The sequence below is a fragment of the Blastomonas sp. 34TW genome (assembly GCF_059803595.1).
On the sequence record NZ_JAPFGW010000004.1, the window covers coordinates 1 to 227,823 of the forward strand.

The following is a 227,823-nucleotide window of genomic DNA, read 5'->3' on the forward strand; positions in this document are numbered from 1 at the left end:
GGCTCAGGGTGCCGCCAGCCCCGGTGCCGTTGCATCAGCCGCGAGGGGTCGGCTTCTTGGCGCCCTTGAGCGCGGTCAGCGAGCCGCCCAGCTTGGCGCACTCGCCCTTGGCGACATATTTCCAGGCATTGCCCTGATAATCGACGGTCGAAGTGCCGGCGCACGAGGTGCCCGGGCCGGCGGCGCAGTCGTTCTTGCCCTTTAGCGAGACGCCGTAGCACTTTTCCTTTTCGCCGGCTGCGGCAGCAGGGGTTGCTGCGATGGTGGCAGCGGCCAGAACGGCAGCAGCTGCTGCGCCCAGAGTGATGATCGAGTTCGACATGGCAAGTTCCTTCAAGAGAATAAGGGTTGGCAAGTTGGACAGCGCGGCTGTCTAGCCTGTCTGTCAGTGCGATCTTTCGTGCGAGCCTGGGCGCAGGTTACCGCGATCGCGCTCTTCCCGCAAAAAATTTCCTGCGTGAATCGCTTGACCCTTCGAACACGAGCGCTATCTAGCGCCTCGTTAGCACTCACCCCAGCCGAGTGCTAATCGCGAGAGCGGGCGCAACACCCTGTGCCAGCCGCGAAGGGGGTTTCACTAATTTCAGTGACGCAAGGAAAGGCTTAACGCATGACATTTCGTCCGTTGCACGACCGGGTTCTGGTGCGCCGCATCGAAGCCGAAGAAAAGACCGCTGGCGGGATCATTATCCCCGACGCCGCCAAGGAAAAGCCGTCGGAAGGCGAAGTGATCGCCGTCGGCGAAGGCACCCGTGACGAAGCCGGCAACCGCATCGCGCTCGACGTCAAGGTCGGCGACAAGATCCTGTTCGGCAAGTGGTCGGGCACCGAAGTGAAGATCAACGGCGAAGACCGGATCATCATGAAGGAAAGCGACATTCTGGGCATTCTGGGCTGATTTTTTTCGCCCCTGACCCACCGATCCAATTCGACAAGAAGGAACATTTCTCATGGCAGCTAAAGACGTAAAGTTTGGCCGCGACGCACGCGAACGCATCCTGCGCGGCGTGGATATCTTGGCAGATGCCGTCAAGGTGACCCTGGGCCCCAAGGGCCGCAACGTCGTCATCGACAAGAGCTTCGGCGCTCCCCGCATCACCAAGGACGGCGTCAGCGTCGCCAAGGAAATCGAACTGAAGGACAAGTTCGAGAACATGGGCGCGCAGATGGTCAAGGAAGTCGCTTCCAAGACCAACGACATTGCCGGTGACGGCACCACCACCGCGACCGTTCTGGCCCAGGCGATCGTGCGCGAAGGCATGAAGTCGGTTGCCGCTGGCATGAACCCGATGGACCTGAAGCGGGGCATCGACCTCGCTGTCACCAAGGTCGTCGAGAACCTGAAGAGCCGCTCGAAGGACGTCGCCGGTTCGAACGAGATCGCCCAAGTCGGCATCATCTCGGCCAATGGCGACCGTGAAGTCGGCGAGAAGATCGCCGAAGCCATGGAGCGCGTCGGCAAGGAAGGCGTGATCACCGTCGAGGAAGCCAAGGGCCTCGAGTTCGAACTTGATGTCGTCGAAGGCATGCAGTTCGATCGCGGCTATCTGTCGCCGTACTTCATCACCAACCCCGACAAGATGACCGTGGAACTGGATAACCCCTATATCCTGATCCACGAGAAGAAGCTGTCGAACCTGCAGGCGATGCTTCCGATCCTGGAAGCCGTCGTCCAGACCGGCCGTCCGCTGCTGATCATCGCCGAAGACATCGAAGGCGAAGCGCTGGCCACCCTGGTGGTGAACAAGCTCCGCGGTGGCCTGAAGGTCGCGGCCGTAAAGGCTCCGGGCTTCGGTGATCGTCGCAAGGCGATGCTGGAAGACATCGCGATCCTGTCGAAGGGCGAGATGATCAGCGAAGACCTGGGCATCAAGCTCGAGAACGTCACGCTCGGCATGCTCGGCCAGGCCAAGCGCGTCTCGATCGACAAGGACAACACCACCATCGTCGATGGCGCCGGTGAAGCCGATGCGATCAAGGCTCGCGTCGAAGCGATCCGCACCCAGATCGACAACACCACCAGCGATTACGACCGCGAGAAGCTCCAGGAGCGTCTGGCCAAGCTCGCTGGCGGCGTTGCCGTGATCAAGGTTGGCGGTGCTTCGGAAGTTGAAGTGAAGGAAAAGAAGGACCGCGTCGACGATGCGCTGCACGCAACCCGCGCAGCCGTCGAAGAAGGCATCGTCCCCGGCGGTGGTACGGCGCTTCTGTACGCCACCTCGGCGCTCGAAGGCCTGACCGGCGAGAACGACGACCAGACCCGCGGTATCGACATCATCCGCAAGGCGCTGTTCGCCCCCGTCCGTCAGATCGCGCAGAACGCCGGTCACGACGGTGCTGTGGTCTCGGGCAAGCTGCTCGACGGCAACGATCCGACGCTGGGCTTCAACGCCGCGACCGACACCTATGAAAACCTCGTCGCCGCTGGCGTTATCGACCCGACCAAGGTCGTGCGCGCTGCGCTGCAGGATGCTGCCTCGGTCGCTGGTCTGCTGATCACCACCGAAGCCGCGATCTGCGACGCTCCGGAAGACAAGGCAGCTGGCGGCGGCATGGGCGGTATGCCCGGCGGCATGGGCGGCATGGGCGGCATGGATTTCTGATCCACACCGCCTGGCCACAAGCCAGAGCAAGAAACGGGGCCGGAGGGGAAACCTTCCGGCCCTTTTTCTTTGGATCAGGCCGTGGCGTTCAGGGCTGCTTGCATCTCGGCAGCGCGGACATCGTAAAAGCGCTGGCGCATCATCGCGACGATCGGTTCGGGACTGGTCGCAGGCGTACCGCCGACAAAGGGCGGCGCGGGGTCATATTCGAAATTGAGCTGCAGCGAGCGGGCGACATCTTCGCCGTGCAGTTCTGCAATGATCGTCAGCGCGAAATCGATGCCTGAGGTCACGCCGCCTGCGGTCACGACATTGCCGTCGAACACCGTCCGCGCGTCCTTATACACGGCACCGACCATCGGAAGCAGGGCGGTATAGCCCCAATGCGTCGTCGCCCGCCTGCCCTGGAGCAGCCCGGCGCGGCCGAGGATGAAGGCGCCGGTGCATACGCTGGTCACCCATTGCGCCTCTGCTGCCTGGTTGCGGACGAAATCGATCAGCCGCGCATCGCTGAGCGCTGGGGCGACGCCCAGCCCGCCGGGGACACAGAGCAAGTCGGCCTGCGGGCAATCCGCAAATGTCGTGGTGGGAACGATCGCAAAGCCGACATCGGTCATGACCGGATCGAGCGTCGCAGCGGCCACATGAACCTGCGCCCCGGGCATACGGCAGAGAAACTGCGCTGGCCCGGTGAAATCGAGCTGGGTGATCTGGTCAAAGATCGCGAACACGACATGGAAGGGGGTTTGGGTCACAGGACATTCCTTTCATCTTGGAAGAATGCCCAGGCGCGCGACAACACACAATCGCCCGCTCCCCGATGGTGACCCATCTGATGCGCCAGTTGCGGGCGAGCGCAGGATAACCGCTGTTCACTGCGCCGCCAAGCGGCCTTTCGTATCAGCGCTCGAATGGATATACTGGTCCAATGGCAACCAGTCCCAGACCAGGCCTCATTACGGCAGCCCAGTTTCTCGAGATCGACTTCGGTCCCGACATCAAGGCTGAACTCGACAATGGCGTGATCCGGGTCGTGCGGAACATGGCAGGCGGGTCCTACCGAAACTCGCGTATCCAGATGAATATCGGTGGGATCTTGTGGACTGCGCTCAAGGGTTCGAAATGCCATGTACACGGGTCGGACATGGCCATCCTCATCGACGATTATTCCGTCCGATATCCCGACCTCAGCGTGTTTTGCGGCAAGCAGGATGAAGCGTTCGACGAAATCAAGGCGGCGAATGACCCTGTGATGATTGTCGAAATCCTCTCGCCGTCTACCGCATTGCTCGATCAAGGGCTCAAGCTGGATGAATATCGCACCATCCCGAGCGTCAAGGCCGTGCTTCTTGTTGATCCAAAAGCGGAATGCGTGCGCGTGTTGTCGCGGACTGGTCCCAATGCTTGGACCGACGAAATGCATGGAGACGACGAGGCTATCTCGATTGCGGGTCTTAACATTGAAATTCCTTTGACCGACATCTTCACCCGCTGAAAAACCACTGGCGGCTCGGTCTATATTATGTCACTATATGTGACATAATATGCGGGAGGGGTATATGCGCCGCGTCGTCCTCGGACTGTTGGTCATCATGATGATAATCGCCGGCCTCGCCTGGCTTTCGCGTGACAGGCTGGGCGAGATCGTGTTCGAGCGCGCGGTCAAGGCGAGCTATGGCGCAGACGCTACGCGCGGACTGCCCGATGGGCTCCATGTGATCCTGTGCGGCACCGGCTCCCCCCTGCCCGACCCGCAACGTTCCGGACCTTGCACGCTGGTGCTGGCGGGCAAGCAGCTGTTCCTGGTCGATGCCGGTGCAGGCGCGGGGCGACGGATAGGGCAGATTGGGATACCGCCCGGCAAGATTGATGCGACGCTGCTCACGCATTTCCATTCCGATCATATCGACGGGCTGGGCGAGGTGCTGATGCTGCGTTGGGCTGGCAGCGGACGGAAGGCGCAGATGCCGATCTATGGCCCGAAAGGCGTCGACAAGGTAGTCGGCGGTTTCGACACCGCCTATACCGCTGATTACGGCTATCGCATTGCGCATCACGGCGCCGACATCATGCCGCGCAGCGGTGCGGGCGGGCAAGCGGTGACAGTTCCCGCGTCGGTCAGGCCGGTGCCGATCTACAATCGCGGCGGCGTGAAGATCAGCGCGTTTCAGGTAAAGCACGATCCGGTAGAGCCCGCGCTGGGCTATCGCTTCGATTACAAGGGACGCTCGGTCGTGATCAGCGGCGATACTGCGCCCACGGCGACTGTTTCAAGCGCGTGCAGCGGGTGCGACGTTCTGGTGCACGAAGTGCTCAACTCGGCAATGGTCGGCAAGATTGCGCAAGCGGCAGCCGATCATGGCGACAGACGCATTGCCAAGATCATGTCCGACATTCCCGGCTATCACAGCTCGCCGGTTGCAGTGGCCACGATCGCTCGCAAGGGCAAAGCGCAGATGCTGGTCTTCACCCATATCGTGCCGCGCATGCCATCGAGACTGCTCCACCCCTATTTCCTGCGCGGTGTTGCCCAGGCCTTTTCTGGCCCCGTGGTGATGGGCGAGGATGGAAATCGGATCAGCCTGCCCGCCGGTAGCGACCGGATCGAACAGGCTGATCTGTTGTAAGCTGAAAGGGTCGGATTACTGAGCTTCCTGCTCGGCTTCGGCCTTGGCTTCGTCCCATTCCTTCTCGATCTTGTCGCCTGCCTTGTCGGCTTCGGCATCCAGATCCTTTGCGGCCTTGTCGACACCGGCTTCGACATCGTCGGCAGCATTCTCGATGACTTCACCTGCCGCGTTGGCATTGGCTTCGATGTCATCGCCAGCAGCTTCGGCGGCAGCATCGGCCTTCTGTTCGGTTTCGGCCGAGCAGGCTGCAAGTCCGAGCGCGAGGGCGCTGACGCTGGCAATGGCTAGATTTCGCATGGGATAGCTCCTTCAATAGGGTGCCCGATACGGCACCTTCCCCGACCCGCTTACGCGCCACGACATGGGCGGTTCCAAAATCGCATGACCCTGCGCACCGCCGCTGCTATCGCTGCCGCCATGGCACAGCAGAACCATCTCTATCTCGTCGACGGCTCCTCGTACATCTTCCGCGCCTATCACCGGCTCCCGCCGCTGACCAATCCGGAAGGCACGCCCGTGGGCGCGGTTTATGGCTACACGACCATGCTGTGGAAGCTGGCCGACGATCTGCACAAGGCCGATGGGCCGACGCATATGGCGGTGATTCTCGACAAGAGCTCGCAGAGTTTCCGCAACGAACTCTACGACCAGTACAAGGCGCACCGGCCCGAGCCGCCAGAGGATCTGCGCCCGCAATTCCCGCTGATCCGCGATGCGACCCGCGCCTTTTCCATGCCCTGCATCGAGGAGGACAATGTCGAGGCCGACGACATCATCGCGAGCTATGCCAAGGACGCGCTCGCCAAGGGCTGGAAGGTCACCATCGTCAGCTCCGACAAGGACCTGATGCAGCTGATCCAGCCGGGGCTCGACATGCTCGACACGATGAAGAACGCGCGGCTGGGCCCCGAGGCGGTGATGGAGAAATTCGGTGTCACCCCCGAGCAGCTAGGCGACGTGCTCGCGTTGATGGGCGATGCGGTGGACAACGTGCCGGGCATTCGCGGCATCGGCCCCAAGACGGCCTCGAAACTGATCGTCGAGCATGGCGATCTGGAAAGCGTGCTCGCCGCCGCGCCATCGATGAAGTCCTCCAAGATGCGCGACAGCCTGATCGAGCAGGCCGATATGGCGCGGCTGAGCAAGGTGCTGGTGACGCTGAAGGATGATTGCCCGCTGCCCAACGAACTCGATGATTTCCTGCTCAAGGACATTCCGCCCGAGCCGCTCGCCGCATTCCTCACCAAGCACGGCTTTACCAGCCTGCTGCGCAAGCTTGGCGCCAGCGGCCCGGCGGATGCGGCCCCTGTCCCCTCCGACGCTGCGAACGATGCTCCGCGCAGCGACAATGCCATCCCGCAGCAGCCGCTTGCGATGCCCGCGATCAACCTGGACGATTATGTCTGCGTGCAGGACCTCGACACGCTCGATGCCTGGATCGCCAGAGCGCGCGCTGTCGGCATGGTCGCGGTCGACACCGAAACGGATTCGCTCGATTCGATGCAGGCAGCTTTGGTCGGCGTGAGCCTGGCGGTCGCTCCGGGCGAGGCCTGCTACATCCCGCTCGGCCATGGCAGCAACGACATGTTTGCCGAAAAGCCGCAGCAGATCGCGCTCGACGAGGCGATCGCCCGGCTCAAGCCGCTGCTCGAGGACGACGCCGTGCTCAAGATCGGCCAAAACCTGAAATACGATCTCAATGTGCTCGCGCGCCATGGCGTGCATGTCTCGCCGATCGACGACACGATGGTGATGAGCTTCAACCTCGATGCAGGGCACGAATTCGGCAGCGGCGGCCACGGCATGGACGCGCTCGCCGAACGGCATCTGGGGCACACGTGCATCAGCTTCAAGTCGCTCACCGGCACGGGCAAGAAGCAGATCGGCTTCAACGAGGTGCCGCTGGCTGATGCCACCCGCTACGCCGCCGAAGATGCCGATGTCACGCTGCGGCTGTGGCATGTGCTGCGCCCGCGTTTGCCGGTCGAAGGCGCAACGCGCATCTACCAGAATGTCGACCGCCCGCTGATCCCCGTCGTCGCCGGGATGGAGCGCCACGGCATCAAGGTCGATCGCGAACAGCTCGCGGCGCTGAGCCAGGATTTCGCCACGCGCATGACCGCGCTGGAAAGCGAGATCCACGAGCTTGCGGGCCAGAGTTTCGCCATCGGCAGCCCCAAGCAGCTCGGGGAAATCCTGTTCGACAAGCTTGGCCTCAAGGGCGGCAAGAAGGGCAAGACCGGCGCCTATTCGACCGACGTCACCGTGCTTGAAAAGCTCGCGGGCGAAGGATCGGAAATCTCGCGCAAGGTGCTCGACTGGCGCCAGTTGTCGAAGCTCAAGTCGACCTATACCGATGCGCTGCAGGAACAGATCAACCCGAACACGGGCCGGGTGCACACCAGCTACAGCCTGGTCGGCGCGCAGACCGGGCGCTTATCCTCGACCGAACCGAACCTGCAGAACATCCCGATCCGCACCGAGATCGGCCGCCAGATCCGTCATTCCTTTGTTGCCGAGCCCGGCAATGTCATCCTTGCGGCCGACTATAGCCAGATCGAACTTCGGCTCGCCGCGCACATGGCCGATGTAGAGACGCTGCGCGATGCCTTTGCCAAGGGTGAAGACATCCACAACCGCACCGCGCAGGAGCTGTTCGGTGAGGTCAACCGCGACACGCGCGGCCGCGCCAAGACGATCAACTTCGCGATCCTCTATGGCATCTCGCGCTGGGGCCTGGCCGGGCGGCTAGAGGTCAGCGCGGACGAGGCACAGGCGATGATCGATACCTATTTCCAGCGCTTTCCTGGCATCAACCGCTATATCGCCGAGACGCTGGAAAGCACGCGCGAATGCGGCTTCACCGAAACGCTGTTCGGCCGCAAGACGCACTTCCCGCGCATCACCTCGAAGAACCAGGCAGAGCGCCAGGGCAGCGAGCGCGCGGCGATCAACGCACCAATCCAGGGCACCAGCGCCGACATCATCAAGCGCGCGATGGTGCGCATGGGCCCCGCGCTCGAAGCCGCTGGCCTTGGTCACGTCCGCATGCTGCTGCAGGTGCATGACGAGCTGGTGTTTGAACTGCCCGAAGGCGATGTGGAGGCAGCCTCCGCCGTGATCCGATCGGTCATGGAAAATGCGGCGGAACCGGCCGTCACGCTCAGCGTACCCTTGGGCGTAGAGATCGGCACCGGGCCGAGTTGGGGGACCGCGCACTGATGATCGATACTGTGCGGCAGACCATCGTTCCGCAGACCCCGGACCTCGACGTCACCGCCTTTGCCGATCCGATGTTCACCTCGGTGATCGGACAGTTCCTGCTCGACAATTACAAGCTCTGGTTGCTCGGGATCGGGCTCGTGGTGTTGCTGGTCGCGTGGCTGCCGCTGCTGCTCAAGAAATTGCCGCTATCCTTGCCGATCATCTTTGTCGGTATGGGCATGGCGATCTTCGCCTGGACGCCGCTCGCGCAATTCTCGCCGCATCCGGTCGAATCGCCGGTGCTGATCGAAAAGGCGAGCGAGTTCATCGTCATCATTTCGCTCATGGGGGCGGGGCTGAAAATCGGCAGGCCGCTGAGCTGGCGCGGGTGGAACCTGACCATCCGGCTGCTCGCCATCGTCATGCCGCTGACCATCCTGTTCATCGCCCTGTCTGGGCTGTGGATTCTCGGGCTGCCCCTGGCCTCTACGCTGCTGCTGGGTGCCTGTCTGGCGCCCACCGATCCGGTACTGGCCTCCGACGTTCAGATCGAGCGGCCCGATAGTGAAGACAGCGACGAGGCCCGTTTTGCGCTCACCTCGGAAGCCGGGCTGAACGATGCGCTCGCCTTTCCGTTCGTACACCTTGCCCTTGCCGCGAGTGCCGCTTCGCTGACTGGAGGCGTGCTCGCCGAATGGCTGTGGCACGATGTCGCCTGGCGTCTGGGCGTCGGCGCGCTGGTGGGCACGTTCGGCGGCTGGCTGCTTGGCCAGATCATCTATCGCCTGCCCCAGGACACCCGCCTGTCGCGGACCGGCGACGGCTTTATCGCATTGGGCGCCACGCTCGCCATCTATGCGCTCACCGAGTTCGCGCATGGTTACGGGTTTCTGGCCGTGTTCATCGCCGGTCTGATCCTGCGGCGTTCGGCCGAGGGAGACGAGTTCAACAGCGAGCTTCACGATTTTGCCGACGAAACCGAGCGGTTGGTGATGATGGTGCTGCTGGTGTTGTTCGGCGGGATGCTGACCGGCGGCGAATTGCTGAGCGATATCGGCTGGACCAATGTGCTCGTGGCAGCCCTGGTGCTCCTGGTGATCCGTCCTGTGATCGGCTATCTCGGGCTGATTGGAGTTGACCGGCCTCCGCTGGAAAAGTTCGTCATCGCCTTTTTCGGCATACGGGGGCTGGGTTCGGTCTATTATCTCGCCTTCGGCCTTAACCATGGCGATTTTCCGATGCAGCACACCCTATGGGAAACCCTGGGGCTGATCGTGCTCGGATCGATCCTGCTGCACGGCCTGACGGTGACGCCGATCATGCGCCATCTGACCAAGCGCATCTACGGCAAAGACGACTGAGACCGCCTATTCGCGCGACATGGCCTGCGGATAGCTGCCCAGGATGCGCACCCATTTGCTGTGATAGCCGAGCACTTCGAGCGCGCGATCGACTGCGGGGTGGCCGGGCATTCCCTCGATATCGGCATAAAATTCCGCTGCGGCGAAGCTGCCGTCGCGGATATAGCTTTCCAGCTTGGTCATGTTGATGCCGTTGGTGGCGAAGCCCGAGAGCGCCATGAACAACGCGGCGGGAATGTTCTTCACCTCGAAGATGAAGGTCGTCATCACCTTGGCGACATCGGGCATCGGATCGTCGCGATGCGCAGCCAGCACGACGAAGCGCGTCATGTTGTGTGCGGCGTCCTCGATGCCTTCGTCGACCACCTTGAGGCCGAACACGTCTCCCGCCAGCCGCGAGGCGACCGCGCACAGTCCCGGTTCGCTCGATTCGGCGACAAAGGCCGCCGCACCTGCGGTATCGGGATAATTGACCGGCTCGATCCCGCGCGCGCGCAAATAGTGCCGCGTCTGGCCCAGCGCCTGCGGATGGCTGACCGCCGAATGATAGGGTCCGTCGTCCTTGGCGAGCAGGCAGTGACGCACCGGCAGGAAATATTCGGCAACGATGGTGAGGCCGCTTTCGGGCAGCAGGAAATGAATGTCCGCGACCCGCCCGTGCTGCGAGTTCTCGATCGGGATGATCGCGCGCGCGGCGCGGCCGTCCTTCACCGCATCCATTGCGTCCTGGAACGAGAAGCACGGCAGCGGGTGCCAGTCGGGAGCAAAGGCCCGCGCGGCAATGTGTGAATAGGCGCCCGGCGCGCCCTGATAGGCAATCGACCGCTCCGGTTCGGCAGAGGCGATTCGGGCCATGTCCTCGACCATCTGGCGGGCGATCTCAGGGTAGCTTTGCATGGGCACGGCGCATAGGCAGGCCCAGCAGTAACGACAAGGCGAAATCGCGCGTGTCGGGGCTTGCAGTGCGAACGGACCATGATTAGAGGGGGCGGCTGACCGGCCCTGTTGCGACGCGGCAACGGGGTCTTTCAACAGGGCGAAAAGGCCGGTGATCGATCGCTGGTCTTATCGGATGACGACCTTTCAGGGCGCCGTGGCCGCATGGCGTCGCTATCAAAGATGAGGCAACAGGGCATGCAGGACAGCAAAAACACGATTGCAGGTTGGGTTCTTGCGGGGGGCATTTGTGCCCTTGGCCTGTCGATCGTCAGCGGCAAGGTGTTCCATGCCGACAAGCCGGAGCGTCCCGAAAAGCTGGGCTATGTCATCGAAGGCGTCGTTTCTTCCGAAGGCGAAGGCGGTGCGGCTGAAGTTCCGATCGAAACCCTGCTCGCCAGCGCCGACCCTGCCAAGGGCGAGAAGGTCTTCGCCAAGTGCTCGTCGTGCCATTCGATCAACAGCGGTGGTGCCAACGGCATCGGTCCCAATCTTTACGGCGTTCTCGGCAAGCCGCACGCTTCGGTGGCGGGCTTTGCCTATTCGGACGCGCTGAAGAGCAAGTCGGGCCCCTGGACCTTCCAGGAAATGAACAAGTGGCTCACCTCGCCCAAAGCCTATGCCGACGGCACCAAGATGAGCTTTGCGGGCCTCGGCAAGGCTGAAGACCGCGCCAACCTGATGGCGTGGATGAACACCCAGTCGGGCAGCCCGCTGCCGCTGCCGGCAGCCCCCGCTGCCGAAGCTGCTCCGGCAGCTGAAGGCGCAGCATCGACCGAAGATCCGGCTGCAGAAGCCGCTGCCGACGATGCCGCCGCAGCCGGTGCGGTCGCTGCCCCGACCGGCGGCTGATAACTCCGCAGTTCATTGCAAATCCTGAAGGGGCCCTGCCAGCGATGGCGGGGCCTTTTTCATTCCCCGTCGAGCTTGAGCAGCCGCTCCTCGATCCGGATGGTGTGCATCGCCATGCGAATCTCGAGCACGAACAGCACCAGCCCCGAGATCAGGAACGCCATCGCCAGGATGAAACCGCCAGCGACGATCTGCCCGAAGCGATAGCCGGTGAGCGACAGCACGAAGATCGACGCGATCACCACGCCGACCGTGATCGCGCTCAATGTCCCCATCAGGATCGCCTTGTTGACGATATCCGCGCGCCGATCGAGGATCCGCAGCTCGTTGACCACGCGGACATGCGCCTCGCCATGGGTGCGATGAAATTCCGCCATCTGGACCCGTTCGCGGTCGACAACGCGGGCAAGGCGATTGGCGAACATCTGCAGGATATTGCCCGTCGCCAGCAGCAGGAAGGCCGGGGCCATGGCGATCTGGATCAGCTTGCCGATCTGCCCGATATCAAAATCCGCCATGAACATGCTGGCCCGCCCTCCCTTCGCGAAGCGCGACTATAGCCGGGTGACGCCGCCCATCAATCGCTTATCCCGGCGGCTGAGGCTGGACAGGAGATGCGGCGGCGTCATGCTGGCGGTGCTGCAGCGTCGCGGGGTGCATGTGTAACCCATTGACCTCGGCGCTGCAGCGTGCACAGTCCGCAGCGCATGTTACAGCTTTCCTCCGCACTCCCTGCCGCATCCCGAATCGGCCGCCGCATATGACCAGGACAGAGACGATGTCAGGCGGGTTCGATCCCAGTGCTTTCGAAGGCATATTGGGCAAGCTCGGCCATGGTGGGCATCTCGGCATGCGCTATCGCGCGCATGGCACTGGCTGGGTAGAGATGGAGCTGCCCTATTCCGAAAGGCTGATCGGCGATGTGCAAAGCGGCGTGATCGCGTCGGGCCCGATCATCAGCCTGATGGACAATGCCACCAGCCTGTCGGTCTGGACCGCGATCGGCGAATTCCGCCCGCAGGTGACGCTCGATCTGCGCGTCGACTATATGCGCCCCGCCACGCCGGGCAAGTCCGTGATCGGACGCGGCGAATGCTACAAGGTCACGCGGTCGATGGCGTTCGTGCGGGGCATCGCGCATGATGGCGATCCCGATGATCCGGTCGCGCATGTTGCGGGCACGTTCATCCGCGTCGAAAATTTTCTGGGCTGAGCGATGAGCACCGATCCCGATATGAACGCGATCCTCGGCTTCATGCCGCCTTTTGCAGAGACGATGGGCATTACCGTCGATCACCTCCACAAGGGCCTGCCGGTGATGGCGTTCGATTATGGTCCCCAGGTCATGGGACGGCCCGGTTTTCTGCACGGCGGCGCAATGAGCGGGCTGATGGAGATCGCCGCGATCGCCGCGCTGCGCGTCACGGTGGCGGCGGAAGAACCCGCAGTGCGGATCAAGCCGGTCAACATAACGATCAATTTCATGCGCGGCGGGCGCGAGGCGCGGACATATGCGCTGGGCGAGGTCACCCGGATCGGGCGGCGTGTCGCCAATGTCGAGGCCAAGGCCTGGCAGGACGATCCCGCCAAGCCGATCGCCACGATCTTCATGAATTTCCTGCTGTCGTCGCCCAAACCAGCCTGACGACCACGCCGGGCTCCTCAGAGTCGCCATCATCGACGCGCATCGCCGCATCGGCGCGCGCACGCGACAGAATGGCCCTCGGCATATCGGCAGGGTGCAGCACCAGATCGGCGCTTCCGAGCAGGCGTACCTGGCGCAGCGTCAGATCGTCGGGATCGGGCGAGGCAATGCCGAGGGTATAGACGCCAGAGGCGACGCCTTGGCCGCCATGTTCGATCCACTGCTCTACGGCATCGTCGCTCTGATCGGTCAGCGGATCGAGCGCGCCGCCCGGTGCCAGCGCCGCATCGATCGCGCGTCTGCGGTCCGGTCCTCCGGGCCAGCGCTGGCGGATGGCGTCACGGGCGGCATCGAGCGCCTTGGCAAGTTCGCCCAGCCTCGCAGGCAGCATTGCTTCCAGACGCTGACGCAGCGCCTTGGCGAGCCCCGCCGACGCGCCGCCGGTGCCGATCGCAATCAGCACCGGATCACGGTCGATGATCGCGGGCGTGGTAAAATCGCACAATCCAGGGCGATCGACGGCGTTCACGAGCAAGCCGCGCGCCTTTAGCCTAGCGACGGCGTCAACCGCTTCGGCCTCATCCTCCAGCGCGACGATGGCTATGCGGGCATCACGATCGTGCTCGCCGACGCACAGCCCCCCTGCCCGTTCGATCAGCCGCCTTTTGGCATCCGCCATCTCGCCACCGCCCAGCAGGATGACCGGCATCCCGCGCAGGTTCACGAAGATGGGGAGCTGGTTCACAGCCAGTCAGGCACGGTCTCTGCCGCCATGATCTCGGCAGGGCTGATCCGGTTGGCGACGACGGCAAAGCGGTCGCCATCGACCAGCACCTCGGCGACAATGCCGCGGCTGTTATAGCTGCTAGCCATGGTCGCGCCATAGGCTCCGGCGGTGCGGAAGATTGCCAGATCGCCGTCGCTGACGGTGTCGATGTCGCGACCCATCGCAAAGGTATCGCCGCTCTCGCACACCGGCCCCACGATATTCGCCATCATCCGGGTGCCATCGGGGCGCACGGCCTCGAAATCGTGCCACGCGTCGTAGAGCGCGGGCCGGGCGAGGTCGTTCATCGCAGCATCGACGACCACGAACGGATCGCGAATGCCGGGCTTGATACGGATCACGCGGGTGAGCAGCACGCCGGCATTTCCAGCAATCACCCGGCCCGGTTCGAACTGGATAACCGCATCCCAGTCGCGCGTCACACGGGCAACGAGCGCGCCATAATCGGCGGGCGATGGCGGTTCGGTCGCGGCTTGATAAGGCACGCCCAGGCCCCCGCCCAGATCGACATGGGTGATCGTATGCCCCTGGCTCCGCAGTTGCGCAACCAGCTCGCCGATCTTGCCGAACGCGGCTTCGAGCGGATCGAGGCTGAGCAACTGGCTGCCGATATGCACCGCCACGCCGCGCAGCGCGATGCCGGGGAGCTGCGACAGCCGCTGGTAGATACCGGGCCCGACATGCAGGCCGACGCCGAACTTGTTATCTGCCTTGCCGGTCGAGATCTTGGCATGCGTGCCGGCATCGACATCGGGATTGATGCGCAGCGTCGCTTGCGCGGTCAGCCCCATCGCGGCGGCGACTGCCGCCAGCATGCGGCCTTCCTCTTCGGATTCGATGTTGAACTGGCCGATACCCTCGGCCAACGCATGGCGCATCTCGGTCTCGGTCTTGCCGACGCCCGAGAACACGATGTCATGCGCAGCGATGCCAGCGGCCAGCGCGCGGTCGAGCTCGCCTGCAGAAACGACGTCCGCCCCATAGCCGCGCCCTGCGAGCACCTTGAGCACCGCAAGGTTGGGATTGGATTTTACCGCGAACGCCAGATGCTTGCGCGGCACTCCTGCCAGGCCTTCGCGGAACACGTCGGCATGGCGCTCGAGCGTGGCGCGCGAATAGACATAGACCGGGGTACCGACTTCCTCGGCAATGCGCGCGAGCGGAACGCGTTCGGCAAACAGCTCGCCGTCTACCAGTGCGAAATGATCCATGAGGGAGGCGGTCCTATTTATTCGGGGGGAAGATCGAACGGATCGTCGACCCGCGCTTCGGACTTGCGGCGCAGTTCGACATTGCGCTCGGGCCGCGCCTGGGTGCTCGCCTCGAGCAACTCGTTGGGTCCGGCGGCACCGACCGCGCCATAGGCGGGGGGCACGGGTTTCGTGCCCTCGACTGCGGTCAGCTTTTGCCGACTGCCGCAGCTGGGGAGCGCGACCAAGGCGGCAATGGCGGTACCGGTAATCAGAATCGAGCTACGCGGCATCATGCTTCTCCCGCCAGCGCGGCACGGGCGCGGGCCACCTGATGCCTTACCTGATCGGGCGCAGTGCCGCCATAGCTGTTGCGGCTTGCGACCGAGGCATCGACCGACAGCGCGGGGTATACGGCCTCCGTAATGCGCGGGTCGATCGCCTGGAGTTCGTCCAGCGCCAGCGCATCGAGCGCGACACCCTTGCCCTCGGCCAGCTTGACCACCGCACCCGTAATGTGATGCGCCTCGCGGAACGGGATGCCGGCCTGGCGCACCAGCCAGTCGGCAAGGTCGGTCGCGGTGGCAAAGCCGCGCTCGGTCGCCTTGCGCATTGCGGCGGTATCGAAGCCGGTCTCGGCAACCATGCCGGTCATCGCGGCGAGGCTGAGCATCAGCAGGCCCTCGCATTCGAACACCGGTGGCTTGTCGTCCTGCATGTCCTTGGAATAGGCGAGCGGCAGGCCCTTCATCGTCACCATCAGCGCAGTCTGGCAGCCGATGATCCGCCCGGCATGGCCGCGCACCAGCTCGGCCGCATCGGGGTTGCGCTTCTGCGGCATGATCGACGATCCGGTCGAGAAGCTGTCGGGCAGCTTGACGAAGCCATAAGGCTGGCTCGCCCAGATGATGAACTCCTCGGCCAGGCGCGACAGGTGCAGCGCGCATTGCGCGGCGGCATTCAGATAATCGAGCGCGAAATCGCGATCGGACACCGCATCGAGCGAATTGGCGGTAGGCCTCGCAAAGCCAAGCGCCGTGGCGGTGGCGTCGCGGTCGATCGGAAAACCGGTCCCGGCGAGCGCCGCCGAACCCAGCGGACACTGGTTCATCCGCGCGCGGGCACTGGCGAAGCGGTCGCGGTCGCGCGCGAACATCTCGTAATAGGCGAGCAGATGGTGGCCCAGGGTCACCGGCTGGGCGATCTGCAAATGGGTGAAGCCCGGCATGATCGCGTCGCAATGCTGTTCGGCGCGGTCGACCAGAGCGGTCTGCAGGGCTTTCAGCGCGGCATCGGCGGCATCGCAGGCATCGCGCACCCACAGGCGGAAATCGGTCGCGACCTGGTCATTGCGCGAACGCGCGGTGTGCAGCCGCCCGGCTGCGGGCCCGATCAGCTCGGACAGCCGCGCTTCGACATGCATGTGAATGTCTTCGAGCGCCCAGTCCTCGGCGACACCATTGGCGGCATATTCCTCCGCGATCTGCTTGAGGCCTTGCGTGATCGCCTCGGCATCTTCGGCGGGAATGATGCCCTGCGCGCCCAGCATCGCGACATGCGCCAGCGACCCGTCAATATCCTGCCGCCACAGCGCCTTGTCGAACGGGATCGAAGCATTTATGGCCCGCATCACGTCGGATGGCCCGGCGGCGAAGCGTCCGCCCCACATGCTGTTGGAGTTGTTTCCCATGCCTATCGTCCATCTTTCGCGCCGCAGCCTCTGGCCGGTGCTGGCCCTGGCCGCGCTGACAATCGGCGGCTGCGATAGGCAATCGCCCGCCGGGGAGCAACCCGCAGGCGCGGAAAAAACCGCAGAAAAGGCCGGGGCCGATGTGCCGCTCTCGGGCACGCTCGATATCTCGCAGCGGGGCAAGGCCGCGCCCGACGTCAGCTTCAAGGCTCCCGACGGCAAGACGGTCACGCTCGCCGCGTTCAAGGGTAAGCCGGTGCTAGTCAATCTCTGGGCGACCTGGTGCGGCCCGTGCGTGGTGGAGATGCCGACACTGGATGCCCTGGCGGCACGCGAGAAGGACCGGCTGGTCGTGCTGACCGTGTCGCAGGACATGCAGAATCTGGACAAGATCGCGCCGTTCTTTGCCGAAAAGGGCTTCAAGAACCTGCAGCCCTATACCGATCAGGAAAACAATCTGGGCTTTAGCTATCAGACCGGCGTGATGCCGACGACGGTGCTGTATGATGCGCAAGGCAAGGAAGTCTGGCGGATGATCGGCGGGATGGACTGGAACGGCACCCGCGCATCGGCGCTTATGGAAGAGACGCTCGCCGCCAAGGGCTGAGCGTCAGCAATTACATCAATATCGGAGCAATTACCCGGCATCGCTTGCGCGGTGCCTCTCGCTTGGCGCGGGTCGGCGCGGTCGCAACGCGCTTCTTGCCGATGCATTCTTCTTGCGCGGGCGCGGTGCGATCAAGGTTGACGAACGAGACAGGCAGCAGCGGCAGGGTGCTGCCTATAATGACTGTCAGGATCAGATGGCTCGGCATGCGCACGTTCATGTGCTGAACAGCCTGACCAGTAGCTGAACGAAACCTGCTAGCGATGATTTTGTAAATTCGCGTTGCATTGGCGCAACATATTGCGGGACCATGGTGGGCGATGACAGGCTCGAACTGCCGACCCTCTCGGTGTAAACGAGATGCTCTACCAACTGAGCTAATCGCCCATGGTCGCTGGCAAGGCGCGTCCCCTGCCATTTTTGTTTCCGGCTGGCAAGAGGCTTGGCGCTTTCCAATCTGCCAACCGCCCGCTATCGGCGCGGAACGGACAGCGGGTCCGACCTATTGGAGAATCACTTATGCGCCCATCCGGCCGCGCCCCCGACGAAATGCGGACCATCAGCATCGAAACCGGCTTTACCAAGCATGCCGAAGGCAGCTGCCTGATCGGTTTCGGCGATACCCGCGTGCTGGTGACTGCAAGCATCGAGGAGCGCCTTCCGCCCTGGCTCAAGGGCAAGGGCGAAGGCTGGGTGACGGCGGAATATTCGATGCTGCCGCGCGCGACGCACACGCGCGGCCAGCGCGAGGCGGCCAAGGGCAAGCAGTCGGGCCGTACGCAGGAAATCCAGCGGCTTATCGGGCGTTCCTTGCGCGCGGTCGTCGATCTCAAGAAGCTCGGCGAGCGTCAGATCACGGTCGATTGCGACGTCATCCAGGCCGATGGTGGCACGCGCACCGCGTCGATCTCGGGCGCGTGGGTGGCGCTGCGCCTCGCAGTCAACGGACTGATGGCGCAGGGGCTGATCAAGGAAGACCCGATCACTGCCAAGGTCGCTGCGATCAGCTGCGGCATCCACCAGGGCACGCCGGTGCTCGACCTCGACTATATCGAGGATTCGAATGCCGATGCCGATGCCAATTTCGTGCTGATCGAGGGCGGCAATATCGCCGAAGCGCAGGCGACCGCCGAGGGCGCGCCCTATGATGAGGAAGCGCTGTTGCGCCTGCTGCGCCTCGCCCGCATGGGCTGCGCGCAGATTTTCGAAGCGCAGGGCAAGGCGGTCGGTTGACGTCATGGCGGCACGCAGGCTCGAACCCGGCAGGCTGGTGATCGCCAGCCATAACCAGGGCAAGGTGCGCGAGATTCGCGCGCTGCTCGAACCGTTCGGCATCGAGCCCGTCTCGGCGGGCGATCTCGGCCTGCCCGAGCCCGAAGAGACCGGTACGACCTTCGCCGAGAACGCGCTGCTCAAGGCGCATGCCTCGGCCAAGGGGGCCAATTGCGTCGCACTCGCCGATGACAGCGGTCTGTGCGTCGCGGCGCTGGACGGCGCGCCCGGCGTCTACACCGCCGACTGGGCGGAACGTCAATGGTTCGAAGGCGCACCGGGGCGCGACTGGTATATGGCCATGGGCAAGGTCGAGGGGCGGCTGTGCGAACTCGGCCCCGATGTCGATCGCAGCGCCTATTTCATCTGCACCCTGGCGCTCGCCTGGCCTGATGGTCATGCTGAAGTGTTCGAAGGCCGTGTCAGCGGATCGCTGACCTGGCCACCGCGCGGCAAGCTCGGTTTCGGCTACGATCCGGTGTTCGTCGCCGACGGGTTCGAGCAGACCTTCGCGGAACTGGACCCCGAGCACAAGCACGCGATCAGCCATCGCGCCGATGCCTTTGCCAAGCTGGTCAAGGCCTGTCTTGAGCGCTGAACCCGTGACTGCGTCTCCGGTGGCGGATGACCGGGCGGAGCCGCTGGCGCTCTATATCCACTGGCCGTTCTGCGTCTCCAAATGCCCCTATTGCGATTTCAACAGCCATGTCCGCGAGAGCGTCGACATCGCTGAATGGCAGGCGGCCCTGCTCGCCGATCTCGCGCATGAAGCCGCGCTGCTGCCGGGTCGCAGGCTCGGCTCGATCTTCTTCGGTGGCGGCACGCCGTCGCTGATGCCGCCCGCCTTGGTCGAGGCGCTGATCGAGGCGGCCACCGGCCATTGGCCCGCCAGCCAGGACATCGAGATCACGCTCGAAGCCAACCCCTCTTCGGTCGAGGCCGCGCGCTTTGTCGATCTCGCGCGCGCGGGGGTCAACCGCGTGTCGCTCGGCCTGCAGGCGCTCGACGATGCGACGCTCGGCTTTCTCGGACGTGCGCATGGCGTCGAGGAGGGAGTACGCGCGCTCGCTACCGCGCAGCAGCATTTCGGCCGCGTCTCGTTCGACCTGATCTATGCCCGGCCCGGCCAGACGCTCAGCCAATGGGAGGCCGAGCTGCGCCGCGCGCTCAGCTTCGGCACCGGGCATCTCTCGCTCTACCAGCTGACCATTGAGCCCGGCACGCGCTTCGAGACGCTGGTGCGGCGCGGCGAGCTCATTCCCGCCGATGACGACCATTGCGCCGACTTGTTCGAACTGACCCGCAGCCTGACCAGCGCGCACGGCCTGCTCGCCTATGAGATCAGCAACCACGCCCGCCCCGGCGAACAGAGCCGCCACAATCTCACCTATTGGCGCTATGGCGATTATGCCGGGATCGGTCCCGGCGCGCACGGGCGGCGCGGTAGCCTTGCGACCGAGCGGCACCGCAAGCCGGAAAACTATCTCGGCGCGATTGCGCGCAACGGCCATGGCCTGTCGGTCGAACGCCCGCTGGACGCGGAGACGCGCGCGATGGAAGCGCTGCTGATGGGCCTGCGCCTGGCAGAAGGTGTCGATCTGGCCCGGATCGCCGCGCTATCGGGCGTGGAAGAGGCTGCGCTGATCGACCGGGCGGCTGCCGAAAAGCTGGCGGCGCTGGGCCTGGTGCACATGACCGACTCGCATCTGACCGTGACCGAGCAAGGCATGCCGCTGCTCGATGCCCTGCTCGCTGAACTGGTTGCGATTGAGCCGCCGCAAGCGCTCTGATAGCCTGACAGCATGACCGCGAACCCGCCCCCGCACCTGCTCGAGCGCTGGCGGTCGCACCTTACCGACAATCGCCGCCGTTCGCTGCACACCGTGCGCGCCTATGTCGCCACCGCCGAGCGGCTGGTCGATTTTCTGGGCGATCATTGGGGTGAGGCTGCGACCGACCGCCGCCTTGCCAGCGCGACTCCGGCGGACCTGCGCGCCTTCCTGGCGTCAAGACGCGGCGATGGCCTGAGCAACCGCAGCACCGCACGCGAACTGTCGGCGATCCGCGCCTTCCTCGCCTTTGCTGCGTCCGAAGCTGGTAGTGAGGTTGCACCTCCCCGCCTCAAGGGGCCAAGGCTCAAGCGTTCGCTCCCTCGCCCGATCGCGCCCGATGACATCATGGCGCTGGGCGACAGCATGGCGGCGCGCGACGCTCCGGCCTGGGTGCAGGCGCGCGACTGGGCGGTGCTGCTGCTGCTCTATGGTGCGGGCTTGCGCATCAGTGAGGCTACGGGACTGAAGGCCGAGATTTTGCCGGTCGGCGAGACGCTGCGCATCATCGGCAAGGGCAACAAGCCGCGCGTCGTACCGGTGCTGCCGCAGCTTCGCGAGGCGATTGCGCATTATGCCGCGCTGGTTCCCTTTGGGCTGGAGCGCGACCAGCCGCTGTTCCGGGGTACGCGCGGCGGGCCGCTTTCCCCGGCTTTGGTCCGCCGCGCGATGATGAATGCGCGCCGCCTCCTCGGACTGCCTGAGGATGCGACGCCGCACGCCCTGCGCCACAGCTTTGCGACGCATCTGCTCGCGGGCGGCGCGGACCTGCGCTCGCTGCAGGAATTGCTCGGCCACGCGAGCCTTTCATCGACCCAGATCTACACCCAGGTCGATGCCGCGCATCTGCTCGACGTGTACGAGAACGCGCATCCGCGTGCCTGATCGCGCTCAGTCCTGCTGGACGGGATCGGGATGCGGCCGCCAGAAGATCACGCGGATCACATAGACCAGCACGATGATACCGATCACTGCGGTCGACGCCGGGCCGGTATATTTGTCGATTTCCTCGAACCGTGCGCCCAGCTGATAGCCAATGCTTGCGAACACGACGTTCCACACGCCCGCACCCGCGAAGGTCCAGACGAGGAACTTGGTGCGGCTCATCTCGAAAATCCCCGCGGGCAGCGAGATCAGCGTGCGCACCGTCGGGATCATGCGCGCGAAGAACATGGTCGCGCCGCCATAGCGGTGAAACAGCGTGGTAAATCGATCAATCTCATACCGATCGAGCGTGAACCAGCGGCCCCAGCGCGCGACAAAATGATCCAGCCGCTTGAGCCCGAACGCGCGGCCGATGGCATACCAGAAATAATTGCCGGCGACCGATCCGATGGTGCCTGCGAAGATCACCAGCCACAAGTTCATGTTGCCCTTGCCCGCCTCGATGCCGGCCAGGCCCATGATCACCTCGGAAGGGATCGGCGGAAACACGTTTTCCAGCGCCATCAGGAACGCGACGCCCCAATATCCGCCGCGCGCGACCAGATCGATGACGAAATCGCTCATGCCTTGTTCTCCAGCCGCGCCTCGATCGCGTCCCAGATCATGCCCGCAACATCGCTGTTGTTGAACGCGCTGATCGCAACGATGCCGGTCGGCGAGGTGACGTTGATCTCGGTCAGCCAATGGCCCCCGATCACATCGATACCCACGAACAGCAGCCCGCGTTCCTTAAGCTCGGGCCCCATGGCGTCGCAGATCTCCTGCTCGCGTGTCGTCAGCTCCGCCGCCTCGGCATAGCCGCCGACCGCGAGGTTGGAGCGGAATTCGCCCTCGCCCGGCTTGCGGTTGATCGCGCCGGCGACCTTGCCATCGACCAGCACGATGCGCTTGTCGCCCTGTGCGACTTCGGGAAGGAAGGGCTGAACCATGAACGGCTCGCGCCAGATCTGGCCGAACAGCTCGACCAGGGCGGAAAGGTTCGCGCCATCCTCGCCGATCAGGAACACCGCCTTGCCGCCATTGCCGTGCAGCGGCTTGACCACGATCGCGCCGTGCTTCGCCTGGAAGCGCTTCACCTCGTCGAGCGATCGGGTGATCAGCGTCGGCGGCATGAAGCGCTCGAAATCGAGCACATAGACCTTTTCGGGCGCATTGCGCACCGATGCGGGGTCGTTGACCACGAGGGTGCGGCCCTTCAGGCGCTCGAGAATGTGCGTCGCGGTGATATAGCCGACATCGAAGGGAGGATCCTGCCGCATCAGCACGACATCGACATCCTCGCCGAGATCGAGCCGCACCGGATCGCCGAAGCTGTAATGATCGCCCGGAACGTTGCGCACCGTCACCGGATGCGCGTGGCACGTGATCTGGCCCGCCTCGTAGCTGAGCGTCGCGACGTCATAATGATAGAGCGTGTAGCCGCGCGCCTGTGCCGCCAGCATCAGCGCGAAGCTGCTGTCACCCTTGATGTTGATGCCGGGCATCGGGTCCATCTGCACCGCGATTTTCATGGGGGAAAAGCCTTTGTTCGAACCAGAAAGAGGGGCAGCGGCGGTCAGTCACCCTGCCAGACGTGCGTCAGATGGCGCGGCAAGCGCCCCGGCGCAAGCAGGATCACGTCGATGCGTGCATCCTGGCCGTCGCGCACGAAGCGCGGCATCAGCGCCTCGGCGGCGGCAGCGACGCGGCGCAGGCGGTGATGATCGATCGCCTCGTCGAGCTCGCGCAGGCTCTGGCGGTGCTTGACCTCGACAAAGGCGACGATGCGCCCGCGCCGCGCCACCAGATCGACCTCGCCAAAGGGGGTGCGCACGCGATGGGCCAGGATGCGCCAGCCCTTGAGCCGCAGCCACCAGGCCGCGAGCGTCTCGGCGCGCCGTCCCGCCGCCTCGGCCTGCTTGCGCCGCGCTTCAGCCATCGCGCTCGGCCATGATCCGCGCATAGAGCGCCTTGCGATCGAGCCCGAAGCGCTTTGCGACCTCGCCTGCGGCCTTGCCCGGGGGCATGGTGGCGAGCGCTTGCGCCAGCGCGGCTTCGACTTCATCCTCGTCTGCCTCGCCTTCGTCCTCCAGTGGCGGGCCGACGACGATCACGATCTCGCCCTTGGGCGCTGCATCGGCATAGCTTTCGGCCAGCTCGGCAAGCGTACCGGTGCGGGTTTCCTCGAATTTCTTGCTGATCTCGCGCACCACCGCCGCCTCGCGGTTGCCGAGCCCGGCTTGCAGCGCCGCCAGGCACGCCGCCAGCCGCTTGGCGCTTTCATAAAAGACCAGGGTCGCCGGGATCGCCGCCAGTGCGGCAATCTCGCGATCGCGCGCGCCGGCCTTGTTGGGCAGGAAGCCATGAAAGTAAAATCTGTCGGTAGGCAGTCCCGCCAGGGTCAGTGCGACGATCACCGCCGATGGCCCTGGCACCGAATGGATCGCCACCCCTGCCGCGCGTGCCTCGCGCACCAGCTTGTAGCCAGGATCGGAGATCAGCGGCGTGCCCGCATCGCTGACCAGCGCGACAGGCCCTTGTAATGCCGCGGAAATCAGCCGCTCGCGATCCGATGCGCGGGCATGGTCGTCATACCGTATGAGAGGGCGCTTGAAGCCGAGATGATGGAGCAGCCCGCCCGTGACCCGGCTGTCCTCGCAGGCGATCAGATCGGCCTGTTCCAGCACCCGCCGGGCGCGGTCCGAGAGATCACCAAGGTTGCCGATTGGGGTCGCAACGATATACAGGCCGGGTTCGGGATCATGAATCACGCGGATGTTCATGGACCGGCAGGGCGGGAGCGACAAGCAGTGAAACAGTTTTATCGCAAATGGCAGGCCATTCTCATGCTGGTGCTGGGGTCGATGGCTTTGGCGGCGTGCCAGACGATGGTACCCAAGACCGCCCCGCCGCCGACGCCCAGCCAGCAGCCGGACAAGCCTGTGACCAAGCCCGATGACGGCAAGATCACCGGCGTGCTGCCGACCGACGAAACACGTCACCGTATCGCGCTGCTGCTGCCGCTGTCGGGCAAGGACGCCGCGGTCGGCAAGTCGATCGCCAATGCCACGACGCTCGCGCTGATGGACACCAAGGCCAGCAACATCCGCATCACCAGCTATGACACCGCGCTCGGTGCGCAGGCCGCCGCGCAGCGCGCGATCGCCGATGGCAACCGCCTGATCCTCGGCCCGCTGCTGGGCGACGACGTCGTCGCCATCGCCGCCGCCGCCAATGCCGCGCGCGTGCCGATCATCAGCTATTCGAACGATGTCGGCATCGCTGGCAACAACGTCTTCGTCATGGGCTATGTGCCCGCCCAGTCGATCGACCGCGTGGTGCGCCATGCCCGGTCGCAGGGCATCACCCGCTTTGCCGCGCTCGTCCCCGCCGGCACCTATGGCCAGCGCGCCTCGTCCGCCATGCTCGCCTCGGTCAAGGCTGCGGGCGGCACGGTCGTGTCGATGCAGAGCTATGGCGCGGGCAATGCCGCGATTACCGCTGCGCTGAAGAAGATGCAGGGCGACACCGCCTATGAAGCGATCCTGATCGCCGATAGCGGCGCGGCCGCGATCCGCATCGTACCGCTGATCCGCGCCAATGGCGGGACCGATGCGCGCATCCTGGGTACGGAATTGTGGAACACCGAACGCGCCCTGCCCTCGTCGGCCGCGATGCGCGGCGCGTGGTTCGCCAGCGTCTCGGACGGCCTTTACCGCCAATATGCCGCGAAATACCGCGCGCAATTCGGCACCGATCCCTTCCGCCTCTCGACCCTGGGCTATGATAGCGTGCTGCTCACCACCCGCATCGCCCGCGATTGGAAGCCCGGCACCCCCTTCCCGATGGACCGCCTGCGCGACGAAGGCGGCTTTATCGGCCTGGACGGCGCGTTCCGCTTCAACCGTGCGGGTGTTGCGGAGCGTCTGCTCGAAGTGCAGCAGGTGGGCGCGGGCACGCTGACGGTAGCATCGCCTGCACCGAAGAGCTTTGCAGATTGATTAGCTATCGTAACCCCAGTTCCATCGCAAATTCGGCGGCTCCCAATATGGTGGTACGTTGGTGGCGGCGCAGGACAAGTAAGTCGTCCTTGTCCCCTGTTACCAGCCGATCGGCAGCCCCTGCCTCACATAGAGCCAGAAGAAAATCGTCCCGGGCGTCGCGGGAGCGTTGAACCGGGGGAAGCCGGACGGGAATTTCGGCAAGCGAGGTTATGCGGTTAAGCAAGCGTCCTGCCTCATGGGGTTTGACCAGTGCTTTGATCTTTTCGCGTCTGCTTACCTCGCGGAACTCGGCAAACTGAAGTGCATGACTGACCAGTGTGTATCGATTATCAATCCATGCTTGGATCAATATCGCTGGAATGCCATTGGGTGAAATGACGCCGCTGAGCAGGACGTTCGTGTCCAGCACCACGCGCATGCCCTAGCTGCGCTGATCCGGCCAAAAATTCGCACGGACGTCCCGCATCTCGTTTTCAATCACCTGCTCGACATCGGCTGCGCGCAGATGAGCGTTGCGTGCATGGATGTCGTTGATCATTTCTCGCAAAACCTGACGGTTCACCGCATCTTCGACAAAGCGTGACAGGTCTCCGCGCTTCGCACCCTTACCAGCCAGCCATTTGCGCAGAGCGCTATCTGTGTCGCTCGAAACCGACAGATTCCAGCGTACGGCTTCTTCCGGCAATGCGTTGGAGCGCTTGGTCATGGCATCATCCATACACCAAGAGCAAAGATTCAACAATCAGTGGCCCTGCCGAAAGCGACCATTACCCGATCGACTGCCCCGTCTTCGCCCAGTCGGCCATGAAGCCTTCGATGCCCTTGTCGGTGAGCACATGCTTGAACAGGCCGCGGATCACGCTCGGCGGCATAGTGGCGACGTCCGCGCCGATGCGGGCGGATTCGAGGACGTGGATCGGGTGGCGGATCGAGGCGACCAGGATTTCGGTGTCGAAGGCGTAATTGTCGTAAATCAGGCGGATGTCCTCGATCAGCGCCATGCCGTCGAAGCCGTTGTCGTCATGACGGCCGACGAACGGCGAGATGAAGGTCGCGCCCGCCTTGGCCGCGAGCAGCGCCTGGTTGGCCGAGAAGCACAAGGTCACGTTGACCATCGTGCCGTCGTCGGTCAGCTTCTTGCAGGTCTTGAGGCCGTCGAGCGTCAGCGGCACTTTGATCGCGACATTGTCGGCGATCTTGCGCAGGATCTCGGCCTCTTTCATCATCGTCTCATGGTCGAGCGCGACCACCTCTGCCGAAACCGGGCCTTCGACCAGCGCGCAGATTTCCTTCGTCACTTCGAGAAAATCACGGCCCGACTTGGCGATCAGCGACGGGTTGGTGGTGACGCCATCGAGCAGGCCGGTCGCGGCGAGATCGGCGATTTCGGCGGTGTCTGCGGTGTCGACGAAGAATTTCATGGGCTGGCTCCTCAGCAAGGGGGCGATTCTCGCTGGCCTATAGCGCGCGGGGGCTTGCGCGTTAACGGAAATCGGCCCGAGGGCGATTGTCGCCCATGCAAAAGGCCCGCCCCGCGTGGTGCGGAGCGGGCCCTTGATCTGTCCTCGTTCCGGCAGATCCGGAACGCAGCGGATCAGTAGCGATATTCGTCCTTCTTGAACGGACCGGTCAGCGGCACGTCGATATAGGCTGCCTGTTCCTTGGTCAGTTCGGTCAGCTTCACGCCCAGCTTGGCGAGGTGCAGACGGGCGACCTTCTCGTCGAGGTGCTTGGGCAGCACATAGACCTGGTTCTCGTACTTGTTGGCGCCGCTGAACAGTTCGATCTGTGCCAGCACCTGGTTGGTGAAGCTGGCCGACATCACGAAGCTGGGATGGCCGGTGGCGTTGCCGAGGTTGAGCAGACGGCCCTTGGACAGCATGATGATGCGCTTGCCATCGGGGAATTCGACCATATCGACTTGCGGCTTGATCTCGGTCCACTTCATGTTCTCGAGCGCACCAACCTGGATCTCGTTGTCGAAGTGACCAATGTTGCCGACGATCGCCATGTCCTTCATCGCGCGCATGTGATCGAGCGTGATGACGTCCTTGTTGCCGGTGGTGGTGACGAAGATGTCGGCGGTCGACACGACGTCTTCCAGCGTCTGCACGGCAAAGCCGTCCATCGCCGCCTGCAGCGCGCAGATGGGATCGATTTCGGTAACGATCACGCGGGCGCCCGCACCCTGCAGCGACGCCGCCGAACCCTTGCCCACATCGCCATAGCCGCACACGACAGCGACCTTGCCGGCCATCATCACGTCGGTGCCGCGACGGATGCCGTCGACCAGCGATTCCTTGCAGCCGTACTTGTTGTCGAACTTCGACTTGGTGACGCTGTCGTTGACGTTGATCGCGGGGAACGGCAGCTTGCCCTTCTTGGCGAGGTCATACAGGCGGTGCACGCCGGTGGTGGTTTCTTCCGACACGCCCTTGATGTTCTGGACGGTCTTGGTGAGATAGCCCGGGGTCTGGGCCAGGCGGCGCTTCAGCACCTTGACGAAGCACTCTTCTTCCTCGTTGGTCGGGGTAAACAGCTCTTCACCCGCTTCCACGCGCGCGCCCCACAGCGCGTACATGGTGGCGTCGCCGCCATCGTCGAGGATCATGTTGCAGGTGGTGCCTTGCTCGGCGCCCCAGTCGAAGATGCGATCGACATATTCCCAATATTCTTCCAGCGTCTCGCCCTTGATGGCGAACACGGGGATGCCCTGCGCGGCGATCGCGGCAGCGGCGTGATCCTGGGTCGAATAGATGTTGCAGGTTGCCCAGCGGACTTCGGCACCCAGCGCGACCAGCGTCTCGATGAGCACGGCGGTCTGGATGGTCATGTGCAGCGATCCGGTGATCTTGGCACCCTTGAGCGGCTGGGCGGCGCGATATTCTTCGCGGATCGCCATCAGGCCGGGCATTTCAGTTTCGGCGATCGCGATTTCCTTGCGGCCGAAATCGGCGAGCGAAAGGTCGGCAACGACATAATCGTTGCGGTCGAGGGTCGGGGCACTGGCCACGCAATATCTCCTGAATGTCTGTCCGAATGGCCAAGGGGGCGATCGGAAACTCCGGCTCCCATAGCCAGACTCGGCCTGACAGGCAAATATAAAGATTCCTTTATATGCCTAGACCAAGACCAACAATCGGGAATTGGGGCAGGCTCGGCGATGGGCTCTTGCAATGCGCTGGCTACGGGACAACATGCAGCCCGGTTCCAATATCCAGCAGGAGACGAATGCCATGATCAACGTCGGCGACACCATCCCCAACACCAAGTTCGTCCGCGCGACCGCCGAAGGGCCGCAGCAGGTCGAGGCGAAGGATTTCTTCGCGGGCAAGACCGTCGCGCTGTTCTCGGTCCCCGGTGCGTTCACGCCGACCTGTTCGGCCCGTCACCTTCCCGGCTTTGTCGAAAAGGCCGATGCGCTCAAGGCCAAGGGGGTCGACGAGATCGCCTGTACCGCCGTGAACGATGCGTTCGTGATGGGCGCCTGGGGCAAGTCAGCCAATGCCGATTCGATCGCGATGCTCGCGGATGGCAATGGCGATTTCGTCGAGGCTCTGGGCCTCACCATGGACGGCACCGGCTTCGGCATGGGCAAGCGCGGCCAGCGGTTCGCCATGGTCGTCAAGGACGGCGTGGTCGACAAGCTGTTCGTCGAAGAGCCGGGCGACTTCAAGGTCAGCAGCGCGGATTACATGCTCGAGCAGCTTTGAACTTTGCTGAATGCCCTCTCCCCTGGCAGGGAGAGGGCTATTCGGGCCTCAATAGCCCATCAGGCCCATCACTTCCTTGCGCGAGCGATGGTCATCCAGGAAGCAGCCGAGAAGGCGACTGGTGATCATGCCGACACCCGGGGTGCGGACGCCGCGCGCGGTCATGCAGCTGTGGCTCGCCTCGATCACCACCGCCACGCCATGCGGCTGCAGATGCTCCCAGATGCAGGCGGCGACTTCTGCGGTCAGACGCTCCTGTACCTGCAGCCGCCTGGCATAGCCGTGCAGCACGCGCGCCAGCTTGGAAATGCCCACCACGCGATCCCTGGGCATATAGGCGATCGAGGCCTTGCCGATAATCGGCGCCATATGGTGCTCGCAGTGCGACTGGAACGGAATGTCCTTGAGCAGCACCAGCTCGTCATAACCACCGACCTCCTCGAACGTGCGGCTGAGATGCACGCTCGGATCGTCGCCATAGCCCGAGCAATATTCCTTCCACGCCCGTGCGACGCGCAGCGGCGTATCGCGCAAGCCTTCGCGCTCGGGATCGTCGCCGGTCCAGCGCAGCAATGTGACTATGGCCTGCTGAACGTCCTGGGGAACGGGTATCTTGCCCTTTTCCGTCAGATCGCCGTCATCCTCGGCATCATGGTACAACATCAGGCATTCCCCCTTCATCGTGAACTTCCGCGTCAGATAGGGTGCGCGACACCGCACTACAACCTTGCAAGGGAGCGCGCTCGGCCTGGTCCGCTACAACCTGACCACGATTGTGGAACAATCCTCGCATTTGCGGGTTGCGCCAGATGAGTTGCAAAAAACAAACATAGATTAGTTGTTAATTGCAACTTTTTTCTCTGGACCTTCCGTTACGTTTCCGCCACGATGTTGCGGTGCAATATCAAAATCCGGAGTCACTGATGCGCGTCCCCCCCAGATGCGCGCTCTTCGCGGCAGCCTTCGCGCTGCTCGTCAGCGCTTGTTCGTCCGAGCCACCCACGCCGCCCCCGCCGCCCGCCGCGACCGTCGCCGTGCCGTTGCAGCGCGAGGTCGTCGATTGGGACGAATATATCGGTCGCTTCACGGCGGATGAGGATGTCCAGCTGGTCGCTCGGGTCTCCGGGCCGATCTCGCGCGTCGCATTTCGCGATGGCGGCGATGTCGGCAAGGGACAGTTGCTCTTCGTGATCGATCAACGACCCTTCCGCGCTGCGCTGGCCGAGGCTGAAGCGAGCGTCGCCAGCGCGCGTGCCGCTCTCGCCAATGCTCGGGCGCAGGCCACGCGGGGTCGCGAGCTTGTCGGCTTCGATGCCATCAGCAGGGAAGAAGCCGATACGCTCGCCGCCAATCTGCGCAGCGCTCAGGCATCATTGGCCGCTGCACAGGCGCGGCGACAGCAGGCCCAGCTCGATCTTTCCTTTACCGAAGTGCGTGCTCCCATCTCGGGCCGCACCTCGAACCGGATGGTCGATGTCGGCGATTTCGTCACTGCCGGGCAGACCGAGCTGACGCGCATCGTCCGCATCAACCCGATCCGGTTCAGCTTCGATGGTGCCGAGGCCTTCTACCTCAAATATATCCGCCAGGATGCAGGCGGCGAGCGGCGCAGTTCGCGCTATGCGCCCAATCCGGTCGAAATCCAGCTCGCCGACGAGCCCAGCTTCCGCTGGCGCGGTCGCATGGCGTTCCTCAACAACGGCATCAGCCCCGATACCGGCACGATCACCGCCTATGCGATGGTGGACAATCCCAACGGTTTCCTGGTCCCGGGCATGTTCGGGCGCGCGCGATTGCTGGGCTCGGGCACGTACAAGGCGTTGCTGGTGCCCGACGAGGCGATCATCACCGATCAGACGCGCAAGCTGGTCTTCGTTCTGGGCAAGGACAACAAGGTCGCTCCGCGCCCGGTCCAGACCGGACCCATGGTGGAAGGGTTGCGCGTGATCCGCGAAGGCATCGCGCCGACCGAGCGGATCGTCATCGACGGCCTCACCCGGATGCAGCCAGGCATGGTGGTGACCCCGCGCAAGGGCCAGATCAAGGCACGCGCCAGGGATGACGCACCGATCGCGCAGCCCATTTCCACCCCCGCCCCCGCCCAGGCAACGGCGAGCTAAGCCATGCGCATCGCCCATTTCTGCATCGACCGCCCGATCTTCGCGGCGGTCCTGTCGATCCTGATCGTCATTTTCGGTGTGGTCGCCTATCCGACGCTGCCGGTATCGCAATATCCCGAGATCGCGCCGCCCACGGTGGTGGTGAGCGCGAGCTTCCCGGGCGCCAGCGCCGAAACCATTGCCGATGTCGTCGCCGCGCCGCTCGAGGAGTCGATCAACGGCGTCGAGGACATGCTGTACATGTCCTCGTCCTCGACCGGTGATGGCAACCTGGCGATCACCGTCACCTTTGCCCAGGGCACCGATGTCGACCAGGCGCAGGTGCTGGTGCAGAACCGCGTCAGCAGCGCCGAACCGCGCCTGCCGCAGGAGGTGCGCCAGATCGGCGTCACCGTACGCAAGAACTCGCCCGACCTGCTGATGGTCGCGAATTTCTACTCGCCCGATGGCTCGCTGAGCCAGCCCTATATCAGCAATTATGCGACGCTGCAGATCATCGACCGCATCTCGCGCATCGAGGGCGTCGGCTCGGCCAGGCTGTTTGGCGGGCGCGATTACAACATGCGCGTGTGGATCGATCCCGAGCTTGCGGCCAGCCGCAACCTTACCGTGGACGAGATCGTCGGCAAGATCCGCGCGCAGAACGCGCAGGTATCGGCAGGCTCGATCGGCCAGCCGCCGTTCAACAGCGGCGGCACCGCGTTCCAGCTGGGCGTGCAGACCCAGGGACGGCTGAGCACGCCCGAGGAGTTCGGCCAGATCGTGATCAAGCGCGACGGCCTGGCGCTCACGCGGCTTGCCGATGTCGCGCGGATCGAACTGGGCGCGCAGGATTACAGCGTCAACGCATTTGCCAGCGGCAAGCCGACGGTGGCGCTCGCCATCTCGCAGCTGCCCGGGTCGAATGCCCTGACCGTCGCCAAGGCGGTCGAGGATGAACTCAAACGCGCCGAAGGCAATTTCCCGCCGGGCATGGCGTACAGCATCCCCTATAACCCGACGAGCTATGTCGAGGCGTCGATCGCAGCGGTGCAGGACACGCTGGTCGAGGCGATCATCCTCGTCGCCATCGTCGTTCTGCTGTTCCTGCAGAGCTGGCGCGCGGCGATCATCCCGATCATCGCCATCCCGATTGCGCTCGCGGGTGCGATCGCGGTGCTGGCGGCCTTGGGCTTCTCGCTGAACTCGCTTTCGCTGTTCGGCATGGTGCTGGCGATCGGCATCGTCGTCGACGACGCGATCGTGGTGGTCGAAAATGTCGAGCGCCTGATGGAGGAAGAGGGGCTGAGCCCGCTCGATGCGGCGCACAAGACGATGGACGAGGTTTCGGGCGCGCTGATCGCGATTGCCTTGGTGCTGTGCGGCGTGTTCATTCCGACCGCCTTCATCCCGGGCATTTCGGGCGCCTTCTATCAGCAGTTTGCGGTCACCATCGCGGGTGCGACGGCTTTCTCGGCATTCGTGTCGCTGACGCTGTCGCCGGCGCTGGCCGCGCTGCTGCTGCGTCCGCGCAGCCACGAGGACAAGGACATTCCCGCCAGATGGCGCGGATGGGGCGCGCGCTTTGCACGCGGCTTCAACCGCGGCTTTGCCAAGCTGTCAGAGCGCTATGGCCGCCTTACCGCGCGCACGATCCGCAGCCTGATGTTCATGGGGCTGGCCTATCTTGCGCTGATCGCGGTGGCGGGATGGCGCTTTGCCGCCACCCCTGCGGGCTTCATTCCGGCGCAGGATCAGGGCTATCTGATCGGCGTGGTGCAGATGCCGCCTGGCGCCTCGCTCCAGCGCACCACCGCGACGCTCGAGGAAGCGCAGGCGCTCGCGCTCAAGAACCCCAATGTCGTCAGCACCATTGCCTTTGCCGGCTTTGACGGCGCGACCTTCACCAATGCGCCCAATGCCGGCGCGATCTTCATCACGCTGAAGCCGGCGGGCACGCGCATCGGCGCGACCGAGGTCGCAGGCGAGCTGTTCGGTGCGATGGCGCAGATCACCGCGGGCAACATCCTGGTGATCGCCCCGCCCCCGGTCTCCGGGCTGGGTACCGGCGGCGGCTTCAAGATGATCATCGAGGACCGCGGCAGTGCTGGCTTGCAGGCTCTGGAAGGGGCGGCCTTCGCCATGATGGGCGGGGCCAACCAGACCGAGGGCATTGCCGGCGCGTTCACCACGTTCAATACCCGCACGCCGCGGCTCTTCGCGGATATCGACCGCGCGCGCGCCGAACAGCTGGGCGTTCCGGTGGAGAATATCTTCTCGACGCTCGGCACCTATCTCGGCTCGAGCTATATCAACGACTTCAACTTCCTGGGCCGCACCTTCCGGGTGACCGCGCAGGCCGATTCCCCCTATCGCGACGATGTCTCGGATATCGGACGGCTGCGCACGCGCTCGTCCACGGGGCAGATGGTGCCACTCGATGCGGTGATGAGCCTGCGTAACGATTCGGGGGCCTATCGCGTGGTGCGCTACAATCTGTACCGCGCGGCGGAGCTGCAGGGCGACACCTTGCCCGGCTATTCGAGCGGCCAATCGCTCGATGCGATGGAGAAGCTGGCGCAGCGCGTGCTGCCGCAGGGCTTCGACTATGAATGGACCGAAATCGCCTATCAGCAGCGCGCCGCCGGAAGTACCGGGACCCTTGTCTTCGCGTTGGGCGTGATCTTCGTCTTCCTGCTGCTCGCCGCGCAATATGAAAGCCTGGTGCTGCCGCTGGCGGTGATCCTGATCGTGCCGATGTGCCTGCTCGCCGCGATCCTCGGCGTGAACCTGATGGGGCGCGACAACAATATCCTGACGCAGATCGGGCTGGTCGTGCTGATCGGTCTGGCGGCAAAGAACGCGATCCTGATCGTCGAGTTCGCCAAGCATAATGAGGATCATGGCCAGTCGGTGCTGGAGGCAGCGCGCCATGCCGCCGCCCAGCGCCTCCGCCCGATCCTGATGACGTCGCTCGCGTTCATTCTGGGTGTGCTGCCGCTGGTGATCTCGTCGGGGCCGGGGGCGGAAATGCGCCAGGCGCTAGGCATCGCGGTGTTCTTCGGCATGATCGGCGTGACGATCTTCGGCCTGCTGTTCACCCCCGCCTTCTATGTGATGGTGCGGACGCTCGAGGAGCGGATCAAGGCGTGGTCGCGCCGCCGCCGCAAGGATGATCCGCCCCCGCCCGCCCCAAGCCAGCCCGTTCTGGAGGGCAACCAGCCATGACCTTGAAATTCCGTCTGCTCGCCGCCGCAGCCCTCAGCGCCACGCTCGCTGCGTGCACCGTCGGCCCCGATTTCGAGCGACCGACCACGCCTGCCAGCGCTGCACAGGGCTTTGCCGAAGGCGGTGATCCGCGCTTTGCCGCCACGCCGCTGCCCGAAGGCTGGTGGAGGCTGTATCAGGACCCGGCGCTCGATGCGCTGGTCAGCAAGGCGCTCGAGCGCAATACCGATGTGCGCGAGGCCAGCGCCAATCTGCGCCGTGCGCGCGCGCTGATCCGCGAGGCCCGCGGACGGCTGTTCCCCAGCCTGAGTACCAGCGCCTCGGCCAATACCAACCAGGTCGGTACCGGGCAGAATGCCGGAGTGGGCTTTGCCCCGCCCGAGCCGCTGACCTTCGATTTCTATCAGCTCGGCAGCGATGCATCCTATGAGATCGACCTGTTCGGCGGCGTCCGTCGCTCGGTCGAGGCGACGCGCGGCGATGCACTGGCCGCGGCGGCCGATCTCGATGCGGCGCGGGTCAGCGTGGCAGCGGAGGTCGCGCGCAACTATGCCCTGGCCTGCTCGAGTCGCTTGCAGGCTGACATCGCCCGTGAATCGCTCGCCACGCAGCAAAGGACGCTCGATCTCAACCAGCGGCTGTTCGCCGCAGGCCGCGGACAGCGGCGCGATGTTGCCAATGCCGAACTGCTCGTCGCCCAGGCCCAGGCCCAGGTACCGCAGTTCGAGGCGGAACAGCGGGCAGCGCTTTATGCGCTCGCCACGCTGACCGGCGATACGCCGGCCAGTATTGATGCCGCCGCAGCGGCCTGCACCACGCCGCCACGGCTCGACAACGCGATCCCGATCGGCGACGGCGCTGCCCTGCTCGCGCGGCGTCCCGACGTCCGCGCGGCCGAAGCCAGGCTCGCGGCAGATACGGCGAGGGTCGGCGTGGCGACCGCCGCGCTCTATCCCTCGATCCGGCTGGCTGGCTCGCTGACCATTGGCGGAACCAGCCCGAGCGCGCTGGGCGAATCGAACAATATCGGCTTCAGCCTGGGCCCGTTGATCTCATGGTCGCTGCCGATCGATGGCGCGGCACGCGCGCGGGTCAATGCGGCCTCGGCGCAGGCCGATGCCCGATTGGCGGCCTTTGATGGTGCGGTGCTCACCGCACTGCAGGAGACCGAACAGGCGCTCGCGCGGCTCAAGGCCGCCATCGAGCAGGAAGCCAGCCTGCGCGATGCGGCCAAGGCCGCCGAGGAGGTCGCGCGGATAACGCGAATCCGGTTCAGAGCGGGTCGCGACAATGCGCTGCAACTGCTGGAGGTGGAACGCAATCTTCTGGCGGCGCGCGCTTCCAGCGGGTCGGCCGCCGCGGCGCGCGCAGAGGCCGAGGTCTCGCTGTTCCGAGCCCTGGGTGGCGGCTGGGAAAATGCGCCGCCGGTGCAGGAGGTCAGCGCGACGAAGCGCAACTGACCGGCGTGGTCAGTTGCGCAGTCGCTCGATCGCCTGGGCCAGCGCGACGTAAAGCTTGCCCGTTTCCGACGACAGCAGCGTGACCCCCATCACGCCGCCGTCGCGGGTGGACAGCACGGTGCGCAGCATGCTCTCGAAATCGTGGATATAGCGGTTCACCAGCTCGAAAAATTCGGGGTCGTTCTCATAGGCGGACGCGATATCCTTCGCCTCGCCATTGTCGATCAGTCGGACGGCACGCCGCGTGAACACGCCGCGATCGCCGCGCAGATAGGCCGACCAGGCCGTATCGCTGACCTCGGCAGAGAGGATCTTGTCGACATCGATCGCGGTGGAATTGAGCGATTCGGTGAGCAGCGCCAGCCGCCGCGCAAAATCATTGTCGGTGCGCTCTTCGGCCAGTTCGCGCGCATCGGCAACGCGGCGCTCGAGATGCGTGGCAAGATCGTCGACCCGTGCCAGCTGGTCCCTGAGATGCAGGCTGGCATCGCTGGTAGCGCCGACCGCACGGTTGATCGCGCTCTCCAGCTTGCCGACCAGCTCTTCCGCCTTGCCGCGCAGCACCTTTTCGAGCGCTGCGGCACTGTCCTGACCCAGCTTGTCGGTCGCGCCTGCAATTGCGCGGTCCATGGCCCTGCGCGCCTCGTCGGCAGCCGCCTGCGCTTCGCGATGAACATCGCGCATCGTTTCGACCAGCTTGATCGCCGAAGTTTCGTTGATCTGGTCGATATCGTCGCGCGCGGCGCGCATGGCCGCAATCAGCGCGCCGATATCGTCGGCCCGCTCGCGCCAGCCAGCCTCGCTGCTTCCGGACAGTCTGGCGATCTCGGCCGATTGTTCAGCTATGCGCTGCTCGAAATTGCCGAGGATCGAGCCCAGCCGGATCATCTCGTCATCGACCTGCGAAACATGCGCGCGCAGGCTAGTTACGCCCTGTTCGCTCGTGCCGGTCTTGTGATCGAGTTCATCCAGGGCAGCGGGAATCGTCACTTCCGCCTGCCGCTCGATCGACTCGAGCAGCGTGCGAACGCGCTGCGACTTGCTATCGAAAATCTCGGCATGTCCGCTGCCTGCAGCCAGTTTCTCGGACAGGCTCTCAACATTGGCATCGAGCGCCGAGAGGGCAAAGGCCAGACGGGCGAGCGCCTCGCTGCTATGTTCGTCCATCGCCTGCAGGCGGCGCTCGGCATTGCCGATCTGCGCATCGGCGGCGGCAATGATATGGCGGATCGTGGCTTCGCTCTCGCCAGCAGACGTTGCCAGCGTGCCCAGCGTCAGCTCCAGATCCCCGGCAGCGGCACGCATGTCCTGGCGACTGCGCGCGGCGCGCTCCGTCATCGCTTCGGCCAGGGTTGCGAGCGAACGTTCGAGCTCGGTGACATGTGCGTGCAGCTGTTCGGCCTGGGTCTCTGCCGTCCGATCGAGATTGCTGCGCGTGTTGGCCAGGCGGCTGGCGACCGTTTCGATCGCGCGGTCCATCTGCTCGCTTGCCTCGGCGACATGGCCGGTGAGCGCGGCACCGCTGGTTTCGACCGACTGAGCAAGCCGGGCCGTCGCGGCATCCGATTGCTGCACCAGAGTGCCGATCTGGGCGCTGGCCGCCTGGCCGAATTCGTTCAGCTTCTGGAACGCGGCGATCATGCTTTCGACCTGGCCTTGCGCCGTGCGCCCGGCATTGCCGATCTGATTGGTCACATCCTTGGCCGAATTGGCAATTACCGGCAGATGGTTGCGCAGCTTTTCCATATTGCCCTGCGCGGCCGCGCTGACCTCGCCGATCGCGCGCATCCCGGTGTCGCTGGCCTGGATGGTCGCGCGCAGTTCCTCGGCAAAGCTGCGCAGCCGGTCGCTCGAAACCCGCCCGAGCGATTCGAGCTCGAGGCTCTGATTGGCAAGGAACTCGCGCGCCAGCGACAGCTCGGCATTGACGTGCGCCAGCCGGGTTTCCAGCAGGCTGCTCTCCGCCCGCAACGACCCGGCAAGCTGCGCGAAACGGCGCGCTTCGCTGTGGCTGTTGCGCTGCATGACCAGATAGAGCGCGGCGATCAGTGCTACCGGCATTGCCCATTGTGCGATCGCCTGCATCGCCAGTTCGGGGGTCATCATCGCGAGCCACATCGGCAACGACGCCCAGACGAATGCCGCCGTCCAGGCAACGCCCAGCGCCAGCGCGGCCCAGCCCCACCGTCCGATCACCGGCGCGGCCACAGGCACTTCCTCGTCGCTCGCCCAGGGCGCGTGCGAATCGCGCGGCTCTTCGGCTCCCGCACGCGCCATATTGGTCGGTGCCGCCATGTCCGGAACCGGCTCCTGCGCCGCAGGATTTTCTTCGCTGCGGCCATGCCGCAGGTCGATGATCTTCTTCCCCTCACCCATGCCGACATGCTTAACAGATTTTGCCCGGCCAGAAACTGAAAGTTAAGGCGGTTGGTCTATTCCGATGCTCCATGGCATATGAATCCGGAGCTTTGAACGCGGCGCTGGCCGCCGCTGTCGGCAGCGATCCCGATCTGGTCGCTGAGCTGCGCGGTGCCTTTATCGAGAGCGCCGCACGGCAGATCGACCTTCTGGGCCGGGCGCGGTGCGATGCCAACTGGCATTTCGCGGCGCTGCGGCTCAAGAGCCTGGCCGCCAGTTTCGGTGTGCAGGGCATTGTCGATCTGGCCGACCAGGCGCTCGAGGGTGCGCCGGGCGATCCCGTGGTCTTGCGCGAACTGGCCGCCGCGATGCGCGACTTCGGCGAGATCCCGGCCTCCGACCTGTAAACTTGCGCATTGCACCTTCGGCTGCGCCGCAGCTGGTTGGCATCCCCGTGCCCAACCGATAAGAGGGCCGCTCCCGTTCATCTGGAGCTCCATGACGTGCGTACCGCACTGATATCGCTGATCGAAACCGTGCCCGGCAGCACCGCGCTGCGCGGTGCGCTGCCGCTCGCGCACGGTCGGCTGGCGATGCTGCATATCGATCTGGCGGTCCAGGCGGGCGCTGGCGAAATCCTGTGCCTCGTCGGCACGGTCGACGATCGCATCCGCGAGATCGAGGGCTATGCCGCTCAGCGAGGACTGGCGTTTCACCTGGTACGATCGGTTGCCGATATCAGCGTGCGGCTTGCCAGCGAGGACGAACTGCTGGTGATCGCGGATGGTCTGTATGTCGCTCCCGCCGACATGGACAGGCTCGCCCGCGAGACTGGACCCTTCGTCGCCAGCTTCGCCCCCGGTGACGGCGCGCGCGTGCTGATCGAGCGGTTCGAGCGGATCGATATCAACCATGTCTGGGCGGGGCTCGCCTGTGTTCGTGCACGCGATCTGGTCGAGGCGCGCGACCTTCCCGAAGACTGGAGCATCCAGTCTGCGTTGCTGCGCCTGGCGGTGCAGCGAGGCTATCGGCGCGAGGTGCTGCCGTTCTCGCTGGCCGAAGCCGGGCGGATCGCGATCGTGCGCGAAGCGGGAGAAGCCGAGATACTCGCTCTGCAGGAGCTGGCCGGAGTATCGGGAGGGCTGGGCGGCAAGGTCGTTCAGACCGGCGCGATGGCCTCGCTGGCAAGACGCGTCTGGTCGGCCGGATGGAGCCGCCCGGCGCTCAGGCTCGCGGGCATCGGCCTGCCCGTGATCGGCATCGGTATGGCAGGCGCGGGATGGGGCATGGCGGCGCTCGCCATGCTCGTGATGGGGCGCGCGGCGGGCCATGCCGCCAACCGGCTGTTCGGGCGCTTTGTCGGCAGTCTGACAAGGCCTGCCGAACAGATCGCGCGCGACATGGCGTTCGCGATCGCCTTCATCATCGTCACGGTGCTCAGCGTGGCCGCGTCGGACCGGCTGTCCGGGCTGTTCGCGGCGTTGCTGCTGCCGGGTCTTGCCACCGTGCTGGACCGGGTGCCGGGACCGCTGCCGCAGCTGTGGCGCAGGCTTGCGGGATCGGCTAGTCTCGTCGCCCTGGCGGCCATGGTTGCGTTGCCGCTCGGCCTGCTGATGCCGATGCTGATGCTGTGGAATCTCGCGCTGACGGGGCTTTTGCTGTGGCAGACGCACCGCGCGCCGCTTGCAGCGGACAAGGCCTGAACCCATATCGATGGCAGGGCGCTGATCCTTTCAACTAACAGCATTTTAACCAGCCATTGGTAGGGCAAGGCGATGAGTACCGACATGGCCCCCGCACGCCCGACCTTACGGGACGTAGGCGCGCTGCTGCGCCAGGCCGACGTTCAGGCCCGGCAGGCCATGGCGGTCCCCACGATGGTGCGCCAGCAATTGCTCCCCGAACAGGCCCAGGCGCTGCGTGAGGACGACCTCAGCCTTACCGGCGGCTTTGTCGAATCGCTGGCCGTGCAGCTCGCCGAGGCGCTCACCGGCTCGGCCGATCTGGGTCCGGACATAGCGCGCCATGTGGTGCTGGCGCATGCCCCGACCACGCGGCTGCTGTTTGCCCGCGCCATCGAAGCGCGGCTTTGCCGCCAGTCCTCGCTGGTCGGCCACGGAACACCCGAATTGCCTCCACGTGTCGAAGCCCAAGTGGGCGATGCACAGGACGAGCTTGCCGAAGCCGCGATGGCACTGATCATCGCGCAGAGCCGGTTTCTGAGCCGCGCACAGGCATTCGCGATCGACACCGGCGAACTGCCGCCCGAGACGCTGCACGGAGTGGTGCGGAGATGCCTGGCCTTTCTGCAGGAACGCCCGGATAGCGACCCGCTGGAGCTGAACAGGGCGGCTGCAGCATTTCTGCAAGGCTTTGACGAGCGTCGCGGACGCCCGCACCGGCTGATGCGGTTCTGCCATTTGTTCGAACTGCCCCGCAGCGCGGAAGCCTGGTCGCTCGCCGAAAATGGCGCGAGCCTGACCGTCGCGATGCTGGAACGGGCGAGTGGGCTCCCCGCCGATCTTCTGTTCGACATGCTGCGCGATGCCGATCTCGCGCGGCTGGCCGTGGTCTTGCGCGCCTGTGGCCTGGAGACCGATTTGGCCGCCGGGCTGCTGCAAGGGCTGGCTGCCCTCGCCTCCTTGCGACCTGACGCCTTGCCGCCTGCCGCAGACCTGCGCGCGCTCGTTCCGGAGGATGCGGCCCGGCTCGTGGCAGGCTGGCGCAATCTCGATCCGCTGGCGCATCCGGGAGCCCTGTGGTGATCGCTCGCGCCAATCCTTCGGAGGCAGGCCCGGCAAGCGCCAAGGCCGATTCCCCACACGTCGTGAAGATTGATCGCGACGGGCGGCTGCTGCATGCCGACGCCCGGGTGGCTGAGCTGCACAAGGCGCTCGGTGGTGCAGAGGGCGAGGTGCTCGCCATTCCCGCGCTGCTCGATCTGGCCCGCCACGCGATGCGGCTGGGCATGCGCCTGTCGCGACCGCTGACGATTATCGGCCCGAAGGAATCGGTCGATCTGTGGTGCGACTGCGAACCGGGTACGCAAGGGATCGATCTCCGGATCAGCCAGTGGCGAGAAAGACCGCTGCCCGAAGCCGGACCTGCCGCCCCGCTGCCCATCTTCGTGCCTTCTTCCGAGACGAGCGTGGATATTCGCGTCGATCCGCTCGGCCGCATCCTGCATGTGCAGGATATGGTGACGCTGCCGGCTCACTGGGATGCCGTGCGCGTCACGCTGAAGCCCGTGGGCGCGCTGATCGCGACCGAGGATGGCGCGCCGCTGGTGCTGGCGGATTGTCACAACGGCGTGCGCGTCCGCCTGATCGGCGACCCCCGGTGCTGGACCCTGTATCGCACTCGCAGCGATGCTGGCGCCGGATGGAACCTGCAACTGACCGAAGCGCCCGCCGCACCGGAGCCGCAAGCCGCCCCTTCCCCCCCGCCGCTGTTCGATGGCGAACGCCTCGCGCATATGTTCGGCAGCCAGATCGGACCGGCGCTGCGCCAGCCGATCGGACGGATCATCGCCAATGCCGAGACCATCGGTGGTCGGCTCGAGGGACCGTTGCGTTCGGATTATGCCGGCTATGCTGGAGATATCGCCTCAGCCGGACGACACCTGCTGGCGCTGATCGACGATCTGGCGGATCTGGAAGCGATCGAAGCCAGCGGGTTCAGCGCTGCGAGCGAACCGGTCGATCTTGCCGATCTCGCCCGGCGCGCAGCGGGTCTTCTCGCGCTCAAGGCCGCCGACCGCTCGATCCGGATCGACAAGCCTGCCGAGGACGAAAGCCTGGCTGCGACCGGCGAATTCCGACGCGTGCTTCAGGTCCTGCTCAATCTGCTGGGCAATGCCATCAATTACGCGCCCGATGGATCGATGATCTGGCTGCGGCTCGACGAGGGTCCGGATTGGGCCAGCGTGACCGTCGCCGATCAGGGACCGGGGCTTTCGGAAGAAGATCAGCAGCGGCTGTTCAACAAATGGGAGCGGCTGGGCCGCAGCGGCGACGGCGGCAGTGGCCTCGGCCTGTACATATCGCGGCGGCTGGCGCTCGCGATGCAGGGCGACCTGACAGTAGAAAGCGCGCCCGGACAGGGGGCGCGCTTTACCTTGGTGTTGCCGAAAATATAGGGCGCGCGCCACGAGGCGCGCCCCAGTTCATTTTGGCGTGACGGGCGCCTGCGCACAGCGCTTGCGGTCGCCAGCGTTGCAGGCGGCAACATCGGCTTCCCACTGCGTGTAGATGGCGTCGTAGAGCTTCTTCACCTCGGCATATTCGGACTCGGCCCGCGCGCGCGAATCGACCGTATTCTCGTACAGCTTCATCTGGTTTTCGTAGCTGGAACGGCGCGCCTCGTAATTCGCGAGATTGGCGGCATTCTGCGCGAGCTGTGCGTTCGACGCTTGCACCTGCGCAGCATTGGCGGCTTCGCGCTCCGCCTGTTCCTCGGGCGTGCTCGGATTGCGGGTAACGGGCGACGGCTCCATGGATCCGCTATCGGGCTCAGCGGCGGCGGGGGCACTGGCCTGCTGTGCGAAAGCGGGCATGGCGAGCGCCGAAGCAGTCAAAGCGATGGCCAGCGAGGCGCGGCTGAACGGGCGAAAAGTCATCATCATATTCCCTCAAGACAAAGTTGATCTCGATTAACACGGCTACGATCATCGCTCAAAGCGGTTCCATTCGTCGCACGCCGCGCCCTTGCAGCCAGCGCACCGCAGCACCATGTTCCGCCCGCGACCCGGCTCCAGCGCCGCACCGTGCTTTCTGCCGCTTGCCAGCGGAACATCAATAGAACATAAGGCCGTTCATGCTCACTCACATCTCTGTGCGCGGCGCGCGCGAACATAATCTCAAGGGCGTGGACATTGATCTGCCGCGCGATCAGCTGATCGTCATCACCGGGCTTTCTGGCAGCGGCAAGTCGAGCCTGGCGTTCGATACCATCTATGCCGAGGGTCAGCGGCGCTATGTCGAGTCGCTCTCGGCCTATGCGCGCCAGTTCCTCGAGATGATGCAGAAGCCCGATGTCGAGCATATCGACGGGTTGAGCCCCGCGATCAGCATCGAGCAGAAGACCACCAGCCGCAATCCGCGCTCGACGGTCGCGACCGTCACTGAAATCTACGATTACATGCGCCTGCTCTGGGCACGCGTCGGCGTGCCTTATTCGCCCGCGACCGGCCTGCCGATCACCGCGCAGACCGTCAGCATGATGGTCGACCGCGTAATGGCACTACCCGAAGGCACGCGCTTCTATCTGCTCGCGCCCGTCGTGCGTGGTCGCAAGGGCGAATATCGCAAGGAACTGGCCGAGTGGCAGAAAGCCGGTTTCACCCGCGTACGCATCGACGGCGAGATGTACGAGATCGACGCCGCGCCTGCGCTCGACAAGAAATACAAGCATGACATCGAGGTCGTCGTCGACCGCATGGCGGTGCGTGAGGGCATCGAGACACGGCTGGCCGACAGTTTCGAGACCGCGCTCAAGCTCGCCGATGGGCTGGCCTATGTGGATCTGGCCGATGGGACGGTAAATGCCCTCTCCCCTTCAGGGGAGAGGGAGGAGCCGCGCAGCGGCGGAGGGAGAGGGGAAAATGCATCCGATGCGCCTGCCCCCCTCCCAACCCTCCCCCCTAAAGGGGAGAGGGCGCAAAAGGGCATGAAGAACGCGGGCATCCCCGACAACCGCATCATCTTTTCCGAACGCTTCGCCTGTCCTGTATCGGGCTTTACCATCGAGGCGATCGAACCGCGGCTGTTCTCGTTCAATGCGCCGCAAGGCGCCTGCCCCGCTTGCGATGGCCTTGGCGAGAAGATGTATTTCGACCCGCAGCTGGTCGTGCCCAACGAGGAACTGAGCCTCAAGAAGGGCGCGATCGTGCCCTGGGCGAAATCAAACCCGCCCTCGCCCTATTACATGCAGGTGCTCGCCAGCTTGGCGCGCGAATTCGGTTTCTCGCTCGATACGCCATGGCAGGACCTGCCCGGCGAGGCGCGGCTGATCATCCTGCACGGCACGGCGGGCAAGCCGGTGACGCTGCGCTTTCAGGACGGGCGCAAGAGCTATGAGGTCAAGAAGCCGTTCGAAGGCGTGATCGGCAATCTGAACCGCCGCATGCTGCAGACCGACAGCGCCTGGATGCGCGAGGAACTGAGCAAGTATCAGACCGCGCAGCCCTGCGAAGTCTGCGATGGCGCGCGCCTGAAACCCGAAGCGCTTTCGGTCAAGGTGGCGGGCGAGGACATCTCGATCTCGACCCGCCGCTCGGTCGCCGATGCGCTGCATTTCTTCGAGACGCTGAGCGACAAACTCGGGCCGCAGCAGCAGCAGATCGCCAAGGCGATCCTCAAGGAAATCATCGAGCGGCTGGGTTTTCTCAACAATGTCGGGCTGGATTACCTGAACCTCGACCGGACCTCGGGCACGCTCTCGGGCGGCGAATCGCAGCGCATCCGGCTCGCCAGCCAGATCGGCAGCGGTCTTTCGGGCGTGCTCTATGTGCTCGACGAACCGAGCATCGGCCTGCACCAGAAGGACAATGACCGGCTGCTGGTGACATTGAAGCGCCTGCGCGATCTGGGCAACACCGTGATCGTCGTCGAGCATGACGAGGATGCGATCCGCACCGCCGATTATATCGTCGATCTCGGCCCCGGCGCCGGCGTGCATGGCGGCGAAGTCGTCGCCAAGGGCACGCTGCCCGAGCTGCTCAAGGCGAAGGATTCGCTGACAGCGCAGTACCTTACCGGCGAACGCAGGATCGAGGTGCCCAAGAAGCGGCGCAAGGGCAATGGCAAGAAGCTGACCGTGCACAACGCGCGCGCCAACAACCTCACTGGGGTGACCGCCTCTATCCCGCTCGGAACCTTCACATGCATTACCGGCGTGTCGGGATCGGGCAAGTCCAGCTTCACCATCGACACGCTGTTTGCCGGCGCCGCGCGCGCGCTCAACGGCGCGCGGATCATCGCGGGGCCGCATGACAAGATCACGGGTCTCGAACATTGCGACAAGGTGATCGACATCGATCAGTCGCCGATCGGTCGCACCCCGCGTTCGAACCCGGCGACCTATACCGGCGCCTTCACCAACATCCGCGACTGGTTTGCCGGGCTGCCCGAGAGCCTTGCGCGTGGCTACAAGCCGGGCCGGTTCAGCTTCAACGTCAAGGGTGGGCGTTGCGAGAAATGTCAGGGCGATGGCGTCATCAAGATCGAGATGCACTTCCTGCCCGATGTGTATGTGACCTGCGAGGAATGCGGCGGAAAGCGCTATAATCGCGAGACTCTCGAGGTGAAGTTCAAGGGGCACTCGATTGCCGATGTGCTCGACATGACGGTAGAGGATGCGGTCGAGTTCTTCAAGGCAGTCCCGCCGATCCGCGACAAGATGGCGATGCTGTGGGAAGTGGGCCTGGGCTATGTCAAGGTCGGCCAGCAGGCGACAACCCTGTCCGGCGGCGAGGCGCAGCGCGTCAAGCTCGCCAAGGAACTGTCGCGCCGCTCGACCGGGCAGACGCTGTACATCCTCGACGAACCGACCACCGGGCTGCATTTCGAGGACGTGCGCAAGCTGCTTGAGGTGCTGCACCGGCTGGTCGAACAGGGCAACAGCGTGGTGGTGATCGAGCACAATCTCGACGTCATCAAAACTGCGGACTGGATCATCGACATGGGCCCCGAAGGCGGGGTCAAGGGCGGTCAGATTGTTGCTGAAGGCACTCCCGAACAGGTCGCCAAGGTCGCAGGCAGCTATACCGGTCAGTATCTGGCTCCGCTGCTCAAGCGATAAGGCGTCCGCGCGCCGAGCCCGCGGCGCGGGTTCGGGCGCAATCGGTCGGCTCTTGGCACGTTGTAGACGATCGCAAACCGGTGGTGGGTCACGCTTGTGCATGGCCCGGCCTTCAGCCATGACAATATCCGCCATAACATGGATCAATCGGCCCGGATAACCGTTCGACCAGCGGCAGGTTAGTCTATATCATGGAAAACTGCGTTCGGGGGGAAGCTTCCCGATAGAAAAAACCAATTGCTCCGATAAACCGCTTTCGAATGGGCTTATCGGCGAGGTCGCCTATTTCGTGCGCTGGCGACCTTGGAACAACGGGCAGGCAAAAATGGCATCATCTTCCGAACACCATATCATGGGCGCGCGCGAGGCTATTCGCTGGATGTTTGGCCTGTTGAAGGGCGAACGCAGCTTTCTTGCGCTGGCGCTGGTCTATGGTGTCGCGATTTCCGTGCTGTCGCTGGCAACACCGATTTCGGTGCAGATGCTGATCAATTCGGTCGCGAATACCGCGCTGGTGACCCCGCTGGTGACCCTGGCAGGCACGCTGCTCGGACTGCTGCTGATCGCGGTGCTGCTGTCTGCGCTGCGCATCCACACGATGGAACTCTTTGCCCGGCGTTTCTATTCGCGCCAGGTTGCGGAGATCACCATCCGTTCGATCCATGCCCGCAACCCGTTTTTCGAGGACAGCAAGCGACAGGACCTGTTCAACCGCTATTTCGACGTCAACACCGTGCAGAAGGCGGTTCCGAGCCTGCTGATCGGCGGCTTCACGATCATCCTGCAATCGGCGGTCGGCTTTGCCGTCACCGCTTTCTATCACCCGTTCTTCCTGGCCTTCAACCTGATCGTCATCGGGCTCGCCGTGCTGATTCTGCTGGTCTGGACGCGCGGCGCGATCCGATCGGGCATCGCGCTCAGCCATGCCAAATATGATGCTGCGCGCTGGCTCGAGAATGTCGGCGCATCGAACGGCTTCTACAAGTCGGGCCGTCACGTCGATTACGCGCTCGATGGTTCCGAAGCCGTCACCGCCACTTATGTCGCGGCCAAGGCCAAGCACTTCCGCTACACCATGTCGCAAACCGTGGCCTTTCTGCTGCTTTACGCGCTGGCAAGCTCTGGCCTGCTCGCGCTGGGTGGCTGGCTGGTTATCCAGGGCGAACTGTCGATCGGCCAGCTTGTGGCCGCCGAGCTCATCTTGTCTGCCGCGTTTTTCGGTCTCGGCCAGATGGGTGCCTATCTCGATACCACCTACGATCTGATCGCTGCGGCCGAGGAAATCGGACTGATCTATCAGATCGAGCAGGAGGAAGAGATTCGCGAAGGCCAGGATGCGATCAGCGGCAGCGATCTGGTTCTGCGTCGGGTGACCCATAGCGCAACCGCGCCCGGCATTACGCTCGACATCTCGATCCCTGCGGGCACGCAGCTGATCGCGCAGGCGCAGAATCATGGCATCCAGCGGCTGTTCACGCACGCGATGAAGCGCTATCTGACCCCGGAAACCGGCGTGGTCACTCTGGGCGGGCAGGACATTGCGATGGTCGACATGTTCCGGTTGCGCAGCGAGATCATCGTGCTCGACCGTCCGACGATCGTCCAGGCCAGCATTCGCGATTACCTGCGCCTTGCTGGCCCCGAAACGACGTCGGGCGATGTGCTCAAGGCGCTTGCGCTCGTGCGGCTCGAGGATCGGGTGATGCGCTTGCCCGACGGTCTGGACACGCAGCTGTCGACCAGCGGCTGGCCATTGTCCTATGCCGAGGCGCTTCGCCTGAAGCTGGCCGGCGCGATGCTCAAATGTCCGCGCCTGCTGATCCTCACCGGGCTTTTCGACATGATCGACCCCGCCATTCTTGCCGATGTCCGCGCCGCCATGCGCGCCGAAGGATCCACCGTCATCCAGTTCACTTATCGCCCCTCGGGCACCGAAGGTTGCCGCTATCTCTGGTTGGGTGATGATGGGCAGAGGATCATCGATGACCCCGCAGAGTTCCTAAGCATCGTCGATCGCAAGGCAGAGGAGGCAGCCCATGGCAACGCGTGATCGCGCCCTGGTTCGCTTCCGCACGCTTGCGGCCCAGCGAACCCCCCGCCCCCTGCGCGCCATCGCGCTGATGGTGGTGCTCTCCCTCGCCGCCGCGATCGTGTTCATGATCTACGTGCCCTGGATCCAGACCGCCTATGGCGCGGGCCAGGTGATCGCGCTCAACCCGCAGGACCGGGTGCAGAACGTGACGGCGCTGGTCTCCGGCCGCATCGAGCGCTGGTATGTCGAGGATGGCGCCGTCGTGCGCGAAGGCGATCCGATCGTCCAGATTTCCGACAACGATCCGATGCTGCTTGAGCGCCTGCGTGTCGAGCGCAGCCTGGCCGAAGCCAAGGCCGCCGCGGCCGCCTCTGCGCTCAGCACCGCACGCAACGATGTCGGCCGAACCGGCACCCTGTTTTCCGAGGGCCTGGCATCGCGGCGCGAGAATGAACTGGCGCGCATCAAGGTTGCAGAAATGGAGGCCAAGCTCGCCGAAGCGCGCGCCGCCATCACCCAGATCGACATCAATCTCGCGCGCCAGTCGCTCCAGCTCGTCCGCGCCCCGCGCAACGGAGTGATCCAGCGGATCAGCGGCGGGGACAAGGCAACCATGGTCTCGCAGGGCGATGTCCTGGCAACCTTTGCGCCGACCGAAGCCAAGCGTGTGGTCGAAATCTATGTCGACGGCCGTGATGCGCCGCTGATTCGCAAGGGCCAGCAGGTGCGGCTCGAGTTCGAAGGCTGGCCCGCGATCCAGTTTTCCGGCTGGCCCTCGGTCGCGCGCGGCCTGTTCGATGGTGAGGTACAACAGGTCGACCTCGCCGCCTCGCAGAACGGGCTGTTCCGCGTGCTTGTTCGCGAAGCTCCGGGCAAGGCCCGCTGGCCGGGTGAACCCTATGTCCGCCTGGGCGCCAATGTGCGCGGCTGGGTGGCGATGGAGCAGGTCTCGGTCGGCTTCGAACTGTGGCGCCAGCTCAATGACTTCCCGCTGCAGAACCCGGCGCTCACCGAGCAGGGCAGCACCGGCATGACGCAGACCGGAGGCAAGGCATCGTCCTCGTCGTCCTCGTCGTCGGGCTCCTCGAGCAGCTCTTCGGGGAAGAAGTGATGCGCAAGGCATGGATGCTGACCGGGCTGGCCGTTTCGGCCTTGCTCGCTGTTCCGGTCGGAGCGCAGCCGCTCCCTGCCCCGGTCAGCGCGCCCGATCAGGTGCCGTCGTCGCGCGGATTGCAGCTGTCCGAGGTGCTGGCGTCGTCACGCCGCTTTGCGCCGAGCATTCTCGAGGCGCTGGCCAATACGCGCGCGGCGGATGGACGGGTGCTGGCGAGCGAAGGCGCATTCGACCTGCTGTTCAGCGGCGAAGGCTTTTCGCGCATCGCGGGCTTTTACGATGGCACCTATGTGCAGGGAAAGGCGATCCAGCCGCTCACCAACAATGGTGGCCAGCTGGAAGCGAGCTACCGCGTCTCGCGCGGCGACTTTCCGGTCTATGAGGACTACAGCTTCACCGACCGGCTGGGCGAGCTCAAGGTGCGCGGCGTTTTCGCGCTGCTGCGCGACCGCTATATCGACGATCGCCGCTTCGGCCAGCGCAACGCGCTGATCGAGCGCGACATTGCCGGGCTCGACGCGCTGATCATCGCGATCGGCGTGCAGCAGCGGGCGATCCAGGCCTATGGCCAATGGGTCGCGGCAGGCCAGCAGGTCCGCGTCTATCGCTCGCTGGTCGGCCTGGCGCAGGACCGGCAGGACGGTATCCGCCGCCAGGTGCAACTGGGCGCGCGGGCTGCCATCCTGTTGACTGAAAACGAACAGAATTTGCTGCGCCGTCAGTCGCTTCTCGTCGCCGCCGAGCGCGATCTGGCCAATGCGGCCCAGCGGCTCTCGCTGTTCTGGCGCGATGATGATGGGCGGCCGCGTGTGGCGACGCCCGCAGATCTGCCGACATCGCTGCCGATGGTCCGCCAATTGCGCGACACCGATCCCGCAGCGGTGCTGGCGCGGCGCCCGGATATCCAACTGATCGAGCAGCGCCTCGCGCAGGGCGAGGCGAAGCTCGAACTCGAACAGAACAAGCTGCTGCCCTCACTGCGTCTGTTTGCCGAGGCGGGCAAGGATTTCGGCGAGCAGGGACTGGGCGGGCGCTCCCGCGATCCGTTCGAGGCGGTAATCGGGTTCACCTTCTCGATGCCGCTGCAGAACCGCGCCGCCAAGGGCAATGTCGCGGCGGCCGAGGCCTATATCAATGCGCTCGAATGGAAGCGGCGGCAGAGCGAGGAACAGATTCTGGCCGAGATCGCGCAGCTTTCGACCAACCTGACAGCAGCCGAGCGGCTCGCAGTGCTCGCGCGCGACGAAGAGGTGCAGGCGGAAAAGCTCGCCGCCGGCGAGCGGCGCCTGTTCCAGGCCGGCGCAAGCGACTTCTTCCTCGTCAACCTGCGCGAGGATGCGGCGGCCAACGCGGCGATCCGCAGACTCGATGCCGAGTTCCGCCTCGCCCAGGCCCGCGCCGATCTGGTCGCTGTTGCGGCCGATCTCGATGCGCTGCAGCTGGGCGAAGACCTTACCGGCGCGCTGCAGCCCTGACCGGAGCCAAGGCCGCGGTCAGACGCGCGGTCAGCGCCCCGTCCATTTGCCAGGGCGCTTCTCGACGAACGCCGCCATGCCTTCCTTCTGGTCCTCGCTGCCGAACAGGCCGTGGAACAGGCGGCGTTCGAACACCACGCCCTGCTGCAGCGTCGTCTCGAACGCGGCATTGACCATTTCCTTGACCGCCAGCGTCGCGAGCGGTGCCATGCCGGCAATCGTCTGAGCCGCCCTGACCGCTTCGTCGACCAGATCGGCCAGCGGCACGACGCGCGCGACGAGACCCGATTGTTCGGCCTCGGTGGCGTCCATCATCCGCCCGGTCAGGCACATGTCCATGGTCTTGGCCTTGCCGATGGCGCGCGCCATGCGCTGCGATCCGCCCATGCCGGGGGTCACGGCGAGCTTGATCTCGGGCTGGCCGAACTTGGCGTTATCGGCGGCGATGATGAAATCGCACATCATGGCAAGTTCGCAGCCGCCGCCCAGCGCATAGCCGGCGACCGCCGCGATCACCGGCTTGCGGGTTGCCGTCACGCGGTCATAGCCGGCAAAGAAGTTGCTGCCGTACATGTCGGCAAAGCTCTGGGTCGACATCTCCTTGATGTCGGCACCGGCGGCAAAGGCCTTTTCGCTGCCGGTAAGGACTGCGCAGCCCTGCGACGGATCGGCATCGAACGCGCCCAGCGCCGCGATCAGATCGGCGAGCACCTGGCTGTTCAGCGCATTGAGCGCCTGCGGACGGTTGAGCGTGATCAGCGTGACGGCACCGCGCTGTTCGACGAGAAGCGTTTCGTAGGTCATCGGGCAATCTCCAGGGGGGTCCAGGCCTGATCCTCAGGCAGCGGCGCAAAGATGGTGTCGAGCAGCGCGTCGGTGACACCTTCGGCGGTGTCGGGGTTCCAGCGCGGCGCATTGTCCTTCTCGATGATCAGCGCGCGCACGCCCTCGATGAAGTCGTGCATCTGCACCACGCGCGCGCCGATCGCATATTCCTGGCGCATTTCAGCAGCAAAGTCAGCCATTTGCGCGCCTTCCTTGAGCTGACGCAACGCCACCTTGCAGGTCTGGGGCGACTTGGTCGAGAGCGTCTTCAGTTCCTTCGCACTCCAGTCCGATCCATCGGCTTCGAGCGCGGCGAGAATGTCCTCGTAGCGATCCGAGGCAAACAGCTGGTCGATCTGCTCGCGATTGCCCAGGATGCGCGCCTCGGGTGGGGCGACCGACAGATCGGAAAGAATGGCGTCCACATCCTGCGGCGCGGCGGCGATGCGCTGTTTCGCTTCGGCGAGCTTTTCGGCAGGCAGATAATGTGTCGCCAGACCCAGCGCATGGCATTCGGCGCCATCGAGCCGCGCTCCGGTGAGCGCGAGAAATTGTCCCACCCGGCCCGGCAGGCGCGAGAGGAACCAGCCGCCGCCCACATCGGGGAACAGGCCTATCCCCGTCTCCGGCATCGCAAAGCGCGTGTTCTCGGTCGCGATGCGATAGCGCGAGGGCATGGCAAGGCCGACGCCGCCGCCCATGGTGATGCCGTCCATGAAGGCGATCACCGGGTTGGGATAGACGAACAGCAGGTGGTTGAGGCGATATTCGACGAAGAAGAACGCGCGCGCCTCTGCGCCATCGGCCGCGCCGCTGGTCGCGAGCATGCGGATGTCTCCGCCCGCGCAGAAGCCGCGCCCTTCGGCATGATCGATCATCACCGCATCGATCGCCGGATCGGTCATCCAGCCGACAAGCGCTTCGGTCATCGCCTGGCACATCGGTGTGGTCAGCGCGTGGATGGCACCAGGGCGGTTGAGGCTGATGACGCCGGTGCGTCCCTCGATACGGGTGAGAATATCGCTGGTCATGGCAGTTCCCTTACTGGCGCAGCATCTCGCGCGCGACGATCATCCGCATCACCTGGTTGGTGCCTTCGAGGATCGAGTGCACGCGCAGATCACGCCAGAAGCGCTCGATCGGATAGTCCTGCAAATAGCCATATCCACCAAAGAGTTGCAAAGCATCGTTGACAATCTTCGAACCGCTGTCGGTGCTCAGACGCTTGGCCATCGCGGCGAACTTGGTCTTGTCGGGGGCGTTGGCGGTCACCTTGGCGGCGGCGAGATAGAGCAGCGCGCGCGCCGCCTCGAGATCGGTCGCCATGTCGGCGAGCATGAACTGGGTGTTCTGGAAATCGTTGATCCGCTTGCCGAACTGCTTGCGATCATTGGTATAGGCGATTGCCTCGTCGAGGCAGCGCTGCGCCCCGCCCAGCGAGCACGCACCGATGTTCAGGCGGCCGCCGTCCAGACCCATCATCGCGAAACGAAAGCCATCGCCTTCGGCTCCGACCCGGTTGGCCACGGGAATGCGCGCATCCTCGAAGATCACCTGCGCGGTGGGCTGGCTGTGCCATCCCAGCTTCTTCTCGTTCGCGCCGAAGCTGACACCGGGCGTGTCCTTGTCGATCACCAGGCAACTGATCCCCTTGGGACCATCCTCGCCGGTGCGGACCATGGTGACATAGACGTCGTTCGCGCCCGCGCCGCTGATGAACTGCTTGGAGCCGTTGAGCACATAATGGTCGCCATCGCGCACCGCCTTGGTCTTGAGCGCGGCGGCGTCCGATCCCGACCCCGGCTCGGTCAGGCAATAGCTGGCGATCTTATCCATCGTGACGAGGTCGGGCAGATAGCGCGCCTTGAGCTCGTCCGAACCGAAGCTGTCGATCATCCAGGCGGCCATGTTGTGGATCGAGATGAACGCACTGGTCGAGGGGCAGCCATAGGCCATCGCCTCCATGATCAATGCTGCCTCGAGCCGCCCCAGGCCGATACCGCCGCTTTCCTCGCTGACATAGATCGCAGCGAAACCAAGATCCGCCGCCTCCTTGATGGTGTCGCGCGGGAAGATATGCTTCTCGTCCCATTCGGCGGCAAAGGGCGTGATACGGTCGGCGGTGAACTTGCGTGCCGCTTCCTGGATGGCAAGCTGGTCTTCGGTGAGCTCGAACTGGTCGGTCATGGTCATCCTGTGGCCTGTTGCGGGGAATGCCGCTTTTGATCTGGCGATTAATCCAACCGGGTGGCTTTGGCCAGAGTGCAGGCCCCTGTCCTTTTGGGCCAAGGTGATGCGAAAATGCAGGAAACTTGGCGCTTGGTCGCGATAATGCGGCGAAACTGCGCATTGCCGGGATGACGCGCGCGCTTGCTGCTGTTAGCAGGGCTGCGATGGACCTGCCCGAACCGACTCCTGCCCCTGGTGAGCACCGGAACCAGGCGCTTTCTGCCATCGTCATCCGGTTGTTCGCCGCCATTTCGATCACCGCGATGTTCGCCTGCGTCAAGCTCGCCTCCGACCGCGGGGTGCATGTGCTGGAGAGCGTGTTCTATCGCCAGCTGGCCGGAATCATCGTGCTGATCCCGATTGCGCTGGCGGGGCCCGGGCTCGCTGCGCTGCGTACGGATCGTCCCTGGGCGCATGTCAGCCGGATGGTTATCGGCATGGTTGCGATGTCGCTGAACTTTCTGTCCTTCGCGCTGCTGCCGATTGCCGAAGCGACCGCCATCGGCTTCATGGTGCCAATTGTCGCCACCTTGCTTTCGATCGTGCTGCTGAAAGAAGCAGTCGGAGTACACCGCTGGAGTGCGATTGCAGCCGGGCTCGCGGGCGTGCTGATCGTGGTGCAGCCTGGCGACGGGCACATTCCGATGCTCGGTGCGATCGTGTCCTTGGCCGGCGTGGCGGTGACGGCCTTTGTCAGCATCATCATCCGCAAGCTCGGAGAGACCGAGAATCCGATCACGACGATGTTCTGGTTCTCGCTGAGCTCCATGGTGCCACTGGGCATTGCCATGCTGTTCGTCGGCCAGATGCACGACGCGCACACCTGGGGCATCATCGCGCTGATGGGGCTGTTCGGGGCCTTTGCACAGCTGGGCATCACCTGGTCGCTGCGCCTCGCACCGGTATCGGTGGTGCTGCCGATGGACTATTCCAGCCTCATCTGGGCGGCGCTGTTCGGCTATCTCATCTGGGACAAATGGCCGGTGCCCGCGACCTGGATCGGGGCACCGCTCATCATCGGCTCCGGCATGTACATCGCGCTGCGCGAGAACCGGCTGGCGAAGCTGCGCGATCAGGCGACCGCGCGCTCCTGACCCTCCCAATATGGCGCGCGCAATTCGCGCCGCAGGATCTTGCCCGTGGCATTGCGCGGCATTTCCGGAATGACATCCACGCTCTTGGGAGCCTTGAACGGTGCGATCCGCTCGCGGGCCCAGGCGATGACCGATGCCGGATCGACCTCGTGCCCCGGCTTCGGCACGACCACGGCCTTGACCGCCTCACCCCACTTCTCGTCGGGAATGCCGATCACCGCGACCTCGAGCACATCGGGATGCCCGAAGATCGCGTTCTCGACCTCGGCGGGATACACGTTCTCGCCGCCCGAGATGATCATGTCCTTCACCCGGTCCTGGATATAGACATAGCCGTCATCGTCCATATAGGCCGCATCTCCCGTGCGCAGCCAGCCATCGCCATCCACCGTCTCGCGGGTCTTGGCGTCGTTGCGCCAATAGCCGGTCATGTTGAGCGGTGAGCGCGTGGCGATCTCGCCGATCGTGCCGTTGGGCACCGGGTTGCCTGCCGCATCGATGATCCGGATCTCGACCCCGGGAAGCGCCTTGCCAGCGGAACGCATCCGCTGGTTGCCATTGGGGTCATGGTCTTCCGGGGGCAGCGCGCAGAAAGTGCCAGTGGTTTCGGTCATGCCATATTGCTGGCAGAATTCCGCGCCCATCACGTGCATGCACTGGCGGAGCAATTCGAGCGGGATCGGCGCGGCACCGTACATGACGAGCTTGAGCCGCGCCCAGTCGGTCGTCGCGGCGCGCGGATGGTTGACCACCATCTGCAGCGCGGTCGGCACCAGGAACATGTGCGTGACGCCGTCGCTCACGCAATCGAGCACCGCATCGGGCGAGAATTCGGCGCGGATGACCGCGCGGCAGCCATTGTAGAAGGCGATCGTGCCGACACCCGATCCGGCAATATGTGCGACGGGCATGATGACCAGCATCGAATCCTCGGCACTCACCTTGTACCAGTCTACATCCGATGCCTCGATGATCGGTCGTAGCGCAAACATGTTGCGGTTGCAAAGCACTGCGCCCTTGGGATGCCCGGTCGTGCCCGAGGTGTAGAGCTGCAGCACCCCGCGCTCGGGATCGACCTGCGGCAAGGCAGCATCGCCCTGCGCGTTCGCCCAGGCGTCGAGCGATTGCAGGCCCGAGGCGTCGCTCTCGACATCGATCAGCAGCGTCTTCAGGCTGTCCAGCCCCTCGGCTGCCGCCTTGGCGGTCTCGGCGGAAAAGGGCTGGCAGACCAGCAGCGCCGCCCCGGTATCGGACAGGATATAGCGCACTTCGGGCACCGCGAGCCGCCAGCCCACCGGCACCATCGCGAGACCGGCGCGGCTCGCAGCGATCAGAAGCGTGAAATAGAGGCTCGCATTCTTGCCCAGCCAGGCGATGCGGTTGCCCGGCGTCAGGCCCGAAGCGACAAAAGCGCGGGCATAGCGATCTGCCATTTGGTCGAGCTCGCGATAGCTGATACGGGTGATGCCATCATCCATGGCGATGGCGTCGGGTCGCTCTTCGGCCCAGTAGCGGATGGTGGAACCCAAGTCGGTACGCGCATTGATGGCGGTAGCCAGCATCTCTCTCTCCCACAGGTTCGGCAGGGGGGCGGACCTTTGCGGCCCTGCCCTCGCTCGCACAGGCTAGGCAGAAAGGCTGGCGCTTGACAATAGATTTGCGTCAGGCGCGCCGATAGACGAGCGACAGGTTGTTTGCGGGCATCTCGATCAGCTCGACGCGCACGAAGCCGCATGCAGCGGCAGCACCGTCGATATCGGCAACATCACGCAACCCCCAGGCCGAATTGCGCGCTTTGAGCGACGCGTCGAAGGCGACATTACTTTCTGCCGTCATGACGTCATGACGCACGAACGGTCCGTAGAGATAGAGCGGCGCACCGGCGGGCAGCAGCGCGGCGGCGTGGCGCAAGAGCGCCAGCGTCGCGCTCCACGGGCTGATATGCACCATGTTGATGCACAGGATCGCATCGGCACATCGGGCGGGCCAGGCTTCCTGCTCGACATCGATCGACACGGGAGGAAGGACATTGGCAACGCCGCTTTCTGCCGTCCAGGCAGCGATCGAGCGGAGCGCGGACTGCTCGCAATCGCTCGGCTGCCATTGCAGATGTGGAAAGGCCGCTGCGAAATGCACGACATGCTCTCCGCTGCCGCTGGCAATCTCGAGCACCACGCCGCTTTCGGGAAGGATCTTGCGCAGCACCTGCGCGATGACATCGCGGTTGCGCAGCGTCGCGGGGGCATGGCGGCGGGCTTCGCTGCCCGCCTCGTCGATCAACCAGGGCCTGGGTTCGGTCATCATGGCATCATGGCGCGAAGCGCGGCTATCGGCAATCGTTTGGCTTGCGTCGGCCACGGTGAGGCTCCAGTTTGGGCAATATGGACGACGAACCACCCCAATTGCCGCGCATCGACCCCAGCATTGCGCCATCGGTGGGTTTTCCGCCGCCGCTGGTGTTCCTTGGTTTCCTGATGCTCGGCCTTTTGCTCGACGACGTCATGAGCCTGCCGCCCATACCGATGGGCCGCGCGTTGGAATGGCCGGGCTTTGCACTGATGATGGCAGGGATAGGGCTGATCATCGTCTCATTGGGCATGTTCAGCGCCTATGGCGAGGATCCCCAGCCCTGGACACCGAGCCAGGCCATCATCGCGCGCGGACCCTATCGGCACAGCCGCAACCCGATGTATCTGGGCATGCTGATGATACAGCTGGGCTATGCGCTGTGGGAGGCGAGCATGGGCGTGCTGGCCTTTGTGCCGTTCGCCTTCATCGCCATCGACCGGGCCGTGATTGCCAAGGAAGAGAGTTACTTGCGCCGCAAATTTGGCAAGGCGTTCGAGGACTATTGCGCGCGCGTGCGCCGCTGGATCTGACGAAAAAGCCCGCCCGGTGCAGAACCGGGCGGGCAGTCCGAAGGGATCACTCTGCAGCTTCGGCCTGTTCGACCACCGGCTCGGTCCAGACCAGTACCGGTTTGCGTGCAGCCTGGGTCTCGTCGAGGCGGCGACGCGGCGCGAAGTGCGGCGCGCAGTGCAGCGACGGATCGCCCTGCTTGGCGCGCAGGGCTACCGACCGGAACGCGCCGATGAACTGATCGAGCGCAGCCTTGCTCTCGGTCTCGGTCGGTTCGACCAGCATCGCGCCGTGCACCACCAGCGGGAAATAGACCGTCATCGGGTGGAAGCCCTCGTCGATCAGACCCTTGGCGATGTCGAGCGTCGAGAAGCCCTCAGCGAGACCGTTGTCCGAGAACAAGGCCTCGTGCATGCACGGCCCTGCCGCCGCGAACGGCGCGTCGAGCACGTCCTCGAGCGAACGCAGCACGTAATTGGCGTTGAGCACCGCATCCTCGGCGACCTGGAGCAGGCCGTCGGCACCATGGCTGAGGATGTAGGTCAGTGCGCGGCTGAACATGCCCATCTGGCCGTGAAAGGCGACCATGCGGCCGAAGCTGGAGGCGTGGTGGTCCTCCATGCTCTCTTCCTCTATCAGCGCGAGCTTGCCGTCCTCGGTGCGCTCCACGAACGGAAGCGGCGCAAACGGGGCGAGCGCCTCGGAGAACACCACCGGACCCGAACCGGGGCCGCCGCCGCCATGCGGGGTGGAGAAGGTCTTGTGCAGGTTGATATGCATCGCGTCGACGCCCAGATCGCCCGGACGCACCTTGCCGACCACCGCGTTGAAGTTCGCGCCATCGCAATAGACGAAGCCGCCCGCCTCATGCACCGCATCCGAGATGATCTTGAGATCGCGCTCGAACAGGCCGCAGGTATTGGGGTTGGTGATCATCACGCCCGCGACATCGGGGCCGAGCCGGGCCTTGAGCGCATCGACATCGACACGGCCGTCGGGCTTGGCGGGAATGTCCTCGACCTGATAGCCGACGAACGCCGCGGTCGCCGGGTTGGTGCCGTGCGCGCTCTCGGGGACCAGGATGACCGAACGCTTGTCACCACGTGCTTCGAGCGCCGAACGGATCGCGAGGATGCCGCACAGCTCACCATGCGCGCCCGCCTTGGGCGACATCGCGACGCAGGCCATGCCGGTCAGCTTGACCAGCCATTCGCCCAGCTCGTCGATGACCGCCAGCGCGCCCTGCACCGTGTGGATCGGCTGCAGCGGGTGGATATCGGCAAAACCCGGAAGCCGCGCCATCTTCTCGTTGAGGCGCGGGTTGTGCTTCATCGTGCACGATCCCAGCGGGAACAGGCCGAGGTCTATGGCATAGTTCTGACGGCTGAGGCGCGTGTAATGGCGCACCGTCTCCTGCTCCGAAAGGCCTGGCAGACCGATGGCGGCCTTGCGCTCCAGCCCGCCGAGCCGCGAGGCGGCCTTCGGGGCTTCAGGCAGATCGACGCCGGTGCGGTTCGAATCGCCGATCTCGAAGATCAGCGCTTCCTCGAGCATCAGTGCGCGGTTGCCGGTGCTGGTCGCCTGCGCCGAGGATGCGGCGCTATCCTCGGCAGGTCGGGTGGGGCGTCCCTGATTGTTCATGCTCATGCCAGCAGCTCCTCAAGGTTCGTGGCAAAGGCTTCGATGTCTTCGAGCGTCGCGGTCTCGGTGACGGCAACGACCAGTCCGTTGGCAAGGTCAGCTTCTTCCGGATACAGGCGGCCCAGCGAGACGCCGCCCAGGATCCTGCGATCCGCCAGCGCACGCACGATCGTCCGAGCATCCTTGGGAAGAACCAGTGTGAACTCGTTGAAAAAGCTCGCGTTGAGTAGCTTGACGCCCGGAACCTTCTCCAGCCGTTCGGCAGCGCTCACCGCCATCGCATGGTTGACCTCTGCGAGACCGCGCAGGCCCTTTTCGCCGAGCAGCGTCATGTGAATGCTGAAGGCCAGCGCGCACAGTCCGCTATTGGTGCAGATGTTGCTCGTCGCCTTTTCGCGGCGGATATGCTGTTCGCGGGTCGACAATGTCAGCACGAAGCCGCGCTTGCCCTCGGCATCGACGGTCTCGCCGCACAGACGGCCCGGCATCTGGCGCACATATTTCTGCTTGCAGCCGAACAGGCCCACATAAGGCCCACCGAACTGCAGGCCGACGCCGAGCGACTGGCCTTCACCCACGACGATATCCGCGCCCATCTCGCCGGGGCTGCGCAGCGCGCCCAGCGCCACCGGCTCGGTGACGACCGCGATCAGCAGCGCGCCGGCGGCCTGAGTCGCTTGCGCGAGCGCCGACAAATCCTCGACGCGGCCGAGAATGTCGGGATATTGCACCACGACGCAGCTGGTATTCTTGTCGATCTGACCGATCAGGTCGGCAATGTCGGTCTCGGGCTTCAGGCTCGGTACCTGATGCACCAGCGCATCGCCAGTGAAGCGCGCCATGGTCTTGGCAACGCCGACATAATGCGGGTGCAGGCCCGAGGACAGCAAGGCGGTGGCGCGCTTGGTGATGCGCCGCGCCATGCCGATCGCTTCCCAGCACGCGGTCGAGCCATCGTACATCGATGCGTTCGCGACATCGCAGCCGAGCAGCCGGGCGACCTGGGTCTGGAATTCGAACAGCATCTGCAGCGTGCCCTGCGCGATTTCCGGCTGATAGGGCGTGTACGCCGTCAGGAACTCGCCGCGCTGGATCAGATGATCGACCGAAGCAGGGACATGGTGCCGATAGGCGCCCGCGCCCATGAAGAACGGCACGTCGCCCGCGACCAGATTCTGGCTGGCCAGCGCCTTCATGTGCCGTTCGACCGCCATTTCGGGCGCGTGCATCGGCAGGCCGTGGATTGGACCGGTCAGCCGGGCCTCTTCGGGGATATCGATGAACAGGTCGTCAATCGAGGCTGCGCCGATCGTGGCGAGCATCGCGCTGCGATCCTGGTTGTTGAGCGGGAGATAGCGCATTGCGGCTAATGTCCTTGGGTCAGAAACGATAAAAAATCAGAGGTCTGCGACGAACTTCTTGTACGCTGCCTCATCCATCAATGCGTCAAGTTCGGCTTCGTCGCTCAGTTCCAGCTTGAAGAACCAGCCATCGCCTTCGGGGTCCGAATTGACCAGGCCCGGTTCATCGGCGAGCACCTCATTGCCCTCGACGATAGTGCCGGAGATCGGGCTGTAGACATCGCTTGCGGCCTTGACCGACTCGACGACGGCGGCTTCGTCGCCCTTGTCGAACTGCTTGCCTTCGGCGGGCACGTCGACGAACACCACATCGCCCAGCTGCTGCTGCGCATATTCGGTGATGCCGACCGTGGCGATCTTGCCTTCGACTTCAACCCATTCATGTTCTTCGGTAAAATAGCGGCTCATGGTGTCACTCCATCGGGTCGTTAGATGTTCAGGCGGTCTTGGGCCGGTGATAGCGGTGCGGCACGAACGGCATGGCTGCGACCGTCACCGGGATACGCTTGCCGCGCACTTCGGCTTCCAGCGCCGTGCCCAGCGGCGCAAAGGCGGACTTGACCAGCGCCATCGCGATCGGCGCGCCGAGCGTCGGTGCGAAACCGCCCGAGGTTACCTTGCCCACCATGCGGTCGCCGGCAAACAGCTCCGCGCCTTCGCGCACCGGCTGGCGACCTTCGATGGCAAGGCCGACGCGCTTGCGGTCGGTGCCTTCCTCGAGCTCTTCGAGAATGCGCTCGGCACCGGCAAAGCCGCCCTCGGCGCGGCGGCGCTTGCTGATCGCGAACGCCAGATCGCCTTCGACCGGGCTGACACTCTCGTCGAGGTCATGGCCGTAGAGCGGCAGCCCCGCCTCGAGCCGCAGCGAATCGCGCGCGCCCAGGCCGATCGGCTTGACCAGATCGAGCGCGCACAGGCGGTCGGCGAGCGCGGCGGCATGATCGCAATCGACGCTGATCTCGAAGCCGTCCTCGCCGGTATAGCCCGAACGGCTGATCCATAGCGACATTCCATCGAGCGTGAACGCGCCTGCCTGCATGAAATAGAGCGATGCGACATCGGGGATCAGGCTGGCCAGCGCTTCGCCTGCCCTGGGACCCTGGAGCGCGAACAGCGCACGCTCGTCGAGCAGGGTAATCACCACCTCGTCGGGAAAGGTCTCGCGCATATGCGCCAGATCGTCATATTTGCACGCGCCGTTGACGACAAGATAGAGGTCGCGCTCGCGCCGCGTGACCATCAGATCGTCGAGAATGCCGCCCTCTTCGTTGAGCAGCACCGAATAGCGCATGCGGTTGACGCCGAGCTTCTGGATTTCGCCCGGCACTACCGCCTCCAGCGCGACATCAGGCGCATCGCCGGTGAGCAGGACCTGGCCCATATGGCTGACATCGAACAGTCCGGCATTCTCGCGGGTCCAGAGATGTTCGGCCATCACGCCTTCATACTGAACGGGCATCTGATAGCCCGCGAACGGAACCATGCGGGCGCCGCGCGCCCGATGCCATGCATCGAGCGGCAGCAGCCTGTCGGCCACACGTTCCATCATATCGGCAATATTATCGGTCATCTGGGCACTCCGGCAGATTGAATTGGAACGCGTTGCACGGCCTTTCCGGCCCTGCGAGCATCCAACCCCCTCTGTCACTTGAACCTGAGAGCTTTCATGGGTTGCGACCAGCGCCGCCCATTTACCCCTTCGGTGGGGCAGCCTTGCACAGCTGCCCGCTTTCCAGAGCGCCGATCAACGACACGGTCCCGATGACCTGAGAGATTCCGGGGCGGTTGCTCCTTCGGTGGCGGTGGTGACCCACCGCGCTCTCCCGTGCCGTTTCATGAGGCTTGCGCCGCATCGACAAAGCCGGAATGCGCAAAGGCCTTCGGACTGTCAATCAAATTGCGCTGCGACGCACAAAATCCTGTTCAAACGTGGCTGAGCCCTTCGGGCGCATGGCCGAAGATCTGGCGGTGCTGCGACAGCGCGAAGCGATCGGTCATGCCGGCGAGGAAATCGGCGATATGGCGGCTCTTGTCCGGCTCGGCTTCGGGCAACCGTTGGCGCCAGTCGTCGGGCAGCAACGCGGGGTCGTCCCGATAGGCGGCAAAGAGCGCCGCAATGACCTGTCGCGCGAGCTCGGCCGCTTCGAGCTGGCGCGGATGATGATAGACCCGTGCATACATGAATCGCTTCAACTCGCGTTCCTGCTCCGCCATGGCATCGGAAAAACCGGCGATCACCTGCCCTGCGGCCCGGACATCCTCGATGCTGCCGATGCCGAGCCCCGCTATCCTGGCCCGCGTCGAGGCAATGACGTCATTCACCATCAACCCGATCTGGTCGCGAACGAATTCGGACTGCAGCCGCGTTTCGGGCACATCAGAGAATTTCGCGCGGATCGCATCCCATTGCCGCAGCGCTGATGGCAGGCTGAGCAGATCGTCGAACGAGAGGAAACCGGCGCGCAGTCCATCGTCGATGTCGTGATTGTCATAGGCGATATCGTCGGACACGGCCGCGACCTGCGCTTCGAGCGACGAATAGCGCTTGAGGTCGAGGTCGAAACCGGCGTCGATCTCTGCCAGCGCCCAAGGTGACTCATCGACCGGCCCGTTATGCTTGGCCAGGCCCTCGAGCACCTCCCAGCTGAGGTTGAGGCCCTGCCAGCGCGGATAGGGCGATTCGAGCACGTGCAGCGCGCGCAGCGTATGGGCGTTATGGTCGAACCCGCCCTGCCCCGCCATCGCTGCCTCGAGCGCATCCTCGCCGGCATGGCCGAACGGGGGGTGGCCGATATCGTGCGCCAGGCACAGCGCCTCGGTCAGGTCCTCGTCGAGCCCAAGCGCCCGCGCGATCGTCCGTCCGATCTGCGCAACTTCGAGGCTGTGGGTCAGGCGGACGCGGTAATGATCGCCATCGGGGGCGACGAACACCTGAGTCTTGTGTCGCAGGCGGCGGAAGCTGATCGAATGGATGATGCGGTCGCGGTCGCGCTGGAAGGCGCTGCGCGGTCCGCGCGTGGGCTCGCCCTCTTCGGCATATTGCCGCCCGCGCGAGCGTGAGGGATCACAGGCATAGGGCGCGCGGGGGTGCATGGCTGTTCTACCGTTGAATGCGTGGTGCTCTCCAGCCTCGCCGGAAAACGCCAGCGCCTTCGCCCACATGGGTTAAAAGATCAAGCCTCGCCCATGATCCAGTCGACCGCCGCCTGGGCGTGGATCTCGGTGCCGTCATAGATCGGCAGCACGTTCGCCTTGGTATCGACGATCATCTCGAGTTCTGTGCAGCCCAGCACCACCGCCTGCACGTCTTCCTTGGCGATGTTGGTGAGGAAGGTCTTCATCGTGCGCTCGGATTCGCGGACGACGCGGCCCTCCATGAGTTCCTCGTAGATGATCCGGTCGATCTCCTCGACGCGCTCCATTTCTGGCGCGAGCAAGCCGATGCCGTGCTTGACCAGACGCTGACGATAGAAGCTCTCCAGCATCACGTTGCGCGTGCCGATGATCGCGGCGCGCTTGATGCCATCGGCCTGCATCTTCTCGCCCACGCAATCGGCGATATGGATGATCGGAACCGAAACCGCGCCCTGCACCCGGTCATAGACCTTGTGCATCGAATTGGCGCAGATCAGGATCGCGGTCGCGCCCGCCGCTTCGAGCGAGCGCGCCGCGATCGTTAGCTTTTCGGTCGCATGGTCCCAGCCCTCGGGCGTACGGATCTGCGCGAGGTCGCAGAAGTTGAGGCTTTCGATCACGATCGGGCCGCTGCACAGCGACCCGGCGCGCTTCTGCACCCCCTTGTTGATCAGCCGGTAATAGGTTTCGGTCGAAACCCAGCTCATGCCGCCGATCAGGCCGATCTTCCGCATGCGGATCAGTGCCCCAGATTCTTGACGATATCCTCGACCATCTTCTTCGCATCGGCGAGCAGCATCATCGTCTGGTCCATGTAGAACACGTCATTGTCGACGCCCGCATAGCCCACGCCGCCCATCGAGCGCTTGATGAAGAACACGGTCTTGGCCTTGTCGACATCGAACACGGGCATGCCGTAGATCGGCGAGGACTTGTCGGTCTTGGCCGCCGGATTGACCACGTCGTTCGCGCCGATGATAAAGGCGACATCGGTCTGCGAGAATTCGCTGTTGATGTCCTCGAGCTCGAACACCTCGTCATAGGGCACATTGGCCTCGGCAAGCAGCACGTTCATGTGTCCGGGCATGCGGCCTGCGACCGGGTGAATGGCGTATTTGACGCTGACGCCTTCCTTCTTGAGCAGGTCGGCCATTTCGCGCAGCGCGTGCTGCGCTTGTGCCACTGCCATGCCGTATCCGGGGACGATGATCACGCTTTCCGCCTGCTTCATCATATAAGCCGCGTCCTCGGCGCTGCCGCGCTTCCACGGGCGATCGACCTTGGCCGCGCCGTCACCGCCGCTGCTCGCCTCGGCCCCGAAGCCGCCCGCGATCACCGAGATGAAGCTGCGGTTCATCGCCTTGCACATGATGTACGAAAGGATGGCACCCGAAGAGCCGACCAGCGCGCCGGTGATGATCATCGCGGTGTTCGACAGCGTGAAGCCCATCGCTGCGGCTGCCCAGCCCGAATAGCTGTTGAGCATCGAGACGACGACCGGCATGTCCGCGCCGCCGATCGGGATGATCAGCAGGAAGCCGATGATGAACGAGAGCACCGTGATTGCGAGGAACAGCCAGCCCTCGCCCGCGCCGCCATCGGGCGACACGGTATAGACGGCGATCATGCCGAGGATTGCGGCGAGCACGCCCAGATTGATGACGTGGCGACCCGGCAGCATGATCGGCGAGCCCGACATGTTGCCGTTCAACTTGAGGAACGCGATGACCGATCCCGAGAAGGTGATCGCACCGATCGCGACGCCCAGCCCCATCTCGATGCGGCTGACGGTCAGGATCTGGCCATTGGCATCGAGAATGCCGAACGCTTCGGGATTGAGCCACGCGGCGAGTGCGACGAGCACCGCGGCGAGGCCGACCAGCGAGTGGAAGGCCGCAACCAGCTGCGGCATGTCGGTCATCTTGATCTTGCGTGCGATGACGAAGCCTGCGACGCCGCCGATCGCAATCGCGATCAGGATCTCGACGATGTTCGCGATCTGGTGCGTCAGCAGCGTCGTGATGACCGCGATGGCCATGCCGATCATGCCGAAGCGGTTGCCGCTGCGGCTGGTTTCCGGGCTGGAAAGACCGCGCAGCGCCAGGATGAAGAACACGCCCGCGACCAGATAAGCCAGCGACACCCAGGGGCTCACCGGAGCGGCATCACCGCCCGAAGCGAAAGCGGGAACCGAGGTGAGCGCGCTGCAGGCAGCGGCGGCGAAGGTGAGCGATCGGTTGATGTTCATTGCTGCCCCCAGAGCCATCACTTGCGCTCCTTCTTCTTGTACATCGCAAGCATGCGCTCGGTGACGGCAAAGCCGCCGAAGATGTTCACGGCAGCAAAGACCACCGCGAGCAGACCCAGATATTTCGCCACCGGCGACACCGCCTCGGCACTGGCGACCAGCGCGCCGACGATGATCACCGACGAGATCGCGTTGGTCACCGCCATCAGCGGCGTATGCAACGCGGGCGTCACCGACCAGACGACATAATAGCCCACGAAACAGGCCATCACGAAGATGGAAAGGATTGATATAAAGTCCATATATTCCCCTATTCGTCTGGTCTGGCCATTTCTTCGCTGACCATCGCTTCTATCTCGTCCAGCGATTGAACCGCCTGCCACGCCATCGCGGGATCGACCCTGTGATATTCATGGGCAACGATGTTGCGAAACCCAATCATATCGAGCCATGGCAAATGCGGATGCCGGGATTTCAACTCATTCGACAGCTTGTCGGCATTTTCCCCGATAATCGAAAGCCTGAACGCCGTCAGCGCCTGCTCGTCACGATCAGCGAGGAAACTGCCGAAATCACAATCCTCCATGCGGCGGCGTATGTCGTCCAAGGCTTCTGCGATGATGCTGAGATACAGCGCATCGCGGTCTGCCGCCATCAACCAAAAATCCGAACTTGCTGAGCCTCGACCCGCGACTTGAGCAAAGGGTGCAAAGCCCGGCGAGGAATGAAATCGACCTTGGCTTTCAACGTTTCGCCAAGCTCGCGGCTGATCCGCGCCTGATCGAACAGGCTAAACCGCGCATCGGGCGCGATATCGAACAGAAGATCGATATCGGAACCGGTCGAAGCATCACCCGTGGCCTGCGAACCGAAGAGATAAAGGCTGCACACCCCCTCCTTTCGCAACCGACCTTCGAGCGCCTTGAGGTCGGCGAGGATCGGCAGGTCAGGCAAGGCGGCGCGAGCAGATGTCACCTCAACAGCCTCTCGCTGACGACCTTGCCGCCCATGGTCACGCGGACGCCCTGGACGATTTCGTCGTCATCGGGGAAGACCGGAGCCTTGGCTTCCTTGTCCCAGAAGGCCGAGAAGAAGTTGAACAGGTTGCGCGCGAACAGCGCCGAGGCATCGGTGGCGAGGCGCGAGGGCACGTTGCGGTGGCCGACAATCTTGACGCCGTGCTTTACGACGATCTCGCCCGCGACCGCACCTTCGACATTGCCACCTTGCTCCACCGCCAGATCGACGATGACGCTGCCGGGCTTCATGCTGGCGATCTGCGCGTCGGAGATCAGGCGCGGCGCGGGCCGCCCCGGGATCAGCGCGGTGGTGATCACGATGTCCTGCTTGGCGATGTGCGACGAGACCAGCTCGGCCTGCGCCGCCTTGTATTCGTCGGACATTTCGGTCGCATAGCCACCCGCGCCTTCGCCCTCGATCCCCGCGACATTCTCGACGAAGATCGGCTTGGCGCCGAGCGACTGGATCTGTTCCTTGGTGGCAGAACGCACGTCGGTCGCCGAGACCTGCGCGCCCAGGCGGCGGGCCGTGGCGATCGCCTGCAGCCCGGCCACGCCGACGCCCATGATGAACACCTTGGCGGCGGACACGGTGCCCGCTGCGGTCATCATCATCGGGAAGGCCTTGCCGTACTCGGCCGCGCCGTCGATCACTGCCTTGTAACCCGCCAGGTTCGACTGGGAGGACAGGATGTCCATCGACTGCGCGCGGGTGATACGCGGCATAAATTCGAGCGCGAGGGCCTGGAAGCCTGCGGCGGCATAGGCATCGATGCGCGCACGCTCGCCGAAGGGATTGAGCGAGGCGGCGATCATCGCGCCGGGCTTGGCCCCTGCAAGGCTGGCCGGATCGGGTCCCTGGACGCCGAAGATGATATCGGCATCGCCGAGCACATCGGCGCGCGACCCCACGCTGGCTCCGGCGGCAGCGAAATCCGCGTCGGAGATCGAGGCGAACTCGCCCGCACCGGTTTCCACCGCCACGGTCGCTCCCAATCCGATGAACTTCTTGACGGTTTCAGGGCTCGCCGAAACGCGCCGTTCGCCCGATGCCTGCTCCTTGAGGACCGCGATCTTCATGCCGCCGCCGGTCAGCTGGCGATGAGAACGACGACGAACGCCGTCACGAGTGCCGCCACGATCGTGCCGGTCTTCAGCAGGCCCATGAAGCCTTCATAGGTTTGCTTGGCATATTCGAAATTGTTGGACGTGTCGTTGGCCATGGTCAGAGCCTTCCCCGTTATTGGTGCCGAAGTTGATATCGGTTCGCCTTAACCGAATGCCGGGTGTCGCTCAATCCCGCAAGCTTCAAATCGCTAGGGTTGGCACAAGCTTAGCTTTAATGGGGTTTTTACCACATGCCGTTAAGGATGACGGTGATGGCCAAGGAACGCACAGACGCAGACCAGCAGATCCGCCGGGTAATGCTGATCGATAACGAGCCGGCGCAATGCCGCCTGGTCGCAGCGCTTGCGGCCAAGGCCGGCTGGCGCACGGTATTCGCGCACGATTCGGAGACCGCGATCGCGATGCTCGGCACGCAGGAGGGGATGATGCTCGATGCGATCATTCTCGACCAATGGGTGCCAGGCGACGAAGCTGCCGAACTCATCAAGGAACTGAAATCGCGCCGTCCGGCGCTGCCGATCCTGATGCTGACCACCAGCACCTCGCCGCTGCTTGCGGTCGAGGCGATGCGTGCGGGCGCCACCGATTATCTGATCAAACCGATCGCGCCCGATCGGCTCGTCGCCGCGCTCAACGCTGCCGCGCGCAAGGACGATGCCGACGAATTGCGCCCCCTCACCGAGAAGATCGCGGCTCCGCTCGACTTCGACGAGATGATCGGCTCCTCGCCGCGCTTCCGTGCCGCGCTCGCCATAGCCGCAAAATCGGCGCGGACGCACACGCCGGTGCTGATCGAGGGCGAAAGCGGCACCGGCAAGGAAATGATCGCGCGCGCGATCCATGCCTCCAGCCCGCGCTCCAAGCTCGCGCTGCGGCTTGTCACCTGTGCGGGCGCATCGTCAGGTCAGATCGAATCGCAGCTGTTCGGGCATGAGCGCGGCGCCTTTCCCGGCGCGTTCGACCGGCATGTCGGCATCATCCAGCGGGTCGAGGGCGGCACGCTGTTCATCGACGAGGTCGATCAGCTTCCGCTCGAATCGCAGGCCAAGCTTGCCGATGCGATCCGTTCGGGCGAAGTCCGCCCGCTGGGCGCCCGGCACAGCTTCCGCTGCGATGTGCGCTTCATCTGCGCCAGCAACACGCCGCTCAAGCCGATGGTCGAAGAGGGTTCGTTCCGCGAGGACCTGTATTTCGCGATTGCACCGGTGCAGATCACCATTCCGGCACTGCGCGACCGATCGAGCGACATTCCTGCACTCGTCCGCCATTTCCTCGCGCGTATCGCCGAGCAGCCGGGATTGCGTGGCCTAGGCATTACCGACGAAGCGCTGTCGCTGCTGTCGAGCTATGACTGGCCGGGCAATGTCCGCCAGCTGCAGAATGCACTCTTCCGCGCCGCGATCTTCTGCGATGGCGATGCTCTGACCACAGCGGAATTTCCGCAGCTCACCAACATGCTCGGCGAAGAGGAGCCGCGCCGGACCACCACTCCGCACGATGGCATCGGCATCACGCTTTATGCCGAGGATGGCAATCTGCGCCCGCTCGAGGAGATCGAGGCGGACGTGATCAGGCTTGCTATCGGCCATTACCGCGGACGCATGACCGAGGTCGCGCGCCGTCTGGGCATCGGCCGCTCGACGCTCTACCGCAAGCTGACCGAGCTCGGCATCGACAACGCCGCATAACCGCGCTTTTCCCCTTCCCTGCGCTGCCCGGCGCTCATAAGAGCGGGCGGATGACCCGCGATCCGCTCGACGTCCTGCACGAGACCTTCGGCTTTTCCGCCTTTCGCGGGGTGCAGGAACAGGTCGTTACGCGCGTGCTGGCGCGGCAGAACACGCTTGCGATCATGCCGACCGGTGCGGGCAAGTCGCTCTGCTACCAGCTTCCTGCCGTCGCGCTCGATGGCTGCTGCGTCGTCATCTCTCCGCTCATCGCCCTGATGCACGATCAGCTGCGCGCCGCGCAGGCGCTGGGCATTCGTGCCGCCAGCCTCACCTCGGTCGATTCAGACTGGCAGGAAACGCAGGACCGCTTCCGCGCGGGCGAACTCGACCTGCTTTATGTCGCGCCCGAGCGGGCCAGTTCCGAAGGTTTTCGCAGCCTCCTGGCGCGCGCGCCGATCGCGCTGTTCGCGATCGACGAGGCGCATTGCGTGTCCGAATGGGGGCACGATTTCCGCCCCGATTACCGGCTGCTGCGGCCGCTGCTCGACAGCTTTCCCGATTGTCCGCGGCTCGCGCTGACTGCCACCGCCGATGCGCACACGCGCGAGGACATCCTCAAGCAGCTCGGCATCGCGCCCGATGGCATGGTGATCGCCGGGTTCGACCGGCCCAATATCCGCTATGCCGTGCACCCGCGCGATGGCCTCACCCGGCAGATCGGCGATCTGGTCGCCGCTAATCCGGGGCCCGGCATTGTCTATGCACAGACCCGCGCGGGGACAGAAAAGCTCGCCGAGCAGCTGGGACGCGATGGCCGCAGGCAGGTGCGCGCCTATCATGCCGGCATGCCACCCGAGGAACGCCGCGCCAACCAGGATGCCTTCATCGCCAGCGAGGACATGGTGATGGTCGCGACCGTCGCCTTCGGCATGGGCATCGATAAGCCCGATGTTCGCTTTGTCGTGCATGCGGGCCTCCCCAAGTCGATCGAAGGCTATTATCAGGAATCGGGCCGCGCCGGCCGCGATGGCGAGCCGGCAGATGCGCATCTGTTCTGGGGCGCCGAGGATTTCATCCGCGCCCGGATGCGGATCGGCGAGATCGAGGCGGAGCGCCAGGCGGGCGAGCGCGCGCGCATCGCGGCGCTGGGGGCGCTGGTCGAGACCGGAGGATGCCGCCGCGCGGTGCTGCTGCGCCATTTCGGCGAGAGCCCGCCCGAGACCTGCGGCAATTGCGACAACTGCCTGAGCCCGCCCGAAAGCGTCGATGCGACGCAGACCGCGCGCAAACTGCTCTCCGCCGTGTACCGCACGGGGCAAAGCTTTGGCCTGGGACATGTCGAGGCGGTGCTGCGCGGACAATCGACCGACAAGGTGCAGCAGCGCGGGCACGATCGACTGTCCGTCTTCGGTATCGTCAATGGCGAGGAAGCGCTGCTGCTCAAGCCCGTCGCCCGGGCCTTGCAGGTGCGCGATGCGCTGGCGACCAACGAGCATGGCGGGCTGATGCTCGGCCCCGAGGCGCGCGCGATCCTGCGCGACGAGGTGCAACTGCCGCTCGTGCTTCCGCCCAAACGCGCGCGACGCGGGCGTCGCGGCGGCGATGCAGTCAATCCGGTCAGCAATCCGCTGTTCGAGGCCCTGCGCGCCTGCCGCCGCGACCTGGCGCAGGAAGTCGGCGTGCCGCCTTATGTGATCTTCCACGACAGCACACTGCGCGAGATGACCGAGCGGATGCCCCAGAGCATGGACGCGTTGTCGCGGATCTCGGGGGTCGGCACGCGCAAGCTCGAGGCCTATGGCGAGGCGTTTTTGCGTGTGCTGCGGGAGCATGGGTAAGCCAGACACCATTTATTGACATTGCCAGTGTCAAAATATAGCCTTTCGGAAAAGCTATGCCGAGAGGATCACAAGATGCCGCAGCCCTTTACCGTCCAGAACGAAGTCTTTCCGGGCAATCCGGAAACGCTCGCCGGGCTGATGCAGCCGGGTCCCGATGGGCCAATCTTCATGATCAACCTGCTCAAGTTCAAGGACAAGGCGGAATATGAAGACGGCCGCGAGACCGATCTGACCGGGCGCGAGGCCTATATGATCTATGGTCGCGCGGTATCTCAACTGCTCCCCAAGTTCGGCGGTGTCGCGATGTTCGCGGCGGACGTGACGTTTCTCTCGCTCGGACAGGTCGGAGAATTGTGGGATGAGGTCGCGATCGGCGTCTATCCCAAGCGCGCGGACATGGTGCGCATGTCGATGTCCGAGGAATGGCGCGAGATTGCGGTGCATCGCAGCGCCGGGCTCGACGGGCAGCTCAATATTGAAAGCGTGCTGTCGCCCGAGGCCATCAACATGCCCTGGATGCAGCAGATCATCGGCATGGTCGGCACCAAGGCGTGACATAGGCTCATCTTGGGGATAAGCGGTTTTACATGATCCAGACACCCCCACCGCGCCATCCCGATGGCCGCAAACAGCGCAGCGAGCGTAGCCGCCAGGCGATCGTCGATGCCATGCTCGACATCATCATGGCTGGAAAGATGGAGCCCAGCGCTGCCGAAATCGCCGAAAAGGCAGGCGTCAGCGCGCGCACCGTATTCCGCCATTTCGAGGAAATGGATAGCCTTTATAGTGAGATGACCGAGCGGATGGAGGCAGAGATCATGCCGATCATCCAGCAACCATTCACCGGCGAAGGCTGGCGCGCGCAGCTCGATCAACTGCTGGATCGGCGCGCAATGATTTACGAACGCATCATGCCGCTCAAGATTGCCGCGAGCATCCGCCGATTCAGCTCGGACTATCTGATGCTGAATTACGAACGCTTCGTGCATCTCGAGCGCACCGGGCTGGAAGGGGTGCTGCCCGACACTATCCGCAAGGATGCAACCCGCTTCTCGGCGATCGAGATGTGCGCCGGCTTTCAGACCTGGCGGCGACTGCGCCAGGATCAGGGCCTCAGCACCGATCAGGCCGCCGACGTCGTGCGGCTGACAATTTCGCGGCTGGTGGACTAAGCTTGCGGCGCGCGTTCTGGCTTGCCGGGGCCGCGTTGATCATGGCGGTTGCAGGCTGCGGTTCGCAGTCGGAACCCGATAGTGGGCGCACTGAGCCAGCTGGGCGCGAATGCCCTGCGGACGTGTTCGAGCCGGGCAAATTCATTCCCCTGCCTGCTGGCTCCTATGTCAAGGGTGCCGATCCGCTCTATCCCGAGGAACGCCCGTCCATGCGGCTCAGGGTCGAGGGGTTCGCGATCCAGGCGCACGAGGTCACCAATGACCAGTTCGCCGCCTTCGTTGAGGCGACCGGCTATGTCACGGAAGCAGAAAGAGCCGCAACCAGCAATGACCCGCGCGCAGGATCGGCCGTGTTCACACGCGATGCAAAGGGCATGAACGGTCGATGGGTGCTGCGCAAGGGCGCAACCTGGCGAGCGCCGGAGGGCACGGGGTCGTCCATCGATGGCAAGGGCCGCCATCCGGTCGTGCATGTCACGTTTGCCGACGCGCGGGCCTATGCAAAATGGGCGGGCGGCCGTCTGCCGAGCGAGGAGGAATGGGAATATGCCGCGAGCAGCGGCCTGCCCGATCCCGCCAACCGCTTTTCCGGCGCCATTGACGACAAGGGCGTGCCGCGCGCCAACCACTGGCAGGGTGTCTTCCCGGTCAAGGATGAGGGCAAGGACGGCTTTTCGGGCACGGCCCCTGCCAGCTGCTTCCCGGCCGATCGCAACGGGGTGCACGACCTGATCGGCAATGTCTGGGAATGGACCGACAGCCCGGCGGACGACGCCCACATGATCATCAAGGGCGGCAGCTGGCTGTGCGCGGCGAACTTCTGCGCGCGCTATCGCCCCGCCGCGCGCCAGCCGCAGGAGAATGACTTCTCCTCCCACCATATCGGCTTCCGCATCGTCAGGGACGCCGCAGCGCCAGCGCCAGGAACAGCCCGATAACCGGCACTGCCACCAGCACAACATAGCTTTCCGGCGGATGATGATCGCCGGGCTTGAGCACCCAGAAGCTCAAGGCGTGCAGCGTCTTTTCGAGCAGCAGCAGCGCGAGCGCCAGCGGCACCAGCCCGCGATACCACAGGCCGATCGCGAGCATCATGAGCCCCCATGCGATCTGCGTCGCGCCGGCCCAGGCGAACATCGAAACGGTGCGGGCAGCATCGCGCGACAGGTCGATCCCCGCGATCACCCCCGCCCCGCCATCGGGCAGGAAGACATGGATCATGCCGGGCACCACCGCCAGCACCCCGCACAGAACGAGGAAGCGCGACGGAGCCGACGCGGCAACCGGCTCCGACCGGGGTAGCAGTGCGGCCATCAGTTCGGCCAGTAGACGAGCTCGTCGCCCTTCCTGAACTTCACTCCGAGCGGTTTGTCCACCGCGACCGGAGCCTCGATCGTGTGCGGATAGAGCGGTTTGCGCGCGCCCTGCTGGTGCTTGGCGAGCAGAGCCTTGAGCTCGGCGACCTTGGCCGGATTCGCCGCAGCAAGATCGCGCTTCTCGGTCGGGTCGTCCTTCAGGTTGAACAGCCAGGTCTTGCGCGGGCGTTCCGTCACCTGCAGCTTCCAGTCGCCCTGGCGCACCACGCGATAATAGGCGCTCTGCCAGAAGATGGCATCGTCAGGCCGCTTGCCGACCGGATTGGCGGGATCGGGGCCAAGCAAGTCGACGCCATCGATCTGGAGGCCGGCGGGCAGCTTCGCGCCGCCTGCCCTGGCGAAGGTCGGCATCAGGTCGATATGCGCAACCGGCGTGTCGACCCTGGTTCCCGGCGCTATCCGTCCCGGCCAGCGCACGAACATCGGCACGCGGATGCCGCCCTCGAACAGCGTCAGCTTCCATCCGCGATACGGCGCGTTGACCTGCGGCAGCCCGATATAGCCCGCCCCGCCATTGTCGCTGGAAAAGACGATGATGGTGTCGTCGTCGAGACCCTGGTCCTTGAGTGACTGCATGATGCGCCCGACCGAGCGATCGAGCGCGCGGACCATCGCCGCATAGACGCGCAGGCGGTGCGGCTTGATGTCGCCGACCGCATCATAATCCGCCTTTGTCGCCTGAAGCGGGGTATGAACGTTCCAGTGCGCCAGATAGAGGAAGAACGGGCGGTTGCGGTTCGCCTCGATCACCTTGATCGCCTCGTCGGTCCAGTAATCGGCGAGATAGCCGCCGGGCTTGAACCACTTGCCGCCATTATAGCTGGTGGCGAATTGCATCCGCGCCCAGAGAAACTTGTCGATCGGGTCGAAATCGACCTTGGCGTTGACGACATTGGGATCGTCCTCGGGCAGATGCATCGCACTCGCCATCAACAGGCTTTCGTCGAACCCCTGTGCATTGGCGCTGAATTCGGGACCGTCACCCAGATGCCATTTGCCGATATGCACGCTGTGATAGCCTGCGGGTTTGAGGATTTCCGCGATCGTCCGTTCGCTGCCCGGCAGGCCCTGCCCGTCGAAATCGGGGGCACCTTCCACCGCCGCGTCGAGATAGGTCACCGGCGGCAGCCCTGAATCCATCTCGTCGGACAGCGCCTTGACGATGCGGCCCATGCCGTCGGGCGTGGGGGTGAATTCGAACCCGGTGCGCGTGGGGTAACGCCCGGTCAGGATCATCGCGCGCGACGGGGCGCAGCTCGCGGTCCCGGCATAGGCCTGCGAATAGATCGCGCCTTCCGCCGCCAGCCGGTCGATATTGGGCGTCGGCACCTTGCCGCCGGCTACGCCGCCGCCGAAGGTCGAGATGTCGTTGATGCCCAGATCATCGGCCAGGATGAACACGATATTGGGAGGGCGCTTGTCGGCGGGCAGCGCCGCAGTTTCGGGACCCTTTTGCCAGACCACCGGTTCGTTCGGCGCGATTTCGTGCTTGCCCATATGCGATGCGGCAAACAGCAGGACCTTGCTCTTGTTGAACCAGGCCCAGGTGCCACCCGCGACGATGACCAGCAGCAGGCCGAACAGGATGCGCTTGATCATGCCACCGCCTCCTCGGCGAACATTGCCTCGCAACCGGTTCCGCCGAGCAGCGCATCGAGCCGATCCCGCGCCTCGGCCGATAGCGCCTGGCGTGCAGCCCGAAGCGTGACCAGGCATTTGGCCTGATAGGGAAAGACCGGCTGCGTCCAGCGCTTGCCATCGATCTCGGTCTCGAAATCGCTCTGCCCGGCAGCGGCGGCTCGGGCGTTGGCGATCAGGAACGGTGCATAGACGCGCCCGATCTCGGTCAGCAATTCGCCGAGCTGGTCGCCCAGCGCATCGTGATCGAGCCAGGCCCCGTCGGGCAGGCCAGACAGGTCCTCCACCCTGTCGAGCCAGGCGCGCAGCCGCGGCGTCGACCGGGCCATGATCGCGGCAGGCGTGGGATCGACGATGCCGAGCTGGGTCAGCTGGCCATAGATCGCGAAATCCGCCGCCGAAGGCCGCGTGCCCAGCACGAAGCCCGTGCGCGCGATCGCCCGGTCGAGAATGCCGATCAGCCGCGCGTAGCTCGCCTCGATGATCGGCGCGGTGATGTCGTTGGAGCCCACGACATACAGCCGGTCGATCTGCCGCCTGGCAAAGCCGTCGGCCATCTGCTGCGCCTGATCATCGGGATAGGTCGGGCTCTGCCAGAAGATCAGCAGCGGTCCGGCATTGGCGGCGTCGGCCGCAAAATGCCAGCGATAGTGGAACATCATCTTGGTCATCCACTCGTCGGCAAAATCCTCGATCAGCAGGTCGAGAAAGCCGAGCAGCTCGTCTTCGGGCAGCACCGAACGGCCAGGATGTTCCGCCTCCAGCCTGCGGATGATCGGCGTCGAATCGACCACCGCCTCGCGCGCATCGCCCTCGCCGAAATAGAAGGTGGGCAGCAGCTTGACCTTGGGCACCGGATAGCCTGCGGGTGGCTGCATATGGCTGCCCCAGATCATGCGATGGTCGATCCCGCGATAGCGCAGCAGCGCCAGCATCTTGCGCGTATAGGGCGATCCCGGTGCCCCGAGCAGTTCGACAGCCATTCTCTCCTCCGCTTTTATTGTCACAGGCTATGTCAATAATACGAACGGGTCAAGCAGGGCGCGCACGTCCTTTCCGGCGGAGCAGGCGATAGCCACCATAGAGCAGGACGAGCATCAGCACGCCTGCGCCCAGCAGGACGTACCAGTAGCGCGCAGCCATCTTGCGCACGGTATTCTTGCCGATCTGCATCGTGGAGTCATAGCCATCGGGCATCTCGAGCACGCCGTTGCGCTTCGCATAGACGCGATATTCGGCCATCATCTCGTTGAACTTCGCAGGGTCGCTCTTGCTCAGATCGCGGGTCTCGCCGGGGTCGGAGCCGATATCGTACAGCCGCCAGATGCCATCGCCATAGGGCTTGAGGTTGCGCACCAGCTTGTAGCTGCCTTTGAAGAGCGCGGCGTTGCCCGAGACCTCGAAGCCCGTCGCGGTCTCCGGTGTGCGCACCGCATCGGCCTGCCCGGCGAGCAGCGGCACCAGCGAGCGGCCATCGAAAGCGCTCGCATCGGGCGCGCCGCCCGCCATCGCAAGCAGCGTCGGCGCGATGTCGCTCACCGTGGTCATCGCGGCGCTGGGGGCGGCAGGCGCGATGCCTGGCCCCGCCATGATCATCGGCACGTGCAGCCCACCCTCGGCGCTATAGAATTTGAACATCGCACCGGGCGAGGCAGCGGCATTGGCGAATTCGGGGCCGATAAAGGCATAGGTGCCCTTGCCGCCCCAGTTGTCGGCCGAGACGCTGTAGCCGTTATTGTCGAGCCACCATTGCATGGTGCGCGACGTCGCGAGCGGGTTGCTGGGCTCGGGTCCATTATCGGAGGTGAACACGAACACCGTGTTGTCATACTCGCCGGTGCGCTTCAAATGCGCGACCAGCCGTCCGATATGGTGGTCCATCGCCTCGATCATGCCCGCATTGATCGCCATGTTGCGCGCGAACAGCGCCTGTTCCTCGCCCGACAGGCTTTCCCATTGGCGCAAGCCCTTGGGCGGATCGGCGAGCGGTGCCCCCTTCGGAATCAGTCCATTCGCTTGCGCCCGTTCCCAGCGCGCCTTGCGCATTGCGGCCCAACCCTCGCGATAAGTGTCCTTGTACTTGCGGGTGAATTCGGGCGGCGCCTGGACCGGAATATGGATCGCCTGGAAGCCGATATAGGCAAGGAACGGCTTTTGCTGGTCACCTTCGCCCAGATAATCGACCATTCGATCGATCAGGAAGCGTGAGGAATAGAAGTCCTTGGGCAGGCGTGCCGGTTTGCCGTCCTCGAACCAGGGGGCATCGGCATAATAGGGCATGTATGATTTCTGCTCCCAATTGTCCGCGCCCGATGCATCGAGCACGAACGACCGGTCGAAACCATGCGCATTGGGCAGGTCCCCAGCCTCGTGGCCGAGATGCCATTTGCCGGTCATGAAGGTACGGTAGCCGCGCTGCTTCAGCCGACTGGCAATGGTCGTGACACCGGGTTCGAAGCGCAGCGAATAGCCCTTTTTGCCGATATGCTCGTTCGGGATCACCTCGGGTATGGTCGATACACCGGTGCGGTGGTTGTCGAGCCCGGTCAGCAGCATGGCGCGCGAAGGCGAGCACAGCGGTGAGGTGTAATAGCGCGTAAACATGCGTCCGCGCCGCGCCAGCGCATCGATGTTGGGCGTCCGCGCCTCGCCGCCAAAGATGCCGAGATCCATCAGCGCGAGGTCGTCGGCCAGCAGGACGACGAAATTGGGCGGACGGTTCGGGAACGCACGGCCGCTGGGGCGATCGGTCGGCATACGCGGCGCGGTTGGCCCTGCCGCCGCCAGCGACAGCGCCAAGCCAATTGCCGCGAGAAACCTCTTCCCGGCCATGCATCCTCCCTGCCGTGATGGGTTCAACCACCTTTTGGCAGAGGCTATGACAGATTATGCTCGGGCGCAAGCGGCTCTTGGCAGAGCCTGTGCCGGCCTCAGCCCTTGGGCTTGAACACCAGGGATGCGGTCACCGGCACGGCGGTGCTGATCGCGGGAAGCTTGGCGATTTCCTGCAGCTTGCCGACCCCGGCCTCCAGCCCGACCGCGGATGCGTCGATGATCAGCGGCTTGGCGGTCTCGACCAGCACCGAATCGCCAGCCAAACGGGTCACCGTGAGCGGCGCCTCGATGGCATTTGTCGTGCCGTGGAGATCGAGCGTGACCGGGACGGCTATGGTCTTGCGCTCGCCGGGCTTCAGCGCCTTGATCGCGTTGGGATCAATCTTGGCGGTGAGCTTGGCGTCGGGGAAATTCGCGACTTCGAACAGCATGTCGCGCATCCGCTGGTTGCGGATATCGATCCCCGTGTCGACACTGGCCAGGTCGATCGCGACGGCCACCGTGCCATCGGGTTCTACCGAACCGGAGAGCTTCTTGAAGCTGTGCGCCTCGCCAACATTGCCAGCCTTGACCGAGACGAAACCGACATTCGACTGATCCGCCGCCAGCTGCCAGGCGCCTTCGGGCAGCGGTGCCTCGGCTTTGTCTGCACCCGCGCTACAGGCAGCGACCACCAGGGCGAGCGACAGCGCGGAAACGGGAACGAGCGAACGGATCATGCAGCAGACTCCAGCCTTGAGTTGGACGTCCGTTCTTAACCTTGCGCAACCGGCCTGTCACCGCCTCATGCGCGCATCTGTTCGGGATAGCCGGTCGCGATTTGCGGCGGGCTGGACTGGCGGAAGCGTTCAAGGCTGATCGGCGCGGTGAATTGCAGGCCGCAGCGATCTTCGACCGACCAGCGTGCCACCGCGCGCACCTTCAGATTTGCCCCCAGCGCGATCTCGAACTCGGTACCGGGCGGCACGTCCCACAATCCCTCGATCAGCGCGCCACCGGGCGAGATGTTCTTGATCCGCGCCGGGTAGCAATAGCCATCGTGATAGATGCCGATCGTGCGCAGCACCTTGTAGCGGGTCTCGCGGCTGCGCTTGTGACCTACCGGCTCGACATGGTTCTCGACACCGGCCAGACGCTGGGTGGCTTCAGCGAGCCCGACCGGCTTGCCGTAGATATAGCCTTGCACATGGCTGCACCCCAGCGAGCGGATCAGTTCGAGCTCGTCGATCGTCTCGGCGCCCTCTGCGGTGGTTTCCATGTTGAGCGCTTCGGCGAGCGAGACGATCGAGCGGATGATCGCGCTGTTGGCGCTGCCCGATTGCGATGCACCGCGCACGAAGCTCTGGTCGATCTTGATCTTGTCGAAGGGTGCGCTGCGCAGATAACCGAGCGCGGAATAGCCGGTCCCGAAATCGTCGAGCGCCAGGCGCACGCCGATGCCTTTCAACCGTTCGAAGATGCGGGTCGCATCGAGCTTGTCGTCGAGGAACACGCTCTCGGTAATTTCCAGCTCGAGCCGCTCGGGCTCGAGCCCGCTCTGCGCGAGCGCGTTGAGCACGATCGACGGGAAGGCAGGGTCGGCAAATTGCATCGGCGAGACGTTGACCGCGATACGCACCGATCGGGGCCAGGTGGCAGCATCGGCACAGGCGGTGCGCAGCACCCATTCGCCCAGCTGCATGATCAGGCCCGATTCTTCGGCAATGGGAACAAACACGCCTGGGCTGATCGGTCCGCGCACCGGGTGGTTCCACCGCGCGAGCGCCTCGAACCCGCTGATCGTTTCGGTCGCAACATTGACCACCGGCTGATAGGCGATGCTCATCCCGCCAGCCTGAAGCGCAGCGCGCAGCTCGCCCTCGAGCGCGCGCCGCTCATGCGCGACCTTGTGCATGTCCTCGCTGTAGAATTTCCAGATGCCGCGGCCGTTTTCCTTGGCCGAGTAGAGCGCAAGATCGGCGTTGCGGATCAGCGTCTCGGCCCCTGAATGGGTACGTCCATCGGCAATGGCGATACCCACCGAAGCACCGATCACGATCTGGTTGCCCTCGACCATATAGGGATGGCTCAGATTGATGATCACCGATCGCGCGATATCCGCCAGCCGGTCCTCGCTGATGATGCCGGGCAGCACGACCTGGAACTCGTCGCCGCCCAGACGGCCAACCTCGCCGCTGTCACCGATGGTGCGCTTGAGCCGCTCGGACACCTGCTTGAGCAGCGCATCGCCGATCGGATGGCCGAGCGTGTCGTTGACCTGCTTGAATCGGTCGAGGTCGAGCAGGAACAGCGAGCACGGGCTGGGCTCGCCGCGATGGCCGACCAGCGCCTTCTCGAACAGCTCCTTGATGTACAAGCGATTGGCAAGCCCGGTGAGATTGTCGTAGCGCGCGAGCTGGGTGACCGCCTCGTGCGAGCGCTTTACCTCGGTCAGGTCGGTGCCATGACCGCGAAACCCGACGAACTGGCCGAACTCGTTGTAGAACGGCGCGCCGGAAAGCGACCAGGCCCGTTCCTCTTCCGACTGCGCGACCCGCACGGCGAGATCACTGAACGCGGTGCGGGCGGAGAAGTGGAAATTGAACGTCCGTTCGCTGCCGCCGCCATCGGCACCCGGCGAACAGATGACCGAGCTCAAGGGCTGGCCGATGATCGTCGCCGGGTCTGCCTGTATCGCGGTCACCGCCTCGGCGCTGATATAGACGATGCGGCCCTGGCGGTCGGTCTCCCAGAACCAACCGCGACCGGATTTCTCGTAATCGGAGAGCAGGCAGCGCGCGCGCTCGTTGTTGAGCTTCTGCAGATCGAGCGCCGCCTCCTCGTCGCGATCGTCCTTGCCGCGGATGAGCGCGATCAGCAGCATCGCCGGCAAAAAGACCAGCGTGCCCACCGCAAAGCGCAGATCCCAGGCGGCGAGCAACACGCCGAGTCCAGTCGACATACACGCAAAGAACATCAGCATGCGATGCGGCACCATGACCGCCAGGGTCGGAAGCAGCGCGCCCAGCAACGCCATCATGCCGATCAGGACGCCGGCTTCCTGGCCGTGCGCCACAAGGCTGACCACGGCAAACGAGAAGCAGACCGTCGACATGCAGACGATTGCCGACAGCATCGGCGGGAAGCTGTCTCCGAGGATCTTGCGAATGGCATCGCTGCGTCCGGGCAGGAAGATCACGAGGTCGATCAGGATCGACAAGGCGGCTGCAAGCACGAATGGCAGGTTGAGGCTGGCCAGCGAAAATCCTGTTGCCGCCGCCGTCAGCAGCATCGCTACAGTGCGAACACCCATGACCACAGGCCAGAGCGCGCAGATCGCCAGCAGCGATCTTGCAGACAGCACAGCAGGTGCTGGCGCGTCTCCCGTTGCCAGTTCTGATTGCTTCTGTCCAAACATCTGCCACGACATAAAGAAGCGCGATTAGCAAAGCGTTACCATGGAGGGGCTCGCGGCCCGGCAAGTCGTGTAGAATAAACGGCTATGACTGCATGAGACGATAGGCGGTCATGATTGGCAAACCCCTTTGCATGCCCCATATTGTCAGCATGCCAGGCTTGCGCGATTCCATCGGAAGCGAAATCCGCCGCATCTTTGCGGAACCCGATGGGCAGACGATCGAGATCTCGCGCGAGGATAGCGGGCTGTTCGGCCCACACTCGGTCTGCTGGCAGGTACATGGCGATGTCACCTCGATGATGATCGGCGGCATCGCCTCGCTGCTGATGCAGATGCTGGATCCCATGGTGCTGGCGGGCGTATGGGACCATTCGGTGTTTCGCCAGGACATGCGTGGGCGCTTGCGGCGCACCGCGGCATTTCTGGCCCGCACCACCTATGGCGACCGCGCACAGGCACTGGGCGAGATCGCGCGCATTCGCCGCATTCACGATCATGTGCACGGCACCCTTCCCGATGGCACGCCCTATAAAGCCAATGATCCGACATCGCTGGCCTGGGTGCATGTGACCGAGAGCCTCTGCTTTCTCGATGCCTATGTCCGCTATCGCAAGCCGCACATGACCATGGCCGAGCGGGACCGCTATTTCGCCGAGATGGCACAGATCGGGCGGCTGCTGGGTGCGGACCCTGTGCCCTATAGCCATCGCGAGGCGCAGCGGCTGGTGGCCAAGGCGCGGCCCCGGCTCCGGTTCGACGAGCGGACGCGCGAGATCGCGGATCTGCTGCTCAACCAGCCGCCATCATCGCCGCAGCTTGCGCCGTTCCATCACATGACGATGCAGGCCGGCGTCGATCTGCTGCCGCGCTGGGCTCGCCACATGCACGGACTGTCGATCTCACTACCGGCGCGGCTCGCGGTTCGCGGCGGGACGACGGGTATCGCGGCGATCACCCGCTGGGCGCTGGCGCCGGGACGCACGGTGCGTCCGGCGCGATGATCCCTTTTTCAGCGCGGCCTGAGCGCGCGCCCCGCCACGGCATCAAGCCGGGCGAGCAGCGCCGGATCGCGCGCTTCGGGCGCAGTGATCAGCGCGAAATCGAGACAGGTGTCGATCGGGCTGGACTCGCGCCTCTCAGGCAGCATCTTCGCCAGTTCGATCACCAGCTGGCGGGCTCTCGCCGAATTGGCATTCATCTGAGCGATGATCGCGCCGACCTCGACATGATCCTCGCCCTCGCGCCAGCAATCATAGTCGGTCACCATGCCGACCAGCGCATAGGGAAGCTCGGCCTCGCGCGCGAGCTTGGCCTCGGGCATCGCGGTCATGCCGATGACGTCACAGCCCCAGGTGCGGTACATATGGCTCTCGGCCCGGCTCGAAAATTGCGGGCCCTCCATCGCCAGATAGGTTCCTCCCTGGTGCACTGGCGCACCCGCCGCTCGCGCAGCATCGGCGGCCAGCGCCGACAGCCGGGGGCAGACGGGCTCTGCCATCGAGACATGGGCGACCATGCCGGTGCCGAAAAAGCTGCTCGGACGGTGCACGGTGCGGTCGATGAACTGATCGACCAACACGAACTGGCCCGGCGGCAGCTCCTCCCGCAGCGAGCCGATAGCGGAAATTGCCAGGATATCAGTACAACCGGCACGCTTGAGCACGTCGATATTGGCGCGCGCGTTGACATCGCTCGGGCTCAGGCGATGCCCCTTGCCGTGACGGGGAAGGAACACGAACCTATGGCCGTTGAGCGTGCCGATGACGATATCGTCCGATGCCTCGCCGAACGGGCTGTCGACGCGGATCGACTGGGCATCCTCGAGCCCGTCGATCGCATAAAGGCCTGATCCGCCGATCACGCCGATGGTCCACTCGCTCATTGCCTTTTGCCCCTGTAACGCCGGTTCGACCGTCTGCTAGACCAGCTGGAGCGACGCGCAAAGGCTATTCCGAACGCAGCGATGAAATCCATTCGCGGATGAGCGCAACGCCCTCTTCATGCACCATCGATCGGCCGACCTCGGGCATGGCGACTCCCGGCTCGGTCGAACCCATGCGATGGATCATAATCGACTGGTCGGGCTGCCCCGGGTGGATCGCGAACTCACGCCCGCCGCTGCCGCGCCCGGCAGCGACCGGACGCTTGTACAGGCCTGTGGCGGTGCGATCCGCCGCTGCGCCATAATTGAGGAAGAGTCCCGAATTGCTCGCGGATCCCGTGGGGTTGTGACAATGCGCGCAATTGACCATGAGATAGGCGCGCGCACGCTGATCGAGCGTGCCGGTGGAAGCCTCGTTCCAGATCGGTCCGTTGGCGGCGATCGGCGCTCCGGCCCAGTCGATGCGCTTGCGGAACGCCGCAGCGCCGGATGGTGCGAAATCCATGTTCGCCGCGATCGGACCGATCGGCACCACTGCGTCGGCGGACGAATGGCATTCCTTGCACTGGTTCTTGTTCGGCACAGCATAGCTGATCTCGCTGCGCCGGCCATCGGCCCGGGTCACGGTCACCGGCAGCCGCGTGCCCGCGACCTTCAGATCGGCATCGCTCAGATCGGCGTTCCAGACATAGGGCAAGGCCTCCCACCCGCTTGCCCGGCGGAGCAGGACGCGCGTTTCGATCGGGCGAAAACCCGCACCGCTGCCATAGCCGAAGGTCTTTATCAGCGCGCTGCCCACCGGGAACTCGATCCGGCCATCGGCATTGGCGGACATGCGCGCGCCCTGGGGCACGTAAACGAACCGCTGCTTTTCGGCATAGTCGGAAAAGAGCGGGGTACGCAGGCTGTAGGCCACCAGCGCGGGGGCCGGATCGGTCGCACCGGGCCCTGCAAAGAATCCGAACTCCGACAGTTTGCGCGGCAGCGCCGCTTCGGTAATCGCGGAATCGTTGATGACCGCTGGTGCCGGCAGCGCGCTTACCAGCAACGCCGCAGCAACACCGCCAGCCAGGCCTTGCCAGCGTTTCACCGGATGGCCGCTTCCATGGCGTCGGGCATGACGATCTTCGGCAGCGTGGGCGCTGCGTCGCCCGCGAGCTTGGCGAGCGCTGGCTGCGCTGTCTCGATGGGTTGGTCCGATTTCGTCATGCCCAGGTTGAGCACCGGCACATCGTCGCTCGAATAAACCCTGGCTTCGGCCCCGCCCACGCCATCCCAGATAATCGGCGGCACGCTGCCGCCAAAGGCCGCTGCCAGCATCTCGCCGCCTGCGAACTGCGGCGCAAATCCGGTCTTGCCATGCGCATTGTCGCTGATGCGGACATTGCGGACCATCGGTTGGTATTTCGCGTCGTCGAATTTCTGCCGATAGCCGATGATCATGATGTTCGACGATCCATTGCCATCGAACACATTGTCGAAAATCTCGATATCGCGATTGGCCATAACCATCACGCCGGTACCGGCGGGGACGCTGGCGACGATATTGCCCTTCGGCGCGAAATTGGGCGTGTCGTTTTCGACCACGACATTGTCGAACACGCGGACATTATGCCCGCCCTGTTGCGGCAGGTTGGGCAGATCGAACACCAGGATGCCGCCGGTATTCTTGGTCGCGACATTGTCATGGACATCGGCGTTGAAGCTGTTCTCGATCTCGATGCCCGCAACATTGAATCGGGCGATCGAATCGCGCACGATGATGTTGCGCGACTGGCCGACATAGATGCCAGCGTCGGACGCGCCGATCACCAGCACCGAATCGATCAGTACATTTTCGGATTCGACCGGGTAGATGCCATAGGCGCCGTTCGTCTCTTTCGGTCCGCCGGTCCATTCGACGCGGATATTGTGATAGACGATATTGTCCGCGCCCTTGGACTTGATCGCGTCCCCGCGGCTGTCCTCGACCGCAAAATCGCGCAGTACCACATTGTCCGATGTGACCAGCAGCCCCTCGCCCGCCGCCAGCTGCCCCTTGAAGCTCAGCACCGACTTTTCGGGACCCGCGCCCTTGAGCGTGACACCCGCGACATCAAGCGAGAGGCCGTCGGTGAGATCGAAGCGTCCTTCGCCCAGCATCACGACATCGCCGGGCTGGGCCAGGATCAGCGCTTCCTGCAGTCGCTCCTGCGCACCAGGGCCAGGCGCGACGGCAAGCTCTTTGGCCAGGATCGGCGCCGCCGAGGTCAGGGCCAATACCGATGCAAATCCCACAAAAATCCGCTTCATCACCGTCTCTCCCCGCGTTATGACCTCGCCAAGTTCCTGGCTGGCGTCCCGGCTATCGCGGGATTGGCGGACAGGCTAATCACAAGCTGGATGGAGAACAATATGCGCTGGTCGGCAATCGCCGCTATTTTGGGGACATCGCTGTCCCTCATGGCTGTCCCTGCACAGGCATCCGAATCCATCCAGGGTCAGTGGTACACCAAGGGCAAGCGCGCCGTGGTCACGATCGCCCCGTGCGGCCAGAACATATGCGGACGACTGACGCGGTTCATCGAACAGCCCAAGAATGGCGTGTCGACCGATGTGAACAATCCCGATCCAGCGTTGCGCAAGCGCAAGCTGGTCGGCCTGCCCATTCTCAGCGGGTTCGTTCCCGACGGCAAGAAGTGGCGCGGCAAGATCTACGATCCCGAAAGCGGCAAGACCTACAGGTCGATCGTGACGGCAGGAAAGAATGGAACACTGAGCGTTGAGGGCTGCATCGCGATGTTCTGCCAGGCGCAGACCTGGACCGCGGCGAAATAAGGTATCACGCGGCTTTTGCCAGGTTACATTCTGGCATTTTGACTGTCATTAAACAGTAACATTCAAATCGTGCAAAATGTTGGCGGGCCGGCGCAGTGCTCGCCTCAAAGCCGCTGCCGACCCGCCACTCCATACCTGCTTCCGTTTGCGACCCGGCAGGCCTGAAGAACTCGAATTCATGTCCGGGGTGTTGAGCCCCCACCCGCCTGATCCTGTTTCAGTGCCAGCTCGCTGACATAGCGATCGGCCTGCCACAGCAGCGACACTGTGGCGCGCAGACCATGCTTGTCGGTACGCCAATAGCCCGCATCGCGCAGCTTCACCGCCAGTTCGCGCAGGCGCAGCCGTGCCTCGGCAATATCAGAATGCGTGCGTCCTGCCGCGGCGTGATCCAGGGCCCTGGCGAGCTTCTCGCTGGCCTCGACGAACGCCTGCTCATCGATTGCAGAAACGGCGCGAGAAACGCCCCGCGCAGAATCGGCGGCGTCGGCGGAGTGACTCGGGAATCGGGCGGCGGAATTGGTCATTCCTCCGCTCTAAGGAAAATTGCTCAGAGTTGTAAGTTTATTACCGTAATTCGAACGTATGTAACGAACGGCTCGTCCCGGCGTTACGGTTAACCGGTGTCAAGCGCTGCCTGGGTTCACCAACAGGCCGGGCATGATGATATCCAGAGTATGGTCGGCATAATCGTCGCGCATCTGCTCGGTCATCTCGGACTGACCGAAGCAATGATGCAGCACGAGCCGCGCGGAGAAGAAGCGGTCTGCAGCCCCGGTGACGGTGAAGTAGAACAGGCCCGCATCGATAGGGCGAAAAAGCCCCTTCTGCACGCCTTCCTCGATCAGCCGTTCATAGGCGTTGGAAATCGGCACGAGATAATCGTCGGCGATCTTGCGCGACACTTCGGGTGCGGCATCGCGCACCATCCGCATCAGCAGCCGGTTGAGATAGGGAAAGCGGAAATAGGTTCCGATCACCGCGCGGATATGCACGCGCAACTTCTCGTCCGGCGGCAGGTCCTTGGCGAGCAGTGCATCGAGGCTGTTGACGATGTTGCGCATGTCGCGTTCGAGCAGCGCGAGCATCAGCCCCTGCTTGTTGCCGAAATAATATTTGACCAACGCGCTGTTCAGCCCGGAGCGCAGGGAAAGCTCGCTCAGCGACAGATCGACCTGATCGCCATCGCGCATAATCTGGCTGGCGGCTTCGATCAGCTGGTCGCGCGCATTGAGCTCACTCTCGGGCGCAGCGTTATTCATATCCGGGTTCATCCCACCATGGATAGAATTCCGGCATGTCCGATGCAACCCGGTCGGGATAGTTGGCCGCGCGCTTTTCGAGGAAGCTCGAAATGCCTTCCGCAGCATCGCCCGAACGCGAACGCGTGTAGATGGCACGGCTGTCGACACGGTGTGCGTGCATTGGATGCGGCGCGGACGGAATCCGCCACAGCATCGCCCGGGTCAGCGCGACCGAAACCGGCGCGGTATTGTCGATAATCTCGCGCGCGAGCGCGATTGCAGCGGGCATAAGCTCTTCGGGCGCATGCACCGAACGCACAAGGCCCCCAGCGAGCGCTTCATCGGCGCCGAACACACGCCCCGTCATGCACCATTCGAGTGCCTGTTGCTGCCCGACCAGGCGCGGCAGGAACCAGGACGAAGCCGCCTCGGGCACGATTCCGCGCCGGGCGAAGACGAAGCCGAAGCGCGCGCTGGTCGAGGCCAGCCGCATGTCCATCGGCAACTGCATCGTCACCCCGATGCCGACGGCCGCGCCATTGATCGCACCGATCACCGGCTTCTTGCACTGGAAGATCCGCAGCGTCAGCAACCCGCCACCATCGCGAACGCGTTCGTCGGACAGATCGGTAACCGGATCGTCGCTGGAAAACGGTCCGCCCCCGCCATCGGGGGTCAGGTCTGCGCCTGCACAAAAGGCCCTGCCCTCGCCGGTCACGATCACAGCACGGACGGCATCGTCGGCATCGATCGCGTCAAACGCATCGATCATCTCGGCCATCATCCGGTTGGTGAAGGCATTCATCTTTTCCGGGCGGCTGAGTGTGATCGTGGCGATGCCATCGGCCACATCGTAGCGGATCGTACTATAGTCCATGCCAGCCTCCCGGAAAGGAATAGGCCCCGCCCGACACGCGAGCGGGGCTTTATCGATCAGCGCGGTGCCATGCGGATGCCGCCGTCGAGACGGACATCTTCACCGTTGAAATAACCGCATTCGATCATGGTCAGCGCAAGCTGCGCATATTCCTCCGGGTCACCAAGACGCTTGGGGAACGGAACCGATGCACCCAGCGCATCCTTGACCGGCTGCGGCGCGGCGGCGAGCAGCGGGGTATTGAAAATGCCCGGTAGGATGGTGTTGACGCGGATCGCTTCGCTCGAAAGGTCGCGCGCGATGGGAAGCGTCATGCCGACGACACCGCCCTTCGATGCCGAATAGGCCGCCTGGCCGATCTGGCCATCCTCGGCCGCGACCGATGCGGTGTTGACGATCGCGCCGCGATCGCCATCGGGCAGCGGATCGAGCGTCATCATGCCGGCGGCCGACTTGGCGATGCAGCGGAAGGTGCCCACCAGGTTGATCTGCACGATCCAGTTGAACGCATCGAGCGGGAAATGCTTGATGCTGCCGTCTTCCTTCGAGCGGCTGGCGGTCTTGATGGCGTTGCCGGTACCGGCGCAGTTCACCAGGATACGCTCCTGACCGATCGCGGCGCGGGCCTTGGCGAAACCGGCGTCGACGCTGGCATCGTCGGTCACGTTCACTTCGCAGAACACGCCGCCGATCTCATTGGCGAGCGCGGTGCCTTTTTCTTCCTGCAGGTCGAAAATGGCGACCTTGACGCCCTTGGCGGCGAGAGCGCGCGCGGTCGCGGCGCCCAGGCCCGAAGCGCCGCCGGTGACGACGGCGGAAATGGAGGAATCGAGTTTCATTAAGGTGTCTCCTGAAGAATGATCAAATTTCAATCCTCCCCGCGGCGGGGAGGTGGCAGTCCGAAGGACTGACGGAGGGGTAGCGGGATTGTGCCTCGATCGAGGCAATGCACCTGGACGCTTCCCCTCCAATGCTTCGCGGTCCCCCTCCCCGAGCCGGGGAGGAGCGTTATGTCAGCTCAGCCGTTCGATGATCGTGACGTTGGCCTGACCGCCGCCCTCGCACATCGTCTGCAGACCGTATTTGCCACCGCGCTTTTCGAGCGCGTTGAGCAGCGTCGCCATCAGCTTGGTGCCCGACGCGCCGAGCGGGTGGCCGAGCGCGATCGCGCCGCCATGGACGTTGAGGCGATCATGGCTGGCACCGAGATAGGACAGCCAGGCCAGCGGCACCGGGGCAAAGGCTTCGTTGACTTCATACAGATCGATATCGTCGATCTTCATGCCCGCGCGCTTGAGCGCCCGCTCGGTGGCGAACAGCGGTTCCTCGAGCATGATCACCGGATCGCCTGCGGTCACCGAGACATGGTGGATGCGCGCACGCGGGGTCAGACCATGATCCTTGAGCGCCTGTTCAGACACGATCAGCACCGCCGAGGCACCGTCGCAGATCTGGCTGGCATTGGCTGCCGAAAGCACGCCGGTCTCGGAGATCGGCTTCACGCCGGCAATGCCCTCGAGCGTCGCATCGAAGCGGATGCCTTCATCGACCTTGTGCCATTCCTTGCCCTCCGGCGTCTCGATCTCGACCGGAACGATCTCGTTGTCGAACGCGCCCGCCTGGGTCGCGGCTGCCGCGCGGCGGTGGCTTTCGAGTGAATAGGCATCGAGCGCTTCCTTGGTCTGGCCGTGCTTCTTGACGATCATTTCCGCGCCATCGAACTGGCTGAACATCACGCCGGGAAACGCTTCCTCGAGCCGCGCCGACTTGTAGTTGCCCATGCCGGCTTTCATGTAGAGCATTGCGGTCGAGCCCATCGGCACGCGGGTCATGCTCTCGATGCCGCTCGCCAGCACGATGTCCTGGGTACCGCTCATCACCGCTTGGGCAGCAAACTGCATCGACTGCTGCGACGATCCGCACTGACGGTCGATGGTCACGGCAGGGATGCTGTCGGGCAGCTTCGAGGCGAGCACCGCATTTCGGCCCACGTCCATCGTCTGCTCGCCGCCCTGCATCACGCAGCCAGTGATGACATCGTCGATCGCCTTGGGATCGAAATCGTTGCGCGCCGCGATCGCGTCGAACACCGCTGCGCCCAGATCAACCGGGTGAACACCAGCGAGACGGCCGCCGCGACGGCCACCAGCGGTGCGAACCGCATCTACGATATATGCATGAGCCATAGGGCCTCTCCTTGCAGATTGCGCGGCCCGGCGGTCGTTCACGCCGACTCCGCAATGGATTTAATCGAACGGTTAAACAGATGCGGCGAACACGTCAATGCTGTCGCGGCAAAGCTCTCTCTCCTTCAGGGGAGAGATACGGAGCCTTGTCGGCTTGCCGACTAGGCGAAGTTGAGATGGGCAATGTCGCGCACTCCCCCTCTCCCAACCCTCTCCCCTCAAGGGGAGAGGGCTTTATCGCTCAAGCCACCGCCTTTTCGCGCTTCACCGTGATCACCTGCGGATAGGTGAATTCAAGCAGGCCCTCCTTGCCATATTCCGCGCCAAAGCCGGACTGCTTGTGGCCCGCGAACGGTGCGAAGGGCGAAAGGTGCAGATATTCGTTCACCCAGACCGTGCCGGTCTCGAGCTGCTCGGCGACCTTCACGCCCTCTTCCGGATTGCCAGTCCACACCGCGCCAGCCAAGCCGTAATCCGAGGCATTGGCGCGCTGGATCGCTTCCTCGACGGTCGAGAATTTCATCAGCGGCATCACCGGGCCGAACTGCTCTTCGGCGACGATGCGCGCGTCTTCGGGCGGATTGTCGAGAATGGTGATCGGCACGTAATAGCCGGGGATCGAGGGATCGTGATCGCCGCCCACCAGGAACTTGTAGCCATTGTCCTTGGCATCCTGGATCAGGTCGAGCACGCGCTCATACTGCTTCTTGTTCTGGATCGGGCCGACGGCAGTGCCCTGCTCGGCGCCATCGCCGACCTTCACGCCCTTGGCGTACTCGGCAATCGCGGCGGACAGCTCGTCATAGATGTCCTCGTGAATATAGATGCGCTTGGCCGCGACGCAGATCTGTCCGGCATTGGTGAAGCTCGACCAGAACAGCTGTTCGGCCACCTTCTTCACATCGGCATCGGGCAGAACGATCGAGGCATCGTTGCCGCCGAGCTCGAGCGTGATGCGCTTCAAGTCCTTCGATGCCGATTCCATCACCCGCTTGCCGGTCGCGGTCGATCCGGTAAAAGTGATCTTGTCGATATCGGGATGCGAGGTGATCAGCGGGCCGAGATCGTCGCCGCCGGTGATGACGTTGAGCACACCCGCCGGCACCTCGTCGGCGATCAACTCGACGATGCGCAGCGTGGCCAATGGCGTGAACGGCGAGGGCTTGAGCACCATCGTGCAGCCTGAAAGCAGCGCGGGCACGATCTTCTGCACCGCCATCATCACCGGGAAGTTCCAAGGCACGATACCGCCGACGACGCCCACGGGAACGCGGCGCGTGCGGGAAAGGCGCGTGTCGCTGTCCTCATTGATCTCGTCTTCCAGGCTCAGCGTCGATTGCGCTGCGGCCATCGCAGCTGCGCCATGAATCTCGCCCGCAGCTTGCGCGTGAGGCTTGCCCTGCTCGCTGGTCAGCAGCCGCATCAGTTCATCGGCATTGGCCTTGATCGCGGCGGAAATCTTCTGAATGACCGCGCGGCGTTCGTCGATCGGCACATTCTTCCAGGTCTTGAACGCAGCGCGGGCAGCGGCGACGGCACGGTCCAGCTCTTCCTGTCCGCAATCGGGAACCTGGGCGATCACCTGCTCGTTGGCGGGATTGACGACATCGATCCATTTGCCGGGCTTTTCGAGCTTGCCGTTGATGAGGACGCTGTACTGCTGAACCATCGGAACATTCCTTTCCTGTGATGCCGGCCCGGTATCGAACGATCCGGGCTGTTGTCATATAAGTCCGGCGCGCACGCTATACCGGGTGCCCGCCGCAAACCACTGTCAATTCAACTCGGGACAAAGCGGATCGGCAGCGTCTTGGGGCCGCCGACAAAGGTGCTGCTCGCGCGCTGCGGCGTGCCCGCCAGCTCCACGCTATCGATCCGATCGAGCAACTCGTCGAACAGGATGCGCATTTCCAGCCGCGCGAGGTGCAGGCCCAGACACTGGTGCACCCCTGCCCCGAATGCGACATGGCGGTTGGGCCCGCGCGAGGCATCGAACCGGTCGGGATCGGGAAACACCCGCTCGTCATGGTTGCCCGAAACATAGCACAGCATCAGCCAGTCGTCCTTGGCGATGCGCTGTCCGCCGATCTCGCAATCCTCGGCCGCCGTGCGCATGAAATGCTGCACCGGCGTGGTCCAGCGGATCGCCTCCTCGATCAGACCGGGCAGCAGGCTGCGGTCGGCCTTGATCCGCGCGAACTGGTCGGGATCCTTGGCCAGCGCCCACATCGCGCCGGCAGTCGAGGCGGAGGTTGTGTCGTGCCCGGCAGCCGCGACGATGATGTAATAGCCGGCGGCATTGCGGTCGCTGATCGGTTCGCCATCGATCACCGCGTTGGCGATGACGGTGGCGACATCGTCCTGCGGGTTGGCGCGCCGGTCGGCGGCGAGCTTCATGAAATAGCCCTCGAAATCGCGCACCGCTTCGATCACGAACTGGGTGACCTGCTCGGGCGTCAGTTCGACCGAGCGCGCGCGGTTGAGGTCGGGATCCTCGCCGCCGAACATCTCCTGCGTCAGCTTGAGCATCAGCGGCTCGTCCTCGTGCGGCACGCCGAGGATCTGCATCACGACATGCAGCGGATATAGCGCCGAGACCTGGTGCACGAAATCGCACTTGCCCCCCGTCGCCAGCATCGCATCGACCGATGCACGCGCGATGCCGCGGATCTTCTCTTCCAGGCTCGCCAGGTTCTTGGGCATGAACCAGCTCTGGGTGAGCTTGCGATAGTCCATGTGTTCGGGCGCATCCATGGTGACCAGCGACCGCACCAGATGCGGGCTGCCGCCGGTGATCATGTGGGTCAGCATCTGCACCGCGATCGGCCCCAGCACCACCGATTTGGGCGCATTGAGGAAGCGTGCATTGTCCTTGCTCACCGTCATGATGTCCTCATGCCGGGTGATCGCCCAGAAAGGCATATAGCCTTCCGCCTGGACCAGCCCGACGGGCATATTGTCGCGGGCCCAGCGGAACTTTTCCTTGATGCCGTTCCACTCGCCATAGGCGACGGGATTGACGATGGCCGACGCGATCTCGGGCGGCAGCACGGCGGGGGCTATGGTCGCCATGGATCAGGCTCCTGCCACGGCTTCGGCCTCTTTGGCCTTTGCCCAATATTCGTCGCGCAGCAGGCGCTTGTAGAGCTTGCCGGTGGCGTGACGGGGCAGCTCGTCCCGGAAGTCGATCTGCCGCGGCATCTTCACCCCCGAAAGCGATCCGCGCAAATAGGTGCTTAGCTCGGCCGCGAGCGCATCTCCCGCCTCGGCAAGGTCTAGCGGCTGCACGATCGCGACGACGCGCTCGCCCATATCCGGGCACGGCGCGCCGATCACCGCCGCATCGGCGACCTTGGGATGGCTGACCAGCAGATTCTCTATCTCCTGCGGATAGATGTTCACGCCGCCCGAGATGATCATGAAGCTCTTGCGGTCGGTGAGATAGAGGAAGCCCTCCTCGTCGACCCAGCCGACATCGCCGAGCGTTGTCCATCCTTGCGGATGCGTCGCTTCCTTGGTCTTGCTGGCGTCGTTGTGATATTCGAACTTGCCGCCGCCTTCGAAATAGACGGTGCCTTCGGTGCGCGCAGGCACCTCCTTGCCCTCTTCGTCGCAGATTCGGATCGTGCCGAGCAGCGAGCGCCCGACCGAGCCCTGGTGCGTCAACCAGTCCTCGCTCGAGATAAAGGTGAAGCCATTGCCCTCGGTGCCGGCATAATATTCCTTGAGCACCGGCCCCCACCAGTCGATCATCGCCTGCTTGACCGGCACCGGACATGGTGCGGCAGCATGCACCGCCGATTTCAGGCTCGACACGTCATAGCGCGTGCGCACCTCCTCGGGCAGCTTGAGCATGCGGGTGAAATGCGTCGGAACCCATTGGCTGACATTGACCTTGTAGCGCTCGATCAGCTGCAGCGCGGCTTCAGGATCGAACTTCTCCATCACGATCACGGTGCCGCCCAGCTTGTGCACGCTCATGCACCAGCGCAGCGGCGCGGCATGATAGAGCGGCGCGGGCGAGAGATAGATGCTGTCCGGGCCGAAGCCGAATGCGCCCTGGGCGAGCATCACCAGCGTGTTGCTCGCGGCGATGTCGCCATCTTCCGGCAGCGGCAGACGCACGCCCTTGGGACGTCCGGTGGTACCCGACGAATAGAGCATGTCAGAGCCCGCGCGCTGATCGGCGATCGGCGTATCGGGCATCGCGGCGATGGCAGCGGTGGCGGAGGCATCGTCCAGATTGACGATCGGCACGTGCGGACAGGCGCTGGCGATCGCTGGCAGATGCGCCCCGAGATAATCGGAGGTGAACAGCAGCTTGGCGCCGCTATCCTGCAGGATATAGCTTATCTCGTCCGCGGTCAGCCGGTTGGAAATCGCCACGAAGATAAGGCCTGCGCGCTGCGCGCCCCAGACGATGTCGAAATATTCCGCCCGGTTCTCCAGACACAGAGCAACGGTGTCGCCGATACCGACACCCTGCTGGCGCAGATACTGTGCGACCTGGTTCGAGCGGCGATCCAGCTCGGCATAGCTTACCTGAAGCCCCGAACCCGCCATGATGATAGCCGGCTTGTCGGCCTGATTCTGGGCGTGGACCGATGGATGCATTGCGACATTCCCTCCTGATCAAGGGAAAGGTCCGTCCCGCCATTCGGCGTGTTCCGTAACGATTCCCGACTACGCAGGCATCATTGTTTAATCGCGCGATTAAAGCAATGGCAAAGCGCGGGGTTGTGCGGCCGACAAACAAAAAGCGCCGGAGGACCGGCGCTTGATGTCTTGCTGTGCAGAGATCCGAAGCGACTACTCGGCGGGACCGCCCTGGGCGACCTTGCCGCCATCCTGCATGGCCAGCAGATAGTCGCGCGAGGAGATAAAGGGCATCGGATTGACCGAGTTTCCGGCGATGCGCACTTCATAGTGCAGATGGCTGCCGGTGGAGCGGCCGGTCGAACCCATCAGGCCGATGACCTGGCCCTTGGTGACGCGCTGGTTGGGCTGAACCAGAATTTGCGAGAGGTGGCCGTAGCGCGTCTGGATTTCGCCACCATGGTTGACTTCGACATACTGGCCGTAACCACCGACCCACTGAGCGCGACCCACGATACCGTCGGCGGTGGCATAGATCGGCGTACCGATCGGACCCGCCATGTCGAGACCCTTGTGGCGGGCGCGGCGTCCGGCGAAGGGATCGGCGCGGAAACCGTATTGGCTGGTCAGCTTGAAGGCATCGACGGGCTTGCGCGAGGGGATGGAGACGCGGCCGGTATCGCGGTTCTCCATCGATTTCCAGTCGGCGAACAAGGCGCGGAATTCGGTGTCCTGGGCTCCCAGAGCGCCTTCGGTCGAAACCTGCGGCACGGCAGCAGCGATGTCGGTGGCGTTGCCTTCAGCAAAAGCGGGTGATGCAGCGCACAGCAGACCGGCTGTGGTGGTGGTAAGGACCGTTGCGACAATTCTGGTTGCGACCATGAATATTCAGCACCTTGTTGCAAGGGCAACCACCGGGCCGTTCGGACCTTGCGGGTGCCCTTCGTGCTCCGGCGCCTTGTGAAAGGCGGAGCACAAAAACACAAAAATCGTTGGAACCCCTTCCCTCCGATTTCGTTGAACCATGGGTAGATGGAAAGCTTTGTGCACCGCAACCCGCAACCGGCCACCGCGCGTTGAAGCGTCTGGCTGGCGCGTTGAATCGTTTAATCGTGCATGAATGAGACGGTTTTCGGCCCGAATCCGGGCGGCGAAAGCCTCAGAATCGTCCTGCCGCAGCGTCGATCCAAGCCTTCCGTTAACCTTTTGCAGGCCGGAACGATTGGAAATTTTCGTCACGCCAGCAAAAAGGGCCCGCCAAATCGGTTGGCGAGCCCTTGTGGTTAACCATGATTCGCGACGTCTCAATTGGCCCTGGCGGCCTCCAGCACCTCGGCAACATGCCCGGCGACCTTTACCTTGCGCCAGACGCGCACGACCTTTCCATCCTTGCCGACCAGAAAGGTTGACCGGTCCATTCCCATATATTTCTTCCCGTACATCGATTTCTCGATCCACACGCCCATCGCCTCGGCCAACCCGTCGGTCTCCGAATCGCTGGCGAGCGGCACGGTCAGGCCGTATTTCTCGATGAACTTCTGATGCTTTTTCGGCGGATCCTTCGACACGCCGAGCACCGATACCCCTGCCGCCTCGAACTCGGCAAGATGCGCGCTGAACTCCTGCGCCTCCTTGGTGCAGCCGCTGGTGTCGTCCTTGGGATAGAAATACAGCACCCAGGCCTTGCCGGCATAATCGGAGGCGGAAACGCTGCTGCCATCGTGCGCGGTCAGCGCAATGTCGGGGATGGTGTCGCCAATATCGGTCATCGTCTGTCCTTCTCTCTCATGCGCTGGTTGCAGGCGCGCTCGCGCCAAATAGGTGCTGCCAGGCGGTTTGAACACTGGCGCGCGCGCAATCGATCGCTGTGAGCAGCTCCGGCCAGGAGCCGCAGCCGCAGGCCCGCGCCACCAGTGCCTGGCTTGCGGGCGGGGGCTCGCTGCAATCGGGCGCTACCAGACGCAGCGCGACCAGCAGCCGCGTCATCAGGTCGTGTGCTTCAGCCAGCGCGGCATCTGCAAGCCCCGCTATAACCAACGCATCGATCGCCTGGCGCAGATCCGGGTGGAAGCCCACCCGGTGGGTCAGTTGCAGCGTGTGGACGATGAACTCCAGATCGACCAGGCCGCCAGGCAGCAGCTTGACGTCGAGCGGACCGAGCGGCTTCTTGTGCGCGGCAATATCCTCGCGCATCTTCAACGCAGCTGCGCGCAGCTCGGCGGCATCGCGCGGGGCATGCAGAACATCGCCAATGATCGCCTCGAGCCGCTCGCGGCTTTCCTGCGATCCGTAAACCACCCTTGCCCGGCACAGCGCCATATGCTCCCAGGTCCAGGCCTGATCGCGCTGATATTCGGCAAAGCTGGCAAACGATACCGCCAGCAGGCCCTGCGCGCCATTGGGCCGCAGCCGCGTATCGACCTCGTACAAAGCGCCTGCCGCCGTCGGCACGGAAAGCGCCGCGATAATCCGCTGCGCAAGCCGGTTGTAATATTGCGTGCTTCCGAGCGGGCGCCTGCCGTCCGATTCCAGCCCGATCTCTCCGCTGAACAGGAAAATGAGATCAAGGTCGGAGGCGTGGGTCAGCGCCCCGCCGCCGAGCCGCCCGAGCGCGAGGATCACCGGCTCGCTGTCGGGCATCCGGCCATGCACCGCGATGAATTCGCTGATGGCGCAATCGGCCAGACGACAGATCGCCGCCTCCGCGACACGGGCATAGCCGCCCGCGATGGCGACCGGATCGTGCCGCCCCTCGATCAGCTGCACCCCGAGGGCAAAGCGCATCTCGCCGACGCGCACGCGCACCGCATCGAGCCGCTGCTGATAGTCGTCGCCCGGCTCCTCGCGGGCGAGGCGTTCGGCAATCTGTTCGACGCTGCCCACCAGATCATAGGCGCTGGCGTCGATCAACCCGTCGAGCAGGTCTCCCCGGCGCGCCAGCGACTCGGCCAGCACCGGCGCATGGCTCAGGATATCGACCAGCGTCTGCATCAGCGCAGGCCGCGCCTGAAGCAGGCGGAACACATTCACCGTGCTGGGCAGCTGCCGCAGCAGATCGTCGAACCGGTTGAGCGCGGCCGCCTGATCGGGCGCATCGGCAAAGGCCGCAAGCAGCGCGGGCAGCACTTCCTCGAACGCCTTGCGGCCCGCTGCGGTGCGCAAGGCCCGCACCGCTCCGCCGCGCCAGCCCTGAATCCGCTCGGCGAGCTTGTCCGGCTGATCGAAGCCGGCGCGATCCAGCGCCTCGGCAAGCAATTCGGGATCGTTGCTCAGTGGAACGACCGCCTCATCGCCCTGACCTCGCTGCGAGGCGATCAGCGCGTCATAGACGGTTGCGACATCCCGTGTCACCGGCTGGAGCGCCGCGATCATCGCTGCACCATCGGTCATTCCATGCAGCCTAGCGACATTGTCGAGCGCCGGCGCGTCAACGGGCAGGCTGTGCGTCTGCTGGTCGTCGACCATCTGCAGCCGGTGTTCGAATGTGCGCAGCGTGCGATAATGACCCGCCAGTAGCCTCGCCTCATGCCCGGGGATGATCCCTTGATCCTCCAGCGCACCGAGTGCGTCGAGCGTCGAACGCACGCGAAGCGCCGGATTGCGTCCGCCATGGATGAGCTGGTGCGCCTGGGTGAAGAATTCGACCTCGCGAATGCCGCCGCGGCCGCGCTTGAGATCGTAACCCGGACCGAGCGTCTGCCCCTTGTTATAATGATCGCGGATCTGGCGGGTGAGCGCGGCAATCTCGTCGATCGTCCCGAAGTCGAGCGAGCGCCGCCAGATGAACGGACGGAGAGCCTCCATGAAATAGTCGCCGAGCACGCGGTCGCCCGCTGCGGCGCGCGAGCGGATGAAGGCGGCCTGTTCCCAGGTCAGCGCCTCCGATTCATAATGCGACAGCGCCGCATCGACAGGGATGGCCAGCGGCGTGACCTCGGCCGCTGGACGCAGACGCAGATCCATCCGGAAGACATAGCCGTTTCCATCTCTTTGGCTCATCATATCAATCAGTTGCCGCGCAATACGCTGCGCAGCATCGGCCGCCTCTTCGCGTGGTCGGCAGGGCAGTGTCATCGGATCGTAGATGAAGATCGGGTCGATATCCGACGAATAGTTGAGCTCCTGTCCGCCGTGCTTGCCTAGCGCGATGACCGCGAAGCCCCGAGGTTCGGCATCTGGCGTGCGCCGCGCAATGATGTCGGCCAGAGCCGCGTCCAGCGCCTGGTCGGCAAAATCGGACAGGATGCGGGTGACCCGGTCGACGCCGACCAGGCCGGCCAGATCGGCAAGCGCCAGGACCAGCGCAAGCCCGCTCTTGCGACGCCGCAGCGCTTCGGCGACCGGCCCCTCGCGGCCGAGATTGCGAAGATGATCCAGCGCGGCGTCGAGACCCTCCTCCTGGAGGCGGTCGGCAAGGTCGGGTGCGCGCGCCATGGCAGCGGCCAGGAACGGTGCATGGCGTGCGGCGCGCTGACGCGCTTCGGCAAGTTCTGGGTGGACTGGCATGGCGCTGGTGCTAGCCCGGCGCGCGGGCAGAGGCAATCGGGGTGCAGCTGCGCTCAGTCGTCCTCGGCGCTGCGCCCGACCAGCCCGCCGCTCACCCGGTCGACATCGGCCATGATCGCGGCCATCGGGTCGGATGTCCGCTCTGCCCTACCCTCGCTGGCTGCGGTATCCTCGATCAGCGCGGCCAGCGCCGAGCGTCCGCGCGCCACACGGCTCTTGATCGTGCCAAGCGCGACTCCGCAAATGTCGGCTGCCTCCTCGTAGGAAAAGCCGCCTGCGCCGACCAGGATCAGCGCCTCACGCTGGCTTTCGGGCAGCTGCATCAGCGCACGCTGGACATCTGCCAGGTGAAGCTGATCGCCCTGCCCTGCCGGCATCGACAGGATGCGATCGGCGACGACATCGTCCCATTCGGTGGTGAACCGCGCACGCCTGCGCTGCGAGAGGAAGGAATTGCGCAGGATGATGAAGGTCCAGGCGCGCATGTTCGTGCCAGCGGCAAAACGGCCGCGTGCCGCCCAGGCCTTGAGCATGGTGTCCTGAACCAGGTCATCCGCGACATCGCGATTGCCGCTCAATGAGCGGCCATAGGCGCGCAAGTGCGGAATGAGCGACGCAAGCTGGGCCTTGAACGCGTCGTCATCGAGCGGAGGGCCAGTCTCGGGCGAGGCGTCGGCTGTAGTGTCAAACGCCATAGCGAAAAGGCCTGATTTGCGATCGTTCAAGACTGGACAAGCAGCGGTTCGAAAAACCTGACACGCGCCTGTCATTCACACATGTTAACTCTGAAAGCCGCGATACGGAAATTCGTTGCAAATCACAAGCATGGCGCGCGCCGCGCCTGACCGATCCGCTTGCCTGACGCGGACGCAACTGGCAAACAGCCGCGACCAGCGGGCATGGGGCCTGCGCATCCATTTCTCCGGCGAAAAGATCGATCATGTATCTCAAGACCCTGTTCAAACTCGCAGCCGCGCCATTGGCTATACTCGCAGCAAGCCCGTTGGCTGCCCAATCGGTAACGCCTATCGATATTCCCGAGACTGCCCCCCAGCCGATCTCCGAAGCTACGATGAAGGACATTACGCGGATGCTGTCTTCGCATGCGTTCGAAGGCCGGGCGCCCGGTAGCGTCGGTGAACAGAAGACGATCGAGCTGCTCACCGAGCGATTTGCCAAGGCGGGGCTCAAGCCAGGCAATGGCGACAGCTGGCTGCAGAAAGTGCCGCTGGTCAGCATTGAGGCGGGCAAGATAAGCCCGCTAACAATCAGCGGCGGCAAGACGCCGCTCAGCTTCGAATATGGCAAGGACATGGTGATCGGCACCTATCGCGAGGCGCCGACCATCGACATCGCGGGCAGCGACGTCGTGTTCGTCGGCTATGGCATCAACGCGCCCGAAAAGGGCTGGAACGACTATGCCGGGCTCGACGTGAAGGGCAAGACCGTCGTCATTCTGGTCAATGATCCCGATTATGACAGCCCCGGCCTCGACGGCGAGTTCGGCGGCAAGGCGATGACCTATTACGGCCGCTGGACCTACAAATATGAGGAGGCCGCGCGCCAGGGCGCTGCCGCAGCGCTGATCGTGCACGATACCGTGCCTGCCGCCTATGGCTGGGGCGTGGTGGAATCGAGCTGGACCGGCCCGCAATTCTTCGCGCAAAGCGCCGACAAGGGCGCGAGCGAGACCCAGGCCAATGGCTGGATCCAGAAGGAAGCCGCCGAGAAGCTGTTGGCGAGCGCAGGCCAGGACCTGGCGACCCTGAGCACAGCGGCCAAGCGCAAGGGCTTCAAGCCTGTGCCGCTGGGCCTCAAGGCGTCGGTGTCTTTCGCCAATGCGATCGAAACCACGATTTCGAACAACATCATCGGCATCCTGCCTGGCGCCAAGCGTCCCGACGAATATGTGCTCTATACCGCGCATTGGGACCATCTCGGCCATTGCAAGCCCGCCGATGATGGTGACGATATCTGCAATGGCGCGGTCGACAATGCCACCGGCACCGCCGCGCTGGTCGCGCTGGCCGAAGCGTTCAGCAAGGCGGGTGCGCCCGATCGTAGCGTCGTCTTTCTCGCGGTCACCGGCGAGGAATCGGGGCTGCTGGGATCGTCTTATTATGGCGAGAACCCGGTCTATCCGCTGTCCCAGACCGCAGGCGGCATCAACATGGATGCGTTCCTGATGGCGGGCAAGGCACGCAATGTCACCGTGATCGGCAAGGGCAAGTCGCAGCTCGACGATTTTCTCGCCGTCGCGCTGAAAAAGGAAGGCCGGGTGGCCGAAGCCGACCCGATGCCGCAGAACGGCTATTACTACCGCTCCGACCATTTCAGCCTCGCCAAGCAGGGCGTGCCGATGCTGTACATCGATGGTGGCGACGATCTGGTGAACGGCGGCAAACCAGCGGGCGAAGCAGCCGGCAAGGACTATACCGTTAACCGCTATCACGGGCCCAAGGACGAGTATAATCCGAACTGGGACTGGACGGGCGTGATCGACGACCTTTCGCTCTATTACAGCATCGGCCGCAGCCTGGCGATGTCGAAGGACTGGCCGAACTGGGTGGAAGGCGACGAGTTCCGCGCCATCCGCGACAAGAGCCGGGCGGGCCAGTGATCCGATGACGCAGATGATGCCGCCCGAATGGGCTCCGCAGCGCTGGATCTGGATCGGATTTCCGCATCTGGCCGATGAGTGGAACGGCTTTTTGAGCGCTGCCCAGGCGGAGATCGCCGCGTTCGCGCGCGCTGTCGCCGAGAGTGGGCAAGAGGCGCGGCTGATCGTGCCCGATGAAACCCACGCGGCGTTGGCGCGCGAGCTCGCGGGCGATGTGGTGACCATCTGCATGCACCCCTATGGCGATATCTGGTTGCGCGATACCGGGCCGCTCGTCGTGCGGGGACAGGACGGCAATCCCTTCGCCCAGCGCTTCGGCTTCAACGGCTGGGGCGGCAAATATGTCATGCCCGGCGATACCGAGATCGGAGGCCTGCTCGCCGAGGAGGCCGGTCTGGATAGCGCCAGCGCCGATTGGGTGCTCGAGGGCGGCGCGATCGATGTCGATGGCACTGGGCTCGGCGTCACCACCGAGCAGTGCCTGCTCAATCCCAATCGCAACCCGCAACTGACGCGCGCGGATATCGAGGCGCGGCTGAAGCGCGATCTCGGCATCGAGCGGCTGCTGTGGCTCGGCGATGGCCTGATCAACGACCATACCGACGGGCATGTGGACAATCTCGCGCGCTTCGTGGCGCCGGGGACGCTGGCGCTGCCGGTGCCGAGCGGCGCGGACGATCCCAATGCGGCGATCTATGCCAATGCGAAGCTTCGAGCCGAAGCCTTCGGGCTGAAGGTCGTGCCGATCCCCTCGCCCGGCCTGGTAGAGCGTGTCGATGCCGAGGGCGAGGTGAAGGTGCAACCGGCGAGCCATATGAACTTCGCGATCACCAGTCATCTGGTCGTCGTGCCAACTTATGGCACCGCGTCCGACGGCCCGGCGGTCGAGGCGATCGGCGCTTGCTTCCCCGACCGCAAGACCATCGGCCTGCGCGCCGATGCGGTGCTGGCAGGCGGCGGCAGCTTCCATTGCGCCAGCCAACAGATGCCGCTGCTCGATTGATTGGACCTGCAGTGGCAGGTATAGCCAGTCGCAGGACCCGTCCTAAGTTCCCCAGCAACAACCACAAAGAGGATTGCCCCCCATGCGCACCATGATCCTGTCTGCCCTGATCGCAGGCACCGCCCTGCCCCTGATGACCGCTGCGCCTGCCCTTGCAGCCGAGAGCGCCTCTGCCTCCTCGGCGATCGATGCTGCCGTAGCTGCCGATCTGCGCGGCGAGGACAAGGCCCGCGACAAGTATCGCCACCCCAAGGAGACGCTCGAGTTCTTCCAGGTCGGCCCCGAGATGGTCGTCGCCGAATATGCCGCCGATGCCGGCTGGTACACGAAGATCCTCGCTCCGCTGACCGCGACCAGCGGCAAATATGTCGCGCTCGGCGTCTCGCCGATCGCCGCATCGTTCAGCGAACAGCGCAAGGCACAGATGGCGGCCTATCCGACCAGCTATCCCGATCGCGCCGTCAAGGCGACCGGCCTAGCGGCGGACAAGATCCATGCCTATGTGACCAATGCTGTGCCCGCCGAGCTCAACGGCAAGGTTGATCGCATCCTGATCCTGCGCATGCTGCACAACATGAACCGCTGGGGCATTCTGGGCAGCGAGCTCGACGCGATGCACAAGATGCTCAAGCCCGGCGGCATGATCGGCATCGAACAGCACCGCGCCAAGGCCGATGCGCCCGCCGCTTATGCGGATGGTTCGAAGGGCTATCTCAAGGAAGCCGATGTCGTCGCCATGTTCGAGAAGCACGGCTTCGAGCTGGTCGGCAAGAGCGAGATCAACGCCAATCCCAAGGACACCGCCGACTATCCCGATGGCGTGTGGACCCTGCCGCCCAATTATGCGCTCAAGGATCAGGACAAGGCCAAATATGCCGCGATCGGTGAATCCGACCGCATGACCATGCTGTTCCGCAAGAAGTGATGACAGGCTCGCCGCTGGCCATCGGGTTGGTGGCGAGCCTTTGACGCCGGGGGGCGATAATGGGTGCGTTTGTCCTACGCGCAGTGATTTCGGGCATTCTCGTTGCGATCATCGCCACGGTTTCGCGGCGCAGCCCTGGGCTGGGCGGTCTGATCGCCTCGATACCGCTGGTCTCGACGCTTGGCATGATCTGGCTTTGGAATGACAGCGGCGACCGCGAATTGGTGGCCAATTATGTCTCGGCTGCCTTCTGGTATTTCCTGCCGACACTGCCCATGTTCCTGCTCATTCCGTGGATGCTCCGCTCGGGTGTGAGCTTCTGGCTGAGCTTGGGCGCAGGCTGCGGCCTCACCATCATCTTGTATCTGGGCATGGTCGCGCTCCTGCCCCGCATTGGGATCAACGTTTCGCTATGACCGAGATTACCGTCGCTGCCCTGCAGCTGCCGCTGGGTGGCGGTTTGGCCGAGAATATCGATGCTGTCAGCGATCTCGTCGCGCACGCGGCCGACAAGGGCGCCGACATCATCCTGCCGCCCGAACTGTTCGAAGGCCCCTATTTCTGCCAGGTCGAGGACGAATGCCTGTTCGCGACCGCGCACCCGACCGCCGAGCACCCGAGCGTGCGCGCGATGGCGAAGCTGGCGAAACAGCTCAAGGTCGCGATCCCCACCAGCTTTTTCGAGCGCGACGGACCGCATCATTACAACTCGCTGGCGATGATCGATCCCGATGGCGAGATCATGGGTGTGTACCGCAAGAGCCATATCCCCGACGGTCCAGGCTATGAGGAGAAATATTATTTCCGCCCCGGCAATACCGGGTTCAAGGTCTGGGACGTGTGCGGCACGCGGATCGGCGTCGGCATCTGCTGGGACCAGTGGTATCCCGAATGCGCGCGCGCGATGGCGCTGATGGGCGCGGAGCTGCTGTTCTACCCGACCGCGATCGGATCGGAGCCCTATGATGCCGAGCTCGACACCAGCCGCATGTGGCGGCGCGCGATGCAGGGGCATTCGGTGTCGAACTGCATGCCGGTGATCGCCAGCAACCGCATCGGCACCGAGGGCAATCAGAGCTTCTACGGGCACAGCTTCATCACCAACGAATGGGGTGACCTGATCCTGGAATATGGCGCGGAGGAAACCGGTGTGCTGGTCGCGACGCTCGACCTCGCCCAGGCGCGCAAGCATCGTGCAGGCATGGGCTTTTTCCGTGACCGCCGCCCGCAGCTCTACGGACGGCTGGCCGAGGATATCTGATTGATGAGGCGGGAGCGATGATCCCGCCTTATTCCCCGATTCCGTCCCACATTTCCTTGAGCCTGGCGAAGAAACCCGTGCTTTCCGGGCTTTCCTGACCGGTTTCGGTCGCCTGGAATTCGCGCAGCAGTTCCTTCTGACGGGCGCTGAGCTTGGTCGGCGTCTCGACATCGATCTGGATGACCATGTCACCCGTGCCGCGGCCCTGCAGCACCGGCATGCCGGCGCCGCGCTGGCGCAGCTGCTTGCCCGACTGGATACCGGCGGGAATGCTGATCCGGTGGCGCTTGCCATCGAGCCCGGGAATCTCGAGCTCGCCGCCCAAAGCCGCTGTCGTGATGCTGATCGGGCAGCGCGTGATCAATGTCGTGCCGTCGCGCTCGAAAATGCGATGCCGTGCAACATGGATGAAGATGTACAGGTCGCCCGGCGGCGACCCCTTGGGACCGGCCTCGCCCTTGCCTGACAGACGGATGCGCGTGCCGTTGTCGACGCCCGGCGGAATATCGACCGACAGCGTCTGCTGCTTGTCGACCCGGCCCTCGCCGCGGCAGGTGCGGCACGGGTTCTCGATCACCTGACCGCTGCCATGGCAGTTCGGGCAGGTCCGCTCGACCACGAAAAAGCCCTGCTGCGCCCGCATCTTGCCGCTGCCGCCGCACAGGTTGCAGGTGCGTACCTTGGTGCCCGGCTCCGCGCCCGACCCATCGCAGGTGTCGCAGGTCGCGGCGACATCGATGGTGATCTCGCTCGCCTTGCCATGATAGGCCTCTTCGAGCGTGATCTCCATGTCGTAGCGCAGGTCCGCGCCGCGCACCGGGCCGCGGCGACCGCCTGCTCCGCCAAAGCCGCCGCCGAAGATCGTGTCGAAAATATCGCCGAGATCGGAAAAGCCGCCCGCTGAGCCATGACCGCCACCGCCGCCCGACATCCCGCTTTCGTAAGCCTCATGCCCAAACCGGTCATAGGCAGCGCGCTTCTGGGGGTCCTTCAGGGTGTCATAGGCCTGGCTGATCGCCTTGAACCTGGCTTCTGCCTCGGCATCGCCCGGATTGCGGTCAGGATGCCATTGCATCGCCAGCTTGCGATAGGCGGACTTGAGCGTGGCATCGTCCGCATTGCGCGAAACGCCCAGGCGCTCATAATAATCTTTGGCTGTGGTCATGGTCATGGGTCGCGATTCATCATGCAGCGACCGGGCGGGATCGCGACGCCGGGGTGGCCGTAACCACCCCTGCCCCGCAGTCCCGCCCGGCCGGACTGTCGAACATCAATCCGGCAATCAGTTTTTCGCGTCGCCGTCAACTTCCGAGAATTCGGCGTCGACGACATTGTCCTCAGCCGGAGCAGCCTCGGCTGCCGGCGAAGCGGCTGCCGCCTGCTCCTTCTCGTAGATCGCCTGACCCAGCTTCATCGCGGCCTGCGCCAGCGCTTCGGTCTTCGACTTCATCGCATCGGCCTCGCCGCCCTCGACTGCGGTCTTGAGCTCGGCAATCGCAGTCTCGATCTCGCCCTTGACCGCAGCGTCGACCTTGTCGCCATGCTCCTCGAGCTGCTTTTCGGTGCTGTGCAGCAGGCTTTCGGCGTTGTTCTTGGCCTCGGCGGTTTCGCGGCGCTTCTTGTCTTCCTCGGCAAAGCGCTCGGCATCCTTGACCATCTGGTCGATGTCCGCATCGGAAAGACCGCCCGACGCCTGGATGCGGATCTGCTGTTCCTTGCCGGTGCCCTTGTCCTTGGCCGAGACGTTGACGATGCCGTTGGCGTCGATGTCGAACGTCACCTCGATCTGCGGCACGCCGCGCGGTGCGGGCGGAATGCCGACCAGGTCGAACTGGCCGAGCAGCTTGTTGTCCGCCGCCATTTCGCGCTCGCCCTGGAAGACGCGGATCGTCACCGCCTGCTGATTGTCGTCAGCGGTCGAATAGGTCTGCGACTTCTTGGTCGGAATCGTGGTGTTGCGGTCGATCATGCGGGTGAACACGCCGCCCAGCGTTTCGATACCCAGCGACAGCGGGGTCACGTCGAGCAGCAGCACGTCCTTGACGTCGCCCTGCAGCACGCCCGCCTGGATCGCCGCGCCCATGGCGACGACTTCGTCGGGGTTCACGCCGGTATGCGGTTCCTTGCCGAAGAACTCCTTCACGACTTCGCGCACGCGCGGCATGCGGGTCATGCCGCCTACCAGCACGACGTCGTCAATGTCGGCGGCCTTGAGGCCCGCATCTTCGAGCGCCTTCTTGCACGGATCGAGCGTGCGCTTGATCAGGTCGGCGACCAGCTTTTCCAAGTCCGCGCGGCTGATGGTCTTCACCAGATGCTTCGGGCCATTCTGGTCAGCGGTGATGAAGGGCAGGTTCACTTCGGTGGTCTGTGCCGACGACAGCTCGATCTTCGCCTTTTCCGCCGCTTCCTTCAGGCGCTGCAGGGCAAGCTTGTCCTTGGTCAGGTCGATGCCTTCGGCCTTCTTGAAGTCCTCGGCCAGGAACTCGACGAGCTTGGAGTCGAAGTCTTCGCCGCCCAGGAAGGTGTCGCCATTGGTCGCCTTCACTTCGAACACGCCATCGCCGATCTCGAGGATCGAGATGTCGAACGTGCCGCCGCCAAGATCATAGACCGCGATGGTCTTGCCGTCATTCTTGTCCAGGCCATAAGCGAGCGCGGCAGCCGTCGGCTCGTTGATGATGCGCAGCACTTCAAGGCCTGCGATCTTGCCCGCGTCCTTGGTCGCCTGACGCTGGGCGTCGTTGAAATAGGCCGGAACGGTGATGACCGCCTGCGTGACCGTCTCGCCCAGATAGCTCTCGGCCGTTTCCTTCATCTTCTGCAGCGTGAACGCGCTGATTTCCGAAGGCGAATAATCCTTGCCGCCCGCCTTCACCCAGGCGTCGCCATTGCCGCCCTTGACGATGCTGTAGGGCACCAGCTCCATGTCCTTCTTGGTCAGCGGATCGTCGAAACGACGGCCGATCAGACGCTTGACCGCGAACACGGTGTTTTCCGGATTGGTAACGGCCTGGCGCTTGGCCGGCTGACCGACGAGACGCTCGCCATCCTTGGTGAAGGCGACGATCGACGGCGTGGTGCGCGCGCCTTCCGCGTTTTCGATCACCTTGGGCTTGTCGCCGTCCATCACCGACACGCAGCTGTTGGTGGTGCCAAGGTCGATACCGATTACTTTTGCCATAATGCTTTTCCCACGTAACTTTCGATATGCAGATGAAAGAATACGAACCGCCGTCATGCCCCCAAGCATCCGGCAATTCCGTCCCCGTCGGCGGATATAGGATGGCTTTCGCTTGGCACAAGGCATCGCAGTATCTACATCACGGCCATGGCCGATCCGGCCCGTTCCGGCACAGGATGATGAGGGAGAATTCGCCGATGCTGCGCATAGTTACGCTGATGGTCACTGGGCTCGCGCTGGCCCTGCTCGCCGCGTGCCAGCCGCCCGCACAGCTGCTGGTCGAAAAGGCCTATGTGAAGCTCTCACCGGTCGAGGGCAGTCCTTCGGTGCTGTATTTCACCATCAAGGGCGGTCCCAGCGACACCGTCCTGCGTTCGATCACCTCGCCGAACATCCTGCGGCTCGAAATGCACGAGACGGTCGAGGAGAACGGCATGTCGACGATGAAGCCGATCACGGCAGTCGCGGTGCCGACGCGCGGCAAGGTCGAGTTCGAGCCGGGCGGTAAGCATGTGATGGTCTGGGGCTTCGACAATGCCTCGCTCAAGGCGGGCAAGGCGACCTTCCTGTTTTCCTTCTCCAATGGCGAGAAGATCGAGGTCGATGCGACGCTCAATGCGATCAAGCCCGAAGACGGCATGGCCTATCACTAATGGCAACCGCGCCGATCGACCGCCCCCTGACAAAGACGGAGATCGATCTGTCGCGTTCGGTATTCGGCGACGCGATCGCTTATGATCGTGTGCGCATAAGGCTGAAGAAATGGATATTCTTCCAGCCCAAGCGCACGATCATGGCGCCGATGGGGCATATCCATTTCCATCCGGGCGGCAGCGCCTATTGTGACGATTTCAGCTGCGCGAGCCTGTCGCGCCAGGCGCTTTTCATCCACGAGATGGTACATGTCTGGCAGTATCAGCAGGGCATCTTCCTGCCGCTGAAGCGCCACCCGTTCTGCCGCTATGACTATGCGATCAAGCCGGGCCAGCGCTTCAGCAAATACGGTATAGAGCAACAGGCCGAACTCGTACGCCACGCCTTCATGCTGCGCCAGGGCGCCAAGGTACCGGGGGCGCCGTCAATCGAGACCTATCGGCAGATTGTGCCGTTCCCGGTCTGACACACCTTTGATTTACCCCGTCACCCCCGCAGAAGCGGGGGTCCCGCTTCTGCGCAGCCTTGGCCAAAAAGCGGGATTCCCGCGTTCGCGGGAATGACGGGTCAATTTGCGCTGAGGGCGATCAATCCGGCTTCTTCGCCACCGCGACCAGCGCCGGGCGGAGCAGGCGGTCCTTGATCATGTAGCCGGCCTGAAGTTCCTGCACCACGGTGCCGGGCTCTGCCTCGTCGCTGGGCAGTTCGATCATCGCCTGGTGCTGGTTGGGATCGAGCGGCAGGCCGATCGCGGCGATGCGCGAGATGCCGTGCTTGCCGAACACGCTTTCGAGCTCGCGGCCCGTCGCTTCGAGACCGACGACCAGCCCCTTCCACGCCTCGTCATTGCGCGCATCTTCCGGGATCGCCTGCAGCGCGCGCGTCAGATTGTCCGAGACCGAAAGGATGTCGCGGGCAAAGCCGGTCGCGGCATAAGCGCGGGCATCCTGCGCGTCCTTTTCCAGACGGCGGCGCACATTCTGCGTGTCGGCGCGCGCATAGAGCACGTCCTGCTTCGCTTCGGCGAGCTGCGCTTCGAGCGCGGCAATGCGCTCTTCCAGCGCCGCCTGGCCATCGCCCTGTTCCTTCAGGCTGTCCGGCACGCCCTCGAGTTCGGCGGCCGCTTCGGCGTCGATATCGGCGGATTTGCTGGTGTCGTTCTGCGTCACGGTTTCGTCCTGAATCACGGTGTTCCTGCTCATTTCAACAATCGGGTCAGGCTCTGCGCGGTAAAGTCCACCATCGGCACAATACGCGCATAATTGAGGCGGGTGGGGCCGATGACCCCCACCACGCCGACAACACGGCCCTCGCCGTCACGATAGGGCGCCGCTATCACGGATGACCCGGAAAGCGAAAACAATTTGTTTTCCGCTCCGATGAAGATGCGGGCCGATCCTGCCTCGCGCGCGCTATCGAGAAGATGGGCAATGTCCTGCATCGCTTCAAGCTCGTCGAGCAGGCGGCGCACGCGTTCCAGATCCGCCACCGCCTCATTGTCGAGCAGGTTCGCCTGTCCGCGCACGATCAGCACCGGACGATCCGACCCGTCGCGCGACCACATGGCGAGCCCGCGGCGGACAAGGTCCGAACTCGCATTGTCCAGCGCAGCCCGCTCGCTGAGAATCTCGGCCTCAAGAGCCGCCAGCGCCTGCGAAAGACTGCGCCCCGAAAGCCTGGCACTGATGAAATTGCCTGCCTGGACCAGCATGCTGTCCGTCACGCGTCGGTCCATTTCGAGCACGCGGTTTTCGATGCTGCCGTCATGCCCGACAAGTACCGCCAGTACCTGGTTGTCCGAAAGCCGCACGAAGTTCATCTGGCGCAGCACCGGCTCGCGACGCGGCACCATGACGATCCCGGCACAGGCGGACAGGCCCGACAGCGCCTGGGTTGTGGCGGCAAGCGCAGCTTCGATCGGCCCGGTGCTTTCCAGCTGCTTCTCGATTGCCGCACGCTCTTCGGCCGAAGGCTCGGCGACCTGCATCATCCCATCGACAAAGAGCCTGAGACCCTGCTCGGTCGGCATGCGCCCCGCACTCGTATGCGGTGCAGCGAGCAGGCCAAGTTCCTCGAGGTCCTGCATCACGTTGCGGATCGAGGCTGGCGACAGATTGACCGCCGACGTTTTCGAGATCGTGCGCGATCCGACCGGCTGACCGGTTTCGAGATAGCTCTCGACAACAATGCGGAAAACGTCGCGCGCGCGGTCGTTCAGTTCGGTGAACGGACTGGTCATGCTCGCAAACTAGGGAGAACCGCCCCCGCTGCCAAGATGGCATGCATGGTGGCAGTCACACGCCCAGACCGCCACGCTGCTCGACCATCGCGAACCAGCCGCACACCTTGGCAAAGGCCGCATCCGACAGATCGACGAACATCCGCCGCGCATCGGCAGGATCGGCGCGACGCTCGAGCAGCCCCTGATCGGTCATCATGCGGACCCAGCGCAATGCCGTGGTCGGTGGCACGGCGGCGGCAATGCAGAGGCTGGAAACCGAAACCTGCCTCTTCTCGATCCGCGATGCCGTCAGGTCGAGCAAGATATCCCACGCAGGGTCGGCGAAAAGATCGGACCGGAAAAATCGGTCGCGCAAACGTCGCATCGCGATGAGATGACGAATGCGCTGCGCGCTGGGTGGCTTGGCCGGTATCGGGTCGAGCGGCTCTTCGGCCTGGTAGGCAAGGCTACGATCGGCGAACGACGCGCCGTCCCCGTCGTCACCGCCCTCTTCCGAAAGTGCGCCGAGCTGTTCGGCCAGCCGCGCAAGTTCGCTCGCCAGCGATTGGAGCCGTGCGCGTTCGTCGCTGCTGGGATCGCGCGCCTGCCGGGTCTGTACCAGCGCGGCGAGCTCGGAAAGCTCGGTCGCCATCAGCACGGGATTGCTGCCGACGACAAAGCGGACACTGTGGCCCGCCAACACGGCGTCAGCAGCGTCCATAGTCTCCAGGCTGACCAGTGCGAGCAATCCGCAGTCCGTTGCAAGCGCGGGAAGCACCCCCGGCACCTGCAAACGCCAGTCAAGCACCAGTATATCCGCGGTTTCGGCCTGATCTATGCTGAAACCTGTGGCGCGCCATCCTGCTGCGTCCACCAGCGCTGCGGTTTCCGCACTGTCGGTGGCGAGCGTCAATGGGGGGCGGGAAGCCGCAGGCCAGTTGGTAAAGCGTAGCCCTGCGTCTTCTGACATGCCTGTCCCAGCCCCCCTGGATTGCCTCAATCCGCGAAGGGATCGCGGACCAATATGGTATCTTCACGCTCGGGTGAGGTCGATACCAGCGCCACCGGACACTGGATCAGTTCCTCGACACGCTTGATATACTTGATGGCCTGAGCGGGCAGGTCAACCCAGCTGCGCGCGCCGGCGGTCGATTCGTGCCAGCCTTCCATTTCCTCGTAAATGGGCTGCACCGCCGCCTGGTCGCCCGCGTGCGCCGGGAAATAATCCAGAACCTTGCCGTTGAGCCGGTAGCCGGTGCAGATCTTGAGCTTGGGAAATCCATCGAGCACATCGAGCTTGGTGAGCGCGATTCCGGTCACCCCGGCGACGGCACAGCTCTGCCGCACCAGCGTTGCATCGAACCAGCCACAGCGCCGCTTGCGCCCTGTCACCGTACCGAATTCATGGCCCCGCTCACCGAGCCGCTGGCCGGTTTCGTCCTCGAGTTCGGTCGGGAACGGGCCCGATCCGACGCGGGTGGTATAGGCCTTGACGATGCCGAGCACGAAGCCGCTCGCCTGTGGTCCCAGGCCGCTGCCGCCCGAGGCCGATCCGGTTATGGTGTTGGACGAGGTTACGAAGGGATAGGTGCCGTGATCGACATCGAGCAGCACGCCCTGCGCGCCTTCGAACAGCATGCGCGCGCCGGCACGGCGGATCTCGCCCAGACGCTTCCATACCGGTTGCGCGAACTCGAGCACGAACGGCGCGATCTCGGCCAGTTCTGCGATCAGCTTGGCACGGTCGATCGGCGGTTCGCCGAACCCGGCGCGCAGCGCGTCATGGTGCGCGCACAGCCGGTCGAGCTGCGGATCGAGCGCATCGAGATGCGCAAGGTCGCACACGCGAATAGCCCGCCTGCCGACCTTGTCCTCATAGGCCGGGCCGATACCGCGACGTGTGGTTCCGATCTTGCCCTGACCGCTCGCATCCTCGCGCAGCGCGTCGAGATCGCGGTGAAAGGGAAGGATCAGCGGGCAATTATCGGCGATCGCGAGGTTGTCCGGGGTGATCTCCACACCTTGGCCGCGCAGCTTCTCGACCTCGTCGCGCAGCGCCCAGGGATCGAGCACCACACCATTGCCGATGACGCTGAACGTGCCGCGCACGATCCCCGAAGGCAGCAGCGACAGCTTGAAGACCTTTTCACCGATGACCAGCGTATGCCCCGCATTATGGCCGCCCTGGAAGCGGATCACCGCATCGGCCCGCTCTGCGAGCCAGTCGACGATCTTGCCTTTGCCTTCATCGCCCCATTGGGCGCCGATCACGGTTACATTGGCCACAAACCAACCCTTTTTGATGGTGGAGCGCATGGGGCCGCCACGCGCAAAGCGGGGCTGTCCTAGTGACGCCAGGCGCTGGCGTCCAGTCCGTTGCGCCCATCCGCGATACAATTTGATGCACTTCGAGGATGGACCTTCGCGAACCGGTCGCGGCAAATTGCCTCGAGGCAAGGGTTGGAGGACGACGCATGCTGAAGAAAGGACTTGTCATTCTGGGCGCGGGTCTGCTGATCGCGCCGGTACTGGCGCAACAGGCGCGCGAAGGCGGACGCATGTTGTCGCGCGAATGCCGCCGCGAGGTCGTGCAGCTCTGCGGTTTCAACCGCGGCGAGATGCGCGAGTGTCTGCGCGAGAAGAAGGACCAGCTGTCGCAACCGTGCAAGGGCGAGATGATGCAGGCGATGGCCAGGCGCATGCAGCAGAGCGACACCAGCGCCGAAACGACCGCCCGCGCCCGGACCATCGCCTATGGCAGCGATGCGGCGCAGAAGCTCGACCTCTACTCCCCTGAAACAGCGCGCCCGGCCAGCGGCTATCCGGTCGTGGTCTATGTCCATGGCGGCGGGTGGAGCAAGGGCAGCAAGGACATGGTCCAGCAGAAGCCCGATTTCTTCAACGCGCAAGGCTGGGCCTTCGCCTCGGTCGGTTATCGCCTGCTGCCCGAAGCGCCGGTCGAGCGGCAGGCGGCGGATGTCGCCGCTGCGGTTGCCCGATTGAAGCGCGACGCCGCGACGCTGGGCATCGACGCCAACCGGATCGTCCTGATGGGCCATAGCGCCGGGGCGCACCTTTCCGCGCTGGTCGGCACCGATCCGCAATGGCTGGGGCCGGACATGACTGACCTGTCCGGCGTCATCCTGCTCGACGGAGCCGCCTATGACGTCGCCGAACAGATGCGCCAGGGCAGCTTCATGACCAAGCGCACCTACGAGCCCGCCTTCGGCACCGAACCGGCCCGCCAGGCCAGGCTGTCGCCGACGCTCCACGCCGCCGCCCCGAATGCACCGCGCTGGCTGATCCTCTACGTTTCGAGGCGGGCCGACGCTACCGCTCAATCCCATGCGCTGGGCCGAGCGCTGCAACAGGCCGGCGCGAAGGTTCAACTCGAGGGCGTGGACGGGGAATCGCACATGACGATCAACCGCGAACTCGGCCAGCCCGGCAACCCCCAGACCGGTTCGGTCGAGGCGTTCCTGAAATCCCTCTAGATCGCGACGGTATCCTGTCCCATCAGGCGGTGCGTGCAGCCCAACGCAGCAGCATCGTCCTCGGCGGTGATCGCGGCAACCGTACGCCAGCCGATCGCGCGCAGACGCGCCGCCGTGCCGCGATCATGGCCCAGCGGAAGGAACAGCTTGCCCGCGCCTGCGGCTTCGCCGACATCGCCCAGATCGAGCAGTGCGTCGGGATAGAGCGAGAAGCCGGTCGCGACCTCCTCGCCGCCTTTTCCGTTCGGGATGGCATAGGTGCCACCGCGACCCAGCGCGCCGGGGCAGCCGTCGGCATAGAGCGAAAAGCCGAACCAGCTCTGATATTCGAAGCCGTGGCGCTCGGTCGGATCGAGCGTGACCGTCACCGTGTCGGGCAAGGCAGCCGCGATCTCGCGCAGCGCGCGAATGCGGCTGGCCAGCGCGCCGCCGGCATCGATCGCCGCCAGTGCGTCGATCGCGGCCTCGAACGGCCCCATAGCGTAGAGCAGCGGCAGATAGGCGTCCGCGCCCAGCGCAGTCAGTCCGCCGGCATCCTTCATGTCGAGTTCGCGCCGGACCGCTCCGATCATGCCTGGCGGCAAGGGAAACGCACTGCTGGCGAGCGTATCGACCAGATCGGGCAAGGTCAGGTCGACGGTGATGCCGGTGGCACCCGCCTGGACAAGCGCCTCGATCGCAATCCGCACCACCTCCTGCGCGGCGGCGATATTGTCATGCCCGATCAGCTCCGCGCCGATCTGCAACCGCTCGCGTTCGGGCGCGAGCTGGTCGGACGCGATCCGCAGCACTTGCCCTGCATAGCTCAGTCGCAGCGGACGCGGCGCCGACGCCATCAGCGTCGTCGCGACGCGCCCCACCTGCACAGTAATGTCCGAGCGGATGGCGAGCGTGCGCATCGAGGAGGGATCGACCATGCGGAAAAGATGCTGACGCCCCGTGCCTTGCATCCGCGTGGCGAGCGAGCGCTCATATTCCACCAGCGGCGGCGACACCCGGTCATAGCCATGCGCGGCGAAAACCTGCATCGCGTTGCGGGTCAGCCAGGCAGCCTGTTCGGCGCGCGGGGGCAGCAGATCGGCGAGACCTGCGGGAAGGATATCGGGATTCGCTTCAGACATGCCGCTGCGCTTAGACGATAAGCGGCGCGGGGAAAACCGTGCAGCGGCGGTTGGAATCAGACAGTCAGGATCAGGCGGCTTTGAAGCCCGCCGTGTTAACCATCGCATCCTTGATGGCAAAGGCATCGCGCGCCCAGTTGGTGCTGTGCGGCACCTTCGTACTAGCATCGATCGTTGCGTCCTCGATCAGCGGGAACAGCTCGGCCTCCTCGCGGTCGACGCGAGCGAACATGATCAGGACGCGCTGCTTGGCCTTGTGCCGGTATCCATGCCAGTCGGCGGCAATGCGCTCCTGCGTCCAGTATTTGCCCTGTTCGACATAGTCGCCGAACAGCGAGGACAATTCCTGCTGAAAGCACTCGCCCTTTGCACGGACATCGGGCCGTGGGTCGTTGAGCAGCTTGGCATAAAGATAGCGGTCTTCGAGCGCGAGATGCTGCATGACATGGCTGCTGAGACGCCAACGTCTTTCCGCCAGTTCCTGCGGGTCGGGCATTTCAGGAAGGTCGAGCAGGGCGATCAGACTTTCGCCCATCTGCCGCAACACGGCGTGATCGTGCAAAAACTTGTCGAGCATCAAGCGGCTCCTTCAGGAGAAGCTGACAATAGCACCGACATATTAAGTCCGTGTAAACGATTGCGAGCGGATCGCTCTTGGTTCTGCGAGCCTGCGGAGCGGCAGAGCCGCCCCGCAGGCCGAATGCAGACGATCAGGCTGCCGAAGACAGGCGCACAGCCGCCATCTTGCCACGACGATCCTGTTCCAGCTCGAAGTTCACGCGCTGGTCGCGATCGAGCGTGTGCATGCCCGACGCTTCGACCGCGCTGATGTGCACGAACGCGTCGTTGCCGCCGTCATCGGGCTGGATGAAGCCATAGCCCTTGTCGGCGTTGAAAAACTTTACGGTGCCAATAGGCATAGTCATTTCCTTAAGAGTAGAACGCGGCAGGCCACGAATGTTGTGGACAATCCTTGCCGCGCGGTTGGAGCCGGAAGTTCGATTGCGACCCCTGCAACGCCCGGCTCCGGCCATTGCGAGGGAAGAAGAGCGCATCCATGAAGGACACGCTCCGATGGCTTCAGCAGGGCAGGAAGCTGCCGGGCTGAGGGTAAGCGTGGACGTGCAATTGCGCACGATGATGCCGCACATGCCCGCGCTGCGCCTCGCGCTCGCCGCCGGTAGGAGCGTAAAGCGCGCGCAGTTGCGCGATGTGGAGATTCTGGAAGAGCTGATTGATATCGGGCAAGGCTGTCGCTCAATTTGCTGTACAAGCAAGAGCGTGGAGCAGCGATGCCGCAGGTCTCTCAGTCGCGCGTAGGCTTGGGATCAGGATCGCACGATGACGAAGCTATAGCAGCAAATGCTGCAGAAGTCGCATGGCAATTGCAGAAATCGTGCATTGTGCGACGAATGGCCTATTCCGCTCCCGGGGGTTTGCCAAAGATGTTCACATCGTCTGGGCCGATCCAGCCGTTCATGTAATTGGCATAGAACAGGCCGAAGGCGGCTGCGGAGATCACGGTAGTGATCGCCATGACCTTGAGCGGCTTGAAATTGGCCGGCGCACTGTCGGCCTGGCCGCGCACTTTCTCGACACCCAGCTCGTCCGCCGTGCGCACACCAAAAGGCATCACGACAAAGGCCGTGATGACCCAGAAAAGCAGATAGATGGCAAGAATGCTCGTCCAGCTCATGTCGATATGCCCCTGATGGCCGCGCTCAAAATGGGTCAGCCCGCCTCGATCATCAAGACCGTAACCACGGGCTTCTTGCCCGTCCAGCGGGTCGCCGCGCGGCGCACGGCAAGGCGGATCGCCTCCTGCACGTCATCGCTCGTTTGCGGTCCCCGCGCCTTGCCCTTGCCCTTTGAAGCGGGCTTTTCAATCGCTTCGCGCACGTCCTCCACTGCCTCGGCAATGAAGGCGTCGAGATCATCCTCGACCGGCAGACCCAGCGGACGCAGCACCGGATCGCCGACCAGGCGGCCCTTGCTGTCGAGCGCGACCGCCACACTCACCTGCCCGTTCAGCGCCAGCTTGCGCCGCTCCCCCATGGTCAGGCCATCGGCGGGCAGGATGACATCGCCATCCAGCACCAGCCGTCCGGCGCGCTCGTGCCCGATCACGCCGGGTTCGCCCGGTGCCAGCCGCACCAGATCGCCGTTCTTCTGGACGACGGCATGCGGTATGCCGAGCTCGAGCCCGAGCCGCGCCTGTTCAGCCATGTGGCGCATCTCACCATGCACCGGCACCAGCACCTTCGGACGGATCCAGCGGTACATCTCTGCAAGCTCGGGACGTCCGGGATGGCCCGAGACATGAATGTCGGCCTGGCGATCGGTGATCATCTGGATGCCGTCCGCTGCCAGCCGGTTCTGGATGCGGCCGATGGCGATTTCGTTGCCCGGAATGACCTTGGACGAGAAGAGCACGGTATCGCCCTCTTCCAGCTTGATCTGGTGATTACCCTCGGCCACGCGTGCCAGCGCCGCGCGCGGCTCGCCCTGGCCGCCGGTCGCCACGACCAGTATCTCGCGCCGAGGCAGGCCCATGGCGGTGTCGAAATCGACGAGTTCGGGCAGATCCAGCAGATAGCCGTTCGCCTTGGCCACCGCGATGATGCGATCGAGCGAGCGGCCGGCGACGCACAGCTGGCGGTTGGTCGCACGCGCCACCTCGCCCAGCGTATGCAGCCGCGCGACGTTCGAGGCGAAGGTGGTGATCAGCGCACGACCTTTCAGCGGTTTGACCGCCGCGATCAGCGCATCGCGCACCTCGCCTTCGGAGCCCGAGCTTTCCGGATTGAACACGTTGGTCGAATCGCAGACCAGAGCGAGCACACCCTCGTCGCCCAGCTGGGTGAGCGCTTCCGGGGTAGAAGGCACGCCGATCAGCGGCTCGTCATCGAGCTTCCAGTCGCCGGTGTGGAAGACGCGGCCATAAGGCGTGTCGATCAACAGCGCATTGCCCTCGGCAATCGAGTGCGCGAGCGGCAGATAGCGGAAGCCGAAGGGGCCCAATTGCAGGCTGCCGTCATTCTCGACGACATTGAGCGTGACGTCGTTGACCAGTCCCTGCTCCTCGAGCTTGCGGCGGATCAGATCGGCGGTGAAGGGCGTCGCGAACAGCGGCACGCCCAGGTCTGCCGCCAGATAGGGCAGCGCGCCGATATGGTCTTCATGCCCATGCGTCAGCACGATCCCGAGCAGATCCTCGGCGCGCTCCTCGATGAATTCCAGATCGGGAAAGACCAGCTCGACACCCGGATAGGCGGGGTCGCTGAACGTCATGCCCAGATCGACCATGACCCATTTGCCGTCACAGCCATAGAGATTGGCGTTCATGCCGATCTCGCCCGACCCGCCAAGGGCCAGGAACAACAATTCTTTACCGGGTGTCATCTGGTCAAAAAGCCCTTTCGGCGATCATGGCCAGCCCCTGAAGCGTCAGGTCCGGCTCGACCGCATCAAATATCGTCGTGTGCCGATCGAACAGCACTGCCAGCCCGCCGGTGGCGATCACCTTGGCGGGGCGACCAATCTCGGCGCGCATCCGGGCAACCAGCCCTTCCATCATCGCGACATAGCCCCAGAAGACGCCGATCTGCATCTGGTCTTCGGTATTGCGCCCGATCACCGATCCGTCGGTATCCGGAATCTCGATGGCGATACGGGGCAGCTTGGCAGCGGCGCTCACCAAGGCATCGAGCGACAGGTTGATGCCTGGTGCAATGATGCCGCCCTTGTAAGCGCCGGTATAATCCACGACGTCATAGGTGGTTGCGGTGCCAAAGTCGATGACGATCAGATCGCCGGGGTGCAATGCGTGCGCGGCGATCGTGTTGACCGCTCTGTCCGCCCCCAGCGAGCGCGGCTCATCGACATCGATCTGGATGCGCCAGTCCGCCGGCTCCACCCCCGCGACCAGCGGCTCGACATCGAAATACTTGCGCGAGAGCATCTGCAAGTTGTGCAGCGCGCGCGGCACCACCGTCGAGATGATCACATTGGCGATGTCCTGCCGGACAAAGCCCTCGATTGCGAGCAGTTGGTTGAGCCACACCGCATATTCGTCCGCCGTGCGCCGGGGGTCGGTGGAAATCCGCCAGCGCGCCTTGATCGTACGGCCGTTGAACAGGGCGAACACGGCATTGGTGTTGCCGACATCAATCGCAAGCAGCATTTCGCACACCCCTCGTTAGAAACCCTGTGGTATCAACCGACAAGATCGACATCTCCGGCGCTGATCGTCTCCGATCGACCGTCGGCCAGGCGCAGTCGCAATGCGCCATCGGCGGCGAGGCCATCGAAAACCCCTTCCAGGCGATCATCAGTTCCGCGCTGGACCGCCATCGCTTCGCCGGGCTTATGCGCGGCGGCGCACCAGACATCAAGCAGCGTTGCAGACGTCACCGAACGCCATTGCGCGAGGCGGGCAGCGAACCGATCGGCAAGCAGCTCGATGACTGCAGCCGCATCGATCTGCGCCATGGCGCCCAGATCGCGCAGGCAGGTAACCTTGCGTCCCGGAACATCCGGGGCGAGCGCGACATTCATGCCGATCCCGACCACGACCGCATCGGCTCGCCGCTCGAGCAGGATGCCTGCAAGCTTGGCGCCTTCGACATGCACGTCATTGGGCCATTTCAGCCGCGCGCCACAATCGGGCAGGATCTGCAGCACGGTATCATGCACCGCGAGCGCGGTGACGAAGGCGAGCAGGTGCGCGGGCGGATCGTCGCGGCGCAACCGAACCAGCGTGCTGCAGTAAAGATTGCCGATCGGGCTCAGCCATTGCCGGCCGAGCCGCCCCCTGCCCCCGTCCTGCTGCTCGGCACGCAGCCACAGACCCTCGGGCGCGCCCGCATCGGCGCGCGCCATCATGTCGGCATTGGTGGAGCCGGTCAGCGCGACCGTTTCGATCACGCTGCCCAGAACAGTGCCTTGGCTGCGCCTGCCGTGACCGGGCTGAGAGCGAGCGTGGCGAAATAGCCGAGCGGCGACACGAACAGAGCGGTCAGCGTCACCAGCGCCATGCGCGCGGCGGAATCGCTGGGCGCGATGACGTCGGCAGGTTCGTCAAAATACATGACCTTGACGACCTTGAGATAATAGAACGCGCCAATCACCGAGGGCGCGATACCGATCGCGGCGAGCGGGATCAGCCCGGCAGCGACCGCAGCGTCGAACACCACGAACTTGCCCCAGAAGCCGAACAGCGGCGGAATGCCCGCCAGGCTGAACATGAACACGGCGAGCGCCGCTGCCAGGCCCGGACGCGTCTTCGACAGTCCGGCAAGCTTGGCAATCTCTTCCACCGGGCGGCCTTCGCGATCGTTCAGGTCGAGAACGCAGATGAAGCTGCCCAGCGTCATCGCGACATAAATGATGAGATAGGTCATCATCGCCGACGCGCCTTCGGGCGTGCCGGTGGCGAGGCCGATCAGGATGAAGCCAACATTGTTGATCGACGAATAAGCGAGCAGGCGCTTGATATTCTGCTGACCGATCGCCGCGACACCGCCGAGGATGATCGAGGCGAGCGCCACGAAGATCACGATCTGCTGCCACACCGCCTGCTGGCCACCGAACGCCTCGATCGCAACGCGCATGGTCAGCGCCATGGCGGCGACCTTGGGGGCGGTGGCAAAGAAAGTCGTCACCGGGGTCGGCGCGCCTTCATAGACGTCGGGCGTCCACATATGGAAAGGCACCGCGCTGATCTTGAACGCCAGGCCCGACAGCACGAAGACGATGCCGAACAGTGCGCCGGTCGACACGCCATCGGTGAACGCCGTCTGGATGCCGATAAAGCTGGTCGTCCCGGTAAAGCCGTAGAGCAGCGACATGCCGAACAGCAGAATGCCGCTCGCCAGCGCGCCGAGCACGAAATATTTGAGGCCCGCTTCTGCCGAGCGATCGTCGCTGCGCAGGAAGCTTGCCAGCACATAGGCGGCAAGGCTCTGCATCTCGAGCCCGACATAGAGCGTCAGCAGATCGACCGCCGAGACCATCAGCCCCATGCCGATCGACGCGAACAGGATGAGGATCGGATATTCGGGGCGCATCAGATTGCCGCGCGCGAAGAATTTGGGCGCAACGATGATGCAGCCGATCGCCGAAAGGAACACCAGTATCTTCGACAGCGAGGCGAAGCGGTCCATGCGGTACTGGCCGTAAAACGCGTCGGCGCCTTCAGCAAACGACGGGTTCAGCAGGAAGTTGAACGACAGCGCGAGTGCGCCGAACAGAGCGACTACGGTCAGCACGCTCACCAGCCGCGACGACTGCACGCCGCCCCAAGCCGCGATCAGCAGCAGGAAAAGGCTGGAGAGGCTAAGGACGATTTCCGGCGAGGCCAGCTGGAACCAAAGTTCGTAATTCATCAGTGATGGCCTTTTTCAGCATGGGCGGCGGGCATCAGCGCAGGCGCCTTGCCCATCTTCACCTGCGCGTCACCCGCAGGCTTGACCGAGGCGAGCCGCGCTTCGAGCGCACCCACATCCTTGCGCATCGGCGCCATGAAACTTTCGGGGTAAACGCCCATCCACAGCACGACGAGCGCGATGGGGAGAAGCAGCGCAATCTCGCGCTTGTTGAGATCGGGCATGGCGGCAACGTCATCGGACTTGATCACGCCATAGGCCACGCGGCGATAGAGATAGAGCATGTAGGCCGCGCCCAGGATGATGCCCGTGGTGCAGACGATCGCGGCCCAGCTCGACACCTCGTAGACGCCGACCAGCGAGAGGAATTCGCCGACGAAGCCGCTGGTGCCCGGCAGGCCGATCGAGGCCATGGTGAACAGCAGGAACAGCAACGCATAGCGCGGCATGTTGATCGAAAGGCCACCATAGCGATCGATCTCGCGGGTGTGCAGTCGGTCGTAGATAACGCCGACACACAAGAACAGCGCGCCCGAGACCAGACCATGGCTGAGCATCACCACCAGTGCACCTTCGAGCCCCTGGCGATTGAACGCGAACAGGCCGACGGTGACGATCGCCATATGCGCGACCGACGAATAGGCGATCAGCTTCTTCATGTCGCTCTGCACCAGGGCGATCAGCGAGGTATAGACCACCGCGACCATCGACAGCGCGAGGACGAGCCACATGTAATCGACCGAGGCTTCCGGGAACATCGGCAGCGAGAAGCGGATGAAGCCATAGCCGCCCATTTTCAGAAGCACGCCGGCGAGGATCACCGAGCCTGCGGTCGGGGCCTGCACGTGCGCATCGGGCAGCCAGGTGTGCACCGGCCACATCGGCATCTTCACCGCAAAGCTGGCGAAGAACGCGAGCCACAGCCAGGCCTGCGCCTCGACCGGGAAGTCATAGGCCATGAGCGTCGGGATGTCCGACGTGCCCGCCTCGTTCACCATCCAGAACATCGCGATCAGCATCAGCACCGATCCGAGCAGCGTGTAGAGGAAGAACTTGTACGACGCGTAAATGCGGTTCGCACCGCCCCAGATGCCGATGATCAGGTACATCGGGATCAGGCCGGCCTCGAAGAAGATGTAGAACAGATAGATGTCCTGCGCGGCGAACACGCCGATCATCAGCACTTCCATCAGCAGGAACGCGGCCATGTATTCGCCGACGCGCGTCTCGATCGCTTCCCAGCTCGCGCCGATACAGATGGGCATCAGGAAAACCGAGAGCATGATGAGCATCAGCGCGATGCCGTCGATGCCCAGCGCCCAGCTGAAGCGGTCGAAAAGCGCCGCCTTCTCGACGAACTGCCACTGTGCGCCGCCGATATCGAAATGCATCCACAGCACGATGCCGAGCACCAGATCGATCAGCGTCGCGAGCAGCGCGATCCAGCGCGCAGCCTGCGCGCTGACGAACAGGCAGGCGATAGCCGCAACCATCGGCACGGCGAGCATCAGCGACAGGATAGGAAAGCCCAGTTCGTTCATGTCAGCGCACCATCAGCCAGGTCAGCGCGGCCACAAGGCCCAGCAGCATCACCAGCGCATAACTGTAGAGAAAACCCGATTGCAGCTTCATCGCGATGCGGCTGCCCGACGTGACCAGCACTGCGGCACCATCGGGGCCGAAGCGGTTGATCGTGCCCTCGTCGCCGACCTTCCAGAAGAAGCGGCCCAGCGCAAAGCTCGGCTTGACGAAGATGTGATTGTACAGCTCGTCGAAATACCACTTGTTGAGGAAGAAGCGGTAGAGCGGCGACAGCGCGGTCGCGAGCCTGGCCGGAAGGCTGGCGTTCACCAGATACATCAGAATCGCGGTCAGCAGGCCAATCAGCATCGCCACGGTCGAGGCAAGCTTCACCCAGAGCGGAACCTCGTGCATCTCGTGCATCAGGTGCGCGTTGAAGAACAGGCTGCCGTTCCAGAACGCCGCGCCATGCTCGGCATCGATGAACGCATGGTGGAAGACGAAACCGGCAGCCACCGCGCCCACGGTGAGCACGCCCAGCGGGATCAGCATCGGCAGCGGACTTTCGTGCGGATGATAGCCGCCCGTCGTGTCCGCGCCCGCTTGGGCCGGGGTCTTGTGAACGCTGTGCTGGATATGCTCGGATTCGATCCAGCGCGGCGTGCCGAAGAACGTGAGGAAGATCAGGCGCCAGCTGTAGAAGCTGGTCAGCAGTGCTGCGAACACGCCAATGGTGAAGGCAAACTGGCCGACCTGGGTTCCGCTCGCGAACGCAGCTTCGATGATGCCGTCCTTCGAATAGAAGCCGGCAAAGCCTGCGACGCCGACGATACCGACGCCGGTGATCGCGAGCGTGCCCGCCATCATCGCCCAGAAGGTCAGCGGGATGTGCTTACGAAGGCCGCCATAATAGCGCATGTCCTGCTCGTGGTGCATCGCATGGATGACCGAGCCAGCGCCGAGGAACAGCAGCGCCTTGAAGAAGGCGTGGGTGAACAGGTGGAACATCGCCGCACCATAGGCGCCGACGCCCGCCGCGAAGAACATGTAACCCAGCTGCGAACAGGTCGAGTAAGCGATGACGCGCTTGATATCGGTCTGCACCAGACCGACGGTCGCCGCGAACAGAGCGGTGCAGGCACCGACGACGGTCACGACGGTCAGCGCGGTCGGGCTGGTCTCGAACATCGGCGACAGGCGGCAGACCATGAAAACGCCCGCGGTCACCATAGTCGCGGCATGGATCAGCGCCGACACCGGGGTCGGGCCTTCCATCGCGTCGGGCAGCCAGGTGTGCAGGCCGAGCTGCGCCGACTTGCCCATAGCGCCGACGAACAGCAGCAGGCACAGCACGGTCATCAGATCGAAACGGCCACCCAGGAAGCCGATGGTCGAACCCGCCATGCCAGGCGCCGCTTCAAGGATCGCGGGGATCGAGACGGTGCCGAACACCAGGAAGGTGCCGAAAATGCCCATCATGAAGCCGAGGTCACCGACGCGGTTGACGACGAACGCCTTGATCGCGGCGGCATTGGCGCTCGGCTTGCGGAACCAGAAGCCGATCAGCAGGTACGAGGCGAGGCCCACACCTTCCCATCCAAAGAACATCTGGACGAGGTTGTCGGCGGTCACCAGCATCAGCATGGCGAAGGTAAACAGCGAGAGATACGCGAAGAAGCGCGGCTGATCGGGATCCTCGTCCATATAGCCCCAGCTATACAGGTGAACGAGCGCCGAAACCGAGGTCACGACGACCAGCATTACGGCGGTCAGCGTGTCGATGCGCAGCGCCCAGTCGAACTGCAGATCGCCCGAGCGCAGCCAGGACAGGACCGGCACGACATATTCGGTGCTGCTGCCCGAAAGGAAGCCGAGGAAGATCGGCCAGCTGAGGCCGCAGGCTACGAACAGGGCGGCGGTCGTCACCAGCTTGGCCGGGACATTGCCGATGATGCGGTTGCCCAGGCCCGCGATGATCGCTGCCAGAAGCGGCAGGAAGACGATGAGGGTAATGCTCATGTGCCTCAACCCTTCATCTGGTTGATATCGTCAACCGCGATCGTGCCGCGGCCACGGAAATAGATGACGAGGATCGCGAGGCCGACGGCCGCTTCGCCGGCGGCGACGGTCAGCACGAACATAGCGAACACCTGACCCACCATGTCGCCGAGGAAAACGCTGAACGCGACGAGGTTGATGTTCACCGCGAGCAGGATGAGCTCGATCGCCATCAGGATGATGATCACGTTCTTGCGGTTCAGGAAGATACCCAGCACGCCCATCACGAACAGGATGGAGCTGACCACCAGATAATGCTCGATACCGATCATGGCCGCGAAGCTCCTTTTTGCCGCTCATCCTGAGCTTGTCGAAGGATCATAGCTGAACCCCCTGGCCAACAGCAGGCTGGGTGTTGCGCGTCGCGTCTTCGGGCCGACGACGGACCTGCGAGCCGATATTCTGCGGACGCACGCCAGCGCGCTTGCGGTGGGTCAGCACGATCGCACCGACCATGGCGACCAGCAGCACGACGCCGGCGCTTTCGAACAGGAATATGTAGCGCGTGTAGAGCAGCTCACCGACCGCCTGGATGTTGCTCGCACCCATGCGCGCCGGGTTCAGTGCATGCTCGCCGAGCGCAATATTGCCCGCCTGATACGCGCCGATGCCGAACACCAGCTCGGCGAGGAACACCGCGGCGAGCGCGAGGCCCAGCGGCAGGTTCTTCATGAAGCCGCCGCGCAGCTCGGCAAAGTCGATGTCGAGCATCATCACGACGAACAGGAACAGCACCGCGACCGCGCCGACATAGACGATGACGAGCAGCATCGCGATGAATTCCGCGCCGATCAGCACCATCAGGCCTGCGGCATTGAAGAACGCAAGGATAAGCCAGAGCACCGAGTGCACCGGGTTGCGCGCGAGGATCGTGAACGCACCGCTGGCGATCACCACCGACGCGAACAGATAAAAGGCAAAAATCTGGATCAAAGCTTTACAGCCCCCGATGCGCCCAATCGAGCTGGTCTTGTGTCAGGCCCCTGTCCGCCTCTCCCAGCGGACATCAGGACCGTGCGTGAATCGAATTCGAGTGCGCCTTAACGATAAGGGGCATCGGCTTCAAGGTTGGCGGCAATGGCTCGTTCCCATTTGTCGCCATTCTCAAGAAGCTTGCCCTTGTCGTAGATCAGCTCCTCGCGGGTTTCCGTCGCATATTCGAAATTCGGTCCCTCGACGATCGCGTCGACCGGGCATGCCTCCTGACAGAAACCGCAATAAATGCACTTGGTCATGTCGATATCGTAGCGCGTGGTGCGCCGCGATCCGTCCTCGCGCGGCTCGGCCTCGATCGTGATCGCCTGGGCCGGACACACGGCTTCGCAGAGCTTGCACGCGATGCAACGTTCTTCGCCGTTGGGATAGCGACGCAGCGCATGCTCGCCGCGGAAACGCGGGCTCAGCGGGTTCTTCTCGAACGGATAGTTGATCGTCGCCTTGGGCTTGAAGAAATATTTCAGCGTCAGCGCATGGGCCTTCACGAACTCATAGAGCGTGAACGCCTTGATCGTCTGCAACATGGTAATCAGACCCCGTATTTCGTCAGCATCAGGTAACCCGACACCAGGAAAATCCACAGCAGCGAGATGGGCAGGAACACCTTCCAGCCCAGCCGCATCAGCTGGTCATAGCGGTACCGGGGAACGGTGGCCTTGACCCAGCTGAAGATGAAGAAAAAGGCGGAAATCTTGATGATCAGCCACACGATGCCGGGCACGGCATAAAGCGGCTCCCATTCGAACGGCGGCAGCCAGCCACCCCAGAACAGCACCGCGTTGAGCGTGCACATCAGCAGCACGTTGGCATATTCGCCCAGCCAGAACAGCGCAAACGCCATCGACGAATATTCGGTCTGATAGCCTGCGACGAGCTCGCTCTCCGCTTCGGTGAGGTCGAACGGCGCGCGCGCGGTTTCGGCCAGCGAGGAGATCAGGAACATCACCGCCATCGGGTAGAGCAGCAGGTTGAACCCGTACCAGTTGATGAAGCCAAGGCCATGACCGCGCTGCGCCTCGACGATCGCGTTGAGGTTGAAGCTGCCAGTCCACAGCACCACGGTCACGATGATGAAGCCGATCGAGACCTCGTAAGAGATCATCTGCGCCGACGCACGCAGCGCCGAGAAGAAAGGATATTTGGAGTTGGACGCCCAGCCGGCGATCACGACGCCGTACACGCCGAGCGAGCTCACCGCGAGAATGTAGAGCAGCCCGACATTGATGTCTGCCAGCACCATGTCCTGGTCGAACGGGATCACCGCCCAGCTCAAGAGCGCCACGGTGAAGGTGATGATCGGCGCGAGCAGGAACAGGCCCTTGTTGGCGCTCGAGGGAATGATCGTTTCCTGCAGGAACACCTTGGCCGCATCGGCAAAGCTCTGCAGGATGCCGAAGGGGCCGACAACGTTCGGCCCGCGCCGAAGCGCCATCGCCGCCCAGATCTTGCGATCGAAATAGATGACGATCGCGACCGAGAGCATCACCGGAAGCGCGATGAGCAGGATCAGGATGAGATTGGCGACGAACCAGCCCCAGCCGGTGCCCAATGCGGACTGAAAAAACTCGGTCATTCTGCGGCCTCCAGCATGTCTTCGCCGTGCAGCAGTTCGGCCGAGCAGCGCTGCATCGTCGCAGAGGCGCGCGCGATGGCGTTGGTGAGATAGAAATCCTTGATCGGATAGCCGACCTCGCCCGAGGGGCTGGCGGCGAGCTTGGGCGGGGACCATTCGTAGGTTGCCAACCCTTCGACACCGAGCGCCGGGACCGCTGCGATCATCGCCGCGCGGCATTCGGCAAAGCTGTCGAATGGCAGCTTGTGACCCAGCACTTCGGACAGCGCGCGCAGGATCGACCAGTCCTCGCGGGCATCGCCCGGCGCGAACACGGCCTTGTCGCTCATTTGCACCCGGCCCTCGACGTTGACATAGGTGCCGTTCTTTTCAGGGTAAGCCGCTGAGGGCAGGATGACATCCGCTGCCGCCGCGCCCTTGTCGCCATGATGGCCGACGAACACCTTGAAGCTGCCGTCGAACTTGGTGAAGTCGACCTCGTCCGCGCCCAGCGCGAACAGCAGCTTCGGCTTGGCTGCGACCAGATCGGCAATGCCGCCCGGCTGCGCCCAGCCCAGCATCAGTCCGCCCATGCGCGAAGCCGCCATGTGCAGGACGTTGAAGCCGTTCCACGGACCGTCTTCGGTGTCGCGGACCAGATTGAAACTCTCTGCCAGCGCCAGCGCCGCGCCATGCGCGCCCTCGACGCCAAGCGCGCCACCGCCCAGAATGATCGCGGGGCGCTTCGCCCCCTTCAGTGCCTCGGCGACCGCACCGGGCAGCTTCGCCAGCAGACCCATGTCATTGCCCAGCCATTCGACCTTGTAGGTCAGGTCGATCTCGGCGCCGATACCAAAAACCTTGGCACCGTGCTTGATCGCCTTGCGGATGCGCGTGTTGACCAGCGGCGCTTCCCAGCGCGGGTTGGTGCCGACGAGCAGGATCGCGTCGGCGGTCTCGATGCCGTTCAGCGTCGAGTTGAAATTGACCGCAGCGAGATTCGAAACATCATATTTCAGGCCGGTCTGGCGGCCTTCAATCAGCGTCGAGCCCATTGTCGCCAGCAGTTCGCGCGCGGCGAACATGGTTTCGCAGTCGAGCAGGTCGCCAGCAACAGCGGCGACGCTGGAGCCAGCGTTCACGTCGGCGATTGCCTGGAACGCCTCGGCCCAGCTTGCCGGGACGAGCTTGCCTTCGCGGCGCACATAGGGTCGGTCGAGACGGCGACGCATCAGGCCATCGACCGCATAGCGGGTCTTGTCGTGCGCCCATTCCTCGTTGACGTCGTCATTGACGCGCGGCAGCACGCGCAGCACTTCCCTGCCCCGACTGTCGAAGCGGATATTGGTGCCGACCGCGTCCATCACGTCGATGCCGAGCGTCTTCTTGAGCTCCCACGGACGCGCCTCATAAGCGTAAGGGCGAGACGTGAGCGCACCGACCGGGCACAGGTCGATGACATTGCCCGAAAGCTCGGACGAGACCGCCTTTTCCAGATAGCTGGTGATCTGCATGTTCTCGCCGCGACCGATCGCGCCGATCTGCTCGGTGCCGGCCACTTCCTCGGCAAAGCGCACGCAGCGGGTGCAGTGGATGCACCGGGTCATCACCGTCTTGATGATGGGACCCATGTACTTTTCGGTGACGGCGCGCTTGTTCTCGTCATAGCGCGATCCGCCGCGGCCATAGGCGACCGACTGGTCCTGCAGGTCGCACTCGCCGCCCTGATCGCAGATCGGGCAATCGAGCGGATGGTTGATCAGCAGGAATTCCATGACGCCTTCGCGCGCCTTCTTCACCATGTCCGAGTTGGTGCGAACTTCCTGATTGTCCATCGCGGGCAGCGCGCAGCTGGCCTGCGGCTTGGGCGGTCCGGGCTTCACCTCGACCAGGCACATGCGGCAGTTGCCGGCAATGCTCAGCCGTTCATGATAGCAGAAGCGCGGGATTTCCTTGCCGGCGGCCTCGCAGGCCTGCAGCACGGTCGCCCCCTGGGGGACTTCGACCTCGATCCCGTCGACGGTAAGCTTAGGCATTCTTGTCTCCACCACCGGACGCTGCCAGCGCCCGGTCGTACAATGCAGAGGCGGCGTGATTGCGCACGCCGCGGGTTTTGATCAGGATCGCACCGCCCAGCAGCATCGATCAGCTCACCGCACCGCGCTTGGCCGCGCGATACAGCGACTCTGCCATGAGCGAGCGCGCCGAGGCATTGTCCATCGAACTGAAGCTGGTCTTTGCGATGCAATCGCGCAGACGCGGCATCAGCGCATTGAGCGCCTCGCTCTCATCCTTGCTCTTGGGCGCGGTGGCGATCAACGCACGAACCTCGTCCAAGCTGCCATCGGCTGCGCAGTCTGCAAACCGCTCCTTCTCGCCCTTCTCGTCGCTGCGCACCTTCAGCGCGTCGACATTGGCGTCGGCATAGCGCGTCCAGAACATCGCTTCGGCAAGGCTGCCGCGCACCGAAAGACCGCCCAGCGTGAACTCGCCCGACGGCATGCAATCGAAATTGGCTTGGGTCAGGCTGCGCGAAGCGGCCCGCTCTTCCAGGCTGCCCTGGGTCGTGGCCAGCAGCGCCTCGACATATTTGGGGTTCCGCTTGACCGCACAGAGGGCAAAGGCGCGCATCGTATCCGCCCCGCCCAGCGCGTTGCGCTTGAGCGCGGTCTTGACCGCCTCGTCAGGCATGTTCCACCAGCCAGCGCCGGTCGCCAGCGCCGGAGCCGTCATCGATGCCATGGCCAGCACGGCCAGTGTCGCCTTTGCAAACGTCCTCATTCTGCAGCCTCCATCATTGAACCAGTGCCCTGCTTCTCGATGATGCGGCGTTCCATCTCGGGGCGGAAATGCCGGATCAGGCCCTGGATGGGCCAGGCGGCGGCATCGCCCAGAGCGCAGATGGTGTGCCCTTCGACCTGTTTCGTGACTTCGTAAAGCGTATCGATTTCGCTGAGATCGGCATCGCCGGTGCGCATGCGCTCCATGACGCGCCACATCCAGCCGGTGCCTTCACGGCACGGCGTGCACTGGCCACAGCTCTCATGCTTGTAGAAATAGCTGAGCCGGCTGATCGCCTGGACGATGTCGGTGGACTTGTCCATGACGATGATCGCGGCAGTGCCGAGACCCGATCCGACATCCTTGAGACCGTCGAAATCCATCGGTGCGTCAATGATCTGGGCTGCCGGCACCAGCGGCACCGACGATCCGCCGGGGATCACCGCCAGCAGATTATCCCAACCGCCGCGAATGCCGCCGCAATGCTTTTCGATCAGTTCGCGGAACGGGATGCTCATCGCTTCCTCGACCACGCAGGGCTTTTCGACATGCCCGCTGATCTGGAACAGCTTGGTCCCCTTGTTGTTCTCGCGACCGAAACTGGCGAACCAGGCCGCGCTGCGGCGCAGAATCGTCGGCACGACCGCGATCGATTCGACATTGTTGACCGTGGTCGGGCAGCCATAGAGGCCTGCGCCTGCCGGGAACGGCGGCTTCAGGCGGGGCTGGCCCTTCTTGCCCTCGAGGCTCTCTATCATCGCGGTCTCTTCGCCGCAGATATAGGCGCCCGCACCGCGATGGACGAACACGTCGAAATCATAACCCGACTTGGCGGCATTCTTGCCGATCAGCCCAGCCTCATAGGCCTCGTCGACCGCGGCCTGCAGCACTTCGGCCTCGCGGATATATTCCCCGCGCACATAGATATAGGCCGCGCGCGCGCGCATCGCGAAACCGGCGATCAGCGCGCCCTCGATCAGCTTGTGCGGGTCGTGACGCAGGATCTCGCGGTCCTTGCAGCTGCCGGGCTCGGATTCGTCGGCGTTGATGACCAGGAAGCTCGGACGGCCGTCCTTCGATTCCTTGGGCATGAAGCTCCACTTCATGCCGGTGGGGAAGCCCGCACCGCCGCGTCCGCGCAGGCCCGATGCCTTCACTTCCTCGATGATCCTGTCCTGGCCCCAGGCAATCAGGTCCTTGGTCTTGTCCCAGTCGCCACGCGCCTCGGCTGCCTTCAGGTTCCAGGGCTGGAACCCGTAGACATTGGTGAAGATGCGATCCTTGTCAGCGAGACTCACGACTGATTACCTCCAGAACGGCTGCGGCTGAAAATGCCGAAACCGCCGAACAAAAACGCCAAAATCGCCCAGACCACCCATCCGTCGCCCTGGACGAACTTGAAGATCGCCAGCGCCAGAAAGATGATGCCGAGCAGCGGAACCCCGGCCTTGACCGGCGTCGTCATCCCCATTCACCCCGATAGTCATGATTGGCATCGACCATCTGCTTGAGCGTGGTCGGCCCGCCTTCGGGTTCGCTGGTATGACGGCCTGGAATCTGGGTGCCCGGCTTGGGGCTCTCGCCGGCTGCCAAGGCTTCCAGGATGCCGATCGTGCGATCGTAATCCAGATCCTCGAAATTGTCGTCGTTGATCTGCACCATGGGCGCATTGGCGCAATTGCCCATGCACTCTACCTCGGTCAGCGTGAACAGGCCGTCGGGCGTCGTCTTGCCCTTGACGAGCCCCTTGTTGGCGCAGGCGGCCATCACATCGTCCGAACCGCGCAACAGGCACGGCGTGGTGCCGCATACCTGCACATGATAGCGGCCCACCGGCGCGAGATTGTACATCGTATAGAAGCTCGCGACCTCGTAGGCCCGGATATACGGCATATCGAGCATCGCGGCGACATATTCGATCACCGGGACCGGCAGCCATCCTTGCGTCTGCGTCTCCGCACCCACCTGTCGCTGGGCGAGATCGAGCAGCGGCATCACCGCGCTGCGCTGGCGCCCTTCGGGATAGCGCGCGATGATCGTCCTCGCCTTGGCGAGATTCTCGTCGGTGAATGCAAAACCGCCCCAGCGGGCGCGGGTTTCGGCTTCATCGGGGATATGGGCTGCGTCAGCCATCAGCGGACAAACTCCACGCGCGACACCTTGTCGCCTTCAAAACTGTAGATCGACATGACCTCGAACGGCTCGGCATCGGCCGAGCGCGAGACCTTCTCGTGCAGGACCACCGTCTCGCCGAGCAGATGGCCGGACAGGATTTCCGCGCGGTTTTGCGGAAACTCGGCGAACATCGCCTTGAGCCCTGCCCGCACGCCTTCGCGTCCCTCGCGCAGCACTGCACCGCGATAGCCTGCCTCGCAGGCATCCTCGGTCATCAGCGCGACATAGGCATCAGCGTCCTGCGCGTTGTAATGCGCAATCATCGCCTCTGCCACGGCCAACCGTTCGATCACCGGTCGCACTCCCCGAACACAACGTCGATCGCGCCCAGAATGGCGGTCGCGTCGGACAGCATGTGCCCCTTGCTCATGAACTCCATGGCTTGCAGGTGCGAAAACGCGGTCGGGCGGATCTTGCAGCGATAGGGCTTGTTGGTGCCGTCGCTGACCAGATAGACGCCAAATTCGCCCTTGGGGCTTTCGGTCGCGACATAGACCTCGCCCGCCGGCACATGGAAGCCTTCGGTATAGAGCTTGAAGTGGTGGATCAGCGCTTCCATCGACTGCTTCATCTCGCCGCGCTTGGGCGGAACGACCTTGCGGTCGAGCGAGGCGATCGGCCCTTCGGGCATCTCGTTGAGGCACTGGCGCATGATCTGCGCGGACTGGCGCACTTCCTCGACGCGGACCATGAACCGGTCATAGCAGTCGCCGCGCGTGCCGACGGGCACGTCGAATTCCATGCGATCGTACACGTCATAGGGCTGCGACTTGCGCAGGTCCCAGGGAATGCCGCTGCCGCGGATCATCGGGCCCGAAAAGCCCCAGCGCACCGCATCGTCCTTCGACACCACGGCGATATCGACATTGCGCTGCTTGAAGATGCGGTTGTCGACCACCAGGCTCATCGAATCCTCGAAAAGCTTGGGGAAGGTGTCGAGCCAGTCGGCGAGATCGGTGAGCAGCTTGAGCGGCACATCCTGGTGCACGCCGCCGGGGCGGAACCAGGCGCTGTGCATGCGCGCGCCCGACGCGCGTTCGAAGAAGTTGAGACAGTCCTCGCGGATTTCGAACAGCCACAGGTTGGGCGTCATCGCGCCCACGTCCATCACATGCGCACCGAGATTGAGCATGTGATTGCAGATGCGGGTCAGTTCGGCGAACAGCACGCGCAGATACTGGGCGCGCAGCGGAACCTCGAGGTTCAGCAGCTTCTCGATCGCGAGCACATAGCTGTACTCCATCGCCAGCGGCGAGCAGTAATCGAGCCGGTCGAAATAAGGCAGCGCCTGCAGATACGTCTTGTACTCGATCAGCTTTTCGGTGCCGCGGTGGAGCAGACCGACATGCGGATCGATGCGCTCGACAATCTCGCCATCGAGCTCCATCACCATGCGCAGCACCCCGTGCGCCGCCGGGTGCTGAGGTCCGAAATTGATCGTGTAATTCTGGATTTCCAGATCGCCGGTGGTCGAATCCTGTTCGACCAGACCATCGACTGTCATGTCCTGAAGCGACTCGGCCATCACGCCTTATCCTCCTTGGGTGCATTCTCGCTGGGCTTGGCGGCTTCCTTGTTGGCAGCCGCGCCCGCACCGGTGTCCGCCGGCTTGTCGGTAGTCTTCGGGGTGGCCGAAGGCGGCGGACCACCCAGCGACTTCTCGTCGCCCGGCAGCACGTAATCCGCACCTTCCCAGGGCGAGGTGAAATCGAAATTGCGGAAGTCCTGCGCCAGCTTCACCGGCTCGTAGACTACCCGGCCCTGCTCTTCCGAATAGCGCATCTCGCTATAGCCGGTGAGCGGGAAGTCCTTGCGGAAGGGATGACCACGAAAACCGTAATCGGTGAGGATGCGGCGCAGGTCCTGGTTTCCGGCAAAGATCACGCCGTACATGTCGTACACCTCGCGCTCGAGCCAGCCGGCAACCTCCCAGATATGGGTGACGGTCGGCACCGGGGTGTCCTCGTCGGTCGTGCACGCGACGCGGATACGGTGGTTCTTCGTCAGGCTGAGCAAGCAATAGACCACCTCGAACCGTTCTGCGCGATCCGGGTAATCGACGCCCGCGATCTCCATGAGCTGTTGATACTCGTGCACGTCACGCAGCAGGTCGAGTGCCTCCGCCACCGCCTCGCGGCGGACGGTGAAGCAATATTCGCCCTGGGTGAAGCGCGTCGCCAGCAGCCGGTTGCCCAGCGTGGCGGCGACAGCATCGCCCAAGCCATCGAGAACGGCATAGCGTGGCGCCGAATGTCCCATGTGCGTCCCTTAACCGGCCCGCCTCCACAGCAGGCCCTTCACTCAAATCAGCGTTCGATCGTGCCCACCCGGCGGATCTTGCGCTGCAACTGCATCACACCGTAGAGCAGAGCCTCGGCGGTCGGCGGGCAGCCGGGGACATAGATGTCCACCGGAACGATGCGGTCGCAGCCGCGCACCACCGAATAGCTGTAATGATAATAGCCGCCGCCATTGGCGCAGCTGCCCATCGAAATCACGTATTTCGGCTCGGACATCTGATCATAGACGCGGCGCAACGCCGGGGCCATCTTGTTGCAGAGGGTCCCCGCGACGATCATCACGTCGGACTGGCGCGGCGAGGCGCGCGGCGCGACGCCAAAGCGCTCCATGTCGTAGCGCGGCATGTTGACGTGGATCATCTCCACCGCGCAGCAGGCCAGACCGAAGGTCATCCACCAGAGCGAACCGGTGCGCGCCCATTGGAACAGCTCTTCGGTCGACGTGACGAGGAAACCCTTGTCCGAAACCTCGGCGTTGATGTCGTTGAAGAAACCGGCGTCAGGCAGCGTACCGGCAGGCGGAACGACCGCGCCGGAAGTGCCGGTGACGAGCGCCGGATTTTGCGGATTTACTCCCAATCGAGTGCTCCCACTTTCCATGCGTAAATCAGGCCGATGACCAGTTCGAAGAGGAACACCATCATCGTGAGCCAGCCGGCCCAGCCGATCTGTTCGAGCGAGACTGCCCAGGGGAACAGGAACGCGGCTTCGAGATCGAAGATGATGAACAGAATGGCGACGAGGTAGAAGCGGACGTCGAACTGGCTGCGCGAATCCTCGAACGCGGGAAAGCCGCATTCATATTCGCTCAGCTTGGCGACAGTCGGTTTGTGCGCTCCTGTGAGCCGCGACACTCCGATCGGCAGGAAGACAAACGCCACCGACAAGAGCAGAGCGACCGCCAGGAACAGCAGGATCGGCAGATATTCGGCCATGCGCGCGTCCCATTCGTGCGTGTTGCTTGCGGCGTCTTTAGGCCAGCGGACCGCCTATCGCAAGCCGGATCACCCCCTTTTTTGACGCACAGGTTACAGGGCAGAAAGCGACGAAAAGTTGCGCATTTCTGTGCGTTTCGGCACAATCGGAACAGGGTTGCCGGTCTAGTGCATCGTTGCGCCGCAGCATGCACCGGCAAAATGGAGGGAATCGGGACAATGAAGGGGTATCGTTCAGGCGTTCTTGCAGCCGTTGCGATCACGGCGGTCATGGTCCAGCCCGCTCAGGCGCAGAATGTGATGGCCAGCAGTCCGCAGAGCATCGAGGCAGTGCTCAAGGCGCGCGGCCTCCCGAGCGAACTGAAGCAGGGAGAGGGCAATCCCTATATCCGCAGCGCCTATGACGACATGCCCTTTCTGGTCGCATTGATGAACTGCGATGACGCCCGCACCAATTGCGCGACGCTGCAATTCTATTTCGGCTTCAACGACCGCAAGGATTTCAGCCTCGAAAAGCTCAACGAATGGAACGCGAAAAAGCGTTTCGTCCGCGCCTATCGCGACGACGAGAATGATCCGGTGCTGGTGATGGACGTCGACACCGACAAGGGCGGCATTCCCCAGGCGGTGTTCAACGAGAATCTGAGCGTCTGGCTCGACCAGATGCAGCAATATCGCAGGTTCGTGACGGAGTAACGGTCCGTCGCGGCCAGCCGGTCAGCGCAGCGCGCCGACCAGCAGCTTGTGCAGGCGCGAGTGCAGCGCATCATTGCCTGCGATCACCTGCTGGCGCTCCATCGGTTGGTTGCCGCCCCGGAAATCGGTGACGAAACCGCCAGCTTCGCGCACCAGCAGGATGCCGGCGGCCACGTCCCACGGCTTGAGGCCGCTTTCCCAGAAGCCGTCGAACTTGCCGGCGGCGAGCCAGGCGAGATCGAGCGAGGCCGCGCCGAAGCGCCGGATGCCCGCCACTTCAGGTGCAATCGCGCCAAAGATGCGCGTCCATTCCGCCATGTCGCCATGGCCGAGGAACGGAATGCCGGTCGCGATCAGCGCCTCGCTGAGGTTGCGGCGGCCCGACACGCGCAGACGGCGATCGTGCAGCCACGCACCGCGCGACTTTTCGGCCCAATAGCTTTCGTCGGTCACCGGTTGATATATCAGTGCCGCGCTGATCTCGCCCCAGCCCTTGCCGTCGAGCGTCGGTTCCTGCACCGCGATCGAGATCGCGAAATGCGGGATGCCGTGCAGGAAATTGCTGGTCCCGTCGAGCGGATCGATGATGAAGCGCGGCTTGCCGGGCTCGGCGGGGATGTCGCCGCCCTCTTCGAGCAGGAAACCCCAACCCGGACGCGCCTTGCTCAGTTCGTCATAGAGCACGCGCTCGGCATGCTGGTCGGCCTTGGACACGAAATCCGCCGGGCCCTTTTTCGAGACCTGGAGATGCTCCACCTCGCCAAAGTCACGCCGCAGGCGGCCGCCCGCCTTGCGCGCGGCGCTTTCCATGACACGGATGATGGCTGAAATGGCAGGCATGAATACAGGTCCGATCAGTCCGCCTTGCGGACATATTCCTTGGCATAGACATCGACGACGATGCGCGTGCCGCTGCTGATGTGCGGCGGCACCATCACGCGCACGCCATTGTCGAGGATCGCAGGCTTGTAGCTCGACGAGGCCGTCTGCCCCTTCACCACGGCATCGGCCTCGACGATCGTCGCTTCGATCGTATCGGGCAGCTGCACCGAGATCGGGCGTTCGTCATAGAGCTCGAGCGTGACCTGCATGCCGTCCTGCAGGAAGGCAGCTTCGTCACCCAGCAACTTGGCTGCAATGGTGATCTGGTCGTAGGTTTCCTGGTCCATGAAGACATAGTCGTCGCCATCGGCGAACAGGAACTGGAAGTCCTTGGTATCGAGCCGGACCTTCTCGACGGTATCGGCACTGCGATAACGGATGTTGGTCTTGCGGCCGTCCTCGAGATTCTTCATCTCGACCTGCATGAAAGCACCGCCCTTGCCGGGCTGGGTGTGCTGAATCTTGGCAACCTTCCAGATGCCACCTTCATGTTCCAGAATGTTACCGGGGCGAATATCGACACCGCTGATCTTCATGCGAGGCTCGTTTCCATTGGATTTCAGGGAATGGACAGGCCCTCTAGGCGCATGATGCGGGCATGGCAAGCGCTTTGGCTCGCGTTTGCGTACGATCGGTGCGGACAGATCGCATCGGTCGTGCGGAGCCGCTCCCCCGTCGATATGACGTCAAGATGACGGTTTCTTCCTATCTAACGCGCATCGCAGATAGTATAGCAATGAAAGCCCCAAAGCTGCTATGAAGCCGCCGGGGATTGGACCAAACGATCATGCCCTTGTTCAGCATCAAGACTCCCGCCGCCGGCATTTTCGGCCGCACCCGCAACGAGATCGCCTCGGCGCATTCGGGGCGCGGTGAAGGGACCCCAGATGTCGAGGAATTCGAGGCCGATTTCGTCAGCTATCTGACTCGGCTCGAAAGCTCAGGCCGCGTCTGTGCGCCGGTGTTCAGCCATGATCGCAAGGAACTCTCGCACGGCTGATGCCGGGCCTCCTGCATGATTCCACACGCCGCCTGACACCGCCAGAAAGTCCGCCCCCGCCTCGACCAGAGGGGCCGCATTGGCAACCGTGATCCCGCCGATCGCAACGCAGGGCAGCTCCATCATCGACGACCACCAATGGAGGATTTCGGGCTCGGCCTGATATTTCGCCTGCTTGGTCTCGCTGGGATAGAAGGCGCCAAAAGCGACATAGTCTGCGCCCGCCTCACCCGCTTCGAGCGCCAGATGGCGGCTGTTATGGCAGGTAGCGCCGATCTGCGCGTCACGGCCCAGCACATCGCGCGCCTCGCGCGGATCGCCATCGCCCTGCCCCAGATGCACGCCATCCGCGCCCAGCCTTTTGGCAAGCGCGATGCTGTCATTGACGATGAACGCGCAGTCATGCTCGGCGCAGATTGCCTGGAGCGGCGCGGCGAGCCGCGCGGCGGCGTGCTGGTCGATATCCTTGACCCGGAACTGGAACGCCGCCACCGGCCCCGCCTCCAGCGCTGCGCGCAGCCGATCCGGGAAATCCCCGCCCACATCGCGCGGGGAGATCAGATAGAGCTGGCAGCCAGGGTCGTTCATGAGATCAGGCCACCGATGCGGCGTGGATCTCGTCGATCGCACCGCTGAGCGAGGCATCGAACTCCTCGTCGCTCATCTGGTGCTTGAGATCGTTCAGCAGCGCACGCGAGAAGCTGGCGATCACGCCGGGGTTCTTGGCCAGCTCGACACAGGCTTCGGCGCGGCTGAACCCGCCCGACAGCGCGACGACGCGGACCACCGCCGGGTGCGCCACCAGATCGGCGAACAGGCCGGGCTGCTCGGGCAGCGAGAGCTTGAGCATCACGCGGCGACCTTCGGGCAGTGCATCTAGCGCCTTTTTCAGTTCAGCATTGAGGATCGCGTCGCACTGGCCGCGCGTCTCGCTCTTGATGTTCACTTCGGGCTCGATGATCGGGATCAAGCCGTGGTCGAGGATTTCGCCGGCGACCTCGAACTGCTGCTTCACGATCGCCGCGATGCCGCTTTCCGATGCCGAGTTGATCACTGAGCGCATCTTGGTGCCGAAAATGCCGAGGCCCTTGGCGCGTTCGAGCAGGTTACCCAGACCGCCAATCGGCTTCATCAGCTGCACGCCGTCCGCCTCGTCTTCCAGGCCCTTGTCCACCTTGAGGAACGGAACCACGCCGCGCTCCCAGAGCAGCGCAGGGACGGGCTTGCCGCCGGCTTCACCGTCCATGGTGCGCTCGAACAGGATCGCGCCGATCACTTTGTCGCCATTGAAGCAGGGCGAGGTGACGATGCGGCTGCGCATGCCGTGGATCAGCGCGAACATTTCCTCGTCATTGGCCCACGCGCCGTCTTCGATGCCATAGCCCTTGAGCGCCTTGGGCGTCGAACCGCCGCTCTGGTCGAGCGCGGCGATGAAACCCTGGCCCGATTCGATCTTGGCCAGCATCTCGTTGAAAACGGCGGTGTCGGTCATTGTCACTCTTCCCTGATTTTAGGCTTATTGGTTGATTGTTGCGGATCGGCGCTCAGCTTTCGAGCGCCTTGACGCCGGGCAGCTCCTTGCCTTCCATCCATTCGAGGAAAGCGCCACCAGCGGTTGAAACGAAAGAGAAATCATCCGCTGCGCCGGCGTGATTGAGCGCCGCCACGGTATCGCCGCCGCCTGCCACCGACACGAGCGTGCCTTCACGGGTGAGCGCGGCTGCGGTGCGCGCCAGGGCCACGGTGGCCGTGTCAAAGGGCGGATATTCGAACGCGCCGAGCGGGCCGTTCCACACGAGGGTGCGGCAGGTCTTGAGCACATCGGACAGCGCCTCGACTGCGGCCGCGCCGACATCGAGGATCATCTCGTCGGCTTCGACCTCGTGCACATTGGCGGTGCGGCACGGCACGTTCGCGCCGAATTCCTTGGCCACGACCACGTCATAGGGCAGATGCACGGTGCAGCCGGCGGCATCGGCGGCATCGAGAATGGCATTGGCGGTGTCGGCCAGATCATGCTCGCACAGCGACTTGCCGACATCGACCCCGCGCGCGGCGAGGAAGGTGTTCGCCATACCGCCGCCGATGATCAGATGATCGACCTTGCCGACCAGGTTGGTCAGCACGTCGAGCTTGGTCGAAACCTTGGAGCCACCGACCACCGCCGCGACCGGATGCTCGGGCTTGCCGAGCGCCGCCTCGAGCGCCTTCAGTTCTGCTTCCATCTGCCGACCGGCAAAGGCGGGCAGCACATGCGCCAGCCCTTCGGTGGTAACATGCGCGCGGTGCGCGGCGGAAAAGGCGTCATTGACATAGAAATCGCCGAGCGAGGCGATCTGCTTGGCCAGCACGGGATCGTTCTTCTCCTCGCCGGGGAAGAAGCGGCTGTTCTCGAGCACGGTGATGCTGCCCGGATCGAGCACGTCGATCGCGTGACGATCGGGCGATTCGAGAAAGCCGACCGGGCGGCCCATCACTTCGGACAGCGCATGCGCGATCGGGCGCAGCGTGAACTCGGGATCGACCTTGCCCTTGGGGCGCCCGAAATGCGCGAGCACCAGCACCTTGGCGCCATGATCGGCGAGTTCGGCGAGGGTCGGCATTGCAGCACGCAGCCGGGTATCATCGGACACCCGGCCTTCGTGGATCGGCACGTTCAAGTCTTCGCGAACCAGGACGGGCTTGCCCGCCAGTCCGTGGCGGTCGGCTATCAGGTCATCGAGGGTCTTGAACATGCGCTGGCGTCCTCTCCTTGTCTTGTCTGCCGCGATCAGATCAGCCCGGCGATGACGCCAGCGGTATCGACCATGCGGTTGGAGAAGCCCCATTCATTGTCATACCAGCTGATCACGCGGACAAGCTTGCCGTCGATCACTGCGGTTTCCAGACTGTCGATGGTCGAGCTGGCTGGATCGTGGTTGAAATCGATCGAGACGAGCGGCTCGTCGGTATAGGCGAGAACGCCCTTGAGCGAGCCTTCTGCGGCGGCCTTGAGCGCGCCGTTGATTTCCTCGACCGTGGTGTCGCGGCCCGGGGTGAAGGTCAGGTCGACCAGGCTGACATTGGGGGTCGGCACGCGAATCGCCGATCCGTCGAGCTTGCCCTTGAGCTCAGGCAGCACCAGGCCGACGGCGCGGGCAGCACCCGTGGTGGTCGGGATCATCGACATCGCAGCAGCGCGCGCACGGCGCATGTCGCCATGGATCTGGTCGAGGATCTTCTGGTCGTTGGTATAGCTGTGCACCGTGTTCATCAGGCCGCGTTCGATGCCGACCAGATCGTTGAGCACCTTGGCCATCGGCGCGAGGCAGTTGGTGGTGCAGCTGGCGTTCGAGACGACCAAATCGTCGGCGGTCAGCACGTCATGGTTGACGCCATAGACGATGGTCTTGTCCGCACCGGTGGCGGGTGCCGAGATCAGCACGCGCTTCGCACCAGCGGTCAGGTGCGCGCTGGCCTTGGCCTTGTCGGCGAAGAAGCCGGTGCATTCGAGCGCAATGTCGACGCCCATCTCGCCATGCGGCAGCTTGGCGGGGTCGCGCTCGGCGGTCACCTTGATCGCCTTGCCGTTGACGATCATGCTGTCGCCCTCGGCGCTCACCGTGCCGGGGAACGCGCCGTGCACGCTGTCACGCTTGAACAGCAGGGCATTGGCCTTGGCATCGCCCAGATCGTTGATCGCGACCAGCTCGAGATCATGGTCGGTGCGCTCGAGAATCGCGCGCGCGACCAGACGGCCGATGCGGCCAAAACCGTTGATTGCAACCTTGACTGCCATGGGAATTCTCCTGCTTTCAATTCGTTGTGTTTGGGGTCAGCCCCAGCTCAACCCTGACCAAGGGCTGCGCGCACGGCGGGCGTGATCTTGTCGGGCGTGAGGCCGAAATGGTCGAACAGCGCCTCTGCCGGGGCCGACGCACCGAAGCTGTCGATCCCGAAGGCGAGGCCATCACGGCCGACATAGCGTTCCCAGCCAAAGGTCACGCCGGCTTCCATCGAGACCTTGAGAACATCGGCGGGAAGCAGATCGGCGCGATAGCTTTCCGGCTGCGCATCGAACAGCGACCAGCACGGCATCGAGACGACATCCGCACCGATGCCAGCAGCTTCGAGCTGGTCGGCGACGGCAAGCGCCAGCGATACTTCCGAACCCGTGCCGATCAGCACCACCTGGCGCTTGTTGCCGGCGGTCTTGATGCGATAGGCACCGCGCGCACACTGGTTGCCCTCGGCCTCGACGCGGCGGAACTGCGGCAGGTTCTGGCGGGTCAGCGCGAGCACGGTCGGGGTGGACTGGGCCTGCAGGGCGAGTTCCCAGCACTCCGCCGTTTCCACCGCGTCACCGGGGCGGAAGGTCAGCAGATTGGGCATCATGCGCAGGCTCATGACATGTTCGACCGGCTGGTGGGTCGGGCCATCCTCACCCAAGCCGATGCTGTCATGCGTCATCACATAGATGACCCGCTGACGCTGCAGCGCGGACAGCCGGATCGCGGCGCGGCAATAATCAGCAAACACCAGGAAGGTGCCGCCATAGGGAATCACCCCGCCGTGCAGCGCCAGGCCGTTCATCGCCGCGGCCATGCCGAATTCGCGGATGCCGTAATTGACGTAGCGGCCGCCATAATTGGCCGAATTGAACACGCCGAGACCTGCGGTCTTGGTGTTGTTCGATCCGGTAAGGTCGGCCGAGCCGCCCACGGTTTCGGGCAGGCGTGGATTGATCGCCTCGAGCGCAAGTTCGGAAGCCTTGCGGGTCGCGACCTTCTGCGGCTCGGCGAGCAGCGAGGCGACGTGCTGCGACAGGCTGAACCCGGCGGGCAGTTCGCCTGCCATGCGGCGCTTGAATTCGGCGGCCTTGTCCGATGCAGCGAGACGATCCGCCCAGGCGGCATGTTCGGCAGCGCCGCGCTGGCCGAAATCGGCCCAGGCCGCCCGGATGTCGTCGGGCACCACGAACGGTGCATGCTGCCAACCCAGAGCGGCGCGCGCGGCGTCGACTTCGGCAGCGCCGAGCGGCGATCCGTGCGTCGCCGAGGTGCCCTGCTTGTTGGGCGCGCCCTTGCCGATCACGGTCGCGCAGGCGATCAGCGACGGGCGCGGATCGACGATGGCGGCATCGAGCGCGGCGCGGATCGATTCGGGATCATGGCCGTCGCAATCGACGACATGCCAGCCCGCAGCGGCATGACGCGCGCGAATGTCCTCGCTGGTCGAGAGATCGGTCGCGCCGTCGATGGTAATGCGGTTGTCGTCCCACAGCACGTTGAGCTGGCCGAGCTTGAGATGCCCGGCAAGACCCACCGCCTCGTGGTTGATGCCTTCCATCAGGCAGCCGTCGCCGGCGATTACCCAGGTGCGGTGGCTGACCAGTTCGTCGCCAAATTCGGCGTTCAGGTGCCGCTCGGCCATGGCCATGCCGACCGCCATCGCCAGGCCCTGGCCCAGCGGGCCGGTGGTGCACTCGACACCCGGCAGTTCGAAATTCTCCGGGTGACCGGCGCACGGGCTGTGCAGCTGGCGGAAGTTGCGAATGTCCTCGATCGTCGGGCGCGCATAGCCCGTCAGGTGCAGCAGCGAATAGATCAGCATCGATCCGTGTCCGGCGGAGAGCACGAAACGATCGCGATCGGCCCAGTCGGGCGCGCTGGCATCGAACTTCAGATACTCGCCAAACAGCACCGTGGCGACATCGGCCATGCCCATGGGCATGCCGGGATGGCCGCTATTCGCAGCCTGAACCGCATCCATCGACAAGGCACGAATGGCGTTGGCGAGATCTTGAAACTGAACGGACATCGCCCCTTGAAACTCCCTGCTGATCCTCGATCAGAGCCTAGATGCCTGCGCCGAAACAGGATTTTGCATATGCAAATGCGCAGGCCGAGTCGGCTTTGGCGTCACCCTTTGGTGTCCGTGGTGCACCGCGTCAAGTTCCGCAAAAGCCTCACTTTGTCCTAAAGTTGATTTTGCGCCATTTGTTGATAAGGTCATTCCATGGCAAATGAACGACTTATCCTGGCTATCGGACAATTGGAGCGAGCATTGTCACGGCTGGAATCGGCGCATGTCGGCCTTGCCGAAAATCTGCAGTCGCACACCATAGCCGCCAGCGACGAGTTGCTGGAGCGCCACGCGGTGCTCAAGGCTGCCGCTGCCGAAGCGCTGGCCGGGATCGACGCCCTGCTGGCCAAGGCGGAGTAAGCACCATGCCCGATATGCGCCTGACCATCGGCGGACGAATCTACAGCGTCACCTGCCAGCCCGGCGAGGAACAACATCTGGCGCGGCTGGGCACGATGCTCGACACTGCGGCGCGCAAGGCCAGTGCCTCTGGCGGACTGACCGAGACCCGCGCCCTGCTGTTTGCCGGGCTGCTGCTCGCCGATGAACTTGCCGAAACCCAGGACCGGGCCGCCGAAGCGCTCGCGGCCAAGGCGGCGGAAAAGGCCAAGGCGGAGCCAGCCCCGCCGCAGCAGGGCGACCTGCTGGCGCACGACAACGACACCGAACTGGCCGCGCGTGCGATCGAGAAGCTGGCCAAACGGATTGAGAATCTGGCGGCGGGGCTTGAGAACCAGGGCGCTGCGTCCTAAATCTCCTTTCGGGACTGCCTGGTACGAGCTGCAGAGAACATCCCTGAGGCGATACATCTTCCAAGGGAGCTGTCCCTGTCCTGGCTCCGGCCAGAGGCACACGGCGCCCACCTGACGTTACTGGCGTCAGAGGATATTCCAGCAAACGGCCAAGGCGGTTCCAACCATGGCCCTTAAGCGGGCCCCTTCCCTTCCAGACAGTTAGGTGCGCGCTTGTCCGATCTACTCAGCCAGAAGCGGGAGATGCGGCGGGCGATGCGCGCTGCACGCTTGAAGCACTGGCAGGCGCTTCCGCAAGCGCATCGCGCGCTGATCTTCGGCCGCCCGCCACGCGCGATCCTGCCGCTGATCGAGAGCGCCGAGATCGTCGGCCTGTATCATGCCGTGCCGGGCGAAGTGCCGACAGGGCGCTATGCGATGCATCTTCTCGACATGGGCAAGATGATCGCCCTGCCCTGGACGCGCGAGCATGCAGGTCCGCTGGCCTTCCGGCTGTGGACCGGGTCCGAAGAGACGCTGGAAAAAGGCCCATGGGGACATCAGCCGCATATGGCGATGCCCCAAGTGGTGCCCGATGCACTGATCATGCCCCTGGTCGCCTTTGACGCCTCGCTGAACCGGTTGGGCCAGGGCGGCGGGCATTATGATGGCTGGTGCGCCCAGCATCCGGATACCCGCCGAATCGGTCTGGGCTGGACCGTGCAGCAGGCCGAGCGCGTCCCGACCGACGATCACGACATGCCGCTCGACGCGGTGATCACCGAGCAGCAGGTCCTGCTGCCGACCAACGAGAGAGTTCTGCCATGAAGCCGACCATGCGCAAGCCCGTGGGCATTTTCGCGATCCTGGGGATCATCACCCTCTGGGCGGTGATCGTCGCCAGCTTTTCCAGCGTCATCGGCAACTGGCACATCGCCGTGCAATCGGTGATCTATTGCATCGCCGGGATCATCTGGATCGCGCCGATGCGACCACTGATGATCTGGATGGAAACAGGCCGCTGGCGGGCCTGATCGTTTCAGCTATTTTCGAATGATTTCCAACGCATGCAGGTGACCATTGCGGTGAAGTCTCACCAGACCAATGGCGCGAGTGACGGGGCTCGAACCCGCGACCTCCGGCGTGACAGGCCGGCGCTCTAACCAACTGAGCTACACCCGCATCGCGTTGGAGCGCTGCCACTAGAAGCGGTCTCGCCGCCTGTCAACAGCCTCTTTCAATTTTTCCCACGAACCGGCGAAAGTGGCTCGGTCGCTGCCGTCTCTCCATCGCGCGGCTGCCGGGTGAGCGTTCCCGATTCGAACAGGAATCCGGCGATATCCGGCTTGCCAGCCGCCGCCACGACGGTCTGGATGATGATGAGCAGCGGCACCGCCAGCAGCGCGCCGGTCGTGCCCCAGACCCAGGCCCAGTAGCTAAGCGACACGAGAATCAGCAGCGGGTTCATCGTCAGACGGCGGCCGAGCACCGCGGGCGTGATCAGATTCGCCTCGACCAGATGAAAGACGACCTGCACGCTTGCGGGAATCAGCGCGGTGCCGAGATCGCCAAAGGTCATCAGCCCGCCCAGCGCCAGCAGCACCGCCGCCAGCACCGGCCCCAGATAGGGGATGAAATTGAGCAGAGCGACGATCCCGCCCCACATCGCGGGGGATTCCATGCCCAGCATCCACACGACAATCCCCACCGACAGCCCCAGCAGCAGGTTGATGACGGTGATGGTGGTGAGGTACGCCGAGGTGGCCGACACGACGTTCTGGATCACCCGTGCGGTCGCCATCGCGCCGGTGAAGCTGCCACGACTGTTGATCGCGTTCTCGCGCAGCTTGGTCCAGCCCGCGAGGAAGAAGAAGATCAGCAGGATCACAAACGCCATCTGCAGCGCGACGGCGGGTGCAGCGCTGGCAAACAGGTCGAGCAGTGATTCGGGCGAGGCGGTCGCCGCTGCCTGTGCCTTCACCATCGAACCCGAAACCAGCCGCGTCGTATCGTCGACAAACTTCTGCAGGTCCGAATAGAGGTCGATCAGCGGCGCCAGATTCTCCATGATCTTGGGGATCCGGTCGGGCAGCCGCAGAAACCAGTCCGTCGCCGGCACCACGATCACCGCCAGCGCGCCGTTGGCGATCGTCAGGAACAGAACCAGACAGAGAAAGGCCGCCGCCATCGAGGGCAGCCCACGCCGCTCCATCCATTCGAGCGCCGGCACCAGCGCGATCGACAGCACGATCGCGACCGCCAGCGGCAGGAAGAACTCGGAACCGGCGCGCATGGCGAACGGAAAGGCCAGGAAAAGCGCGACACCCGCGATCAGCGCCAGCGCCGCGAGCAGGCGGTCACGCCGCAATTCATCGGTTTCGGTACGTTCGGCTGGAGGTAAAGACATGCGCAAATAGGCCCTTGGCCCAAAATCCGGGCGTTTTCGGCCTATATCTGCCCGTTATGTCGCGCACAATCCAGCGGCATCGATTCATCTTTCCTGCTGGGCCATTAACCATATGTTGGAAGATCGGACGTACCCGTGGCCGCAGCCGGACCATCCCGGCGGGGGCAAATCGGGGAATTGAATGCTTCTGCGCACTGCACTCGCGCTGACCGCCATGCTGATGCCTGGCGCGGCCCTGGCATCGAGCGATGTCATGACCAAGGCCTCCATTTTCGTGGAACGAATCGCACCACAGCCCGATGGCGCGCGCCGCGTACGGCTTGAACCCGCGCGGCAGGTGAGCCCGGGCGAGCGGCTGATCTATGTCGTCGAATATCGCAACACGGGCAATCGCCCCGTGCAGGGCTTCACCGTGACCAACCCCCTGCCCCGCACCGTACGGCTCGACGAGACCGTCGATGGCAGCGAGCTGGTCTCGATCGACGGCGGCCGTAGCTGGGGACCGCTGTCCGCGCTGCGCGTGCGGCTGGGCAACGGCAACTGGCGTCCGGCCAATCCGGAAGACGTCACGCACCTGCGCTGGCGCGTCGGCGACACGCTGATGCAGGGCGAGACGCGCCGCGTCACCTTCCGCGCGATCGTGCGGTAAATCCCGCAAAACCGATCGATCGTCATTCCCGCGAACGCGGGAATCCCGCTTGCTAGCTGACGGTTACAAAGAAAGCTGGCCCCCCGCCTTCGCGGGGGTGACGTAAACAGACAGCTATCTGTCTGATCTCAATCCGCGAAGATATAGATCGGCGTCTCGATCCGGCGCTTGAGCGCCTGAACGAAGCTGGCGGCGTCATAGCCGTCCACCACCCGGTGATCGCACGAGATCGACAGGTTCATCATCTTGCGGATGATCACCGCGCCATCGACCACCATCGGCCGCTCGACGATCTTGTTGGGGCCGATGATCGCGACCTCGGGCCGGTTGATCACCGGGGTCGTCGCGATACCGCCGAGCGGACCCAGCGAGGTCAGCGTCAGCGTCGAGCCCGAAAGCTCCTCGCTCTTCGCCTTGCCGCTGCGCGCTGCATCGGCCAGCCGCGCGATCTCGCTCGCCATGTCCCAGACGCTCAAGCTTTCCGCGCCGCGCAGCACGGGGACCATCAGCCCGGCATCGGTCTGGGTGGCGATCCCCAGATGCACCGCGCCGAAGCGGGTGACGACATTGGCCTCGTCGTCATAGCGCGCGTTGAGCATCGGGTACTCGCGCAGCGTCTTGCAGATCGCGGCGATCAGGATCGGCAGCGCGGTCAGCTTGGGCCGGGACCCACGCGACTCGTTCATTTCGGCGCGCATCTCCTCCATCTTCGTCACGTCGATTTCCTCGACATAGGTGAAGTGCGGAATGTGGCGCTTCGATTCAGCCATGTTCTGCGCGATGCGCTTGCGCATGCCGATGACGCGGATTTCCTCGTCCGCTGCGCGGCCCGGTCCGGCGCGCGTGCCGCCATAGCTCAGATAGGCGTCGAGATCGGCATGGCGGATGCGGTTGCCCTCGGCCGGGCGCACCTTGGCGAGATCAATCCCCAGATCGCGCGCGCGCTGACGCACGACCGGCGATGCCAGCACCTTCTCGCCCGATTCGCTCCCCTGCGAAGGCAGGGGCCCGTCTCCGGAAGCCGCCTTGGGCGCAACCGGCGCGGCGCTCGGAGCAGGTGCAGGAGCCGCAGCCTCAACGGGCGGTGCCTTGGGCGTCTCGGCCTCGATAACTTCCGGCGCCGGTGCGGATTCGACCACTGGCGCGTCCTCGCCCTCGGTCTCGATCTCGACCAGCATCGATCCGATCGCGATCACGTCGCCCTCGGCCCCGGCGACCTTGCGGATCACGCCAGAGACCGGCGATTCCATCTCGACCGTCGCCTTGTCGGTCATCATGTCGGCAATACGGCCGTCTTCTTCGATCCGATCGCCGACCTTGACGTGCCACGCCACGATTTCCGCCTCGGCAATGCCTTCGCCAATATCGGGCAGGTTGAAGGTATAGGTGGCCATGGCGTCAGTCCTTCATGATCTTGGCAATGGCGCGACCGATGCGGATCGGGCCGGGGAAATACGCCCATTCCAGGCTGTGCGGATAGGGCGTGTCGAAGCCGGTGACTCGCTCGACCGGGGCTTCGAGATGATAGAAGCAGCGCTCCTGCACCAGTGCCGAAAGCTCCGCGCCGAAACCGCTGGTGCGCGTCGCCTCGTGCACGATCAGGCAGCGCCCGGTCTTCTTCACCGACGCCTCGATCGTCTCGATATCGAGCGGCAGCAGCGTTCGCAGATCGATCACCTCGGCATCGACCTTGTTCGCCTCCACCACGGCGAGCGCGACATGGACCATCGTGCCATAGGCCAGGATGGTAAGCCCCTCGCCTTCGCGCACCACATTCGCCTTGCCCAGCGGGATGCGATAATGGCCGGTCGGCACGGCTGAGGCGGCGTGCTTCGACCAGGGTTCGACCGGGCGGTCGTAATAGCCGCTGAACGGGCCGTTATAGATGCGCTTGGGCTCGAAGAAGATGACCGGGTCATTGTCCTCGATCGCCGAGATCAGCAGCCCCTTGGCGTCATAAGGCGTCGACGGGATCACGGTCTTGAGGCCCGCGACATGGGTGAACAGGCTTTCGGGGCTCTGGCTGTGCGTCTGACCGCCGAAAATGCCGCCGCCGAACGGGGAGCGCACCGTGATCGGCGCGATATACTCGCCCGCCGAGCGGTAGCGCAGCCGCGCCGCTTCGGAGATCAGCTGGTCGATGCCGGGATAGATATAGTCGGCAAACTGGATCTCCGGCACCGGGCGCAGGCCATAGGCCCCCATGCCGACCGCGACGCCGACAATGCCGCATTCGCTGATCGGCGTGTCGAACACGCGGGTCTTGCCGTATTTCTTCTGCAGGCCGGCGGTGCAGCGGAACACACCGCCGAAATAGCCGACATCCTCGCCCATGATGACGACCTTGTCGTCGCGCGCCATCATCACGTCGAGGGCGCTGTTGATCGCCTCGATCATGTTCATGGTGCGGGTATCGCTTGCGGCATCGATCACTTCGGCCATTTGGCGGCCCTTTCTTCCAGCGCCTGCGCCATCTGCTCCTGCAGATGCCAGGGCAGTTCCTCGAACACGTCCTCGAACATCGTCTCGAACGGCTGGTGCATGCCGTGACCCAGAACGCCATTCTTCTCGGCTTCCTTGGTAGCCTGCTTGACCATTTCGGCGAGTTCGAGGTCCATCGCCGCGTGGCGCTCCTCGTCCCAGATGCCGAGCGCTATGCAGTGCTGCTTCAGCCGGTGGATCGGATCGCCCAGCGGCCATTCGGCGCTTTCCTGCGCGCTGCGATAGGCGGATGGGTCATCGGAGGTGCTGTGCCCTTCGGCGCGATAGGTGAAATGCTCGATCAACGTCGGGCCCTTGTTGGCGCGCGCGCGCTCGGCGGCCCAGCGGGTCGCGGCATAGACCGCCAGCGCATCATTGCCGTCGACACGCAGGCCGGCGATGCCATAGCCCAGAGCGCGCGCGGCAAAGGTGGTGCGTTCGGCCCCGGCAAAGCCCGAGAAACTCGAAATCGCCCATTGGTTGTTGACGACATTGAGGATGACCGGCGCGTTATAGACCGAGGCAAAGGTCATGGCGCTGTGAAAATCGCCTTCCGCCGTCGATCCCTCGCCGCACCAGCAGCTGGCGATGCGCGTGTCGCCCTTGATCGCGCTCGCCATCGCCCATCCGACGGCCTGCGGATATTGGGTGGTCAGGTTGCCGCTGATGGTGAAGAAGCTGAGCTCGGGCACCGAATACATGATCGGCAGCTGACGGCCCTTCAGCTTGTCGCCCGCGTTCGAGTAGATCTGGTTGACCATCTCGACCAGCGGATAGCCGCGCCACATCAAAATGCCCTGCTGGCGATAGCTGGGGAAGACCATGTCGTCGCCCTGCATCGCGGCGGCGGCGGAGACCGAGGTCGCCTCCTCGCCGGTGCACTTCATGTAGAAGCTGGTCTTGCCCTGGCGCTGCGCACGATAGAGCCGTTCGTCGAAAGCGCGGGTCAGCGCCATGGTGCGCAGGATCTTGAGCAGCGTCTCGGGCGAGAGGCGCGGGTCCCACGGACCAACGGCCCTGTGCTCCTCGTCGAGCACGCGGACCAGACCGAAGGCTGCATCGCGCATGTCATGCGGCGAGATCGCCTCGTCGGGGCGCGGCATGCTGCCGGCGGCGGGAATCACGACATCGCTGAAATCGACCGGATCGCCGGGGCGCGAGCGGGGCTCTGGAACGTGCAGCGCAAGCGGCTGCAGGTTCGTGCGGGCAGGACCATCGGCCATCAAATATCCTCTCGGGCTGGCGGGCAATGGGTCGGGGCGGCTCTTGCTGGCCTTTCGACTAATTGCCCTACCCGGACATAATATTTCAAGATTCGCGATAGGTCAATAGTGCTGCCCTTCACACCGCGACGGGAGCGGCGATATGCGCTTGCGGCGCATAATCGCGGACCTCGAAATCCTCGATCCGGTAGTCGAAAATGCTGTCCGGTCGGCGGTTGATCGTCAGTTTCGGCGCGCCGGAGGGCGAGCGCGCCAGCTGGGTTTCGACGAGGTCCTGATGGTTGAGATACAGATGCACGTCGCCGCCGTTCCAGATCAGCTCGCCCGGCTCCAGATCGCATTGCTGCGCCAGCATCCGCGTGATCAGCGCAGCGGAGAAGATATTGAACGGAACGCCCAGCGCCAGGTCGCACGAGCGCTGATAGAGCAACCCCGTGAGCTTACCGTCTGCGACGAAGAACTGATAGGTCTTGTGGCACGGCGGCAGCGCCATCCGGTCGAGCTCGGCAACATTCCAGCCCTCGAAGATGTGGCGACGCGAGCCAGGGTTGTGGCGCAGGCTCTCGACCAGTTCGGCGATCTGGTTGATGCCCTGTGCGCGCTGGCGAAACAGCCCCTCGCCCACCGGCTCGTAAACCGGCCAGTCGACCCATTGCTTGCCATAGACCGGGCCAAGATCGCCCCAGCGTTCGGCAAAATCGGCATCGGCGATGATTCGCGCCTCGAACGCGTCGCGGTCGATCGCCTCCCCGGTTGCCTTGCGATAGGCATCGAGCGGCCAGTCGGTCCAGATATGCACCCCCTGCGCGACCAGCGGGCGGATGTTGGTTTCTCCGGTGAGGAACCACAGCATCTCGCGCGCGGCCGCCTTCCAGTAGACGCGCTTGGTGGTGAGCAGCGGAATGGCATCGCCCGAAAGGTCGAAGCGCATATTGGCCCCGAAGACCGAGCGCGTACCTACGCCAGTGCGGTCGGATCGCTTATGCCCGCGCGTCCAGACCTGGCGCATCAGGTCGAGATACTGCCATTCGAAATGATCCTGCGCGGCTGTTTGCGGCGCGCGACTCTGCACTGCTGTTTCCATGCGCCCATGCCTAGCACGGGCCTCGAAGCTCCGCCAACGCGGGGCCGACAAGAAAAGCGCAAAAGGCCGCTTGCAGTCTGCGAAACCCGTGGCTATAGGCACGCCCCTGCCTCCCAGGCGCCGCAAGGCACCATGAAGTCTGGGTCGGGGAGTAGCTCAGCCTGGTAGAGCACTGTCTTCGGGAGGCAGGGGCCGGAGGTTCGAATCCTCTCTCCCCGACCATTTCCTCGTATCGATCCTGATCTTCGCGACGAACCCGGCTTGCCGGGCCTTGTCGCGTTGCGCCCTCGCTCGGCTTCAATCGACCTCTTCGATTGAACTGACATAGTTTGATCGTTTCAGCCGTTCATGGAACTTTCCTATGTTAGCGTCATTCGTTCGATGAAGGAGACGAGCCATGGACATGAAGACCGGAACCGTAGGCAAGAATGGCGGCATGGGCGGCAACTGCCCGTTTTCCGGCAAGGATGGCGGCGTTCGCGCGCTGCTGGGGCGGACCAACCGCGACTGGTGGCCTGATGCGCTGCAGCTCGACATATTGACGCAGAACGGCACCTCGCCCGACCCGATGGGCCCGGATTATGATTATGCCGAGGCGTTCAAGCAGCTCGACTATCAGGCGCTCAAGGCTGATCTGCACGCGCTGATGACCGACTCGCAGCCCTGGTGGCCCGCCGATTACGGTCATTACGGCCCCTTCTTCATCCGCATGGCCTGGCATAGCGCCGGCACCTATCGCACCGCCGATGGACGCGGCGGATCGAGCAGCGGGCAGCAGCGCTTTGCCCCGCTCAACAGCTGGCCCGACAACGGCAATCTCGACAAGGCACGCCGCCTATTGTGGCCGATCAAGCAGAAATACGGCAAGCATATCAGCTGGGCCGACCTGTTCATCCTCACCGGAAATGTCGCGATCGAATCGATGGGCGGCCCTGTCTTCGGCTTTGGCGGTGGCCGTGCCGACGTGTTCGAACCCGAGCGCGACGTCTATTGGGGCACCGAGGAAGCCTGGGTCGACACGGGCGCGGAAACCCGCATCCAGCCCGACAAGGGATGGGAACTCGAAGCCCCGCTCGCCGCGATCCAGATGGGGCTGATCTACGTCAATCCCGAAGGCCCGGGCGGCGTGCCCGATCCGCTGCAATCGGCGCGCGACATGCGCATCACCTTCGAGCGGATGGCGATGAACGACGAGGAAACCGTCGCGCTCACCGCTGGCGGTCACGCGTTCGGCAAGGCGCATGGGGCGGTGCCGCCCGACCAGCTGAGCGGCGCACCCGAATCCGAGGCGATGCAGCTGATGGGCTTTGGCTGGGCGACCGATGCCGAACAGATCGAGCGCGGACACATCACAACGTCGGGCATCGAAGGCGCCTGGACACCCAACCCCACGCAATGGGGCGGCGACTATTTCCGCCTGCTGTTCAAGTATGACTATGAGCTCGTCCGCAGCCCGGCGGGCGCGCAGCAATGGCAGCCGATCAACCCGGACCCCGAAGACATGGCGCCCGATGCGCGCGATCCTTCCAAGAAGGTGCCGACGATGATGACCACCGCCGACATGGCGCTGAAGATGGACCCGGACTATCGCAAGATCTCCGGACGCTTCCGCGACGATCAGGCGGCGCTCGACGATGCCTTTGCCCGCGCCTGGTTCAAGCTGACGCACCGCGACATGGGGCCAAAGGTCCGCTATCTCGGCCCTGAAGTCCCTGCCGAAGACCTGATCTGGCAGGACCCGGTGCCCGCCGGTTCAAACCCTTCGGATGCGGCGGTCGAGGCGTTCAAGACGGCGATCCTGGCGAGCGGTCTGCCGATGAGCGCGCTGATCAAGGCGGCCTGGGCCTCGGCCTCGACCTATCGCCGCAGCGACCATCGCGGCGGAGCCAATGGCGCGCGCGTCCGTCTCGCCCCGCAAAAGGACTGGGCGGTCAACGATCCGGCGGAGCTGGCGACGGTGCTGGCGAAGATCGAGGAACTGCGTGGGCCCCTGTCGGTGGCGGATGCCATCGTGCTCGCGGGCAGCGCGGCGGTCGAGAAGGCGGCGCGGGATGCCGGGTTCGATGTCTCGGTGCCGTTCCTCGGCGGTCGCGGCGATGCGAGCGCGGAGCAGACCGACGCGGAGAGCTTCGAGCCGCTCGAACCGCGCGCCGATGCCTTCCGCAACTATCTCGCCACGAAGCAGACGGTGAAGACCGAGGAGATCATGCTCGACCGCGCGCATCTGCTCGGCCTGTCGATTCCGCAAATGGCGGTGCTGGTGGCGCGGCTGCGCGTGCTGGAGGCCAATGCCGGCAACAGCAGGAAGGGTGTGCTCACCGACCGTCCGGGCCTGCTGACCAACGACTTCTTCGTCAACCTGCTCGACATGCGCACGGCCTGGAAGACCGTCGACGAAAGCGGCGACGAGGAGTTTATTGGGACCGACCGCGCCACCGGCGAAACCCGCTGGCACGCGACGCGCACCGACCTGGTCTTCGGCTCCAACTCGCAACTGCGCGCGGTGTCCGAAGTCTATGCCGAACGCGGCAACGAGCTGAAGTTCGTGCAGGACTTCATCGCCGCCTGGGTGAAGGTGATGAACGCCGACCGGTTCGATGTGAAATGAACGGGTCGTGCGTTAGATGAATGAGGGAGCCCCGGGCAGCGATGTCCGGGGCTTTTTTACAAGGGGCGATTGCACAGATGTTCCGTCATGCGTCGTCTCCCGCTATCCGGCATTCTTTTAGCTTGAATACATGGGCCAAACCTGCCGCAGTTAACGCTTTTGCAACCGGCTCCTTCATAAAAATCTTATTGTGAACAGCTACCTCAAACCAAACGTCTGGGCCAGATTTGGCCGTTAAAGATACTGACACCTCTCCATAGGCGTTGAGATTATTTATGTGCCATACTTGCTGCCCGGTCTCCTTTCTAACAATAAATTCCCTTGCATCTTCACACTCATCAATCAATATTGTGTTCTTTTGGCAGCCAAAGTTCAGCAGAAAAAATTCGCCTGGATAGGGCGTTTCAAGGTCCGCTTTGTAGATGGTGAATGGGATCAGTCCCCCTTCGCCCAAATCGAAGTGCGAGAGGGTTTCAGCGAGCCGGCCCTTCACAGCGTAGAAGGGGCCAGCCATAAAAATGTCTTTGACTTTCTTGAACCGCTTTTCGTCCCAAACCGCGATCGCTTCGGGAAATTCCGATCGTTGTAGCGCAAAGCCTTGCCTATGCCGCTTGGAAGCTTGGTATACCTCTTCCGGTTCGGTCGGTATTGTCAATGTAGCCGGATTCCATGGATGACCGAAGAACTTCTCACGTGTTCCCTGTTTCATGCCAATATCGTAGTTATCCAGAACGCCGCTCATCCAGACCTTGGTAGATGCGCTCTCGATTACAGCTTTCGGTTCATCAGCTGCCGACCTGCCAGGCCTCTTGCCAAAGATCATAGCGCCATCCTTTCCCGCCAGTAGATTTGCCTATCGCCCGCCCACTGGTTGAGGGGATTAGCATGCCAGAACCTAATTGTTGCTGACCAATGTTCTATCCAGATTTCAGGAAATGGGCGGCGCCCTGCCTGTGTCAGGCTTTGAGACAGATATTTTCGGGCATAGCTCACCCGCTCCGCATGGCATGAGTTTGTCGACGGCCCCGCTATATCGGTAACGCAGGCGCGGGTCCTTGGACTTCGCGGGCTGAAGCCCGGTGCTCAGAACCTGCCCTGAACTTGTTTCAGGGATGAGCGGGGGTAGTCAAGGCAGTGCTCGCGCGAGAAGCGTGGATCGTGCGCGTTCCCCTCCCTGCAAGGGAGGGGTTAGGGGTGGGTCGGCGGCTTGGCGCGAGCTTGCTGGCGCGCTGCGCGCGCTACCCACCCCCTGCCCCTCCCTTTCAGGGAGGGGGGTTCTGGTGGTGCGTATTGGGGCGGCCGGTGAAGCCCTCTCCCCTTTAGGGGGGAGGGTTGGGAGGGGGGAATGCGCCTTGCTGGCCCCTCTCAGCTACGGCTAGTCAGCTACGCTGATAAGCCTTCGCATCTCTCCCCTGAAGGGGAGAGAGCAATTGGGCATCACTCCGGCGCTTGCGTTTCCGCCAACGATTGCCCGCTCTGCGTCGGGATCGACCAGATCACGACATTAGCGATCATCACCACCGCCAGCACCAGCATCAAAACGGGCTGTTTGCGCTGGCCGCGGCGGAAGAGTGCGATCGCGCCGAAGACGAGCGCAATGGCGGTCAGCATGGCGATGGAGAGGACGAAGCTGGTCATGCCGCTGCTGTGTCAGTCGAGCCCCGGCACCGTCAAGGCGGCATCGCGCAGGCCGCGCCAGACGCGCGCGGCCTGGACCGTCTCGGGGACGTCATGGACGCGCACGATCTGCGCGCCGCTGCCGATGGCGCTCATCGCCAGCGCCACCGAGCCGCCGAGCCGCGCATCGACCGGCGCCTCGTTGGAGAGTGCGCCAATCATCCGCTTGCGGCTCGCGCCGAACAGAATTGGCTGGCCGAGCGCGTGGAACAGCGGCAGCGCGTTGATCAGCGCCAGATTGTCGGCGAGCGACTTGCCGAAGCCGATGCCCGGATCGACGATCACCTTTTCGCGCGCCACGCCCGCCGCCGTGACGGCGGCGACGCGCGCCTCGAGCCAGTCGAACACGTCCGTCACGACATGGCCATAGCCGCCGCCTGCATGCGGGTTCGCCCCCTGCGAGGGCGCGTGCATCAGCACCACCGGGCTGCCCGAACGCACCACGACATCGAGCGCGCGATCGTCGTACAGCAGCGCCGAGACATCGTTGACGACATGCGCACCGGCTTCGAGCGCCGCCTCCATCACGGCGGCCTTGCGCGTATCGACCGAGAGGATCGCGCCGCTATGCGCCAGCGCCTTGATCGCGGGCACGACGCGGGCAATCTCGTCGCCCTCCCACACCATAGGCGCGTCAGGCCGGGTGGATTCGCCGCCGATATCGATCAGCGATGCGCCCGCGGTGAGCATCGCGAAACCCGCGTCCGCCGCCTGCGCGGGATCGTCGGTAAAGCGCCCGCCATCGGAAAAGCTGTCGGGCGTGACGTTCAATACGCCCATGACCTGCGGCTGGTCGAAGCGCAGCACGCGCTCGCCCAATTGCAGCGGCGGATGCGCGCGCGACAGATTGGTGAACTGGGCCTGCGCCCGCTCGGCCTGATCGCTGGGCAGCGCGTTCAGTGCCTCGGCAAAGCGATCGACCGGGACGATCTGCCGCCCGACCAGGCGGGCGCCCTCATAGCTTTCCAGCGCGACGAGATGGCACCAGACCAGGCTGTGCCCGAGCCGGATCGTCGCCCGGTCAAAGGTCTGCGGGCTTTCCGCCAGACCCACGGGCCGCACATAGACGCGCGCGCTCTTGCTCACGGTTCGGTGGCGAGCAGATAGGTCTGGCGCAGGCTGTCGAGCGGCTTCAAGCCGTCATCGGTCTCGATATGCCACCAGGTCCAGCCGTTGCACGACGGAGCATTCTGCAGCAGCGCGCCGACCTTGTGGATCGATCCGCTATGCTCGCCCGAAAGCAGCGAGCCATCGGCGCGGATCGTCGCGAAATGCTTGCGCGCCTTGTCACACACCTTCGTGCCGACGGGGACATAGCCGGTCTCGACCAGCGTGCCGAAGGCGACCCGCGGCTGGCTCTTGGGCGACTGCATCGTCTTCAGGCCCGATTCATCGAGCGGCAGCGCGGCGGCGATGCGCTCTTCGGCGACCTCGCAATAGATCGGATCGCGCTCGCAGCCGATCCAGTCGCGGCCCAGGCGCTTGGCGACCGCGCCGGTGGTGCCGGTGCCGAAGAACGGGTCGAGCACGACATCGCCCGGATTGGTGCAGGCGAGCAGGATGCGATAGAGCAGCGCCTCGGGCTTCTGCGTCGGGTGCGCCTTGGTGCCGCCGCGCTTCAGCCGTTCCTGGCCGCCGCAGATCGGCAGCACCCAGTCGGAGCGCATCTGCAGTTCGTCGTTGAGCGTCTTCATCGCACGATAGTTGAACGTGTATTTCGACTTCTCGTCGCGCGAGGCCCAGATCAGCGTCTCGTGCGCGTTGGTAAAGCGCGTGCCGCGGAAATTGGGCATCGGGTTAGCCTTGCGCCAGACGATGTCGTTGAGGATCCAGAAGCCCAGATCCTGCAGCGTCGCGCCGCAGCGGAAGATGTTGTGATAGCTGCCGATCACCCAGAGCGAGCCATCGGGCTTGAGGATGCGGCGCGCCTCGGTCATCCATTCGCGGGTGAACCGGTCATAGGCGGCGAAGGTGTCGAACTTGTCCCAGTCATTGTCGACCGCATCGACGCGGCTACCTTCGGGACGATAGAGATCGCCGCCGAGCTGCAGGTTGTACGGCGGATCGGCGAAGATCATGTCGACCGACGCGGTCGGCAGGCGGCGCATCTCCTCGATGCAGTCGCCCTTCAAAATCTGGTTGAGCGGCAAGGCCGGACGCGGTGCGACCCGGGCACGCGGCGGCGCCTTGATTGTGCGCTTTGCAGGCGCAAGCATTTCGCCGATCTGAACCATATTAAACCCCCGCTAACCCCGTGGAACGAGGCCCTGAATGAGTCCTTGGAGACCATCGGTCAAGGCCAAAACCCTAGGGAATCCGGGTGTTCAAATGGTTAACGGGGGGTTTGCCATGCGGAACAAGATGAGTCCAAATCCACATGTTGAGTCCCGTTAACCAGCCGGGACTCAACCACTGGTGGTGTTGCCGCGAAGACTCGGCGCGCAAATTTTTTTCAAATCACAGCAGACAGGCCTGGGCCACCGGAGCGAAGCTGCGGCGGTGGAGCGGGCTGGGCCCATGCTGACGCAATGCCGCCAGATGTTCGGCCGTCCCGTAACCCATGTTGCGGTCCCAGCCATAATGCGGGTGTTCGGCGGCGGCCGCGCGCATCAGCCGGTCGCGCTCCTGCTTGGCGAGGATCGACGCGGCCGAGATGCACGGGTGCAACGCATCGCCCTTGACGACGGCCTGTGCCCGGTAGCGCCATCTGGGCAGCCGGTTGCCGTCGACCAGCACCTCGTGCGGTTCCTTCTCCATCGCTTCGACGGCACGCGTCATGGCCAGCATCGTCGCTTGCAGGATGTTGATCGCGTCGATCTCCTCGACGCTCGCCATGCCGATGCCGAACAGGCAATGTTCGCGGATCAGCGCTTCGAGCTTTTCGCGCCGTGCGAAGCTCAGCGTCTTGCTGTCGGCCAGGCCCGCAATGCCATCGGGGCACAGGATGACGGCAGCGGCGACCACAGGCCCGGCGAGCGGCCCCCTGCCCGCCTCGTCGACGCCCGCGACAATCGTCAGATTATCAAATGTTGGGGAACCGGCTGTCGTCATGACGCGTCTGTGCCGCATGCCCCTTGCGACCGCAAGACCCCGCCACCATTCAGAAACTCTACCCGAATCGTTTGCAATCTCCCCCCGGATGGCGATGATCGAATTCATGATGAACGGAGTGACCCAGATGCACCGACTGACCCTTTGTGCGGCGCTGCCGCTTGCCTTGATTGCCTGCAACAGCAGCGACAAGGCGGTGGCCAGCGGCGACGAGACCGAGGCCGTTGCCGCAATCTCGCCGATCGATACCATTCCGTTCGAGACGTCCGTGGTCGGCCAGTTTGACGAGCCCTGGGCGATGACCTTCCTGCCCGATGGTCGCGCGCTGGTCACCGAGAAGAAGGGTAAGCTGAAGCTTGTGACCTTCGCCGCCGATGGCAAGATCAGCAGCGTCGATGTCAGCGGCACCCCGACTGTCGCCTATGGCGGCCAAGGCGGCTTGGGCGACGTCGTGCTCTCGCCCGATTTCGTCAATGACGGCTATGTCTATCTCAGCTTCGCCGAGGCGGGCGATGGCGATACCAGCGGCGCCGCGGTCGCGCGCGCCAAGCTGGTCATGGCCAATGACGGCGCGGCCTCGCTCAAGGACATGCAGGTCCTCTGGCGGCAGGAACCCAAGGTTTCGGGCAAGGGCCATTACGGGCACCGTATCGCCTTCGGTCCCGACGGCATGATGTACATCTCTTCCGGAGAGCGGCAGAAATTCGATCCGGCGCAGGATCTCGACCAGAATCTCGGCAAGGTCATCCGGCTGACACCCACTGGCGGCATCCCCTCGGACAATCCGATGTACGATCAGGGTCGCATCAAGGCGCAGGCCTGGTCCTGGGGCCATCGCAATCCGCTCGGCCTCGCGTTCGACAATGCGGGCAATCTGTGGGAGCTCGAAATGGGTCCCAAGGGCGGCGACGAGCTCAACCTCGTCAAGCGCGGCGCGAATTACGGCTATCCCAAGGTGTCGAATGGCGATCATTATGACGGCAAGGACATCCCCGATCATGCCCCCGGCGACGGTTTCGAGCCTCCCAAGGTTTTCTGGAACTCCGCGATTTCGCCGGGCAGCCTGATGATTTACTCGGGCGATCTGTTCCCCGCCTGGAAGGGCAGCGCGTTCATCGGCGCGCTTGGGGCGCAGGCACTGGTTCGGGTGAAGCTCGGCGGTGACACGGCCGAGAAGGCGGATAACTGGACGATGGAGGGCCGTATTCGCGAAGTCGAACAGGGTCCTGATGGCGCCATCTGGCTGCTGGAAGATGGTGCACGCGGGTCGAAGGGCCGGCTGCTCAAGCTCACCCCGCCGAAATAACGTTCCGCCTGCATGGCCGGCTGAAAAGCGATTTCAATTCGCAACCTATCACGATACACCTTGGGGCAAACAGCCAACCGGGAGAAGATGAATGGCGACTTTGGCAGACGCACCGCTCAGCGCGGATCAACTTGAAGATATTCTGGAGCGGCAGAAAAAGGCCTTTCTCGCCGAGCTGCCGGTGCCGATGGCAGCACGCAAGGATCGCATCCGGCGGTTGATGAAACTGGTCCATGACAATGCCGATGCCTTGGTCGCTGCCATGAGCGAGGATTTCGGCCATCGCAGCCCCGACCAGTCGAAGATGACCGACATTGTCGGCGTGCTCAATGTCGCGCGCCACACGCTCAAGCATATGGACGATTGGGCCAAGCCCGAAAAGCGCTCGGTCCAGTTCCCGCTCGGCCTGCTTGGCGCGCGCGCCCGCGTTGAATATCAACCGCTGGGCGTGGTCGGAGTGATCGCACCGTGGAACTTCCCCGTGCAGCTGTGCCTTACGCCCGCCATCGGCGCATTGGCGGCAGGCAACCGGGTGATGATCAAGAACAGCGAATATACCGAGGCGACGTCGAACCTGCTGGCCGAACTCGGCCCGCGCTATTTCGATGCCAGCGAGGTCGCGTTCTTCACCGGTGGCCCCGAGGTCGGCCAGGCCTTTTCGGAACTGCCGTTCAACCATCTGCTGTTCACCGGCGCGACCAGTGTCGGCCATCATATCATGCGTGCAGCTGCCAAGAATCTGGTTCCGATCACGCTCGAACTCGGCGGCAAGTCGCCTGCAATCATCGGACGCGGTGCCGACAAGGCCAAGGCCGCACAGCGCATCACCATGGGCAAGATGATGAATGCCGGGCAGATCTGCATCGCGCCCGATTATCTCTATGTGCCCCGCGAGGACGAGCGCGAGATCATCGAGAACATCCAGCAGTCCGCCGCGACGCTGTATCCGACGCTGCTGACCAATGACGACTATACCGCCATCGTCAACGAACGACATCACCAGCGCCTGACCGGCTATCTCGACGACGCGCGCGAAAAGGGTGCGGAGGTGATCGAGGTCAATCCGGCAAACGAGGATTTCAAGTCGGCCAACAGCCGCAAGATGCCGCTGCACATCCTGCGCAACGTGACCGACGATATGAAGGTGATGCAGGACGAGATTTTCGGCCCGATCCTGCCGGTGAAGACCTATTCGACGGTCGACGAGGCGATCGATTTCGTCAACGGTCGCGATCGTCCGCTCGCGCTATATTATTTCGGCGAGAACCAGGACGAGGCGAAGAAGGTCACCGATCGGACCGTTTCGGGCGGCGTGACGCTCAACGACACGATCTTCCATGTCGCGATGGAAGACCTGCCCTTCGGCGGCGTCGGCCCCTCGGGTATGGGCAATTATCACGGGATCGACGGGTTCCGCACCTTCAGCCATGCCAAGGCGATCTACAGCCAGCCGCGCATCGATGTCGCCAAGCTGGGTGGTTTCCTGCCGCCTTATGGCGATGCGACGAAAAAGGCGATCGCGCGCGATTTGAAGCTCTGACGCGTATCGAGCGGCGGCTTTTGCGCCTTGCCTGTCGCGGGCAAGGCGCTATAGGCTGCCGCTCCACATGCGGGCGTGGTGAAATGGTAGACGCGCCGGACTCAAAATCCGGTTCCGCAAGGAGTGTCGGTTCGAGTCCGACCGCCCGCACCAGCTTCCTGACTTCGATCCAGTCATAACGCTTTTGCCGCACGCATCGGCAAAGCCCTTGCACTTGGCCGGAGAGCGATTAGGGCCGCAGCCAGTCTTTCATGGTCTGGACGGCAACATGACTCACCCGGTTTCCCCGCTCGCGCTCCCCTTTCCCGATCTGCCTGCAATCGCAGGCGTCACGCCGCGTGTCGCCCGCGCGCGCTACAAGGAATGGGATCGCTGTGATCTCAGCTATGTCGAGCTGGTACCGGGAACCAGTGTGGCCGGTGTCACCACCACCAGCAAATGCCCCTCGCCCGAGGTCGAATGGTGCCGCGCAGCCCTGCCCCACGGCCAGGCCCGCGCGCTGATCGTCAGCGCGGGCAATTCCAACGCGTTCACCGGCGGCAAGGGCCGTGCGGCGGTGCAACTGCTGGTCGAGACCGCGTCGGCGCGGCTGGGCTGCGCGGCGGAGGAAATTTTCGTCTCGGCCACCGGTGTGATCGGCGTGCCGCTGCCGCAGGACAAGGCGCGCGCGGGGCTCGAGGCGGCCTTTACCGCAGAGCCTTGCGACTGGCGGGCGCTGACCGACGCGATCGGCACCACCGACACCTTCCCCAAGGCCGCGACCACGAGCGCGATGATCGGTGACACAAAAGTGCAGTTGGTCGGCGTCATCAAGGGATCGGGCATGATCGCGCCCGACATGGCGACGATGCTGGGCTATGTATTCACCGATGCCAATATCGCGCCGGCGCTGCTGCAGCAGATGCTGAGCGCCGCGAACGCCCGGACCTTCAGCTGCATCACCGTCGACAGCGACACCTCGACCAGCGACACGGTGCTCGCCTTCGCCACCGGCCAGGCGGATCACGCCCGGATCGAAAGCATGGAAAGCACCGGGGCCGATGCGTTCGCCGCCGCGCTGACCAATCTGTGCCGCCAGCTGGCGCATCTGGTGGTGCGCGATGGCGAAGGAGCGAGCAAGTTCATCGAGATACGCGTCACCGGGGCGGTCTCGGACGAAAGCGCGCACCGCATCGCGCTGTCGATCGCCAATTCGCCTTTGGTCAAGACCGCGATCGCGGGTGAGGACGCCAATTGGGGCCGCGTCGTGATGGCGGTCGGCAAGGCGGGCGAACCTGCCGAGCGCGACCTGCTGTCGATCCGCTTCGGCGGGGTCGAGGTAGCAGCCCACGGCATGGTCGTGCAGGGCTATGACGAAGCGCCGGTGGCCGCGCATCTCAAGGGGACCGACATCCTGGTCGAGGCCGATATCGGACTGGGCAACGGCCGCGCCACCGTGTGGACCTGCGACCTGACGCACGGATATATCTCTATCAATGCCGATTACCGGAGCTGAGCCATGCTGACCATCTGGGGTCGCCTCAACTCGCACAACGTCAAGAAGGTCGTCTGGGCGGCGGAGGAAATCGGCCTCGACTATGTGCGCTATGATGTCGGCGGCAAGTTCGGCATGGATGCCGCCTATCTGGCGCGCAACCCCAATGCGCTCATTCCGACGATCGAGGATGACGGTCTGGTGCTCTGGGAATCGAACGCCATCCTGCGCTACCTGGCCGAGGCGCATGCGCCGCATCTCTGGCCTGCCGATCCTCGTACCCGCGCGGCGGCGGACAAATGGATGGACTGGCAGTTCGCCTATGCTGATGCCCAGCGCGAGGTCTTCCTTATGTTGGTGCGCAAACCGCCCGAAGCGCATGATCCTGCCGTGATCGCACGCGGGATCGAGGAGACGGGCAGGATGATGGCTATATTGGATACCTGCCTGGCACGCCAGCCATGGCTGACCGGCGAGAATTTTGGCATCGCCGACATCCCTATGGGCACCTATGCGCACACCTGGTTCGCGCTCGACTTGGCGCGCGGCGATTATCCGCATCTGCGCGGCTGGTACGAACGGCTGGTCGAGCGCCCCGGCTATGCCAAGAATGTGATGATCCCGCTGACATGACCCATCCGCTCCACGCCCCCGTCTCCGCATTGATCCGCAACGTCGCGCGCGAGGTCGTGCTGCACCACTACCAGGATCTGGCGCAGCACCAGATCGCGGAGAAGACACCCGGTGATCTGGTCACGATCGCCGACAAGGAGAGCGAGAAGCGGTTGAGCGCCGGTCTCGCGGCGATACTTCCGCAAGCGAGCGTTGTCGGCGAGGAAGCGGTGGCGGCCAATCCGGCGCTGATCGAGCGCGTCAACGACAGCACTGCTTGGATCATCGATCCCATCGACGGCACGCACAATTTCGCGCACGGCCATCCGCCGTTCGGGATCATCATCGCTCTGGTCGAAGGCGGTGAGACGGTCGCGGGCTGGCTCTACGATCCCCTGGCCGACCGCATGTGCCACGCCGTGCTGGGCGGTGGTGCGTTCATCAATGAGGAGCGGGTCCAAGCACGCGAGAGCGGCGAACCGCTGCCGGTGGCGGCCATCTCGACCATGTACATTCCCGAGCCGCGCCGCGCCGCACTGGCCGCCGCGATAGACGGCAAGTTCGCGATGGTCGACATCCCGCGCTGTGCGGCGGAGCAATACCCCCGACTGGTGCTGGGGCAGAACGACGTGACGCTGTTCGAGCGTACGCTGCCCTGGGACCACGCCGCAGGCGTTCTGTTCACCCTCGAAGCCGGCGGCCATGCCGCACGGCTCGATGGCTCGCCCTATCGCCCCGGCGACCAGCGAAAGGGCATGCTCGCCGCCGCCAGCCCCGAAATGTGGGACAGGGCAGCGGCGATCATAGCGTGATCATTCAATAGCCGGTCCAAGGTCGTTATTTTCCTCGATCCGCAACATGCGGATGTCGCGGACCGAGGGCTTGAACCAATCATATTCGCGGCGAAGCTCCTGAACCGCCAGAACGCAGTCCACCGGCGTCACTTTATCATTGCCAAAATAGGTGGAACCCTGCTGCCACTCGAACCCGCGCGATTCCAGCACCTTACGGATATCGGAATAGGCGTTGTTCCATGAGGCATTGTGGTAGGCAGACTGCAACACCGTGGTGTCCAGGTCAAAAACGATAGCATACATGCTCGCACCCTTTGTGGGCTGGAAACCCAGAATGCGGTTATGACCTAATTCTGCCGACATGCGTGCAGGGACTACACCATTTTCGAGCCAGTTTCCATCAGGCGGGCAGAGCGCCTTCGAGCCAGCTCTTGAGCGCGCTCTTGGGGGCCGCGCCGACCTTGGTCTCGACGATTTGTCCCTTGTCGAACAGGATCATCGTCGGAATGCCGCGCACGCCGTACTTGGCCGGAGCGTCGGGATTGTCGTCGATATTGATCTTGGCGATGGTGACCTTGTCGGCGAGTTCGTCGCTGATTTCTTCGAGAGCCGGGCCGATCATCTTGCACGGACCGCACCATTCGGCCCAGAAATCGACCAGAACGGGCTTGTCGGACTTCAGCACATCGGCTTCGAAGCTTGCATCGCTGACTGCAGTGGTTGCCATGGGGGATACTCCTTGTTCGTGACTTGAGAATAGATGTAGGCCGTCGCGCCCGGCGGCTCAAGCGCACCGGCTCAAACTATTCATATTGGTCGATTCAATCCAGCTTCGTGGCTGCCAGCAGCTCGTCCGGCAGCAGGAAAAGGCGCGGGCTGGACGTGTAGAGCAGGCCCGCCTGCACGGTCCGGCCCGGAAAGATCAGCCGCAACGCCGCGACATAGGCCGCCATCTGCCGCACATGCGCGACCGGCAATTGCTCGAGCGAGGCGGGCGGACGGCGGCCAGTCTTGAAATCGACCACCAGCACGCGGCTTTCCTCGACCAGCAGCCGGTCGACCGTGCCCGAAACAACATTGGGCCCCACCACCGCCGCAATCGGAGCTTCGGCGAGCGCGTCCTCACGGAACACATCGGCAAAACCGGGGTGATCGATCACCGCGCATACCGGATCAATGATCGCGTCGGCCTCGGCCAAATCGGTGATGCCATGCTGCCGCGCCAGCCAGCGCCGCGCGGCGGGCTTGCGCTGCTCTGGCGCAAGCGCGGGCAAGCGCTCGAACAGGCTGTGCATGATGAGCCCGCGCTGCGCCGCGCGCTCGCGATCGGGACCGGTGAGCGGCGGGCTTGCGACATCGTCCTTGCCCAGCGACGAGGGCGCGAGCGGGATGGGCGGTCGTTGTTCGGGCCGGGCGGGCCTGAGCGCCCAATCGGGCAGGCTCTCGGCTGATGCTGCCTCCACTGCCTGAGGCTCGTCTGCGCGCGGAATCGGCACAGCATCGCTGCCGAAGCGGCGACAGGGCCCCTCGCCCATGTCGAGCCAGTCGCATCCGAGCGCCATGAAGCTGCGCTCGATCGCGGCATACCAGCTTTCCTTGGACGGCTCTTTCGCCTTCTTGCCCAAGGTCCCGCCAACATAGAGCCGTTCTGCCGCACGCGTCATCGCGACATAGAGCAGCCGCCAATGCTCCTGCATATCGGCTTCGCGCGCGACATCATGCGCCTCGGCGAGCGGCCCGATCCGCTGCGCCTTTGGCAGCGAATAGACCGGCAGGGTGATCTGCGCATCGCGCCCCAATATCTCGACTGGCCAGTCGAAGCTCGAATCCACCTTGCGCGTCGGATCGACACAGGCATCGGCCAGGATCACGACCGGCGCCTGCAGGCCCTTGGAGCCATGCACGGTCATCACCCGCACCATGTCGGACTGACCGGCCAGCTCGCGCTTGATCTCCTCGTCGCCCGCGTCGAACCAGTGGAGAAAGGCCTGCAGGCCGCCGTCATGGCTCGCCGCGAACTTCTGCGCGAGCGCCAGCAGCTCGGCGATCGGATCGAGCGATTCTTCACCCAGTCGCGCGACCAGCTTCGCGCGCCCCTGGATCGGGCCGGTGAGCACCTGTTCGAGGAAATCATAGGGCGTGCCGAAATCCGCCATGCCGAGGATCGCGTAGAGCGGCTCGAGCTTCTCCCGCAAAGCCGGATCATGATCGGCCAGATCGCGCAGATGCGGCCAGAGCGCGCGCTTTTCCGGGCGATAGCCGTGCGCCAGCAACTCGTCCTGCGTCCAGCCGCCGAGCGGCGAAACGAGCAACGCGGCACAGGTCAGGTCATCGAGCGGCTGCAGCGCAAAGCGGATTGCGGCGATCAGGTCCTGCACCGCCAGCGGCTGGCCGAGCCGCAACCGGTCGATCCCCGCCACCGGCACACCTTCGGCATAGAGCCGCGCGACGATCAGCGAGGCGAGATCGCCGCGGCGGCGCAGCAGCACCATGATGTCGCCCGCGCCCGCCCAGCCCGGCTTGCCGTCGGAGCGCCGCTCGAGCCAGAGCCGCGTCGGCGACCCCGGGTTCAGCCAGCCCGCGATGCGCTCGGCGAGGCCCTGCGCGAACTTGCGATCGGCACCCGAAAGCCATTCCTCGGCATCCTCGCCCTCGCCGCTTTCGTCCTGATCCTCCAGCCCCTCGCCGATTGGACGCCAGAGCTCGACTACGCCCGGGCCCTTGCGTCCTTCGTGCAGCGGCAGCCCGTCTTCCATAATGCCGAGCGCAGCAGGCCCAAGATCGCCGAGCACCGCATCGACCATGTCGAGCACCGGCTGGGTCGAACGGAAGCTGCGATCGAGGCTGAGGTCGAGAAAGGGTTGGCCGGCAGTTTCGGCCTGCGCGCCGATGCGCAGCCGCGCGGCAGCATAATATTGGGGGCTGGTGCCCTGGAATCCGAAAATCGCCTGCTTGAAATCGCCCACGGTGAACAGGGTACGGAACCGATCGGCTTTGCTGCCCTGCCCGCTGAAATAATCGTCGATCAACCCCTTCACGATCGCCCATTGGCTGGGATTGGTGTCCTGCGCCTCGTCGACGAGCACATGATCGAAACGCTGGTCGAGCTTGAACGCGATCCATTGCGCCATGGTGCGGCCCGAGAGCAGATCGGCAGCGGCGCGGATCAGGTCGTCGAAATCGAGCAATCCCGCCTGGCGCTTGGCCTCGGCAAAGCGCCAGGCGAAATCCCGGCCCACTTCGAGCGCACGAGCAAAATCGCCGGAAAAGCCGATCAGCGCGATATGCTCCTTGAGCGCCGACAGGTCGCTATACAGGCTCTCGGCCTTTTCCGAGTAATCGGGATCGACCTTGGCGGAGAAACTCTCCCATTTGCGCGGGTCGCCATCGGCCTTGGCGACGGCGAGCCAGACCAGATCAAGATTTTCGAGCCGCGCAAGATCGTCCATGTCGAGCCAGGATTGGATTTTCGCCGCGACCTCGAGCCCGGTCTTGGTGCCCCAGCGGACATTGCTGTCCTGCAAGGCCTCGAGATTCGCGATATCGAACAGCGCATCGCTGCACATGGCCGCCAGCCCGCTGCCATCCTCGTCGCGCTTCAGGCCGAGCGCGGCATTGATATAGGGGCGGATATCGCCGACCAGCGCGTCCATCGCATCGGGTTTGGCCGCACAGCGCATCAGGAAGCTCTCGGTCGCTTCCGCCCCGAGCTTGAGGCTCAGTGCTTCGAGATTGTCCGACAGCCGCGTGTCACCGCGCCGGCCCGCATCGACCAGCATCTCGCCCAGCGTATCGCGTGCAAGCTGGATGCGGTCGCGATCCTCGATCGGGCGGAAACCGGGAGCCAGCCCCGCCTCTTCGGGGAAGCTCGCGAGGAGCGACTGGCAGAAGCTGTGGATCGTCTGGATACGAAGCCCGCCCTGCGGCGCATCGAGCACGCGCGCGAACAGGCGGCGCGCGCGGATGAGTGTGTCACCATCGACCGAGGCACCGATGCTCAGCAGATCCGCGCCGAGCGCGGTATCGCTCATCCGCACCCAGGCGGCGAGCTGCGCGTTGATGCGGTTGGCCATTTCGCTTGCGCCCGCCTTGGTGAAGGTGAGGCACAGGATAGCATCGGGGTTCACCCCGGGTTCGAGCAGCAGGCGGAAGACACGCGCGGTGAGCACCTGGGTCTTGCCGGTACCCGCCGACGCGCTGAGCCATACCTGATCGGCGGGCGACACTGCCAGCGCCTGATCGCCCTGGAGCGGCGGGAGCCCTGCCTTGCCGCCGCTCATTGTCCGCTCCCCTGACGGCCATACCATTCGGCGAGCCGCATCAGCTGGTCATATTCGGTATAGCTCGCCTGATCGGGCACCAGCTTGGCGGTGAACGGCGCATCGCCCAATATCCAGGCATTGAGCGCTTCCCGCAGGAAATGTTCGGCGGTCGGGAGCATCGTGTCAGCGGTCAGCTCGCTGTTGCGCCTGCCCACCGGGCTTTCGCGATAGCCGAAATCGCCGGTCTTGCTGCGAATGAGCGACCAATATTCGAACGCGCGCGCCTTGCCGTCGATCTCGGGCTGGTTGTCCTTGGCGACAAAGCCGCCGCGTTCGGCCATCATGCCCAGCAGCCCGAGCTGCAACGCATAGCCCGCCTCGACCTGGCGCGCGCTGGGCGGCTTGCCGGTCTTGTAATCGACGATAGCCAGCGTTCCATCGGGCATCCGGTCGATGCGGTCGGCCTTGCCGCGAATCTCGACGCCCTCGATCATGAACGTGCCGCTGCGCTCGGCATCGATCATCCGGCGCCCCTTGCCCGCGAGCGCCTGCGTCTCCTCGGCGATCCAGTCGAGCGCGGCGACCAGACGAGGGCGCCACAGCGCCTTGATCAGCGGATGAACATTGGCCTCATCAAGATAGCGGCAGGCGCGCGGGACCAGGCTGGCGGCATCGAGCCCATCCTCGCGGTGCCAATATTCGAGAATTTCGTGCACCAGCGTACCGCGCCACGCCGCGCTCGGTTCGGCATCGACCGGATCGAGCGAAGGCAGCGCGAGAATGCGCTTGGCATAGAAAGCGAAGGGATCGGCGCGCAGCCGGTCGAGCTCGGTGACCGACAGCCGCTTGACCCGCTGTTCGGCGCTGGGACGCGGCGCGGGCTTTTCGATCCGCACCGCGGGCAGGCGGCGATCGAGCCTGCGCGCCAGTGCCAGCGTCTCGCTATCCTCCATATGCCGATCGGGCGCGACCGCCTGCAGGCGCAGCAGGAAGCGCGAGGCGACCGTCGGCGCGCTACCATCGCGCCGCGCGCGCGTCAGCACGACCTCGGCCGAAGCGAAGGCTCCGGCAAGATCCTGCGCCGACAATCCCACGCGCATTTCGAGCGGGGGAAGGCCGAGCGCATTGCGCACCATCGGGGCGAGCCAGGGATCGGGCGACGGAATTTGCGGCCAGACACCCTCGTTGAGACCGGCGCAGATGACCAGATCGGCGCTTTGCAGCCGCGCCTCAAGCAGGCCGTAGATCGCGACGCGCGGATGCTTGCCATAAGGCGGGCGCACCGCCTTTTCGCGCATCAATCGCGCGAGGATATTCACCGCTTGCGACGGCGTGACCAGCGGATCATGGCTGCCCGTACGCGCGAGCAGTTGCTGCACCAGATCGGAGGCGCAGCGCCCCGCCAGCCCTGCCCAGACCATCTGGCCGCTCAGCGCATCGGCTGTGGCGGCAATCGCCTGGATTGTCGCGGACAGCGGCTGCGGCTTGCCTGGCCAGTTGGCGATGGGAGCGAGCAGCGCCCTGGCCTGCTGCCACCAGTCCTTGAGCGGGCGGCCGCCAATTGTCGTGTCGATGCCCGCAAGACCCGGCTTGGGTCGCGGCCCGCGCAGCAACCGATCGAGCGCGCGTAGCTCGTCGAGCCAGTCGCGCCGCGTCTCGCCCGATTGGGCCAGCGGATGCTTGAACAGGTCGAGCAGCGGCACCGGCGCGAAATCATCGGCCAGGCACTGCGCGACCGCCAGCAAGAAGCGTCCCGGCGGCGTCACCGGCAGCGCCTCGCCCGCGCTGTCATCGGCCTCGATGTCCCAGCGTTTCAGATGCGCGATCACCCGCGCGGCGAGGCTGCGATCGGGCGTAACGATCGCGACGCGGTGCGCAGGAACATCGAGCGCCTGGCGCACCAGCAGCGCGATCGCCTGCGCCTCCTCGTCCGGGTTCTCGGCCTCAACGATCCGAATGCCCTTGGTGCGCCGGTCAGCCGCTTCGAGCGTCACCCAGCGATCGCTGAGGCGTGCGGGAAGGAAAATGCTGCGTAGCAATCGCGCGCGGTCGGCGGCGATGCCGGTCCGGGGTTCGGCTTGCCAGGGCTCCACCTCGGCACGGTTGACGCTCATCGCGTGGAGCAGCTGCTTCAGGTGATATTGCGGATGGGTGATCGCAGGCCGCTCGACCAGTTCGGCGCCCGGCTCAGGAGGTGTGGTGACCGGATGGCCCAGCGCTTCCCACAATGGCTCGTCCATGTCGAGATCGAGCCCCGGCAGCACCACCATGCCCTGCGGCAGATCGGCAATGCTGCGCAGCAGGCGCGCGATGGCTGGGGCGGACGTGGTGATCCCCGCGGCGATCACCGGCGTCAGCGGCGGCCGCTCGCGCCAGCGTCGCGCAGCCTTGTCGAGCAGCCGATTGCGGCGATCCACCGGGTCGATGCGGCCCATTGCCTCGAGCTCCGCCCCCCAGGCTCTGCCGACGCGGATGAAAAGGTCGCGCGATGCCGCCCAATGTTCCGCGAGGTCCGCCTCGACGTCGATCGCATCCAGGTGGTCGAGTGTCTTTTCCTCGACCTGCAGTTGGTCGAGCACGCGCGCATATTCGCAGGCGAGGCGCAGGGTTTCGGCGGGATCATCGGCCCCTGCCCGGCCCGACCCTTCGCGCGCAATCAGCGCCGCCAGACGGAAGCGCCGTTCGAGCGGATCGACCGCAGGCGGCACCTCCGCGCCTTCGCCCAGCGGATCGAGCAGCGCGCCCAGGCTCTCATCGAGATCGATATCGCCGATCAACACCATGCGCGGCAGCAGCAACCCGTCGGCGGCATGGCGCACCAGCGCCTCGGTGATCGCGCGCCCGGCGCGATGGTTGGGGATCAGCAGTGTCGCCCGCGTCAGCCCCATCGGATCGCCGCCGAAGCGCCGGAGCAGCCCATCAGCCAGAACATCCGCAAACCCGCGCTGCGCCCCGATGGCATAGACTGCGGGGTTGCGCGGCTCAGGCATCCAGCAGCGCCTCTGCGGTGGGCTGGATCGCAGCGGGCGTGCCGACATCGAACCAGAGGCCGAGGTGTGATATGCCGTAGACACGGCCCTCGGCCATCGCCCGGTTCCACAGCACATTGGTCGAGAACGCGCCCTGCGGCGGATCGGCAAGCAGGCGGCGCGAGAGCAGCTGGATGCCGGTATAGATATAGGGCGCGACATGGCCCTGCTTGCGGCGACGGATGCGGCCCATCTGGTCGAGATGGAAATCGCCGACGCCCTTGTAATTGTTGGCGCGGCTATGCGGCACCAGCAGCAGCAGCGCATCCATCCGCTCGTCATCCCACGCGGCGCGCAGCTCGTCGAAACACGAACGCGCGCTTTCGAGCCAGACATTGTCGCTGTTGAGGCAGAAGAACGGGTCTTCCTCGATCATCGGCAGGGCCTTGACCAGCCCGCCCCCGGTTTCCAGCAGCAGGTCGCGCTCGTCCGAGACCAGCAGCTCGAACGGCCATTCACGCGCCTTCAGATGCGCCTCGAGCGCATCGGCGAGATAATGGACGTTGACGATCACCCGCTGCATGCCGGCCCGGCCCAGATGGTCGAGCACATGGTCGATCAGCGGCTTGCCCGCGACGCGCACCAGCGGCTTGGGGGTGGTGATGGTCAGCGGGCGCATGCGCTTGCCCAGCCCTGCGGCCATGACCATCGCGGTGCGGGCGAAGGCGGGGGTATCGCTCACAGATCGAACTTCCCACCGAGTGTTCCTGCCGGATCGCGCAATTCTGCCGGGATATTGGCATCGAACCACGCGGCCACGGGGCCCAGCGCGGGGTGCTTCAGGTCGCGCTCCATCGCGCGCCAGACGCGCGGGATCATCGTGGGATAGCGCGGCTTGCCATCGCGCTTCCACAGCCGCACAAAGATGCCGACGATCTTGGCATTTCGCTGCGCGCCGAGCACATGATAGGCGGTGTCGAAATCGTACGCAGGCTTGGCCAGATCGCGATAGTGCGCCAGCATCTCGGCCTCGACCTCCTCGGACACATCACGCCGCGCATCCTGCAGCAGCGAGACGAGATCATAGGCCGGATCGCCGATCAGCGCGTCCTGAAAATCGATCAGGCCTTGCGAGCCGTCGGGCGGCAGCATGATGTTTTCCGAATGATAATCGCGCAGCACGGTGACCTGCGGAGCCGCGGCATCCATGCCATCGAGCACGGCATCCCAGGCGCGGACATAGCCGTCTGCATCGACATCGAGGCCGCGTGCGGGGCAATACCATTCGGTGAACAGCCCGGCCTCGCGATGATAGACGGCGCGCTCGTAAGGCGCGACGTCGGCGGGCTCGCGCTGGTGAAGCTCGACCTGAGTCTCGATCGCCTTGCGATAGATCGCGCGCTCGGTCTCGGCGTCACCCGCATCGACGGTCTCGCGCATCCGCGCGTCGCCGAAATCCTCGAGCAGCACCAGTCCGGCTTTGGCATCGGCGGCGAAGATTTCTGGCGCGCGCAGGCCTTGAGCGGTGAGATAGCGCGCGACGTTGATGAAGGGTTCCGGGTCTTCTTCCGGTGGCGGCGCATCCATCAGAATCGCGCGACGCTCGCGCTCGACCACGCGAAAATAACGCCGGAACGAGGCATCGCCGGGGATCGGTTCGATCGACGCAGAAGCCCAGCCACTCGCATCGACAAAGCCACGGATAAGCTGCTCACGCTCGTTCAAGACCAATCACCTGCCATCTGCTGCCAGCGCGCTTGCCAGTTCGCGCCCGGCTGCGCCTCGATCCGGCGCTCGCTAGCATCGCTTCCGGTGATCCGCAATTGCAGCGTATCGGGTCCTGCGAGCCCGCCGACGCGCTCGGGCCATTCGGCGATCAGCAGCGCCGGATCACCCGCATCGAGCCCCAGTTCGTCGAGCTCCAACGCTCCGTCGAGCCGGTAGAAATCGGCGTGAATGACCGGAATTCGCACCTCGGGCGGGTCATAAGGAAGGATAAGCGCAAAGGTCGGGCTCGGCACCTCTCCGGCAAAGCCCAGTGCGTTCAGGATCGCGCGGGCGAGCGTCGATTTGCCCGCGCCGAGATCGCCCGAAAGCGCGATCGTATCGCCGGGGCGCGCCATATCGGCGAGCTGCTGCCCCAGGCGCTGCATCGCCTCGATCGAACCGATGGTCGGCATCACGGCATCAGAATCGTGACGATGGTGCCCGCGCCCGGTTCGCTGACCAGCTCCAGCCGCCCGCCATGCGCCTCGATCAGGTTCTTGGCCAGCGGCAGGCCCAGGCCTGAGCGCTTGGTCACCGGCTTGCCGCCTGCCTCATCCGCCTGGAGCACGCCATCGAGCGCGCGCGCCTGCGCACGCGCATCGAGGCCAGGTCCGTTGTCCGACACCACGATGCGCAGCTTGTTCCGGAAGCGATCGCCGAGCAGCAGCACGCGCCCGCCTTCCTGGGTGTAGCGCAGCGCATTATCGACCACGGCGGTGATCGCCTGGGCAAAACGCTGGCGATCGACCTCGGCCATGCCGGGGCCACCGTTCACATCGACTTCGAGCGCGATGTTGCGTCCACCCGCCAGCCCGGCGACACCCTTGGCGACATCGACCAGCAGCGCACCGATATCGGTCGGCTCGCGCTTCAGCGGCAATGTGCCCGCCTGGCTCTGGCTCAAATCGAGCACCATGTTGATCTGCGCCGACAGCCGCTCGACCGAATCGATGATCGCCTTGGCATAGTCCTGGCCCTGTTCGGACAGCGGCCCTGCCACCCCGCTCGCCAGCAGCTCGGCAAAGCCGCCGATCGAGGTGAGCGGCGTGCGGAATTCGTAGCTCATATTGGCGAGGAACTTCGTCTTGATGGCATCGGCCTCGACCAGCGCCTCGTTGCGTTCACGAAGGGCATCTTCCATCCGCTTGGCGTCGGACACGTCGATCATCGTGAACAGCGCGCTCGAATCGGGCAGCGGAATGCCGACGAAATCGAACACCCGGCCATCCTTCATCACCAGCTGGCCGGCGCGCTGGGTCCGGTCGAGCGTGGCCGACCGGATGACTTCCCGCAGCGCCGAGATCTGCGCCGGACGCTTGAGCTGTGGCGCGATGGCTTTCAGCAGCTCGTCGGCGCGCGGATGCTTGGCGAGCTCGGCCTCGTCGACATCCCACACCGCGCCGAAGCGCGTGTTCCACAGGTGCAGCCGCCCGTCGGAGGTGAAGACGGCGAGCGCCTCGTAGAGGTTGTTGAACGTCGCGGTGCGCACCCGCAGCAGCGTGTCGCGCGCGCTCGCCAGTTGCACCTGCTCGGTCCGGTCCTCGAAGATCAGCAGCAGGCCATTATCGGGCGTCGGCTGGGCGATGGCGCGCAGATGCGTGCCGTCGGCGATCAGCCAGCTGTCCTCGACCGGCGCGGCCGACTGGAACCATTCGCGCTTCTCGTCGCGCCAGGCGGGGAAATCGCGCACCTGCGGCACACGGCCTGCCTCGCGCATCCGGTCGATCAGCCGCTCGAACTCCAGCCCGTCCTGCAGCCATTGCGGCTTCAACTGGAACATGCGCACGAACGGCTGGTTGACGAAGATCAGACGGCGCTGCGCATCGAATTGCGCGACGCCGGCGGACAGGTTGTCGAGCATGTCGCGCTGCGCATCCCGGAAGCGTTCGGTCGCCTGGCGCGCCTGGATCAGGTCGTGCACGTCGATGGCATAGCCCGCGATGCCGCGCCCCTTGATCGGCAGATCGACCACCTCCATCGCGCGCCGCGTGCCCGCGATCGTCGTGGTGACCGTGCGGCGCGAGGGCGTATTGCTCTCGAATGCACGCGCGGCGACCGCGAGCGGGGTGAGCCCATCGACGATCTCGACCAACTCCTGCCCGGCCTCGACGACATCGGCGGCGCTGCTGGCGCCGACCGCCTCGACATAGGCGCTGTTGACCAGCAGCAGCGACAGGTCCTCGCGGCGGAACCACATCGGGATCGGCGCGGCCTCGATCAGCCCCGACAGCGCGTCGAACGCCCGCTTCGCCTCGGCCTCGGCCTCGACCAGTGCCGCCATGCGCGTCTCGCTCTCGGTCGCGTCATAGAACCACAGCAGAACTGCACCCGGCGCGATGGTCTGCGGATCGGCGAGCCGGCCCTCGATCCGCAATCTGCGGTTCGATCCGGCCGCGGTAACCGCCATCGCGAACGGCGCGCCGCTCTTCTGCGCAGTTGTGATTTTCTGGCCGAGCAGGTCGAGCGTTTCGCGGTCGAGGCCTCTGGCGGCCTGGCTGAGCTCGGCGAGGTAAGGTGGAAGCTTTTCCAGCCCCAGCCAGCGCGCCACGCGCTCGGGCCCCTCGATCCGCGAATCCGACCGCACGATCAGGGGGATGGCCGGACCGGAATCGATCAGCCGGGTGAGCCGCCGCAACTGCCTGCGCGCCGTCCCTGCGGCGCGGCGCATCTGCAGCCCCGTCACCAGCGCCCAAATAGCTGCGCCCGTCCAGAGCGCCAGCACGAGCGCGATCAGGAACAGCCCGCCATTGCTCACCAGCATAAGCGACTCATCGATTCAGGGGGTGAAACAGGCGTCCGCGTCATTGCATTGGGCCGTAGCGCAGATTGGGGTGGGAGCAAAACGGGCAATCTGGGCGTGTTGTGGATATGTCCGTTGCGGCAACCCAATTCGTCATCCTGAACTTGTTTCAGGATCCATCAGACTTCAGCAGCCGAAGCTTGTTGGGGAGAAATGGGTCCTTAAACAAGTTCAGCGTGACGGTTTTGCGTCAGGGTCGGGCGATCACTTCTCCCAATACCATTTGCGCAGCTTCGACGTGCCGGTCAGCGTCTCGTTCATCGTCGGCACCTCGTACAGCCGCCCGTTGAGCATGACATGCGTGATCCTGTCGGACTGGCGGATATCGGCCACCGGATCGCCATCGATGATGACCATGTCCGCGAGCTTGCCCGGCTCGATCGACCCGATATCCTTGTCGAACCCGAGCGAGCGCGCGCCGCTGATCGTCGCGGTGCGCAGCGCCCCGATCGGCGTCATGCCACCCTTAACGAAGCTCCACAGCTCCCAGTGCGAGGCTAGCCCCTCTTCCTGGCCGTGCGCGCCGATGCCGACAGGCACGCCGCGCCGTGCCAGCTCCGCCGCCTCGCGCGCGGAAGCCGTGTCGGCATAATCCTCTTCAGGCCCAATCTCGCGGCGCACGCTCGAGGCTTCCAGCTTGCGGCGCGGGACATGCCTGCTCAGGATCGGATGCTGCCAGATATCGGTGTGCGAGCGCCAATAGGGATCTGCGCCCATGCCACCAAAGGTTACCACCAGCGTCGGCGTGTAGCCGACCTTGCTCTGCGCGAAGAAGCTGCGCACGTCCTCGTACAGCCGCTCCTGCGGGATATTGTGCTCCAGCGTCGTGTTGCCATCGGCGATGATGGTAATGTCCTGGCTGAACAGCGAGCCGCCCTCGGCGACGCTCGCCAAACCATCGGCTTGGGCTGCAGCGACAACCTGCTGGCGCTGTTCGCGGCGCGGCTGGTTGTAGTTCTTGACGCTCTGCGCGCCCTGGAGCTTCAGCCGCGTGGTGTGCGCGCGGGCATCGGCCAGGCTGTCGATCTCGGCGAAGATTCCTGCCGCCTTGGCGCCATAGACGACTTCGCCGGTCGAGAAGATGCGCGGCGCGAGATACTTGCCGACGCGCTGATAGCTTGCCGCCGGGAAAATCTCCGCCGCCGAATTGCTGGGATCGTGGATCGTGGTAACGCCCATCGCCAGATGCGCGACCGCGCTCCAGTTCTGCTGCGGTACCAGATCGTCCGACCCTTGCGGCCCGTGCGCGTGCGCATCGACAAGGCCGGGGATGATCGTCTTGCCCGCGACATCGACCGTCTGCGCGCCCGCAGGCACCGCGACATTCGCGCCGACCGCGACGATGCGGTTATCCCGCACCACCACCGTGCCGCGCTCGATGATGCCGCCCTGATCGTTGGCCATCGTGACGATGCGCGCATTGGTAAAGGCGACGGTGCCGCTCGGCTTGTCGGCCGGTGCGGTGACGTTGATCACGACACCGGTCCTGGGCGGGGCGAATTTTGGATCGGTCTTCGCGACAGGGCCGCTGGCGATCGCCTTGCCCGCATCGGCGGAATAGACCACCGGCCCCAGCGACCAGTTGAGCTGGCGGCCATTATGCGACCATTGCAGGAAGGTCGCGCCGCCCTCGCTGACCTGCACCGCAGGCAGCGCGCCGCCGCCCTTGCCCGCGCCCAGATCGACCGCGCCTGCCATGAAGGGCATCACGAACGCGGCGTAATTCTGGCGGAAGGCGAGCATCCTGCCATCTGGTGCGACGGCGTAGCCGCTGACCAGCTCCCCGCTGGCATGGGTGCGCTCGGCCTCGCCGTTGAGGTCGGTGCTGACCAGCGCCAGCTTGCCGCCCTTGAAGGCGCTGAAATAGACCCGGTCGCCTGTCGCGCCGAAATGCGGTTCGCTGCCTTCATCGGTGATGCGCCGCGTCTGGCCGCTGGCGATATCGAGCAGATAGATGCCCGGCTGCACGCCCCAGGCGTCGGATGTCAGCCCGCCGCCGCTGCCGGCTTCGTAGACCACGAACCGGCCATCGGGCGAGAATTGAGGTCGGCGATAATGGCCCGGCGTCTTGCTGATCGTGCGCGCCTCGCCGCCGCCCGCGCCGACCACGCGCAGTTCACCAAGTCGTTTGTCGTCCCAGCTGACATAGACGATCTGGCTGCCATCGCGCGAGAAACTCGGGAACAGCTCGAAATCGGTCCCGCCATTGGTGACCAGCGGCTGCGCAGTGCCGCCGCCAGCAGGCTGCTGGTGCAGCTTGCCCAAAGCCTCGAATACCATGCGGCTGCCGTCGGGCGAGACGCTGGCAAAGCGCGGCATCGTCACCGCCACGGTATCGGGCGCGACCGGCTTTTGCGGGCGGATCGGATCGACAATCGTGCGCGTGTCGTTGACGCTGAACGGGATGACGCTCGCCTGACCACGCGTCACATCGATCGAGCGGATCTTGCCGCCCGCCCAGAAGACAAGCCGCTTGCTGTCGGGCAGCCAGCCCATGTTCGGATAGACGCCGTGCACCGCCCAGGTTTCCTGCACGTCGCGGTCCATATCGTCATAGATCTTGCGCTCCTCGCCGCTTCGCATGTCGCGGACATAGAGCTTGGTCTTCGCCCGTTCGCGGCGGACGAAAGCGAGATAGCGGCCGTCGGGCGAAGGCTGGGGCCGCGCTGCGCCGCCCGGGCCTCCGGTCACGCGTTCGACCTTGCCGGTGCCCATGTCATAACGGTCGATCACGAAGACTTGGGCATTGCTGTTCTGCGCATATTCGAAGATCGGCCCGGGGGTCGCGTCCTTGCTGTAGAAGATGCCCTTCCCGTCGGGCGCGAAAATGGGTTCGCCAAGCTCCTTCTGGTGCGCTTCGCTAGGACGCTTGACCAGCGGCACGCCGTTGCCGCCACTGACATGGTAGAGCCACAGCTCCCCGGTGCCGAGCGAGCGACCGGTGGTGAAATGCTTGCGCGCGACGATATACTGGCCGTCCGGGCTCCAGCTCGGGTTGTTGAGCAGGCGGAAGCTCTCTTTCGTCAGCTGGCGCTTGTCCGAGCCATCGGCGTTCATGACCCAGATATTGTCGCCGCCGCCCCGGTCCGAGGTGAAGGCGATGCGGCTGCCATCGGGCGAAAAACGCGGTTGCTGTTCGTAAGCCAGGCCCTCGGCAATCCGCGTCGCCGCGCCGCCGCTGATCGGCATGGTGTAGATGTCGCCGAGCAGATCGAAGACGATTCGGCTGCCATCGGGGCTGACATCGAGGTTCATCCAGGTGCCCTCGTCGACCTTGATGGGGATGGCGCGGGTCTTCATCGGCGGCGCATTGACGTCCCAGGCGGCGGCCTTGTCCGACGGGGCCTTCTGCGCCAGCGCAGGCATGGCGATGGCGAGCGCCGCCAGGGCGACGGAAAAACGCAGTGCTTTCATGATGATGTTCCCCGGATTCTTATGCGTATAAGGCGACGCTAGCCGCGCTGCGCCCGAGCGCAACCGGAAAACGACGAGCAGCAGGGGACGAGCAGGATGCTCGCCCGCCGCCACTCGATCACTGCGTCAGCCCTCTGCCTTGGCGGGCTTCTTCGCGGCAGGCTTTTTCGTTGCGGTCTTTTTCGCGGGCGCCTTCTTGGCGGCAGGCTTCTTCTCCGCCGCCGCCTTTTTGGGAGCCGGTTTTTTCGCCGGCGCCTTTTTGCCCTTCTTGGCCGGAGCCTTGGCGGCACGCTCGGCGATCAGCAGCAGCGCCTCGTCAAGCGTCAGTTCGTCCTTGTTCTTGTCCTTGGGGATGGTCGCGTTGACGCTGCCATCGGTGACATAGGCGCCATAGCGGCCGTCCATGATCTTGACGTCTGTATCGGTCGCCGGGTTCTTGCCCAGCACCTTGAGCGGTTCGGGCGTGCCGCGCCGCGCGCGACCGCCGCCTGCCGCCGCTTCAGCGAGCTTGACCACCGCCGCGTTCATGCCGGTTTCGAACACCTCCATGGTGCCCGAAAGCCGAGCATATTTGCCGTCATGCGCGAGATACGGGCCATAGCGGCCGATGCTCGCGGTGATCGGCTTGCCCGTTTCGGGATGCTCGCCGATCTCGCGCGGGAGCGACAGCAGCTTCAGCGCCCATTCGAGCCCGAAATCCTCGCCTGGCACGTCCTTGGGGATCGAGGCGCGCTTGGCGTCCTTGCCGTCGCCCAGCTGGACATAGGGACCGAAGCGACCCGAACGCTTGCTCACCGCTTCGCCGCTCACCGGATCGGTGCCGAGTTCCTCGGGACCACTATCGCCCTGATCGCCCTCGCCGCCGCCTTGCGCGAAGCGGCGGGTGAACTTGCACTCGGGATAGTTCGAGCAGGCCACGAACGCACCAAAACGTCCGCCGCGCAGCGCCAGCCTGCCTTCGCCGCATTTGGGGCACAGACGCGGATCGCCGCCATCAGCCTTTTTCGGGAACAGATAGGGCTCGAGGAACTTGTCGAGCTCGGCGGTGATCTCGGACGGCTTCTGCTCCATGACTTCCGCCGTCTTCGGCTTGAAATCGCGCCAGAAGGCTTCGAGCACCGCGCGCCACTCGGCGCGACCGCCCGAAACGTCGTCGAGCTCTTCCTCGAGCCCAGCGGTAAAGTCGTAGGCGACATAGCGTTCAAAGAAGCGTTCGAGAAAGCCTGTCAGCAACCGGCCCGATTCTTCTGCAAAGAAACGGTTTTTCTCGACGCGCACATAGGCGCGATCCTTGAGCACCTGGATGATCGAGGCATAGGTCGATGGCCGTCCAATGCCGAGCTCCTCGAGCCGCTTGACCAGCGACGCTTCGGAAAAGCGCGGCGGCGGCTGGGTGAAGTGCTGCACGGCGTCGACCGACTTCTTCGCCGGACTGTCTCCCTTGGACATGACCGGCAACAGACCGCCATCCTCGCTGTCGGCATCGTCGAGGCCTTCCTCGTAGAGCGCGAGAAAGCCGGGGAATTTCACCACCTGGCCATTGGCGCGCAGCGCGGTGCGCCCTGTGCCATCGACCAGCTCCACCACCGTGCGCTCGAGCAGCGCGGTCGCCATCTGGCTGGCGAGCGCGCGCTTGAAGATCAGGTCGTAGAGCCGGGCATGATCGCCCGACCCGGCCTTGTCACGGCTGAAATCGGTGGGGCGGATCGCCTCATGCGCTTCCTGCGCGTTCTTGGCCTTGGTCTGGTACTGGCGCGGGGTCTCGGGAAGGTAATGGCCCGAATAGCGCTCCGAAATCGCCTTGCGCGCCTCCATGATCGCGCCGCCGTCCATCTGCACGCCATCGGTACGCATATAGGTGATCGCGCCGTCCTCGTAGAGCGACTGGGCAATCCGCATGGTGTGGCTGGCGGAGAAGCCCAGCTTGCGAGCGGCCTCCTGCTGCAGCGTCGAGGTGGTGAAGGGCGGCGGCGGATTGCGCTTCACGGGCCGCGTCTCGACCGTCTCGACGGTGAAATGCCCGGCCTCGACCTTGGCCTTGGCGGCTTCGGCGGCTCCGGCATTGCCCAGCGACAACTTGTCGAGCTTCTCGCCCTCCAGCCGCACCAGCCGCGCGGTGAAGGCCTGGCCGTCCTGCTCCATCTGTGCGCTGACCGACCAATATTCCTGCGCGGTGAACGCCTCGATCTCGCGTTCGCGCTCGACGATCAGACGCAGCGCCACCGACTGCACGCGGCCTGCGGACTTCGCGCCGGGCAGCTTGCGCCACAGCACCGGCGACAGCGTGAACCCGACCAGATAATCGAGCGCGCGGCGGGCGCGATAGGCATCGATCAGATCGCTGTCGAGCTCGCGCGGCGCGGCCATCGCCTCGGTCACCGCCTTCTTGGTGATCGCGTTGAAGGTCACCCGCTCGACCGCCTTGGGCAGGGCCTTGCGCTTGCCCAGCACCTCGAGCACGTGCCAGCTGATCGCCTCGCCCTCGCGATCAGGGTCGGTCGCCAGGATCAGGCGGTCGGCCTTCTTGGCCTCGTCGGTAATGGCCTTGAGCTGGCGCGTCTTGTCGCCATAGGCTTCCCAGACCATGTCGAAATCATTGTCGGGATCGACCGAGCCGTCCTTGGGCGCAAGATCGCGGATATGGCCATAGCTGGCCAGCACCCGGTAATCGGACCCGAGATATTTTTCGATGGTCTTTGCCTTGGCGGGCGATTCGACGATAACCAGTTGCATGTAATGGATTTCCCGGAAGCTCTCACGTGTACGCGTAAGCTGGGCGGCGTTATCGGCATTCGTCAAGACCGTCCAGTGCGGGCGTGAAACCGATCACACCAGCGAGACGCGCCCCGCCGCATGCCGTTCGATCAACCCGCCGAGTTCGAGGTCGAGCAGGATCATCTGCACCGCGCCGCTGTCCAGCCTCGACTGGCGCACCAGTTCGTCGATGGCGATCGGCGAGCGGCCGAGCAGATCCACCAGCGTCCGGCGCGCAGCATCATCGGGCTCGGGCTGCGGTTGCACGGCATAGTTCTGAATGGGCGCTGCGACATGGCGCGGCCTGGCACCGTTCATCGGCGAAACCAGCTCCATTATGTCATCGACCCCCTGGACCAGGGTCGCCCCACCCCGGATCAGCTCGTTGCAGCCGCGCGAGCGCGAATCGAGTGGCGACCCGGGAATGGCCATCACGTCGCGCCCGGCCTCAGCCGCCAGCCGCGCGGTGATCAGCGAGCCCGACTTGGGCGCAGCCTCGACCACCAGGGTCCCGGTCGCCATTCCGGCAATGATGCGGTTGCGATAGGGGAAATGCCGCGCCAGCGGCTCGGTGCCGGGCGGCTGTTCGGCTATCACCAGCGCGCGCTCGCCCATTTCGGCCTGAAGGTTGCGATTCTCGGGCGGGTAGCTGATGTCGATCCCCGAGGCGATCACCCCGGCGGTGCTGGCCAGGCCAGTTCCTGCGATCCGCAAGGCGCCCTCATGCGCGCTTGTGTCGATGCCGCGCGCCAGCCCGGAAACCACAAGGAACCCGACCTCTGCCAGCTCGCCCGCGATCTGCCGGGCAAAGCGGCATGCCGATGCCGAGGCATTGCGCGCGCCGACCATCGCGATCGCCGGGCGCTGCATCAGCCGTGCGTCGCCGCGCACCGTGAGGATCGGCGGGGCGTTGTCGATATGCACCAGCAACTCGGGATAATCGGCATCGTCAGCAAAGAGATAACGCGCGCCTGCGGCCTCGACCCGGTGCGCTTCCTGCTCGGCCTGCGTCAATGTCGAGATCCGCAGTGCCCGCCCGCCAGTGCGCTGGACCAGATCGGGCAGCGCCTCGATGGCGGCGAGCGCAGAGCCGAAGCGGCGCATCAGCTGCGCAAAGCTGATCGGCCCTATGCGTTCGCTGCGCAGCAGCCGGATGCGCGCCAGATGCTCGGCGCTCAGCATGCGATGAGACCCAGGCGGCGGGGGCTCAGGCGGCGGAGGATTTGCCGATCTTCGGCTCGGTGCCCGCCATCAGCCGCTCGATATTGCCGCGATGCTTCCACAGCACGAACACCAAGGTCACGACAAATACCCACAGAGCCTGCTCCATGCCAAACCACCAGGCCGCCACCGGCATCGCCGCCGCCGCGAGCATCCCGCCCAGCGACGAGTAGCGAAAGGCGAAGGCGGTGCTCAGCCACACAGCCGCGAAGACGACGCCCAGCGGCCAGTAAAGCGCTATCGCGATGCCAAGCAAGGTCGCAACCCCCTTGCCACCGGCAAACTTGAGCCAGATCGGATATAAATGACCCAGGAACGCACCCAATCCGGCAATCGGCCCGCTGCCCGGCGCGACCGCCTCGGCAATCGCGATTGCCAGCGCGCCTTTGCCCAGATCGAACAACAGGGTTGCCGCCGCGAGCCCCTTGCGCCCGGTGCGCAGCACGTTGGTCGCGCCGATATTGCCCGATCCGATGCTGCGCAGATCGCCGGCGCCCGCCAGCCTTGTCAGGATGATGCCGAACGGGATCGAGCCCAGCAGATAGCCCATCAGCATCAGCCCGCCCAGGGTCGCCACGGCCATGCCCGCTAGATCGCTCATCACATTCTCGTCCCGTCCCGATGCGCATCATCCGCGCACGATGCGTGATAGGCTGGCGCACGTTTTTGGCAAGCGTGGTTGATCGTTCTCGCGCCCCTGCTAAGCGTGGCGCATGACGCAAACCCCTTCGCCCGCGAGCGAGACCGATCCCAAGGCACCGCTGCTATTCTTCGATTCCGGCGTTGGCGGACTGACCGTGCTCTACGCCGCGCGCAAGCTGCTGCCCCATGCACCGATCGTTTATGCCGCCGATTTTGCCGGGCTGCCTTATGGCGAGAAGACCGAGGCCGAGATCGGCGCGCGCGTGCCCGCGCTGCTGGGACGGCTGGTCGAACGCTATCGCCCGCGCCTGATCACCATCGCCTGCAACACCGCCTCGACCATTGCGCTGCCCCAGGTGCGCGCCGCGCTCGACCTGCCCGTGGTGGGGACGGTACCCGCGATCAAGCCCGCGTCCGAGATCTCAGCAGGCCGGGTGATCGGCGTGCTGGGCACCGAGGCGACGGTACGCCAGCCCTATGTCACCAATCTGGCGCGCGAATTTGCCAGCGACGCCACGATCCTGCGCTATGGCGCGCCCGAGCTGGTGCGCGCGGCGGAGATGAAGCTGCGCGGCGACGTGCCAGATCCCGCAATATTTGCTCGGGCGGTGGCGGGCCTCACCTCGCAGGAGCGCGCCGTGCCGATCGATACTGTCGTTCTCGCCTGCACCCATTTCCCGCTCGTCCAGGACGAATTGGCGCGTGCTTTCGGTCGTCCTGTCCAATTCGTGCACGGCGCCGATGGAATCGCGCGGCGCATCGCCTGGCTTACGCGTGAACAGCGGTTCGAGGGCAATGGCCTGCGCTTTGTCGCGACCGGCCCCGCCGCCGCGATCACCGCCTATGAGCCTGCGCTGAAGGCGCGCGGCTTTGCATCGTTCGAAAGTCTTTGATCGACCGGCACGATCAAGCTGACGCCGATTTTCCATTGGCGTACCGTCACAGCGAATGCTTAACCGGTGATCGATATAGGACGTTTTGTCCCATCAGTTGCGAGCCGTTATCGCTGGAATTGCGGGATTTAGTTGCTATGAAGACGGCAGCAGATGCGCACGCAGATGGTCGCGTAAACGGTTGGGCGCAACGGCTTGCAACATCATATGTCAGGACCAGGGTGGCTGCGTGAACTACGACCAGATTTTCGAAGCGGCGATTGACCGGCTGCACGCCGAAGGCCGTTACCGGGTCTTTATCGACATCCTGCGCAACAAGGGCGCCTATCCCAACGCGCGGTGCTTCCACGGGCATAATGGCCCGAAGCCGATCACCGTGTGGTGCTCGAACGATTATCTCGCGATGGGCCAGCACCCCAAGGTGATCTCCGCGATGGAAGAGGCGCTGCACAATGTCGGCGCCGGCTCGGGCGGCACGCGCAACATTGGCGGCAACACGCATTATCATATCGAGCTGGAGCAGGAGCTGGCCAGCCTGCACGGCAAGGACAGCGCGCTGCTGTTCACCTCAGGCTATGTCTCGAACGACGCTACGCTCTCGACGCTGGCGCGCATCCTGCCGGGCTGCATCATCTTTTCCGACGAGCTGAACCACGCCTCGATGATCGCGGGCATCCGCAATTCGGGCTGCGAAAAGCGCGTCTTCCGCCACAATGATGTTGAGCATCTCGAAGAGCTGCTCGCCGCCGAAGACCCGAACGTGCCCAAGCTGATCGCGTTCGAAAGCGTCTATTCGATGGACGGCGATGTCGCGCCGATCCATGCGATCTGTGACCTGGCGGACAAGTACAACGCGCTGACCTATCTCGACGAGGTGCACGCGGTCGGCATGTACGGCGCGCATGGCGGCGGCATTTCGGAGCGCGACGAGGCGGCCGCACGGCTGACGATCATCGAAGGTACGCTAGGCAAGGCCTTCGGCGTGATGGGCGGCTATATCGCGGCCGACCAGAAGATCATCGACGTCATCCGCAGCTACGCGCCGGGCTTCATCTTCACCACCTCGCTTTCGCCAGTGCTGGTCGCCGGCGCGCTGGCGAGCGTCCGGCACCTCAAGCAGTCGAGCGAGGAGCGCGAGGGCCAGCAGGCCGCCGCCGCGACGCTCAAGCAGCTGTTCCGCGATGCGGGACTGCCGGTGATGGACACCACCACGCATATCGTGCCGCTGATGGTCGGCGATCCGGTCAAGGCCAAGCGGATCAGCGACATGCTGCTCGCCGAATATGGCGTGTACGTGCAGCCGATCAATTTCCCGACCGTGCCGCGCGGCACCGAGCGGCTGCGTTTTACCCCCGGCCCCAGCCATGACGAGGCGATGATGCACGACCTCACCGCCGCGCTGGTCGAGATCTGGGACCGGCTGGAACTGCGCAAGGCCGCCTGACCGGATGCCGCCGCAACGCTATAGCCTTGGGGCCATCGTTCTCCACTGGCTGATCGCGGCGGCGCTCGTCTTCCAGATCGTCTTTGCCGAATCGCTCGAGGGGCCGCGCGGACCCGATCTGTTCGCGCGCTATCAGCTGCACAAATCGGTCGGCATCACCATCCTGCTGCTCAGCGCCCTGCGTCTCGGCTGGCGCTTCATCGCGCCGCGCCCTGCCCCGGTGCCCGGGCCGAAATGGGCGATGACGCTGTCCGGACTGGTCCATTTCGGTTTCTATGCTTTCATGATCGCCGCGCCGGTAACCGGCTGGGTCATCGTCTCGACCTCGAAGATCAAGGTCGAGACGCTGCTGTTCGGCTCGATCCCCTGGCCGCATCTGCCGGTGCCCGCCAGCTGGAGCGAACCGGCGGAATTCCTTCACCATTTCATGCCCAATATCGCCATCGCGCTGCTCGTGCTGCATGTCGCAGGGGCGCTGAGGCACCAGTATCTGCTTGGCACGCCGATCCTGGCGCGGATGCTGCCCGGCGGCCATGGCAAGGCGATCGGTGCGGTGCTCACCGCCGCCGCGATGATGCTGGCCGCCGTGGTACTGGGCAAGGTGATCGATCCCAAGGGCGCAGCGCAAGCTGCCAGGCCCGCTGCCACGGCGACTGCGCCCGTCGCGGCGCCGGCGCCGGAAGCTGCCCCGGCCGCGGCACCTGACAGCGAAAAGGCCGAGGTCGAAGAGGAAGCGACCGAGGAAGAGGCGAATGCCGAGCCGCGCAACTGGGTCGTGGGCAGTGGCGGCAGACTCGGTTTTTCCGCGCGCTGGAACGGCGAGCCAGTGGACGGCCGTTTCTCGCGCTGGACCGCCAGCATCCTGTTCTCGCCAGAAGCACTCGATGGTTCAAAGATAGATGTCAGCATCGATCTAGGCTCGGTAGATACCGGCGACGGCCAGCGCGACGGTACGCTGACGGGAAGCGACTTTTTCGATACCGGCAAGTTCGCCCGCGCCACCTATCGCGCGAGCAAGTTCAGGTCGGTCGGCGGCAACCGCTATCGCGCCGATGGCACGCTGACGCTGCGCGGGGTAACCAAATCGGTGCCTCTTGCTTTCACGCTTGATATCAACGGTGACAAGGCGCGCGCCAAGGGCAGCGCGACGATCGACCGCACCAGCTTCGGCGTCGGCCAGGGCGATTATGCCAGCACCGCCGAAATCGCGGGGCCGGTTGCGGTGAGTTTCGACTTCCAGGCGACGGCGCGCGATTGAACCGGCGCATGGGCGGCTCCATATCGCCCGGATGACCGCTTCCCCGCACTGGATCGAACCCTTTCCCCATGGAATCTATGTGCGGCCCGCCGATGCGTGGATCGATCCCTCGCGACCCGTCCCCCGCGCGCTTATCACCCACGGCCATGCCGACCATGCGCGCGGCGGGCATGACGCGGTCTGGGCGACACCCGAGACGCTCGACATCATCAACCTGCGCTACGGCCGCTACACGGGCGAGAACGCGGTCGGCTATGGCGATGCCGTCGACCTGAACGGGGTCAGCGTGTCTTTCCATCCTGCGGGCCATGTGCTGGGATCGGCGCAGATCCGGCTCGAATATCAGGGCGAGACCGTGGTCGTGACCGGGGATTTCAAGCGGCGGCCCGATCCCAGCTGCGCACCGTTCGAGCTGGTGCCCTGCGATATCTTCATCACTGAGGCGACCTTCGGGCTGCCCGTCTTCCGTCACCCGCCGACACCCGACGAGATCGCCAAGCTGCTCGCCATGCTTGAGGCGAATCCGCAGGGCTGCGTGCTGGTCGGGGCTTATGCGTTGGGCAAGGCGCAGCGGGTGATCGCCGAGCTGCGCGACGCGGGCTTCCACGATCCGGTTTACCTGCATGGCGCGCTGGAAAAGATGTGCGCGCTCTATGGCGAGCACGGCATCGATCTGGGCGAGTTGCGGCCCGTCGCGGGAACCGACAAGAGCGAGCTGATGGGCCGGGTCATCCTCGCCCCGCCCTCGGCACTGGCCGATCGCTGGTCCAGGCGGCTGCCCGATCCCGTCACCGCCATGGCCTCGGGCTGGATGCGCGTGCGCGCGCGGGCCCGGCAACGCGGGGTCGAGCTGCCGCTGATCATCTCGGACCATGCAGACTGGGACGAACTGACCCAGACAATCCGCGATGTCGCCCCGCGCGAGGTCTGGGTCACGCATGGCCGCGAGGAGGCATTGCTGCGCTGGTGCCAGTTGCACCAGATCAGGGCGCGCGCGCTGGCGCTGGTCGGGCGCGAAGACGAGGACGACGCCTGATGCGCGCCTTTGCCGCGCTCGTGACGCAGCTGGGCTATACCCGCTCGCGCAACGCCAAGGTCGCGCTGATCGCGGACTATCTGCGCGCCACGCCCGATCCCGATCGCGGCTGGGCGCTCGCGGCGCTGACCGGCGAAGCGGATTTCTCGGCGGTCAAGGCCTCGGCGGTGCGTGCGATGGCGATGGAGCGCGTCGATCCCGAGCTGTTTCGCCTCAGCCGCGATTTCGTCGGTGATACCGCAGAAACGGTGGCCCTGATCTGGCCCGAGACGGGCACGCCGAGCAACGATCTGCGCCTTGCCGATGCGGTCGATGCCTTCGCCAGCGTCAGCCGCGCCCGGGCCCCTGCCCTGCTTGCCGAGTATATGGACCGATTGGACAGCGACGGCCGCTATGCGCTCATCAAGCTCGCCACCGGCGCGATGCGCGTGGGCATCTCCGCGCGGCTCGCCAAGACGGCGTTTGCACAGGCCTTCGGGCTCGATGTCGATGCGGTCGAAGAAGTGTGGCATGCGCTCGCCCCGCCTTATGCCAGCCTGTTTGCCTGGGGCGAAGGCGGCCCGCGCCCCGATCCCGAGGGCACGCCCTATTTCCGCCCGTTCATGCTCGCGCATCCGCTTGAGGACGGCACGGTCGATCTCGCCGATTATGCCGCCGAATGGAAATGGGACGGTATCCGCATCCAGATCGTGCGCATCGGCGAGGCGGTGAAGCTGTTCAGCCGCGGCGGCGACGACATCACCCTCGCCTTCCCGGACATCGCCCAGCACATGCCGGTCGAGGGCGTGTTCGATGGCGAATTGCTGGTGCGCGGCGAGGCGCAGATGGGCGAGGCGGCGAGCTTCAATGCGCTGCAGCAGCGCCTGGGTCGCAAGACCGTCTCGGCGAAGATGCTCTCCGAAGCGCCGGCGTTCGTGCGGCTCTACGATCTGCTGATCGACGGGCGCGAGGACCTGCGCACCCAGCCCTGGTCTGTCCGTCGCGCGCGGCTGGAAGCAAAAATGCCTGCCCTGCCTGCCGACCGGTTCGACCTGTCACAGGTCATCGAAGCAGCCGATTTTGCCGAACTCGGTCGCATCCGCGACGGCGCGCGCGATGCCGCGATCGAGGGCGTGATGCTCAAGCGGCGCGACAGCCTCTATGTGCCGGGCCGCCGCGTCGGGCTGTGGTACAAGTGGAAGCGCGATCCGCTCACCGCCGATTGCGTGATGATGTATGCCCAGCGTGGCAGCGGCAAGCGATCGAGCTTCTACAGCGACTATACATTTGGCTGCTGGAACGACGAGGGCGAGTTGGTGCCGGTCGGCAAGGCCTATTCGGGCTTCTCGGACAGCGAATTGAAGTGGCTCGACAAGTTCGTCCGGCAGAACACGGTCAATCGCTTCGGCCCGGTGCGCGAGGTCGAAAAGTCGCTGGTGCTCGAGGTCGCGTTCGACTCGATCCATGAATCGAAACGGCACAAGTCGGGAATAGCGATGCGCTTTCCCCGGATCGCGCGGCTGCGGCGAGACAAACCAGCGGCCGAGGCGGATACGGTGGAAGCACTGAGGGCATTCATTACCTGAATGTTCTCCGGCGAAAGCCGGAGCCCAGTAGCGAGATCACGCCAAGCCGCTCCTGAATTCCGGCTTTTGCCGGAAAACGACCTAGCCCCCGATCACCGCATATTGCGCATAGCCGCGATAGAGCGGGCGGTGGTCGATCGCCAGCCCCGCGTCCTCGGCAATTCGGTGTGCGACAGGCCCGAGATCGCGCCTCGGCGTCACATGAAAGCGCGCCAGCCACACATGCAGACCTTTGGCGAACCAGCGCGGCAACTCGTCCTGCGTGCCGAAATCGACAATGTGCATCCGACCACCCGGAGCGAGCGATCCCGCTGCGGCAGCAATGGCCCGCTCCCAGCCCGGGATCATCGACAGGGTGTAGGAACAGAACACACGGTCGAAGCCCGAAAGCCCGAACAGGTGCTGCGCGCTGAACGCGGTGGCGTCGCCGCGCGTCAGGAAAATCCGCCCTTCGAGCCCCGCCTTGCGCACCGACTCGCGCGCGGCCTCCAGCATCGCTTCGGAAATGTCGAAGCCGAAGAAACGTGCATTGGGATAGCGCCTGGCCGCCACGATCAGGTTGCGCGCGGTACCGCAACCCAGTTCCAGTACCGTGCCGCCGGACGGCGGCGCCAGATCGGAAATCAGCCGGTCTCGCCCCAGCAGATAATATTTGCGCGTCAGATCATAGATATGCCGCTGCGTCCGGTAGATCGCGTCCATCGCCTCGGCATGGCTGCGCGCAGCCGCTCTCGCCTCATTTGAGGACATAGAGGTGCACCCCGCCATAGATCGAGGACCGGTCGCGCGCGGTGAAGCCGAGCGATTCCTCGGCGCGATAGTCCCAGCGGGCCAGCAGTTCGTCGGGGATGCGACCCGGCAGCAGGCTCGGCTCGGCAGCGGTGCGGAACAGCACGCGCGCGCCAGGCCGGGCAGTCCGCGTGATCTCGGTCCACAGCGCGGTAAGCTGCTGATCGCTCATCCAGTCCTGCGCATCGAGCAGGATGTAGCGGTCGAGGCTGGCATCCTCGCTCGCCTGCAACCGCTCGACGAAATTGGCATGCTCGAAGCTGACGCGACCAACCCGCATGCGCACCGCTTCGTAATGCTGCGCCTGCAGATAGGGCGGCAGCGGCTGATCCGGACCCTTGCCATAGCCACGTCCAAACGCCTGCCAGGCGAAATAATTGTCGCGGATTGCGAAATCGCAAGCGAGCTTCTCGAGCCGCTTGCGCAACACATCGGCCATCTTTTCATCGCCTGCGAGCGCATCGAACTGCGCCGGCGGAATGCCGAGCCCGAACAAGGCAGGCGGCTGATCGGTCAACCAGCGGATGAATTTCTTGTCGAAGACCGGCGCCAGATGCTGCTCGAAGATCGCGCGCTGCTCTTCGAGCGACTGCGCGCCGAGCATGCGCTTCAGGTCGATCTTGTACAGCCTGGCAAGCAGATGCGCGGTGCCGATGAAACCGCCGAGCAGACCGCGCTTGTACAGGCCGCTGCCGAACCCGCCGATGCGCCTGCGTCCGGCAAGATCGCGGCCCTCCCAGTAGCGGCGGCTGGTCTCGTCGAGATGCGGGCGGATATACTGATTATAGACGCGGATATTCTGCTTGCTGTCCGCTTCGGCGAAGAAGCGGTGGAAATGCGCATGATCCGGCAGATGCTTCGCCGCAGCGATCTTGAGCTTGCCCAATGCTACATGCGCGGTGTTCAGGTCCACCGCGATGATCTGGGCGGGATCGGCTACCAGGTAGGACAGGACGTTGCACCCGCCCGAGGCGATCGTGATGATGCGGCTGTCGGGCTGGATCTGCAGCGCCTCCATGTCGACCACCGGATCTTCCCAGATCTGGGCATAGACCAGGCCCTTGAAGGCAAAGGCAAAGGCGCGGTCGAGAAGCCCCTGCTTCGTCGTCGTACCCGACTGCGTGACGGCTTCGACGATCTTGGTGTTGCGCACTGGTCCGGCCATGCTGCCCATCTCCCTCGCTGCATGTTGCGTGGAACGGTCGTTCCAATCGCGCCGCTAAGACGGTTGCGTGACCCGTGCATGACGGAACCGCGTCAGCGGCTGTCACATTCGCCGGGGCCGCAGAATCAAAGGGCCCGCTGGCCTGGGGGGACCAGCGGGCCTGTGATGTGCCAGGTAAATGGAGGGGATCAGCCCGGCATCACCACGGTGTCGATCACGTGCACCACACCGTTGCTCTGCATAACATCGGTCTGGGTTACGATCGACTTGCCGCCCTTGGCATCGGTCAGGACGACATTCTGACCCTGCAGCGAGGCTGTGAAGGTTCCACCCTGCACGGTCTTGATCTGGGCCTTGCCACCGCCCTTCTTGATGAGCGCGACGACATCGGCGGCGGTCACCTTGCCGGCGACGACATGATAGGTGAGGATGCTGGTCAGCGTCGCCTTGTTCTCGGGCTTCACCAGCGTTTCTACCGTACCGGCGGGCAGCTTGGCGAACGCGGCATCCGTAGGCGCGAACACGGTGAACGGTCCGGGCGAAGCGAGCGTGTCGACCAGGCCAGCAGCCTTGACCGCCGCGACCAGCGTCTTGAGGTTCGGCGCAGCGCTGGCGTTCTCGACGATGTTCTTGGCGGGATACATCGCGGCGCCGCCGACCATCGAATGGCCTTCACCGCTCTTGTGGTGGTTTGCGATGGCAGGGCCGGCGAGTGCGAGAGTCGCAGCGGCTGTGGCGGCAAGCAGGCTGGGGGCAAGAGTCTTGAGCATCTGTTTCTCCGTCATTTTTCCGTATCCTCATGGGGACGCCTGGATACGGGGGCAGCTACGGAGAGGTTTCGTTGACGGATGCGGCAGAGATTAACAAAAGTGGATTTGGCGGAATCGCGCACCGCCCATCACCACCGTCACCCCCGCGAAGGCGGCGGTCCCGCTTCTGCTCGAACTTTAGCTGGAAAGCGGGATTCCCGCGTTCGCGGGCATGACGAATGGAGATGATTGTCGGTAAGCGCGATCAGATCCGCTGCAGGCGCCCCTGCGCCACCGTTGGTGCGCTGGGCTTGTCCGGATCGGGCAACACCTTGGGCTCCATCGTCAGGATAAGGTTGCTCAACGGATCGATGAACTTGCGGTGCCCTTCGGGGATCTCGATGCGCGTGACGCCGCCGCGCATCAGGCGGCCCAGACGGCGCGGCTGACCGTCCGCAGGCACGATCCACAGCTCGGGCTCGGTATCGGTGACCGGCATGCCCTCGACGCGCACCAGCATTTCCGACGTGCGGCTGTCATAGCGCGCGGTGAGCAGCAGCCCCTCGATCGGGCCGGTGAGCTGCGCCACCGCCATGTCGGGATTGGCAGGCGGCGTCTGCTTGACCGCAGGGCCAGGCAGCACCAGGGCCAGCGCCAGAACCGCTGCGACAGCGGAGACGGCGAAGGTCGCCATCTTCCAGCCGTTGCCGCCCGTCCTGACCGGAAGCGCAGCCACCATAGGCGCGGGTCGTTCCGCCGCCTGCTCAGCATCGATCAGGCTGTCGATCCGCTCCATCAGCCCATCAGGCGGAGGCACCTCGGCAAAACCATCGTAAAGCGGAGCAAGCCGCGCGCGCCAGGCCTCGACCTCGGCAGCAAAATCGGGATCAGCGAGCATCAGGCGCAGGGCTTCGGCCCGCTCGGCGCCTTCGAGCAGGCCCAGAGCGAGTTCGGCGGCCATGGCAGACCGGTCGGGCATGGCATCACTGCTCACGCGACAGGCACTCCTTCAACTGCATCAATCCCCGGCGAATCCAGCTTTTCACGGTGCCCACCGGCTTGTCCATCGCCTCGGCAATCTCTGGATAGCTGAGGCCCTGATAAAATCCCGCCTTGATCGCGCTGGCCCGCGCCGGTTCCAGCTCGCCCAGACAGCGGAAGATCTGCGCGCGCTCGCTGTCCTGCGACAGCGCCGCCGAGGGATCGGCATCGTCGTCGACCAATGTCTCGGCGAGATCGGCAGGCAGCGGGTCCTCATAACGCTGGCTTCTACGCCAGTCGATCGCGGCGTTCCGTGCGATGGCGCACAGCCAGGCGATCGCGCTCGCCTTGGCCGGATCGAACGACCCGGCACGCTGCCACACCTTCAGATACACGTTCTGCAATACGTCCTCCGCCGCGCCCCTGTCGATGCAGATACGGAGGCAAACGCCGTGCAGTTTCGCCGACGTCATCGCATAGACCGTGCGCAGTGCGTCACGGTCCTGCTGCGCCACCCGCAGCAGCGCGGCCTGCAGATCGGCGCGGCGTTCGAGGCTGGCGGGGGTCAATGCGCGCTCACGAGGCCAAGGCCCGCGAAAAGAGCGCCGGATCGACATTGCCGCCCGACAGGATGATCAGCGTGCGATCGTCGACCTCGACCTTGCCGGCGAGTACCGCTGCGAGTGCCACCGCGCCGCCCGGCTCGAGCACCAGCCGCAGCCGCTCATGCGCATGGCGCATCGCGCGGAACACCTCTTCGTCCGAAACGCTCACCGCCTCGGCCTTGCGTTCCTTCAATATCTCGAAGGTCAGCGGCGAGACCACCGGAGTCTGCAGCGCATCGCACACCGTGTTCGGGGCATCGGCGGGCACAGGCACGATCTTTCCCTTGCGCAAAGACTGGCCCATATCGTCCCAGCCATCGGGCTCCACGATCGTCATCTTCGCGCCGGGCATGGCGAGCGCAATCCCGGCGGAAAGGCCGCCGCCGCCGCAGCACGAGACGACGCGGTGCGGATTGATCCCTGCCTGCGCAATGATCTGCACCAGCGCTTCCAGCCCGGTACTGCCCTGCCCTTCGATAATCCACGGATCGTCAAAGCTGGGCACCACGACCGCGCCGGTTTCGCTGGCGATGCGATTGGCAATGGCGACGCGATCCTCGGCGCGCCGGTCATAGGTGATGACTTCGGCGCCATAGCCCCGGGTCGATTCGATCTTCCGCGAAGGGGCATCGGCAGGCATGACGATCGTCGCCCTGATCCCAAGTCGCTTGGCTGCCCAGGCGACACCCTGCGCATGGTTGCCGCTGGAAAAGGCGACAACGCCGCGCGCGCGCTCGTCTTCGCTGAGGTCGGACAGACGATGCCAAGCGCCGCGAATCTTGAACGCGCCGATTGGCTGCAGGCATTCGGCCTTGCACCAGAGGGTCATTCCCTCATGCTTCAACGGCATCAGAGGCGTCGGCGGCAGGATCGCGGAAATCTTCTTCGCGGCGCGCTCGATGCCTTCGCGGCTCGGTTTGCGGTCCGGGGATAGGGGATCACTTGGTTCTGTCATGCAGAGCCTCTATATGCACCCGCTGACAGCAATTCCAGCAATAAGGGAAAACGGACTTTGGGCAAGATTCTGGTGATCGGTGCGGGCGGCGTAGGTTCGGTCGCGGTGCACAAGATGGCGATGAACACCGGCATTTTCAGCGAGATCACGCTGGCGAGCCGCCGCATCGCCAAATGCGACGCGATCGCCGAATCGGTGCTGAAGCGCACCGGCGTGAAGATCGCGACGGCCGAGGTGGATGCCGACGATGTCGAGGCGACCGCAGCGCTGATCGAGAAGGTGAAGCCTGATCTGGTCTGCAATCTCGCCCTGCCCTATCAGGACCTTGCCATCATGGATGCGTGCCTGAAGACCGGCGTGCACTATATGGACACTGCCAATTACGAACCGCGCGACGAGGCGAAGTTCGAATATGGCTGGCAATGGGCGTATCACGACCGCTTCAAGGATGCTGGCCTGATGGCGCTGCTCGGTTCCGGCTTCGACCCCGGGGTCACTAGCGTGTTCGCGAGCTATATCAAGAAGCATCTGCTCGACCGGATCGACACGCTCGATATTCTCGACTGCAATGGCGGCGACCATGGCCAGCATTTCGCCACCAATTTCAATCCCGAGATCAACATCCGCGAAGTGACCGCGCCGTCGCGCCACTGGGCGGATGGCGAATGGGTCGAAGGCCCGGCGCTCAGCCACAAGCAGGTTTTCGATTTCGAAGGCGTGGGTGAAAAGAACATGTACCTCATGTACCATGAGGAACTGGAATCGCTCGCCAAGCACTATCCCGAGATCAAGCGCATCCGCTTCTGGATGACCTTTGGAGATGCCTATCTCAAGCATCTGGAAGTGCTGCAGAATGTCGGCATGACCCGGATCGACCCGGTGATGTACGAAGGCCGCGAGATCATCCCGTTGCAGTTCCTGAAAGCCGTGCTGCCCGAACCCGCTTCGCTGGGCGAGACGACCAAGGGCAAGACCAATATCGGCGACATCGCCACCGGCGTGAAGGACGGCGAGCAGAAGACGGTCTATGTCTACAATATCTGCGACCACGAGGACGCCTATGCCGAAACCGGCAACCAGGCGGTGAGCTATACCACCGGCGTCCCCGCGATGATCGGCGCAGCGATGATCCTCACCGGCGCGTGGAAGGGCGAAGGCGTGTTCAACATGGAACAGTTCGATCCCGATCCGTTCATGGACATGCTCAACCAGCACGGCCTGCCCTGGCAGGTCAAGGAACTGGGCGCGCCGTTGGCGTTTTGATGCACCTTAATGCCCTCTCCCCTTCAGGGGGGAGGGTTGGGAGGGGGGCATGCGGCCTCCCGATCGTCTGACCACCTGGAGAGCGTGTTCCCCTCTCCCCGGCCCTCTCCCCTCAAGGGGAGAGGGGGAGATATTCAATGGAAACCAAGGCCGGCGATCCCGGAGCCTTTTGGCATTTCGACCTGAACCGCGTGCCCTCGCCCGCCTTTGTGGTGGATGAGGCGGCGGTGCGGCGCAATCTGGCGGTGCTTGCTGATGTGCGCGACCGGGCGGGTATCAAGATGCTCGCTGCGCTCAAGGCGTTCTCGTTCTGGCAATTGGGCGACGTGGTCAGCGACTATCTCGACGGCACCTGCTCGTCAGGTCTGTGGGAGGCGAAGCTCGCCTCGCACCATTATCATGGCGAGATCGCGACCTATTGCGCGGGTTACAAGGCCGAGGACCTGCGCGAGATCCTCAAGCTCTCCGATCATGTCATCTTCAACAGCCCCGGCCAGATCGCGCGATTCGCCCCGCTGATCGAGGAGGCGCGCGCGGCGGGCCAGAGCTTCGACATCGGCCTGCGCATCAACCCCGCGCTGCCGCTCGGCGAGACCGAGAAATACGACCCCAGCCAGCCGCACAGCCGCCTGGGCCATCCGGTCGACCAGCTCCGCTCCGAGCATCTCGAAGGCGTGTCAGGAATCCATTTCCACTCGCTGTGCGAGCAAGACCTGGTGCCGCTGCAGCAGATCTGGGCCAAGCTAGAACCGCTGCTCGAACCTTATTTCAACCAGCTGAAATGGCTGAACTTTGGTGGCGGGCACCATATTACGCGCGCCGACTACCAGCGCGACGAGCTGGTCGAGTTCCTGATCGCGGTCAAGGCGCGCACCGGTTGCGACATCTATCTCGAACCCGGCGAGGCGGTCGCGCTCGATGCGGGCATCCTCGTCGGCGAATTGCTCGATGTTTTCGACAACGGCATGAAGGTGGGAATCACCGACATCTCGGCCACCTGCCACATGCCCGACGTGATCGAGGCACCCTATCGCCCGGCGATGCTGGGCGAACGGTCCGACGCGGAGCCGATACGGCTGGGCGGCCCCTCATGCCTCGCCGGAGACATTATCGGCGACTATGGCCTGCCCGTCCCCCTCGAGCCGGGCCAGCGCTTCGCGTTCCTCGACCAGGCGCATTATTCGATGGTAAAAACCAATACTTTCAATGGCGTACCACTGCCATCTATCTGGCTGTGGAACAGCGATGACGACAGCCTGCGCGAGATCGCCTCGTTCGGTTACGAGACGTTCCGCGACCGGCTGGGTTAGGATTTCGGTAGCAATTTTTTTCTTTACACTGGGGGCTGCGGACCCTATTTCGGCGGTCCGCTGCCCCAGGGGGACTTCCAATAACCGCAAGGCAGCCTTGTTGTTTGACTGTTTTTTTGGGGGTCCCTTGAGTTGCACGAATATCTTGATGCGCTGGAGCTGATTCAGGCTCTGAACCCGGCACAGCCGGTTACGCTGAACCGTCCGCAAGCGGCCACCCGCGCGGCGCGTTTCTTCGTTGATCGCTTTCCTGGCAAGTCGCTCTATGCGGTCAAGGCGAATCCGTCGCCCGATCTGCTGCGCGTGCTGTGGAACGCGGGGATCACGCATTATGACGTCGCCTCGATCGCCGAGGTGCGGCTGGTCGCGGCAACGCTGCCGGATGCGACCCTGTGCTTCATGCACCCGGTCAAGACCCCCGAAGCGATCGCCGAGGCCTATCACCTGCACGGCGTGCGCGTGTTCTCGCTCGACAGCCGCGAAGAGCTCGACAAGATTGTCGCCGCCACTGGCGCGCCCGACGATCTGACGCTGTGCGTGCGCCTGCGCGTCTCGTCCGAGCATTCGGAGCTCAGCCTCGCATCCAAGTTCGGCACCGAACTGATCGATGCACGCGAACTGCTGATGGCGACCCGCCAGGCGGCGGACAGCCTGGGCATCTGCTTCCATGTCGGCAGCCAGGCAATGAGCCCGCACGCATATGTGCAGGCGCTCGACCGGGTCCGCGCGGCGATCGTCGACGCCTCGGTCACCGTCGACGTCATCGATGTAGGTGGCGGCTTCCCCTCCGCCTATCCGGGCATGCAGCCCCCGCCGCTCGAAGACTATTTCGCGATCATCGAACGCACCTTCGAAAGCCTGCCGATCAGCTACTCGGCGGAACTGTGGTGCGAGCCGGGTCGCGCGCTGTGCGCCGAGTATAATTCGATCATCGTGCGCGTCGATCGTCGCCGCGGCGAGGAACTGTATATCAACGATGGCGCCTATGGCGCGCTGTTCGATGCCGCGCATATCGGCTGGCGCTTCCCGGTCCGCTATCTCGGCACCCAGCGCAGCGACGACAATGCCGATTTCAGCTTTTTCGGTCCGACCTGCGACGATATCGATTATATGGCTGGCCCCTTCCCGCTGCCTGCGGACATCAAGGCCGGCGACTATATCGAGATCGGCATGATCGGTGCCTATGGCGCCGCGATGCGCACCGGCTTCAACGGCTTCGGCACGAGCGAGCATTACACTGTCGCCGACGAGCCGATGCAGTCGATGTACACCGGCGAGGCGCGCCCGCACTGGCGCGCCGACAATGTGGTCAGCATCAACCGCTGATCGCGCCGATCGGTTGCGATTGACAATCTAATAATGCTGCCGCAATTTCCTCCTCCGTAAAGCGGGGGAGGAACTGCTTCATGTCTGCCAATGTTCTGACGCCAGCCGCCGTGCTGGTGCTCTGGTCGCTCGTCATGCTGTTCTGGATGGCAGGTGCGCGGCTTCCCAACGCCAGGAAGCTGGGCGTGGATATTTCCAAGGCCGTGGGCGGACGGGGCAGCGATCTCGATCCGATGCTGCCGCCCCAAGCCGCGTGGAAATCACACAATTACGCGCATCTGATGGAGCAGCCGACCATCTTTTATGCCACCATCGCGATCGCGGCGATCGCCGGCGCAGGCACCGATGGCATCAATGTCGCGCTCGCCTGGGGCTACACCCTGATCCGCATCGTGCACAGCATCTGGCAGGCCACGGTCAACAAGGTGCAGACCCGTTTCCTGCTTTTCCTCGCCTCGACCTTCTGCCTGATCGTGCTCGCGGTCCGCGCGCTGCTCGCTACGCTTTGAGAGGATTGCCCCTATGACCCAGGCCATTTTGCAGCCCGTCGTCATCCTTCTCGCATGGACCATGGTCATGTGGGCATGGATGTACGTCACCCGCATTCCGGCGATGCAGCAGGCCAAGATCGATGTCGCCAATCTGAAGGGCGGCACGGGCAAGGATCTCGATGCTGTCCTGCCGCAGCCGGTCCAGTGGAAAGCCCATAATTACAATCACCTGCTCGACGAACCGACAATCTTTTATGCAGTGTGTATCGTGCTGGCGATTATCGGCCATGGCGAAGGGATCAACGTCGCGGTTGCATGGCTGTATGTCGCTTTGCGCATCGCGCACAGCCTGGTCCAGGCCACGGTCAACCGCGTCGCCATCCGCTTCCTGCTGTTCGCCTCGTCGAGCCTGTGCCTGATGGTGCTGATCTTCCACGCCGCGATCCCGATCTTCGACCTCCACCTGCATGGCTGATCCGCGCCGCATCCGTGCGGCGGTCGTCCAGGCCGCACCGATCCCGCTCTCGGTCACTCAGGGCCTGGCCGCGCTGCCCGGTCTGATCGAACCCGCGCTCGATCAGGGCGCGCAAATCATAGCCTTTGGCGAGACCTTTCTGGGCGGCTATCCGCTCTGGCTTGATGAGGCATCGGGCGCGGCGCTCTGGGACCATCCGGGCACGCGCGCGCTGCATGCCGTGCTGCTGGAAGAGGCAATCCGCATCGGCGATCCGCGTTTCGCTCCGGTGCAGGACCTGGTCGATCGATCGGGCGCGCTGATCAGCATCGGCGCGCACGAGCGCGTGCGGTCCAGCCTCTATAACTGCCAGCTGCTGCTACGCCCCGGCCAGCCGCCGCTGATCCACCGAAAGCTCGTGCCGACCCATGGCGAACGGCTGATCTGGGCACGCGGCGATGGCTCGACGCTCAGCACCCACGGCGCTCCGTTCGGCCAAGTCGGGAGCCTCATCTGCTGGGAACACTGGATGCCGCTTGTACGCGCGGCGATGCACAACCAGGGCGAGGCCGTGCATATCGCCGCCTGGCCGACGGTGCGCGAGACCTATGGCATTGCCTCGCGCCACTATGCCTTTGAAGGCCGTTGTTTCGTGCTGGCCGCGGGCACCGTGCAAAGCCGCGACGATGTGGTGCTGGGCCTCGATCTCTGCCACCTTGACGCCGAGGCCCGCAAGGCCGCGCGTGCGCTGATCGAGGCGATGCCCGAGGGGCAATTGCAGCTTGGCGGCAGCATGATCATTGCGCCCGATGCCACGGTGCTGGCCAAGGCAGGATCGGGAGCCGAGACGCTGATTGCCGATCTGGACATGGCCAGCATCGGTCAGGATCTCGCCGCGCTTGATACCGACGGCCACTATTCCCGCCCCGACGTCTTCGAGCTTCGCGTTGACACCCGACCGCGCGATGGCGTCGTATGGAGCGCTCAGGGCTGACGGACGAACAGGCTGGCCAGCTCGACATGCGTCGACCAGCGGAACTGACCCACCGGCCACAAGGTATCGAGCACGAAACCGGCGTCGCACAGCATGCGGGCATCCCGCGCGAAGGTCGCCGGGTTGCAGCTGACATAGCAGACGCGCTTGATCGACGATCCCGCGATGGCGCGCACCTGTTCCTCCGCCCCTGCGCGCGGTGGATCGAGTACCAACCCATCGAGCCGGTCGAGCATGTCGCGCTGGACGGGATTGCGGAACAGGTCGCGATGTTCGGTGAATAATGGCAGCTGGCGCGCATCGGCAGCAGCCTTGAGCGCCAGGATGGCATCGCGCGACGCCTCGGCGGCATAAAGGCGGCGGCCCGGCGCGACCAGATGGAAGGCAAAACTGCCGAGCCCGGCGAACAGGTCGGCGACCATCCGGCAACCATCGAGCGCCTCGCGCGCAGCAGCGGCCAGCGCCGCCTCGCCATCGCGCGTCGCCTGAAGGAAGCTTGCCTGCGGAAAGCGCACCGCGATATCGCCGAAGCTGATCGTGGCCGGCACGGGCTCGTACTGCGTCTCGGGTCCGAAGCCCTGGTCGATCGACAGCCGCGCCAGCCCCTGCGCCTCGGCAAAGCCGGAGAGCAGCTCGTGCTCCGCCAGCGCTTTTGGTGCCAGCCCGGAGATCAGCACATCGACGCCCTGGTCGATCTCGGTCAGCTCGACACTGCCGGAAATCCGCGATTCCGGCCATTTCGCGATCAGGCCGCGCACGGCCATCATGACGTCATGCAGTCTTGGCGTCACGATCTCGCAGCTGCGGATGTCGACCAGATCGTGGCTGCCTTGGCCCGCAAAGCCCAGCGTGACCTGCCCGCCCTTGCGCACATAGCGCAATGAGGCTCGCCTGCGGCTGCGCGGGGGCGAGAGGTGCACCGGTCGAACGTCGCGCGCGACGATCTGCTTGGCAGCGAGAGGCCCCGTGACACGGTCGCGGACGAAATCGGCAAGCGCGGTATCGTCAACATGCTGCAACTGGCACCCGCCGCACGTCCCGAAATGCGGGCATGGCGGCACGGCATGATGCGGACCGGGCACGATGCTCCCATCGCTGGCAAGGGCGTCCCCCGGGGCTGCCCCGGCGACATGGAGGCCCGAAGCGGTGACGCCATCGCCGCGCGCCGCGATGCGGACAATAAGGTCATCGCTCAAGACAGGCCTCCAGGGCTTGGCGCAGGGCCGTGGCAAGCTCCAGCGCGCTGAACGCCGGTCCGACGATCCGGGCAGCGAAGTCCTGCAGCCAGGCTGCCTCGGTCATGGCATCGAACGGCTGGGCATGCCCCGCGAGCCGCGCCGCCAGGCAGCCGGCAAGCACGTCGCCCGTGCCGGCGACCGATAGCCACGAACAGCGCCGATCGGCAATCACCGCGCGGCCATCGGGGGCAGCGATCACGGTATCTGCGCCCTTGTAGAGTACGAATGCATCCAGCGTTTCAGCAAGCGCGGCTGTTCGAGCGACCTTGTTCATCGCATCGCTGTCTGTCACACCCTCCAGCGCCTCGAACTCGCCCTGGTGTGGGGTCAGCAGCACCGGCGCGCCGCGCCCCGTCATCTGCGGGAATTGCGCAGGCAGCAGGTGCAGCGCATCGGCATCGATAATCAGCGGGTGCGGACAGCTCAGCGCAGTTTCCAGAAGCGCAATCGCCTGATCGCCCCGCCCCAGGCCCGGCCCGACAACAACCGTGCCGATGCGGGGATCCTGCAGCGCCTCGGCAACCGCGCCCGAGCCGTCTGCCTGCTGCCAGACGATATCGGCAGGAAGCTGTGGCGGCGGATCGCCCGCCCCGATCAGCTTGACATAGCCAGCCCCCGCCCCTTGCGCCGCGCGGGCCGCCAGCAGCGCAGCCCCGGGCATCTCGCCGACCAGCACCGCCACCAGCCCGCGGCGGTACTTGTGCGAACGCGCATCGGGCGCGGCGATCGCGGGCCGGGCGATCCTGCGGACCTTGGCCGCCTCGGTATCGACCCCGATCTCGATCAGGCTGAGCGCGCCGCAATCGCTCGCCACCGGCTCGAGCAGATGGGCGTATTTCCAAGCCCCCAGCGCCAGCACATGGTCGAAGCGCAGCGGTTCGTTGAGCCAGACCGCGCGGTCGGCATCCGCCCCGCTGGGCAGATCAATCGCAAAGCTGCGCCGCGCCTGGCCGACCAACTCCGCAAAGCGATGCCAGACGGCGCCGTCGAGCGGGCGCGTCAGGCCGCTGCCGAACAGGCAATCGACGACCTGCGCAGCGGGTTCGGCTTCATCGAACCTCACGACCTCGCCTCCAAAGCGCGCCCGCGCATTGCGCGCGGCGTCGGTGCGCGGTCCGGACAATGCGGCAACGGTTACCGGCACGCCTTTCCTGCACAAAAAATCTGCGATTACATAGCCATCGCCGCCGTTATTTCCAGGACCGCACAGCACGAGCGTGGGCGCCGTGCCGCCGATCCGCCAGATCATCTGGCCCGCGCCCTCGCCCGCACGCTGCATCAGCGCATCGACCGAGACGCCGGTGTCGAAGATCGCCTGTTCGGCCGCGACCATCTCGGCGACCGTCAGCACGGCTGATCCGCGATCAGCCACCGCCTGCGCCAGGCTTGATCGTCGCGGGGATGCGATAGCGGTCATCGCCGACCGAAAGCTGGATGCGGCCATCGGCGAGCGGCGTCACCACCGCCTGCTCGGCACCGTCGGCCGCGATCAGGCCACGACCGTCCGTCACGATCTCGAACCTGCGGAAACCGCCATCGGGGTGCCGCAGCACCAGCTCGCGCTTGTCGCCGCTCTGCACGCGCTCGACATCGCATTTCTCGGCAAATTCGGTATCGCTTCCGAGCGCGCAGGCGACGCGGCTATCGTCGGCCTCTGCCAGCGGATCAGGTTTGGTCTCCCCGGAGCATCCCGCCAGCATCGCCAGTGCAGCGGAAACGACCAGCGTCTCAGATATCCGCATAGACATGGCGTTCCGCCTTGGCTCCCGGATGCGTTACCGCACCCTTGCTCGCCGGGCCCACATTCTGGGCATAGCGCCACAAGGCACCCGCCTGATAGTCGTTGGTGCGCGGCTGCCACGCCTTGCGGCGCTCGGCCAGCACGGCCTCGTCGACATGCAGGTCGATCGTGCCGGCTTCGGCGTCGATCGAGATGATGTCGCCATCCTCGACCAGCGCAATCGGACCGCAATCGGCCGCTTCGGGTCCGACATGGCCGATGCAGAAGCCGCGCGTCGCGCCGGAAAAACGTCCATCGGTGATCAGCGCAACGCTCTCGCCCATGCCCTGCCCATAGAGCGCGGCGGTGGTCGACAGCATCTCGCGCATGCCGGGTCCGCCCTTGGGCCCTTCATAGCGGATGACGATGACCGATCCTTCGCGAATCTGGCGCGCCTCGACCGCAGCGAAGCACTCTTCCTCGCAATCGAACACCTGGGCGGGGCCAGTGAATTGCAGCCGCGCCATGCCTGCCACCTTGACGATGGCGCCATCGGGCGCGAGCGAACCCTTGAGGCCAACGACGCCTCCGGTGGGGCTTAACGGCGCCTTCACGTCGTAGATGACTTTCTGGTCGGGGTTCCAGGTAACCTGATCGATATTCTCGCCCAGCGTCTTGCCGGTGACCGTCATGCAATCGTCGTGCAGCAGGCCATTCTCCAGCAGCGTCTTCATCAGCATGTAGACGCCGCCCGCCTCGTACATGTCGCGCGCGACATAGCGGCCGCCGGGTTGCAGGTCGGCGATATAAGGCGTGGTCTTGAAGATTTCGGCGACGTCGAACAGGTCGAAATCGATCCCTGCCTCGCTCGCCATGGCAGGAAGATGAAGCCCCGCATTCGTAGAACCGCCGGTCGCAGCAACAACCCGCGCTGCATTTTCAAAGGCTTCACGCGTACAGATGTCACGCGGCCTCAAGTTGCGTGCAAGCAGTTCCATCACCTGGCGTCCCGCCGCGACCGCGATTTCGGCGCGGCTCTCATAGGGTGCGGGCATCATGTTGCTGTTGGGGAGCGAGAGGCCAATCGCTTCGCCGACACACGCCATGGTGTTGGCGGTATATTGGCCGCCGCACGCCCCATGGCCCGGGCACGCGACCTTTTCGAGCGCGATCAGGTCCTTGAGCGGACAATTGCCCGCCGCATGCTGGCCGACCATCTCGAACACGTCCTTCACCGTCACGTCGCGGCCGTCATAATGGCCGGGCAGGATCGAGCCGCCGTAGACGAAGATCGAAGGGACGTTGAGCCGCAGCATTGCCATCATCATGCCGGGCAGCGACTTGTCGCACCCTGCAAAGCCGACCAGCGCGTCATAGCAATGGCCGCGCACCGACAGCTCGACCGAATCGGCGATGACCTCGCGGCTGACCAGCGAGCCCTTCATGCCCTGATGGCCCATGGCGATACCGTCGGTCACCGTGATGGTGTTGAACCGGCGCGGCATGCCGCCTGCAGCGTTCACCCCTTCGCGGCAAGCATCGGCCTGGGCATCGAGCGTGGTATTGCACGGCGCGCTGTCGTTGCCCGCACTGGCGACCGCGACGAAAGGCCGCGCAATCTCTTCCTCGGTCAGGCCCATGGCATAATAATAGCTGCGATGCGGCGCGCGCTCCGGTCCCACGGAGACGTGGCGGCTGGGGAGCTTCGACTTGTCGAAATTATGTGTCATGATCGGGCCTTTCTCTGGCCGGGCTCTTTCCAAAATCGGGCGCGCTACGCAAGTCTATTGCGGCATGCGAGGACTACAGGGGCCAATATCTCCGCCATTCGGGCCGCGCCATTTGGGTCGGAAACATGGTCCTGCCGCATTTCCACGCCCAGATAGGGCCTGCCCGGTTCTTCGGCATGGCGGTTCATTGTCGCATTGAGCAGCGTGCCGGCATAGGGCAGCTGGTCGCCGACATTGAGCCCTGTCTCGGCCAGCAGCGGCAGGGCGATGCGCGCCGCGCGATCATCGCGATTGTACAAAATCCCTATATCCCAAGGCCTTGCCTCTTCAGGGCGCGTGGCGAGCTGCGGGGTGAAGCTGTGCAGCGACAGGATGAAGGGATTCGACACACTGGCGAGCATGGCCGCCACGGCGTCATGATAGGGCCGGTAATAGGCCGCGAGCCGCGTTTCGGGATCGGCATCGGCATTGCCCGGAATGGCGATGCCGTCGCTGGTCAGCGGAATGAGGCCGGGCGCATCCTCCTCGCGGTTGAAATCGATCACAAGCCGCGAGACGCGCGCCAGCACCGCGCCGCAGCCGATCGGCTCGCACAGCGCTCGGGTGACTTCGGCCACGCCGATATCGATCGCAACATGCTGCGTCATGACGTCCGGCGCGACGCCTAAGTCGATGCCTTCGGGGACATGGTTGCTCGCATGGTCGGCAATGATGACGATGTTCTCGCCCATCGATCCCGGTTTCGAGGCAATGATTTCATAGGGTTGAAAGCCGTTCATCGCAGCATTCCTGACATCAGCCACCAGGTCGGCTGATCGGCCGCCAGAGCCTGTTCGGCTGTAGTGCAAGCTTCTGGCGAATCGAACAGTGCAAAGCAGGTCGCGCCGCTGCCCGACATGCGCGACAAGGTGACGCCGGGCGTCGAGCGCAGCCGTTCGAGCACGTCTGCGATTTCGGGTACGAGCATACGCGCGGGGCCTTCGAGGTCATTGCGCCCGGCTGCAATGACGGCCTCAAGACTGGACGTATCGAGCGGGCCTCGATCGACCTGATCCCAGCCCTGGAACACCGGCGCGGTGCCGAGCGGAATGCCAGGATTGACGAGCAGGATCGGCATGCCCGAGAGGCCCTGCAGGCTGAGCGGCGCCAGTGCTTCGCCCCTGCCCTCGACGCGCAGGCTCTGGCTGATCACGCAGGCGGGGATATCGGAGCCGAACGTCTCGCCGATCGCGCAGAGTTCGCGGTCGGTCAGGGCGCATCCCCACAGGCGATTGAGCAGGCGCAGCGCGGCGGCGGCATCGGCTGAGCCTCCGCCGATCCCGGAGGCGACGGGGAGGTTCTTGGTGAGATGAAGGTCTGCTCCAAATTGTCCGAAGGGCGCGCTTTGCCGAAGTGCTGAAGCAGCGCGGAGCACCAGATTGTTATCGCCGCTATCGAGGCCATGCGCGAATGGCCCGCTTATCGTCAGCGACAGGGCACCGTCCGACCGGGGCGCGGCGCTCAACGCATCCCCGCGATCGACAAAGGCGAACAGGCTTTCAAGATCATGATAGCCATCCTCGCGCCGCCGCCGGACGTGCAGCGCAAGGTTGACCTTGGCATAGGCGGTTTCGGTCAGCACCGGGACTTGGGACCTTCAGGTTGTAAGCCTCCCGTAGCCGGGAAGGTTTCCGGTCGATCACATGTTCGGATAGTTCGGGCCGCCGCCACCTTCGGGCACCACCCAGTTGATGTTCTGGCTCATTTCCTTGATGTCGCAGGTCTTGCAATGGACGCAGTTCTGCGCGTTGATCTGGAAGCGCGGATTGCCCTCTTCCTGCCCGACAATCTCGTACACGCCCGCCGGGCAGTACCGCTGCGCCGGTTCGTCATACAATGGCAGGTTGACCTGGACCGGGATGCTCGGATCCTTGAGCTGCAGGTGGACCGGCTGGTCTTCTTCGTGATTGGTGTTCGACAGGAACACCGAGGAAAGCCGGTCGAACGTGATGACGCCATCGGGCTTGGGATAGTCGATCTTCGGGTAGAGATCGGCGCGGCCCATATGCTTGTAGTCGGGATCGTGCTTCATCGTGATCGGCAGGCCGATGCCCAGCTGGCGCATCCACATGTCGATACCACCCAGCACCGTGCCGATGGTGCCGCCGAACTTGTCGACGCAAGGCTCGACATTCTGGACCTTCTTCAGTTCCTCGGCAATCCAGCTGGCGTTGAGATTTTCCTGATAGTCCGACAGCTCGTCCGACGTCCGGTCGGCCTGGATCGCGCGGAATGCGGCTTCGGCAGCGAGCATGCCCGATTTCATCGCAGTGTGGCTGCCCTTGATGCGCGGCACGTTGACGAAGCCCGCGCTGCACCCGATCAGCGCGCCGCCCGGGAAAGCCAGCTTGGGCACCGACTGCCAGCCGCCCTCGTTGATCGCGCGCGCGCCGTAGGACACGCGCTTGCCGCCTTCGAGGATCTTGCGGATTTCCGGGTGCGTCTTCCAGCGCTGGAATTCCTGGAACGGCGAGAGATGCGGGTTCTGGTACGACAGCGCGACCACGAAGCCCAAGGCCACCTGACCATTGGCCTGATGATAGAGGAAGCCACCGCCCCAGGCATCGTCGAGCGGCCAGCCCTGCGTATGGATCACCCGGCCCGGCACGTGCTTCTTAGGATCGATATCCCACAATTCCTTGAGGCCGATGCCATAGACCTGCGGCTCGCAATTAGCCTCCAGATCGAACTGGCGCTTGAGGATCTTGGTCAGATGGCCGCGCGCGCCTTCGGCAAAAAAGGTGTAGCGCGCATGCAGTTCCAGGCCTGGCGTATAGTCGGGCTTGTGCTCGCCATCCTTGCCGATGCCCATGTCGCCGGTTGCGACGCCCTTGATCGATCCATCCTCGTTATAGAGGATTTCGGCCGCAGCGAAGCCCGGAAAAATCTGGACTTCCAGCTCTTCGGCCTTTTCCGCCAGCCAGCGGCACAGATTGCCCAGGCTGCCAGTATAGGTGCCCTTGTTGTGCATGAACGAAGGCGTCGCGATATGCGGAATCGCCATTTTCTTCGACTTGGTCAGCACCCAGTGATGGTTCTCGGTCACCGGGGTGGCGGCCATCGGGCAATCCTGCTCGCGCCAGTCGGGGATCAACTCGTCCAGAGCCCGCGGATCGAACACTGCGCCGGACAGGATATGCGCACCGACTTCCGAGCCCTTCTCGATGACGCACACCTCGATCTCGGCGTTATTCTCCGCTGCCAATTGTTTGAGCCGGATCGCCGCAGCAAGGCCAGCAGGGCCTGCGCCGACAATCACGACGTCAAATGGCATGGATTCGCGTTCACTCATCATGTGTTCCCCGTTGCTCAGGATGGGGCCTGTGCCATAAGGCGATGGCATGCCCTCTCCCGTTCACTCCAATAGCGCCGCAGCGCCCAAGTCAACCCGCTTTGGGGCATCAACGTGCTGACACCGGTTAACGATCCCCTGCGCGAGGCACAAAGCCTGATCGACTGGTGGCAGCTGGCCGGCGTGGACTGGGACTTTGCCGATACGCCCAATGACTGGTTGGCCGATGATGTGCCGCCAGTGCGTACAGCGGCGACACCGCGCCCCGCGCCTCAGCAAGCGCCGGCGGCTGGCTCGCGTGCGCCCGACGCACCCGTTGCCAAGGCGCACGCAGAACTCGTTCTGCCCGAGACGCTCGATGCCTTTGTTGCGGCATGGCGCAGCGGGTCGCTCGCGGCCGACGGCGGCGACGGCCGCCATATTGCGCCCGCGGGAAGACAGGGAGCACGGCTGATGGTCCTGACCGGCGCGCCCGAGCGTGACGATCAGGACACGGTGCTGTCGGGTCGGTCGGGCCGGCTGCTCGACATGATCGCGCGCGCGTGCGGCTTTGCGCCGGAGGATGTCTACCGCGCCTCGCTGTTCCCGCGGGTCGTTTTCGATAACCAGGCGGCGCTGCCGCATCTTGGCACCTGGACTCGCATAGCCCGGCATCATATCGGGCTGGCAGCCCCGGAAATGCTGGTGGTTGCCGGCGAAGACACCGCCAGGGCGCTGCTCAGCCACAACCCGTCGCAAAAGCTTACCGATTTGCATTTTCTTAACCATGGTGACCGAACTGTCAAAACGGTGGTCACGCGCAAGCTCAGCCTGATGTTTCATCGCATCGTGCAAGAGAAAAGCATGGCGTGGCAGCAATGGCAGAAGCTGCTCGTGGAGTAAGACCTTGCTGAAGAAAGCGCTGATCATCGCCGGGGGTGCGGCCCTGATCTCCTGCCAGCCAGCCATGGCCGAAGAATCATCCTATAGCTATTTTTCCAGTCGCGTCGCCAAGACGCAGGTGCCCGATCTGCTCTCTTCGTCCGAGCGCGACTATTATTCGCAGGTGTTCGGCGCGATCCGGGGGCAGAACTGGACCAAGGCAAGCGAACTGCTCGACAGCCGCGAAAAGGGCGTGCTGCACGATATCGCGCGGGCCGAGCTGTTCCTTGCCGCCAATTCGCCGCGTGTCGAAATGGGGCCGCTGCTCAGCTTGCTCAACGCCGCGCCAGACCTTCCGCATGCCGAGCGTCTTGCCTCGCTTGCCACCAAGCGCGGTGCGACGATCCTGCCCGACCGCCCCCAGATGGTGCGCATGGCGAATTTCGGCGGGCTGACCCGGCGGGGCAAGCCGCGCAGCGTCGCAGACGGCACGGTGCCCCCTACGCTGGCCGCGACGATCCAGGAACGCATCGTTGCCGATGATCCCGCCGGTGCCGCAGCAGCGCTGGCCGATCAGGTCGATTTCCTCAGCCCCCAGGCCCGCACCGAGCTGCAGCAGCGTGTTGCCTGGTCCTATTATCTCGAGAACCGCGATCAGGAAGCGCTCGACATGGCGCGCGCCGCGACGCTGGGTTCGGGCGAGTGGCTGGGCGAGGCGCACTGGACCGCAGGGCTCGCGGCATGGCGCCTGGGCAATTGCGCCGCTGCGCTGCAGGGCTTCGAAGGCGCTGCGGCCAATGCCTGGAACGAGGAGCAGCGCGCCGCCGGCTATTACTGGGCCTCGCGCGCCGCGACCCGCTGCCGCCGTCCCGATCTGGTCCAGCCCAATCTGCGTGCGGCCAGCCAATATGGCGAGACGCTCTATGGCGTGCTCGCGGCCGAGCAACTGGGCCTTGCCGACAGCTCGGTGCGTGCACCCGACTTCAGCTCCAACGATTGGAAGCTGCTCAAGGACCGACCCAATGTCCGCCGTGCCATCGCGCTGACGCAGATCGGCGAATCGACCCTGGCCGACCAGGTCTTGCGCCACGAAGCCCAGATTGCCGGCGATAGCGCGCACGATTGCCTGCTGCGCCTCGCGCGCGATCTGTCCATGCCGCAGACACAGATGTGGCTCGCGCAGAACGGACCGCAGGGCAGCCGCCCGGACAGCTTCGCACGCTTCCCCTCGCCGCGCTGGGTACCGGTGGAAGGCTGGCGCGTCGATCCGGCGCTGGTCTATGCGCACACCCTGCAGGAATCGAACTTCCGCAGCGATGCGCGCAGCCCCGCCGATGCGCGCGGGCTGATGCAGGTTCGACCCGGCACCGCGCAGGACATGGCGCGCGCCCGCGGGCAGTCGCTCGATACCAGCGCGCTCTATCAGCCGGCGGTGAATCTCGAATATGGCCAGCGCTATCTCGAATTCCTCAACACCCGGCCCGAGACCCAGGGGCTGCTGCCCAAGATCATCGCCGCTTATAATGCCGGGCCGCTGCCGGTCAGCCGCTGGAACGAGAAGGTGCGGGACAATGGCGATCCGCTGCTGTTCATCGAATCGATCCCCTATTGGGAAACGCGCGCCTATGTCGGCATCATCCTGCGCAACTATTGGATGTACGAAAAGCAGGCGGGCGTGAATTCCAAGAGCGCGACGGGCCTTGCGCAGGGCATGTGGCCGCGCTTTCCGCATGCCGGCGGAATCGAGCTTGTCCGGCTGGATACCGTGCAGCACAACTGAACGATGGCCATCGACGAATCGCGGGCGTTCAAGCCCATCAACATCGCGCTGCTGACCATTTCAGACACGCGCACCGCTGCCGACGACACATCGGGCGATATCCTGGCCGGGCTGATCACCGGCAAGGGCCACAAGCTGATCACGCGCGCGATCGAGAAGGACGATGTCGAGCGGCTGGTCGTCCGGCTCAACAACTGGATCGACGATCCCGAGATTGATGCGATCATCTCCACTGGCGGCACGGGGCTGACCGGACGCGACATCACGCCCGAGGCGCTCGACCGGGTGAAGGACAAGGACATTCCGGGCTTCGGCGAGCTGTTCCGCTGGCTCAGCTATCAGACAATCGGCACCAGCACCGTGCAATCGCGCGCCTGCGCGGTGCTCGCGCGCGGCACCTATATCTTCGCGCTGCCCGGATCGAATGGTGCGGTCAAGGATGGGTGGAACGGCATCCTGAGCGAACAGCTCGACAGCCGCAACCGGCCCTGCAATTTCATCGAGCTGATGCCAAGGCTGCGCGAGAAATAGTCCAGCACTCTGCCACCATCCATCGTCACCCCCGCGCGGGCGGGGGTCCCGCTTACAGCCTCCGCCAACGAATAAGCGTGATTTCCGCTTTCGCGGGAATGACCAAAGCGGTGGCATTTGTTCCTGAAATGTTCTAATCTGGACGCATGTCCGTCCACCCGCCCCCAATCAAAGGCCGAGGCGCGCCGCTGAACCGCGAGTCGGCGCGCTTCAACCTGCCGGTGCGCGAGGTCGATGGCGACTGGCTCGACCAGCGCGCCGCGATCGACGACAGCCCTGCCCCGCTGCGCACCACGGTGACGATCGAACACCCGCGCTCGATCATCTCGCGCAACACGTCCCCCGATCTTCCGTTCGACCAGTCGATCAACGCCTATCGCGGCTGCGAGCATGGCTGCATCTATTGCTATGCCCGGCCCACCCATGCCTGGCTCGATCTGTCACCGGGGCTCGATTTCGAAAGCCGCCTGTTTGCCAAGCCCGATGCGGCAAAACTGCTCCGCGCGACGCTGCGCAAGCCGGGTTATGTGCCGAAGGTCATCGCGCTCGGCACCAATACCGATCCGTATCAGCCGATCGAGGCGGACTATCGCATCACCCGATCGATCCTCGAAGTCTGTCTGGAAGCGCGCAATCCGGTGTCGATTACCACGAAGTCGGACCGGGTGCTTGCCGATACCGACCTGCTCGGCCAGATGGCGCGGCACGATCTTGTCGCGGTTGCGCTGTCGGTCACCACGCTCGACGGAGCCATGGCACGCACGCTCGAACCGCGCGCCGTCGCCCCGCGCAAACGCCTCGCCGCGATCAGGGCGCTGAGCGAAGCGGGGGTGCCCACGCACATCAACGTCTCGCCCGTCATCCCGGCGATCACCGATCACGAGATCGAGGCGCTGGTCACCGCCGGGGCCGAGGCCGGCGCGCTCTCGGCTTCCTACATCCCGGTCCGCCTGCCGCACGAGATCGCGCCACTGTTCCGCGCCTGGCTCGACGCGCATTTCCCCGATCGCGCCGCCAAGGTGATGACGATTATCCAGCAGATGCGCAACGGGCGCGACAACGATCCCGATTTCGGCTCGCGCATGCGCGGGTCCGGCCCCTGGGCCGACCTGATCCGCACCCGCTTCCGCCTCGCGGTCAAACGCGCGGGGCTCAACCAGTACAAATGGGTACTGGATGCATCGCACTTCCGCGCCCCGGCAGACGGCACGCAGGGCGAGCTGTTCGGCTAAACCGGATGCCTGCGAGAGAAAGAAGCCGCGCGTTTGCGGCTCGCGCGCCTCGCGCTGCTGATCGTTCCCGACCACGCTTCGCATGTGGACTCCGCACGGCTGTGCGCAGAAGCATGACGTCGTCCGGCGAGATGCCGATGCAAGGCCTATGCGTCGCATTGTTCAAGAGCGGACAACCAGTCCATCAGATGAAGGGGTAATCGACGTCGCGTTGTTAAATAAAAGCGAATCGGATGTGCCGCACAGCCCTCGACGTTTTCCTTCGGTTAACCATTTTACAAGGCATATTAGGTAAAATAGTCCAAAATTGCAGATAGAATTAGCATGAACCGCGTCGCCCACTCTTTATCTATGGTAATCGGACCCACATTGGTTCTGTTTGCAATGCTGGCATTTGCCACAATGAAATGGCCTTTCATTATTTTTATCGGCTTCTTTTTCCTGATCATCCCTGGAATTTTCCTGATGATGACGCCCACGCTGTTCTTGTGGATCGGTATTTTCTCTGTACCCTGGTTCACTACACGGCTGTTTCTCAGGGGTTATCGTAACGAGGGGCTGGCCACACTGCCTGCGGTCGGTATTCCTGCCGGACTGGGGCTTGCTGCATTGATCATCGTATCCTGGATCATCGTAGCGCCATCGCGATCGGCGGCAGAGGCGCGGCTGGCCAAATTCCATCTTTCCAATGTTGTGCCGCCGAGCAAGGTCAAACTGTATGGCGACGTGAAGCTGGAGACCGAGCGAAATAGTTGGGCAACGGATCGCAAGATGCAGGTCAACGGTGTGGAAGTTCTTGCATGCGACTCCAATTGTATCTGGTTGCTCTCCGATGGCGGTGCAGCCAGCGTTACGGTGAATGAAATCGGATGGCCGGTCAGTTTCGTTCGGCTGAAACACGGTAGATTCGCCTTGTCTGGAGCCGCGATGACCTATCGGCTCAGGCCGAAAGGCAAGTGCGATCCAGGCTCGCCTGAAATGCAACTCGATGATGCGCCTTACACGCTCACCGATCCGCGGGCGGCTGCCCGTTGGCGGGAGCGCGTTCTGGCGGGCCATTGTCTCCAGGCCGGCCCGGCAGCGAAGGATCAGGAGTTTGTTTTACGCGCGGGGCATTGGCTTGGGAGCTCCCCCTTTAGTAGCTATCCCGACAGCACGGTGTGGGAAAGGGTGCCGGACGGGATGGAGGCGACTTTCAGCGAAATACGCGACAAGCGCGGCAGGGTTCTGTTGCGCGACTACAGGCCCAGTGCCCAAGCGTTGGCGGTACCTCTCAGCCTTGGGGCCGAAGAAATCGGGGACGAATACGGATGGGCACGCACATATCTGCCAGAGTCGCCAGAACGCGATCCTAGACTGAAGTTTCAAAGGCTTTTTAACGCGATCGCGCCGCAGCCCACAGTCTAGTGCTTGTGATGGGAACAGCAGGCCACTGGCACATGGTTAGGATGTAAACCCAAACGCCTCGCGCGCCAGCGCCACCAGCTCGGGATCGGCATCGGGCAGCGATTTGGGCACGCTGGCCTCGAGCCGTTCGGCAATATGCGTCAGCACCGCGATGCGCGCGGCCTTCTTGCTGTTGCCGTCAAACACCTTCCACGGTGCCCAGCGCGTGTCGGTCTGGCGGAACATGTCGTGCATCGCGTCGAGATAGTCGGCCCGCTTGGCGCGATTGCGGAAATCGTCGTGCGTCACCTTCCAGCGCTTCTCGGGGACGGACAGCCGGTCGGCGAGGCGCTTGTCCTGCGTTGCCTGCGTCACATGCAGGAAAATCTTGATGATCGCGGTGCCGCCATCGACCTGTTGCGCCTCGAACTCGTTGATCTCGTCATAGCCGCGCTTCCATTCGCGCTCGCTGGCGAACTGCTCGACCCGTTCGACCAGCACGCGCCCGTACCAGGAGCGATCGAAGACCGAGATTTCGCGGCTGCCGGGCAATTTCTGCCAGAAGCGCCAGAGGAAATGCCGGTCCTTCTCGTACGGGGTCGGCGCGCTGATCGGCCAGACCTGGAAATAGCGCGGGTCCCATTCGGCGGTCATCCGCTTGATGATTCCGCCCTTGCCCGCCGCATCCCAGCCTTCCATGACGATGATCGCGCGGTGACCATGGACGATGTGCCGGGCATGCGCGTGCGACAGCCTTTCCTGCAGCCCCTTCAACGCCGCGTCATAATCGCCATCAAAGCCGGAGCCTTTCTCATAGTCGGACAGCTTGATCGTCATGAACCCGTTCCCCCCAGTCGCGCCTCGCGGGCATTGTAATCGCCTTCCGCCACCTGACGCGCCGCAATCCGGTCGAACGCCGCGCGGATCGCCGGTTCGCGTGGCAGCAGCGTCTGCGCCTGGCGGTAGCGCGTCATGGCCTCATCTAGTTCGCCGCGCTGCTCGGCGCACAGTGCGAGGTTGAACACGACCGAACTCTGACCCGGCACCTCGGTATCGAGCGCCTGCCAGATCGAACATGCCTGACCAGGGTCCCGGAAGGTTGCCTTGAGCGCATCCTTGAACCGGTTCGACTGGTCCTTGTCGAGGCCCTTGCGGCCTTCCAGCACGCGGATGGCATCGCTGCGGAATACCGGGGCGATATCGCTCCTCACTTCGTCCGCGACCTGTTCAACCAGCATCGAGACCGTATCGGGCAGGCTGCGATTGGCCTGGCGGTCGGGGCAGACCACCACCTGGTCGCTCTTGAATATCTGGCGCTGATAGACGATCGCGCCATCGTCGATCCGCGCTATGCGCAGCGAGGGGTTGAGCGAGACGATCCGACGATTGCAGCGGATCTTTACCTGCTCCTCGCGGATGCACTTGTCGTTACCGTCGCGCTCGACGCATTCCTTGCGGCTTTCCTCGACCGGCTGGTTCTGCATCTGCGCGGTGGCTATGCCGGACAGCACAGCATCGGCCGGAGCACTCGACCGTTCGGCGACCACCCGGAAATAAGGCTGGCCGTAGACGATCACCTCGTTCAGCGCGCCTTCGATCGCGAACGACAGTTCCCCGCCATCGCGCCCGCCAAAGCGTTCGACGACCAATGAACCCACCTGCGCCGCGTCACGATCGCGCGCGGGGTAGAGCGCGTCTATGGTCAGCGTCTCGGCCTGGGCGATGCCCGCGCCAGCCATCGCTGACAGAATGACCGCAAGACGAGCCACGGTGCCCGGCAATGCAAACCCTGATTTCATGCAAACGCCCCAAAATGCTGCGCTGCCGATGCAGCGCGATTCCATTGAAATGTAACACAATCCTTGCCCGAGTCATTCTGCAATGCTGTGCGCAAGGTCACCGGTCACACCGGCTCAGGCAGCCAGGCAAGGCACGCCATAAGCGCTAAACTGCGCGTCGTCGGTGATGATCGTGCAGCGCTCCGCCAGCGCTTGGGCGATGATCAGATGATCGAACGGATCGCGATGGATCAGCGGCATCGCCTCCAGCACGCGGAGATGCTCAGGTTCGAGATCAAGCACGGCGATACCCTGCCCATCCAGCGCGGCCATGACGTCAGCCCCGCTCTCCTGCATCTTGCCGATGCGGTGCTTGACCGAAATCTCCCAGGGCGAGGCCAGGCTTACCATCAACTCGTGATCGGGGTCGGCGATCAGCGCGCGCGCTTTCTGGCTCAGCCGGGGATTGTCCTGCAACCACCACAGCAGGACATGGGTGTCGAGCATCAGCCGCATCGCTCAGGCCCGAATGATCAGCCGATGGGCCAGGGCTTGTCGCTGTCCTTGCCCTCCATGGCGTCGATCAGCCATTGTGGAGTCTCGTTGAAATCTTCCGCCATATGAATCTTGCCCCGCAACGCGCCCGGCTGCCGGGGCTTTTTCAGCGGTACGAAATCATCGGCAGAAGGAACGGCGGCATAGGGCATCGGCATTTCGCGCACTCCGACTGAGGGCGCGGATGCGGGGGCATCGCCCGCTGCGACACCCTGCAGATACGCCTTGACCATGGCCGAAAGCGACGTGCCCAGCTCGGCCGCGCGGATGCGGGCGAGCCGGTGCGTCTCGTCGTCGAGCGCGATGGTCACGTTCTTCATGACCATCACAGTAACACAGTTTCACAGTTTTTGCAATCAGCCCTGGGTCAGCTCTTCTGGGGCTCGACCACCCGGATGTTGAGCTCACGCAACTGCTTGAGGTTCACCGGCGAGGGTGCCCCCATCATCAGGTCTTCGGCCTTCTGGTTCATCGGGAACAGCACGACCTCGCGGATATTGGGTTCGTCGGCGAGCAACATCACCATGCGGTCGACGCCCGGAGCCGATCCGCCGTGCGGCGGCGCGCCGTACTTGAACGCGTTGAGCATGCCCGAGAAGTTCTTCTCGACATCTTCCTTGGTGTAGCCGGCAATCTCGAATGCCTTGTACATGATGTCCGGACGATGGTTGCGGATCGCGCCGGAGGACAGTTCGACGCCGTTGCACACGATGTCATACTGCCAGGCGAGGATATCGAGCGGGTCCATCGTCTCCAGCGCCTCCATCTCGCCCTGCGGCATCGAGAAGGGGTTGTGGCTGAAATCGATCTTCTTGGCATCCTCGTCATATTCGAACATCGGGAAATCGACGATCCAGCAGAACTTGTAGACGCCCTGCTCGATCAGTCCGAGCTGCTCGCCAACCCGCGTGCGCGCCGCGCCTGCCAGCTTGGCGGCCTGCAGCTCCTTGCCCGCGGCAAAGAACACGCCATCATTGGGGCCAAGGCCGAGCTCGGCGATCAGCTTGGCCGTGCCTTCCTCGCCATGGTTCTTGGCGATCGGACCACCGGGCACGCCATCCTTGATGTTGATATAGCCAAGGCCCGCATGACCTTCGCTGCGCGCCCAATCGTTCATGTCGTCGAAGAACTTGCGGCTCATCGCGCCCGCGCCGGGAGCGGGAATCGCGCGCACCTTGCCGCCGCTGCCCACGATCTTGTCGAACAGGCCGAAGCCCGATCCGACGAAATGCTCGGTCACATCGCTGATTACCAGCGGGTTGCGCAGATCGGGCTTGTCCGACCCGTATTTCAGCATGGATTCCCGATAGGGAATGCGCGGGAACGTGCCGGCAGGCGTCACATGCTTGCCGCCCGAGAATTCCTCGAACACACCAGCGAGCACCGGCTCGAGCGCCGCGAACACATCGTCCTGCGTGACGAAGCTCATTTCGAGGTCGAGCTGGTAGAATTCGCCGGGGCTGCGGTCGGCGCGCGCATCTTCGTCGCGGAAGCACGGCGCGATCTGGAAATAGCGGTCGAACCCTGCGACCATCAACAGCTGCTTGAACATCTGCGGGGCCTGGGGCAGCGCGTAGAACTTGCCCGGGTGCACGCGGCTGGGCACCAGATAGTCGCGCGCGCCTTCGGGCGAGGAAGCGGTCAGGATCGGCGTCTGGAACTCGGTAAAGCCCTGTTCGACCATGCGACGACGAAGCGATGCGATGACCTGCGAGCGCAGCATGATGTTGCGGTGCAGGCGTTCGCGGCGCAGATCGAGGAAGCGGTAGCGCAGTCGGATATCCTCGGGATATTCCTGCTCGCCCGCGACCGGCATCGGCAGCTCTTCGGCAGCGGACTGGATCACGACCTCGGCGGCGCGCACCTCGATCTCGCCGGTCGGCAGATTGGCATTCACCGTCTCGGGCGAACGTGCGACGACGGTTCCGGTCACCGTGACGACGCTTTCGACGCGAAGCCGCTCGAGCGACGCAAAGGCCGGGCTGTCGCTGTCGGTCACGATCTGGGTCAGCCCGTAATGGTCGCGCAGGTCGATGAACAGCAGATTGCCATGGTCGCGCTTGCGATGAATCCAGCCCGACAGGCGGACCTGCTGACCAACATCGGAAGCGCGAAGCGCGGTGCAGCTGTGAGTGCGATATGCGTGCATGAGAACCATGGATCCTGATCGAAAATGGGCGATGATGAGCCTGCCCAATAGCAAGGCCAGCCGATAGCGCGGCTAACACCGTGCCGGTGCGCTTTTGTCAAGCTTTCAGCGCGATCGCGTCCCCGTCCGGATCAGTCGATCAGCCCCAGATGCACCAATGAATCGGAACGGAACACGGCTATATCGGAAGGATCGGGCATCAGCCGGCGTTGCGCGACACGGAAGCGGCGATAGTCATCGCCATAGTCGCGGGCGATGCGCATCGCATCAAGATCGTTGGTTTTGCCCCAATGGCGGGTGAAACGAATACCCAGCGCATCGAGCTTCGCCACCACCGCGCGATAGCTGCGATGGCTGACATCGCTGCGTGGGCCATCGAAATCGATCACGACATTGCTGTCGAAACGCGCCGGGGCGAGCAGCCCGGCAGCGCGCTGCATGAAGCGCAGCGTCACCACCGTCCCTCCCCCGCCGCTCAGAAACGCCTCGATCAGCGGATCGAAGGCGCGTTCCAGATCGGACCGCAGCATCGTCACCGATCCGTTGAACAGATTGGCGATCGGATTGTGCGGCTCGGTGGTATGCCCCCAGGTGGCGATCGCTTCGGGATCATGAATGTCGCGCTGCACCGCATAGCCAGCGCGCATCGCAAGCTGCAGGATGTCCGCGCGGAGCAGATCGATCCCCGCCATCGCCTTGCCGATCAGGGTCAGCGCATCATAGCCCGCGCCGGTCAGCGGACGCGGAGGCGGCGGGATAGCGGGGTCGAAATCGCGCAGATAGAGCATGCGCAGCAGCGCGTCCTTTTCGAACGGGGCGAAGGGGTTGAGGATTACCTGAAGGAAGTGCGGCTCCTCGTTCAACCCGAACGCGCGGGAGAAGCCGCGAAAGTCGCCCTCGGCCAGGCGCGAGATATCCTCCCGCTCGATGCGCGCGCGCTTCTGGATGTTGCGCACCATGTATATGGGTACGCATTCGATCACCATCGCGGTGATGAAGCCCATCGCGCCGACGGCGACCTGACAGGCCGCAAAAACGTCGTCATCGCGAAAGATCGTGCTCCCGGTCGCCGCAACGAAATCCGGCGACATCACGGGCCGGTGCGGCTCGACCCAGAATATTCCAGAGGGTGTCACCACCTGGACCGCACGGATATGATCCTGAATTCCGCCTGCATCCAGAACGCTGCCATGCGTGCCGGTCGCGCAGGCGCCAGCCCAGGTCTGGCCATTGCTCGCACCGCCGGTGCGCAAACTCAGGCCCAGCTCCTCGGCGCAATCATTGACCTCGTCGACGGTGGCCCCCGCCTGGACCAGCATCAACCGTGACGGATCGGTCCCCCGAACCACATCCTGCGCGGTGAGGCCGAAGCAACGGTTGATCCGCCGCGTCTCGACCAGCCAGCCCCCCTTAACGATCGTGATCGGCGATGGTGACCAGCCAGCGCCAAGCGGACGCAGTCGCGCCCCGCACCGGCTGGCGTCCTGTAGCAGGGCCAGCACATCCGATGCCACCTCGCGAAGGACGTCGCGCCCGCCCTCGCGCTCGCTGTTCAGCAGTTCGATAAGGTCGCCGAGCTCTGCCGATTCCGTGCCGTGATAATTGACCCAGTGACGCGGGCCATGGCGCAAAGGACGGGGCATCAGGTTCCACCGACCGGGCTGTTGCCCGAATGCAGACGGTAATCGATATTCACCCGGCGCACGAAGCCCAGCGTTATCAGCGACAGCAGAATCTGCCCCAGGCTCATCGAAAAGCGCATGTCGTTGATCCCGTGCCCGACCGGATCGGAGATACAGGCGCTTCGCCCGGCCCGCGTTGCAAAGCCCCAGGCCAGTATTGTCAGCACCTCGCGATCACCCCCTACGGGCCGGGAGTTTTCCAGCACGAGAAATGCGTCACCACCCTGCGCCAGCAACTGGCCGATTAAAGCCAATGCCAGAACAACGATGATCAGCTGATACACCCACATGCTTGCCCCCGGCATTCACGAATACGGACGTTTACATAGACGGGGATGCCGTGATTCTCAAAGATACCAATTTGTTATTCTCATCCAATACGGATTGATTGCGGACTTGCGCGATTATTTGCGGCGGCAGGCACAGGCTGTATAGGTTGCCCATGAAAATCCATCCGCTGATTACCGACACCGATTCCCTCGCGCAGCTGTGCGATCGCCTTGCGCAATCCGATTTCGTCGCGGTCGACACCGAATTCATGCGCGAGAACACCTATTGGCCCGAACTGTGCCTGGTGCAGATCGGCAATCTGGAAGAGGCAGCGGCGATCGATCCGAAGGCGCCTGGGCTCGACCTCGGCCCCCTTCTCGACCTGCTCACCGAAAACCACGATGTGCTGAAGGTCTTCCATGCAGGACCGCAGGATATCGAAATCATCTTCAACCTGACCGGCAAGACCCCGTCCCCGCTGTTCGACACGCAGGTCGCGGCGATGGCGCTCGGTCAGGCCGAGCAGATCGGCTATGCGAACCTGGTGGAAAGCTGGCTGGGGCTGACCGTCGACAAGGGTGCGCGCTTTACCGACTGGTCGCGCCGACCGCTCGAAGCCCGGCAGATCGACTATGCGATCGGCGATGTCACGCATCTGGCGAAGATCTTCCCCAAGATGCTCGACAAGCTGCGGCGCACCGGGCGCGGGGCATGGCTCGATATCGAGATGGAAAAGCTGGGCGATCCGCGCCAGTACAAGCCGGATCCCGACACCCTCTGGCAACGCATCCGCCCGCCGAGCCGCAGTGCGCAGGTCCTGGGCCGGATGCGCGCGCTCGCCTGGTGGCGCGAGACCGAGGCGCAGGACAAGAACCTGCCGCGCGGCCGCATCATGAAGGACGAGACGCTCGCCGATATCGCCGCGCATCCGCCATCGACCCAGGCGGAACTTGGCAAGGTGCGCGGGCTTTCCGGTGCCTGGCGCGAGAACGATATCGGCGCGAGAATGATGGACGCGCTGTTCGCCGCGCGCCCGCTGACCGCTGCCGAAATGCCGCCCAAGAGCCCGCGCGGGCCTGCACTGGGAAAGGAAGGCGCGCTCGTCGCTGACCTGCTCAAGCTGCTGCTCAAGATCCGCTCGCGCGAGATTGATGTCGCAGCGCGCTTGCTGGCGCGCAGTGACGATCTGGAAGCACTGGCTGCGGGCGTGCGCAAGGGCCTGCCTATCCTCGAAGGCTGGCGGTTCGAGCAGTTCGGGCGCGATGCGCTGGCTCTGGTCGAAGGGCGCATGGCCTTTGCGATCGCCGATGGCCGGATCAAGATGACCCGCACCGAACTGGTGGCCGAACCCGAAGATCTGGTCGCCGCCGCACTGGCGGAGCAGCCATGACCTCGTACCTGCCCACGCTCAAGCAGCTGCAATATCTGGTGGCGCTCGAAGAGCATGGGCATTTCGGCAAGGCGGCAGACGCCTGTTTCGTGACGCAATCGACGCTATCGGCGGGTCTTCGCGAGCTGGAGACGCTGCTGGGCGTGGTTCTGGTCGAGCGCACCCGGCGCGTCGTTCGTTTCACGCCGCTCGGCAACAAGGTCGTCGCCAAGGCGCACCGCATCCTGCGCGAGGCGGAGGAGTTGGCCGATCTCGTTCGCTCGTCTGGCAAGCCACTTTCCGGCGACCTCAGGATGAGCGTCATTCCGACCATTGCGCCCTTCCTGCTGCCCCGGCTGCTGCCGGGCCTTCGGCGCGAACAGCCCGAATTGAAGCTTTTCCTGCGCGAGGAAGTCAGCGGCGCAGCGGTCGAATCGCTGCACCATGGCCAAGTCGATTGCGTGCTGCTCGCGCTCCCCTTTCCGGCGGGCGATGTCGAGCACGAACTGCTGTTCAGCGACCCGCTTTACGTCGCCTTTCCCAAGGACGACCCGCGCGATCCGCCCGAAAAGGTCGCGCCCGAACTGATCGACGAATCGCGGCTGCTGCTGCTCGAGGACGGTCACTGCCTCAAGGACCACGCGCTTGCCGCGTGCAACCGGCCCGAATTGCGCGCCAGCGCGATGATGTTCGGCACCTCGCTGCATACGCTGGTACAGATGGTGGACAACCGTCTCGGCCTTACCCTGCTGCCGCAGATTGCGATCGATGCCGGGATCCTGAACAACACCGATGTCGTCGCGCGGCCCCTCCTCGCCGAACATGCCGCGCGCGACATCGCGATCATCTGGCGCCGCAACAGCCCCAGAGCAGAAGAATTCCGCATGCTCGCCGACATCCTGCGCCGTGGCCATGCCGAAGGGAAATGCGCGGGCTGAGTCAGAGAGGCAGAGTAATGGGCGTTTGGCGAACGATCGGCGGCACTTTGCTGGCTGCTGCTGCGGCGCTGGCATTGTCAGGCTGCGCTGAGATGTTCCCCTACCGCTATCGCTTTGAGCTCACGGTAGAAGTCGACACGCTTCAAGGGTTGCGGAAGGGGGCGAGCGTTTACGAAGTCTGGGCGAACAACAAGACTGCGCTTCTGCCCGAGGAAGCAAGCCGCGACTGGGGCGTCAGGGGTGAAGCCGTTGCGGTGGACCTCCCGAACGGCCAGACACTGTTCGCGCTTCTAAAGACGAATGCCAAGCATGGCGACTTGGCAGGCCTTTCGATGACGGCGCTCGATCCAGCCTTTCAAAACGATATCGTCGAAAGCGCCGCGCGTATTGCGTCCGGAAAAGGCGTGAAGCGGCAAGCGGAGGTCGCGCCGCAGGACTATCCGATGCTGGTGACCTTCCGCGACCTGGCCGATCCGGCGTCGGTCCAGGCTGTGAACCTCGCTGATTTCGCTTCGGTATTTGGGCCGGGTT

General features: G+C 64.3%; 216 protein-coding genes, 4 tRNA genes, 1 other RNA gene and 2 riboswitches (1 of these 223 only partly in view). Of the genes, 79 read left to right on the forward strand and 142 right to left on the reverse strand.

Going from position 1 to position 227,823, the window contains the following annotated elements:
- Window positions 1–34 precede the first annotated feature (34 nt).
- Window positions 35–322 carry a BufA1 family periplasmic bufferin-type metallophore gene (locus tag OPU69_RS06570; protein WP_060976941.1) on the reverse strand — a complete coding sequence of 96 codons (288 nt, stop codon included), beginning with the start codon at window positions 320–322 and terminating at the stop codon, window positions 35–37.
- Between the two features lie 288 nt (window positions 323–610).
- Here OPU69_RS06570 and groES point away from each other — a divergent pair, with 288 nt between their 5' ends.
- On the forward strand, window positions 611–898 hold the full coding sequence (groES, locus tag OPU69_RS06575) for a co-chaperone GroES (protein WP_031317559.1): 288 nt from the start codon (window positions 611–613) through the stop codon (window positions 896–898).
- A 52-nt stretch (window positions 899–950) separates the two neighbouring features.
- A complete protein-coding gene (gene groL / locus OPU69_RS06580) occupies window positions 951–2,603 on the forward strand; it encodes a chaperonin GroEL (protein ID WP_060976940.1) in 1,653 nt (550 codons plus the stop codon).
- Between the two features lie 74 nt (window positions 2,604–2,677).
- On the opposite strand, the gene OPU69_RS06585 is transcribed toward groL, so the two are convergent.
- Window positions 2,678–3,358 (reverse strand): DJ-1/PfpI family protein, encoded by a 681-nt coding sequence (locus OPU69_RS06585; protein WP_060976939.1) that lies wholly within the window; start codon window positions 3,356–3,358, stop codon window positions 2,678–2,680.
- A 20-nt stretch (window positions 3,359–3,378) separates the two neighbouring features.
- Window positions 3,379–3,461, reverse strand: a riboswitch (ZMP/ZTP riboswitch).
- Window positions 3,462–3,531: 70 nt separating this feature from the next.
- Here OPU69_RS06585 and OPU69_RS06590 point away from each other — a divergent pair.
- The gene (locus tag OPU69_RS06590) at window positions 3,532–4,098 is read left to right on the forward strand and encodes a Uma2 family endonuclease (protein ID WP_498509923.1); all 567 of its coding nucleotides are present in this window, start codon (window positions 3,532–3,534) and stop codon (window positions 4,096–4,098) included.
- 64 nt (window positions 4,099–4,162) lie between these two features.
- Window positions 4,163–5,230: an MBL fold metallo-hydrolase gene (locus OPU69_RS06595; protein WP_498509925.1), complete on the forward strand. Its 1,068-nt coding sequence runs from the start codon at window positions 4,163–4,165 to the stop codon at window positions 5,228–5,230.
- Window positions 5,231–5,245: 15 nt separating this feature from the next.
- Here the strand turns inward: OPU69_RS06595 and OPU69_RS06600 are convergent, their stop codons facing one another.
- Entirely contained in the window at window positions 5,246–5,530 is a 285-nt protein-coding gene (locus OPU69_RS06600; RefSeq protein WP_060976936.1) for a hypothetical protein, read from the reverse strand.
- A gap of 120 nt (window positions 5,531–5,650) precedes the next feature.
- Here OPU69_RS06600 and polA point away from each other — a divergent pair, with 120 nt between their 5' ends.
- Window positions 5,651–8,455: a DNA polymerase I gene (gene polA / locus OPU69_RS06605; RefSeq protein WP_498510199.1), complete on the forward strand. Its 2,805-nt coding sequence runs from the start codon at window positions 5,651–5,653 to the stop codon at window positions 8,453–8,455.
- Complete coding sequence (locus OPU69_RS06610; RefSeq protein ID WP_082730704.1) at window positions 8,455–9,798, forward strand: cation:proton antiporter; 1,344 nt, start codon at window positions 8,455–8,457, stop codon at window positions 9,796–9,798. Before polA ends, OPU69_RS06610 begins: the two co-directional genes overlap by 1 nt.
- 6 nt (window positions 9,799–9,804) lie before the next feature.
- On the opposite strand, the gene OPU69_RS06615 is transcribed toward OPU69_RS06610, so the two are convergent.
- A complete protein-coding gene (locus tag OPU69_RS06615; protein ID WP_060976935.1) occupies window positions 9,805–10,695 on the reverse strand; it encodes a prephenate dehydratase in 891 nt (296 codons plus the stop codon).
- A gap of 237 nt (window positions 10,696–10,932) precedes the next feature.
- On the opposite strand from OPU69_RS06615, the gene OPU69_RS06620 reads away from it, so the two are divergent.
- On the forward strand, window positions 10,933–11,586 hold the full coding sequence (locus OPU69_RS06620; RefSeq protein ID WP_060976975.1) for a c-type cytochrome: 654 nt from the start codon (window positions 10,933–10,935) through the stop codon (window positions 11,584–11,586).
- Between the two features lie 59 nt (window positions 11,587–11,645).
- On the opposite strand, the gene OPU69_RS06625 is transcribed toward OPU69_RS06620, so the two are convergent.
- On the reverse strand, window positions 11,646–12,104 hold the full coding sequence (locus OPU69_RS06625) for a DUF2721 domain-containing protein (RefSeq protein ID WP_498509928.1): 459 nt from the start codon (window positions 12,102–12,104) through the stop codon (window positions 11,646–11,648).
- Between the two features lie 260 nt (window positions 12,105–12,364).
- Here OPU69_RS06625 and OPU69_RS06630 point away from each other — a divergent pair, with 260 nt between their 5' ends.
- Both OPU69_RS06630 and OPU69_RS06635 read left to right on the forward strand, forming a co-directional pair.
- A complete protein-coding gene (locus OPU69_RS06630) occupies window positions 12,365–12,799 on the forward strand; it encodes a PaaI family thioesterase (protein WP_060976934.1) in 435 nt (144 codons plus the stop codon).
- A 3-nt stretch (window positions 12,800–12,802) separates the two neighbouring features.
- Entirely contained in the window at window positions 12,803–13,231 is a 429-nt protein-coding gene (locus OPU69_RS06635; protein ID WP_498509930.1) for a PaaI family thioesterase, read from the forward strand.
- Here OPU69_RS06635 and OPU69_RS06640 read toward each other — a convergent pair.
- The 4 genes from OPU69_RS06640 to argH are packed head-to-tail and all read right to left on the reverse strand — an operon-like array spanning window position 13,194 to window position 16,877.
- Window positions 13,194–13,976: a precorrin-2 dehydrogenase/sirohydrochlorin ferrochelatase family protein gene (locus OPU69_RS06640; RefSeq protein ID WP_498509932.1), complete on the reverse strand. Its 783-nt coding sequence runs from the start codon at window positions 13,974–13,976 to the stop codon at window positions 13,194–13,196. The genes OPU69_RS06635 and OPU69_RS06640 overlap by 38 nt on opposite strands.
- On the reverse strand, window positions 13,973–15,229 hold the full coding sequence (gene lysA / locus OPU69_RS06645) for a diaminopimelate decarboxylase (protein ID WP_498509934.1): 1,257 nt from the start codon (window positions 15,227–15,229) through the stop codon (window positions 13,973–13,975). The genes OPU69_RS06640 and lysA overlap by 4 nt, the downstream gene beginning before the upstream one ends.
- A gap of 17 nt (window positions 15,230–15,246) precedes the next feature.
- Window positions 15,247–15,504 (reverse strand): hypothetical protein, encoded by a 258-nt coding sequence (locus OPU69_RS06650; protein WP_498509936.1) that lies wholly within the window; start codon window positions 15,502–15,504, stop codon window positions 15,247–15,249.
- Window positions 15,501–16,877 carry an argininosuccinate lyase gene (gene argH / locus OPU69_RS06655; protein WP_498510200.1) on the reverse strand — a complete coding sequence of 459 codons (1,377 nt, stop codon included), beginning with the start codon at window positions 16,875–16,877 and terminating at the stop codon, window positions 15,501–15,503. The genes OPU69_RS06650 and argH overlap by 4 nt, the downstream gene beginning before the upstream one ends.
- Window positions 16,878–16,896: 19 nt before the next feature.
- Between argH and OPU69_RS06660 the strand changes: the two genes are divergently transcribed.
- On the forward strand, window positions 16,897–17,505 hold the full coding sequence (locus OPU69_RS06660; protein WP_498509938.1) for a TlpA family protein disulfide reductase: 609 nt from the start codon (window positions 16,897–16,899) through the stop codon (window positions 17,503–17,505).
- A gap of 10 nt (window positions 17,506–17,515) precedes the next feature.
- Here the strand turns inward: OPU69_RS06660 and OPU69_RS06665 are convergent, their stop codons facing one another.
- Window positions 17,516–17,725: a hypothetical protein gene (locus OPU69_RS06665; protein WP_498509940.1), complete on the reverse strand. Its 210-nt coding sequence runs from the start codon at window positions 17,723–17,725 to the stop codon at window positions 17,516–17,518.
- 91 nt (window positions 17,726–17,816) lie between these two features.
- Window positions 17,817–17,892, reverse strand: a tRNA-Val gene (locus OPU69_RS06670).
- 132 nt (window positions 17,893–18,024) lie between these two features.
- Here OPU69_RS06670 and rph point away from each other — a divergent pair.
- The 4 genes from rph to OPU69_RS06690 are packed head-to-tail and all read left to right on the forward strand — an operon-like array spanning window position 18,025 to window position 21,491.
- A complete protein-coding gene (gene rph / locus OPU69_RS06675; RefSeq protein WP_060976928.1) occupies window positions 18,025–18,738 on the forward strand; it encodes a ribonuclease PH in 714 nt (237 codons plus the stop codon).
- A gap of 4 nt (window positions 18,739–18,742) precedes the next feature.
- Window positions 18,743–19,375, forward strand: a complete 633-nt coding sequence (gene rdgB, locus OPU69_RS06680; RefSeq protein ID WP_498509942.1) for an RdgB/HAM1 family non-canonical purine NTP pyrophosphatase — start codon at window positions 18,743–18,745, stop codon at window positions 19,373–19,375.
- Complete coding sequence (gene hemW, locus OPU69_RS06685; RefSeq protein WP_498509944.1) at window positions 19,365–20,567, forward strand: radical SAM family heme chaperone HemW; 1,203 nt, start codon at window positions 19,365–19,367, stop codon at window positions 20,565–20,567. The genes rdgB and hemW overlap by 11 nt, the downstream gene beginning before the upstream one ends.
- Window positions 20,568–20,579: 12 nt before the next feature.
- Window positions 20,580–21,491, forward strand: coding sequence for a tyrosine recombinase XerC (locus tag OPU69_RS06690; protein ID WP_498509946.1), 912 nt, complete (start codon window positions 20,580–20,582; stop codon window positions 21,489–21,491).
- A gap of 6 nt (window positions 21,492–21,497) precedes the next feature.
- On the opposite strand, the gene OPU69_RS06695 is transcribed toward OPU69_RS06690, so the two are convergent.
- The 4 genes from OPU69_RS06695 to rsmI are packed head-to-tail and all read right to left on the reverse strand — an operon-like array spanning window position 21,498 to window position 24,313.
- Window positions 21,498–22,115, reverse strand: coding sequence for a DedA family protein (locus tag OPU69_RS06695; protein ID WP_060976924.1), 618 nt, complete (start codon window positions 22,113–22,115; stop codon window positions 21,498–21,500).
- Window positions 22,112–23,062, reverse strand: coding sequence for a glutathione synthase (gshB, locus tag OPU69_RS06700; protein ID WP_060976923.1), 951 nt, complete (start codon window positions 23,060–23,062; stop codon window positions 22,112–22,114). The genes OPU69_RS06695 and gshB overlap by 4 nt, the downstream gene beginning before the upstream one ends.
- Window positions 23,063–23,106: 44 nt before the next feature.
- The gene (locus OPU69_RS06705) at window positions 23,107–23,469 is read right to left on the reverse strand and encodes a YraN family protein (protein WP_060976922.1); all 363 of its coding nucleotides are present in this window, start codon (window positions 23,467–23,469) and stop codon (window positions 23,107–23,109) included.
- Window positions 23,462–24,313 (reverse strand): 16S rRNA (cytidine(1402)-2'-O)-methyltransferase, encoded by an 852-nt coding sequence (gene rsmI / locus OPU69_RS06710; protein ID WP_498509949.1) that lies wholly within the window; start codon window positions 24,311–24,313, stop codon window positions 23,462–23,464. The genes OPU69_RS06705 and rsmI overlap by 8 nt, the downstream gene beginning before the upstream one ends.
- Before the next feature lie 27 nt (window positions 24,314–24,340).
- On the opposite strand from rsmI, the gene OPU69_RS06715 reads away from it, so the two are divergent.
- Window positions 24,341–25,531 (forward strand): penicillin-binding protein activator, encoded by a 1,191-nt coding sequence (locus OPU69_RS06715; RefSeq protein ID WP_060976921.1) that lies wholly within the window; start codon window positions 24,341–24,343, stop codon window positions 25,529–25,531.
- A 4-nt stretch (window positions 25,532–25,535) separates the two neighbouring features.
- Here the strand turns inward: OPU69_RS06715 and OPU69_RS06720 are convergent, their stop codons facing one another.
- The 4 genes from OPU69_RS06720 to ahcY all read right to left on the reverse strand — a co-directional run bounded on the left by OPU69_RS06720 (window position 25,536) and on the right by ahcY (window position 28,547).
- Window positions 25,536–25,952: a putative toxin-antitoxin system toxin component, PIN family gene (locus tag OPU69_RS06720; RefSeq protein ID WP_060976920.1), complete on the reverse strand. Its 417-nt coding sequence runs from the start codon at window positions 25,950–25,952 to the stop codon at window positions 25,536–25,538.
- Window positions 25,953–25,955: 3 nt separating this feature from the next.
- The gene (locus OPU69_RS06725; protein WP_067511881.1) at window positions 25,956–26,240 is read right to left on the reverse strand and encodes a ribbon-helix-helix domain-containing protein; all 285 of its coding nucleotides are present in this window, start codon (window positions 26,238–26,240) and stop codon (window positions 25,956–25,958) included.
- Window positions 26,241–26,301: 61 nt separating this feature from the next.
- Window positions 26,302–26,955, reverse strand: a complete 654-nt coding sequence (fsa, locus tag OPU69_RS06730) for a fructose-6-phosphate aldolase (RefSeq protein WP_023836351.1) — start codon at window positions 26,953–26,955, stop codon at window positions 26,302–26,304.
- A gap of 173 nt (window positions 26,956–27,128) precedes the next feature.
- Window positions 27,129–28,547, reverse strand: coding sequence for an adenosylhomocysteinase (ahcY, locus tag OPU69_RS06735; RefSeq protein WP_498509952.1), 1,419 nt, complete (start codon window positions 28,545–28,547; stop codon window positions 27,129–27,131).
- Window positions 28,548–28,770: 223 nt separating this feature from the next.
- Between ahcY and OPU69_RS06740 the strand changes: the two genes are divergently transcribed.
- Window positions 28,771–29,247, forward strand: coding sequence for a peroxiredoxin (locus OPU69_RS06740; RefSeq protein ID WP_060976970.1), 477 nt, complete (start codon window positions 28,771–28,773; stop codon window positions 29,245–29,247).
- A gap of 48 nt (window positions 29,248–29,295) precedes the next feature.
- Here OPU69_RS06740 and folE read toward each other — a convergent pair whose 3' ends face one another.
- Window positions 29,296–29,910, reverse strand: a complete 615-nt coding sequence (folE, locus tag OPU69_RS06745) for a GTP cyclohydrolase I FolE (protein WP_060976917.1) — start codon at window positions 29,908–29,910, stop codon at window positions 29,296–29,298.
- Between the two features lie 260 nt (window positions 29,911–30,170).
- Here folE and OPU69_RS06750 point away from each other — a divergent pair, with 260 nt between their 5' ends.
- From OPU69_RS06750 to OPU69_RS06760, 3 genes are read left to right on the forward strand one after another with little or no spacing between them, the layout of a single operon-like run.
- Window positions 30,171–31,367, forward strand: a complete 1,197-nt coding sequence (locus OPU69_RS06750; RefSeq protein ID WP_066114806.1) for an efflux RND transporter periplasmic adaptor subunit — start codon at window positions 30,171–30,173, stop codon at window positions 31,365–31,367.
- Between the two features lie 3 nt (window positions 31,368–31,370).
- Window positions 31,371–34,574 (forward strand): efflux RND transporter permease subunit, encoded by a 3,204-nt coding sequence (locus OPU69_RS06755; RefSeq protein WP_498509955.1) that lies wholly within the window; start codon window positions 31,371–31,373, stop codon window positions 34,572–34,574.
- Window positions 34,571–36,034: an efflux transporter outer membrane subunit gene (locus tag OPU69_RS06760; protein WP_060979624.1), complete on the forward strand. Its 1,464-nt coding sequence runs from the start codon at window positions 34,571–34,573 to the stop codon at window positions 36,032–36,034. Before OPU69_RS06755 ends, OPU69_RS06760 begins: the two co-directional genes overlap by 4 nt.
- A 9-nt stretch (window positions 36,035–36,043) precedes the next feature.
- Here the strand turns inward: OPU69_RS06760 and OPU69_RS06765 are convergent, their stop codons facing one another.
- Window positions 36,044–38,410 (reverse strand): coiled-coil domain-containing protein, encoded by a 2,367-nt coding sequence (locus OPU69_RS06765; RefSeq protein WP_060979625.1) that lies wholly within the window; start codon window positions 38,408–38,410, stop codon window positions 36,044–36,046.
- A 71-nt stretch (window positions 38,411–38,481) separates the two neighbouring features.
- Here OPU69_RS06765 and OPU69_RS06770 point away from each other — a divergent pair, with 71 nt between their 5' ends.
- The 4 genes from OPU69_RS06770 to OPU69_RS06785 all read left to right on the forward strand — a co-directional run bounded on the left by OPU69_RS06770 (window position 38,482) and on the right by OPU69_RS06785 (window position 42,530).
- Window positions 38,482–38,799 carry an Hpt domain-containing protein gene (locus OPU69_RS06770; protein ID WP_060979626.1) on the forward strand — a complete coding sequence of 106 codons (318 nt, stop codon included), beginning with the start codon at window positions 38,482–38,484 and terminating at the stop codon, window positions 38,797–38,799.
- A 96-nt stretch (window positions 38,800–38,895) separates the two neighbouring features.
- A complete protein-coding gene (locus tag OPU69_RS06775) occupies window positions 38,896–40,095 on the forward strand; it encodes a hypothetical protein (protein ID WP_060979627.1) in 1,200 nt (399 codons plus the stop codon).
- Window positions 40,096–40,167: 72 nt separating this feature from the next.
- On the forward strand, window positions 40,168–41,157 hold the full coding sequence (locus OPU69_RS06780; RefSeq protein ID WP_060979628.1) for a hypothetical protein: 990 nt from the start codon (window positions 40,168–40,170) through the stop codon (window positions 41,155–41,157).
- Complete coding sequence (locus OPU69_RS06785) at window positions 41,154–42,530, forward strand: sensor histidine kinase (protein ID WP_498509958.1); 1,377 nt, start codon at window positions 41,154–41,156, stop codon at window positions 42,528–42,530. Before OPU69_RS06780 ends, OPU69_RS06785 begins: the two co-directional genes overlap by 4 nt.
- Before the next feature lie 27 nt (window positions 42,531–42,557).
- On the opposite strand, the gene OPU69_RS06790 is transcribed toward OPU69_RS06785, so the two are convergent.
- Entirely contained in the window at window positions 42,558–43,016 is a 459-nt protein-coding gene (locus tag OPU69_RS06790) for a hypothetical protein (protein WP_498509960.1), read from the reverse strand.
- 191 nt (window positions 43,017–43,207) lie between these two features.
- Between OPU69_RS06790 and uvrA the strand changes: the two genes are divergently transcribed.
- The 4 genes from uvrA to OPU69_RS06810 all read left to right on the forward strand — a co-directional run bounded on the left by uvrA (window position 43,208) and on the right by OPU69_RS06810 (window position 50,813).
- Window positions 43,208–46,192 carry an excinuclease ABC subunit UvrA gene (uvrA, locus tag OPU69_RS06795; protein WP_498509962.1) on the forward strand — a complete coding sequence of 995 codons (2,985 nt, stop codon included), beginning with the start codon at window positions 43,208–43,210 and terminating at the stop codon, window positions 46,190–46,192.
- A 325-nt stretch (window positions 46,193–46,517) separates the two neighbouring features.
- Window positions 46,518–48,242 carry an ATP-binding cassette domain-containing protein gene (locus OPU69_RS06800; protein WP_498509964.1) on the forward strand — a complete coding sequence of 575 codons (1,725 nt, stop codon included), beginning with the start codon at window positions 46,518–46,520 and terminating at the stop codon, window positions 48,240–48,242.
- Window positions 48,229–49,335, forward strand: coding sequence for an efflux RND transporter periplasmic adaptor subunit (locus OPU69_RS06805; RefSeq protein WP_060979632.1), 1,107 nt, complete (start codon window positions 48,229–48,231; stop codon window positions 49,333–49,335). The genes OPU69_RS06800 and OPU69_RS06805 overlap by 14 nt, the downstream gene beginning before the upstream one ends.
- Window positions 49,335–50,813: a TolC family protein gene (locus OPU69_RS06810; RefSeq protein WP_060979633.1), complete on the forward strand. Its 1,479-nt coding sequence runs from the start codon at window positions 49,335–49,337 to the stop codon at window positions 50,811–50,813. The genes OPU69_RS06805 and OPU69_RS06810 overlap by 1 nt, the downstream gene beginning before the upstream one ends.
- 30 nt (window positions 50,814–50,843) lie before the next feature.
- On the opposite strand, the gene OPU69_RS06815 is transcribed toward OPU69_RS06810, so the two are convergent.
- The 3 genes from OPU69_RS06815 to OPU69_RS06825 are packed head-to-tail and all read right to left on the reverse strand — an operon-like array spanning window position 50,844 to window position 53,825.
- Window positions 50,844–51,617 carry an enoyl-CoA hydratase gene (locus tag OPU69_RS06815; RefSeq protein WP_060979634.1) on the reverse strand — a complete coding sequence of 258 codons (774 nt, stop codon included), beginning with the start codon at window positions 51,615–51,617 and terminating at the stop codon, window positions 50,844–50,846.
- The gene (locus tag OPU69_RS06820) at window positions 51,614–52,669 is read right to left on the reverse strand and encodes an enoyl-CoA hydratase/isomerase family protein (protein ID WP_498509967.1); all 1,056 of its coding nucleotides are present in this window, start codon (window positions 52,667–52,669) and stop codon (window positions 51,614–51,616) included. The genes OPU69_RS06815 and OPU69_RS06820 overlap by 4 nt, the downstream gene beginning before the upstream one ends.
- 10 nt (window positions 52,670–52,679) lie before the next feature.
- Window positions 52,680–53,825, reverse strand: coding sequence for an acyl-CoA dehydrogenase family protein (locus OPU69_RS06825; RefSeq protein ID WP_060979715.1), 1,146 nt, complete (start codon window positions 53,823–53,825; stop codon window positions 52,680–52,682).
- A gap of 125 nt (window positions 53,826–53,950) precedes the next feature.
- Here OPU69_RS06825 and OPU69_RS06830 point away from each other — a divergent pair, with 125 nt between their 5' ends.
- Window positions 53,951–54,961 carry a DMT family transporter gene (locus OPU69_RS06830; protein WP_353611424.1) on the forward strand — a complete coding sequence of 337 codons (1,011 nt, stop codon included), beginning with the start codon at window positions 53,951–53,953 and terminating at the stop codon, window positions 54,959–54,961.
- Here the strand turns inward: OPU69_RS06830 and OPU69_RS06835 are convergent.
- Window positions 54,940–56,523, reverse strand: coding sequence for a long-chain-fatty-acid--CoA ligase (locus OPU69_RS06835; protein ID WP_498509969.1), 1,584 nt, complete (start codon window positions 56,521–56,523; stop codon window positions 54,940–54,942). The two genes, OPU69_RS06830 and OPU69_RS06835, sit on opposite strands and share 22 nt — an antisense overlap.
- Before the next feature lie 100 nt (window positions 56,524–56,623).
- The gene (locus tag OPU69_RS06840; RefSeq protein ID WP_498510203.1) at window positions 56,624–57,265 is read right to left on the reverse strand and encodes a DUF938 domain-containing protein; all 642 of its coding nucleotides are present in this window, start codon (window positions 57,263–57,265) and stop codon (window positions 56,624–56,626) included.
- A 77-nt stretch (window positions 57,266–57,342) separates the two neighbouring features.
- Here OPU69_RS06840 and OPU69_RS06845 point away from each other — a divergent pair, with 77 nt between their 5' ends.
- The gene (locus OPU69_RS06845; RefSeq protein ID WP_060979636.1) at window positions 57,343–57,840 is read left to right on the forward strand and encodes a methyltransferase family protein; all 498 of its coding nucleotides are present in this window, start codon (window positions 57,343–57,345) and stop codon (window positions 57,838–57,840) included.
- Between the two features lie 46 nt (window positions 57,841–57,886).
- Here OPU69_RS06845 and gcvPB read toward each other — a convergent pair whose 3' ends face one another.
- The 12 genes from gcvPB to OPU69_RS06905 all read right to left on the reverse strand — a co-directional run bounded on the left by gcvPB (window position 57,887) and on the right by OPU69_RS06905 (window position 68,447).
- The gene (gene gcvPB, locus OPU69_RS06850; RefSeq protein ID WP_498509971.1) at window positions 57,887–59,467 is read right to left on the reverse strand and encodes an aminomethyl-transferring glycine dehydrogenase subunit GcvPB; all 1,581 of its coding nucleotides are present in this window, start codon (window positions 59,465–59,467) and stop codon (window positions 57,887–57,889) included.
- Complete coding sequence (gene gcvPA, locus OPU69_RS06855) at window positions 59,464–60,822, reverse strand: aminomethyl-transferring glycine dehydrogenase subunit GcvPA (RefSeq protein ID WP_498509973.1); 1,359 nt, start codon at window positions 60,820–60,822, stop codon at window positions 59,464–59,466. The genes gcvPB and gcvPA overlap by 4 nt, the downstream gene beginning before the upstream one ends.
- A gap of 36 nt (window positions 60,823–60,858) precedes the next feature.
- Window positions 60,859–61,230, reverse strand: coding sequence for a glycine cleavage system protein GcvH (gcvH, locus tag OPU69_RS06860; protein WP_066275871.1), 372 nt, complete (start codon window positions 61,228–61,230; stop codon window positions 60,859–60,861).
- Window positions 61,231–61,258: 28 nt separating this feature from the next.
- Window positions 61,259–62,392, reverse strand: a complete 1,134-nt coding sequence (gene gcvT, locus OPU69_RS06865) for a glycine cleavage system aminomethyltransferase GcvT (protein WP_498509975.1) — start codon at window positions 62,390–62,392, stop codon at window positions 61,259–61,261.
- 173 nt (window positions 62,393–62,565) lie between these two features.
- Window positions 62,566–62,658: riboswitch (glycine riboswitch) on the reverse strand.
- Between the two features lie 87 nt (window positions 62,659–62,745).
- On the reverse strand, window positions 62,746–63,915 hold the full coding sequence (locus tag OPU69_RS06870) for a deoxyguanosinetriphosphate triphosphohydrolase (protein ID WP_060979640.1): 1,170 nt from the start codon (window positions 63,913–63,915) through the stop codon (window positions 62,746–62,748).
- Window positions 63,916–63,995: 80 nt separating this feature from the next.
- Window positions 63,996–64,691, reverse strand: coding sequence for an aspartate/glutamate racemase family protein (locus OPU69_RS06875; protein WP_060979641.1), 696 nt, complete (start codon window positions 64,689–64,691; stop codon window positions 63,996–63,998).
- Between the two features lie 5 nt (window positions 64,692–64,696).
- A complete protein-coding gene (locus OPU69_RS06880) occupies window positions 64,697–66,223 on the reverse strand; it encodes an NAD(P)(+) transhydrogenase (Re/Si-specific) subunit beta (protein WP_231725759.1) in 1,527 nt (508 codons plus the stop codon).
- Window positions 66,223–66,507 carry an NAD(P) transhydrogenase subunit alpha part 2 gene (locus OPU69_RS06885; protein ID WP_023836382.1) on the reverse strand — a complete coding sequence of 95 codons (285 nt, stop codon included), beginning with the start codon at window positions 66,505–66,507 and terminating at the stop codon, window positions 66,223–66,225. The genes OPU69_RS06880 and OPU69_RS06885 overlap by 1 nt, the downstream gene beginning before the upstream one ends.
- Window positions 66,508–66,515: 8 nt before the next feature.
- A complete protein-coding gene (locus OPU69_RS06890; protein ID WP_498509979.1) occupies window positions 66,516–66,860 on the reverse strand; it encodes a HepT-like ribonuclease domain-containing protein in 345 nt (114 codons plus the stop codon).
- Window positions 66,860–67,159: a nucleotidyltransferase family protein gene (locus OPU69_RS06895; RefSeq protein WP_498509981.1), complete on the reverse strand. Its 300-nt coding sequence runs from the start codon at window positions 67,157–67,159 to the stop codon at window positions 66,860–66,862. Before OPU69_RS06895 ends, OPU69_RS06890 begins: the two co-directional genes overlap by 1 nt.
- 17 nt (window positions 67,160–67,176) lie before the next feature.
- Entirely contained in the window at window positions 67,177–68,304 is a 1,128-nt protein-coding gene (locus OPU69_RS06900; RefSeq protein WP_498509983.1) for an NAD(P) transhydrogenase subunit alpha, read from the reverse strand.
- A gap of 11 nt (window positions 68,305–68,315) precedes the next feature.
- A complete protein-coding gene (locus OPU69_RS06905) occupies window positions 68,316–68,447 on the reverse strand; it encodes an aa3-type cytochrome c oxidase subunit IV (RefSeq protein ID WP_060979644.1) in 132 nt (43 codons plus the stop codon).
- 147 nt (window positions 68,448–68,594) lie between these two features.
- Between OPU69_RS06905 and OPU69_RS06910 the strand changes: the two genes are divergently transcribed.
- The 5 genes from OPU69_RS06910 (at window position 68,595) to OPU69_RS06930 (ending at window position 73,973) form a co-directional block, all read left to right on the forward strand.
- Window positions 68,595–70,040: a sigma-54-dependent transcriptional regulator gene (locus OPU69_RS06910; RefSeq protein ID WP_082730799.1), complete on the forward strand. Its 1,446-nt coding sequence runs from the start codon at window positions 68,595–68,597 to the stop codon at window positions 70,038–70,040.
- A 50-nt stretch (window positions 70,041–70,090) separates the two neighbouring features.
- On the forward strand, window positions 70,091–71,860 hold the full coding sequence (recQ, locus tag OPU69_RS06915) for a DNA helicase RecQ (protein WP_498509985.1): 1,770 nt from the start codon (window positions 70,091–70,093) through the stop codon (window positions 71,858–71,860).
- A 75-nt stretch (window positions 71,861–71,935) separates the two neighbouring features.
- The gene (locus OPU69_RS06920; protein ID WP_498509987.1) at window positions 71,936–72,418 is read left to right on the forward strand and encodes a DUF1330 domain-containing protein; all 483 of its coding nucleotides are present in this window, start codon (window positions 71,936–71,938) and stop codon (window positions 72,416–72,418) included.
- Window positions 72,419–72,450: 32 nt separating this feature from the next.
- Entirely contained in the window at window positions 72,451–73,035 is a 585-nt protein-coding gene (locus OPU69_RS06925; protein WP_067511877.1) for a TetR/AcrR family transcriptional regulator, read from the forward strand.
- Between the two features lie 41 nt (window positions 73,036–73,076).
- Window positions 73,077–73,973: an SUMF1/EgtB/PvdO family nonheme iron enzyme gene (locus OPU69_RS06930; RefSeq protein WP_498509989.1), complete on the forward strand. Its 897-nt coding sequence runs from the start codon at window positions 73,077–73,079 to the stop codon at window positions 73,971–73,973.
- Here the strand turns inward: OPU69_RS06930 and OPU69_RS06935 are convergent.
- From OPU69_RS06935 to OPU69_RS06960, 6 genes are all read right to left on the reverse strand, one after another.
- A complete protein-coding gene (locus OPU69_RS06935; RefSeq protein WP_498509991.1) occupies window positions 73,933–74,349 on the reverse strand; it encodes a hypothetical protein in 417 nt (138 codons plus the stop codon). The genes OPU69_RS06930 and OPU69_RS06935 overlap by 41 nt on opposite strands.
- Window positions 74,349–76,010 carry a sulfatase gene (locus OPU69_RS06940; RefSeq protein ID WP_498509993.1) on the reverse strand — a complete coding sequence of 554 codons (1,662 nt, stop codon included), beginning with the start codon at window positions 76,008–76,010 and terminating at the stop codon, window positions 74,349–74,351. The genes OPU69_RS06935 and OPU69_RS06940 overlap by 1 nt, the downstream gene beginning before the upstream one ends.
- A complete protein-coding gene (locus OPU69_RS06945; protein WP_498509995.1) occupies window positions 76,007–77,032 on the reverse strand; it encodes a glutathione S-transferase family protein in 1,026 nt (341 codons plus the stop codon). The genes OPU69_RS06940 and OPU69_RS06945 overlap by 4 nt, the downstream gene beginning before the upstream one ends.
- Window positions 77,033–77,081: 49 nt before the next feature.
- Window positions 77,082–78,881, reverse strand: coding sequence for an arylsulfatase (locus OPU69_RS06950; RefSeq protein ID WP_498509997.1), 1,800 nt, complete (start codon window positions 78,879–78,881; stop codon window positions 77,082–77,084).
- 98 nt (window positions 78,882–78,979) lie between these two features.
- A complete protein-coding gene (locus tag OPU69_RS06955; RefSeq protein ID WP_060979649.1) occupies window positions 78,980–79,603 on the reverse strand; it encodes a YceI family protein in 624 nt (207 codons plus the stop codon).
- A 65-nt stretch (window positions 79,604–79,668) separates the two neighbouring features.
- Complete coding sequence (locus OPU69_RS06960; RefSeq protein ID WP_066043987.1) at window positions 79,669–82,293, reverse strand: EAL domain-containing protein; 2,625 nt, start codon at window positions 82,291–82,293, stop codon at window positions 79,669–79,671.
- 119 nt (window positions 82,294–82,412) lie between these two features.
- Between OPU69_RS06960 and OPU69_RS06965 the strand changes: the two genes are divergently transcribed.
- On the forward strand, window positions 82,413–83,282 hold the full coding sequence (locus OPU69_RS06965; protein ID WP_498510000.1) for an oxygenase MpaB family protein: 870 nt from the start codon (window positions 82,413–82,415) through the stop codon (window positions 83,280–83,282).
- 8 nt (window positions 83,283–83,290) lie between these two features.
- Here the strand turns inward: OPU69_RS06965 and OPU69_RS06970 are convergent, their stop codons facing one another.
- From OPU69_RS06970 to OPU69_RS06980, 3 genes are all read right to left on the reverse strand, one after another.
- Entirely contained in the window at window positions 83,291–84,163 is an 873-nt protein-coding gene (locus OPU69_RS06970; protein WP_498510002.1) for an S-methyl-5'-thioadenosine phosphorylase, read from the reverse strand.
- A 64-nt stretch (window positions 84,164–84,227) separates the two neighbouring features.
- Window positions 84,228–85,253: an SO2930 family diheme c-type cytochrome gene (locus OPU69_RS06975; RefSeq protein ID WP_498510003.1), complete on the reverse strand. Its 1,026-nt coding sequence runs from the start codon at window positions 85,251–85,253 to the stop codon at window positions 84,228–84,230.
- Window positions 85,250–86,455, reverse strand: a complete 1,206-nt coding sequence (locus OPU69_RS06980; protein ID WP_498510005.1) for a parallel beta-helix domain-containing protein — start codon at window positions 86,453–86,455, stop codon at window positions 85,250–85,252. Before OPU69_RS06980 ends, OPU69_RS06975 begins: the two co-directional genes overlap by 4 nt.
- Window positions 86,456–86,605: 150 nt before the next feature.
- On the opposite strand from OPU69_RS06980, the gene OPU69_RS06985 reads away from it, so the two are divergent.
- On the forward strand, window positions 86,606–86,980 hold the full coding sequence (locus OPU69_RS06985; RefSeq protein WP_208598065.1) for a DUF2147 domain-containing protein: 375 nt from the start codon (window positions 86,606–86,608) through the stop codon (window positions 86,978–86,980).
- A 176-nt stretch (window positions 86,981–87,156) separates the two neighbouring features.
- Here the strand turns inward: OPU69_RS06985 and OPU69_RS06990 are convergent, their stop codons facing one another.
- The 13 genes from OPU69_RS06990 to OPU69_RS07050 form a co-directional block, all read right to left on the reverse strand.
- Entirely contained in the window at window positions 87,157–87,507 is a 351-nt protein-coding gene (locus tag OPU69_RS06990) for a hypothetical protein (protein ID WP_060979654.1), read from the reverse strand.
- 99 nt (window positions 87,508–87,606) lie between these two features.
- Window positions 87,607–88,242: a TetR family transcriptional regulator gene (locus OPU69_RS06995; protein ID WP_060979655.1), complete on the reverse strand. Its 636-nt coding sequence runs from the start codon at window positions 88,240–88,242 to the stop codon at window positions 87,607–87,609.
- A complete protein-coding gene (locus tag OPU69_RS07000) occupies window positions 88,235–89,101 on the reverse strand; it encodes a crotonase/enoyl-CoA hydratase family protein (RefSeq protein WP_498510008.1) in 867 nt (288 codons plus the stop codon). The genes OPU69_RS06995 and OPU69_RS07000 overlap by 8 nt, the downstream gene beginning before the upstream one ends.
- Window positions 89,102–89,157: 56 nt before the next feature.
- Window positions 89,158–89,940, reverse strand: a complete 783-nt coding sequence (locus tag OPU69_RS07005) for an SDR family NAD(P)-dependent oxidoreductase (protein ID WP_060979657.1) — start codon at window positions 89,938–89,940, stop codon at window positions 89,158–89,160.
- 174 nt (window positions 89,941–90,114) lie between these two features.
- Window positions 90,115–91,287: an acetyl-CoA C-acetyltransferase gene (locus tag OPU69_RS07010; RefSeq protein ID WP_498510010.1), complete on the reverse strand. Its 1,173-nt coding sequence runs from the start codon at window positions 91,285–91,287 to the stop codon at window positions 90,115–90,117.
- Window positions 91,288–91,528: 241 nt separating this feature from the next.
- Complete coding sequence (locus OPU69_RS07015) at window positions 91,529–92,956, reverse strand: aldehyde dehydrogenase family protein (protein ID WP_498510012.1); 1,428 nt, start codon at window positions 92,954–92,956, stop codon at window positions 91,529–91,531.
- 110 nt (window positions 92,957–93,066) lie between these two features.
- A complete protein-coding gene (locus tag OPU69_RS07020; RefSeq protein WP_498510014.1) occupies window positions 93,067–94,359 on the reverse strand; it encodes a cytochrome P450 in 1,293 nt (430 codons plus the stop codon).
- A gap of 3 nt (window positions 94,360–94,362) precedes the next feature.
- Window positions 94,363–95,901 carry an acyl-CoA synthetase gene (locus tag OPU69_RS07025; RefSeq protein ID WP_060979661.1) on the reverse strand — a complete coding sequence of 513 codons (1,539 nt, stop codon included), beginning with the start codon at window positions 95,899–95,901 and terminating at the stop codon, window positions 94,363–94,365.
- 195 nt (window positions 95,902–96,096) lie between these two features.
- Complete coding sequence (locus tag OPU69_RS07030) at window positions 96,097–96,765, reverse strand: M23 family metallopeptidase (protein WP_060979662.1); 669 nt, start codon at window positions 96,763–96,765, stop codon at window positions 96,097–96,099.
- 422 nt (window positions 96,766–97,187) lie between these two features.
- Window positions 97,188–97,652 carry a peroxiredoxin gene (locus OPU69_RS07035; RefSeq protein ID WP_498510017.1) on the reverse strand — a complete coding sequence of 155 codons (465 nt, stop codon included), beginning with the start codon at window positions 97,650–97,652 and terminating at the stop codon, window positions 97,188–97,190.
- 16 nt (window positions 97,653–97,668) lie between these two features.
- Complete coding sequence (locus tag OPU69_RS07040; protein ID WP_498510019.1) at window positions 97,669–100,389, reverse strand: bifunctional [glutamine synthetase] adenylyltransferase/[glutamine synthetase]-adenylyl-L-tyrosine phosphorylase; 2,721 nt, start codon at window positions 100,387–100,389, stop codon at window positions 97,669–97,671.
- Window positions 100,390–100,442: 53 nt separating this feature from the next.
- A complete protein-coding gene (locus tag OPU69_RS07045) occupies window positions 100,443–101,084 on the reverse strand; it encodes a sigma-70 family RNA polymerase sigma factor (RefSeq protein ID WP_060979665.1) in 642 nt (213 codons plus the stop codon).
- Window positions 101,074–101,331 (reverse strand): hypothetical protein, encoded by a 258-nt coding sequence (locus tag OPU69_RS07050; protein ID WP_156441510.1) that lies wholly within the window; start codon window positions 101,329–101,331, stop codon window positions 101,074–101,076. Before OPU69_RS07050 ends, OPU69_RS07045 begins: the two co-directional genes overlap by 11 nt.
- On the opposite strand from OPU69_RS07050, the gene OPU69_RS07055 reads away from it, so the two are divergent.
- The 5 genes from OPU69_RS07055 (at window position 101,330) to aguB (ending at window position 106,198) form a co-directional block, all read left to right on the forward strand.
- Window positions 101,330–103,009 (forward strand): M28 family metallopeptidase, encoded by a 1,680-nt coding sequence (locus OPU69_RS07055; protein ID WP_498510021.1) that lies wholly within the window; start codon window positions 101,330–101,332, stop codon window positions 103,007–103,009. The two genes, OPU69_RS07050 and OPU69_RS07055, sit on opposite strands and share 2 nt — an antisense overlap.
- 4 nt (window positions 103,010–103,013) lie before the next feature.
- Entirely contained in the window at window positions 103,014–104,012 is a 999-nt protein-coding gene (locus OPU69_RS07060) for an agmatine deiminase family protein (RefSeq protein WP_498510023.1), read from the forward strand.
- Between the two features lie 82 nt (window positions 104,013–104,094).
- A complete protein-coding gene (locus OPU69_RS07065) occupies window positions 104,095–104,937 on the forward strand; it encodes a class I SAM-dependent methyltransferase (protein ID WP_060979668.1) in 843 nt (280 codons plus the stop codon).
- Window positions 104,938–104,996: 59 nt separating this feature from the next.
- Window positions 104,997–105,353, forward strand: a complete 357-nt coding sequence (locus OPU69_RS07070; RefSeq protein ID WP_060979669.1) for a DUF3147 family protein — start codon at window positions 104,997–104,999, stop codon at window positions 105,351–105,353.
- Window positions 105,350–106,198 (forward strand): N-carbamoylputrescine amidase, encoded by an 849-nt coding sequence (aguB, locus tag OPU69_RS07075; protein ID WP_060979670.1) that lies wholly within the window; start codon window positions 105,350–105,352, stop codon window positions 106,196–106,198. Before OPU69_RS07070 ends, aguB begins: the two co-directional genes overlap by 4 nt.
- A 28-nt stretch (window positions 106,199–106,226) precedes the next feature.
- On the opposite strand, the gene dnaJ is transcribed toward aguB, so the two are convergent.
- Window positions 106,227–107,363, reverse strand: a complete 1,137-nt coding sequence (gene dnaJ / locus OPU69_RS07080) for a molecular chaperone DnaJ (RefSeq protein WP_060979729.1) — start codon at window positions 107,361–107,363, stop codon at window positions 106,227–106,229.
- 117 nt (window positions 107,364–107,480) lie between these two features.
- On the reverse strand, window positions 107,481–109,382 hold the full coding sequence (dnaK, locus tag OPU69_RS07085) for a molecular chaperone DnaK (RefSeq protein ID WP_060979671.1): 1,902 nt from the start codon (window positions 109,380–109,382) through the stop codon (window positions 107,481–107,483).
- A 197-nt stretch (window positions 109,383–109,579) separates the two neighbouring features.
- Between dnaK and OPU69_RS07090 the strand changes: the two genes are divergently transcribed.
- Window positions 109,580–110,035, forward strand: coding sequence for a copper chaperone PCu(A)C (locus OPU69_RS07090; RefSeq protein WP_498510027.1), 456 nt, complete (start codon window positions 109,580–109,582; stop codon window positions 110,033–110,035).
- Window positions 110,035–110,502 carry a hypothetical protein gene (locus OPU69_RS07095; RefSeq protein WP_060979673.1) on the forward strand — a complete coding sequence of 156 codons (468 nt, stop codon included), beginning with the start codon at window positions 110,035–110,037 and terminating at the stop codon, window positions 110,500–110,502. Before OPU69_RS07090 ends, OPU69_RS07095 begins: the two co-directional genes overlap by 1 nt.
- 121 nt (window positions 110,503–110,623) lie before the next feature.
- Here OPU69_RS07095 and grpE read toward each other — a convergent pair whose 3' ends face one another.
- The 4 genes from grpE to OPU69_RS07115 are packed head-to-tail and all read right to left on the reverse strand — an operon-like array spanning window position 110,624 to window position 114,543.
- Complete coding sequence (gene grpE / locus OPU69_RS07100; protein WP_197418012.1) at window positions 110,624–111,238, reverse strand: nucleotide exchange factor GrpE; 615 nt, start codon at window positions 111,236–111,238, stop codon at window positions 110,624–110,626.
- Window positions 111,235–112,275 carry a heat-inducible transcriptional repressor HrcA gene (gene hrcA / locus OPU69_RS07105; RefSeq protein WP_060979674.1) on the reverse strand — a complete coding sequence of 347 codons (1,041 nt, stop codon included), beginning with the start codon at window positions 112,273–112,275 and terminating at the stop codon, window positions 111,235–111,237. The genes grpE and hrcA overlap by 4 nt, the downstream gene beginning before the upstream one ends.
- Window positions 112,276–112,330: 55 nt before the next feature.
- Window positions 112,331–113,227, reverse strand: coding sequence for a MarR family transcriptional regulator (locus tag OPU69_RS07110; protein WP_498510030.1), 897 nt, complete (start codon window positions 113,225–113,227; stop codon window positions 112,331–112,333).
- A 26-nt stretch (window positions 113,228–113,253) separates the two neighbouring features.
- Complete coding sequence (locus OPU69_RS07115; protein WP_066275431.1) at window positions 113,254–114,543, reverse strand: adenylosuccinate synthase; 1,290 nt, start codon at window positions 114,541–114,543, stop codon at window positions 113,254–113,256.
- A 188-nt stretch (window positions 114,544–114,731) separates the two neighbouring features.
- Here OPU69_RS07115 and OPU69_RS07120 point away from each other — a divergent pair, with 188 nt between their 5' ends.
- Window positions 114,732–115,751, forward strand: coding sequence for an alpha/beta hydrolase (locus tag OPU69_RS07120; RefSeq protein ID WP_498510032.1), 1,020 nt, complete (start codon window positions 114,732–114,734; stop codon window positions 115,749–115,751).
- Here the strand turns inward: OPU69_RS07120 and OPU69_RS07125 are convergent.
- The 25 genes from OPU69_RS07125 to ndhC all read right to left on the reverse strand — a co-directional run bounded on the left by OPU69_RS07125 (window position 115,748) and on the right by ndhC (window position 137,576).
- Window positions 115,748–116,872, reverse strand: coding sequence for an ATP phosphoribosyltransferase regulatory subunit (locus OPU69_RS07125; RefSeq protein ID WP_498510034.1), 1,125 nt, complete (start codon window positions 116,870–116,872; stop codon window positions 115,748–115,750). The genes OPU69_RS07120 and OPU69_RS07125 overlap by 4 nt on opposite strands.
- Before the next feature lie 70 nt (window positions 116,873–116,942).
- Window positions 116,943–117,449, reverse strand: coding sequence for a hemerythrin domain-containing protein (locus tag OPU69_RS07130; RefSeq protein ID WP_060979678.1), 507 nt, complete (start codon window positions 117,447–117,449; stop codon window positions 116,943–116,945).
- Window positions 117,450–117,582: 133 nt separating this feature from the next.
- On the reverse strand, window positions 117,583–117,792 hold the full coding sequence (locus OPU69_RS07135; protein WP_031317999.1) for a cold-shock protein: 210 nt from the start codon (window positions 117,790–117,792) through the stop codon (window positions 117,583–117,585).
- Between the two features lie 160 nt (window positions 117,793–117,952).
- On the reverse strand, window positions 117,953–118,120 hold the full coding sequence (locus OPU69_RS07140) for a hypothetical protein (protein WP_155645733.1): 168 nt from the start codon (window positions 118,118–118,120) through the stop codon (window positions 117,953–117,955).
- Window positions 118,121–118,289: 169 nt separating this feature from the next.
- Window positions 118,290–118,568 (reverse strand): DUF1467 family protein, encoded by a 279-nt coding sequence (locus tag OPU69_RS07145; protein ID WP_060979680.1) that lies wholly within the window; start codon window positions 118,566–118,568, stop codon window positions 118,290–118,292.
- Window positions 118,569–118,603: 35 nt separating this feature from the next.
- On the reverse strand, window positions 118,604–120,274 hold the full coding sequence (locus OPU69_RS07150; RefSeq protein WP_060979681.1) for a ribonuclease J: 1,671 nt from the start codon (window positions 120,272–120,274) through the stop codon (window positions 118,604–118,606).
- A gap of 4 nt (window positions 120,275–120,278) precedes the next feature.
- Window positions 120,279–121,055, reverse strand: coding sequence for a type III pantothenate kinase (locus OPU69_RS07155; RefSeq protein ID WP_060979682.1), 777 nt, complete (start codon window positions 121,053–121,055; stop codon window positions 120,279–120,281).
- Window positions 121,056–121,087: 32 nt separating this feature from the next.
- Window positions 121,088–121,798 carry a biotin--[acetyl-CoA-carboxylase] ligase gene (locus OPU69_RS07160; protein WP_498510038.1) on the reverse strand — a complete coding sequence of 237 codons (711 nt, stop codon included), beginning with the start codon at window positions 121,796–121,798 and terminating at the stop codon, window positions 121,088–121,090.
- Window positions 121,795–123,258, reverse strand: a complete 1,464-nt coding sequence (gene nuoN, locus OPU69_RS07165; RefSeq protein WP_498510040.1) for an NADH-quinone oxidoreductase subunit NuoN — start codon at window positions 123,256–123,258, stop codon at window positions 121,795–121,797. Before nuoN ends, OPU69_RS07160 begins: the two co-directional genes overlap by 4 nt.
- Window positions 123,258–124,799, reverse strand: coding sequence for an NADH-quinone oxidoreductase subunit M (locus OPU69_RS07170; RefSeq protein WP_060979684.1), 1,542 nt, complete (start codon window positions 124,797–124,799; stop codon window positions 123,258–123,260). The genes nuoN and OPU69_RS07170 overlap by 1 nt, the downstream gene beginning before the upstream one ends.
- 1 nt (window position 124,800) lies before the next feature.
- Complete coding sequence (gene nuoL, locus OPU69_RS07175; RefSeq protein ID WP_498510042.1) at window positions 124,801–126,798, reverse strand: NADH-quinone oxidoreductase subunit L; 1,998 nt, start codon at window positions 126,796–126,798, stop codon at window positions 124,801–124,803.
- Window positions 126,799–126,803: 5 nt separating this feature from the next.
- Window positions 126,804–127,109: an NADH-quinone oxidoreductase subunit NuoK gene (gene nuoK, locus OPU69_RS07180; RefSeq protein WP_017671024.1), complete on the reverse strand. Its 306-nt coding sequence runs from the start codon at window positions 127,107–127,109 to the stop codon at window positions 126,804–126,806.
- A gap of 46 nt (window positions 127,110–127,155) precedes the next feature.
- A complete protein-coding gene (locus OPU69_RS07185; protein ID WP_060979686.1) occupies window positions 127,156–127,770 on the reverse strand; it encodes an NADH-quinone oxidoreductase subunit J in 615 nt (204 codons plus the stop codon).
- A gap of 107 nt (window positions 127,771–127,877) precedes the next feature.
- Window positions 127,878–128,357 carry an NADH-quinone oxidoreductase subunit NuoI gene (gene nuoI / locus OPU69_RS07190; protein ID WP_066275282.1) on the reverse strand — a complete coding sequence of 160 codons (480 nt, stop codon included), beginning with the start codon at window positions 128,355–128,357 and terminating at the stop codon, window positions 127,878–127,880.
- Between the two features lie 5 nt (window positions 128,358–128,362).
- The gene (nuoH, locus tag OPU69_RS07195) at window positions 128,363–129,406 is read right to left on the reverse strand and encodes an NADH-quinone oxidoreductase subunit NuoH (protein ID WP_060979687.1); all 1,044 of its coding nucleotides are present in this window, start codon (window positions 129,404–129,406) and stop codon (window positions 128,363–128,365) included.
- Window positions 129,403–131,421: an NADH-quinone oxidoreductase subunit NuoG gene (gene nuoG, locus OPU69_RS07200; protein ID WP_498510045.1), complete on the reverse strand. Its 2,019-nt coding sequence runs from the start codon at window positions 131,419–131,421 to the stop codon at window positions 129,403–129,405. The genes nuoH and nuoG overlap by 4 nt, the downstream gene beginning before the upstream one ends.
- A gap of 109 nt (window positions 131,422–131,530) precedes the next feature.
- The gene (locus OPU69_RS07205; RefSeq protein WP_498510047.1) at window positions 131,531–132,166 is read right to left on the reverse strand and encodes a hypothetical protein; all 636 of its coding nucleotides are present in this window, start codon (window positions 132,164–132,166) and stop codon (window positions 131,531–131,533) included.
- Complete coding sequence (gene nuoF, locus OPU69_RS07210) at window positions 132,163–133,464, reverse strand: NADH-quinone oxidoreductase subunit NuoF (RefSeq protein WP_060979690.1); 1,302 nt, start codon at window positions 133,462–133,464, stop codon at window positions 132,163–132,165. The genes OPU69_RS07205 and nuoF overlap by 4 nt, the downstream gene beginning before the upstream one ends.
- The gene (locus OPU69_RS07215; RefSeq protein WP_167348228.1) at window positions 133,461–133,631 is read right to left on the reverse strand and encodes a hypothetical protein; all 171 of its coding nucleotides are present in this window, start codon (window positions 133,629–133,631) and stop codon (window positions 133,461–133,463) included. Before OPU69_RS07215 ends, nuoF begins: the two co-directional genes overlap by 4 nt.
- Window positions 133,628–134,299 (reverse strand): NADH-quinone oxidoreductase subunit NuoE, encoded by a 672-nt coding sequence (gene nuoE, locus OPU69_RS07220; protein WP_498510050.1) that lies wholly within the window; start codon window positions 134,297–134,299, stop codon window positions 133,628–133,630. The genes OPU69_RS07215 and nuoE overlap by 4 nt, the downstream gene beginning before the upstream one ends.
- Window positions 134,299–134,604: a nuclear transport factor 2 family protein gene (locus OPU69_RS07225; protein WP_060979734.1), complete on the reverse strand. Its 306-nt coding sequence runs from the start codon at window positions 134,602–134,604 to the stop codon at window positions 134,299–134,301. The genes nuoE and OPU69_RS07225 overlap by 1 nt, the downstream gene beginning before the upstream one ends.
- Window positions 134,605–134,630: 26 nt before the next feature.
- Window positions 134,631–135,866 carry an NADH-quinone oxidoreductase subunit D gene (locus OPU69_RS07230; RefSeq protein ID WP_060979692.1) on the reverse strand — a complete coding sequence of 412 codons (1,236 nt, stop codon included), beginning with the start codon at window positions 135,864–135,866 and terminating at the stop codon, window positions 134,631–134,633.
- The gene (locus tag OPU69_RS07235) at window positions 135,866–136,600 is read right to left on the reverse strand and encodes an NADH-quinone oxidoreductase subunit C (RefSeq protein ID WP_060979693.1); all 735 of its coding nucleotides are present in this window, start codon (window positions 136,598–136,600) and stop codon (window positions 135,866–135,868) included. The genes OPU69_RS07230 and OPU69_RS07235 overlap by 1 nt, the downstream gene beginning before the upstream one ends.
- Window positions 136,601–136,647: 47 nt before the next feature.
- The gene (locus OPU69_RS07240; protein ID WP_230962368.1) at window positions 136,648–137,241 is read right to left on the reverse strand and encodes a NuoB/complex I 20 kDa subunit family protein; all 594 of its coding nucleotides are present in this window, start codon (window positions 137,239–137,241) and stop codon (window positions 136,648–136,650) included.
- Complete coding sequence (gene ndhC, locus OPU69_RS07245) at window positions 137,211–137,576, reverse strand: NADH-quinone oxidoreductase subunit A (protein ID WP_060979695.1); 366 nt, start codon at window positions 137,574–137,576, stop codon at window positions 137,211–137,213. Before ndhC ends, OPU69_RS07240 begins: the two co-directional genes overlap by 31 nt.
- Window positions 137,577–137,795: 219 nt before the next feature.
- Between ndhC and OPU69_RS07250 the strand changes: the two genes are divergently transcribed.
- On the forward strand, window positions 137,796–138,272 hold the full coding sequence (locus OPU69_RS07250) for a YbjN domain-containing protein (protein ID WP_060979696.1): 477 nt from the start codon (window positions 137,796–137,798) through the stop codon (window positions 138,270–138,272).
- A gap of 21 nt (window positions 138,273–138,293) precedes the next feature.
- Here the strand turns inward: OPU69_RS07250 and OPU69_RS07255 are convergent, their stop codons facing one another.
- Together OPU69_RS07255 and efp are read right to left on the reverse strand one after the other, a co-directional pair.
- Complete coding sequence (locus OPU69_RS07255) at window positions 138,294–139,112, reverse strand: inositol monophosphatase family protein (protein WP_060979697.1); 819 nt, start codon at window positions 139,110–139,112, stop codon at window positions 138,294–138,296.
- Between the two features lie 14 nt (window positions 139,113–139,126).
- Complete coding sequence (gene efp / locus OPU69_RS07260) at window positions 139,127–139,690, reverse strand: elongation factor P (RefSeq protein ID WP_060979698.1); 564 nt, start codon at window positions 139,688–139,690, stop codon at window positions 139,127–139,129.
- Between the two features lie 251 nt (window positions 139,691–139,941).
- Here efp and OPU69_RS07265 point away from each other — a divergent pair, with 251 nt between their 5' ends.
- Window positions 139,942–140,154: a hypothetical protein gene (locus OPU69_RS07265; protein WP_060979699.1), complete on the forward strand. Its 213-nt coding sequence runs from the start codon at window positions 139,942–139,944 to the stop codon at window positions 140,152–140,154.
- Here OPU69_RS07265 and thiE read toward each other — a convergent pair.
- From thiE to tkt, 5 genes are read right to left on the reverse strand one after another with little or no spacing between them, the layout of a single operon-like run.
- Entirely contained in the window at window positions 140,095–140,742 is a 648-nt protein-coding gene (gene thiE / locus OPU69_RS07270) for a thiamine phosphate synthase (RefSeq protein WP_498510055.1), read from the reverse strand. The two genes, OPU69_RS07265 and thiE, sit on opposite strands and share 60 nt — an antisense overlap.
- 4 nt (window positions 140,743–140,746) lie before the next feature.
- Window positions 140,747–141,646, reverse strand: coding sequence for a fructose bisphosphate aldolase (locus OPU69_RS07275; protein ID WP_099046553.1), 900 nt, complete (start codon window positions 141,644–141,646; stop codon window positions 140,747–140,749).
- Window positions 141,647–141,698: 52 nt separating this feature from the next.
- Entirely contained in the window at window positions 141,699–142,889 is a 1,191-nt protein-coding gene (locus tag OPU69_RS07280) for a phosphoglycerate kinase (protein WP_066275240.1), read from the reverse strand.
- 35 nt (window positions 142,890–142,924) lie between these two features.
- Complete coding sequence (gene gap / locus OPU69_RS07285) at window positions 142,925–143,932, reverse strand: type I glyceraldehyde-3-phosphate dehydrogenase (protein WP_498510057.1); 1,008 nt, start codon at window positions 143,930–143,932, stop codon at window positions 142,925–142,927.
- A 47-nt stretch (window positions 143,933–143,979) separates the two neighbouring features.
- Window positions 143,980–145,953 (reverse strand): transketolase, encoded by a 1,974-nt coding sequence (gene tkt, locus OPU69_RS07290; RefSeq protein ID WP_498510059.1) that lies wholly within the window; start codon window positions 145,951–145,953, stop codon window positions 143,980–143,982.
- Between the two features lie 198 nt (window positions 145,954–146,151).
- On the opposite strand from tkt, the gene OPU69_RS07295 reads away from it, so the two are divergent.
- The 5 genes from OPU69_RS07295 to OPU69_RS07315 all read left to right on the forward strand — a co-directional run bounded on the left by OPU69_RS07295 (window position 146,152) and on the right by OPU69_RS07315 (window position 147,763).
- The gene (locus tag OPU69_RS07295; RefSeq protein WP_155645962.1) at window positions 146,152–146,358 is read left to right on the forward strand and encodes a hypothetical protein; all 207 of its coding nucleotides are present in this window, start codon (window positions 146,152–146,154) and stop codon (window positions 146,356–146,358) included.
- 5 nt (window positions 146,359–146,363) lie between these two features.
- Complete coding sequence (zapA, locus tag OPU69_RS07300) at window positions 146,364–146,750, forward strand: cell division protein ZapA (protein WP_498510061.1); 387 nt, start codon at window positions 146,364–146,366, stop codon at window positions 146,748–146,750.
- An 8-nt stretch (window positions 146,751–146,758) separates the two neighbouring features.
- Window positions 146,759–146,915, forward strand: a non-coding RNA gene (ssrS, locus tag OPU69_RS07305) — 6S RNA.
- 48 nt (window positions 146,916–146,963) lie between these two features.
- Complete coding sequence (locus tag OPU69_RS07310) at window positions 146,964–147,557, forward strand: 5-formyltetrahydrofolate cyclo-ligase (RefSeq protein WP_498510063.1); 594 nt, start codon at window positions 146,964–146,966, stop codon at window positions 147,555–147,557.
- Window positions 147,554–147,763, forward strand: a complete 210-nt coding sequence (locus OPU69_RS07315; protein WP_060979706.1) for a DUF2842 domain-containing protein — start codon at window positions 147,554–147,556, stop codon at window positions 147,761–147,763. The genes OPU69_RS07310 and OPU69_RS07315 overlap by 4 nt, the downstream gene beginning before the upstream one ends.
- A gap of 71 nt (window positions 147,764–147,834) precedes the next feature.
- Here the strand turns inward: OPU69_RS07315 and OPU69_RS07320 are convergent.
- Window positions 147,835–147,911, reverse strand: a tRNA-Asp gene (locus OPU69_RS07320).
- Window positions 147,912–147,966: 55 nt separating this feature from the next.
- Window positions 147,967–149,136 carry an AI-2E family transporter gene (locus tag OPU69_RS07325; protein WP_060979707.1) on the reverse strand — a complete coding sequence of 390 codons (1,170 nt, stop codon included), beginning with the start codon at window positions 149,134–149,136 and terminating at the stop codon, window positions 147,967–147,969.
- Between the two features lie 181 nt (window positions 149,137–149,317).
- On the opposite strand from OPU69_RS07325, the gene OPU69_RS07330 reads away from it, so the two are divergent.
- The gene (locus OPU69_RS07330; protein WP_060979708.1) at window positions 149,318–149,785 is read left to right on the forward strand and encodes a DUF11 domain-containing protein; all 468 of its coding nucleotides are present in this window, start codon (window positions 149,318–149,320) and stop codon (window positions 149,783–149,785) included.
- A gap of 128 nt (window positions 149,786–149,913) precedes the next feature.
- On the opposite strand, the gene OPU69_RS07335 is transcribed toward OPU69_RS07330, so the two are convergent.
- The 4 genes from OPU69_RS07335 to thyA all read right to left on the reverse strand — a co-directional run bounded on the left by OPU69_RS07335 (window position 149,914) and on the right by thyA (window position 154,573).
- Entirely contained in the window at window positions 149,914–151,179 is a 1,266-nt protein-coding gene (locus tag OPU69_RS07335; RefSeq protein WP_498510066.1) for a dihydrolipoamide acetyltransferase family protein, read from the reverse strand.
- A 4-nt stretch (window positions 151,180–151,183) separates the two neighbouring features.
- Complete coding sequence (locus OPU69_RS07340; protein WP_498510206.1) at window positions 151,184–152,188, reverse strand: alpha-ketoacid dehydrogenase subunit beta; 1,005 nt, start codon at window positions 152,186–152,188, stop codon at window positions 151,184–151,186.
- A gap of 26 nt (window positions 152,189–152,214) precedes the next feature.
- Window positions 152,215–153,489 carry a 3-methyl-2-oxobutanoate dehydrogenase (2-methylpropanoyl-transferring) subunit alpha gene (locus tag OPU69_RS07345; protein WP_060979710.1) on the reverse strand — a complete coding sequence of 425 codons (1,275 nt, stop codon included), beginning with the start codon at window positions 153,487–153,489 and terminating at the stop codon, window positions 152,215–152,217.
- 118 nt (window positions 153,490–153,607) lie between these two features.
- A complete protein-coding gene (thyA, locus tag OPU69_RS07350) occupies window positions 153,608–154,573 on the reverse strand; it encodes a thymidylate synthase (protein ID WP_498510068.1) in 966 nt (321 codons plus the stop codon).
- 145 nt (window positions 154,574–154,718) lie between these two features.
- Here thyA and OPU69_RS07355 point away from each other — a divergent pair.
- Together OPU69_RS07355 and katG are read left to right on the forward strand one after the other, a co-directional pair.
- Window positions 154,719–154,795, forward strand: a tRNA-Pro gene (locus OPU69_RS07355).
- Between the two features lie 175 nt (window positions 154,796–154,970).
- Window positions 154,971–157,181 carry a catalase/peroxidase HPI gene (gene katG, locus OPU69_RS07360; RefSeq protein WP_498510071.1) on the forward strand — a complete coding sequence of 737 codons (2,211 nt, stop codon included), beginning with the start codon at window positions 154,971–154,973 and terminating at the stop codon, window positions 157,179–157,181.
- An 85-nt stretch (window positions 157,182–157,266) separates the two neighbouring features.
- On the opposite strand, the gene OPU69_RS07365 is transcribed toward katG, so the two are convergent.
- The 5 genes from OPU69_RS07365 to rnhB all read right to left on the reverse strand — a co-directional run bounded on the left by OPU69_RS07365 (window position 157,267) and on the right by rnhB (window position 161,909).
- Window positions 157,267–158,004 carry a hypothetical protein gene (locus tag OPU69_RS07365; protein WP_498510073.1) on the reverse strand — a complete coding sequence of 246 codons (738 nt, stop codon included), beginning with the start codon at window positions 158,002–158,004 and terminating at the stop codon, window positions 157,267–157,269.
- Window positions 158,005–158,618: 614 nt separating this feature from the next.
- On the reverse strand, window positions 158,619–158,819 hold the full coding sequence (locus tag OPU69_RS07370; RefSeq protein WP_498510075.1) for a hypothetical protein: 201 nt from the start codon (window positions 158,817–158,819) through the stop codon (window positions 158,619–158,621).
- Window positions 158,820–158,831: 12 nt separating this feature from the next.
- Window positions 158,832–159,944, reverse strand: a complete 1,113-nt coding sequence (folP, locus tag OPU69_RS07375; RefSeq protein ID WP_498510077.1) for a dihydropteroate synthase — start codon at window positions 159,942–159,944, stop codon at window positions 158,832–158,834.
- Window positions 159,941–161,083, reverse strand: coding sequence for a site-specific DNA-methyltransferase (locus tag OPU69_RS07380; protein WP_498510208.1), 1,143 nt, complete (start codon window positions 161,081–161,083; stop codon window positions 159,941–159,943). Before OPU69_RS07380 ends, folP begins: the two co-directional genes overlap by 4 nt.
- Window positions 161,084–161,315: 232 nt before the next feature.
- The gene (gene rnhB / locus OPU69_RS07385; protein ID WP_060979139.1) at window positions 161,316–161,909 is read right to left on the reverse strand and encodes a ribonuclease HII; all 594 of its coding nucleotides are present in this window, start codon (window positions 161,907–161,909) and stop codon (window positions 161,316–161,318) included.
- A gap of 94 nt (window positions 161,910–162,003) precedes the next feature.
- On the opposite strand from rnhB, the gene OPU69_RS07390 reads away from it, so the two are divergent.
- From OPU69_RS07390 to OPU69_RS07415, 6 genes are all read left to right on the forward strand, one after another.
- Window positions 162,004–163,215, forward strand: a complete 1,212-nt coding sequence (locus OPU69_RS07390; RefSeq protein ID WP_498510210.1) for a PQQ-dependent sugar dehydrogenase — start codon at window positions 162,004–162,006, stop codon at window positions 163,213–163,215.
- Window positions 163,216–163,306: 91 nt separating this feature from the next.
- A complete protein-coding gene (locus OPU69_RS07395; RefSeq protein WP_060979140.1) occupies window positions 163,307–164,755 on the forward strand; it encodes a coniferyl aldehyde dehydrogenase in 1,449 nt (482 codons plus the stop codon).
- 69 nt (window positions 164,756–164,824) lie between these two features.
- Window positions 164,825–164,908, forward strand: a tRNA-Leu gene (locus tag OPU69_RS07400).
- 115 nt (window positions 164,909–165,023) lie between these two features.
- Window positions 165,024–166,250 (forward strand): bifunctional glutamate N-acetyltransferase/amino-acid acetyltransferase ArgJ, encoded by a 1,227-nt coding sequence (argJ, locus tag OPU69_RS07405; RefSeq protein ID WP_498510080.1) that lies wholly within the window; start codon window positions 165,024–165,026, stop codon window positions 166,248–166,250.
- A gap of 3 nt (window positions 166,251–166,253) precedes the next feature.
- Entirely contained in the window at window positions 166,254–166,862 is a 609-nt protein-coding gene (locus tag OPU69_RS07410; protein ID WP_498510082.1) for a glutathione S-transferase family protein, read from the forward strand.
- The gene (locus tag OPU69_RS07415; protein ID WP_498510084.1) at window positions 166,859–167,653 is read left to right on the forward strand and encodes an inositol monophosphatase family protein; all 795 of its coding nucleotides are present in this window, start codon (window positions 166,859–166,861) and stop codon (window positions 167,651–167,653) included. The genes OPU69_RS07410 and OPU69_RS07415 overlap by 4 nt, the downstream gene beginning before the upstream one ends.
- Here OPU69_RS07415 and OPU69_RS07420 read toward each other — a convergent pair whose 3' ends face one another.
- From OPU69_RS07420 to plsY, 12 genes are all read right to left on the reverse strand, one after another.
- Entirely contained in the window at window positions 167,654–167,998 is a 345-nt protein-coding gene (locus OPU69_RS07420) for a virulence factor (protein ID WP_498510086.1), read from the reverse strand. It abuts the gene before it with no gap.
- 37 nt (window positions 167,999–168,035) lie between these two features.
- On the reverse strand, window positions 168,036–168,362 hold the full coding sequence (trxA, locus tag OPU69_RS07425; RefSeq protein ID WP_023839553.1) for a thioredoxin: 327 nt from the start codon (window positions 168,360–168,362) through the stop codon (window positions 168,036–168,038).
- Between the two features lie 94 nt (window positions 168,363–168,456).
- Window positions 168,457–171,915, reverse strand: coding sequence for a double-strand break repair helicase AddA (gene addA / locus OPU69_RS07430; protein WP_498510088.1), 3,459 nt, complete (start codon window positions 171,913–171,915; stop codon window positions 168,457–168,459).
- Complete coding sequence (locus OPU69_RS07435; RefSeq protein ID WP_498510090.1) at window positions 171,912–174,887, reverse strand: PD-(D/E)XK nuclease family protein; 2,976 nt, start codon at window positions 174,885–174,887, stop codon at window positions 171,912–171,914. Before OPU69_RS07435 ends, addA begins: the two co-directional genes overlap by 4 nt.
- Complete coding sequence (locus OPU69_RS07440) at window positions 174,880–175,575, reverse strand: nucleotidyltransferase family protein (RefSeq protein WP_099046533.1); 696 nt, start codon at window positions 175,573–175,575, stop codon at window positions 174,880–174,882. The genes OPU69_RS07435 and OPU69_RS07440 overlap by 8 nt, the downstream gene beginning before the upstream one ends.
- Window positions 175,576–175,604: 29 nt before the next feature.
- Complete coding sequence (locus tag OPU69_RS07445) at window positions 175,605–176,591, reverse strand: aminoglycoside phosphotransferase family protein (RefSeq protein WP_498510092.1); 987 nt, start codon at window positions 176,589–176,591, stop codon at window positions 175,605–175,607.
- Complete coding sequence (tsaE, locus tag OPU69_RS07450; RefSeq protein WP_498510094.1) at window positions 176,588–177,046, reverse strand: tRNA (adenosine(37)-N6)-threonylcarbamoyltransferase complex ATPase subunit type 1 TsaE; 459 nt, start codon at window positions 177,044–177,046, stop codon at window positions 176,588–176,590. Before tsaE ends, OPU69_RS07445 begins: the two co-directional genes overlap by 4 nt.
- Window positions 177,046–179,394 carry a sensor histidine kinase gene (locus tag OPU69_RS07455; protein WP_498510096.1) on the reverse strand — a complete coding sequence of 783 codons (2,349 nt, stop codon included), beginning with the start codon at window positions 179,392–179,394 and terminating at the stop codon, window positions 177,046–177,048. The genes tsaE and OPU69_RS07455 overlap by 1 nt, the downstream gene beginning before the upstream one ends.
- Before the next feature lie 243 nt (window positions 179,395–179,637).
- Complete coding sequence (locus tag OPU69_RS07460) at window positions 179,638–182,847, reverse strand: amidohydrolase family protein (RefSeq protein ID WP_498510098.1); 3,210 nt, start codon at window positions 182,845–182,847, stop codon at window positions 179,638–179,640.
- Between the two features lie 126 nt (window positions 182,848–182,973).
- Complete coding sequence (gene topA / locus OPU69_RS07465; RefSeq protein WP_498510100.1) at window positions 182,974–185,580, reverse strand: type I DNA topoisomerase; 2,607 nt, start codon at window positions 185,578–185,580, stop codon at window positions 182,974–182,976.
- A 93-nt stretch (window positions 185,581–185,673) separates the two neighbouring features.
- Complete coding sequence (gene dprA, locus OPU69_RS07470) at window positions 185,674–186,783, reverse strand: DNA-processing protein DprA (RefSeq protein ID WP_498510102.1); 1,110 nt, start codon at window positions 186,781–186,783, stop codon at window positions 185,674–185,676.
- Between the two features lie 25 nt (window positions 186,784–186,808).
- A complete protein-coding gene (gene plsY, locus OPU69_RS07475) occupies window positions 186,809–187,423 on the reverse strand; it encodes a glycerol-3-phosphate 1-O-acyltransferase PlsY (RefSeq protein WP_081096984.1) in 615 nt (204 codons plus the stop codon).
- Between the two features lie 112 nt (window positions 187,424–187,535).
- Between plsY and murI the strand changes: the two genes are divergently transcribed.
- From murI to OPU69_RS07500, 5 genes are all read left to right on the forward strand, one after another.
- Window positions 187,536–188,357: a glutamate racemase gene (gene murI / locus OPU69_RS07480; RefSeq protein WP_060979154.1), complete on the forward strand. Its 822-nt coding sequence runs from the start codon at window positions 187,536–187,538 to the stop codon at window positions 188,355–188,357.
- A 229-nt stretch (window positions 188,358–188,586) separates the two neighbouring features.
- Window positions 188,587–189,801, forward strand: coding sequence for a 5-aminolevulinate synthase (hemA, locus tag OPU69_RS07485; protein WP_498510105.1), 1,215 nt, complete (start codon window positions 188,587–188,589; stop codon window positions 189,799–189,801).
- 4 nt (window positions 189,802–189,805) lie between these two features.
- Window positions 189,806–191,059, forward strand: a complete 1,254-nt coding sequence (locus OPU69_RS07490) for a YceI family protein (RefSeq protein WP_498510107.1) — start codon at window positions 189,806–189,808, stop codon at window positions 191,057–191,059.
- Window positions 191,060–191,090: 31 nt separating this feature from the next.
- Complete coding sequence (locus OPU69_RS07495; RefSeq protein WP_498510109.1) at window positions 191,091–192,095, forward strand: ligase-associated DNA damage response exonuclease; 1,005 nt, start codon at window positions 191,091–191,093, stop codon at window positions 192,093–192,095.
- Window positions 192,095–193,660 carry a cisplatin damage response ATP-dependent DNA ligase gene (locus OPU69_RS07500; RefSeq protein ID WP_498510111.1) on the forward strand — a complete coding sequence of 522 codons (1,566 nt, stop codon included), beginning with the start codon at window positions 192,095–192,097 and terminating at the stop codon, window positions 193,658–193,660. The genes OPU69_RS07495 and OPU69_RS07500 overlap by 1 nt, the downstream gene beginning before the upstream one ends.
- Before the next feature lie 81 nt (window positions 193,661–193,741).
- Here the strand turns inward: OPU69_RS07500 and OPU69_RS07505 are convergent, their stop codons facing one another.
- From OPU69_RS07505 to OPU69_RS07530, 6 genes are all read right to left on the reverse strand, one after another.
- Window positions 193,742–194,410, reverse strand: a complete 669-nt coding sequence (locus OPU69_RS07505) for a class I SAM-dependent methyltransferase (RefSeq protein WP_498510113.1) — start codon at window positions 194,408–194,410, stop codon at window positions 193,742–193,744.
- Window positions 194,397–195,614, reverse strand: coding sequence for a BtaA family protein (locus OPU69_RS07510; protein WP_498510115.1), 1,218 nt, complete (start codon window positions 195,612–195,614; stop codon window positions 194,397–194,399). Before OPU69_RS07510 ends, OPU69_RS07505 begins: the two co-directional genes overlap by 14 nt.
- Before the next feature lie 188 nt (window positions 195,615–195,802).
- A complete protein-coding gene (locus OPU69_RS07515; protein ID WP_498510212.1) occupies window positions 195,803–196,384 on the reverse strand; it encodes a fasciclin domain-containing protein in 582 nt (193 codons plus the stop codon).
- Window positions 196,385–196,628: 244 nt separating this feature from the next.
- Window positions 196,629–197,357 carry an anti-sigma factor gene (locus OPU69_RS07520; protein WP_498510117.1) on the reverse strand — a complete coding sequence of 243 codons (729 nt, stop codon included), beginning with the start codon at window positions 197,355–197,357 and terminating at the stop codon, window positions 196,629–196,631.
- Window positions 197,347–197,913 (reverse strand): sigma-70 family RNA polymerase sigma factor, encoded by a 567-nt coding sequence (locus OPU69_RS07525; protein ID WP_060979161.1) that lies wholly within the window; start codon window positions 197,911–197,913, stop codon window positions 197,347–197,349. Before OPU69_RS07525 ends, OPU69_RS07520 begins: the two co-directional genes overlap by 11 nt.
- Window positions 197,914–197,920: 7 nt before the next feature.
- Window positions 197,921–198,904: a threonine ammonia-lyase gene (locus OPU69_RS07530; protein ID WP_498510119.1), complete on the reverse strand. Its 984-nt coding sequence runs from the start codon at window positions 198,902–198,904 to the stop codon at window positions 197,921–197,923.
- A 57-nt stretch (window positions 198,905–198,961) separates the two neighbouring features.
- Here OPU69_RS07530 and OPU69_RS07535 point away from each other — a divergent pair, with 57 nt between their 5' ends.
- The 6 genes from OPU69_RS07535 (at window position 198,962) to OPU69_RS07560 (ending at window position 204,742) form a co-directional block, all read left to right on the forward strand.
- Entirely contained in the window at window positions 198,962–200,167 is a 1,206-nt protein-coding gene (locus tag OPU69_RS07535) for a saccharopine dehydrogenase family protein (protein ID WP_060979163.1), read from the forward strand.
- 137 nt (window positions 200,168–200,304) lie between these two features.
- A complete protein-coding gene (locus OPU69_RS07540) occupies window positions 200,305–201,477 on the forward strand; it encodes a carboxynorspermidine decarboxylase (protein ID WP_498510122.1) in 1,173 nt (390 codons plus the stop codon).
- A gap of 132 nt (window positions 201,478–201,609) precedes the next feature.
- Window positions 201,610–202,803 carry a type III PLP-dependent enzyme gene (locus OPU69_RS07545; RefSeq protein WP_060979569.1) on the forward strand — a complete coding sequence of 398 codons (1,194 nt, stop codon included), beginning with the start codon at window positions 201,610–201,612 and terminating at the stop codon, window positions 202,801–202,803.
- An 80-nt stretch (window positions 202,804–202,883) separates the two neighbouring features.
- A complete protein-coding gene (locus tag OPU69_RS07550) occupies window positions 202,884–203,312 on the forward strand; it encodes an MAPEG family protein (RefSeq protein ID WP_498510124.1) in 429 nt (142 codons plus the stop codon).
- 13 nt (window positions 203,313–203,325) lie between these two features.
- Complete coding sequence (locus OPU69_RS07555; RefSeq protein WP_498510126.1) at window positions 203,326–203,769, forward strand: MAPEG family protein; 444 nt, start codon at window positions 203,326–203,328, stop codon at window positions 203,767–203,769.
- Entirely contained in the window at window positions 203,762–204,742 is a 981-nt protein-coding gene (locus OPU69_RS07560; protein ID WP_498510128.1) for a carbon-nitrogen hydrolase family protein, read from the forward strand. The genes OPU69_RS07555 and OPU69_RS07560 overlap by 8 nt, the downstream gene beginning before the upstream one ends.
- Here OPU69_RS07560 and OPU69_RS07565 read toward each other — a convergent pair.
- The 7 genes from OPU69_RS07565 to OPU69_RS07595 are packed head-to-tail and all read right to left on the reverse strand — an operon-like array spanning window position 204,733 to window position 212,761.
- Complete coding sequence (locus OPU69_RS07565; protein ID WP_498510130.1) at window positions 204,733–205,938, reverse strand: class I SAM-dependent RNA methyltransferase; 1,206 nt, start codon at window positions 205,936–205,938, stop codon at window positions 204,733–204,735. The genes OPU69_RS07560 and OPU69_RS07565 overlap by 10 nt on opposite strands.
- Window positions 205,928–207,352, reverse strand: coding sequence for an NAD(P)H-hydrate dehydratase (locus OPU69_RS07570; RefSeq protein WP_498510132.1), 1,425 nt, complete (start codon window positions 207,350–207,352; stop codon window positions 205,928–205,930). Before OPU69_RS07570 ends, OPU69_RS07565 begins: the two co-directional genes overlap by 11 nt.
- Window positions 207,345–207,728, reverse strand: a complete 384-nt coding sequence (locus tag OPU69_RS07575; protein ID WP_067512434.1) for a hypothetical protein — start codon at window positions 207,726–207,728, stop codon at window positions 207,345–207,347. The genes OPU69_RS07570 and OPU69_RS07575 overlap by 8 nt, the downstream gene beginning before the upstream one ends.
- Window positions 207,709–209,430: a dihydroxy-acid dehydratase gene (gene ilvD / locus OPU69_RS07580; protein ID WP_498510134.1), complete on the reverse strand. Its 1,722-nt coding sequence runs from the start codon at window positions 209,428–209,430 to the stop codon at window positions 207,709–207,711. The genes OPU69_RS07575 and ilvD overlap by 20 nt, the downstream gene beginning before the upstream one ends.
- Window positions 209,431–209,474: 44 nt before the next feature.
- Window positions 209,475–210,209, reverse strand: a complete 735-nt coding sequence (locus OPU69_RS07585; protein WP_081096915.1) for an N-formylglutamate amidohydrolase — start codon at window positions 210,207–210,209, stop codon at window positions 209,475–209,477.
- Window positions 210,206–211,051 carry a 4-(cytidine 5'-diphospho)-2-C-methyl-D-erythritol kinase gene (locus OPU69_RS07590; RefSeq protein WP_498510136.1) on the reverse strand — a complete coding sequence of 282 codons (846 nt, stop codon included), beginning with the start codon at window positions 211,049–211,051 and terminating at the stop codon, window positions 210,206–210,208. The genes OPU69_RS07585 and OPU69_RS07590 overlap by 4 nt, the downstream gene beginning before the upstream one ends.
- Window positions 211,052–211,108: 57 nt before the next feature.
- Window positions 211,109–212,761 (reverse strand): electron transfer flavoprotein-ubiquinone oxidoreductase, encoded by a 1,653-nt coding sequence (locus OPU69_RS07595; protein WP_498510214.1) that lies wholly within the window; start codon window positions 212,759–212,761, stop codon window positions 211,109–211,111.
- Between the two features lie 114 nt (window positions 212,762–212,875).
- Here OPU69_RS07595 and OPU69_RS07600 point away from each other — a divergent pair, with 114 nt between their 5' ends.
- From OPU69_RS07600 to OPU69_RS07620, 5 genes are all read left to right on the forward strand, one after another.
- Window positions 212,876–213,643, forward strand: a complete 768-nt coding sequence (locus OPU69_RS07600) for a uracil-DNA glycosylase family protein (RefSeq protein WP_498510138.1) — start codon at window positions 212,876–212,878, stop codon at window positions 213,641–213,643.
- A 4-nt stretch (window positions 213,644–213,647) separates the two neighbouring features.
- Window positions 213,648–215,402 carry a lytic transglycosylase domain-containing protein gene (locus OPU69_RS07605; RefSeq protein ID WP_498510140.1) on the forward strand — a complete coding sequence of 585 codons (1,755 nt, stop codon included), beginning with the start codon at window positions 213,648–213,650 and terminating at the stop codon, window positions 215,400–215,402.
- 3 nt (window positions 215,403–215,405) lie between these two features.
- Window positions 215,406–215,933 carry a molybdenum cofactor biosynthesis protein B gene (moaB, locus tag OPU69_RS07610; protein ID WP_060979579.1) on the forward strand — a complete coding sequence of 176 codons (528 nt, stop codon included), beginning with the start codon at window positions 215,406–215,408 and terminating at the stop codon, window positions 215,931–215,933.
- A gap of 146 nt (window positions 215,934–216,079) precedes the next feature.
- The gene (locus OPU69_RS07615; protein WP_498510142.1) at window positions 216,080–217,165 is read left to right on the forward strand and encodes a PA0069 family radical SAM protein; all 1,086 of its coding nucleotides are present in this window, start codon (window positions 216,080–216,082) and stop codon (window positions 217,163–217,165) included.
- Window positions 217,166–217,489: 324 nt separating this feature from the next.
- Window positions 217,490–218,572, forward strand: coding sequence for a hypothetical protein (locus OPU69_RS07620; protein ID WP_498510144.1), 1,083 nt, complete (start codon window positions 217,490–217,492; stop codon window positions 218,570–218,572).
- Between the two features lie 36 nt (window positions 218,573–218,608).
- Here the strand turns inward: OPU69_RS07620 and OPU69_RS07625 are convergent, their stop codons facing one another.
- The 7 genes from OPU69_RS07625 to OPU69_RS07655 all read right to left on the reverse strand — a co-directional run bounded on the left by OPU69_RS07625 (window position 218,609) and on the right by OPU69_RS07655 (window position 225,005).
- Window positions 218,609–219,388, reverse strand: coding sequence for a polyphosphate kinase 2 family protein (locus OPU69_RS07625; RefSeq protein WP_498510146.1), 780 nt, complete (start codon window positions 219,386–219,388; stop codon window positions 218,609–218,611).
- The gene (locus OPU69_RS07630) at window positions 219,385–220,320 is read right to left on the reverse strand and encodes a tetratricopeptide repeat protein (protein ID WP_498510148.1); all 936 of its coding nucleotides are present in this window, start codon (window positions 220,318–220,320) and stop codon (window positions 219,385–219,387) included. Before OPU69_RS07630 ends, OPU69_RS07625 begins: the two co-directional genes overlap by 4 nt.
- A gap of 144 nt (window positions 220,321–220,464) precedes the next feature.
- On the reverse strand, window positions 220,465–220,836 hold the full coding sequence (locus tag OPU69_RS07635) for a type II toxin-antitoxin system VapC family toxin (RefSeq protein WP_498510150.1): 372 nt from the start codon (window positions 220,834–220,836) through the stop codon (window positions 220,465–220,467).
- A gap of 26 nt (window positions 220,837–220,862) precedes the next feature.
- On the reverse strand, window positions 220,863–221,204 hold the full coding sequence (locus OPU69_RS07640) for a ribbon-helix-helix domain-containing protein (RefSeq protein ID WP_498510152.1): 342 nt from the start codon (window positions 221,202–221,204) through the stop codon (window positions 220,863–220,865).
- 47 nt (window positions 221,205–221,251) lie between these two features.
- A complete protein-coding gene (aspS, locus tag OPU69_RS07645; protein WP_060979589.1) occupies window positions 221,252–223,033 on the reverse strand; it encodes an aspartate--tRNA ligase in 1,782 nt (593 codons plus the stop codon).
- Between the two features lie 131 nt (window positions 223,034–223,164).
- Window positions 223,165–224,676, reverse strand: a complete 1,512-nt coding sequence (locus OPU69_RS07650; RefSeq protein ID WP_498510154.1) for an FAD-binding protein — start codon at window positions 224,674–224,676, stop codon at window positions 223,165–223,167.
- The gene (locus tag OPU69_RS07655; RefSeq protein ID WP_066043910.1) at window positions 224,676–225,005 is read right to left on the reverse strand and encodes a hypothetical protein; all 330 of its coding nucleotides are present in this window, start codon (window positions 225,003–225,005) and stop codon (window positions 224,676–224,678) included. The genes OPU69_RS07650 and OPU69_RS07655 overlap by 1 nt, the downstream gene beginning before the upstream one ends.
- A 152-nt stretch (window positions 225,006–225,157) precedes the next feature.
- On the opposite strand from OPU69_RS07655, the gene rnd reads away from it, so the two are divergent.
- The 3 genes in view from rnd to OPU69_RS07670 are tightly spaced (at most 17 nt apart) and all read left to right on the forward strand, a layout consistent with a single transcriptional unit that may run on beyond the window.
- Window positions 225,158–226,375 carry a ribonuclease D gene (rnd, locus tag OPU69_RS07660; RefSeq protein ID WP_498510156.1) on the forward strand — a complete coding sequence of 406 codons (1,218 nt, stop codon included), beginning with the start codon at window positions 225,158–225,160 and terminating at the stop codon, window positions 226,373–226,375.
- Entirely contained in the window at window positions 226,372–227,292 is a 921-nt protein-coding gene (locus tag OPU69_RS07665) for a hydrogen peroxide-inducible genes activator (protein ID WP_060979563.1), read from the forward strand. The genes rnd and OPU69_RS07665 overlap by 4 nt, the downstream gene beginning before the upstream one ends.
- Window positions 227,293–227,309: 17 nt before the next feature.
- Window positions 227,310–227,823: the 5' portion of a hypothetical protein gene (locus tag OPU69_RS07670; protein ID WP_498510159.1), read on the forward strand. It continues 179 nt past the right edge of the window; only the first 514 of its 693 coding nucleotides appear in the window; the start codon lies at window positions 227,310–227,312; its stop codon lies off the right edge, out of view.

Coding starts and splice junctions, on each gene's coding strand:
- OPU69_RS07650 (WP_498510154.1), bottom strand. CDS start 224,676: ATGCCCCGTCCTTTGCGCCATGGCCCGCGTCACTGGGTCAATTATCAC.
- OPU69_RS06920 (WP_498509987.1), top strand. CDS start 71,936: ATGCCGCAGCCCTTTACCGTCCAGAACGAAGTCTTTCCGGGCAATCCG.
- OPU69_RS07315 (WP_060979706.1), top strand. CDS start 147,554: ATGAAGCCGACCATGCGCAAGCCCGTGGGCATTTTCGCGATCCTGGGG.
- OPU69_RS07065 (WP_060979668.1), top strand. CDS start 104,095: ATGCGCACCATGATCCTGTCTGCCCTGATCGCAGGCACCGCCCTGCCC.
- grpE (WP_197418012.1), bottom strand. CDS start 111,238: ATGAGCAGGAACACCGTGATTCAGGACGAAACCGTGACGCAGAACGAC.
- OPU69_RS07025 (WP_060979661.1), bottom strand. CDS start 95,901: ATGCATCCATCGGTCCACGCCCAGAATCAGGCCGACAAGCCGGCTATC.
- OPU69_RS07635 (WP_498510150.1), bottom strand. CDS start 220,836: ATGCTCGACACCCATGTCCTGCTGTGGTGGTTGCAGGACAATCCCCGG.
- OPU69_RS07020 (WP_498510014.1), bottom strand. CDS start 94,359: ATGGCGACCATAGCCCCCGCCGTGCTGCCGCCCGAGATCGCGTCGGCC.
- OPU69_RS06820 (WP_498509967.1), bottom strand. CDS start 52,669: ATGACCAGCGATATTCTCACCCGTATCGAGGGACGCACCGGCGTCATC.
- OPU69_RS06665 (WP_498509940.1), bottom strand. CDS start 17,725: ATGAACGTGCGCATGCCGAGCCATCTGATCCTGACAGTCATTATAGGC.
- OPU69_RS06720 (WP_060976920.1), bottom strand. CDS start 25,952: ATGCGCGTGGTGCTGGACACGAACGTCCTGCTCAGCGGCGTCATTTCA.
- OPU69_RS06965 (WP_498510000.1), top strand. CDS start 82,413: ATGCCCCATATTGTCAGCATGCCAGGCTTGCGCGATTCCATCGGAAGC.
- gcvPA (WP_498509973.1), bottom strand. CDS start 60,822: ATGCGCTATCTCCCGCTCAACAACCAGGATCGCAGCGCGATGCTCGCC.
- OPU69_RS07325 (WP_060979707.1), bottom strand. CDS start 149,136: ATGTCTTTACCTCCAGCCGAACGTACCGAAACCGATGAATTGCGGCGT.
- OPU69_RS07015 (WP_498510012.1), bottom strand. CDS start 92,956: ATGGTTCAGCAGTACAGCGTCCTCATCAACGGCAAGCTCGAAAAGCCC.
- OPU69_RS07295 (WP_155645962.1), top strand. CDS start 146,152: ATGGCAAATGAACGACTTATCCTGGCTATCGGACAATTGGAGCGAGCA.
- OPU69_RS06970 (WP_498510002.1), bottom strand. CDS start 84,163: ATGAGCGAGTGGACCATCGGCGTGATCGGCGGATCAGGCCTTTATGCG.
- OPU69_RS06900 (WP_498509983.1), bottom strand. CDS start 68,304: ATGAAGATCGCGGTCCTCAAGGAGCAGGCATCGGGCGAACGGCGCGTT.
- OPU69_RS06780 (WP_060979628.1), top strand. CDS start 40,168: ATGAGTACCGACATGGCCCCCGCACGCCCGACCTTACGGGACGTAGGC.
- groES (WP_031317559.1), top strand. CDS start 611: ATGACATTTCGTCCGTTGCACGACCGGGTTCTGGTGCGCCGCATCGAA.
- OPU69_RS06615 (WP_060976935.1), bottom strand. CDS start 10,695: ATGCAAAGCTACCCTGAGATCGCCCGCCAGATGGTCGAGGACATGGCC.
- OPU69_RS07420 (WP_498510086.1), bottom strand. CDS start 167,998: ATGTCGGCAGAATTAGGTCATAACCGCATTCTGGGTTTCCAGCCCACA.
- rph (WP_060976928.1), top strand. CDS start 18,025: ATGCGCCCATCCGGCCGCGCCCCCGACGAAATGCGGACCATCAGCATC.
- OPU69_RS07625 (WP_498510146.1), bottom strand. CDS start 219,388: ATGACGATCAAGCTGTCCGACTATGAGAAAGGCTCCGGCTTTGATGGC.
- OPU69_RS07045 (WP_060979665.1), bottom strand. CDS start 101,084: ATGGCGTTTGACACTACAGCCGACGCCTCGCCCGAGACTGGCCCTCCG.
- OPU69_RS06815 (WP_060979634.1), bottom strand. CDS start 51,617: ATGACCTACGAAACGCTTCTCGTCGAACAGCGCGGTGCCGTCACGCTG.
- dnaJ (WP_060979729.1), bottom strand. CDS start 107,363: ATGACCACAGCCAAAGATTATTATGAGCGCCTGGGCGTTTCGCGCAAT.
- dnaK (WP_060979671.1), bottom strand. CDS start 109,382: ATGGCAAAAGTAATCGGTATCGACCTTGGCACCACCAACAGCTGCGTG.
- OPU69_RS06620 (WP_060976975.1), top strand. CDS start 10,933: ATGCAGGACAGCAAAAACACGATTGCAGGTTGGGTTCTTGCGGGGGGC.
- OPU69_RS07640 (WP_498510152.1), bottom strand. CDS start 221,204: ATGAAGAACGTGACCATCGCGCTCGACGACGAGACGCACCGGCTCGCC.
- OPU69_RS07665 (WP_060979563.1), top strand. CDS start 226,372: ATGACCTCGTACCTGCCCACGCTCAAGCAGCTGCAATATCTGGTGGCG.
- OPU69_RS06890 (WP_498509979.1), bottom strand. CDS start 66,860: ATGGCGGCAGACCGCGATGCGCTGTATCTCAGCATCATCGCAGAAGCC.
- OPU69_RS07135 (WP_031317999.1), bottom strand. CDS start 117,792: ATGCCTATTGGCACCGTAAAGTTTTTCAACGCCGACAAGGGCTATGGC.
- OPU69_RS07010 (WP_498510010.1), bottom strand. CDS start 91,287: ATGGCTCATGCATATATCGTAGATGCGGTTCGCACCGCTGGTGGCCGT.
- OPU69_RS07510 (WP_498510115.1), bottom strand. CDS start 195,614: ATGGCCGGACCAGTGCGCAACACCAAGATCGTCGAAGCCGTCACGCAG.
- OPU69_RS06790 (WP_498509960.1), bottom strand. CDS start 43,016: ATGATGATGACTTTTCGCCCGTTCAGCCGCGCCTCGCTGGCCATCGCT.
- OPU69_RS06880 (WP_231725759.1), bottom strand. CDS start 66,223: ATGGCTCTGGGGGCAGCAATGAACATCAACCGATCGCTCACCTTCGCC.
- OPU69_RS06870 (WP_060979640.1), bottom strand. CDS start 63,915: ATGCACCCCCGCGCGCCCTATGCCTGTGATCCCTCACGCTCGCGCGGG.
- uvrA (WP_498509962.1), top strand. CDS start 43,208: ATGCTCACTCACATCTCTGTGCGCGGCGCGCGCGAACATAATCTCAAG.
- OPU69_RS07205 (WP_498510047.1), bottom strand. CDS start 132,166: ATGAGGACGTTTGCAAAGGCGACACTGGCCGTGCTGGCCATGGCATCG.
- gshB (WP_060976923.1), bottom strand. CDS start 23,062: ATGAAAATCGCGGTGCAGATGGACCCGATGCCCGGCATCAACATCAAG.
- OPU69_RS06660 (WP_498509938.1), top strand. CDS start 16,897: ATGCCTATCGTCCATCTTTCGCGCCGCAGCCTCTGGCCGGTGCTGGCC.
- OPU69_RS06980 (WP_498510005.1), bottom strand. CDS start 86,455: ATGAAGCGGATTTTTGTGGGATTTGCATCGGTATTGGCCCTGACCTCG.
- OPU69_RS07505 (WP_498510113.1), bottom strand. CDS start 194,410: ATGTCCTCAAATGAGGCGAGAGCGGCTGCGCGCAGCCATGCCGAGGCG.
- OPU69_RS07005 (WP_060979657.1), bottom strand. CDS start 89,940: ATGAAACTCGATTCCTCCATTTCCGCCGTCGTCACCGGCGGCGCTTCG.
- argJ (WP_498510080.1), top strand. CDS start 165,024: ATGACTCACCCGGTTTCCCCGCTCGCGCTCCCCTTTCCCGATCTGCCT.
- OPU69_RS06650 (WP_498509936.1), bottom strand. CDS start 15,504: ATGATGCCGCGTAGCTCGATTCTGATTACCGGTACCGCCATTGCCGCC.
- trxA (WP_023839553.1), bottom strand. CDS start 168,362: ATGGCAACCACTGCAGTCAGCGATGCAAGCTTCGAAGCCGATGTGCTG.
- OPU69_RS06905 (WP_060979644.1), bottom strand. CDS start 68,447: ATGGCCAACGACACGTCCAACAATTTCGAATATGCCAAGCAAACCTAT.
- OPU69_RS07585 (WP_081096915.1), bottom strand. CDS start 210,209: ATGAACGGCTTTCAACCCTATGAAATCATTGCCTCGAAACCGGGATCG.
- OPU69_RS06740 (WP_060976970.1), top strand. CDS start 28,771: ATGATCAACGTCGGCGACACCATCCCCAACACCAAGTTCGTCCGCGCG.
- OPU69_RS07410 (WP_498510082.1), top strand. CDS start 166,254: ATGCTGACCATCTGGGGTCGCCTCAACTCGCACAACGTCAAGAAGGTC.
- OPU69_RS07125 (WP_498510034.1), bottom strand. CDS start 116,872: ATGTCTGAAGCGAATCCCGATATCCTTCCCGCAGGTCTCGCCGATCTG.
- OPU69_RS06825 (WP_060979715.1), bottom strand. CDS start 53,825: ATGACCGACCAGTTCGAGCTCACCGAAGACCAGCTTGCCATCCAGGAA.
- tsaE (WP_498510094.1), bottom strand. CDS start 177,046: ATGCCGACCATCGGTTCGATCGAGGCGATGCAGCGCCTGGGGCAGCAG.
- OPU69_RS07370 (WP_498510075.1), bottom strand. CDS start 158,819: ATGACCAGCTTCGTCCTCTCCATCGCCATGCTGACCGCCATTGCGCTC.
- OPU69_RS06930 (WP_498509989.1), top strand. CDS start 73,077: ATGGCGGTTGCAGGCTGCGGTTCGCAGTCGGAACCCGATAGTGGGCGC.
- nuoG (WP_498510045.1), bottom strand. CDS start 131,421: ATGCCTAAGCTTACCGTCGACGGGATCGAGGTCGAAGTCCCCCAGGGG.
- OPU69_RS07235 (WP_060979693.1), bottom strand. CDS start 136,600: ATGGGACATTCGGCGCCACGCTATGCCGTTCTCGATGGCTTGGGCGAT.
- OPU69_RS07345 (WP_060979710.1), bottom strand. CDS start 153,489: ATGGCCGATGGTCCTGCCCGCACGAACCTGCAGCCGCTTGCGCTGCAC.
- OPU69_RS07155 (WP_060979682.1), bottom strand. CDS start 121,055: ATGCTGCTTGCGATTGATGTCGGCAACACCAATGCCGTGTTCGCCCTG.
- OPU69_RS06925 (WP_067511877.1), top strand. CDS start 72,451: ATGATCCAGACACCCCCACCGCGCCATCCCGATGGCCGCAAACAGCGC.
- OPU69_RS06630 (WP_060976934.1), top strand. CDS start 12,365: ATGTCAGGCGGGTTCGATCCCAGTGCTTTCGAAGGCATATTGGGCAAG.
- OPU69_RS06985 (WP_208598065.1), top strand. CDS start 86,606: ATGGCTGTCCCTGCACAGGCATCCGAATCCATCCAGGGTCAGTGGTAC.
- nuoK (WP_017671024.1), bottom strand. CDS start 127,109: ATGATCGGTATCGAGCATTATCTGGTGGTCAGCTCCATCCTGTTCGTG.
- nuoH (WP_060979687.1), bottom strand. CDS start 129,406: ATGACCGAGTTTTTTCAGTCCGCATTGGGCACCGGCTGGGGCTGGTTC.
- OPU69_RS07460 (WP_498510098.1), bottom strand. CDS start 182,847: ATGAAAGCACTGCGTTTTTCCGTCGCCCTGGCGGCGCTCGCCATCGCC.
- OPU69_RS07035 (WP_498510017.1), bottom strand. CDS start 97,652: ATGACCGATATTGGCGACACCATCCCCGACATTGCGCTGACCGCGCAC.
- OPU69_RS07495 (WP_498510109.1), top strand. CDS start 191,091: ATGACCGCTTCCCCGCACTGGATCGAACCCTTTCCCCATGGAATCTAT.
- OPU69_RS06995 (WP_060979655.1), bottom strand. CDS start 88,242: ATGAATAACGCTGCGCCCGAGAGTGAGCTCAATGCGCGCGACCAGCTG.
- nuoN (WP_498510040.1), bottom strand. CDS start 123,258: ATGAATTACGAACTTTGGTTCCAGCTGGCCTCGCCGGAAATCGTCCTT.
- OPU69_RS07170 (WP_060979684.1), bottom strand. CDS start 124,799: ATGAACGAACTGGGCTTTCCTATCCTGTCGCTGATGCTCGCCGTGCCG.
- OPU69_RS07095 (WP_060979673.1), top strand. CDS start 110,035: ATGGCAACCGCGCCGATCGACCGCCCCCTGACAAAGACGGAGATCGAT.
- groL (WP_060976940.1), top strand. CDS start 951: ATGGCAGCTAAAGACGTAAAGTTTGGCCGCGACGCACGCGAACGCATC.
- moaB (WP_060979579.1), top strand. CDS start 215,406: ATGGCCATCGACGAATCGCGGGCGTTCAAGCCCATCAACATCGCGCTG.
- OPU69_RS06625 (WP_498509928.1), bottom strand. CDS start 12,104: ATGGCGGATTTTGATATCGGGCAGATCGGCAAGCTGATCCAGATCGCC.
- topA (WP_498510100.1), bottom strand. CDS start 185,580: ATGCAACTGGTTATCGTCGAATCGCCCGCCAAGGCAAAGACCATCGAA.
- OPU69_RS07575 (WP_067512434.1), bottom strand. CDS start 207,728: ATGTCTATGCGGATATCTGAGACGCTGGTCGTTTCCGCTGCACTGGCG.
- OPU69_RS06955 (WP_060979649.1), bottom strand. CDS start 79,603: ATGATCCGTTCGCTCGTTCCCGTTTCCGCGCTGTCGCTCGCCCTGGTG.
- nuoI (WP_066275282.1), bottom strand. CDS start 128,357: ATGTTGCAGACGATCAAGGCGTTCACGCTCTATGAGTTCGTGAAGGCC.
- zapA (WP_498510061.1), top strand. CDS start 146,364: ATGCCCGATATGCGCCTGACCATCGGCGGACGAATCTACAGCGTCACC.
- OPU69_RS06935 (WP_498509991.1), bottom strand. CDS start 74,349: ATGGCCGCACTGCTACCCCGGTCGGAGCCGGTTGCCGCGTCGGCTCCG.
- OPU69_RS07515 (WP_498510212.1), bottom strand. CDS start 196,384: ATGCTCAAGACTCTTGCCCCCAGCCTGCTTGCCGCCACAGCCGCTGCG.
- OPU69_RS07530 (WP_498510119.1), bottom strand. CDS start 198,904: ATGACAGAACCAAGTGATCCCCTATCCCCGGACCGCAAACCGAGCCGC.
- thiE (WP_498510055.1), bottom strand. CDS start 140,742: ATGAACGACCCTGGCTGCCAGCTCTATCTGATCTCCCCGCGCGATGTG.
- OPU69_RS07225 (WP_060979734.1), bottom strand. CDS start 134,604: ATGATTGCGCATTACAACGCGCAGGACGCTGATGCCTATGTCGCGCTG.
- OPU69_RS07145 (WP_060979680.1), bottom strand. CDS start 118,568: ATGAGCTGGACGAGCATTCTTGCCATCTATCTGCTTTTCTGGGTCATC.
- OPU69_RS07250 (WP_060979696.1), top strand. CDS start 137,796: ATGAAGGGGTATCGTTCAGGCGTTCTTGCAGCCGTTGCGATCACGGCG.
- OPU69_RS06635 (WP_498509930.1), top strand. CDS start 12,803: ATGAGCACCGATCCCGATATGAACGCGATCCTCGGCTTCATGCCGCCT.
- gcvH (WP_066275871.1), bottom strand. CDS start 61,230: ATGAGCCGCTATTTTACCGAAGAACATGAATGGGTTGAAGTCGAAGGC.
- OPU69_RS06940 (WP_498509993.1), bottom strand. CDS start 76,010: ATGATCAAGCGCATCCTGTTCGGCCTGCTGCTGGTCATCGTCGCGGGT.
- OPU69_RS07150 (WP_060979681.1), bottom strand. CDS start 120,274: ATGACACCCGGTAAAGAATTGTTGTTCCTGGCCCTTGGCGGGTCGGGC.
- OPU69_RS07340 (WP_498510206.1), bottom strand. CDS start 152,188: ATGAACATGATCGAGGCGATCAACAGCGCCCTCGACGTGATGATGGCG.
- OPU69_RS07365 (WP_498510073.1), bottom strand. CDS start 158,004: ATGATCTTTGGCAAGAGGCCTGGCAGGTCGGCAGCTGATGAACCGAAA.
- OPU69_RS07040 (WP_498510019.1), bottom strand. CDS start 100,389: ATGCCAGTCCACCCAGAACTTGCCGAAGCGCGTCAGCGCGCCGCACGC.
- OPU69_RS07280 (WP_066275240.1), bottom strand. CDS start 142,889: ATGTTCAAGACCCTCGATGACCTGATAGCCGACCGCCACGGACTGGCG.
- gcvPB (WP_498509971.1), bottom strand. CDS start 59,467: ATGAGCATGAACAATCAGGGACGCCCCACCCGACCTGCCGAGGATAGC.
- OPU69_RS07395 (WP_060979140.1), top strand. CDS start 163,307: ATGGCGACTTTGGCAGACGCACCGCTCAGCGCGGATCAACTTGAAGAT.
- OPU69_RS07550 (WP_498510124.1), top strand. CDS start 202,884: ATGTCTGCCAATGTTCTGACGCCAGCCGCCGTGCTGGTGCTCTGGTCG.
- rsmI (WP_498509949.1), bottom strand. CDS start 24,313: ATGAACATCCGCGTGATTCATGATCCCGAACCCGGCCTGTATATCGTT.
- ilvD (WP_498510134.1), bottom strand. CDS start 209,430: ATGACACATAATTTCGACAAGTCGAAGCTCCCCAGCCGCCACGTCTCC.
- recQ (WP_498509985.1), top strand. CDS start 70,091: ATGACCCGCGATCCGCTCGACGTCCTGCACGAGACCTTCGGCTTTTCC.
- murI (WP_060979154.1), top strand. CDS start 187,536: ATGACGCAAACCCCTTCGCCCGCGAGCGAGACCGATCCCAAGGCACCG.
- OPU69_RS06750 (WP_066114806.1), top strand. CDS start 30,171: ATGCGCGTCCCCCCCAGATGCGCGCTCTTCGCGGCAGCCTTCGCGCTG.
- OPU69_RS07490 (WP_498510107.1), top strand. CDS start 189,806: ATGCCGCCGCAACGCTATAGCCTTGGGGCCATCGTTCTCCACTGGCTG.
- OPU69_RS06590 (WP_498509923.1), top strand. CDS start 3,532: ATGGCAACCAGTCCCAGACCAGGCCTCATTACGGCAGCCCAGTTTCTC.
- OPU69_RS06765 (WP_060979625.1), bottom strand. CDS start 38,410: ATGGGTGAGGGGAAGAAGATCATCGACCTGCGGCATGGCCGCAGCGAA.
- OPU69_RS07000 (WP_498510008.1), bottom strand. CDS start 89,101: ATGGACTATAGTACGATCCGCTACGATGTGGCCGATGGCATCGCCACG.
- OPU69_RS07110 (WP_498510030.1), bottom strand. CDS start 113,227: ATGTCAGAAGACGCAGGGCTACGCTTTACCAACTGGCCTGCGGCTTCC.
- OPU69_RS07230 (WP_060979692.1), bottom strand. CDS start 135,866: ATGGCCGAGTCGCTTCAGGACATGACAGTCGATGGTCTGGTCGAACAG.
- OPU69_RS07070 (WP_060979669.1), top strand. CDS start 104,997: ATGGGTGCGTTTGTCCTACGCGCAGTGATTTCGGGCATTCTCGTTGCG.
- OPU69_RS06755 (WP_498509955.1), top strand. CDS start 31,371: ATGCGCATCGCCCATTTCTGCATCGACCGCCCGATCTTCGCGGCGGTC.
- nuoE (WP_498510050.1), bottom strand. CDS start 134,299: ATGGCTGACGCAGCCCATATCCCCGATGAAGCCGAAACCCGCGCCCGC.
- OPU69_RS06990 (WP_060979654.1), bottom strand. CDS start 87,507: ATGACCAATTCCGCCGCCCGATTCCCGAGTCACTCCGCCGACGCCGCC.
- ndhC (WP_060979695.1), bottom strand. CDS start 137,576: ATGGCCGAATATCTGCCGATCCTGCTGTTCCTGGCGGTCGCTCTGCTC.
- OPU69_RS06810 (WP_060979633.1), top strand. CDS start 49,335: ATGCGCAAGGCATGGATGCTGACCGGGCTGGCCGTTTCGGCCTTGCTC.
- OPU69_RS06690 (WP_498509946.1), top strand. CDS start 20,580: ATGACCGCGAACCCGCCCCCGCACCTGCTCGAGCGCTGGCGGTCGCAC.
- plsY (WP_081096984.1), bottom strand. CDS start 187,423: ATGAGCGATCTAGCGGGCATGGCCGTGGCGACCCTGGGCGGGCTGATG.
- OPU69_RS06840 (WP_498510203.1), bottom strand. CDS start 57,265: ATGATGACCGAACCCAGGCCCTGGTTGATCGACGAGGCGGGCAGCGAA.
- addA (WP_498510088.1), bottom strand. CDS start 171,915: ATGAGCGGCGGCAAGGCAGGGCTCCCGCCGCTCCAGGGCGATCAGGCG.
- OPU69_RS07255 (WP_060979697.1), bottom strand. CDS start 139,112: ATGCCTGCCATTTCAGCCATCATCCGTGTCATGGAAAGCGCCGCGCGC.
- OPU69_RS07030 (WP_060979662.1), bottom strand. CDS start 96,765: ATGGTCGCAACCAGAATTGTCGCAACGGTCCTTACCACCACCACAGCC.
- OPU69_RS06885 (WP_023836382.1), bottom strand. CDS start 66,507: ATGGACTTTATATCAATCCTTTCCATCTTCGTGATGGCCTGTTTCGTG.
- OPU69_RS07540 (WP_498510122.1), top strand. CDS start 200,305: ATGGAAACCAAGGCCGGCGATCCCGGAGCCTTTTGGCATTTCGACCTG.
- OPU69_RS06845 (WP_060979636.1), top strand. CDS start 57,343: ATGGACGACGAACCACCCCAATTGCCGCGCATCGACCCCAGCATTGCG.
- aguB (WP_060979670.1), top strand. CDS start 105,350: ATGACCGAGATTACCGTCGCTGCCCTGCAGCTGCCGCTGGGTGGCGGT.
- OPU69_RS07560 (WP_498510128.1), top strand. CDS start 203,762: ATGGCTGATCCGCGCCGCATCCGTGCGGCGGTCGTCCAGGCCGCACCG.
- OPU69_RS06760 (WP_060979624.1), top strand. CDS start 34,571: ATGACCTTGAAATTCCGTCTGCTCGCCGCCGCAGCCCTCAGCGCCACG.
- tkt (WP_498510059.1), bottom strand. CDS start 145,953: ATGTCCGTTCAGTTTCAAGATCTCGCCAACGCCATTCGTGCCTTGTCG.
- argH (WP_498510200.1), bottom strand. CDS start 16,877: ATGTGGGGCGGACGCTTCGCCGCCGGGCCATCCGACGTGATGCGGGCC.
- OPU69_RS07620 (WP_498510144.1), top strand. CDS start 217,490: ATGAACCGCGTCGCCCACTCTTTATCTATGGTAATCGGACCCACATTG.
- OPU69_RS07415 (WP_498510084.1), top strand. CDS start 166,859: ATGACCCATCCGCTCCACGCCCCCGTCTCCGCATTGATCCGCAACGTC.
- OPU69_RS06910 (WP_082730799.1), top strand. CDS start 68,595: ATGACGGTGATGGCCAAGGAACGCACAGACGCAGACCAGCAGATCCGC.
- OPU69_RS07240 (WP_230962368.1), bottom strand. CDS start 137,241: ATGGAAAGTGGGAGCACTCGATTGGGAGTAAATCCGCAAAATCCGGCG.
- OPU69_RS07615 (WP_498510142.1), top strand. CDS start 216,080: ATGTCCGTCCACCCGCCCCCAATCAAAGGCCGAGGCGCGCCGCTGAAC.
- dprA (WP_498510102.1), bottom strand. CDS start 186,783: ATGCTGAGCGCCGAGCATCTGGCGCGCATCCGGCTGCTGCGCAGCGAA.
- gcvT (WP_498509975.1), bottom strand. CDS start 62,392: ATGACCGATAATATTGCCGATATGATGGAACGTGTGGCCGACAGGCTG.
- polA (WP_498510199.1), top strand. CDS start 5,651: ATGGCACAGCAGAACCATCTCTATCTCGTCGACGGCTCCTCGTACATC.
- thyA (WP_498510068.1), bottom strand. CDS start 154,573: ATGGAAACAGCAGTGCAGAGTCGCGCGCCGCAAACAGCCGCGCAGGAT.
- hrcA (WP_060979674.1), bottom strand. CDS start 112,275: ATGACCAGTCCGTTCACCGAACTGAACGACCGCGCGCGCGACGTTTTC.
- OPU69_RS07090 (WP_498510027.1), top strand. CDS start 109,580: ATGCTGCGCATAGTTACGCTGATGGTCACTGGGCTCGCGCTGGCCCTG.
- OPU69_RS06950 (WP_498509997.1), bottom strand. CDS start 78,881: ATGGCCGGGAAGAGGTTTCTCGCGGCAATTGGCTTGGCGCTGTCGCTG.
- OPU69_RS06805 (WP_060979632.1), top strand. CDS start 48,229: ATGGCAACGCGTGATCGCGCCCTGGTTCGCTTCCGCACGCTTGCGGCC.
- OPU69_RS06705 (WP_060976922.1), bottom strand. CDS start 23,469: ATGGCTGAAGCGCGGCGCAAGCAGGCCGAGGCGGCGGGACGGCGCGCC.
- OPU69_RS07390 (WP_498510210.1), top strand. CDS start 162,004: ATGATCGAATTCATGATGAACGGAGTGACCCAGATGCACCGACTGACC.
- OPU69_RS06725 (WP_067511881.1), bottom strand. CDS start 26,240: ATGACCAAGCGCTCCAACGCATTGCCGGAAGAAGCCGTACGCTGGAAT.
- OPU69_RS07050 (WP_156441510.1), bottom strand. CDS start 101,331: ATGATCGATCTTTTCGCCGGAGAAATGGATGCGCAGGCCCCATGCCCG.
- OPU69_RS07655 (WP_066043910.1), bottom strand. CDS start 225,005: ATGTGGGTGTATCAGCTGATCATCGTTGTTCTGGCATTGGCTTTAATC.
- OPU69_RS06960 (WP_066043987.1), bottom strand. CDS start 82,293: ATGTCGTGGCAGATGTTTGGACAGAAGCAATCAGAACTGGCAACGGGA.
- OPU69_RS07060 (WP_498510023.1), top strand. CDS start 103,014: ATGACGCAGATGATGCCGCCCGAATGGGCTCCGCAGCGCTGGATCTGG.
- katG (WP_498510071.1), top strand. CDS start 154,971: ATGGACATGAAGACCGGAACCGTAGGCAAGAATGGCGGCATGGGCGGC.
- nuoL (WP_498510042.1), bottom strand. CDS start 126,798: ATGAGCATTACCCTCATCGTCTTCCTGCCGCTTCTGGCAGCGATCATC.
- OPU69_RS07055 (WP_498510021.1), top strand. CDS start 101,330: ATGTATCTCAAGACCCTGTTCAAACTCGCAGCCGCGCCATTGGCTATA.
- OPU69_RS07435 (WP_498510090.1), bottom strand. CDS start 174,887: ATGCCTGAGCCGCGCAACCCCGCAGTCTATGCCATCGGGGCGCAGCGC.
- OPU69_RS06770 (WP_060979626.1), top strand. CDS start 38,482: ATGGCATATGAATCCGGAGCTTTGAACGCGGCGCTGGCCGCCGCTGTC.
- OPU69_RS06570 (WP_060976941.1), bottom strand. CDS start 322: ATGTCGAACTCGATCATCACTCTGGGCGCAGCAGCTGCTGCCGTTCTG.
- OPU69_RS07275 (WP_099046553.1), bottom strand. CDS start 141,646: ATGACCGACACCGCCGTTTTCAACGAGATGCTGGCCAAGATCGAATCG.
- OPU69_RS06800 (WP_498509964.1), top strand. CDS start 46,518: ATGGCATCATCTTCCGAACACCATATCATGGGCGCGCGCGAGGCTATT.
- OPU69_RS07130 (WP_060979678.1), bottom strand. CDS start 117,449: ATGCTCGACAAGTTTTTGCACGATCACGCCGTGTTGCGGCAGATGGGC.
- OPU69_RS07455 (WP_498510096.1), bottom strand. CDS start 179,394: ATGCTGGTGAGCAATGGCGGGCTGTTCCTGATCGCGCTCGTGCTGGCG.
- OPU69_RS07500 (WP_498510111.1), top strand. CDS start 192,095: ATGCGCGCCTTTGCCGCGCTCGTGACGCAGCTGGGCTATACCCGCTCG.
- rnhB (WP_060979139.1), bottom strand. CDS start 161,909: ATGACGACAGCCGGTTCCCCAACATTTGATAATCTGACGATTGTCGCG.
- OPU69_RS07440 (WP_099046533.1), bottom strand. CDS start 175,575: ATGGTCATGGCCGCAGGGCTGGGCAAGCGCATGCGCCCGCTGACCATC.
- OPU69_RS07265 (WP_060979699.1), top strand. CDS start 139,942: ATGCCCTTGTTCAGCATCAAGACTCCCGCCGCCGGCATTTTCGGCCGC.
- OPU69_RS06695 (WP_060976924.1), bottom strand. CDS start 22,115: ATGAGCGATTTCGTCATCGATCTGGTCGCGCGCGGCGGATATTGGGGC.
- gap (WP_498510057.1), bottom strand. CDS start 143,932: ATGGCAGTCAAGGTTGCAATCAACGGTTTTGGCCGCATCGGCCGTCTG.
- OPU69_RS06875 (WP_060979641.1), bottom strand. CDS start 64,691: ATGCGGAAGATCGGCCTGATCGGCGGCATGAGCTGGGTTTCGACCGAA.
- folE (WP_060976917.1), bottom strand. CDS start 29,910: ATGTTGTACCATGATGCCGAGGATGACGGCGATCTGACGGAAAAGGGC.
- OPU69_RS07330 (WP_060979708.1), top strand. CDS start 149,318: ATGCTTCTGCGCACTGCACTCGCGCTGACCGCCATGCTGATGCCTGGC.
- OPU69_RS06600 (WP_060976936.1), bottom strand. CDS start 5,530: ATGCGAAATCTAGCCATTGCCAGCGTCAGCGCCCTCGCGCTCGGACTT.
- OPU69_RS06835 (WP_498509969.1), bottom strand. CDS start 56,523: ATGCTGGCTACCGCCATCAATGCGCGTACCGACTTGGGTTCCACCATC.
- OPU69_RS07555 (WP_498510126.1), top strand. CDS start 203,326: ATGACCCAGGCCATTTTGCAGCCCGTCGTCATCCTTCTCGCATGGACC.
- efp (WP_060979698.1), bottom strand. CDS start 139,690: ATGAAGATCAGCGGTGTCGATATTCGCCCCGGTAACATTCTGGAACAT.
- OPU69_RS07215 (WP_167348228.1), bottom strand. CDS start 133,631: ATGACGACGCCGGTCAAGGCCGGGGTTCCGCTGCTCGGCATCATCTTT.
- OPU69_RS07335 (WP_498510066.1), bottom strand. CDS start 151,179: ATGGCCACCTATACCTTCAACCTGCCCGATATTGGCGAAGGCATTGCC.
- OPU69_RS07595 (WP_498510214.1), bottom strand. CDS start 212,761: ATGAGTGAACGCGAATCCATGCCATTTGACGTCGTGATTGTCGGCGCA.
- aspS (WP_060979589.1), bottom strand. CDS start 223,033: ATGCACGCATATCGCACTCACAGCTGCACCGCGCTTCGCGCTTCCGAT.
- rnd (WP_498510156.1), top strand. CDS start 225,158: ATGAAAATCCATCCGCTGATTACCGACACCGATTCCCTCGCGCAGCTG.
- OPU69_RS06610 (WP_082730704.1), top strand. CDS start 8,455: ATGATCGATACTGTGCGGCAGACCATCGTTCCGCAGACCCCGGACCTC.
- rdgB (WP_498509942.1), top strand. CDS start 18,743: ATGGCGGCACGCAGGCTCGAACCCGGCAGGCTGGTGATCGCCAGCCAT.
- OPU69_RS06945 (WP_498509995.1), bottom strand. CDS start 77,032: ATGGCTGTCGAACTGCTCGGGGCACCGGGATCGCCCTATACGCGCAAG.
- OPU69_RS07120 (WP_498510032.1), top strand. CDS start 114,732: ATGCTGAAGAAAGGACTTGTCATTCTGGGCGCGGGTCTGCTGATCGCG.
- fsa (WP_023836351.1), bottom strand. CDS start 26,955: ATGAAATTCTTCGTCGACACCGCAGACACCGCCGAAATCGCCGATCTC.
- lysA (WP_498509934.1), bottom strand. CDS start 15,229: ATGGATCATTTCGCACTGGTAGACGGCGAGCTGTTTGCCGAACGCGTT.
- OPU69_RS06595 (WP_498509925.1), top strand. CDS start 4,163: ATGCGCCGCGTCGTCCTCGGACTGTTGGTCATCATGATGATAATCGCC.